115 protein-coding genes, 1 tRNA gene, 2 rRNA genes and 10 pseudogenes (2 of these 128 cut by a window edge) are annotated in these 216,559 nt (G+C 70.6%); 38 read left to right on the top strand and 90 right to left on the bottom strand.

Annotated features, from left to right (window positions below):
- A protein-coding gene (locus ACSMXO_RS28710) for an amino acid adenylation domain-containing protein (RefSeq protein ID WP_455414593.1) crosses the window boundary here: on the bottom strand, nt 1–2,018 show its 5' portion. 4,591 nt of this gene lie to the left of the window's left edge; 2,018 of the gene's 6,609 nt are visible here — the first part of the coding sequence; it begins with the start codon at nt 2,016–2,018; its stop codon lies beyond the left edge, outside the window.
- A gap of 333 nt (nt 2,019–2,351) precedes the next feature.
- Between ACSMXO_RS28710 and ACSMXO_RS28715 the strand changes: the two genes are divergently transcribed.
- Nucleotides 2,352–3,086 carry a class I SAM-dependent methyltransferase gene (locus ACSMXO_RS28715; protein WP_455414594.1) on the top strand — a complete coding sequence of 245 codons (735 nt, stop codon included), beginning with the start codon at nt 2,352–2,354 and terminating at the stop codon, nt 3,084–3,086.
- Nucleotides 3,087–3,097: 11 nt separating this feature from the next.
- Here the strand turns inward: ACSMXO_RS28715 and ACSMXO_RS28720 are convergent, their stop codons facing one another.
- The 3 genes from ACSMXO_RS28720 to ACSMXO_RS28730 are packed head-to-tail and all read right to left on the bottom strand — an operon-like array spanning nt 3,098 to nt 17,174.
- Complete coding sequence (locus ACSMXO_RS28720) at nt 3,098–8,548, bottom strand: condensation domain-containing protein (RefSeq protein WP_455414595.1); 5,451 nt, start codon at nt 8,546–8,548, stop codon at nt 3,098–3,100.
- Between the two features lie 51 nt (nt 8,549–8,599).
- Complete coding sequence (locus ACSMXO_RS28725) at nt 8,600–13,543, bottom strand: amino acid adenylation domain-containing protein (protein WP_455414596.1); 4,944 nt, start codon at nt 13,541–13,543, stop codon at nt 8,600–8,602.
- Nucleotide 13,544: 1 nt separating this feature from the next.
- Nucleotides 13,545–17,174, bottom strand: a complete 3,630-nt coding sequence (locus ACSMXO_RS28730; RefSeq protein ID WP_455414597.1) for a non-ribosomal peptide synthetase — start codon at nt 17,172–17,174, stop codon at nt 13,545–13,547.
- Between the two features lie 521 nt (nt 17,175–17,695).
- Between ACSMXO_RS28730 and ACSMXO_RS28735 the strand changes: the two genes are divergently transcribed.
- From ACSMXO_RS28735 to ACSMXO_RS28765, 7 genes are read left to right on the top strand one after another with little or no spacing between them, the layout of a single operon-like run.
- Complete coding sequence (locus ACSMXO_RS28735) at nt 17,696–18,853, top strand: acyl-CoA dehydrogenase family protein (protein ID WP_455414598.1); 1,158 nt, start codon at nt 17,696–17,698, stop codon at nt 18,851–18,853.
- Between the two features lie 8 nt (nt 18,854–18,861).
- The gene (locus ACSMXO_RS28740) at nt 18,862–20,058 is read left to right on the top strand and encodes a hypothetical protein (protein ID WP_455414599.1); all 1,197 of its coding nucleotides are present in this window, start codon (nt 18,862–18,864) and stop codon (nt 20,056–20,058) included.
- 34 nt (nt 20,059–20,092) lie between these two features.
- Complete coding sequence (locus ACSMXO_RS28745) at nt 20,093–20,971, top strand: 3-hydroxyacyl-CoA dehydrogenase family protein (protein WP_455414600.1); 879 nt, start codon at nt 20,093–20,095, stop codon at nt 20,969–20,971.
- Nucleotides 20,972–20,981: 10 nt separating this feature from the next.
- Entirely contained in the window at nt 20,982–21,236 is a 255-nt protein-coding gene (locus ACSMXO_RS28750; RefSeq protein ID WP_455414601.1) for an acyl carrier protein, read from the top strand.
- A 23-nt stretch (nt 21,237–21,259) separates the two neighbouring features.
- The gene (locus tag ACSMXO_RS28755) at nt 21,260–22,411 is read left to right on the top strand and encodes an acyl-CoA dehydrogenase family protein (protein WP_455414602.1); all 1,152 of its coding nucleotides are present in this window, start codon (nt 21,260–21,262) and stop codon (nt 22,409–22,411) included.
- A gap of 14 nt (nt 22,412–22,425) precedes the next feature.
- Nucleotides 22,426–23,499, top strand: a complete 1,074-nt coding sequence (locus tag ACSMXO_RS28760) for an HAD-IIIC family phosphatase (RefSeq protein ID WP_455414603.1) — start codon at nt 22,426–22,428, stop codon at nt 23,497–23,499.
- On the top strand, nt 23,496–25,055 hold the full coding sequence (locus ACSMXO_RS28765) for a formyltransferase family protein (protein WP_455419325.1): 1,560 nt from the start codon (nt 23,496–23,498) through the stop codon (nt 25,053–25,055). The genes ACSMXO_RS28760 and ACSMXO_RS28765 overlap by 4 nt, the downstream gene beginning before the upstream one ends.
- Before the next feature lie 20 nt (nt 25,056–25,075).
- Here ACSMXO_RS28765 and ACSMXO_RS28770 read toward each other — a convergent pair whose 3' ends face one another.
- From ACSMXO_RS28770 to ACSMXO_RS28795, 6 genes are all read right to left on the bottom strand, one after another.
- Nucleotides 25,076–33,307 carry an amino acid adenylation domain-containing protein gene (locus ACSMXO_RS28770; protein WP_455419326.1) on the bottom strand — a complete coding sequence of 2,744 codons (8,232 nt, stop codon included), beginning with the start codon at nt 33,305–33,307 and terminating at the stop codon, nt 25,076–25,078.
- The gene (locus tag ACSMXO_RS28775) at nt 33,307–34,905 is read right to left on the bottom strand and encodes a B12-binding domain-containing radical SAM protein (RefSeq protein ID WP_455414604.1); all 1,599 of its coding nucleotides are present in this window, start codon (nt 34,903–34,905) and stop codon (nt 33,307–33,309) included. Before ACSMXO_RS28775 ends, ACSMXO_RS28770 begins: the two co-directional genes overlap by 1 nt.
- Before the next feature lie 128 nt (nt 34,906–35,033).
- A complete protein-coding gene (locus ACSMXO_RS28780; protein WP_455414605.1) occupies nt 35,034–39,668 on the bottom strand; it encodes an SDR family NAD(P)-dependent oxidoreductase in 4,635 nt (1,544 codons plus the stop codon).
- A 59-nt stretch (nt 39,669–39,727) separates the two neighbouring features.
- Nucleotides 39,728–39,985 carry a hypothetical protein gene (locus ACSMXO_RS28785; RefSeq protein WP_455414606.1) on the bottom strand — a complete coding sequence of 86 codons (258 nt, stop codon included), beginning with the start codon at nt 39,983–39,985 and terminating at the stop codon, nt 39,728–39,730.
- 21 nt (nt 39,986–40,006) lie between these two features.
- Nucleotides 40,007–40,249, bottom strand: a complete 243-nt coding sequence (locus ACSMXO_RS28790) for an acyl carrier protein (protein WP_455414607.1) — start codon at nt 40,247–40,249, stop codon at nt 40,007–40,009.
- Between the two features lie 18 nt (nt 40,250–40,267).
- The gene (locus ACSMXO_RS28795) at nt 40,268–41,647 is read right to left on the bottom strand and encodes an acyltransferase domain-containing protein (RefSeq protein WP_455414608.1); all 1,380 of its coding nucleotides are present in this window, start codon (nt 41,645–41,647) and stop codon (nt 40,268–40,270) included.
- Between the two features lie 191 nt (nt 41,648–41,838).
- Here ACSMXO_RS28795 and ACSMXO_RS28800 point away from each other — a divergent pair, with 191 nt between their 5' ends.
- Entirely contained in the window at nt 41,839–42,072 is a 234-nt protein-coding gene (locus tag ACSMXO_RS28800; RefSeq protein ID WP_455419327.1) for an MbtH family protein, read from the top strand.
- Between the two features lie 60 nt (nt 42,073–42,132).
- Entirely contained in the window at nt 42,133–42,612 is a 480-nt protein-coding gene (locus ACSMXO_RS28805) for an ester cyclase (protein ID WP_455414609.1), read from the top strand.
- A gap of 241 nt (nt 42,613–42,853) precedes the next feature.
- On the opposite strand, the gene ACSMXO_RS28810 is transcribed toward ACSMXO_RS28805, so the two are convergent.
- A complete protein-coding gene (locus ACSMXO_RS28810; RefSeq protein WP_455414610.1) occupies nt 42,854–45,856 on the bottom strand; it encodes an amino acid adenylation domain-containing protein in 3,003 nt (1,000 codons plus the stop codon).
- Nucleotides 45,857–46,295: 439 nt separating this feature from the next.
- On the opposite strand from ACSMXO_RS28810, the gene ACSMXO_RS28815 reads away from it, so the two are divergent.
- Nucleotides 46,296–47,192 (top strand): tryptophan 2,3-dioxygenase, encoded by an 897-nt coding sequence (locus tag ACSMXO_RS28815; RefSeq protein WP_455414611.1) that lies wholly within the window; start codon nt 46,296–46,298, stop codon nt 47,190–47,192.
- 98 nt (nt 47,193–47,290) lie between these two features.
- Here the strand turns inward: ACSMXO_RS28815 and ACSMXO_RS28820 are convergent, their stop codons facing one another.
- Together ACSMXO_RS28820 and ACSMXO_RS28825 are read right to left on the bottom strand one after the other, a co-directional pair.
- Nucleotides 47,291–49,129 (bottom strand): BTAD domain-containing putative transcriptional regulator, encoded by a 1,839-nt coding sequence (locus tag ACSMXO_RS28820; RefSeq protein ID WP_455414612.1) that lies wholly within the window; start codon nt 49,127–49,129, stop codon nt 47,291–47,293.
- Between the two features lie 344 nt (nt 49,130–49,473).
- The gene (locus tag ACSMXO_RS28825) at nt 49,474–49,980 is read right to left on the bottom strand and encodes a tyrosine-type recombinase/integrase (protein WP_455414613.1); all 507 of its coding nucleotides are present in this window, start codon (nt 49,978–49,980) and stop codon (nt 49,474–49,476) included.
- A gap of 13 nt (nt 49,981–49,993) precedes the next feature.
- On the opposite strand from ACSMXO_RS28825, the pseudogene ACSMXO_RS28830 reads away from it, so the two are divergent.
- Nucleotides 49,994–50,143 (top strand): annotated as a pseudogene (locus ACSMXO_RS28830) (IS5 family transposase); the annotation flags it as partial.
- Nucleotides 50,144–50,475: 332 nt separating this feature from the next.
- Here the strand turns inward: ACSMXO_RS28830 and ACSMXO_RS28835 are convergent.
- From ACSMXO_RS28835 to ACSMXO_RS28855, 5 genes are read right to left on the bottom strand one after another with little or no spacing between them, the layout of a single operon-like run.
- A complete protein-coding gene (locus tag ACSMXO_RS28835) occupies nt 50,476–51,015 on the bottom strand; it encodes a flavin reductase family protein (protein WP_455414614.1) in 540 nt (179 codons plus the stop codon).
- Nucleotides 51,015–52,061: an ornithine cyclodeaminase gene (locus ACSMXO_RS28840; protein ID WP_346263576.1), complete on the bottom strand. Its 1,047-nt coding sequence runs from the start codon at nt 52,059–52,061 to the stop codon at nt 51,015–51,017. Before ACSMXO_RS28840 ends, ACSMXO_RS28835 begins: the two co-directional genes overlap by 1 nt.
- Entirely contained in the window at nt 52,058–53,506 is a 1,449-nt protein-coding gene (locus tag ACSMXO_RS28845) for an aldehyde dehydrogenase (protein WP_455414615.1), read from the bottom strand. Before ACSMXO_RS28845 ends, ACSMXO_RS28840 begins: the two co-directional genes overlap by 4 nt.
- A 1-nt stretch (nt 53,507) precedes the next feature.
- Complete coding sequence (locus tag ACSMXO_RS28850) at nt 53,508–55,061, bottom strand: 4-hydroxyphenylacetate 3-hydroxylase family protein (RefSeq protein WP_455414616.1); 1,554 nt, start codon at nt 55,059–55,061, stop codon at nt 53,508–53,510.
- 17 nt (nt 55,062–55,078) lie between these two features.
- The gene (locus ACSMXO_RS28855; RefSeq protein ID WP_455414617.1) at nt 55,079–60,232 is read right to left on the bottom strand and encodes a type I polyketide synthase; all 5,154 of its coding nucleotides are present in this window, start codon (nt 60,230–60,232) and stop codon (nt 55,079–55,081) included.
- A gap of 535 nt (nt 60,233–60,767) precedes the next feature.
- On the opposite strand from ACSMXO_RS28855, the gene ACSMXO_RS28860 reads away from it, so the two are divergent.
- The 3 genes from ACSMXO_RS28860 to ACSMXO_RS28870 are packed head-to-tail and all read left to right on the top strand — an operon-like array spanning nt 60,768 to nt 62,985.
- On the top strand, nt 60,768–61,709 hold the full coding sequence (locus ACSMXO_RS28860; protein ID WP_455414618.1) for an amidohydrolase family protein: 942 nt from the start codon (nt 60,768–60,770) through the stop codon (nt 61,707–61,709).
- Nucleotides 61,706–62,035: a 2Fe-2S iron-sulfur cluster-binding protein gene (locus tag ACSMXO_RS28865; RefSeq protein ID WP_346263581.1), complete on the top strand. Its 330-nt coding sequence runs from the start codon at nt 61,706–61,708 to the stop codon at nt 62,033–62,035. Before ACSMXO_RS28860 ends, ACSMXO_RS28865 begins: the two co-directional genes overlap by 4 nt.
- Before the next feature lie 35 nt (nt 62,036–62,070).
- Entirely contained in the window at nt 62,071–62,985 is a 915-nt protein-coding gene (locus tag ACSMXO_RS28870; RefSeq protein ID WP_346263582.1) for a catechol 2,3-dioxygenase, read from the top strand.
- Nucleotides 62,986–63,087: 102 nt separating this feature from the next.
- Here ACSMXO_RS28870 and ACSMXO_RS28875 read toward each other — a convergent pair.
- The 10 genes and pseudogenes from ACSMXO_RS28875 to ACSMXO_RS28920 form a co-directional block, all read right to left on the bottom strand.
- Nucleotides 63,088–69,975: pseudogene (locus tag ACSMXO_RS28875) on the bottom strand (SDR family NAD(P)-dependent oxidoreductase); the annotation flags it as partial.
- A gap of 5 nt (nt 69,976–69,980) precedes the next feature.
- Complete coding sequence (locus ACSMXO_RS28880) at nt 69,981–78,227, bottom strand: type I polyketide synthase (protein WP_455419328.1); 8,247 nt, start codon at nt 78,225–78,227, stop codon at nt 69,981–69,983.
- Nucleotides 78,112–80,013 (bottom strand): ABC transporter ATP-binding protein, encoded by a 1,902-nt coding sequence (locus ACSMXO_RS28885; protein WP_455414619.1) that lies wholly within the window; start codon nt 80,011–80,013, stop codon nt 78,112–78,114. The genes ACSMXO_RS28880 and ACSMXO_RS28885 overlap by 116 nt, the downstream gene beginning before the upstream one ends.
- Nucleotides 80,010–81,167, bottom strand: coding sequence for a CaiB/BaiF CoA transferase family protein (locus ACSMXO_RS28890; protein WP_455414620.1), 1,158 nt, complete (start codon nt 81,165–81,167; stop codon nt 80,010–80,012). Before ACSMXO_RS28890 ends, ACSMXO_RS28885 begins: the two co-directional genes overlap by 4 nt.
- A gap of 57 nt (nt 81,168–81,224) precedes the next feature.
- Nucleotides 81,225–81,434: an MbtH family protein gene (locus ACSMXO_RS28895; protein WP_346263426.1), complete on the bottom strand. Its 210-nt coding sequence runs from the start codon at nt 81,432–81,434 to the stop codon at nt 81,225–81,227.
- A 107-nt stretch (nt 81,435–81,541) separates the two neighbouring features.
- Nucleotides 81,542–82,639: a branched-chain amino acid aminotransferase gene (locus tag ACSMXO_RS28900; RefSeq protein ID WP_455414621.1), complete on the bottom strand. Its 1,098-nt coding sequence runs from the start codon at nt 82,637–82,639 to the stop codon at nt 81,542–81,544.
- Nucleotides 82,640–82,690: 51 nt separating this feature from the next.
- Nucleotides 82,691–83,056: a nuclear transport factor 2 family protein gene (locus tag ACSMXO_RS28905; RefSeq protein WP_346263424.1), complete on the bottom strand. Its 366-nt coding sequence runs from the start codon at nt 83,054–83,056 to the stop codon at nt 82,691–82,693.
- Nucleotides 83,057–83,258: 202 nt separating this feature from the next.
- On the bottom strand, nt 83,259–83,972 hold the full coding sequence (locus ACSMXO_RS28910) for a thioesterase II family protein (RefSeq protein ID WP_455414622.1): 714 nt from the start codon (nt 83,970–83,972) through the stop codon (nt 83,259–83,261).
- Nucleotides 83,973–84,117: 145 nt separating this feature from the next.
- On the bottom strand, nt 84,118–84,768 hold the full coding sequence (locus ACSMXO_RS28915) for a response regulator transcription factor (RefSeq protein ID WP_346263422.1): 651 nt from the start codon (nt 84,766–84,768) through the stop codon (nt 84,118–84,120).
- 11 nt (nt 84,769–84,779) lie between these two features.
- Nucleotides 84,780–86,033 carry a sensor histidine kinase gene (locus tag ACSMXO_RS28920; protein ID WP_346263421.1) on the bottom strand — a complete coding sequence of 418 codons (1,254 nt, stop codon included), beginning with the start codon at nt 86,031–86,033 and terminating at the stop codon, nt 84,780–84,782.
- Nucleotides 86,034–86,171: 138 nt separating this feature from the next.
- Here ACSMXO_RS28920 and ACSMXO_RS28925 point away from each other — a divergent pair, with 138 nt between their 5' ends.
- The 3 genes from ACSMXO_RS28925 (at nt 86,172) to ACSMXO_RS28935 (ending at nt 89,370) form a co-directional block, all read left to right on the top strand.
- On the top strand, nt 86,172–87,140 hold the full coding sequence (locus ACSMXO_RS28925; protein ID WP_346263420.1) for an ATP-binding cassette domain-containing protein: 969 nt from the start codon (nt 86,172–86,174) through the stop codon (nt 87,138–87,140).
- 2 nt (nt 87,141–87,142) lie between these two features.
- On the top strand, nt 87,143–87,886 hold the full coding sequence (locus tag ACSMXO_RS28930; RefSeq protein WP_346263430.1) for an ABC transporter permease subunit: 744 nt from the start codon (nt 87,143–87,145) through the stop codon (nt 87,884–87,886).
- A 464-nt stretch (nt 87,887–88,350) separates the two neighbouring features.
- Nucleotides 88,351–89,370: a pyridoxal-phosphate dependent enzyme gene (locus ACSMXO_RS28935; RefSeq protein ID WP_455414623.1), complete on the top strand. Its 1,020-nt coding sequence runs from the start codon at nt 88,351–88,353 to the stop codon at nt 89,368–89,370.
- 384 nt (nt 89,371–89,754) lie between these two features.
- Here ACSMXO_RS28935 and ccrA read toward each other — a convergent pair whose 3' ends face one another.
- From ccrA to ACSMXO_RS28955, 4 genes are read right to left on the bottom strand one after another with little or no spacing between them, the layout of a single operon-like run.
- Nucleotides 89,755–90,987 carry a crotonyl-CoA carboxylase/reductase gene (gene ccrA / locus ACSMXO_RS28940; protein WP_455414624.1) on the bottom strand — a complete coding sequence of 411 codons (1,233 nt, stop codon included), beginning with the start codon at nt 90,985–90,987 and terminating at the stop codon, nt 89,755–89,757.
- Nucleotides 90,987–110,489 carry a non-ribosomal peptide synthase/polyketide synthase gene (locus ACSMXO_RS28945; protein WP_455414625.1) on the bottom strand — a complete coding sequence of 6,501 codons (19,503 nt, stop codon included), beginning with the start codon at nt 110,487–110,489 and terminating at the stop codon, nt 90,987–90,989. The genes ccrA and ACSMXO_RS28945 overlap by 1 nt, the downstream gene beginning before the upstream one ends.
- A 44-nt stretch (nt 110,490–110,533) precedes the next feature.
- Nucleotides 110,534–111,469 carry a TauD/TfdA family dioxygenase gene (locus ACSMXO_RS28950; protein ID WP_346263522.1) on the bottom strand — a complete coding sequence of 312 codons (936 nt, stop codon included), beginning with the start codon at nt 111,467–111,469 and terminating at the stop codon, nt 110,534–110,536.
- Between the two features lie 42 nt (nt 111,470–111,511).
- Nucleotides 111,512–125,677, bottom strand: a complete 14,166-nt coding sequence (locus ACSMXO_RS28955) for an amino acid adenylation domain-containing protein (protein ID WP_455414626.1) — start codon at nt 125,675–125,677, stop codon at nt 111,512–111,514.
- A gap of 894 nt (nt 125,678–126,571) precedes the next feature.
- Between ACSMXO_RS28955 and ACSMXO_RS28960 the strand changes: the two genes are divergently transcribed.
- Both ACSMXO_RS28960 and ACSMXO_RS28965 read left to right on the top strand, forming a co-directional pair.
- The gene (locus tag ACSMXO_RS28960; protein ID WP_346262962.1) at nt 126,572–127,756 is read left to right on the top strand and encodes a PrnB family protein; all 1,185 of its coding nucleotides are present in this window, start codon (nt 126,572–126,574) and stop codon (nt 127,754–127,756) included.
- Between the two features lie 38 nt (nt 127,757–127,794).
- A complete protein-coding gene (locus ACSMXO_RS28965) occupies nt 127,795–129,663 on the top strand; it encodes an AMP-dependent synthetase/ligase (RefSeq protein ID WP_455414627.1) in 1,869 nt (622 codons plus the stop codon).
- Nucleotides 129,664–129,842: 179 nt separating this feature from the next.
- Here the strand turns inward: ACSMXO_RS28965 and ACSMXO_RS28970 are convergent, their stop codons facing one another.
- Both ACSMXO_RS28970 and ACSMXO_RS28975 read right to left on the bottom strand, forming a co-directional pair.
- Nucleotides 129,843–130,148 (bottom strand): hypothetical protein, encoded by a 306-nt coding sequence (locus ACSMXO_RS28970; protein WP_346262964.1) that lies wholly within the window; start codon nt 130,146–130,148, stop codon nt 129,843–129,845.
- A gap of 2,433 nt (nt 130,149–132,581) precedes the next feature.
- Nucleotides 132,582–132,872 (bottom strand): hypothetical protein, encoded by a 291-nt coding sequence (locus tag ACSMXO_RS28975; RefSeq protein ID WP_455414628.1) that lies wholly within the window; start codon nt 132,870–132,872, stop codon nt 132,582–132,584.
- 792 nt (nt 132,873–133,664) lie between these two features.
- Here ACSMXO_RS28975 and ACSMXO_RS28980 point away from each other — a divergent pair.
- Entirely contained in the window at nt 133,665–134,495 is an 831-nt protein-coding gene (locus ACSMXO_RS28980) for an integrase core domain-containing protein (RefSeq protein ID WP_455414629.1), read from the top strand.
- Nucleotides 134,496–134,781: 286 nt separating this feature from the next.
- Here the strand turns inward: ACSMXO_RS28980 and ACSMXO_RS28985 are convergent, their stop codons facing one another.
- A complete protein-coding gene (locus tag ACSMXO_RS28985) occupies nt 134,782–135,786 on the bottom strand; it encodes a LacI family DNA-binding transcriptional regulator (RefSeq protein ID WP_455414630.1) in 1,005 nt (334 codons plus the stop codon).
- Nucleotides 135,787–135,867: 81 nt separating this feature from the next.
- On the opposite strand from ACSMXO_RS28985, the gene ACSMXO_RS28990 reads away from it, so the two are divergent.
- The 6 genes from ACSMXO_RS28990 (at nt 135,868) to ACSMXO_RS29015 (ending at nt 145,621) form a co-directional block, all read left to right on the top strand.
- Nucleotides 135,868–137,157 (top strand): polysaccharide pyruvyl transferase family protein, encoded by a 1,290-nt coding sequence (locus ACSMXO_RS28990; protein ID WP_455414631.1) that lies wholly within the window; start codon nt 135,868–135,870, stop codon nt 137,155–137,157.
- Nucleotides 137,150–138,061 carry an ABC transporter permease gene (locus tag ACSMXO_RS28995; protein ID WP_455414632.1) on the top strand — a complete coding sequence of 304 codons (912 nt, stop codon included), beginning with the start codon at nt 137,150–137,152 and terminating at the stop codon, nt 138,059–138,061. The genes ACSMXO_RS28990 and ACSMXO_RS28995 overlap by 8 nt, the downstream gene beginning before the upstream one ends.
- An 11-nt stretch (nt 138,062–138,072) precedes the next feature.
- A complete protein-coding gene (locus ACSMXO_RS29000; RefSeq protein ID WP_455414633.1) occupies nt 138,073–139,029 on the top strand; it encodes a carbohydrate ABC transporter permease in 957 nt (318 codons plus the stop codon).
- A 32-nt stretch (nt 139,030–139,061) separates the two neighbouring features.
- The gene (locus tag ACSMXO_RS29005) at nt 139,062–140,684 is read left to right on the top strand and encodes an extracellular solute-binding protein (protein WP_455414634.1); all 1,623 of its coding nucleotides are present in this window, start codon (nt 139,062–139,064) and stop codon (nt 140,682–140,684) included.
- A gap of 180 nt (nt 140,685–140,864) precedes the next feature.
- Nucleotides 140,865–144,359 (top strand): alginate lyase family protein, encoded by a 3,495-nt coding sequence (locus tag ACSMXO_RS29010; protein ID WP_455414635.1) that lies wholly within the window; start codon nt 140,865–140,867, stop codon nt 144,357–144,359.
- Between the two features lie 248 nt (nt 144,360–144,607).
- On the top strand, nt 144,608–145,621 hold the full coding sequence (locus tag ACSMXO_RS29015) for a hydroxyacid dehydrogenase (protein WP_455414636.1): 1,014 nt from the start codon (nt 144,608–144,610) through the stop codon (nt 145,619–145,621).
- 123 nt (nt 145,622–145,744) lie between these two features.
- On the opposite strand, the gene ACSMXO_RS29020 is transcribed toward ACSMXO_RS29015, so the two are convergent.
- The 5 genes and pseudogenes from ACSMXO_RS29020 to ACSMXO_RS29040 form a co-directional block, all read right to left on the bottom strand.
- A complete protein-coding gene (locus ACSMXO_RS29020) occupies nt 145,745–145,972 on the bottom strand; it encodes a hypothetical protein (RefSeq protein ID WP_455414637.1) in 228 nt (75 codons plus the stop codon).
- A gap of 709 nt (nt 145,973–146,681) precedes the next feature.
- Nucleotides 146,682–146,978, bottom strand: coding sequence for a hypothetical protein (locus tag ACSMXO_RS29025; RefSeq protein WP_455419457.1), 297 nt, complete (start codon nt 146,976–146,978; stop codon nt 146,682–146,684).
- A gap of 65 nt (nt 146,979–147,043) precedes the next feature.
- Nucleotides 147,044–147,145, bottom strand: a pseudogene (locus tag ACSMXO_RS29030) (IS5 family transposase); the annotation flags it as partial.
- Nucleotides 147,146–147,171: 26 nt separating this feature from the next.
- The gene (locus ACSMXO_RS29035) at nt 147,172–148,194 is read right to left on the bottom strand and encodes an IS110 family RNA-guided transposase (RefSeq protein ID WP_455414638.1); all 1,023 of its coding nucleotides are present in this window, start codon (nt 148,192–148,194) and stop codon (nt 147,172–147,174) included.
- A 233-nt stretch (nt 148,195–148,427) separates the two neighbouring features.
- Nucleotides 148,428–149,936, bottom strand: a pseudogene (locus ACSMXO_RS29040) (ISL3 family transposase).
- 89 nt (nt 149,937–150,025) lie between these two features.
- On the opposite strand from ACSMXO_RS29040, the gene ACSMXO_RS29045 reads away from it, so the two are divergent.
- The 3 genes and pseudogenes from ACSMXO_RS29045 to ACSMXO_RS29055 all read left to right on the top strand — a co-directional run bounded on the left by ACSMXO_RS29045 (nt 150,026) and on the right by ACSMXO_RS29055 (nt 152,091).
- Nucleotides 150,026–150,469 (top strand): transposase, encoded by a 444-nt coding sequence (locus ACSMXO_RS29045; protein ID WP_455414639.1) that lies wholly within the window; start codon nt 150,026–150,028, stop codon nt 150,467–150,469.
- A gap of 42 nt (nt 150,470–150,511) precedes the next feature.
- Nucleotides 150,512–150,976, top strand: coding sequence for an SRPBCC family protein (locus ACSMXO_RS29050; protein ID WP_455414640.1), 465 nt, complete (start codon nt 150,512–150,514; stop codon nt 150,974–150,976).
- A 277-nt stretch (nt 150,977–151,253) separates the two neighbouring features.
- Nucleotides 151,254–152,091 (top strand): annotated as a pseudogene (locus ACSMXO_RS29055) (IS5 family transposase).
- Nucleotides 152,092–152,189: 98 nt separating this feature from the next.
- Here the strand turns inward: ACSMXO_RS29055 and ACSMXO_RS29060 are convergent.
- Together ACSMXO_RS29060 and ACSMXO_RS29065 are read right to left on the bottom strand one after the other, a co-directional pair.
- Nucleotides 152,190–153,710 carry a cellulose binding domain-containing protein gene (locus tag ACSMXO_RS29060; protein ID WP_455414641.1) on the bottom strand — a complete coding sequence of 507 codons (1,521 nt, stop codon included), beginning with the start codon at nt 153,708–153,710 and terminating at the stop codon, nt 152,190–152,192.
- Nucleotides 153,711–154,242: 532 nt separating this feature from the next.
- The gene (locus ACSMXO_RS29065; protein ID WP_455419329.1) at nt 154,243–154,446 is read right to left on the bottom strand and encodes a helix-turn-helix domain-containing protein; all 204 of its coding nucleotides are present in this window, start codon (nt 154,444–154,446) and stop codon (nt 154,243–154,245) included.
- Between the two features lie 407 nt (nt 154,447–154,853).
- On the opposite strand from ACSMXO_RS29065, the gene ACSMXO_RS29070 reads away from it, so the two are divergent.
- Complete coding sequence (locus tag ACSMXO_RS29070; protein WP_455414642.1) at nt 154,854–155,084, top strand: hypothetical protein; 231 nt, start codon at nt 154,854–154,856, stop codon at nt 155,082–155,084.
- 325 nt (nt 155,085–155,409) lie between these two features.
- Here the strand turns inward: ACSMXO_RS29070 and ACSMXO_RS29075 are convergent, their stop codons facing one another.
- The 4 genes from ACSMXO_RS29075 to ACSMXO_RS29090 are packed head-to-tail and all read right to left on the bottom strand — an operon-like array spanning nt 155,410 to nt 158,919.
- Nucleotides 155,410–156,630, bottom strand: a complete 1,221-nt coding sequence (locus tag ACSMXO_RS29075) for an ABC transporter permease (RefSeq protein ID WP_455414643.1) — start codon at nt 156,628–156,630, stop codon at nt 155,410–155,412.
- Entirely contained in the window at nt 156,627–157,313 is a 687-nt protein-coding gene (locus ACSMXO_RS29080; RefSeq protein WP_346262979.1) for an ABC transporter ATP-binding protein, read from the bottom strand. Before ACSMXO_RS29080 ends, ACSMXO_RS29075 begins: the two co-directional genes overlap by 4 nt.
- Entirely contained in the window at nt 157,310–158,398 is a 1,089-nt protein-coding gene (locus tag ACSMXO_RS29085; RefSeq protein WP_455414644.1) for an efflux RND transporter periplasmic adaptor subunit, read from the bottom strand. Before ACSMXO_RS29085 ends, ACSMXO_RS29080 begins: the two co-directional genes overlap by 4 nt.
- Entirely contained in the window at nt 158,395–158,919 is a 525-nt protein-coding gene (locus tag ACSMXO_RS29090; RefSeq protein ID WP_455414645.1) for a hypothetical protein, read from the bottom strand. The genes ACSMXO_RS29085 and ACSMXO_RS29090 overlap by 4 nt, the downstream gene beginning before the upstream one ends.
- A gap of 187 nt (nt 158,920–159,106) precedes the next feature.
- Between ACSMXO_RS29090 and ACSMXO_RS29095 the strand changes: the two genes are divergently transcribed.
- Both ACSMXO_RS29095 and ACSMXO_RS29100 read left to right on the top strand, forming a co-directional pair.
- A complete protein-coding gene (locus ACSMXO_RS29095) occupies nt 159,107–159,760 on the top strand; it encodes a response regulator transcription factor (RefSeq protein WP_455414646.1) in 654 nt (217 codons plus the stop codon).
- 7 nt (nt 159,761–159,767) lie between these two features.
- On the top strand, nt 159,768–161,099 hold the full coding sequence (locus ACSMXO_RS29100; protein ID WP_455414647.1) for a sensor histidine kinase: 1,332 nt from the start codon (nt 159,768–159,770) through the stop codon (nt 161,097–161,099).
- Nucleotides 161,100–161,386: 287 nt separating this feature from the next.
- On the opposite strand, the gene ACSMXO_RS29105 is transcribed toward ACSMXO_RS29100, so the two are convergent.
- From ACSMXO_RS29105 to ACSMXO_RS29135, 7 genes and pseudogenes are all read right to left on the bottom strand, one after another.
- Nucleotides 161,387–162,451: a hypothetical protein gene (locus ACSMXO_RS29105; RefSeq protein WP_455414648.1), complete on the bottom strand. Its 1,065-nt coding sequence runs from the start codon at nt 162,449–162,451 to the stop codon at nt 161,387–161,389.
- 467 nt (nt 162,452–162,918) lie between these two features.
- Entirely contained in the window at nt 162,919–163,602 is a 684-nt protein-coding gene (locus tag ACSMXO_RS29110; protein WP_455414649.1) for a hypothetical protein, read from the bottom strand.
- Between the two features lie 82 nt (nt 163,603–163,684).
- The gene (locus ACSMXO_RS29115) at nt 163,685–164,014 is read right to left on the bottom strand and encodes a helix-turn-helix domain-containing protein (protein WP_455414650.1); all 330 of its coding nucleotides are present in this window, start codon (nt 164,012–164,014) and stop codon (nt 163,685–163,687) included.
- A 101-nt stretch (nt 164,015–164,115) separates the two neighbouring features.
- Nucleotides 164,116–164,808 (bottom strand): hypothetical protein, encoded by a 693-nt coding sequence (locus ACSMXO_RS29120; protein WP_455414651.1) that lies wholly within the window; start codon nt 164,806–164,808, stop codon nt 164,116–164,118.
- Between the two features lie 9 nt (nt 164,809–164,817).
- Complete coding sequence (locus tag ACSMXO_RS29125) at nt 164,818–165,393, bottom strand: hypothetical protein (protein WP_455414652.1); 576 nt, start codon at nt 165,391–165,393, stop codon at nt 164,818–164,820.
- 238 nt (nt 165,394–165,631) lie between these two features.
- A pseudogene (locus ACSMXO_RS29130) lies at nt 165,632–166,047 on the bottom strand (IS5 family transposase); the annotation flags it as partial.
- Between the two features lie 119 nt (nt 166,048–166,166).
- Complete coding sequence (locus tag ACSMXO_RS29135) at nt 166,167–166,916, bottom strand: class I SAM-dependent methyltransferase (protein ID WP_455414653.1); 750 nt, start codon at nt 166,914–166,916, stop codon at nt 166,167–166,169.
- Between the two features lie 61 nt (nt 166,917–166,977).
- Between ACSMXO_RS29135 and ACSMXO_RS29140 the strand changes: the two genes are divergently transcribed.
- Nucleotides 166,978–167,616, top strand: a complete 639-nt coding sequence (locus ACSMXO_RS29140) for a TetR/AcrR family transcriptional regulator (protein WP_455414654.1) — start codon at nt 166,978–166,980, stop codon at nt 167,614–167,616.
- A gap of 37 nt (nt 167,617–167,653) precedes the next feature.
- Nucleotides 167,654–167,863: a DUF1348 family protein gene (locus tag ACSMXO_RS29145; RefSeq protein WP_455414655.1), complete on the top strand. Its 210-nt coding sequence runs from the start codon at nt 167,654–167,656 to the stop codon at nt 167,861–167,863.
- 200 nt (nt 167,864–168,063) lie between these two features.
- Here ACSMXO_RS29145 and ACSMXO_RS29150 read toward each other — a convergent pair whose 3' ends face one another.
- The gene (locus ACSMXO_RS29150; protein WP_455414656.1) at nt 168,064–173,619 is read right to left on the bottom strand and encodes a fibronectin type III domain-containing protein; all 5,556 of its coding nucleotides are present in this window, start codon (nt 173,617–173,619) and stop codon (nt 168,064–168,066) included.
- A 250-nt stretch (nt 173,620–173,869) separates the two neighbouring features.
- Between ACSMXO_RS29150 and ACSMXO_RS29155 the strand changes: the two genes are divergently transcribed.
- Nucleotides 173,870–174,580 (top strand): hypothetical protein, encoded by a 711-nt coding sequence (locus tag ACSMXO_RS29155; RefSeq protein WP_455414657.1) that lies wholly within the window; start codon nt 173,870–173,872, stop codon nt 174,578–174,580.
- A 258-nt stretch (nt 174,581–174,838) separates the two neighbouring features.
- Nucleotides 174,839–175,402, top strand: coding sequence for a hypothetical protein (locus tag ACSMXO_RS29160; RefSeq protein ID WP_455414658.1), 564 nt, complete (start codon nt 174,839–174,841; stop codon nt 175,400–175,402).
- Here ACSMXO_RS29160 and ACSMXO_RS29165 read toward each other — a convergent pair.
- The 32 genes and pseudogenes from ACSMXO_RS29165 to ACSMXO_RS29320 all read right to left on the bottom strand — a co-directional run bounded on the left by ACSMXO_RS29165 (nt 175,357) and on the right by ACSMXO_RS29320 (nt 210,735).
- Nucleotides 175,357–176,232, bottom strand: coding sequence for a hypothetical protein (locus ACSMXO_RS29165; protein ID WP_455414659.1), 876 nt, complete (start codon nt 176,230–176,232; stop codon nt 175,357–175,359). The two genes, ACSMXO_RS29160 and ACSMXO_RS29165, sit on opposite strands and share 46 nt — an antisense overlap.
- A gap of 236 nt (nt 176,233–176,468) precedes the next feature.
- Nucleotides 176,469–176,858: a VOC family protein gene (locus tag ACSMXO_RS29170; protein ID WP_455419330.1), complete on the bottom strand. Its 390-nt coding sequence runs from the start codon at nt 176,856–176,858 to the stop codon at nt 176,469–176,471.
- A gap of 221 nt (nt 176,859–177,079) precedes the next feature.
- Nucleotides 177,080–178,144, bottom strand: a pseudogene (locus ACSMXO_RS29175) (hypothetical protein); the annotation flags it as partial.
- A pseudogene (locus ACSMXO_RS29180) lies at nt 178,133–178,681 on the bottom strand (IS5 family transposase); the annotation flags it as partial. The pseudogenes ACSMXO_RS29175 and ACSMXO_RS29180, both read right to left, overlap by 12 nt.
- A gap of 516 nt (nt 178,682–179,197) precedes the next feature.
- Nucleotides 179,198–179,890, bottom strand: a complete 693-nt coding sequence (locus ACSMXO_RS29185) for a hypothetical protein (protein WP_455414660.1) — start codon at nt 179,888–179,890, stop codon at nt 179,198–179,200.
- Between the two features lie 139 nt (nt 179,891–180,029).
- Complete coding sequence (locus tag ACSMXO_RS29190) at nt 180,030–180,764, bottom strand: hypothetical protein (RefSeq protein ID WP_455414661.1); 735 nt, start codon at nt 180,762–180,764, stop codon at nt 180,030–180,032.
- Between the two features lie 154 nt (nt 180,765–180,918).
- Nucleotides 180,919–181,851 (bottom strand): MATE family efflux transporter, encoded by a 933-nt coding sequence (locus ACSMXO_RS29195; protein ID WP_455414662.1) that lies wholly within the window; start codon nt 181,849–181,851, stop codon nt 180,919–180,921.
- 185 nt (nt 181,852–182,036) lie between these two features.
- Entirely contained in the window at nt 182,037–183,116 is a 1,080-nt protein-coding gene (locus tag ACSMXO_RS29200) for an AbiJ-related protein (RefSeq protein WP_455414663.1), read from the bottom strand.
- Between the two features lie 112 nt (nt 183,117–183,228).
- Nucleotides 183,229–183,588, bottom strand: a complete 360-nt coding sequence (locus ACSMXO_RS29205) for an integrase core domain-containing protein (protein ID WP_455414664.1) — start codon at nt 183,586–183,588, stop codon at nt 183,229–183,231.
- Nucleotides 183,589–183,943: 355 nt separating this feature from the next.
- Nucleotides 183,944–184,903, bottom strand: a complete 960-nt coding sequence (locus tag ACSMXO_RS29210) for a tyrosine-type recombinase/integrase (protein ID WP_455414665.1) — start codon at nt 184,901–184,903, stop codon at nt 183,944–183,946.
- A gap of 113 nt (nt 184,904–185,016) precedes the next feature.
- Nucleotides 185,017–185,090 (bottom strand) — tRNA-Pro (locus ACSMXO_RS29215).
- A 245-nt stretch (nt 185,091–185,335) separates the two neighbouring features.
- A complete protein-coding gene (gene der / locus ACSMXO_RS29220) occupies nt 185,336–186,742 on the bottom strand; it encodes a ribosome biogenesis GTPase Der (RefSeq protein WP_455414666.1) in 1,407 nt (468 codons plus the stop codon).
- Nucleotides 186,743–186,845: 103 nt separating this feature from the next.
- The gene (gene cmk, locus ACSMXO_RS29225; RefSeq protein WP_346263018.1) at nt 186,846–187,529 is read right to left on the bottom strand and encodes a (d)CMP kinase; all 684 of its coding nucleotides are present in this window, start codon (nt 187,527–187,529) and stop codon (nt 186,846–186,848) included.
- A 263-nt stretch (nt 187,530–187,792) separates the two neighbouring features.
- Nucleotides 187,793–188,542 carry a pseudouridine synthase gene (locus ACSMXO_RS29230; protein WP_346263019.1) on the bottom strand — a complete coding sequence of 250 codons (750 nt, stop codon included), beginning with the start codon at nt 188,540–188,542 and terminating at the stop codon, nt 187,793–187,795.
- Entirely contained in the window at nt 188,529–189,530 is a 1,002-nt protein-coding gene (scpB, locus tag ACSMXO_RS29235) for an SMC-Scp complex subunit ScpB (RefSeq protein ID WP_455419331.1), read from the bottom strand. The genes ACSMXO_RS29230 and scpB overlap by 14 nt, the downstream gene beginning before the upstream one ends.
- Nucleotides 189,531–189,793: 263 nt before the next feature.
- A complete protein-coding gene (locus tag ACSMXO_RS29240; protein WP_455419332.1) occupies nt 189,794–190,948 on the bottom strand; it encodes a segregation and condensation protein A in 1,155 nt (384 codons plus the stop codon).
- 119 nt (nt 190,949–191,067) lie between these two features.
- Entirely contained in the window at nt 191,068–191,997 is a 930-nt protein-coding gene (locus tag ACSMXO_RS29245; protein WP_278062609.1) for a ParA family protein, read from the bottom strand.
- Nucleotides 191,998–192,243: 246 nt separating this feature from the next.
- Nucleotides 192,244–193,236, bottom strand: a complete 993-nt coding sequence (locus tag ACSMXO_RS29250; protein ID WP_455419333.1) for a site-specific tyrosine recombinase XerD — start codon at nt 193,234–193,236, stop codon at nt 192,244–192,246.
- A 154-nt stretch (nt 193,237–193,390) separates the two neighbouring features.
- Nucleotides 193,391–194,506, bottom strand: a complete 1,116-nt coding sequence (ald, locus tag ACSMXO_RS29255; protein ID WP_455414667.1) for an alanine dehydrogenase — start codon at nt 194,504–194,506, stop codon at nt 193,391–193,393.
- 214 nt (nt 194,507–194,720) lie between these two features.
- Nucleotides 194,721–195,329 carry an NUDIX domain-containing protein gene (locus ACSMXO_RS29260; RefSeq protein ID WP_455414668.1) on the bottom strand — a complete coding sequence of 203 codons (609 nt, stop codon included), beginning with the start codon at nt 195,327–195,329 and terminating at the stop codon, nt 194,721–194,723.
- 252 nt (nt 195,330–195,581) lie between these two features.
- Nucleotides 195,582–197,318: pseudogene (locus tag ACSMXO_RS29265) on the bottom strand (CTP synthase); the annotation flags it as partial.
- A gap of 146 nt (nt 197,319–197,464) precedes the next feature.
- Complete coding sequence (locus tag ACSMXO_RS29270) at nt 197,465–199,888, bottom strand: hypothetical protein (protein ID WP_455414669.1); 2,424 nt, start codon at nt 199,886–199,888, stop codon at nt 197,465–197,467.
- 122 nt (nt 199,889–200,010) lie between these two features.
- Nucleotides 200,011–201,153: pseudogene (locus ACSMXO_RS29275) on the bottom strand (glycosyltransferase family 4 protein); the annotation flags it as partial.
- Nucleotides 201,154–201,197: 44 nt separating this feature from the next.
- Nucleotides 201,198–202,937 carry a murein biosynthesis integral membrane protein MurJ gene (gene murJ / locus ACSMXO_RS29280; RefSeq protein ID WP_455414670.1) on the bottom strand — a complete coding sequence of 580 codons (1,740 nt, stop codon included), beginning with the start codon at nt 202,935–202,937 and terminating at the stop codon, nt 201,198–201,200.
- 1 nt (nt 202,938) lies between these two features.
- Nucleotides 202,939–203,766: a hypothetical protein gene (locus ACSMXO_RS29285; RefSeq protein ID WP_346263035.1), complete on the bottom strand. Its 828-nt coding sequence runs from the start codon at nt 203,764–203,766 to the stop codon at nt 202,939–202,941.
- 44 nt (nt 203,767–203,810) lie between these two features.
- Nucleotides 203,811–204,746, bottom strand: a complete 936-nt coding sequence (locus ACSMXO_RS29290) for a copper transporter (protein WP_455414671.1) — start codon at nt 204,744–204,746, stop codon at nt 203,811–203,813.
- 51 nt (nt 204,747–204,797) lie between these two features.
- Complete coding sequence (gene steA / locus ACSMXO_RS29295; RefSeq protein WP_346263025.1) at nt 204,798–205,976, bottom strand: putative cytokinetic ring protein SteA; 1,179 nt, start codon at nt 205,974–205,976, stop codon at nt 204,798–204,800.
- 175 nt (nt 205,977–206,151) lie between these two features.
- Nucleotides 206,152–207,909, bottom strand: coding sequence for a DNA repair protein RecN (gene recN / locus ACSMXO_RS29300; protein ID WP_346263036.1), 1,758 nt, complete (start codon nt 207,907–207,909; stop codon nt 206,152–206,154).
- Between the two features lie 87 nt (nt 207,910–207,996).
- Nucleotides 207,997–208,881 (bottom strand): NAD kinase, encoded by an 885-nt coding sequence (locus ACSMXO_RS29305; protein WP_346263026.1) that lies wholly within the window; start codon nt 208,879–208,881, stop codon nt 207,997–207,999.
- Complete coding sequence (locus ACSMXO_RS29310; RefSeq protein ID WP_455414672.1) at nt 208,878–209,714, bottom strand: TlyA family RNA methyltransferase; 837 nt, start codon at nt 209,712–209,714, stop codon at nt 208,878–208,880. Before ACSMXO_RS29310 ends, ACSMXO_RS29305 begins: the two co-directional genes overlap by 4 nt.
- Before the next feature lie 24 nt (nt 209,715–209,738).
- The gene (locus ACSMXO_RS29315) at nt 209,739–210,014 is read right to left on the bottom strand and encodes a hypothetical protein (RefSeq protein ID WP_346263028.1); all 276 of its coding nucleotides are present in this window, start codon (nt 210,012–210,014) and stop codon (nt 209,739–209,741) included.
- Between the two features lie 52 nt (nt 210,015–210,066).
- Entirely contained in the window at nt 210,067–210,735 is a 669-nt protein-coding gene (locus ACSMXO_RS29320; protein WP_455414673.1) for a phasin family protein, read from the bottom strand.
- A gap of 119 nt (nt 210,736–210,854) precedes the next feature.
- On the opposite strand from ACSMXO_RS29320, the gene ACSMXO_RS29325 reads away from it, so the two are divergent.
- Entirely contained in the window at nt 210,855–211,193 is a 339-nt protein-coding gene (locus tag ACSMXO_RS29325) for an alkyl sulfatase C-terminal domain-containing protein (RefSeq protein WP_318402883.1), read from the top strand.
- Between the two features lie 141 nt (nt 211,194–211,334).
- On the opposite strand, the gene ACSMXO_RS29330 is transcribed toward ACSMXO_RS29325, so the two are convergent.
- The 4 genes from ACSMXO_RS29330 to ACSMXO_RS29345 form a co-directional block, all read right to left on the bottom strand.
- Entirely contained in the window at nt 211,335–212,363 is a 1,029-nt protein-coding gene (locus tag ACSMXO_RS29330) for an HAD-IIA family hydrolase (RefSeq protein ID WP_346263030.1), read from the bottom strand.
- Complete coding sequence (locus ACSMXO_RS29335) at nt 212,360–213,436, bottom strand: tetratricopeptide repeat protein (RefSeq protein WP_455419334.1); 1,077 nt, start codon at nt 213,434–213,436, stop codon at nt 212,360–212,362. Before ACSMXO_RS29335 ends, ACSMXO_RS29330 begins: the two co-directional genes overlap by 4 nt.
- A gap of 1,723 nt (nt 213,437–215,159) precedes the next feature.
- Nucleotides 215,160–215,276, bottom strand: a 5S ribosomal RNA gene (gene rrf / locus ACSMXO_RS29340).
- Nucleotides 215,277–215,370: 94 nt separating this feature from the next.
- Nucleotides 215,371–216,559, bottom strand: a 23S ribosomal RNA gene (locus ACSMXO_RS29345); it runs 1,925 nt beyond the window's last position.

Here is a 216,559-nt window from a genome sequence, read left to right on the forward strand (position 1 = left end):
CGGCTCAGCACGACCGACGCCCCGGCGTCGGCCAGCATCAGCGCCAGCCGCTCGGCTGGTTGAGCCGGGTCGAGTGGCAGGTAGGCCGCGCCGGCCTTGAGTACCGCCAGGGCAGCGGCGGCCAGGCCGGCCGACCGGTCGGCGCAGACACCGACGACCGTGCCACGCCCGGCCCCGAATGCGCGCAGCCGCCAAGCCAGGCGGTTGGCGTGCCGGTTCAGCTCGCCGTAGCTGGCGGACCGGTCGTCGCCGACCGGCGACGGCCCCGCCTCGACGACGGCGACAGCGGCCGGCCGGTCTCGGGCCCGCTCCTCAATCAAGTGGTGCACGCAGGTACCGGGTGCCGGCCGACCGGCCGCCGCCCGGACCGCCGGATGAGCCGGTCGGCCGAGGTCGGACACCCGCGCCGTCGGATCGGCCGCCGCCGAGGTCAGAATCGCGACCAGCGCGGTGGACAGTTCCGCGATGGTGGCCCGGTCGAACAGGTCACGACGGTAGTCGACGTCGATGACCAGTTCGCCCACGACCTCCGCCACCGAGAAGTCGAGGTCGAACTTGGCGATACCGGGGTCGAACGCGAACTCACTCGTGGTGACACCCGGGATCTCCAGCAGGGCGGGACGAGCCGCGCTGAGCAACGACAGGCCGACGTTGACCAGAGGCATCCGGCTCAGGTCCCGATCCGTCCGCAGCACCTCGACCAGCTTGTCGAACGGCACGTCCTGATGTTCGTAAGCGCCGAGGGTGGTTTCCCGGACCTGGCCGAGAAGCTCCTCGAAGCTCGGGTCCAACCGGAGATCCGCCCTGATCACGAGGATGTTGACGAAGAACCCGGGCATCGGCTCGAACTCCGGCCGGGGACGGTTGGCCACCGCTGCCCCGACGGCGACATCGTGCTGGCCGGTGTAGCGTGCGAGCAAGCCGGCCAGGGCGGCCGTGACGGTCATGAAGAGGGTTGCGTCGTGCTTGCGGCCGGTCTCGGCTAGGGCGGCGACAACGGAACGCGGCACGGTCACCCGCTCCCGCACGCCCTCGAAGCTCTGGATGGCGGGCCGGGGCCGGTCGACCGGAAGTTCGAGCGGGCGTACGCCGTCGAGTTGGCGACGCCAGTACCCGAGCTGCCGGTCGAGGCGCTCACCGGAGAGCCACTCCCGTTGCCATAGCGCGAAGTCGGCGTACTGCAAGGGCGGCTCGCCGGCCGGCGGCGGCTGCCCGCCGATGTGTGCCAGGTACCGCTCGGATATCTCGTCGAAGAGGACGCCCATCGACCAGTAATCACAGATCAGATGGTGGAACCACAGCAGCAGGACGTGATCCTCGACGCCCAGCCGGATCAGCTCGGCCCGCAGCAGCGGGCCGTGGCGCAGGTCGAACCGTTCGTGCAGGCGTTGCCGGGCGGTGACGCGCGTCCACTCGACGCGCTCCCGCTCCGTCGCGCCCGGCGCGACCGTAACGGGCATGGCCAGCCGGGACCGGTCGCGGGAGACCTGGACCGGCTCTCCGTCGACGTCGAAGGTCGTCCGGAGTACGTCGTGCTGGTCCACGACGTCGCAGGCGGCCTGCTCCAGCGCGGTCACCTTCAGAGGACCCACCAGCCGCTGGGCACACGGCACGTGGTATGCCACGCTCTCGGGGAAGATTTCCTGAAATACCCACAACCGCTGCTGCGTGTACGACAACGGCGTACGCCCGGCGCGCCCGGCGCCCGGACCTAGCTGCCCTCGGTGTACTTCCCGGCGCAGCCTCTGCTCCACGGCGGCTCGCTGCGCGGCGGACAGCCGGTCGGCGGCCCGGTGCGGGCGGCCAGCCGGCTTGGATTGCTCAGCCACGCCGGCGTGCCCGGTCAACTGGCCGCGGACGGCCGCCGCGCGGGGAAGGGTCCAACCGGATGTGCCACACGACGTCTCCTCACGACTACGACCGGTCTGGCTCACCGTCGGGCGACGACCGACGCGGGGCGAGGGCACCGCACCCGTCGCCGGTGCCCCGCCGAATCCTATGGGCGCCGGCGGGTCCATTATCGGCGAGTGTTTCCGGCGGACTTCCTTTCGGCATCCTCCCGGAGGCCACGCATTCGTTCTCGCACGAGTTCGGGTATTCGACGCGCCATCCGCATCAACCCTGATCGACGCGATCCAGAATACAGCCGCATTCCCGACCGGAAGGCGGACCGATCATCGCGATGACGGGACGATGAGCGCGGCGATGGCCATGTAATGGGCGATACGGTGGCAGGTTGGTGAGGCGAGGTTGTAAACAATAACGGGTGGAGGCGGCGACGCATTGCCTCGATTCGCGGGCCCGAGGATCCGACTCGAGCCGCGATCCTACCTACGGAGGCTCGGGGGCCAGTGCAGGTTCAAGGAGCGCCGCATGATCTGGCCCGCCCGGCCAACTCAGGATTCTACCGGTGCTCGCAGGCTTCGTCGCTGATCATGCGGGTCGCGCACTTTCCCGACGAGCTGCTGTCCCTGCTGCAGCTCGAGAGCGTCACGGTCTTCGACTCCACCACCCGTTATGGACGCGACGCCATCATCGAGCTGGGCTGTTACGACGGGCGGGCCCTGGAGATCTCCCGGGTCGCCGACGTCGGTTACCTGGGAATCGACATCGACGCCACCGCGGTCACGCGGCTGCGCGCCCGCATCTCCGAGGAAGGTCTGGAGAATCAGGCAAAGGCGTTGGTCGCCGACGCACTGGCACACGAACAGTGGTGGTCGGCGGTCGAAGCCCGACGCCCCCTGGTCCACCTGCCGTTCAATTTCCTGGGCATCTGCCCGGACCCCGGCGCGGTGCTGCGGAGCGTATCGAAATCCGGAGCGTTGCTACACGTGTCGGTGTTCAACGGCCGCGAGCCCACCACCCGTGTCCGGCACCGCTACTACGACGCCTGCGGCATCAAGGCGCTGAACGTCGGGCCTGGGCCGTACGGCGGCACCCTGTTCACCGGGGACGACGACTTCTTCTCGCAGTCGTTCTCGCCGGTCCACCTCGACGAGCTTCTCGCCACGTGCGGCCTCAACCGGCTGTGGCGCACGGAAAACCGCGTCGGTTTCTGCGTCGTCGCGCAGTCCGGTCAGGACTAGCGAAGGGCGCTTCATGGCGACTTGCGGACGTCCGGGGCGGGCCGGAGCGGCACTTCTTGCGCGAGGGCGGCGAGGGGTGCGGCGGGCTCGGCCGTAGCACGGGCCACCATCTCGACGAACTGCTCGGCCAACCGCTCGGCCGTCCCCGGCTCGAACAGATCCCTGCTGTACTCCAGGAACCCGACCAGCCCGGTCTCGGCCGGGTAGAGCACCAGCAGCAGATCCAATTTGGCCGTGCCGGATTCGACAGCCGTGACGGCCACGTCCAGCCCGGGCACCCGTGGCGACGGCGCCGGTGCGGTTTCGAGGAGCAGCATGCACTGGAAGAGGGGATTACGGGCCCCATCCCGCTCCAGGCGCAACGCCCGGAGCACCTCCTCGACCGAGACCGATGCGTTGTCGTACGCCTCGACGCAGGTCTGCCGGACTCGCCGTACCACCTCACCGAACGTCGGCTCGCCGGACACATCGGTACGCAGCGCGAGCGTCCGCACGAACAGGCCGATCACACGGTCCAGCTCGGCTAGCGGCCGGTGGGCCGCGTAGCTGCCGACGCTCAGGTCGGTCTCGCCGGTGAGTGCGTGCAACTGGGACAGGAACACGGCGAGCAGCACCATGTACGGCGTGGCGGCGAACTCGCGTGCGACCGCCTCCACCCGCGCCGCCACCTCGCGGGGTACGGCGAGCGGCTGCCAGCCGCCCCGGAAGGTCGCCGTCGGTGGCCGTGGATGGTCGGCGGGGAGTTCGAGTACGGGCGTACAGGTGGCGAACCGCTCGGTCCAGTAGGCCAGCTGCTCGCGGTACGCGTCGGTGTCCCGCTGCTCGTTCTCCCAGCGGGCGTAGTCGCTGTACCGGACCGCGGGTTCCGGCACATCCGCGCCGGACACGTACAGCTCGAACAGCTGGTCGAGCAGGATCGTCACGGACCAGTAGTCGACGACGATGTGGTGCAGCGCCAGGCACAGGGCGTACTCCTCCGGCGCGAGGCGGAGCAACAGCGCCCGCGCCGGCAGCCGGCTGCCGATCTCGACCACGTCTGCGGCGACCGAGCGGCTCAGTCGGACCAGCTCGCCCTCCCGGCGCCCGCGCGGAAGGGCCGACAGGTCGAACACGGGGAGATCCGCGACCTCCGGCGGCTGTACGATCTGGACCGGCCGCCTGTCCCGGACGGGAAAGAGGCTGCGCAGCAGTTCGTGCCGGCGGACGAGTTCGACCCACGCCCGGCCAAACGTCGCGACGTCGAGCGCTCCGGCGATCCGCATGACGTTCGTCAGGGTGTAGAAGAGGTTGCCCGGCGCGAGGTGCTGGAGGAACCATATATTGAGCTGCGCCGGGGTCAGCGGCGCCGGCTCCCCCGGTTCGATCGGTCGGCACATCAGGGCCGGCACCGCGTCCGCCGGCCCCTGGCCGCGCTCGATCCGTGCGGCCATCGCCGTCACGGTCGAGCCGGCGAGCAGCTCCCGCATGGTGACATCGACCCCGAAGCGAGACCGGATCACCGCCGCGAGCTGCGCGAGGAGCAGGGAATGGCCGCCCACGGCGAAGAACTCGTCGTCGTCGCCGAAGCTAGTGGTGCCGAGTAGCTCCCGCCAGATCTCGCCCACCGCTGCTTCGGTCGGCGTGCGCCGGCGCCCGTCACCGGTGTCGGCCGGTGCCGGTTCGTCGGCGGCCGCCAAGGGCAGCACAGCGGCCGGGTTCGGACCGGGTCCGACGCTGATCCGGTCGGGCCGGCTCCGCGCCAGCAACTCCAGGTAGTCGGCCAGCAGCGGTCTCCGCCGCCCGTCGGCCTCGGCGGCGAATCCGGCGACTACCCAGTGCGGCGCCAGTGCCTCGATCGCGGACTCCCACGGGCCTGCCACGTCCGGCTGACCCACCGCCCTGCGCACGTGCGCGACCCGCACCCCGATTCCGGCCTCCGCTGCGGCGGCGTCGAGCGCCGAGAGCATGCCCTGGACCGCCGATACCACCCGTGCCGGGCGGGCCTGCCCGTCGTCACCCGGCCGGGCCTCCGGGACAAGCCAGAACACGGCGTCGAGACCCGCGAAGGCGGCGCCCGCAGCGGCGACGAGCGCAGGGCCGGCGCCGTCCAGCAGGACGACGCTGTCCGGAAGCGCGACGTCGCGCGCCTCCTCGGTCACCGCCACCCGGGCATCGAGGATCTGCACCAGTGCGCGGGCGAGGAGGGCCGCCTCGTCACCCGGGCCGATCAGCAGGCACCGTGCGCCGTTGGGCAACCATCCGTCGCCGCGTTCGCCGAGCACCGGCCGCGAATGGTACACCGCCCAGCGGCGCTGCCCCCGGTGGGCGACGAGGTCGGTGTCGGCCCGCCCGCCGACCTCGCGGGCCAGGATGGCCGCCGCGTCCGCGGTGGAGACGCCGCCCAGGTCCACCACCTGAGTACGCAGCCGGCCACCGGCCACCAGCGCCGCCGCGGTACGCAGCGCCGCACCGTCCACGCCGGTCATGTCGGCACTCTCGACCGCCAGTACGCCGTCCCCGGCGACGATCAGCCGGGCTGCGGGGAGCGCCGCATCGGTCACCGCGTCGGCCAGGCGGCCCAACCCGGTCTCGAGTGCTGACAGGGGGAGCCGCGCGCACACGACCACTGGGGGTTCGGTCCAACCCGCCACCGCGGCGGCGTACCGTGCAGCCGCCACGTCCGGGTCGGGGTCGAGGTGACGCACCCGGTGTCCGCGGCTGGCGAGGGCGGACTCGATCGCTTTGGCGACCGGCGGGTCGGCACAGACGACGGCGGTGCCGGATGTCGCGGCCGGCGTCGCCGACACCGATCGCCAGGCGCGCAGCCGCAACACCCCGTACCCGTCGGTCGCCTCGACCGGCGGGTCGATCCAGAACCGTCGCCGCTGGAACGGATACGTCGGCAGCGGCACGCGGCGGCGGTGCTCGCCACGCCGGCCACCGCGCCAGTCCACCGGTACGCCCTCGACCCACAACCGGGCGACGGCGGCACCGTACGCGTCAACGTCCGCCGCGGTGGCCGGGTCCAGCACCGACACGACAACGGGGGCCGGGTCGCGCCGGGGCACCAGTGCGCCGAGCGCCGGTCGCGGGCCGAGTTCGACGAAGGCACTCACGCCCGCCCGCAGCAAGGTGTCGAGACCTTCCGTGAACCGGACCGGCGAGCGCAGTTGAGTCGTCCAGTAGTCCGGATCGGTTGCCTCCTCGTCGGTGATCCACGTGCCGGTGACGTTGGAGACGAACGGGGTGAGCGGCGCTCGCAGCGGGACCGTGGCCACCGCGGCCCGGTACGCGGGCAGGATCTCGTCCAACATCGCGGAGTGGAACGCGTGTGAGGTGCGCAACCGCTTGTGCCAGACGTCGCAGTCCACGAGTCGCGCGGCCAGTGCCGCCATCTCCTCGACCGGGCCGGAGGCGACCGACAGGCGAGGACCGTTGTGTGCCGCGAGTGCACTGCCGTCGGGCAACAGCGGGGCGAGTTCGTCCGGCGGCAGCGAAACGGCCAGCATGGCGCCGGCCGGCCGGGTGGCGGTGAGCCGGCCCCGGATGGCGACCAGAGACAGGGCATCCGCCAGGTCGAGGACCCCGGCCTGCTGCGCCGCCACATACTCGCCGAGGCTGTGTCCGAGCATCGCGTCCGGTGTGATGCCGTGCTGACGCAGCGTCCGGGCGAGCGCGTACCCGAGCGAGAACAGCGCGGGTTGCGCGTACTCGGTGCGGCGCAAGCGGTCCCCGGCTGACCGGTCGGCCGAGGAAAACAGCAGCTCGCGCAGGTCCGTGTCGAGGTGACCCGCGAGGATCTCCGCGCACTCGTCGAGCGTCCGCCGGAACACCGGCTCGTCCCGGTACAGGCCCGCGCCCATCCCCACGTACTGGCTCCCCTGGCCGGCGAACAGCCACGCCACGCGGGTGGATCCGCGTCCCGCGACGGAACCGGTGACACCACCGCCGTTCCGCAGCGCGGTCCCGGCCGTAGCGGTGTCGCCGGCCAGCACCACCCGCCGGTACTCGTGCACACCCCGACCGACCTGCGTCGTGTAGGCCACGTCCGCCAGCGCCAGGTCGGGCCGCGCCGCCAGTGCGTCGGCCAACTGCCGGGTGGCGACCGACAATGCCTCGGGGGTGCGGGCCGAGACCGGCAGGTACTCGCGCGCCAGACCGATATCCGCGGGCGCCGGTTCCGGTGGCTGCGCCAGCACGACGTGCGCGTTGGTGCCGCCGATGCCGAACGAGCTGACCCCTGCCCGGCGGGGCCCTGGAATCGGCCACTTCCGCAGCCCGGTCGGTACGAAGAAGGGGCTGCCGTCGAAGTCGATGTTGGGGTTGGGGCGCCGGAAGGTGGGGTGCGGAGGTACCAGCCCGTCCCGGACCGCCAGCGCCGCCTTCATCAGGCCGACCACTCCGGCGGCGGTGTCGAGGTGGCCAAGGTTCGCCTTGACCGAACTCAGCGCACACCAGGGAGCCTCCCGGGCACCACCGAACGCCTCGGTCAGCGCGCCCACCTCCACCGGATCGCCGAGTGGCGTGGCGGTACCGTGCCCTTCGACGTAACCGACGGCCGGCCCGCCGAGCCCGGCGACCCCGAGTGCTGCCCGAATGACGTCGGTCTGCCCGGTGTGACCGGGTGCGGTGAAGCCGACCTTCGCGATTCCGTCGTTGTTGATTGCCGAGCCAAGGATCACCGCGGTGATGTCGTCACCGTCGGCCTGCGCCTCGGCCAGTCGTTTGAGGACGACCACACCGACTCCGTTGCCGGTGACGATGCCCTGCCCGTCCAGATCGTAGGGGCGGCACTGCCCGTCGGGAGAGAGGATGCCCGACTCGTTGGCCAGATATCCCACCCGCTGCGGCACGCGCACGGTGACCCCACCGGCGAGCGCCAGGTCGCACTCGCCGCCGAGCAGCGCCTGCACCGCCAGGTGCACGGCCACCAGCGAACTGGAGCAGGCGGTCTGGACCGTCACGGCGGGCCCCCGCAGGTCCAGCTTGTAGGCCACCCGGGTGGTCAGGTAGTCCTTCTCGGCGCCGAGCATCATCGGGAAGCCGCCCATGACTTCGTGCAGCGCTGCGTTCGGCCAGAGGTTGCGCAGCAGGTAGAGGTTGACCGAGACGGAGCCGAACAGACCGATCCGGCCCGGGTAACGGGCGGAGTCGTAACCGGCGCGTTGCAGCGACGCCGCAGCGCATTCCAGGAACAGCCGGTGCTGCGGGTCGAGCAGTTGTGCCTCCCGCGGGTTGTAGCCGAAGTAGGCGGCGTCGAAGAGATCCTCCCCGTCGACGACGGCGGCTGCCCGGACGTACGCCGGATCCGCCAGCAGCGACCGGGGGACCCCGGACGCGAGCAGTTCGGCCTCGGAAAGCTCCCGGATCGCGACGTGGCCGGCGCAGACGTTGTGCCAGAAGGTCTCCACGTCGGGTGCGTCCGGCACCCGACAGGCCATGCCGATGATGGCGATCTCCAAGCCGGTGTCCCCGTCGGTCACACCCCTGTCCCCTCCCGTCCGGTCAGCAACCGCCCGCGGATTGCTGGCGTATCAGTCGCGCTGGGCCGCGTCCCGGGCCGCGCGCCGTTCGTCGCGGTACGCGGCCCTCGCATCCCGGCTCGGCCGGTGTCGCGCCGACGTGCGCGGGCCGGGCTCCTCCCCACCGAGCAGTCTCGCGAGTGCCCGGACCGTGGGGTGTTCGAACAGGTCGAGGGCCGAGATCGCGCTCGCCTCGACCACCGAGTCGCGCAGCCGGGCGTGCACTCGCAGCAGCAGGAGGGAGTCGCCCCCCATGTCGAAGAAGTTGTCCTCGCTGCCGATGTCAGACCGGCCCAGGACGTCGCACCAGACGGCGGCGATCCGGCGTTCCAAGTCGGAGGCCGGTCCGGAGGACACCCGTTCCGCACCGATATCGCCGGACGGCGTCGGCAACGCCCGACGGTCGAGCTTGCCGCTCGACGTCCTCGGAAGGTCCACAATGGGCATGAAGCGGCCCGGTATCATATGTTGCGGCAACGTATGCGCCAGGCCGGCGTGTAGGGCGGCTCGGCTGGGTGGGTCGGCTCCGGCCTCGGGCACGACGTAGGCAACCAGGCGGGGACTGCCCGCCACCTCCCGGACCGCGACCGCCGCGTCGCGTACCCCCGGCTGCGCGCGCAGTACCGCCTCCACCTCTCCGACCTCGACCCGGAAACCCCGAAGCTTGACCTGCGAGTCAAGGCGGCCGAGGAACTCCAGCACACCGTCGGCGCGCCACCGCGCCCGGTCACCGGTCCGGTACAGCCGCCTGCCCGGCTCTCGGGCGAAGGAGTCGGGCACGAAACGCTCGGCGGTCAGCGCCGAGCGTCCCAGATATCCCCGTCCTACCTGGACGCCGCCCAGGTAGAGCTCACCGGCGACGCCGGGCGGCACGGGCCGCATGGCATCGTCGAGAACATACGTTCGCGCGTTGGCGATGGGCCGCCCAATGGGTACGTTGCCGCCCGCGTCGTCGGCGCAGTCCCACGCCGTTACGTCGACGGCCGCCTCGGTGGGGCCGTACAGGTTGTAGAGCGCGACGTGCGGCAGGACCTGCCGGCATCGGTCACGCAGTTCGCCGGGCAACTCCTCGCCGCTACAGATGATGCGACGGAGGTGCCCGCCCCAGCCGGCCGGTACGGCGTCGAGGAAGTACCGGAGGGCCGACGGCACGAAGTGGACGGTGGTTACCCGCTCCCGCTCCATCAGGTCCAGTAGGTAGAGCGGGTCGCGGTGCCCGCCCGGGTCGGCGAGTACGAGCCGGGCACCGGCGATCAGGGGCCAGAAGAACTCCCACACCGACACGTCGAAGCTGAACGGGGTTTTCTGCAGGACCACGTCGTCGGAGCCGAGGGCGAACTCACGCTGCATCCACAGCAGCCGGTTGACGACACCGTCGTGCTGGTTCATGGCGCCCTTCGGGCTGCCGGTCGAACCACTCGTATAAATCACATACGCAAGATTCTCCGGCCCCACCCCCGACTCGAACGGCTCACCCACCACCCCCACCACGTCCTCCAACACCACCACCACACCACCAAACCCCGCCAACCGACCCACCACATCCCGACCCACCACCAACACCCCCACCCCCGCATCCGCCACCATCAACTCCAACCGCCCCACCGGATACTCCGGATCCAACGGCACATACGCCCCACCCGCACACAACACCCCCAACAACCCAACCACCAAACCCACCGACCGACCCACCATCACCCCCACCCGAACCTCCGGACCCACCCCCAACCCCCGCAACACCCCCGCCAACCCCCACGCCCGACCCAACAACCCCACAAACGACAACTCCACCCCACCACCACGCACCGCCACCCCACCCGCACCAAACCCACCACGCCCCACCACCAACCCATGCACACAACCACCCACCCCCCACCACACCCGAGAACCCGCCCACTCCCCCACCACCCGACCCCACTCCCGCACCGACAACAACGGGAGGTCCTCGACAAAGGTCCGGAGCGCGAGCGGTCGAGGCCGTCGGACGCCGGTGCACATCCACTCGACGGTCGAGCCCACCCGCCGCGCGAGGTCCAGCGCGGGTAACCGGTCGACCCGATAGTGGAACGACAACTCGATGCGGTCACCGAGATCCTCGACGATGAGGTGTGCCTCTTCGACGGGGAACGCGTCGTACACCCGCATCCGGGTCGGGCCGTCGACGCCGGGCAGGCGGGTGAAGGTGTAGTAGTTGAAATGCATGCGTACCGGTTCGGCGGGCAGCACGGCACGCTGGGCGAGCACGGAGACCCATGCCGCGTCGCCGAGGCTGCGGCGGGCGTCCGCGTGCTGCCGGACCAGGCCGTCCAGGGACTCGTACCGGCCGGACGACCACGGCACCACGACCGGTACGACGTGGAAGAGGCAGCCGACGGTTTCCCGGTACGCCGGCTCCCGGCCCGAACGAACGTCGTAGACCACGAAGTCGCCGGCCGGCGCGAAGCAGCGGCCCAGCACCAGGGAGTAGGCCGCCAGCAGCGGTGCGGCCGGGTGTACGCCGAGTTGCTCGGCGTACCCGCGCAGCGCCCGCAGCCGGTCGCCGTCGACCACCGCGCGGTCGACCCGCGGCCCGGTGTCGCCCTCGCCGGGCGCGATGGTGTCGAGCGGGACCAGCCCGGCGGCGATACTTCGCCACCTGCCCAGGGTCTCGGGGCGGTCGAAGGTGTCCGCAACCGCGGACGCGTAGTCGGCGAAGGTCGGCCGGCTGCTCGGCTCACCGGGCTCACCGTCGTCCAGATAGGCCCGCACCATCCGGCTCAGCGCGATACCGGCGCCGACACCGTCGACGGCGACGTGGTGCGCGCCCAGCACGGCGTGCCATGTCCCGTCCTGGTCTTCGACCAGCAGGTGCCGCACCAGCTCGTCGTCCAGGAGCCGGTACGGGTGGCGTACGTGGGCATCCACCAGATGGGTCAGTGATTCCGGCCCGCCGAGCCGGACGATCTCGACGTCGGTCCGGCCGCGCGCCAGCTCGCACAGGTACGGCCGGCCGTCCCGCAACACCAGCCGGGTCCGCAGCGCCGGTTCACCGCCCACCACGGCGGCCACCGCGCGCTGCCAGCGAGCCACATCCAGATCGCGACCGAGTGGCACGGAGAAGGCCAGCGAGTGCGTGGCCTCGGCCGGCCGGCGCAGGTATTCCAGCACGAGGTCGCGCTGCGTCACGGTCGGCGTCAGCACCTGCTCCACCTCGGATACCGCGATGTTCAGCAGGCTCGCCGCCGTCTCCCGAATGTCCTCCGTGGCGGCGGTGCCCTCGTCGGCATCGAGCAGCGGGCGGGCCGGCTCCCCTGGCCGCCCCGGGTACGGCGCGGCCGGATCCGTCGCGATGGCGGCTAACCCGTCGCTGAACAGGTCGGCCAGCATCCGCACCAGTCCCGGCGCGACGCGGTGGCCGTCGTACTGCAACCGCAGGTCCAGGCCGGACCCGTCAGGACTGGCGATGACGTAGACGGAGAGCGGGAAGTTCGCCTCCTCGTACATGCCCATCGGGGTCACGTCGATGCCGTCGATCCGGCCAAGGTCGGACAGCCCCCGGAACCGGACGAAGTTGAAGGTCGTCTCCACCGCCGCGCCGCGCCCGACCAGGCGACGAATGACCGCGTACGGCACCAGCCGGTGTGGCAGCAGCGCTGTCTCCTCCTCGACGACCTGGCCGACCAGCTCGCGCCAGGTGCCGCCGGCAGGTGTGAGCCTGAACGGCACGGTGTTCAGGAAGAGCGCGGCGTCCCGCTCGGCACCGGGCAACTCCGGACGGCCGTTCACGATGAGCCCGGTGACCACGTCGCCGTACGGAGCCAGCTGGCTGAGGGCCCAGACGTGGACGGCGAGGGCGAGGTGCTTGACCGAGACGCCCTCGGCCCGGGACACCGCCAGGAGCCGGGCCGCGACCGTGGATGCGACGGCCAGGTCAAGGTGCTGGGCACGTAACCGGGGATCGGCCGGCAGGGGCCAGCGCGGCAGGGTTGCGGGCTCGGCGCCGGCCAGCTTCTCCGACCACCACGACCGATGCCGCGCGGACTGGGAGGCGAGACGTTCGGCCCGGACGAACGCCCGGTACGGGTCCCCGGTTGGCTCCTCGGGCCTGGATCGCTCCGGCGCGGCGTACCGGCGCAGCCACGCCCCGAGGAGCGTCACCAGGCTGTACCCGTCCACCGTGGCGTGCTGGAAGCTCACCCCCAACGTGAAGCCGTCCGGCCGGTCGAAGGCCACGGTCCGGAACAGCGGTGGGACGTCGAGGTCGATCGGGGTGCTCTGCTCGGCGATGAGCCAACGGCGCACCCGCACAGCGTGCTCCTGCTCCGGCAGTGCCCGGTGGTCGACCAGCTCGACCGGCAGGGTCGCCCTCCGGCGGACCACCTGCAACGGCTCGCTGTAGGTGACGAGATCGAACCCGGTGCGCAGCACGGGGTACACGTGGACGATCTGCTCGGCGGCGGCCCGCAGCCGCGCCACGTCCAGCGGCAACCGCACATGGTAGGCCGCGACATCGTGGTACATCGCGGTGCCCGGTTCCATCGACGAGTGGAACAGCATGCCCTGTTGCAGAGCGGTCAACGGGTACGCGTCGACGAGTTCCGGCGGCAACCGGCGCCGGTCGGCTTCGGCGACGAGTGCGAACGGCGCCGGTACGGCGGCACCGTCGACCGGCCGTACAGGACCAGAATCCGGCTCTGCCGGCGTCGGTGTCCCGGCAGCGAGGCCCGCGCCGGCGGTCACCTCCGGCGCCAGGGCGGCGATCGTCCTGTGCCGGTAGAGCTGTTGCAACGTCACGGCCACGCCCCGCTCGGCTGCTGCGGCGACGACCTGGATGGCGAGCAGCGAGTCGCCGCCAAGCGCGAAGAACGTCTCGGTGCGCGCCACCGCAGCTGCAGGGATCCCCAGTACCTCCGTCCAGATCTCCACCAGGATCGCCTCGAGGTCGGTGCCGCGCGGACGCCCGCGTGGTTCGGTCATCTCAGTGCTCCTCCGCCGCGCCCTGCCGGGCGGGCGCTGCGCCGGCGTCGCCTGGCGGTGCGCCGTTGCCCCGGGCGGCCCGCCGCGAGCGGAGCCGGTGCGGGCTGGCCACCTGCGGGTCGGCCGGATTCACCCGGGCCGCCGGGCCACCGACCGGGTGGGCCACCGCCGGAGCCGGAGCCGGACCCGCGGCGGTGGACAGCCGCTCGGCCTGGGTGGCGATCGTCGGGTTGGTGAGCAACTGGACCAGCGTCAGGCGACCGGGAAATTCGCTCTCGATCAGCTGGTGCAGTCGTTGCAGCAGGATCGAGTTGCCGCCGACCTCGAAGAAGTTGTCCCGCACCCCGACCGTCGACGGGCCGAGCACCCGTACCCACAGCTCGGCAATCCGTCGCTCGAGGTCGGTGCCGGGCGGTTCCAACCGGGCCAGCGTGGCACGGGATGCCTCGGCCGGCGGCTCGGGCAGGGCCAGCCGATCGACCTTGCCGCTCGGAGTGAGCGGGAACTCGTCCAGGTACACGTACGCGCTCGGCACCATGTAGTCCGGCAGCGTCCGGGCGACGAACGCCCGCAGTTCCCCGGCGGAGGCCCGAGTTCCCGTCCCGCGCACATAGGCGACCAGGCGTGTGGCGTCGGCCTCCCCGCGTGCCGCCACGACGGCGTGGTCGACCGCGGGGTGCCGGGCGAGCGTGGCGGCCACCTCGGCGGGCTCCACCCGGAACCCCCGGATCTTGACCTGGTCGTCGAGCCGGTTGAGGAACTCCAGTTCGCCGTCGTGCCGCCAACGCGCCCGGTCGCCGGTGCGGTACATCCGGCCACCGGGCTCCGGAGCCAACGGGTCTGGACAGAACCGGGCAGCGGTCAGCGCCGGCTGCCCGAGATAGCCGCGAGCCAGTCCCTCGCCACCTATGCACAACTCGCCGGCGACGCCTACCGGCACCGGCTTGAGATGCCGGTCGAGCACGTACACCCGGCAGTTGGCGATCGGCCGCCCGATCGGCACCCGGGCCGGCCAGGTGGTCGACGGTGCACGCAGTTCGTACGCGGTGACGCAGTGGGTCTCGGTGGGACCGTACTGGTTGACCAGTACCCGATCGGTGGGTCGGGCGAAGAGTCTGGCGATGTCGTCGTTGACCGTGAGCTGCTCACCGGCGCTGATGTACTCCGTCACCGTGTCCAGGTCGGGCGCGGCGGTGGCTGCCGCATGCTGTCGGAGCGCCGCGGGCGACAACACGAAGCAGCCGATCCGTTCCTCGGCGACGAACCGCACGCGGGCGCTGGGATCACGCCGGACGTCGTCGGGCGGGAACACGAGGGTACGACCCGCAGCGAGGGTGTAGAAGATGTCGAGAAACGACATGTCGAAGCTGAGCGGCGGAAACTGCATCGTGGGTTGGTCGGTCAACGTCGACCGGTCCAACTGCCAGCGGATGAGGTTGACCAGGGCTCGGTGCGGCATCGCAACGCCCTTGGGGGTGCCGGTCGAACCACTCGTATAAATCACATACGCAAGATTCTCCGGCCCCACCCCCGACTCGAACGGCTCACCCACCACCCCCACCACGTCCTCCAACACCACCACCACACCCCCAAACCCCGCCAACCGACCCACCACATCCCGACCCACCACCAACACCCCCACCCCCGCATCCGCCACCATCAACTCCAACCGCCCCACCGGATACTCCGGATCCAACGGCACATACGCCCCACCCGCACACAACACCCCCAACAACCCAACCACCAAACCCACCGACCGACCCACCATCACCCCCACCCGAACCTCCGGACCCACCCCCAACCCCCGCAACACCCCCGCCAACCCCCACGCCCGACCCAACAACCCCACAAACGACAACTCCACCCCACCACCACGCACCGCCACCCCACCCGCACCAAACCCACCACGCCCCACCACCAACCCATGCACACAACCACCCACCCCCCACCACACCCGAGAACCCGCCCACTCCCCCACCACCCGACCCCACTCCCGCACCGACAACAACGGCAGCGACGACAATGGTTGGGCGGGCGCCGCCAGGGCGGCGCCGAGCAGTGTGCGGAAACTGTCGACGAGGCACCGGACGGTGTCGGCCTCGAACAGGTCGGTGGCGTACTCGACGGTGCCCTTGACCCCGGCGGAACCAGCCGCCAGGAACAGGGACAGGTCGAGCTTGGCGGTGCCGGTGGTGACCGGCAGGATCTCGGCGGCGAGGTTGTCGAACGCCGGCAACGCGTCCTCCTCCTGCCACGACGCCAGCACCTGTACCAGCGGCGTCCGGCTGACGTCCCGGGGCAGACGCAGCACCTCCACCACCTTCTCGAACGGGACGTCCTGCCGGTCGTACCCGTCGAGACAGCTGTCTCGCACCCGCGCGAGCAGGTCGGTGAGGCTCGGATCGCCGGACAGGTCCACCCGCAGCGGCAACGTGTTGACGAAGAAGCCGATGGTCCGGGCGAACTCGGACCGTCCCCGGCCGATCGTCGGTACGCCGATGACGACCTCGGACTGTTCGGCGTACGTGGCCAGGGTGCGGGCGTAGACCGCCAGCACCACCATGAACGGCGTGACACGGCGGGCTCGCGCGAATTCGGTGAGTTCGACGCCGAGCGCCGCGTCCAGGGTGAACTCGAACGTCGCCCCGGCGAACGTCTGGACCGCCGGCCGAGGATGGTCCGGTGGCAGCGCCAGTGCACCGGGCGCACCGGCCAGCACGGCCCGCCACTCCGCCAGCCGTCCGGCGAAGTCGGCATCGCGCATCTCGGCGCGCTGCCACCGGGCGAAGTCGCGGTACTGCAGGACGGCAGACGGCAGGTCGGCCGGTACATCGGCCCGGCGTGCCCGGTACAGTTCGGCGAGTTCGGAGAGCATTATCGCGAGCGAGCTTCCGTCACAGGCGATGTGGTGTACGGCGAGCATCAGGACGTGATCGGCGGTGGCTCGGCGGAACAGCACGCAGCGGGTGATCGGTCCGGCCACGAGGTCGAACGGTTGCCGGGCGACCTCGGGCAGCAGCCGGTCGAGGGCGCGTTGCGCGGTGGCGGCGGGCAGCCCGGCGAAGTCGACGACGGGTACGGTCAGCCGTGCGCTAGTCACCTCCTGGCAAGGTTCACCGCCGCGCGCCGGAAACCGGGTACGCAGGATCTCGTGCCGATCGACCAGCGCGGTCACGGCATCCAGCAGCGCGGCGACGTCCAGCTGGCCGCGTAGTCGCAGCGGCACCGCCACGTTGTAGAAGGCGCTGGCGGGCTCCAGCCGGTTCAGAAACCACAGCCGCTCCTGCCCGGCCGAGAGCGGAGCCGCCGGTCCCGGGCGCACCGGCTCGACCTGCTGCGCTGCCGGGCGCGCGGGCAGCGGCGGCGCCGTCCGGACCCGCTCCGCCAGGTCGGCCAGGGTGGCGGCACCGAGTACGTCGCTCACCGCGACAGCTACCGACAACTCGTCGCGCAACCGCAGCTGCACCTTTGCCGCCAGCAGGGAATGGCCACCGAGTTCGAAGAAGTTGTCGGACGGGTGAAGCTGATCCGGTGAGATGTCCAGGACAGCGGCCCAGATCCGAGCCACGACCGCGACCGGATCGCCGATCGGCGGGTCCGCCTCTCGCCGCCCCAGGGCCGGACTGTCCATGGGCTTCCCTTCCGACGCCGAGAGCGCCTTGCTAGGCGGCGCCGCCGGCGGCGGGCCAGATCGGTGATCGTGGCTGGTCGAGTCGCCGTCGCACGGGAGCCGCAGAGCCCAGGCATCGACGGTCGGGCGGTGACGGGCCACCCCGGCTCCGCCCCTCCGCCGGCCGGCTCCGACGCCGTGTGGCGCACCGACTCCACCAGAACCGCGGCGGTGCCTCCGGGATCGCCGTCCCGTCGGCGGACAACCCCGGCGATGCCGGCGGACGCCGGACATCCATGGACGACTACATAACCAGCTGCGCAGCGGGCCGGCAAGGGCGGCAGCAGGCCGCTGACCTGCGCCTTGGCCGCGCCGGTGGCGTCCAGATGGCGCAGTGGTGGGGGGCCGGTGCCCCAGGTCGAAAGACTGGCCGCCATAGCCGGTCGGGATGGTTCGTCCACGGAGGAAAGCATGGAAACTCGCGCACGGGACGCGGCGCGGACCGCGACCGCAGGCAGGTCCGGTGGCCTGATCGGGGCGCGGTGGACTTCTCGCTGACCGACGCGCAGCGCGACCTGTGCGCGCGGGTCACGCACTTCGCGAGAACCGAACTCGGCGACCGAGCGGCCGAGCATGATCGCGCGGGAACGCTCGACCGTGCGGGCTGGCGCAAGTGCGCGGATTTCGGGCTCCTGGGCTGGCCAGCACCGGTCCGGCACGGCGGCGCCGACCTTGATCCGCTCACCGCGGCGCTGGCCTACGAGGCATTCGGTTACGCCTGCCGGGACAACGGCCTGGTGTTCGCCGTCAACAACCACGTCTGGGCCTGCATGAGCTACCTCGTCGAGCACGGAACCGAGTCCCAGCGCGCCCGCTACCTGCCGTCGATGTGTGACGGGTCCCTACTGGGCGCGCACGCGGTGACCGAGCCGGGCAGCGGATCGGACGTGTTGTCGATCACCACGACCGCCCGGCGGGACGGCGACGGGTACGTCCTCGACGGCGAGAAGACCTTCATCAGCAACGGTACCGAGGCCGACCTGTTCGTGGTCTTCGCCCGCACCGGCGCCGACGAGCCCGCCCAGGACGCGCTGTCGGCCTTCCTGGTCGAGCGGAGCAATCCCGGGCTCGTGGTCAGTCGGGCAATCGGCAAGATCGGACTTCGCGGGTGCCCGATGGGCGAACTGGTGCTGTCCGGTTGCCGGGTGGGCGCGGACGCGTTGTTGGGCCGGGAAGGTGCCGGGTACCGGCTGTTCACCCTGGGCATGGACTGGGAGCGCGGCCTCATGTTCGCCACCCAGGTCGGCGTGCTGCGCCGGCTCTTCGAGACCTGCGTCGCGTACGCCGGCGAGCGCCGTCAGTTCGGCCGGCCGATCGGCACCTTCCAGTCCGTGGCGCACCGGATCGCGGACATGCGGATGCGCCTGGAACTCGCACAACTGCTGCTGTACAAGGTCGGCTGGCTCAAACGGGAGCGGCGACTGGCGGTTCTGGAGACCTCGCTGTTGAAGCTCTTCGTCAGCGAGTCGCTGGTCGGCAGTGCGCTCGACGCCGTACAGCTACACGGGGCCCGGGGTGTGGTGAACGACCTCGACATCGAACGCGAGTTGCGCGACACGATCGCCACGACCGTCTACGGCGGCACGTCCGAGATCCAGCGCAACATCATCTCGTCTCTCGTCGGCCTGCCCGTACCCTAGGAGCCCGCGTGCCCCAGCAGACCATCAGGCTGCTCACCCCTGTCCCGGCCCAGCTGTCCAGTCAGCTCAGTTCGCGAATCCACTTCGTGTCCGAAGCAATCACCGGGTTCCGGCTTGAACACGACGCCGACGAGATCGTCGCGGTGACAGTCGATGTCGCGGCCGTCGACGGGGCGGACCTCGCCCGGCGGCTCAACGAAATGATCGCCGACGACGTACTCCCGCAACGGCTGTCGCAGCCCCGAGTGGTCTGGCGGTCCGGGCAGCCGGACCGACTGCCCCGGGACGTCTTCGCGGAACTGGTCGACCGCGGCATCGCGACACCGGTCGGCGAGGGCCAGGTGGCACTCGGCACACCGATGCTCGAACTGATCGACTACCTTGACGGCCGGCTGCGTGCCCTGATCGCCTCGGCAGGCGGGGTGGAACGCCGATACCCGACGCTGATCCCGACGGCGGCACTGCACCGGTGCGGCTACTTCGCCGCCTTCCCCCAGCACGTGATGTTCGCGACCAGGCTCCGCACCGACCTCGACACCTACCGCTCGTTCGCCGCCGGGATGAATGGCGAGGCGGGTCCCGGCCCGTCGACCCTGCGGCACTGCGCCAACCTGGACTACTGCCTGCCGCCGACGATGTGCTTCCACACCTTCCACGAGCTTTCGGGCCGCTCCCTCGTCAGGCCGGAGACCGCGATCACCAGCCGAGGGCGCTCGAACCGGCACGAGTCGCGGTACCACCGCTCACTGGAACGGCTGTGGGACTTCACGATCCGGGAGGCGGTTTTCCTCGGCGGCCGTGAATGGGTGCTCGGACGGCGCGACGCGCTGCAACGCGCGGCCTACGACCTCGTGACCGAACTCGGCCTGACCGGCCGCTGCGAGGTCGGCAACGATCCGTTCTTCGCCGCACCGGACACGGTCGAGCGGATCTGGTCACAGCGCCTGCTCGAGGTGAAGTACGAGCTGCGGATCGCCGTGGCGCCGGACCACACGGTCGCCGCCGGATCCTTCAACTTCCACGACCGGTTCTTCGCCGAGTCGTTCGGCATCACCCTGCCGACAGGCGAGACGGCACACACTGCCTGTGCGGGGTTCGGACTGGAACGGCTGGCGTACGCGTTCGCCTGCCAGCACGGCATCGAACCCGCCGAGTGGCCGGAGCCGGTACGCGAGTACCTGGTCACCCGTAGTCTCCGGCCGTGACCACGCACGCCACAGATCGAGAACAGGGGGAGACATGGCATCAGCTGTGCGCCGGGTCGGCGTGGTCGGTGCCGGCACGATGGGCATCGGTGTCTCGCACGTGTTCGCCCGGGCCGGACTGCCGGTCGTACTGGTGGACATCCGGGCGGAGGCGCTCAGTCGCGCCCGCGCCGAGATCGCGAACGAGGCACGCACACTGCCCATGCTGACCGGCGCGCCACGGGTGCCGGTCGACGAGGTACTGGCACACATCTCGTTCGAAACCGACCTGAAGTCGTTGGGTGGTGTCGACTTCGTGGTGGAGAACGTCTCCGAACGCTGGGAGGTCAAGCAGCCGCTCTACGTCCGACTCGACGAGGTCTGTCCACCAGGCTGCGTCCTCGGGGTCAACACCTCCGCCATCCCGATCACCCGGCTCGCCGGTCAGACCGGTCGCCCGGGCCAGGTGATCGGAACCCACTTCATGAACCCCGCGGCGTACAAGCCGCTGGTCGAGGTGATTCGTGGATTCCACACCCAGCCGGACACCGTGGCACTGACCCGCTCACTGCTCGCCGACATCGGTAAGGACTCGATCGTCGTGGCCGACTCCCCGGGGTTCGTCACCAACCGGGTCCTGATGCTCACCATCAACGAGGCGATCTTCCTGCTGCAGGAGAAGGTAGCGTCGGCCGCCGAGATCGACCGCCTGTTCCGGGAGTGCTTCGGTCATCGGATGGGCCCCCTGGAAACCGCCGATCTGATCGGGCTCGACACGGTGCTCGACTCGCTCGCCGTACTCGTGCAGAGCTTCGAGGATCCGAAGTACCGACCGTGTGTCCTGCTCAAACAACTCGTGTCGGCCGGACGACTGGGCCGCAAGGCGGGTGCGGGTTTCTTCGAGTACGAGGGCCGGGACGGCAACCATGGCTGAGGAGGTCAGAGTGGACGACCTGAAGCTGATCCGCGAGTTCGTCGGCCAGCATCTCAACAGCATGCCGATCACCGACACCCGGGACCTGTTCGCGGCCGGGTACGTCAACTCGCTGTTCGCGGTTCAGTTGGTGATGTGGCTGGAACGGACCTTCTCGTTCTCGATGACCGACAAGGATCTCGACCTGGAAAACCTGCGGTCGATCGACCGGGTCGCGCGGTTGGTGGCGGCGAAGCGGGCCGCCGCCAGCGGCGTGGCCGGCTGACGCAGCGGCCGGCGACCTGATTCATGACCAGCACCATGGAGGTCGAGACCGCGATTGCGGTGCTGCGCGACGAACTCGCGGACACCGCCGCCATTGCCCGGGCAGAGGCCGCCGGCGCCATCCCGGATACCCTCCTCGACCGGCTCGCGGCGGCCGGACTGCTGGCCTGGACCGGCGGCCTCGGCGGCGCGGGACCGTCCGCGACCGACCTCGGCCGGTACTGCGAGCAACTCGGCTACTCGTGGATGTCCTTGCTCAGCGTGCTGACGGCGCACACGATGAGCGTGGCGGCGATCCTGCGTTGGGGCCGCGGGGCGCTCGGCGCGTGGCACCCCGCTCGGTCGGGTTCGCCGTACCCCCTGCTCAGTTTCGCCCTCAGCGAGCCCGACACCGGCAGCGACGCGCACGGGATAACCACCCTGGCCGAGGACGTACCCGGTGGCTACCGCGTGACCGGCCGCAAGACGTGGTTGAGCGGTGGCCGGCGGGCAGCCGCGTTCCTCGTCTTCGCCCGGACCGCCGACGGGCCGGCGGCGCTGCTGGTCGACCGGGACACCCCGGGCCTGCGGGTGACCGGGATCGACGGCCTGCTCGGGTTCCGCGCGGCGATGCTGGCCGGGGTCGAGCTGGACGGCTGCCACGTGCCCGAGGGCAACCGGGTCGGCCGGCCCGGCTACGGCATCTCGCACGTCGCGGCGACCGCACTCGACCACGGACGGTACTGCCTGGCCTGGGGCGGGGTCGGTCTGGCGCAGGCATGTCTGGACGCATCGGTCGCACACACCCGGACGCGGCACCAGTTCGGGGTGCCGCTGCTCGACCACCAGTTGGTGCGCCGCCAGGTGACCGACATGATGGTCGATACGACCGCTGCCCGGCTGCTCTGCGCCGAGGCCGCTCGGTTGCGCGACGACCGGGCACCCGAGGCGCTGATCCACACCGCCATGGCGAAGTACCTCGCTGCCGGGGTGGCGCAGCGGGCGGCCCACGCCGCAGTACAGCTGCACGGCGCCATCGGATGTAGTGGCCGCTCGCCGGTCGAGCGGTACTACCGGGACGCGAAGGTACTCGAGCTGATCGAGGGCAGTACCGAGATACACCAGGTCTCCATCGCTGAGCACGCGCAGCGGTTCAGCACACCCCGGACGCGGACCGCACGGCGGCCGCTCTTCTGACGATGCGAGTACTCATGTCCACGAACGAAACGGTGTCGACCACCGAACGACGACCAGCCGAACCTCCGATCAAGTGTCTCGTCTGGGATCTGGACGAGACGCTGTGGCACGGCATCCTGCTCGAGGACCTGACGGTTCGGCTTCGCGCCGACCTCGTCGCGGTGATTCGCGAGCTCGACCGGCGGGGTGTCCTGCACTCGGTCGCGAGCCGCAACGAACCGGCCGCCGCGCTCGCCGAGCTGCACCGGGCAGAGATCGCGGACTACTTCCTGCACCCCCAGATCGGCTGGGATTCCAAGGCGACCTCGGTAACGGCGGTCGCGGACGCACTCGGTATCGGGCTCGACTCCCTCGCCTTCGTCGACGACGATCCGGTCGAACGCGCCGAGGTGGCCTTCAACCATCCGGCAGTCCGCTGCTACCACCCGGACGAGATGCCGGCCCTGCTGCACCGGACCGATCTGTTCCCGTCGGCGACCACGCCGGAGGCGGCACGCCGACGGGAGTACTACCGCGGTGACATTGCCCGCGCCGAGGCGGAGGCGGCCTTCGACGGGTCCCGGATCGACTTCCTGCGCTCCCTACACATGCGGCTGACCGTGGCGGCGGCCCGGCCGGCGGACCTCGACCGGATCCACGAACTCGTGCTCCGTACCAACCAGCTCAACTCGACGGGTCGGGTCTTCAGCCACGAGGAACTGCGGGCCTGTCTCGACTCTGACCGGTACGAGTCGGTGGTGGTCGAGTTGACGGACCGCTTCGGTGCGTACGGCACGATCGGTTTCGTACTGGTCGAACGATCACCGCACACTTGGTCGATCAGGCTCATCCTGACGTCGTGCCGGGTCCTGTCCCGTGGGATCGCTGGAGTCCTGCTGCAACTGCTGGCCAACCGGGCCCGGGCGGCGGGTGTGGCGTTGCGCGCCGAATTCGTCGACACGGGACGCAACCGCCCGATGTTCGTCGCCTTCCGGCTGGCCGGCTTCCGTCCGTTCAGCATCGATGCCGCCGGGGTGACCAGTCTCGAGTGCGATACCAGCGTCATCCGCCCACTGCCGGAACACCTGACGATCGTGCCGTGGCGATGACCGCCGCCCGGCGCTACCGGTGCTGGCTGGTCGGGTACGGTTCGCTGCTGGCCGGGTGCGGAGAGATCCTGCTGCGCCGCGGGCACCGGATCGCGGCGGTGATTTCCCGGGCCGGAGCCGCCCGGGATTGGGCTACCGAGCACGGCATCGCCTGCTTCGACACCATCGCGCGGGTGACCGCGGCCCGCCCGGACCACCTGTTCAGCATCGTCAATCCGGACGTGTTGAGCGCCGCCGAGCTGGCCACGCCATGCCAGCTGGCGATCAACTTCCACAGCTCTCCGCTGCCGCGGTACGCGGGGGTGCATCAGACCTCCTGGGCGATCGTCAACGGAGAGACCACGTACGGCGTGACCTGGCATCTCATGACCAGCCAGGTGGACGGCGGCGACATGCTGGCCCAGCGCCGGTTTCCGGTGGCCGACGACGAGACGACGTTGACCCTCGGCATGAAGTGTCACGACCACGGGCTGGCCGCGTTTGAAGCGCTACTGGAGGACCTGGAAACCGATCGCCTGCGACCGGAACGTCAGGATCTCAGCCAGCGCACCTACTATCCGCGCCGGCGACGCATGCCGGCGTCCGGCCTGGTGCGCTGGGACCGGCCTGCCGTCGAGGCCGAGCGGCTGTGCCGGGCCGCGGACCTGGGAGCCTTCGACAACCCCTTCGGCGCCCCGAAAATCCTCGTCCGGGACCGGTGTGTGGTTCTCCGCCGGTCCCGGGTCAGCGCCGGCCCGGGCGCCCCACCCGGGACGGTGGTGGCGCTCGGCACCGAGATGGCACAGATCGCCACGGCGGACGGCGACCTCCTGGTCGACGGGCTGGTCGACCTGTCCGGCGGGGAGATCGGGGTGGGTACCTGGGCGGGTGAGCTGAACCTGTCCGAGGGCGACCTGCTGCCCTGCCCGGACTCCGCCACCCTGGACCACGCCGAGCGGCTCTCGGCCTGGTACGGCGCCGACGAGGAGTACTGGGCGGCCCAGCTGGCCACCGTCGGCCCACAGTGGTTGCCCGTACCGCGTTCCGAGCGGACCGACACGCTGGCGGTCCGGCCCAGCGTCACCACGCCACTTCCCGGAGATCACCCATCGGAACTGGATCCGTGCGACGAGAGTTCGCTGTCGGTCCGCCTGCTGGCCGGCTGGCTGGAGCACGCCGCGCAGTTCGGCCCAGCCCGACAGACCGTGTGGTGGAGCCACCCGGCGCTCCGGGCTGCGGTCGGCGCACTGTCTCCGCTCTACGCGACCGCTGTCCCGGTCACGGTCGCGGCGCCCGACGCCGCCTCGGTCGGCCAGGCGCTGCGCGCGGGGCGTTCGCACGGCACGTTCCCGCTCGACCTGCCGGTGCGGTACCCGACCCGCCGGCTCGGCGACCGGATCCGCCCGGCGGTCGTGTTCGCGGTCGCCGACGGGACGCCGTCCCTGCCGCCGGCCGATCTACACGTCTCCCTCGACCTGGCGGCCGGCCGCGTGCACGTCTCGTCCCACGACGACGCGTTGCGGTTCGCCGCCGCGCAGGTGGTGATGACCGCCGCTGCGAGCGTGGCCGCCGGCTGAGCCGCGCCGACAAGGCCGGGTTACCCGGCGGCGGCGACCAGCTCGGCCAGGATCCGTACGTTCGGTTCCGCCAGGACCGTCTGGTGGGTGCCGGGTACGGCGTGGCTGCGTACCTCGGCCACGACCGATGCCCAGCCCAGGCTGGGATCGGTGGCCGACCTCGTCGCGTCCGCCGCCCGGTAGACGTGCACCGCGCCGGGGTAGGGCTTGGGCACGAAACGTTCCGTGGCGTCGGCGACGCCTCGCGCGACGAGCACCAGCTCCGCCAGGCGGCGACGTTCTTCGTCGTCCGCGGCGCTGCCCGAGGCGGTGGCCCGCAGCCACCCCGCGACCAACGCGATCCGGTCCGCCGCCGGCCGGTCGGCGAGGTCGGCCGGGAAGGCCGCCAGCGTGGCGGCGGGCAGGTCGGGTTCGTCCAGCAGCAGCGGGAGCAGCTCCGAGTCCGGCAGCACCACCGGCCGATTCGGAACCGGTGCGTACGCGTCGATCACGCCGACGAACTCCACCCGCTTGCCGAGTTCGGTCAGTTGGCGGGCCATCTCGACGGCGATGATGCCGCCTGCGGACCACCCGCCGAGTCTGAGCGGGCCGTCCGGCCGCACCCGGGCGATCTCATCGATGTAGCGGGCGGCCAGCTCCTCCACGTCGGGGCACCGCCCCACCCCCTCGACCAGCGCGGGGGCCTGGAGTCCGTACGAGGCGACGTCCGGTCCGAGACACCGGGCGAGGTCGTAGTAGCACAGCGCCGTACCGCCGAGTGGGTGAATCCAGAAGTATGTGCCGGCTCGGGCGACCCCGTGTAGGGGTACCAGCACCGACGTCCGTGCCGCCGCACCCGGGTCGTGGGCGGCGATCACCTCGGCGAGCCGTTCCACCGTGCTCGCCTCGACCACGGTGTGCAGGGGCAACGCCACCGCGAAGACCCGTCGGATCTGTGCCACCAGGTGTACGGCCAGCAGCGAGTGGCCGCCCAGGTCGAAGAAGCTGTCCCGGACGCCGATCCGGTCCACGCCGAGCAGTTCCTCCCATAACGCGGCGAGTCTTCGTTCGGTTTCGGAACGCGGAGCGAGGTACGGCACGGCAAGCTCCGGACGGGCGTGCCGGGTGCCCAGGCCGGCGCTGGCGACCCCGCCCGGCAGGTCCGCATCCCACCGATCGCGTACCCACTGGCGCAGCCGGTGTCCGAGGTCACCGGTCGACACGACCGTCTGGACCGGTGGCCCGGCGGCGAGAATCCGGGACAGCACCTCCTGCCCGTCCGCTCCGTCCAGCGCCAGCTCGACGAGGTCGCGCCCCAGCAGCGGCTCTTCGCCGCGCGCCGCGGCGGTCCGCCAGCCCTCCCAGTTGACCGCCGCCCACGGCACGCCGGTCAGCCGCCGCTGCCGGTGCGCGAACAGGTCCAGGTACGTGTTCGCCGCCGCGTACAACCCGTAGCCGAACCCGCCCAGCACCGCTGACAGGGACGAGTTGAGCAGGACGAAGTCGAGCGATCGATCCGCCAACGCCGCCGCGAGTGCCGGAGCGCCCTCCACCTTGCTGCGCAAGTGCCGGTCGTAGGTCGCCGCGTCACCGGAGTCGAGGGCGACGGCACTGCCCTCGACGACGGTGCCGGCGGAGTGCACCACCCCGGCGAGCGGTCCGAATCGCGCCTCGGCGGTGGCGATCACCCCGGCGATGGCCGGCGGGTCCGCGACATCGGCGGCCAGTACCAGTACGCTGCCGCCGGCGTCCTCCAACGCCCGGACCTGGCGGATCCGGCGGCTCGTCAGGTCGGTCGCCGGATGCTCGGCCAGCCACCGGTCCCACGCCGCGCGATCCGGTAGCGCCCGCCGGTGCACCACCACCAACCGGGCCGACGCGGCCCGGGCCAGGTACTCGCCGATAGCGCCGCCGACGCCCTCCAGCCCGCCGACGATCAGGTACGTGCCCTGCTGGCGCAGTCGGGGCTCGGCCGACTCCAATCGGATCGGCTGGTACTCCTGCACCCACCGGTTGCCGTCGCGCAGCGCGACGGCAACCGGCGTGGGCGGCGCGGAGATCTCAGCGAGCACCTGGTTCGCGACCCGCTCCTCGGCCGCCACCGAGCCGTCCGGCGTGACGTCGACGACGCGGCAGGCGACATGGGGCATTTCCTGGGGGATAACCCGGCATAGTCCGGCCGTCATGCCGTGCTCGGGCACCAGGACCGGTTCCCCGGCGACAGCCTGGCCCCCACAGGTGAGAACCGTCAGCTCCACGGCGGCGGTGTGTCGGCGTCGGGCAATCGCCCGGGCCAGGTACAGGACGCTGTATACGGCCCGCTCCCGGACGTCCGGTCGTGGTCCCGGCACGGCGGCCAGGCAGTGCACGATCCCGACCGGTACGCCCGCCGCGTCGCCGCAGAGTGTCGCGAGCAGCCGCTCCAGGTCCGGTGCGGAGCCGGGGTCGAAGGTGAACACCGACGGCGCACGCTGCCCGAAGGGTCCGCCCGGAACCGCCCGCAATACCGGCTGCCCAGTGTCGGCCAGTAGGTCGGCCACCCTGGCGCCCAGGCCGTCGGCGTCGGCGACCACCAGCCAGCTCCCCACCCTGCCGGCGTCAGGTACGCCGACCAGCGGCTCCCGCCGCCAGGATGCGGTGTAGAACCAGTCGGAGATGTCGCCGCGCCGGCCGACCCGCTCCTCGCGGCGGTCCACCTCACCGGGCGGCGGCGGTTCCACCCAGTACCGCCGACGTTCGAACGGGTACGTCGGAAGGATCACCCGCCGCCGGCCCGGCTGGTGTACGGCCCGCCAGTCGATGTCGACGCCGAGCAGCCACAGCCGGCCCAACACCGTCACGAACCCGCGGTACACGTCGTCGGCCGACCCGTCCGGCCAGCAGGACATCGGCGCGGCGGCGTCCCGGGTGGCCGCCAGCACCTCGTTCGCCCGACGCCCGCCGGCCAGGTTGACGAGCTGGCAGGTCGGGTCCTGCGCGAGGATGCCGACCGCGCTGTCTGGGGTACCACGACCGGTGAACTCGGCAATCCAGAACGACGAGTCGGTGGCCTGCGCGTCGCCGATCCAGCCGGCGGTGATCGCGGAGAGGACGGGTATCCGTGGCGCGTCCGTCCGTACCCGGCGGACCAGCTGACCGAGTCCGTCGTCGGGCCCGCCATCCCGGGCGGCGGTCAGGGCGAGTGCGTCGGGCAGCGAGAAGACGCCGGCCAGGCAGCCCGCCAGCGCACCGCCCAGGCCGAACAGCGCGTCCGGGTGTACGCCGGCGTCCCGGAGCGACTGCGCCAGCGCGTACTGGGCCACGAAGGCGGCACAGCGACGCACCGGTGCCGGGGCGGTGACCGCGCCGGTCGCGAGCGCTTCGCGAACGGGCCGGACGAGGTTCGCTGGCAGCCGGTCGCAGGTGGCGAGGACGTGTTGCCAGTAGCCGGGTAGCGCCCTGCCGAGGGCCGCCGCCCGCCGGGCGGATTCGGCGTCGGGATCGTCATCGAGGAGGAACGTGACCGACGTGGGCTGCGCCGCGTCGTCGTGCCAGCTCGTCAGTTCGAGGTTCGCCGGGGCGGCGAGGAGTTGGGCGGCCTGTGCGGTGTCGTCGGCGACCACCACCCGCCGATGCGCCAACCCGGGCCGACCCACCTGCAACGTCCACGCCACATCCGCCAACGCCAACTCCGGCCGCCCCGCCAGAAAACCCGCCAACCGCTCCCCCGACACCGCCAACGCACCCGCACTCGCCGCCGACAACACCACCACCTCAGCCCGCCCACCACCAACCGAACCCACACCACCCCGCACACGCTCCGGCGCCTGCTCCACCACCACATGCGCATTCGTGCCGCCCATCCCGAAGGAACTCACCCCCGCCCGACGCGGACCCGAACCCGACCACCCCACCCGCTCCGCCGCCACAAAGAACGGACTCCCCGCAAACTCGATATTCGGATTCCCCCGCCGAAAATGCAGACTCGGCGGCACGACCCCCCGCTCCACCGCCAACACCGCCTTGATCAAACCCGCCACACCCGCCGCCGCATCCAGATGCCCCACATTCCCCTTCACCGACCCCAACGCACACCACGGCCGCACCCGACCCCGCCCCCCAAACGCCTCTACCAGCGCCGCCACCTCGATCGGATCACCGAGCGGGGTCGCGGTGCCGTGCCCCTCCAGGTACTGGACGGACTCCGGTGACACGTCAGCGGTGGCGAGCGCCTGCCGGATCACGGCGGCCTGGCCGCGCACGCTCGGGGCCGTGTAACCCACCTTCGCCGCACCATCGTTGTTCACCGCCGAACCCCGCAACACCGCATGCACCACATCCCCATCCGCCAACGCCTCCGACAACCGCCGCAACACCACCACCCCCACCCCACTACCCGGCACCGTCCCCCGAGCTGCCTCGTCGAACGGCCGACAATGCCCATCCGGCGACAACACCCCACCCTCCACGAACGGGTAACCCCGGGCCGGCACGAACAGCGCCGCCGCCCCGGCCAGCGCCATGTCGCACTCGCCCGCCAGCAACGCCTGCGCCGCCATGTGCACCGCCACCAGCGAGGTCGAACACGCCGTCTGCACCGACACCGCCGGCCCCCGCAGGTTCAACTTGTACGCCACCCGCGTCGCCACGTAGTCCTTGTCCAGCGCCAAGGCCAGTTGCAGTCCGCTCACCCCCGGCAGCCGGTGGGCACCAGGCGCCACGTTGTTCCATGCGTAGTCGCCGAAGCCAACCCCCGCGTACACGCCCACCGCACCCTCGAACCGCGCCGGATCATGCCCCGCCCGCTGCAACGCCTCGACCGCACACTCCAAAAACACCCGATGCTGCGGATCCAACAACTCCGCCTCCCGCGGCGAAAATCCGAAAAACCCCGCATCAAACCCATCCACCCCCGCCACCACACCCGCCCGCCGCACATACCCCGGCGCCGACACCACCTCCGCCGCCAACCCCGACGCCACCAACTCAGCAACCGACAACGTCGAAATCGACTCCACACCCCCACACAAGTTCTCCCAGAACTCCTCCACCCCCACCGCACCCGGAAAACGACAACTCATGCCCACGATCGCGAGTGGTTCCCGGGTGCCGGCCCGGCGTCGGGTCGCCGGCCGGTCCGGCGTCGGCTCGACGCCATCCCGGGTGGCAGCTCCGGAGGCGCCTCCGGACAGGTGGGCGGCGAGCGAGGCGACCGTCGGGTACCGGAACAGGTCGACGACTTCCACCGGGCGGTCCAGTCGCTCCTGCAACGTCGACCGGACCTGCATCAGAAGCAGCGAATGGCCGCCCAGGTCGAAGAAGTTGTCATGCCGGCCGGCCCGGTCCACGCCGAGCACGTCCCGCCACACCTCGGCCACGACGGCCTCGACGGAATCGAGTGGAGCGCCGGGCTCCGGCGCGCCCGCGTCCACCGCCGGCCGGGCCGGTACCTGGTCGGGTGCCGGCAGCGCCGCCCGATCGACCTTGCCACTGGCGTTTCGCGGCAGCTCGTCGAGCTGGAGCAGGCGTCCGGGCACCAGGTGTCGGGGTACCCGCTGGCTGAGCCCGGCGCGTACCTCGGCCGGCTCGGTGGCGCCGACGTAGCAGCCGACCAGGTACGAGTCGTGCACCGTCACCGCAGCGTCGACCACTCCGGGACAGGCCCGCAGTGCCGCCTCCACCTCGCCCAGCTCGATCCGGTAACCCCGCACCTTGACCTGGTGATCGCGGCGCCCCAGGAACTCCACCTCACCCCGCGCCGTCCACCGCACGAGGTCGCCCGTCCGGTACATCCGGGATCCGGCCCGACCGTAGGGGTTGGGCACGAAGCGCTCGGCACTGAGAGCGGGCCGTTCGACATAACAGCGGGCCAGGGACACCCCGGCGACGTACAGCTCGCCCGGCACGCCGACCGGGAGCAGCCGCAGGTCGCTGTCCAGCACATACAGCGTGGTGTTGAAAATCGGGCTACCTATCGGGATCCGACCCTGGACGTCCGTGTCGGGGAAGGAGTTCGCCGTGGTGACGGACGCCTCGGTCACGCCGTAGTTGTTGATGATCCGGGTCACCCCGGTCCGGGCGTACACCTGCCGCACGACCTCGGCCGGCAGTGCCTCGCCGCCGAGCACGGCCGTCTGGAGGTCGTCGGGAATCTGACCGGCCCGGAGCAGCTCGGCGGCCACGGTCGGTACGGTGGAGAGCACCCGTACTGGCACCGTCGCCGCACCCTCGGCGAGCCGCAGCGCGTCCGGGGCGAGGACGAGAGTGCCGCCGAGCGACAACGGTGCGAAGAATTCGTACACCGAGAAGTCAAAACACGCCGAGCAGGTCGACGAGAAACCGGCGAGTTCGTGGTCGGAGAAGAGGTGGCGGGCCCACGCCATCAGGTTGACCAGTCCGGCATGCTCGTTTACGGCGCCCTTGGGGACTCCGGTGGATCCCGAGGTGTAGATGACGTAGCAGGCGTTGCCGCCCGTCGCCCCGGATTCCACCGGCTCGGCCGACGCCTCGGCGATCCGGTCCCAGTCTTCGTCGATCCGCACGACGGGTAGCTCTTCCGGCAGCGCGGCCGAGAACTCGTCGTGGGTCACCACCGCTCGCGCCCCACTGTCAACGAGCATGAACGTCAGTCGGTCACTCGGGTACGTCGGGTCGAGGGGCACGTACGCGGCACCGGCCTTCAGCACCGCGTAGATGGCGACCATGAGATCGACGTCGCGCCGGGTACAGATACCCACCCGCGACTCGACGCCCACGCCCAATGCCCGCAGGTGCTGGGCCAACCGGTTGGACCGCACGTCCAGCTCGGCATAGGTCAACGATCGGACGCCGTCCACCACGGCCAGCCGGTCCGGAAACCGGGCCGCGCACTCGATGAACATTCCGTGCAGCGTCTCCTGGCCGAGGCCGGGGTGCCCGGTGTCGTTCCAGTCATCGAGCAGGCACCGACGCTCGTCGGCGCCGAGAAACGGCACCGCGTGCACCGGGCGGTCCGGATGCTCGACCACGGCGCGCGCCACGGTGCAGACCCGGTCGGCGAGCCGACGCATGCTGTCCGGCTCGAACAGCGCCGTCGCATATTCGAACGTGCACTGGACACCCTGCCCCGGGGTCTGGACCAGCACCACGTTAAGGTCGAACTTCGCCGTCTCGTTGTACACCAGCTCGTATCCGAGCTCCAGATCACCGAGTCGGATCCGTTCGGCGGGCGCGTTCTGGAGCACGAGCATGATCTGGAACAGCGGGTTGCGACCGGGATCGCGCGGCGGATCCAGCTCCTCGACGACGCGCTCGAACGGCACGTCCTGGTGGTCGTATCCGTCGAGACAGGTCCGGCGCACCCGCCGCAGGTATTCGCGGAATGTGGGTTGGCCGGCCAGGCTCGTCCGCAGCACGAGACTGTTGACGAAGAACCCGACGACGTTGTCCAGCTCCGGCCGGGTACGACCGGCGACCGGCGAGCCGACGACGACGTCATCGCGACCGGTGGACCGGGCGAGCACCACGGTGAAGACGGCCAGCAGCGCCATGTACAGCGTGGCCTGCTCGCCGTGGGCCAGCCGGGTGAGCCGTTCGGTGAGATCCTCGGGTAGCTGGAAAGTGTGTAGCGCCCCCCGGTGGTCGGCCACGGCAGGACGCGGGTGATCGGTCGGCAGCTCGGTCGGCTCGCACCCGTCGAGGGCGTCTCGCCAATATCTGACCTGCCGGGACAACGCCTCGCCGTGCATCCACTCGCGTTGCCATATCGCGAAATCACCGTACTGGACGGGCAGTGGTTCGAGGGCGGGCTCGCGGCCGGACGTCATCGCCGAATACAGCTCGGCAAGCTCACGAAAGTAGACGTCCTGCGACCACGCGTCGATGGCGATGTGGTGGGTGACCAGTGACAACAGGTGCTCGTCGGCACGTAGCCGCACGAGACCGTGCCGGATGAGCGGGTCGTGCTCCAGATCGAACGGCCGGCGGGACTCGGCCGCGGCCAGCCGAGCTGCCGCCCGCTCGGCCGCTGCCTCTGGAAGGTCCGCCAGGTCGACCACACGCAACGGAACCTCCCGGTGCGCCGCCACCCGAGAGGCCACCTCCCCGTCGACCATCGCGAAGTTGCTCCGCAACGACTCGTGCCGGTCGACCAGTGCCCGCAGAGCCCGGTCGAGCGCCGCGACGTCGAGCGCACCGCGCAGCCGGAGGATCATCGGTACGAGGTAGAAGCCGTTGTTCCGGTCCAACTGCTGGACCAGCCAGAGCCGGCGCTGTGCGTACGAGGCGGGGAGAAGGTAGCGGGAGTCGTCCTGCATCACAGTCCTTCGAACTCCTTGAGGGGCGCCAGGCGGTATGTTCCGTCCTCGTCCCGGGTCAACAGGCCGGCGTCTTGGGCTTCCTGGTCGACGAACAACTGCGTCGGCCGGAAGCCTGCCGCCACCCGTTTGTTGATCAGATCGACGGCGTACTGGATGCTGTCGTACACCCGCTCGGGATCGACCGCGGTGGTGGTCGGCTGGTTGTGCCCCACCGACTCGCAGAGCCGGTACACGCCGTGGTTCTCCGGTACGACGTAGCCGCAATCGCGGGCGACCCGGGGCAGGAAGTATCCGGCGGTGATCGGCTTGGCGCCGGAGGGCCGCACGCACGAATAGGCCGCATGGTTGGGGATGTCCGCCGCAGCGCTGCCCGGCATGAATCGGAGCATGTTGAAGTTGAGGTAGTCCGGCTCGCACTGCTCCAGGCCGAAGGCAATCGCCTCGACGTCGTCCTCGAACCGGGTGGGTCGATACCCGACGACCATGGTGCCGTCCTCGCTCAGCACGGCCGTCGGCAACCCGAGGATCAGGAAGTAGCTGCTCGGCAGGCCGAACCGGCCCATGTCCCGGAAGACCCGCTGGACCGTCGACCGGTATTCGGCGATTCGGCGCAACTGCGCCGGGAGGGATCCGTTGAACTTGTCGATCGCGATGAGCACGCCGAGTGCGGTGTGTTCGACGCCGAAGAACATGTATACGCAGTTGTTCTCGACAAGGCCCCGGATGAAGTCGGTGTCGGCGGTGTCGATCCGGGTGTTGGACCCCCACACGAAACCCTCGTCGGCGAGGACCGACGCGTCGTCCAGCGCCGCGGACCGGTTGACGTTGAACGTGTCGACGTCCAGGTAGACGGCTTCGTAGCCGTCGGCCCGCATCGCGCGCAACTGCGCCCGTAGCCGGTCCTTGCCGAGCCGGGCCACCTTGTTGCCCTCGGTGCTCTTGTTGCAGAAGGAGCAGGCCCACGGACAGCCACGCTGGGTGTACATCTGTCCGGTTTTGAGCTGCCGGCCATCCGGTGCCCGGAAGATCGGCATGTCGTGCACCTCGGGGACGTGCACGAACTCGAAGTTCTGGTCGATGTGGTCGAGGTCCGCGACCCTCGCTGCGATCGAGAAGCGGAACCGGCCGGTCCCGTCGATGTAGCACATGCCGTCGATCTCGGCCATCTCCGCGCTCGGCGCGCCACGAGCGGCCCACCGGGCCAGGTCGACGATGGCATGCTCGCCTTCGCCGTTGAAGAACGCCGTCACCCACGGGGTACGTACGGCGATGTCCTGTACGCCCTTTGTCGCGTACCCGCCGACGACGACAGGTACGTGGCTGCGGCCGATCCGCGCCAGGTGATCGCGCAGGGCCATCAGGTGTACGTCGAGTTCCGGCCACTGTGGAGTGAGCACGCCGGCGAACGCGATCAGATCGGCGTCTACGGCCTCGCGACACAGGTCGTCGAACGAGACGTCGGGACGTTCGAGGTCGAGTTGTATGCTGTCGAACCCGGCGTTGTGCAGGCTCGACGCCAGCACCGGAAGCGCTTTGTTCGCCCCGTTGAAGCTCCGGTGGGCGAAGACCTCACCCGCTAGAAGGACCTTGACCACCTGCGTGCGCTCCTTCACGTGTCCGGCTGAGACGTGCCGATACTGGTGCAGGATGCGCCAGGTGCCGCATCAAAGCGCCACCGGCGCACCATCGCCGACCGCCGCGCTCGGCCGACCGGACGCGCGGGTCAGTCCTTGTCCCTGACCACCGGGGCGGAGGGCGTGGCCTCGAACCGCTCCCGCGGAACCCGCCTGATCGGCGGTGCCGGCGGTGGACGGTCGCCGCCGGCTCGCGCCGACTCGATGTCCCGGGCCAGCTCGGCGATCGTCGGCCGGGTCAGCAGGTCGTGCAACGGGACCTGCACCCGGAACTCCTCCGCGACGGATGCGGCGACGCGCGTCGCGATCAGCGAATGACCTCCGAGGGCGAAGAAGCTGTCGTTGACGCCGATACCGTCGATGCCGAGCAGCCGCTCCCAGATCTCGGCCAGTCGGCGTTCGAGTTCGCCACGCGGCGCCACATACTCGGTCTGGAGTCCCGGCCGTGGATGGTTCGGGCGGTCGGCCGGCTCGGCCACGTGCGCGCTGCCCGGCCCATCGCCGTTCACCCACTGCGCCAGGCGGTAGTGCAGGTCGCCGGTCGAGTTCACCAACCGTGGCGGTGGTTGGCTGGTGAGCACCCTGGCCACCACGGCCGCGGCATCGTCATCGTCGATCAGGTACGCCGCGAGGGTGGTGGCGGCCTGCTCCTCGGGCGGTGACTCCGCGAACACCCATCCCTCCCAGTTCAGGCTCACCCAAGGCACGTCGGTGACCGAGCGCTGGTACGCCGCGAAACCATCGAGATAACAGTTGGCGGCGGCGTACGGCAGATACCCGATACCGCCGAGCACCGCCGAGATGGACGAGTTGAGCAGCACGAAGTCCAACGGCCGGTCGCGCAGCACCTCGGCCATGACGTGAATGCCGGTTACCTTGCTGCGGAAGTGCGGTTCGCAGGTGTCGGGACCTACCTGGTCCAGCGGCACAGCGGCGCCAGTGCTCACCACCCCGGCCGAGTGCACGACACCGTTGAGCGGACCGAATTCGCGCTCGACCGTGGCGACCGCGTCGGCGAAGCCCACCGGGTCGGCGATGTCGGCCGTCACGGTGAGTACTCGGGCACCCGTCGCCTCCAGTTCGCGCAGCACCTCGATCCGTCCGTCGTCGCGGCCTCCGGCGTCGAGACCCCACCGTTGCCGGTCCGGCACGGCCGTACGCTGGACGAACGCCAACCGGACACCGGGGGTACGGGCGAGGTGGCGCGCGACGACCCGGCCCACCGGACCGAGACCGCCGACCAGCAGGTACACCCCGCCGGGTCGGACCAGCCCGTCGTGCTCGGGCGCCGCGAGGCGGACCTGGCGAAACTCCTGTACCCACCGGTGCGGTCCGCGGTGGGCGACGACCAGGTCAGCCGGTGCCGAGCGCAGCTCGGCCACGACGCGTGCCACCAGGTCGCGGCGCGGCGCGCCCTCTGGCAAGCGCAGGTCGATGCCGCGGACGGTGATAAAGGGTAGTTCCTGGGCGATCACCCGCCCGGCCCCCGGCAACATGCCCCGGGACAGCGCGAGTTCGGTCTCCCCGGCGATGGAGTGTGCGCCGGAGGTGACGATGGTGAGCACCGTGGGCGCGACGATCCGGGCGCCAGCGAGCGCCTGCGCCAGCCGGGCCAACCCGTGGAACGTCGAGACGTCTCCCGGGTCGTCCCTCCCGGGTCGCACGGCGCGGCAGTCCACGATGTGTGCCGGGAACCCACCCGGCCGGTCCGCGAGCGACTCGACCAGCCGGACGAGATCGTCCGGATCGTCCGAGACGTGGTAATCGCCGTCGGCGACCTGGCCGAACCGGTCCCCGGCGCGAGCGACGACGGTGTCGATGTCACCGTCCGTTGCGGTCAACGCGGACACCACCGCGTCGGATAGGCCGCACCGGTCGGCCAGAAACAGCCATCCACCCTCGGTGGCGGTGGTGGTGGCGGTGAGCGCCGACGGCGGCGGGGCCTGTCGCCAGCCCGGCAGGTAGAACCAGTCCGACGGATCGGCCCGGCGGACACCGGACGAGGCGGCGCCGCCCCGGTCTCCTGGGTTCGGCCGCGCCGCCAGCCAGTACCGCTGGCGTTCGAAGGGATACGTTGGCAGTACCACCCGGCGGGGCGTCGTGGCGCCGTGGACGCGTGCCCAGTCGATGTCGCCGCCGGCCGCCCACAGCCGGCCGAGCGCGGTCCGCAGCGCGGTGGTGTCGGACTGCGCGTCGCGGCGCCCGGGCAGCGACGGCACCACCGCACCGCCGCCAGCGCTCCGCCGCCCAGGATGCTGCACGGCGAGGCTGCCCAGGGTCGTACCGGGACCGATTTCCAGGATGATCGGGTTCGGCAACCGCCAGACCTCGCCCAGGTTGTCGCTGAACCGGATCCGCTCCTGGAGATGGCGGGTGAAGTAGTCGCCCGCGCGCAGATCCTCGTCGGTCAGCCAGCCGCCGGTCAGGTTGGACAGCACGGGGATGGCGGGCGTGTCGGGGCGCAGGTCCGCAGTCAGGTCGCCGAGCCGGTCGGCGACCGCCGCCATCATCGGTGAATGGAACGCGTGAGAGGTCGGCAGGAGCCGGCTGGCGATCCCGCTCTCGGTCAGCTCCCGGCCTAGCCGCTCCACCGCCGCCGACGGGCCGGCCACGACGGTCAACATCGGCCCGTCCACGGCGGCGACCGTCACGTCGTCGCCCAGCCGAGCGGCCAACGAGTCGGCATCGGTCAGGACGGCGAGCATCGCGCCCGCCGGCGCCCGCTCGATCAGCGCGGCCCGAGCCCCGACCAGGGCGACCGCGTCCGGCAGCGACAGCACACCGGCGAGGCAGGCCGCGACGTACTCGCCGACGCTGTATCCGACGACCGCATCGGGGTGCACACCGTAGTGCTGGAAGAGTCGGGCCAGGGCGTAGTTCACGGCGAAGGTGACCGGCTGCGCGAGCAGGGTCCGATCCAGCGGGCTCGGGCCGTACCCGTTCGCGGACGCTCCGCCGCGTCGCCGGGTGTCGGCCGGATAGAGCACGTCAAGAAGGTTCACCCCGACGTGATCGGCCAGTCCGGACGCGCAGTTGTCGAGTTCGGCGCGAAACACCGGCTCGTCCTCGTACAACCCGCGGGCCATGTTGACGTAGTGGTCGCCGACCCCGGAGATGAGCAGTACGACCGCCGGACGGTCGGTCGGCACGCGGCCGACGAAACTGCGGGCCGGATCTCCGTCCGGGCTGGCGGCGAGGAGTTGGGCGGCCTGTGCGGTGTCGTCGGCGACCACCACCCGCCGATGCGCCAACCCGGGCCGACCCACCTGCAACGTCCACGCCACATCCGCCAACGCCAACTCCGGCCGCCCCGCCAGAAAACCCGCCAACCGCTCCCCCGACACCGCCAACGCACCCGCACTCGCCGCCGACAACACCACCACCTCAGCCCGCCCACCACCAACCGAACCCACACCACCCCGCACACGCTCCGGCGCCTGCTCCACCACCACATGCGCATTCGTCCCACCGATCCCGAAGGAACTCACCCCCGCCCGACGCGGACCCGAACCCGACCACCCCACCCGCTCCGCCGCCACAAAGAACGGACTCCCCGCAAACTCGATATTCGGATTCCCCCGCCGAAAATGCAGACTCGGCGGCACGACCCCCCGCTCCACCGCCAACACCGCCTTGATCAAACCCGCCACACCCGCCGCCGCATCCAGATGCCCCACATTCCCCTTCACCGACCCCAACGCACACCACGGCCGCACCCGACCCCGCCCCCCAAACGCCTTCACCAGCGCCGCCACCTCGATCGGATCACCCAATGGCGTCGCCGCACCGTGCGTCTCGACGTACCCGATGCTGTCCGGCGGAGTTCCGGCGGCGGCAAGCGCCTCGGCGATCACGGCGGCCTGGCCGCGCACGCTCGGGGCCGTGTAACCCACCTTCGCCGCACCATCGTTGTTCACCGCCGAACCCCGCAACACCGCATGCACCACATCCCCATCCGCCAACGCCTCCGACAACCGCCGCAACACCACCACCCCCACCCCACTACCCGGCACCGTCCCCCGAGCTGCCTCGTCGAACGGCCGACAATGCCCATCCGGCGACAACACCCCACCCTCCACGAACGGGTAACCCCGGGGGTTCGGGATCACGGATACACCGCCGGCGAGCGCCATGTCGCACTCGCCCGCCAGCAACGCCTGCGCCGCCATGTGCACCGCCACCAGCGAGGTCGAACACGCCGTCTGCACCGACACCGCCGGCCCCCGCAGGTTCAACTTGTACGCCACCCGCGTCGCCACGTAGTCCTTGTCATTGGCGCTGAGTACCTGTAGCAGCGGAATCTCGTCCATGAGTTCGGGATGCGAGAACACGTTCTCGACGAGATAGCTGCCGAAGCCGGCGCCCGCGTACACGCCCACCGCACCCTCGAACCGCGCCGGATCATGCCCCGCCCGCTGCAACGCCTCGACCGCACACTCCAAAAACACCCGATGCTGCGGATCCAACAACTCCGCCTCCCGCGGCGAAAATCCGAAAAACCCCGCATCAAACCCATCCACCCCCGCCACCACACCCGCCCGCCGCACATACCCCGGCGCCGACACCACCTCCGCCGCCAACCCCGACGCCACCAACTCAGCAACCGACAACGTCGAAATCGACTCCACACCCCCACACAAGTTCTCCCAGAACTCCTCCACCCCCACCGCACCCGGAAAACGACAACCCATACCCACGATCGCGATTCCGTCGAGCACCGTCATCTCTTCCTCCCTGTATGCCGGCGTCGGCCGGGCGTGCTGGGGCCACCTCGCTGGGCCGGTCAGTCACCGTCGAGATAGCCGGGGACCGTGAAGCCGAGGGTGTCCCGGCAGAAGTTCCGCCACGTCTCGCCGCTGTCGTCGAGGATCGGCGGGTCGGTGCCGAGCGGGTCGGTGAAGACTTCCAGGGACTCGCTGAGGTAGAAGACCTCGTTGTCGTCCCCGCCCGGGTCCCGGGCCACGAAGGACCAGTCAGGAAACGCGCGCAGGGTGCCGGCGAGGTAGGCGCGGTAGTAGCTGGGCACCTCAGGTCCTCTCATGCGTAATCGTCCGGCCGGGACTCACGACGGTGCCCCGGCCCGTTTGCGCTCGATCAGGTCCGCCATCGCCCGGGCGGACCGGAAGTTGTCGAGTTCCAGGTCCTCGTCGGCGACGGTCAGGCCGAACTCCTTCTCGATGAAGACCACCAATTCCATGGCAAACAGCGAATTGACCAGCCCGAGGGCGAAGATGTCGGCCTCGGGCGGGAGTTCGGCCCCGAAGTAGCGGTTCAGGAAGTCGACGACTCGATCGACAGGGCACACGGACCCTCCTACGATTGGTTATCGGATGCGAACGGCCGGGCCCGCCGACTGCCAGTCCAGGTCGACGCCGGCCACCCACAGCCGCCCGAGGGCGTTCAGCCAGCTCGCGGTCTCGCATCGCCAGTACGGCGACGGTTGGAGTGAGGCGAACACCGGCACCCCCCGGCCCGGCGAACCGATCAGCGTCTGCGCGGCGAACGTTGCGAGATCGTGGCCCGGTCCCACCTCCAACAGCACGGGTGACGCCGCGTCGGACACGACCCGGACGGCGTGGAGGAATCGCACCGGTCGGCAGAGGTGCCGCGTCCAGTAGTCGGGATCGCACGGCTGCTCGGGCCGGACCCAGGTGCCGGTCACCGAGGAGACCCAGCGGATGCGGGCCGGTCGACGCGGCGTGCCGGCCACCAGCGCGGCAAGCCGGTCTCGGGCCCGCTCCAGCAGGGGCGTGTGGAATGGGTGGCCGACATCGAGGTAGCGGTGGAGAATTCCCTGGCCAGCCAGGGTGACCGTCAGGTCGGACAACGCCGGAAGCGGACCCGAGACCACCGTGACGGAGGGACTGTTCAACGCCGAGACCGTGACCTCGTCGTTCAGGTAGGTTGCCAGTTCGCGCGGCGAGCCGGACACCGCCATCATGCCGCCGGGTGGCAACTGGGCGATCAGTTCCGCACGGCGGGCCACCAACCGCAGCGCGTCGGCCGGGCGGAAGACTCCCGCGATCGTGGCTGCGACGTACTCGCCGAGGCTGTGTCCGAGCAGGATGTCGGGACGTACCCCGGCCGCCTGCCACGCGGTGGTGAGCGCGAAGCCGTGGACGAAGCGCACCGGCTGGTCGGTGCGCGTAGCGGTCCCGTCGGGCGGAACCGCAGGTCCGGCGGGTCGGTCGAGCAACCCTCGGGCCCGGTGAGGGCCGGCGTCGCCGGTATCGACGCGCAGCCTGGTCGGCAGCTCGATGCCAAACTCGTCGGCCAGCAACCCGCCGAGGCGGTCCACTGACTCACGGTAGGCGCGGTTGCTCGCGTACAGCGGCACGCCCGTCGCGCCGAACCGCTCGCCCAGTCCGGACAGCAGGAGAGCCAGCGACCTTCGGCTGCCCGGCGTGCCTGTGCACACCCACCGGCTGTCGTCCCCGACCAGCGCCCGCCGGGCATGCTCCGCACCGGCTGCCAACACGATCCGGCGGTGCTGTCGGTTGGCCGCTTCCGTCCACAGTGTTTCGGCCAGCTCGTCGAAGTCGTCAGCGCCAAGACGCTGGACCAGCCCTTTCGTCCGCGCCTCCAGTTCGTCGGCGGTGGCGGCTGAGACCGGCAGCAGGTGGTAGCGGGCCCGGTGCCGGCTCAGCTCCGGTTCGGTACCAGTCCGTACGCCGCCCGCACCGCGCCCACCGGGCTCCTCCATGCGTCGGTCCGCCTCTCGATCGGTTCGATCCCGATCTGACGACACCAACCCACCAGCCAGCCACCGTGCCGCCACCGGCCCGCAACCAACCGAACTCTTTCCATCTCCTGAGCCAGCGGCATCGCATATGTTCATCCTCGGGTTGGTCCCCGCCGGGCGGGCGGGGCCGGAACTGTCCCGGGGAGGACATGATGTCCGACGATGTCGAGGACGACCGTACGTACACGGTGGTCGTCAACCACGAGCAGCAGTACTCGATCTGGTTCGCCGACCGCGAGCTACCCGACGGCTGGACGGCGGTCGGGGTGACCGGTTCCAAGGCCGCCTGTCTGGAACACATCGAGAAGGTCTGGACCGACATGCGACCGCTCAGCGTGCGCCGCCAGATGGCCGAGGCCGCGGAAGCGGGCCGCGCGTCATCCTGACGGCGACCCGGCCCGCCCTCGGCCGAGTACTTGCGCCGCTGTCGATATCCGGAGACCGACGTGTTCGCAGACGAACTAGCCGTCGCCTGGCTGGCGATGTGTGGCGCGGGTGACGTCGCCCGCCTCGCCGAGCTGACCACCGCCGACGTCGTCTGTCACGGGCCGGGCGGAGCGGGTTCCCGAGCGAGTCTCACCGAGTGGCTGCGGTGGTACCCGAAGACGTTCGCCGACCAGCGGGCAACCGTGCACGACGTCCTCGTGCCGGGCAGCGACCGGATCGTGGTGCGCTACACGATCGAATCCACCTACCGGGGTGGCTTTCTCGACCTACCGGCGGCCGGCCAGGCGGTGTACGAGACCGGAATCATCATCTTCCGACTCTCCGCCGCCGGGCTCGTCGCCGAGATCTGGTTCGAGGGCAACGACCTACAGATTGCCGTGCAGCTCGGCGGCCGGGTGGTCGCCACCGGGCCGGCGGCGCCTCGGCGGCAAGATCGCGAACCCCAGCGCGGCGCTGAGGTATCCGGCGAGGAACGGTGACCGGCGTGGTTCGGCAGGGCTCCGCCTTCGGCGTACTGGTGGACCCCCGAGGTGTAGATCGGGTAGCGGGCGTCGTCGGGATCGACCGCCGGCTCGCGTGCGGTGTCGGCGGGGCAAGTCGCGCCCTGGACCGACGACCCGGCAGCCTTCGCCGGTCCCTCCCGGCGAGGTGAACGAGTAGGCAGGGCGGGCATCCGCCACCCCAGGCATCGGATCGCCACCGCCAACCCGTCGTCGACGCCTACCCGTCAGCGGTCGAGCCCTCGGCGAGTACCGCGTCTTCGACGACCGCGGCTATGGCCGCGACCGTCCGGGCGGTCAGCAGGTCCCGCACCGAAACGTGTACGTCGAGGTACGCCCCGATCCGTACGGCGATCTGAGTCAGGGTGAGGGAATTGGCCCCGATGTCGGTCAGGTCATCGTCAGTGCTGAGCGTGTCGGCGGCCACCCCGAAGACCTCGCCCGCGATCGCCACCACGGCTTTCTCCGCACTGGTTCGCGGCGACACGACCGGCCTCGTCCGTGCAGACCGCTTGGACGGCGCCGGCAGCCTCGCCCGGTCGACCTTGCCCACCGGCGTCAACGGAAACTCGTCCAGCGCGACGATGAAGTCGGGGACCATCGGGGCCGGCAGTCGTTCGCTGACGTACCGGCGCAGGTCCGCGGCGAGCGCGGCGTTGCGGGTCCGGGCCAGCGGGTCGCTCGCCAGCGCCGAAGGAATCCCGCCACCGGTCGGGAAGGCGATCTCGGGTTGCCGGCCCCCCGTATGACCGCGCTTGATCCAAACCGCGTCGAGGGCGCCGTCGGCACGTCCTCCGAGCCAGCTCAGAAACAACTCGTAGTCCGTGCCGGCGGTCAACTCCGCCAGGGCGGTCGCCGACAGCCCCGCCTCCGCGCCCGCTGCCGCCGCGCGAAGCTGCGCCACGGTCGCGGCCGGCCCCGCGGAGGTCGCTCGTGTCCAGGCGGCGACGTACGGGACCGTGCGCGCGTTCGGCACCCCGGTCACGCCTATCACCGGCTCGGTGCCGCTGGCCAGCAGCTCCCGCAGCCTTTCCGGGCACATCCCGTCCGCCGTCCAGTCCCGCCACGTGACGTCCACCGGCGCCCGGTCGGCGGCACCGACGTGTAGCACCACGTCGTACCGGAAGGTCGTCAACTCGTTGGCGTACCTGCCGCGTTTCGGCCGTACTTCGACCGCGCCAACCCTCGCTAACCGCTGTCGCAGGTCGCCGAAGAGTGCGGGGTGGACGGTCAGCTCTGGATCGTGGGCAGTGCCGAGGTGGACCTGGGAGACGAACTCCTCGACGGACAGGTCGTCGGTGGCCTGGTACAGCACGAGGGAGGTTTGGAAGGCGGTCTGTAACGGAAGGCTGCGAACGTCGCCGACCAGGACCTTGCCACCGTCCGCCACCAGATCGACCACGCCTTCCAGCGCGGCGGTCAGGTACTCGACGCTCGGGAAGTACTGGACCACGGAGTTGATCACGGCGGTATCGAATTTCCGGCGCGGTAGGTCGGCCAGGTCGGTCGCCTCCCGCTCGAGCAGCTTTACCCTGTCACCGAGCCCTCGCGACCGGAGGCGCCGGGCCAGGTGTTCGAGCGCTTCGGCGGACAGGTCGAGCCCCACATAGGAGCGGACGTCCGGGCCGATGGTCTTCACGATCATGCCGGTCCCGCAGCCGATCTCGACCACGTCCCGCGGGTGGAAGGATTGGATCTGGGCTACGGTCTCGTCCAGCCAGTCGCGCATCTCCCGGCGCGGAAGCGGCTTGCCGGTGTAACTGGAATTCCAGCCGACGAGATCGCCGTTCCCGTGTTCGGCTGCGCCCGCGACCCGCCGCCAGTCGCGAACCCACTCGTGTTCCAGGCTGGCGACACGTGGCCGCCGTTTTTCCGGCACCACGTAGCCGACCAGGTAGGCGCTGGACGCGGTGGCACCGTGCACCCGCGCTACGGCGCTGGTGACCCCCTCGTGCTGGCCCAGCACCGACTCGACCTCCGCGAGTTCCACCCGGTGCCCGCGGATCTTCACCTGCTGGTCCCGTCTTCCGAGGAACTCGATGGCCCCGTCGGACCGCCGTCGGCCCAGATCGCCGGTCAGGTACAGCCGGCCGCCCGGCTCTACGCCGAACGGGTCCGGCGGGAAACGCGTCGCCGTCAGAGCGGGCTGGCCCCGGTACCCCCGCCCGACGGCGACGCCGCCGACACAAATCTCGCCGGTCGCGCCGTCTGGAACGGGTCGGCCCGCCGAATCGAGCAGGTGGATGTCGACGCCGTCTATCGGCCAGCCGATCGGGACACGTCCCGTGTCGGACGGCGAGTCACCGAGCACCGCCATGGTAACGATCACCGACGACTCCGCTGGGCCATAGACGTTCACCACGTCGAACGGCAGCCCAGACGGCGGCCACGCATGCACGGTCTCGCCGCCCTGGAAGAGGCATCGCAAGGGAAGCGCGTCCAGGCCGGGCAGTGCCAGGAACAGGTCGGCGAGCGCGGTGACCATGGACACCACGGTCAACCCTGCCGCCCGGACCGTCTCAGCGAGCGCGGCGACGTCGTTGCGGACGTGCTCCTCGATCGCGACGCAACATGCCCCCGACATCAGCGCCGGCCACAACTCGAAGGCGGCCGCGTCGAAGCTCAGCGGGATGAGCAGAGCTACCCGGTCCGCCGTCGTGTACCGCAGCGCCCGGGCGACCCATCGGGAGATGTTGGCCAGACCGGCGTGCTCGAGCATGACGCCCTTCGGCGTGCCGGTGGATCCCGACGTGTACAGGACGTAGGCGAGACTTCGCGGCGTGTGGGCTTGCGCTGGGGCGATGTCCGGACCGGCGGCGATCGTCGCGGCCTCGACGTCGACCAGCACCACGTGCGTGGCAGCGGCTGCCGTCACCAGGTCGGACAGGTCCGACCGGGTCACCAGAATCGGGGGCGAACTGTCGTCGAGCATCCGCTGCAACCGCTGCGACGGATAGGCTGGATCTAGCGGGACGACCGCTCCGCCGGCCTTCAGGGCGGCCACCAGGGCGATGTAGTGCTGCGGAGAACGGTCGAGGAGGACCGCGACGAGGATCTCCGGTCCCACCCCCAACGAAATCAAATGATGGGCGAGGCGGTTGGCCTCACGCTCCAGTTCCGCATAGCTCAGCCGGCAATCGGGAAACTCGACCGAGATCGCATCCGGCGTCTGGGCGGCTCGCGCGGCGAAGACCTGGTGCACCGGTTCGTACGGCACGTCCATGCGGGCAGTGTCCGGCTGAAGCCGGCGATCGTGGCTCATCGACGCACCACTCCTCAGCCCTTGAATTGAAACCTCGAAGGTCAGCCCTGGCCGGCGGACCGGGAAGCGCCGTGCGTGGCCTCGCCGGCGGTCCCGGCATTAGGCCGCCAGTAGCGTCGCAATAGTCGATCCGCGCGTTCATTGTCATCGCTCGGACCACCGCATTCCCATCCGCACGCCACCCGGCTGCCACCCGGTTGCCGTCACGTGCCGAACACGTACCGGGCCGGCCTTGTCACCCCGGTCCACCGGTGGTTATGGTCCCGGTCATGGAGGTCATCTCTGCTGGCTGGGTGCGTATCACCCCGCTGTTCGTCCGGTCGTACGGAGCGACGAGAGCCAGGTTCGACAGGCGTGCTCAGAGATTTGGAATCGACGCGCGTTCTGCTGGAATACGGCAGTGAACGACGCCGTCTCACAGCCTGGCCGAAGATGGCAGCGACTCACCGAGGAGGAGCGGGTTGCTCGCGTCACGAAGGGCCCTGAGAGCGTGGTCGTTGATTCGGCCGGCAATCCCAATCCCTACAGCGCATATCAGAACCTGGGCACGCTCCTCTCCCTCCAGAATGTGCGAACGACCGCCGCCGAGGAGCTGCCGTTCTATATCGTCACGCAGGTCAAGGAACTGCTCTTCAAGCTACTGGCCACGGAGGTTCGGCGCGCCCGCGACGACCTGTTCGGCGACGACCTTCCCCAAGCCATCCGGATCCTGTCCCGGGTGAGCCGGGAACAACGATTGTTGACCGAGTGCTGGCACGTCCTCAGTGACATCTCGCCGACCGAGTTCGTCAAGTTCCGCGACGAACTGGGGCCGGCTTCCGGGCTGCAGTCGTATACGTACCGGCAATTGGAGTTCGTCCTCGGCAGGAAGGTAAAGGCAGTCATCCGGCCACACGCCAACGACGCTGAGGTGTATCGGTCGCTCGAGAAGGCATTGTCGGAGCCCAGCCTGTACGACGCCGCGCTGCACGCGCTGCGGCGTGCCCGCCTCCCCGTACCGGATGACGTTCTCGACCGCGACCTGTCCGAACCGTACGAGCCGTCGGAGGCGGTGGTCGAGGCGTGGCACCACGTCTACCTCGACCAGGGTGCGCACCGGCAGATGTACCTGCTCGCCGAGACACTGATGGAAGTGGCGTACGAGTTCTCCCGGTGGCGCGCTGTCCACCTGCTGGTCGTCGAGCGGATCCTCGGTGCGAAGCCCGGCTCGGGCGGCAGTTCCGGCGTCGGCTGGTTGAGCAAGACGGCCGCCCATCGGTTCTTTCCGGAACTGTGGACCGTCCGCGACCGCATCTGACTTCCGGTGAGACCTCGGTGAGGGGACGACTCCGGAAGTGGCTTCTTCCCACCGGGCCGGTACTCGATTCGCATGCCCGCGCTATGTCCGCCGGCTGGTCAGGGATTTCGCCCGGTGGGCGTACGGCCGGGAGGGTCGGGCACGAACACCAGGTCGCGCGCGAACAGATAGCCAAGCTCGTCAAGGAAGTAGCGCGTATCGCCGGTCTCGGGGTCGAGTTCGGCCTGCAACATCCGAGCATCGACCAGGTATTCGAGTACCTCGTCGGCCTCGGCCAACGACATATCCGCGACCTTGGCGCACGACTGCCGGCTTAGCCGGCATCGCGGCAGGAGCGCGAGGCTGCGGAGCATCCACCGGCACGTTCCGTCGAGCAGTTCGAACAGCGTGGACAGCCGAGCGCCGACGCCATCGTTGCGCCAGCACAGCTCGTTAAGTCGCTGTATCGGGTCCGCCAGGCGGCTCGCCTGGGTGGCGATCGACCAGTGTGGCTTGGCCGCTAGCCGGGCCCCGACGACCCGAATTGCCAGTGGTACGTAGTCACAGAGCCGCAATATCTCCTCGGCCGCGCCCGGCTCCTGCTCCACACGACCGTGACCGACCAGCCGGGCGAGCATCGTCATCGCGTCATCGTGGGCCAACGGGCCAACCTCGATAGGCTGGGTGACGGACAGCCCCGTGATGGGCGCCCTGCTGGTAATCAGGGTGACGCACCCACCGGCGGCGACGAGCGGATCCACGATGGCCTCGTCGGCGGCGTCGTCCAGGATGACCACCATCCGGCGCTCGGCGAGCAGGCTCCGGTACAGGTCGAGCCGGTCGAGGTAGGCCGACGGCAGGTCGGCGCCCAACGCACCAAGGAAACGTCCCAAGACCCTGTTCGGGTCGGTCGACGACGGGCGGGAGCCCGAGAGGTCGGCGTACAGGCAGCCGTCCGGGAGCTGCGGCTGCATCCGGTGGGCCACATGCAGCGCAAGTGCGGTCTTGCCGATTCCGATACGGCCGGTGAGCACACATGCGCCGGAGACCTGGCCGGCCTGCCTCCGGGCCGCGATGGCGCGGATCTCGTCCAGTTCCCGTCCCCGACCGACGAAGACGGCCGCGTCCGGCGGCAACTGCTGCGGCTGTATCGGGCGGCGTTCCGTCAACACGGACCGCACCGGCACCACCGGGTCGCGCAGGTCGAGGCTCGGGTCCTTGGCCAGAATCGCCTTGTGGAGGCGGCGCAGATCGTTGCCGGGCTCCAGGCCCAGTTCGCCGACGAAGGTGCGGTGGGTACGCCGGTAGACATCGAGTGCGTCGGCCTGCCGGTTCGCCCGGTACAGTGCGAGCATCAGCTTGGCGTGCAGGCCCTCCCGCAACGGGTACTCGATGACCAGCCGCGATAGTTCGCCGATCACCTCGTGGTGGCGGCCGAGCTGTAGCTCGTAGTCCAGACACTCTTCCAGCACCGCGACCCGGCGCTCGTCGAGTTGCGCCGCACTCGCCCTCAGCACGCGTGTGTTGAGGCCGTCGAGGGCAGCACCGCGCCACAGCGCCAATGCCGCCCGCAGGCTCGCCGTCGCGTCCACAACCTGGCCCTCCGCCGCAGCCCTGCGGGCCCGTCGGATCTCGGCGTCGAACTGAATGTAGTCGAGATCGTCGTCAACCAGTTGCAGTGCGTAACCGGCCGGACGGCTCCAAATGACATTCTGCCCAGCGCCGAGCATCTGGAACCGGCGACGGAGCGCGGAGAGACAGTTCTGTACCTGCTCCTTGGCGGTGGCGGGTGGGGAGGTGTCCCACACGGACTCCACCAGCCGCGGAACGGGCACGGTGTTGCCGGCCTCCAACAGCAGGGTGGCCAGCAGGATCCGCTGGCGCAGCCCGCTCAGCTCGACGGGAACACCTGCCTGCAAGACCTCCAGGGACCCGAGAATTGAGTACTGCAAATGCACCTCCTCGGCTCGTTGCCGTGGTGTATGGCACGCTTCCCATGCGTGTATCCGACCTGCCAGCGGCCGGTACGGCCAGCGTGCCGCGGTGCGACCGATGCCGGTCGGTCGTCACCAGCACCAGGCAGGGTCAATCTGTATTGACGCCTCTCGTGCTGCTAGACGCCGCTCGATCAACGTAGAGGAACGCCCATACATCCGCGATCTAATACAGATATACGCGTCGTTCCGAGCCCGGCGTCGATGCTCCTGAGGGATGCTCGTGACTCGGTGGCTTGTCCAGGGCTGCCGCACCTGATCCCCAGATCCGTCATGGACGGATCAGCCAGGTCCGGCATCCCTCGTTTCTACACGCGCTCGCCGATGCCCAGTCTGACTTGGGTCTCCTGTGCCTGCTCGGCCGCGGCGCTGGCTCCGTAGTGGCGGGGCATGTCCTCCGAGGTCCAGCCCAGCAAGAGCATCAGATCTCCCATGTCTCCCCCGGCGCGCTTCCACTCGTGGGCGAAGCTGTGCCGCCACCGGTGCGCGTGCACGTCCGGCACCCCGGCCGCTTCACCCAGCCGCTTGAGGAGGATCTTGATGCCGTTCGGAGTCAACGGGGCCACGCCGCGACCCGCCAGCCACAGGTTCGGCAGCACGGCACCCTTGTGCTTGTTCCGCGCCCGCAGGTACCGGCTGAGCGCCCGCGCGGTCTTGGATCGGAACCGCACCCGCCGATCCTTGGCGCCCTTGCCGTGGAAGTGCACCGATTCGGTGTTCAGGTCCACGTCAGTCACCAGCAGGTTGCCGAGCTCAGACAGTCGGTCGCCGGTGTTGCAATACAACCGGATCAACGCCTCGTCCCGCAGGTTCACGAAGCCCTTACCCTTGCAGGCCGCCAAAGCCGCGCATCCCGCCCTGGCCAAGACCCGGGTCGACGCCGGCTTCAAGAACAGGGTGATCGAACACGGTGCCACCCACGGCATCGACGTCGAGGTCGTCGCCAAAGACCCGCACGTCAAAGGATTCTCGGTGGTACATCACTCACAAAATACTTGAATCAGACGCCCTCTTACCGGACGTTTGCTTCGCGTTCGCGTCGGTAGCGACCGGGCCGCCGGAACGAATCCTTGAAACCGCAGGCCAGCAGCCGGAATCCAGTTCGGCACCCTACAAGCTTCTACCTCGCACATGCGTGCGGCGGTGGCACCACCTACACCTACCGGACCTTCATTCCGTCCTACCACTGCGGCGCCGGTGTGACTCTCGAAGTCCAGCGGCGAAGCGAGGTTCACCTGTTGACGACCTGATCGGCAGGTGCCCGGCACGGTGCCGACCCGGCAGCGGGTGTGCACCGTGCCGGTCATTGCTCAGGCTGGCGCTGCCGTGTCGGGACCGGCATGGAACCGCCCACAGTGGAACAGCAACGGAGGGCGGTCGTGGACGCGCCGCACGGACAACAGGCGGCCCACCACGATGGCGTGGTCACCGCCGTCGTACGTGCGCCACAGGGCGCACTCCAGCCAGGCGACGGCGTCACGCACCAGGGGCGCACCGGTGTGTGGGCCGTCGACGCACCGGACCCCGCCGAAGCCGGCCGGACCGCTGGGGCGCATGCGACGGGCGAAGTGCCGCGCGACAGCGTCCTGGTCGGCGGCGAGGACCGAGACCGCGAAGGTCCCGGCCGCCACGACACCGTTGAAGGTACGGGTGGTCTTCTCCAGACAGATCAGGATGAGGGGCGGGTCGAGCGAGACGGAGGCGAAGGAGTTGGCGGTCATCCCGTGCGGATCGGTACCACCGACGGTGACCACCGTGACCCCGGTGGCGAAGGTGCCCAGGACAGGACGCAGCTGCGGGATGTCCAGGGGGGACACCTCGGCACCGGGACGTGGTGACGGCGGTGGCATCAGTACGGCAGGAGCGTGCCGACACCGGTCCGGCGCGCGAGGTCGAGGACGGCGGCGGCGAGACCGATGTCGCTGACCCCCATGCCGAACGGGTTGACGACCACGCGGTCCGTGGCGGTGATCGCACGCTTGTACTCGCCGGCGAGCAGACGCGGGATCTCGATGTCGATCCGGCGCGGCCCGTCCGGCGAGGAATCGTCCGGCGAGGAGTCGTCCGGCCCGATCACCCGACCTGCGGCCGCCAACCGGCCGAGCAGACGATGGTCGTCGGCGCAGACCAGTTCCCAGTCGTCGACGATGAGGTGGTCGGCGCCGAGCAGCAGCCCTTCGGTGGCGTCGTCGAGCGAGACGTTGACGAACGTCCCGCCAGGCGACACCCAGTCGAGGTCCACGTACGGCTCGGTGGTGGTCGTCGCCGCCACGGTCAGCTCCGCGCCCTCGACCGCCTCGCGGGCCGTTGGCGTCACCCGGACCTGCCGGCCCGTGCCGAACAGGTCCCGGCATCGGGCGGCGAAGTGCTCGGCGCGGCCCCGATCGAGATCGAACAGGCGCACCTCGCGCAGGGCCGGGGTGACCGGAGCGAGCAGTTCGAGGTGCGTCTCGCTCTGCCGGCCACAGCCCAGGATCGCCAGCCGGGTCACGCCGGCCAGCCCCCGAACGGCGGTAACGGCGACGAACGAGGTGGCCGCCGTGCGCAGGGCGCTGATCCGGGCGCCTTCCATGATGCAGATGGGCCGGGCCGTCTCCGGATCGTCGAGCACCACCAGACCGGCCGCTCGGGGCAGCCCCCGCTCCGCGTTCCCCAGCGAGGCGTTGATGATTTTGCAGCCGTACGCCCCGTCTGCCCATCCGGGCAGGATGAGACTGCGGGCGGCGTGCCCGGAGCGGGTCGTCCAGCGCAGGGCCGCCTCAGGGGACAGCCCGGCGGCACCCTTGGCGTAGGCCACCAGGGTCTGGCCGATCACGGCCGGCACGTCGAGCCGGCTGACCAGTCCGGCGACGTCGGCGGCGGTGAGGTAACGGATACCTTCCTCGGACTGGCTCACGGGCGGTCTCCTTCGTCAATCTGGATCACGACGGCCTTGGGCTCGGTGAAGAAGTCACGGCTGAAGGCACCGCCTTCGCGGCCGATCCCCGAGTCGGCGACTCCACCGAACGGCGCGCGCAGGTCTCGGACGAAAAAGCAGTTGATCCAGACGGTGCCGGCGCGCAGGCGTTTGGCGACTCGGTGCGCCCGGGACAGATCGCTGGTGAAGAGCATGGCGTTCAGGCCGTACCGGGTGTCGTTGGCGAGACGGACCGCCTCCACCTCGTCGGTGAACGGTGTCACGGTCACCACGGGACCGAAGATTTCCTCGCGCCACACGGCGGTGTCGGTGCTGACGCCGGTGAGCACCGTGGGCCGCACCGTCCAGCCCTCGCCGTCACCGCCGGTCACCACCCGGGCACCGGCCTCCTCGGCGCGGCGCACGTGCCGGAGGACGGCCTGGTGGTGGCCGGCGGAGGCGAGCGGGCCGAAGCGGGTCGTCGGGTCGGCCGGGTCACCGCCCGGCAGCGCCTCGGCCGCCGCTACGAACCGGGCCAGGAACGCGTCGTGTATGTCGCGCTGGACGAGCAGCCGGCTGCCGGCGAGACAGATCTGGCCGGCGTTGGTGAAGATTGCCTTGGTCGACCAGGCAACAGCCTGGTCGAGGTCGGCGTCGGCGAAGACCACGCTGGCACCCTTGCCGCCGAGTTCCAGGCTGACGGGTGTCAGGTTGGCAGCGGCTGCGGCGGCGACCGCCCGGCCGGTGGCGGTGCCGCCGGTGAAGGTGACCCGATCGACCCGCGGGTCGGTGACGAGCGGCCCGCCGACGGCGTCGCCCGTGCCGTGCACCACGTTGAGCACGCCCGGTGGCAGGCCGGCCTCGGTCGCGAGCCGCGCCAGGATGGTCGCCGACGCGGGTGTCTGCTCCGACGGTTTGAGGACCACGGTATTGCCCCAGGCGAGGGCCGGCGCGATCTTCCAGGTGGCGAGCATCAGCGGGTAGTTCCACGGACTCACCGCGACCACCACACCGGCCGGTTCGAAGCGGCTGTAGGCGTGGTGGCCGCTGTCCATCGGGTAGGTCTCCGCCGCGCCGAGCCGGGCGTGGTCGGCGAAGAACCGCAGGTTCTGCGCGGCCCGGGGCACGTCCTTGCCACGGCTGTCCCCGATCGGCTTGCCCATGTCGCGCGTGTCGGCGAGCGCCAGTTCCTCGGCGTGCTCCTCGACCAGATCGGCGAGGCGGTGCAGCAGGGCACCGCGCCGACCGAAACCCATCCCGGGCCACGGCCCGGAGTCGAAGGCGGTGCGGGCCGCGGCGACCGCCCGCGCGGCGACGCCGCGGTCGCCGGCCGCCGCGGCCGCCCACGGTTGCCGGGTGAACGGGTTGACCGTCGGTGCCGCCGGACCGTCGTCCGGCGCGGTCTCCGTCCCCTCGACCACGTGCCCGAAGTACGGCGACGCCACCTCAGCTCCGCTTCCACAGTTCCTTGCGCAGCGCCCGCAGATCGTCGTACGACTCGAGGTCGGGCACGGTCCAGCCGGAGAGGTCGTACTCGGCCAGGCACTGGTCGGCGAAGCCCCGGTAGCCGTCGAGCTGACCGGTCATCTCCTGCACGGCCACGATCTCGGCGCGCACGTTCTCGTGGTTGCCCGCGAAGTTCCGCTCGTAGAGTTCGTGGCGGCTGCCGAACTCGGTGCCCACGGCGTCCCACAGCAGCTTCATCAGCTTCACCCGGTCAACGGCCGTCTGACCGGCCGAGCCGCGCAGGAAGCGGTCGAGGTAGGGCCGGATCTCGGGGTTCCCGAAGTCTTCCGCACTGGAGTTGATGTAGATGAGGCCGCTGGCGACGTCCTGCTCGATGATCTCCCGGATCCGCGGGTACCCGATCGTCATGAACCACCGGTACGCCAGGCCGTAGTCCAGCCGGGGCAGCAGGGCGCCGTTCTGCCACTGCTGCGGGTTGCGGGCCGCGGCGTCGCTCAGCGCCCAGAACATGTTGCGCCAGGCCAGAACCTCTCCGACCCGGGTCTGCACGCCGCGGTATCCGCCGGTACCCGTCATGTCGAGCGCCTTCAGCAGCAGGCCCGCAATGAAGTCGATCTTCACGGCGAGCCGGATGCAGCCCTGGAACGTCAGCCGCTCCAGGAAGCCGGAGCGCGGCACGAACGTGCTGACCTGCTCCGGATCTCCGTAGAGGAACACGTTCTCCCAGGGAATCAGCACCTTGTCCAGGATGAAGATGGTGTCGTTCTCGTCCAGCCGGCTCGACAGCGGGTAGTCGAACGGGCTGCCCATCATCGACGCGGTGGCCGAGTACGACGGACGGCAGATCAGCTTCAGCCCGGGCGCGCCCATCGGCACGGTCGCCACGAGCGCGAACTCCCGCTTCTTGATCGGTAGCCCGTAGTGGGAGATGAAGTTGAAGTGGGTCAGCGCCGAGCCGGTGGCGACCACCTTGGCGCCGCTGACCACCAGGCCGTTGTCGGTCTCCTTCTCCACGTGCACGAAGATGTCCTTCGCGGCGTCCGCGGCAAGGTGACGGTCGACCGGGGGATGCACGATCGCGTGGTTCCAGTAGAGGACCTTCTCCTGGGACTCGCGGTACCAGCGGCGGGCGTTCTCCTCGTACGGCGCGTAGAAGTCCGCGTTGGCGCCCAGCGTGCCCAGGAACGCCGCCTTGTAGTCGGGGCTGCGGCCCAGCCAGCCGTAGGAGAGCCTTGCCCATTCGGCGATGGCAGCCCGGTCGGCGACCAGGTCGTCGACGGTGCGGGGGGTCCGGAAGAACGGGTGGGTGAACCCGGTGCCGCTGTCGGTGGGCGCGGTGACCACGTCGCGGCGGGCCGGGTCGTGCAGCGCGTCGTAGAGCCGGGCGGTCATCCGGGCCGGGTTGGCGAACGCGGGGTGCCTGGTCACGTCGTCGACCCGCTCCCCGTACAGGTAGATCTCGCGGCCGTCGCGGAGGCTCTCCAGGTATTCGGCTCCGGTGAACGGCCGGGTGGTGGGTGTGTCAGTGGTCACGGCAACTGCTCCTCGGGTCAGGACGTCGATTCGGTGGTGGTGCGCCCGGCCGTCGCGAGGTCGGCGAGGTGCCCGGCGACGGCGGTGACGGTCGGGTGACGCCACAGCAGCGTGCTGGGCAGGCTGAGCCGCAGTCCCTGCTCGAGCCGACGCCGGATGGACGCGGCCATGATGGAGTCGAGGCCCATCTCCAGCAGCGGCCGGTGCGGGTCGACGTCGCTCTCGTCCGCCTTCATCTCACCGGCGACGACGGAGCGGACCGCCCGGACCATGTGCTCGGCCAGTTCGGCGTCGTCGAGGTCCGCCCAGGCCGGCGCTGGCGAGTCGAGGGCCGACGACGGCGGCGCCTCGACCGTCACGTCCGCCAGCAGCGCCGGGCGCCGGCCGCCGACCGGCACCGGGATCGGCCGGAGGACGGCCACGAACCCGCTGTCGCGCCGGTGGGCGTGCTCCCAGACCCGGAAGGCCTCCCGCAACGTGATGTCGGCGGTGCCCCGCGCGGCGAGCTCGCCGTCGATGAGCACCGACGAGGTCGACATGCCGAGGCCACGCCACGACGTCCAGGCGTAGCTCGTCACCGCGGTGTCCCCGGCCGCCCGCCGGTGCCGGGCGAGCCCGTCGAGGAACGAGTTGGCCGCGGCGTACGCGGCCTGGCCGGGCAGGCCCAGCAGGTGGCCGGCGGAGGAGAACAGCACGAGGAAGTCCAACGTTCCGGGCGGGAATACGGTGTGCAGGGCGAGCGCGCCGTCGGCCTTGGGCCGCAGCGTACGCGCCAGCGCGGCCTCGTCCACCTGGTCGGCCAGTCGGTTCTCGACCACCCCGGCGGCGTGCACGACACCGCGAACGGGGGGCAGACCGAGGATGTCCGGCCGCAGCGCCTGCCGGAGCGCGTCGGTGTCGGCGACGTCGAGCGCGAGCGTACGGACCGTGACGCCGGCCGCCTCCAGCGACCGCACCACGTCGATGCGTGCCTGCTGCTGCTGATCGGCCTCGTGCCAGCGCTCGCGGGGCGGCAGCGCCGTACGACCGGCCAGCACGAGCCGTCGCGCGCCCCGGTTGACCAGCCACCGCGCGACCTCGAGACCCAGCACGCCGAGGCCGCCGGTGATGAGATAGGTCGCGTCGGACCGGCACTCGAACATGGGCCGCACCGGGGGCCCGTCGAGCGGGGTGAGCCGGGCCACGTGGACGGCGCCGTCGTTGACCGACAGCAGCTCCGGACCGGAGGGCGCGCCGAGGACGGCACGCAGGGCCGGTGCCGTCGCGGCCGTCAGCGCCTCGGGCAGGTCCACGATGCCGCCCATGACGTCCGGGTACTCGGTGGCGAGGATCCGGCCGAGTCCCCACAGCGCGGACAGTCCCAGCGACGCCGCCGAGCCCGCACGCACGCCCCGGGTGACGACCCAGACCCGCCGGTCACCCGGCGGCAGCGCGGCCGTTGCCCGTACCGCTCGGAGAACCTGGGCCGACGCGTCGGCGGCGGTGGTGCCGGGCGGCGGGGCCACCAGCACGGTACCGGGCTGCTGCGGTGTCCGCTCCGCAATCGGCACCTCCAGCAGCCCGGCGAGCGACGGATCTCCGAGGACCACGACGTGGTCCGAGGGCGTGGACGCGGGCAGCGGGATCGGCCGCCACGCCAGGTCGAATGCGAGTCGTCCGGGGCTGGCCTCGGCGCGCGGATCACCGTCGAGCACACCGTACCGCAGCCCCGTCAGGACGACGGCGATCGTGCCGTCCGGCCCGGTGACGGCGACCTCGGCGGTGTCCACACCGGACGTTCCGGTGCCGGGCCGCGCGTGCACGGTCACCCGCGTCGGTGGCTCGCCGGTCACGGTGACGCCACGGATCGCCGCCGGCATCCGCAGCACCGGTTCGCCGGGGAAGACCACGGACGCGATGGAGAGCGCGGCGTCCAGGACGCAGGCCCAGCGTCCGGCTCCGGTGCCGCCGCCGGGCGCGTCGACCTCGGCACGTAGTCCACCATCACTGGTTCGCGCCAGACCGGTGACCTGCCAGGAAAATCCCATGCCGCGAACGTCGAGTTCGGCGAGACGCGCGACGACGAAACCGGGGTCTAGTGGAGTGGTCGGGCCGTCCGGGTCGGGGGTCGCGGCCGGCGGCGTGCCGGCAGTACCGGTCCGGGCGGTCGTGTGCACCAGCCAGGCCTCGTCTCGCGGGCCGTCCCCGGCCTCGGGATCGACCAGGCGGGAGGCGAGGTTGACCACGTCGCCCTGGCGCACCACCTGGATCTCCCGCAGCGCGTCGGCCGTCACCGGGGTGCGCAGTGCCACCTCGGTGAGTGCCTCGGCGGACCCCGCCGCCAGGAACGTGCTCAACAGCACCGCCGCGGGCACGATCTCCACGCCCTGCACCGGATGGTCACCGCCGTACGGGCGGGTGGCCGGGTCGAGGTAGGTGTGCCAGAGCTCGACCGGAGTGACCCCGTTGACCACGGTCCGCCCGCCGAGCAGGGTGTGGCTCGCCGGCTCGTGCCGGTCGCCGAGGGCGGTCAGCCGCGGGGTGTTGGTCGCCCAGTAGGAACGGTGTTCCCAGGCGCGCGGCGGCAGCTCGGCGACGTCCTCGCCGGGGTAGATCCCCTCCCAGCCGACCGGTACCCCGGCGCAGTGCGCCGCCGCCAGGCTCTCCAGGAACGTCACCTGGTCGGGTCGGTTGCGCCGCAACGTGGTGAGGACCGTGCCGTCGATCCCTGCCTCGTCGAGCGACTCGCGGATCGAGTGCGCGACCACCGGGTGCGGCGACACCTCCAGGAACGTACGGTGACCGTCGGCGGCGGCGGCGAGGACAGCCGTGTGCAGCAGCACCGGATTGCGCAGGTTCGCCGCCCAGTACGCGCCGTCCCGGGCCGCGCCGTCGCGCGGGTCGGCGAGTGCGGTGGTGTACAGCGGCAACGCCGGCGGCCGGATCACGAGGCCCTCGGCAGCGGCGCGCAGCGCGGGCAGCAGTGGGTCCATCTGCGGGCTGTGGAACGCCACGTCCGAGTCGACGGCGCGCACCGCGACCTCACTCCCCCACTCCGCCATAAGGGCGCGGACCGCTTCCGGCTCGCCGGAAACGACGGTGGAGCTGCCGGAGGAGGCGATCGCCGCCACCACGTCGGTGCGCCCGGTGAGTCGTTCGGCCACCTCGTGGAAACCCAGGGCGACCATCGCCATCGCACCGGCGCCCGCGGCCTGGCGGAGCAGAACCGACCGGCGGCAGACCAGCCGTGCGCCGTCGAGTGGGCTGAGCACCCCGGAGACGACGGCGGCGGCGATCTCGCCGACGGAGTGGCCGATCACCGCCGCAGGACGTAACCCGTTGGCCTGCCAGAGCGCCGCGAGGCCCACCTGCATCGCGTAGATCAGTGGTTGGATCATGTCTACGCCGCGGTATTCGCCGCTGCTCAGCACCTCGGTGGGGGAGAATCCGATCTCGGCGGTGAAGACCGGGTCGAAGTCGTCGAGCACCTTGCCGAACGCCGGCTCCGTCTGGAGCAACTCGCGGCCCATGCCGATCCACTGTGATCCGTGGCCGGAGAAGACCCAGACGGCCGCGCTGTCGGACGGCTCGTGCGTGACGCCGCTGACCGGTGCGTCCGGCCGCCCTTCGGCCAGCGCGGTGAGGCCGGCGACCAGAGCGGGCCGGTCCGCCGCCACTACCGCGGCACGGTGACTGAGGTGGCTGCGGCGTACCGCGAGGGTGTGCCCGACCGCGCCGAGCGGTGTCGTGGCGCCGTCACCGTCGAGCCAGGCGGCCAGCCGGGCGGCGGCCCTGGCCAACCCGGTGCCGCTCGCGGCGGAGATCGGGTAGACGCGGGGCACCTCGGAGTCGGTGCCGACGGCGTCGGCCGGCTTGGGCTCCGACGCCTCCTCGAGGATCAGGTGCGCGATGGTGCCGCCGTAGCCGTATCCGGAGACCCCGGCACGACGCGGCTCGTCGCCGCGCGGCCAGTCCTGGAGTCGGTCGACCACCCGCAGCCCGGTGCCCGCCCAGTCGATCTTCGGGTTGGGTTCGGCCAGGTGCAGGGTGGCGGGCAGCCGGCCGTGCTGGAACGCCAGGACGGTCTTGATGACCCCGGCCACCCCGGCGCCGGCCTCCAGATGCCCGATGTTGGTCTTGACTGAGCCGATCAACAACGGGGTCTGCCGGCCGGATCCCGCACCGAGCGCCACTCCGAGTGCTCCGGCCTCGATCGGGTCGCCGAGCTCGGTGCCGGTGCCGTGCGCCTCGACGTAGCTGACGCTGGCCGGTGGGATGCCGGTCGACCGGTACACCCGGCGGAGCAGGTGCTCCTGGGCCTCGCGACTGGGTGCCATGATCCCGTTGGTGCGGCCGTCCTGGTGGATGCCGCCGCCGCGGATCAGGGCAAGCACCCGGTCGCCGGAGCGGCGCGCGTCGCCGAGCCGCTTGAGCACAATGATCCCGCAGCCCTCGCCGCGGCCGTAGCCGTCGGCGGAGGCGTCGAACGACCGGCTCACCCCGCCCGGCGAGGTGGCGCCCGCCGCGTCGAGGACCATCGTCAGGCCCGGACCGGCCATCAGCATGACACCGCCCGCGAGGGCGAGCGGTGTCTCGTCCATCCACAGACTCTGGCAGGCCAGGTGGATGGCGACCAGCGAGGAGGAGCACGCGGTGTCCACGGCGAGGCTCGGCCCACGCAGGTCGAGGGTGTAGGAGACCCGGTTGGCCACCGCGCAGTAGGCGCTGCCGATCCCGGTGCGCGCCTCGATGCCGGTCAGATCCTCCAGCAACCGGCGGCCGTAGTCGTCGGCACCGACGCCGACGAAGACGCCGGCGTCGTGCTGGGCGAGGGCGCGGGGCGGGATACCCGCGTGTTCGAGGGCCTCCCAGCTGACCTCGAGGGTCATCCGCTGTTGTGGATCCATCAGCTCGGCCTCACGGGGCGAGATGCCGAAGAACCCGGCGTCGAACCCGGCGACGTCGTGCAGGAACGAGCCGCGGCGGTTCACCGTACGCAGCGCTGCCGCGTTGGCCGGGTCCGACCGCAGGTAGTCGTCCCAACGCCCGTCGGGCAGCTCACCGGCGGTGCTGCGGCCGTCGGTCAACAGCCGCCAGAACTCCGCGGGCGAGTCCACACCACCGGGGAACCGGCACGCCATCCCCACGATGGCGATCGGTTCGGCAGTCGTACCGCTGGCTTCATATCGCACGTTCGGGTCCCTTCCCCGCAGAGAGACACTGGATGACGGAGTCTGTGCCAGGTGACGCGCGGGAAAGCCGACGGTTTTACCTGCGGGTCTTCACAACCCGCGGCATTCGCGAACTCATTGCGGCACCGCGTATGCGCCCGAACCTGGCCAGTGCAGAGCAGAAGGACACGCTCGGTGAAGTCGACCCGAAGGCGTGGCAGCGACTGCTTGATAGATCGCTGGTCTATGCAAATCGACAGTACACCGACCCCAGACAGCGGTCAATATGAGGTGTGATCGAAATCACATTGATTGATGATATTGCCGGCTACTGCTAGCGTCTGGACAACAGCGGCCGATTCTCCGGTCCGCCAATGCATGGGGGAATACCAACCGCGACGCGAGTCCACGATCAAGACTGGACCCGACCCGGCGATCTCGAATCGACAGCGGATTAATTCGCACTCGTCGCCGCACACCGGCACTTGCGCCGATATCGCGTGCCCATTCGCCCGTGCACATTCAGAAAATTGTGGTGCCCGCGGAAGGAACCGACGTGACCGGCACAGAGCGAATCGACGTCCATCAGCACATCGTGCCGCCGGGCTACTCCCGCTGGCTCGCCGACAGGGGCCTGACGGCCGGGGGCATGCCGCTGCCCGCCTGGTCGGCCGAGGGGGCCCTGGCCATGATGGACGACCACGGCATCCGTAGCTGCGTCATGTCGGTCTCCACTCCCGGGGTGCACCTCGGCGACGACGCCGAAGCGCGCGACAAGGCCCGCTACGTCAACGAGTACGCCGCTGAGCAGGTAAAAGACCGGCCGGACCGGTTCGGCTTCTTCGCCACGCTGACCCTGCCGGACGTCGACGGAGCCCTGGCGGAGATCGCACACTCCTTCGACGTGCTCGGCGCCGACGGGGTGGTCCTGCTCGCCAACGTGCGCGGCACGTACCTCGGAGACCCGTCTTTCGACCCGGTGATGGCCGAACTCGACCTGCGCGGCGCCGTGGTGCTGATCCACCCGTCACACCTGCCCGGGCCGGGCCTCGACGGCGCGCCGCCATTTCTCGTGGACTTTCTCCTCGACACCGGCCGAGCGGTGCACAATCTGGTCCGGCACGGCGCAATGCGACGCTGGACGCGGATGCGGATCATCCTTTCGCACGGCGGCGGATTCGTGCCCTACGCAGCGCATCGGATGGCCTACGTCCGACGCGACATGGAATTGACCCCGGAAATGTACCTGGCGGATCTCCGGAAGTTCTACTTCGACACCGCGTTGTCCACCAGTCCAGTCTCGCTCCCGTCACTCCTGGCCTTCGCCGACCCGACACACATCGTCTACGGCAGCGACTGGCCATATGCGCCCCTGCCCTCGGTGACGCATTTCAGTAATGAGCTCGACAAGTACTCCGAGATTAGCGACGAGCAGCGCACCGCCCTTTCCCACCGCAACGCCCTCCGGCTGTTCCCCCGGTTCGGCACCCCGGGATGACCGGAAGCGTCGTCGTCCTGCCAACCGGGCTGACTGTGCCGGTCGCCGACGGCGAGACGATCCTGGCCGCGCTGGCCCGGGCCGGATACACCCACACCGTCGGTTGCCGGCGCGGGGGCTGTGGCATGTGCAAGGTGGATCTGCGCGCCGGCAGCGTGCGGTACGACGCCGTGGTCGCCGAGTCCGTGCTCGCCGCCGAGGAACGCGCGGCCGGGACCTGCCTCACCTGCCGTGCCGTCCCGTGCGGCGATGTCGTCGTGGAGCTGCGCCAGGACCGGCTCCGCCGTGCCAACCCCTTCCTTCCACGTACGCCAGGACCCGCCTGACGGACCGACCCGCCCCGGACGATTGGAGCCACAGCATGGGTGTACTGAGAATGGGTTACGTCCACGCCCGCGTGACCGACCTGGAGGAGGCCAAGCAGCACTACGGCGACACAATGGGTCTCTATCCCGTTCTCGCCGAGGACGGCAGGGCCTACTTCAAGGGCTGGGACGAGTGGGACCATCACTCGGTCGTCCTCGAGGAGGGCGGCGTCGGCGTCGCCAAGTTCGGCTTCAAGGTCGCCGACCCGGCCGACATCGGGCGTTTCGAGGACCGCGCGACCCGCTTCGGCTGCACCGTGTCGCGCATGTCCGCCGGGGAGAACCCCGAGGTGAGCGACGGCATCCGGATCGTGCTGCCGTCGGAGCACGTCGTCGAGCTGTACCACGGAATGACGGTGCTGGGCACCGAGGTGGGCACCCACAATCCGGAGGTCTTCCCCCGACACCTGGTGGGCATCGGCGCGCCGCGCCTGGACCACGCCCTCATCACCGCCGAGGACGTCAACCTGATGGAGCGGTTCTTCCGGGAGGTCCTGGGCTTCTACCCCAGCGAGCGCCTCGCGACCTCGCTCGACGCGGACGCCGACTGCATCGCCACCTGGATGACCGTGGGCAACACGGTGCACGACATCGCGATCCTGAAGGGGCCGAACGCCAAGCTCCACCACTTCGCGTTCGAGCTGAGCAGCTGGCACGACATCCTGCGAGCCGGTGACCTGATGGCGATGGACGACGTGCCGGTCGACGTCGGGCCGACCCGGCACGGTATCACCCGCGGGCAGACCATCTACTTCTTCGACCCGTCCGGCAACCGCAACGAGGTCTTCAGCGGCGGCTACGTCGCCTATCCCGACCGGCCGTGCGTCACCTGGACCCCGGACCAGCTGGAGAAGGGCATCTTCTACATCAGTCGCGAGGTCAACGACCGGTTCACCGCCGCGCTGACCTGACCCTGACCGACACCCCCGGAAGAGCCCCGCCGTACACCGGCGGGGCTCTCTGGTGTGGTGGCCGGCCATCGCTCAGCCCTGCGTAAGCCAGGCGTCGACGGCCGCGGCGGTGGTCGCGACGTGGGCGCGTTCGAGCATCGTGAAGTGGTCGCCGGGTACTGTCACCGCCTCGTGCGGATGCGGCCAGCTCGCCCGCTCGGTCTCCGTCGGCACTGCCGGGCCGACCGGTTCCCGAGCGTATACGAGCAGCGTGGGAGCGGAGATCGCGACCGGTCTGAGATCGAACTCCGCGTACCGGGCGCGGGCGGTGACCCAGGCGTCTCCCCACTCCTCGCCGAGCCGGTCCTGGGTGCTGGCCCGGTCGAGCAGATGCCGGGTGATCGCCGCCGACCAGACCGCGTATTCCTCGCCGGAACGCTCAGGCCACCAGCAGGTGTCGAGCATGACCAGGCCGGCCTTGTCCCACCGCTGCGCCAGCGCCGCGGCGAGCTGCCCGCCGGTGGAGTGCCCCACCAGCACGACCGACCCGGTCGGCGCCTCGGCCTCCAGCACGGCGTGGTGCAGGTTGACGAGCGCGTCGAGGTCGGCCGGCAGCGGCTCACCAGGCCGGAAGCCGGGCAGGGTCAGTACCGACACGGACGCGGCGGACCGTAGCGCGGCGGCGAGGCCGGCGTACTGGTACACCGAGGGTTTCCAGGCGAACGACGGCAGGCAGACGAGGTGCGGTCCCGGACCGCCGGACGCGGCCAGTCGCACGAGCCGTGGCGGGTTGGTGACCTCGCCGGCGCTCCGGAACGAGGGTCGGAAAGCGGCCATGCCCCGGATCAGGGTGTCGACCCGCTCGGCGTCGCCGCTGTGGTAAGCCCGCAACACCAGGGCGCTCAGCGAGTCCTCGGTGCCGCCACCGGCCAGAGGCCGTGGGGCGGGCGTGTGCGCGGGACCGGCATCGAGTTCCCGGTCGAGGTGTTCGGCGAGCGCGGCCGGTGTCGGATGGTCGAACGTCAGCGTGGCCGGGAAGACCCGACCGGTCCGGGCACCGAGCCGGTTGCGCAGCTCGACGGCGGTGAGTGAGTCGAAACCGAGCGAGCCGAACGGCGCGTCCGCGTCGACGTCCTCGGCGTCGCGGTGGCCGAGGACGGCGGCCACATCGGAGCGGACGACCCGCAGCAGCCGCTCCCGGCGCTCGCCGTCGTCGAGGCCGGCGAGCTGGTCTGCCAGCGTCTGCCCGTCGCCCGTCACGGCCGCCTTGCGCGGACGGTGGATGGGCCCGCCGCGCCGGAGTCCCTGGAGCAGCGGTGTGGTGTGCGCGGCCAGATCGAGGTTGGCGGCGATGGTGGTGGGGTGGTGTCCGCCGATCGCGGTGTCGAGTAGGGCGAGTGCGTGGGTGGTGGGCATGGCCCGGACGGCGGACCGGTGTAGGCGGTCGTGGTCGCGTTGGTGTAGGCCGCTGGTCATGCCGGTGGTGTGTTCCCACAGTCCCCAGGCGATCGAGGTGGCCGGTAGACCGGCCCGCTGCCGGGTGATGGCCAGGGCGTCCAGACCGGCGTTCGCCGCGGCGTAGTTCCCCTGTCCCGGATTACCGAGTACCCCGGCGACGGAGGAGAACAACACGAACAGCGCCAGGTCCCGGTCACGGGTCAACTCGTCCAGCCACAACGCGGCGTCGAGCTTCGGCGCCACAACGGTCTCCAGACGCTGCGGAGTCAGGGCCTCGATCGTCCCGTCGTCGATAACACCCGCAGCGTGCACCACCCCGGTGAGCCGGTCGATACCCTCGACCAGGCCCGCCAACGCCCGCCGATCAGTGACATCACACGCCACCACACGCACCTCGGCGTCCAGACCAGCGAGCTGATCGGTCACCCCCGACCGGCTGGCCAGAACAAGCTTACGCACCCCATGCCGGCGTACCAGATGCTCGGCCACCAGCACACCGAGCCCACCAGTACCACCAGTGATCAACACCGTGCCGTCCGGATCCAACCGACGCGGGATCCTCACCACCTGCTTACCCACGGTCCGACCCGCGCCCAGATCCCGCAACACCTCACGAACCCGCTGCACCGGCGCCACCGTCACCGGCACCGGCACCAGAACACCCTCACCGAACAACTCCATCAACCGCCGCAACATCACACCCAGCCGCTGCGGCCCCGCCTCGATCATGTCGAACGGCAGATACGACACACCCGGAAAAGCATCCCGATCACGGATATCGGTCTTCCCCATCTCCAACAACACACCACCCGGACGCAGCAACCCCGCCGACGCGTCCACGAACTCACCCGCCAAACTGTTGAGCACCACATCCATCACCGGAAACCGGCCCGCGAAACCCGTATCCCGAGACGACGCCAACCGCTCCCGAGGCACACCCACCACATCCCACTTCGACTCACTGGCCGTGGCCCACACCTCCGCACCCAACCAACGGGCCAACTGCACCGCCGCCATACCCACCCCACCCGCCGCCGCATGCACCAAAACACGCTGCCCCGCCTCCACCCGAGCCAACTCCACCAAACCCAACCACGCGGTCAACCACACCACCGGAACACCCGCCGCCTGCTCCATCGACCAACCATCCGGCACCCTCGCCACCAACCGCGCATCAACCACCGTCGACGAACCAAACCCACCCGACCACAACCCCAACACCCGATCCCCCACCCCCACATGCGAAACCCCCTCACCAACCTCAACCACCACCCCCGCACCCTCCACACCAACCGACCCACCACCCGGATACACACCCAACCCCACCAACACATCCCGAAAATTCACACCCGCAGCCACCACCGCAACCCGCACCTGCCCCACACCCACCACACCCACACCCACACACCCCACACCAACCCCATCCAACGACCCACTACCATCCACATCCACCCGCCACTCACCCGAAACAGGAACAACCAGCGAATCGGCGGAAGCAGTCAGGCGCGGGACGAAGCGGCCGGCGGCGGTGACCGCCTGCTGCGGTTCGTCGAGGGCAAGATCGCGTGCGGCAGGCCCGTCGACGTCGGCGACGACGACCCGGCCGGGATGTTCCGACTGCACGACCCGGAGCAGTCCCCACAGGGCGCCCGCAGCGGCGGCGGTGCGGGGCGCGTCGGGGCCGGTCGGTGCCGTGGCCGGAGTGGCTCCGGTGGTCAGCACCACCAGCCGGGTGTGGTGGAACTCCGGTGCCGCGAGATACTCCTGCACCAGGGCGAGGACGGCGGCGGTCGCCGCGTGCGCGTCGGCGAGGTCGGGGGTGACGACGACGGCCGCCGGCGCGCTTGCGCCTTCACTGATGGACGCGCGCAGCGCGGCGAGGTCGGCGAAGCGCTGCCCGCCCACGCCGTACGTGTCAGGACCGACGACGACGTGATCGGTGAGACTTCCCTGGCCGTCGGGCGCTGGTTGCCATTCGATGGTGTGGGGGGTGGTGTTGGGGTGGGTGGGTAGGGGGCGGAGTTGGAGGTGGTTGATGGTGGCCAGGGGGGTGCCGTCGGTGTGGTGGAGGGTGATGGTGGCGGTGTCGGGGGTGGGTTGGGTGAGGGTGACTCGGGCGTGGGTCGCGCCGGTGGTGTGGATGGTGATACCGGTCCAGGTGAACGGGACCTGGGGTGGCCGGCCGGTGGTGGGGGTTTGGAGGAGGAGGGGGTGCAGGGCGGCGTCGAGCAGAGCGGGATGGATGACGTGACTGCCGCTGTCTTCCTCGATGCTGTCGCCGGTGTTGTCGTTGAGGGTGTCGCTGGTGTTGTGGTGGAGGGTGTCGCTGGTGTTGTGGTGGAGGGTGATGTCGGCGTAGAGGGTGTCGTGGTGGCGCCAGGTGTTGCGTAGGTTTCGGAAAGCGGGTCCGTAGGTGTATCCCGCCGCGTCGGCGGTGGTGTAGAAGTCGTCGACCGGTACTGGTTCGGCGTCTGCGGGTGGCCAGGCCCCGTACTGGGGCCGGCCGGTCTGCCCGGGGTTGTGGGTGAGCATGGCCTCGGCGTGCAGGGTCCAGTCGGCATCCTGGTCGGGACGGCTGTACACCCGAGCGGTATGCCCGCCACCATCCCCGGTGGGTGTGACCACGATCTGTAGGTCACGGTCGTGATCGGCCGGTAGCGGGGCGAGGATCGTCAACTCGGCGATATGGTCAGCGCCGACCTGATCCCCGACCTGGAAGAGCCAGTCGATGAACGCGGTCGCCGGCACGATCACCACACCCGCGACAGCATGCTGACGCAGCCAGGACAGCCGATCAGATGACAACCGGCCCGACACGACCGTCGGCCCGTCAGCGACCCTGGCCACCTCCCACCGCAGCCCCCCGCCACCCGGACGCAACCAGTAACGGCGGTGCTGGAACGCATACGTCGGCAGATCGACCAGCCGCCCCGACCGGCCCAACAACACAGGCCAGTCGACCGGCACCCCACGAGTCCACAACCCGCCCACACCCGACAACAACATCCGCACCTGATCACGACCACGACGCATCACCGGAACCGCCGCCACGGCCTCACCGATCATCGCCGTCAGAACAGCATCCGGACCCACCTCCACCACCGTGGACACACCATTGTCCCGCAACCAGCCGACACAATCAGCGAACCGCACCGCCTGCCGGGCATGCCGCACCCAATAATCCGCACACCCCAACACCTGCCCCGACTCCGGCCGACCGGTCACCCCCGACACCACCGTCAACTCCGGCTCACGCCACCGCACCGACTCCGCAACCTCAGCAAACTCCGCCAGCATCGGCTCCATCAACCGCGAATGAAACGCGTGACTGACCACCAGACGCCGCGACCGCCAACCCCGCACCCCACACTCGACCACCACCCGATCCACCGCCGCCGAAGGACCAGACAACACCACCGACTCCGGCCCGTTCACCGCCGCCACATCAACACCCATCAACTGCGCCAACTCAACCGCGTCAACCTCCGCCGCCTCGACAGCGACCATCCCACCACCAGCACCCAACCCCTGCATCAACCCAGCCCGAGCCGCGACCAACCGACACGCATCCTCCAAATCCAACAACCCCGCGACATGAACAGCCGCCAACTCCCCCACCGAATGACCAACCACCACATCAACCCGCACCCCAAACGACTCCAACAACCGAAACAACGCCACCTCCACAGCAAACAACGCCGGCTGCGTGAACACCGTGTCATCCAAACCCAACCCACCCACCACACCACCAGCCACAACCCCAGCCAAACCCCCCGGCAACAAACCATCAAACCCCGCACACACCCGCCCGAACACCTCAGCAAAAACCGGGAACCCCTCCGCCAACTCCCGACCCATACCCACCCACTGAGCACCCTGACCCGTAAACACCGCCGCCACACCACCCGACGACACCGAACCAAACACCCCCGACCCCACCCGCAACCCCTCCACCACCGACCCACGATCCTCACCCACCACCACCAACCGGTGGTCCAGCGCCGCCCGGGACAACGCGAGGGTCCTGGCCACATCCGGCAACGGCACGTCCCGACCCGCACCCTCCAACCAATCCGCCAACCGCTGCGCCTGCCCCTGCAACGCCGCCCTGCTACCCCCCGACACCAGAACCGGCGTGGGCACGTTCTCGGACACGGCGTTCGACGCCGGGGAGGAAAGCGGCATCTGCGGTTCCGACAACCCGGGCTGGCTGGGCGGGGATTCGAGAATCACGTGAGCATTCGTGCCGCTAATACCAAACGACGACACCCCCGCACGCCACGGCCGATCCCGCGCCTCCAAAACAACCGGCTCGGTCAACAACCGCACACCACCATCCCAATCCACCAACGGCGACGGCTCACCCACATGCAACGTCCGCGGCAACACCCCCGCCCCCAACGCCAACACCATCTTCATCACACCCGCCACACCCGCAGCCGCCTGCGTATGACCCACATTCGACTTCAACGAACCAAGCCACACCCCAGACCCATCCACCCGAGCCGCACCATACGTCGCCAACAACGCCTCCGCCTCGATCGGATCACCCAACCGAGTACCAGTCCCATGCCCCTCCACCACATCAACATCCGCCGCATCCACACCCGCCGCCGCCAACGCCTGCCGAATCACCCGCTGCTGCGACAAACCATTCGGCGCAGTCAAACCATTCGACGCACCATCCTGATTCACCGCCGAACCCCGCACCACCCCCAACACCCGCCGACCATCACGAACAGCAGACGACAACGACTGCACCACCAACACACCCACACCCTCAGACCAACCCGTACCATCAGCCGCCGCCGAAAACGCCTTACACCTCCCATCCCCCGCCAACCCACCCTGCCGATCAAACTCCACAAACAACCCCGGCGTCGCCATCACCGTCACACCACCCACCAACGCCAAATCACACTCCCCCGCCCGCAACGCCTGACCCGCCAAATGCAACGCCACCAACGACGACGAACACGCCGTATCCACCGACACCGCCGGACCCTCCAACCCCAACACATACGCAATCCGACCAGACGCCACACTCACCGCCCCACCCGTCAACCCATAACCCTCCACCTGAACACCAGCCTCACCCAGACGAAACCCATACTCCTGACCCATCACACCCACAAACACACCCGTCGGCGAACCACGCAAAGAATCAGGCGCAATACCAGCCCGCTCCAACGCCTCCCACGAAACCTCCAACAACAACCGCTGCTGCGGATCCATCGCCAAAGCCTCACGCGGCGAAATACCAAACAACTCAGCATCAAAACCCGCCGCCACATCCAAAAACCCACCCACCCGAGCAAAAGAACCCTCAACCACCCAACCACGATCAACCGGAAAACCACCAACAACATCCCGACCCTCAACCACCACCCCCCACAAATCCTCCGGCGAACCCACCCCACCCGGAAAACGACAACCCATACCCACAATCGCCAACGGCTCGATGGCCTCCAGCTCCTGGACACGGCGACGGGCCTTGCGCAGGTCGGCGGTGACGAGCTTGAGGTACTCGCGAAGCTTGTCCTCGTTGTTCATTGCGTTCACCTTCCGGAGCCGTCAACGGAGGGGTCGTGCGTGATTCCGAGCTCGTGCCGGAGGAACTCGTAGAGCTGGTCGTCCGAGGCCTTCAGCAGGTCGGCGTCGAGGTCCTCTGGATCGTGGTCCGTGCCTCCGTCGAGCCGCGACAGGAGCGCCCGCAGACGGTGCGTGACACGGTGCTCGATCAGGTCGGCGGCATCGGTGTTGTCGAGGAGCTCGGTGAGTCTTTCGAGACTCTCCACGAGCGGGTGCACGTTGCCGGCGGAGCCGCTACCGTTGCCGCCACCGAGCCGGATGTCGAGGTGGTCAGCGAGCGCCTCCGGGGTGGGGTGGTCGAAGACGACAGTGGTGGGCAGGGTCGTCCCCACCGCCGCGGCGAGCCGGTTACGCAGGTCGACAGCGGTCAGCGAGTCGAAGCCGACCTCCTTGAACGGCCGGTCCAGGTCGACCGCCTCGGGGCTTTCATGGCCGAGGACCCCCGCCACGTGCGTCCGCACCAGGTCACGCAGGTGGCGCCGGCGCTGGGCGGGACTGAGCGTGGTGAGTTCCGCTGCGGCGTCGCCATCCGCAGCCGCGATGACCCGGCGCGGGGCCGGGACTCTCCGGATGAGCCGCCGGAGCAGTGGCGGTACCGGGTCCGCCACCCGGCTCAGGTCCAGGGTCGCGGCGACGACGACCGGTTCGGTGCCGGTGATAGCAGCGTCGAAGAGCGCAAGGGCTTCGCCGGTCGGCATGGCGTCTACCGCCGTCCGCCTGAGGCGACCGCGGTCACGGTCCTGCATGACGCGGGTCATGCCGGTCTCGGCCTCCCACAACCCCCACGCGATCGACGTGACCGCCAGGCCCATGCCCGCGCGCAACAGGGCGAGCCCGTCCAGGCCGGCATTGGCAGCCGCATAGTTGGCCTGGCCGGCGTTGCCCAGCACTCCCGCGACCGACGAGAAGACGACGAACATCGCCAGATCCCGGTCCAGGGTGAGCTCGTGCAACAGCAGAGCCCCACCGAGCTTGCCCCGCAGGACGTTCGCGACCCGCTCCGCCGACAGCCCTTCCAGCACACCGTCGTCCAGCACACCGGCAGCGTGGATGACGCCGACGAGCTGGTCGACGTCTTCGAGCACGCCCCGTAGCTGTGCCCGATCACTCACGTCGCACGCCACCACCCGCACCGTCGCACCGAGGGCTTCCAGTCGGTCCACGAGCGCGGCCACGCCGTCGGCGTTCGGGCCGGAACGGCTCAGCAGCAGAAGCCTCTTGACCGCATGCCGGTGCACGAGGTGTTCGGCCACCAGGGCGCCGACACCGCCGGTGCCGCCCGTGACCAGCACCCACCCGTCATCTAGCGCCGGTGCCTCCTCCGCAGCCGGACGCGTGGGCTGGAGACGAGGCACCAGAAGACCCTGAGCGCGTAGCACCGCCTGCTCTTCGTGGGTGGACAGCAGCGCGTCGAGGTCGGGCTCGACGTCCACGGGTACGTCACGCAGCAGAAACCGGCCCGGATGCTCCGACTGCGCCGAACGCACCAGTCCCCAGACCGCCGCCCCGGTGACGCCGTCGGGGCCGAGCCGGCCGTCCGGGGCTGCGACGAGGGCGTCACGGGTGAGGACGAGCAGCCGCCCGGTCTGCTCGGGCGAGCCGAGGAACCGTTGCATCTCGGCGAGGGTGTCGACCACGGCGTTCTCGCCCGACGGGGAATACACGACCACGGGCGGGACCTGCTCTGCGGTGTCTGTTGCGGCGCGCTCCGCCGGTACCCAGGTGACGGTTGTCAGGGACGCGGTCGTGGGGACCGCGGGCAACGCGCGGAGGCGGATCTCGTCGACGTCGGCGATGGGATGGCCGTCGTCGTCGGTGAGTCGGACCCGGGCGCTGTCCGGACCGTTCGGGGTCACGGTGACGCGGGCGCGGCGAGCGCCGGTGGCGTGGATCCGGATACCAGTCCAGGCGAACGGCAGTCGCAGTTCGTCCGCCGTCAGCATCGGGTGCAGCGCCGCATCCAGCAGCGCCGGGTGGATGGCGACGCCGGTGACCGGCTCGTCGGCGGGAAGTGCGACGTCGGCATAGAGCGTGTCGCCGCGTCGCCACAGCTGCCGCATGCCCCGGAACGTCGGCCCGTACTGATACCCGGCGGCCGCCACGTCGGTGTAGAACGTCTCGATCGGCGCGGTCTCGGCACCTGCGGGTGGCCAGTCGGCTTCGACGGTCTCCACCGGCTCGTCGCTCGTGTCGAGGCGGCCTTCGGCGTGCAGGGTCCAGTTGTCGGTGCCGTGGTGCCGGGCGTAGACGCGGGCGGTGTGCGCGGAGCCGCCGACCGGGACACAGACGATGCGGATGTGCTGGGCGGTGTGCTCCGGAACGCTGAGGGGGGTGTGGACGACAAGCTCGCTGACGCGGTTGTGGCCGAGATGGTCGCCGGTGTGCACGAGCCACTCGACGAAGGCGGTGCCGGGGACCATGGTGCTGCCCCTGACCGCGTGGTCGGCCAGCCAGGGAAGAGTGTCCTGGTCGAGATGACCCGTGAGGATGGTGGGCTCGTCCGGGGTGGTGTGGGTGCTGGTGGCCAGCACTGGATGGTCGAGGTTGTGCTCACCGACGGTGGTGGTGGGAGTCAGCCAGTAGCGCCGGTGCTGGAAGGCGTAGGTGGGAAGGCCCGTGTGCGTCTGCCCGGGACCGAGGACCGTGGCCCAGTCGACCCGGACACCGGCGGTCCAGACACTGCCGAGGGCGGTCAGCAGGTGGCCCCACTGCGGGCGGTCGCGGCGTTGGGAGGAGATCACCACGCTGTCGGCAGCGCATTCGGCCATCGCGAGTTCGAGGACGGGGTGGGCGCTGACCTCGACGAAGACGCGGGCACCTCGGCTGGTGAGCGTCTGCATGGCGGTGTCGAACCGCACCGTTTGGCGCAGGTTGCGCAGCCAGTAGCCGGCGTCCATGTCGGCGGTGTCGAGGACGTCGCCGGTAACCGTCGAGATGACCGGGATCTGCGAGGAGCGCGGTGTCAGGTCGTCCAGTTGCTTCATCAACGGGTCGGCGACCGCCTCGACGGCGGCGGAGTGGGAGGCGTAGTCGACCGGGATCATGCGGGCCCGCACCCCACGCTCAACCAGTTGTGCGGCGAGTGTCTCCAGCGCGGCCACGGGTCCGGCGAGTACGGTGGACGCCGCACTGTTGACAACCGCGATCTCGACGGCATTGGGCAGGTGCGGTTCCACCTCGGTACGGCCGAGCCCGACCGAAAGCATCCCACCGGTGCCGGCGATCTCCCGGACCAGTCGAGACCGGACCACTACCACCTGGGCACCGTCGGCAAGCGACAAGCCACCCGCCACGCAGGCGGCGGCGACCTCGCCCTGGGAATGGCCGACCACCCCGGTCACCGGGACACCCCACGACAGCCAGAGCGCACCGAGCGAGACCATCGTCGCCCACAGCACCGGCTGGACGACATCCACCCGGGACAGCCAGCCGTCGTCGTCGCCCAGCAGCACGTCTGTCACGGACCAATCGACCTGCGCGGCCAGGGCCTCGTCACACTCGGCCAGCCGGTCGGCGAACACCGGTGACACCGCGAGCAGCTCACGGGCCATACCCGCCCACTGCCAACCCTGACCCGGGAACACCAGCACGACACCACCGGCCCCGGAGATGACAGCCCTGTCCACCATTGCCGCGCGAAGACCTACGATGACGGATTCCCGGCTGTCGCCGACGACGACCGCGCGGTGGTCCAGCGCCGCCCGGGACAACGCGAGGGTCCTGGCCACATCCGGCAACGGCACGTCCCGACCCGCACCCTCCAACCAATCCGCCAACCGCTCCGCCTGCCCCTGCAACGCCGCCCTGCTACCCCCCGACACCAGAACCGGTGTGGGCACGTTTTCGGACACGGCGTTCGACGCCGGGGAGGAAAGCGGCATCTGCGGTTCCGACAACCCGGGCTGGCTGGGCGGGGATTCGAGAATCACGTGAGCATTCGTGCCGCTAATACCAAACGACGACACCCCCGCACGCCACGGCCGATCCCGCGCCTCCAAAACAACCGGCTCGGTCAACAACCGCACACCACCATCCCAATCCACCAACGGCGACGGCTCACCCACATGCAACGTCCGCGGCAACACCCCCGCCCCCAACGCCAACACCATCTTCATCACACCCGCCACACCCGCAGCCGCCTGCGTATGACCCACATTCGACTTCAACGAACCAAGCCACACCCCAGACCCATCCACCCGAGCCGCACCATACGTCGCCAACAACGCCTCCGCCTCGATCGGATCACCCAACCGAGTACCAGTCCCATGCCCCTCCACCACATCAACATCCGCCGCATCCACACCCGCCGCCGCCAACGCCTGCCGAATCACCCGCTGCTGCGACAAACCATTCGGCGCAGTCAAACCATTCGACGCACCATCCTGATTCACCGCCGAACCCCGCACCACCCCCAACACCCGCCGACCATCACGAACAGCAGACGACAACGACTGCACCACCAACACACCCACACCCTCAGACCAACCCGTACCATCAGCCGCCGCCGAAAACGCCTTACACCTCCCATCCCCCGCCAACCCACCCTGCCGATCAAACTCCACAAACAACCCCGGCGTCGCCATCACCGTCACACCACCCACCAACGCCAAATCACACTCCCCCGCCCGCAACGCCTGACCCGCCAAATGCAACGCCACCAACGACGACGAACACGCCGTATCCACCGACACCGCCGGACCCTCCAACCCCAACACATACGCAATCCGACCAGACGCCACACTCACCGCCCCACCCGTCAACCCATAACCCTCCACCTGAGCATCGGCCTCACCCAGACGAGGACCATATTCCTGGGCAACGACGCCAACGAACACACCCGTCGGCGAACCACGCAAAGAATCAGGCGCGATACCAGCCCGCTCCAACGCCTCCCACGAAACCTCCAACAACAACCGCTGCTGCGGATCCATCGCCAAAGCCTCACGCGGCGAAATACCAAACAACTCAGCATCAAAACCCGCCGCCACATCCAAAAACCCACCCACCCGAGCAAAAGAACCCTCAACCACCCAACCACGATCAACCGGAAAACCACCAACAACATCCCGACCCTCAACCACCACCCCCCACAAATCCTCCGGCGAACCCACCCCACCCGGAAAACGACAACCCATACCCACAATCGCGAGAGAATCGTCGACCGGTACAGCAGTCGTCGACGCGGACCGCACCGGGCCGACGGCGACCGGGGTACCACCCAGCCGCTCGGTGAGATGAGCGGCGAGCGCGGTTACCGTGGGATGGTCGAAAACCACGGACACGGGCAGGGTGGTCCCGACGGCCGCACCGAGGCGTCGGCACAGTTGCAGCGAGAGACTGGAGTCGAACCCGAGTTCCTTGAACGGCCGGTCCACGTCGATGTCGTCGGGTCGTTGGTGGCCGAGGACGCGGGCGGCGACGGTGCGGGTCAGTTCACCCAGGTCACCCGTCTGGACGGTAGCCTCGGCGCCGCCGTCGACCGCCCCGTCGTCGGCGGGTTCGGCGGTGATCCAGTGCCGAGCGCGCTGGAAGGCGTACGTGGGCAGGTCGACGTGGCTGCGCCCGGAGCCAAGGGCGATCGTCCAGTCCACCGGCACGCCGGCGGCCCAGGCCTGTCCGAGCGCACGGAGCAGAGCGTCGTACTGCGGCTGGTCACGGCGTTGCGAGGCGACGACGACGCCCGGCACACCCGCAGCCTCGACGCACTCGGACATGGCGAGTTCGAGCACCGGGTGGGCGCTGACCTCGACGAAGACCCGGGCGCCCAGACTGACCAGGGTCTGCATGGCGAGGTCGAACCGCACGGTGTGGCGGAGATTGCGCAGCCAGTAGCTGGCGTCCATGCCGGCCGTGTCGAGCACATCACCGGTCGCGGTGGATACCACCGGAATCACCGACGACCGGGGCGTCAGCCCCTCCAGCTCCGTAACCAACCGGTCGGCGACGCTGTCCACGGCGGCAGAGTGGGAGGCGTAGTCGATGAGTACCAGCCGCGCCCGTACGCCACGCTTGGTCAACCGGGCGGCGAAGGCGTCCAGGACCGGGACCGGACCGGCGACGACGGTGGACGACGGGCTGTTGACGACTGCCGTCTCCACGCCGTCGGGCAGTTCCGGCTCGACCTCGGCCCGGCCGAGGCCGACAGAAAGCATGCCGCCCCTGCCGGCCAACTCGCGGATCAACCGTGCGCGGGTCACGACGATCCGGGCACCGTCCTCAAGCGACAGCCCGCCCGCGACGCAGGCCGCGGCGACCTCGCCCTGCGAGTGGCCGACCACGCCCGCCACCGGAACGCCGGCGGAGAGCCACACCTCACCGAGGGAGACCATGACCGACCACAGCACCGGCTGCAGCAGATCCACCCGCGACAGCCAGGTCTCGTCCTCGCTCTGGAGGAGGTCGGTGACGGACCAGTCGACGAGGGCGGACAGCGCCTGGTCGCACGCGGCGAGCCGGTCGGCGAAGACCGGGGACGTCGCGAGCAGCTCGCGGGCCATGCCGGCCCGTTGCCAGCCCTGGCCGGGGAAGACGAGCACGACCCCGCCCGGCGCGAGACCGGAGGGCTCGGCGGCGACCGAGCGCAGGTCCGCGACGATCGACTCCCGGTCGGCACCGACCACCACCGCCCGGTGCTCCAGGGCGGCCCGGGATGCCGCCAGGGCCCGCGCCACCGCCGGCACCGGGGCGGTCCGGCCCGGCCCCTCCCACCAGTCGGCCAACCGACGCGCCTGGGCTTGCACCGCCGCGGCGGACCGACCCGAGATCAGCACGGGCACCGGCCCCTCGACCACCGGGGCGACGCTGGTTCCGGCGGTGTCGCGGGGCGCCTCGGCGAGGACCAGATGACAGTTGGTGCCGCCCATGCCGAACGCGCTGACCCCGGCGAGCAGTGGCCGCCGCCCGGGCCACGGACCCGGCTCCGTGTTGACACGCAGCCCCAGGTCGTCGAGCGGGACCGCGGGGTTGGCGGAGCGGAAGTTGAGGCTGGCCGGGAGTTCCCGGTGCCGCAGAGCCAGCACCACCTTCAGCAGACCGGCGATGCCAGCGGCGCCCTCGAGGTGGCCGATGTTGGTCTTCACCGAACCGACCAGCAGTGGATCATCTGCCGGGCGGGCGCGGCCCAGGACGGCGCCGAGCGCCGCCGCCTCGACCGGGTCGCCGACGGGGGTGCCGGTGCCGTGCAGTTCGACATAGCCGACCTGCGCCGGAGCGACCCCCGCGCGTTCGTAGGCGCGACGCAGCACCTGCTCCTGACCGGCCTGCCGTGGTGCGGTGAGCCGGTCCCCGCCGCCGTCGTGATTCGTCGCGCCGCCCCGGATGACGCAGTAGACGCGGTCGCCGTCGGCGACGGCACGGTCGAGCGGCTTGAGAACGACCAGTGCGGCACCCTCACCCCGGACATAGCCATTGGCCCGCGCGTCGAAGGTGTAGCACCGCCCATCCGGCGACAGCGCGCCGAAGTCGGCGGTGTAACGGGCGGTGTCGACGAGTAGGTTCAGGTTGACTCCGCCGGCCAGGGCGATCTCGCACTCGCCGGAGCGCAGGCTCTCGGCCGCGAGGTACACCGCGAGCAGTGAGGACGACTGTCCTGTGTCGACGGTGAGGCTGGGTCCGGATAGGCCGAGTCGGTAGGAGATGCGGTTGGCCAGGACGCTACGGTGCAGGCCGGTCAGGACGTGCGGCCCGTCCTCGCCCGCTCCGTGACCGTACACCAGCTTGGCGTAGTCGTCGGCCATCGCACCGATGAAGACGCCGACCGGGCGGTCGGTCAGGTGGTCGGCGGGCACGCCGGTGTCTTCGATGCCCTCCCAGGCCAATTCGAGCAGAAGGCGCTGTTGCGGGTCCATCATGCGTGCTTCACGCGGTGAGATGCCGAAGAAGCCGGCGTCGAACCGGTCGACGGCGGGCAGGAAGCAGCCCCAGCGGGCCGGGTCGTCCGGGCCGGTGGGCCGCCACCGCTCCGGAGGCACCTCGGTGACGGCGTGCCGGCCGTCGCGCAGCAGGGCCCAGAAGGCGGCCGGGTCGGGTGCCTCCGGCAGCCGGCAGGCGAGCCCGACGACGGCGATCAGTACGCCACCCGGGGGCGGTACGAGCAGGTCAACGCTTGGCGTGGTCGACAATGTATCTCCCCGTGATGTCGGCCGGTTGCGTCGCACCGTCGAACTGGACGGCGCAGAGTTGGGCGTAGAGCCCGCCGTGGCGCAGCAACTCATCGTGGCGGCCCTGTTCGACGACCCGGCCGCGGTCGAGTACGAGAATCTGGTCGGCGTTGCGCACCGTCGACAACCGGTGCGCGATGACGAGACAGGTACGACCCGCCAGGACATGTTGCAGCGCGCGTTGCACGGCGACCTCGGACTCGGAGTCCAGGTGTGCGGTCGCCTCATCGAGGACGACGATGGGCGGTGCCTTGACGAGCAGCCGGGCCAGGGCGAGCCGCTGCTGCTCACCGCCGGAGAGCCGGTATCCACGGTCACCGACCACGGTGTCGAGCCCGTCGGGCAGGTGCCGCATAAAGTCGGCCAGCTGGGCCGCCTCCAGCGCGGCGTGCATCTCGGCATCCGTCACGTCCGGCCGGGCGTACTCGAGGTTGGCCCGGATGGTGTCGTGGAACAGGTGGGAATCCTGGGTGACCACGCCGATGGCCGCGCTGAGCGAGGCGAGCGTCAGGTCGCGCACGTCGTGTCCGTCGATACGGACGGTGCCGGACGTCACGTCGTACAGCCGGGGCAGCAGTTGCAGCAGGCTGCTCTTCCCGGCGCCGGACGGGCCGACCAGGGCGACCATCTGGCCGGGTTCGGCACAGAAGGACACGTCACGGACCACGACCGGGTTGGGCACCTCCGCCGGCGGTCGCGCGGTCGACGCGGACAGGTCGCCCTCGGCGCTGCCCGGGTAGGCGAAGACGACATTGCGGTACTCGACCCGGCCGTTGGCGCCGGCCAGTGTCACCGCATCCGGTCGCTCGGCGACGTGCGGTGCGAGGTCGAGCACCTCGAAGACCCGGTCGAAGCTGACCAGGGCGGTCATCACGTCGACGTGCACGTTGGAGAGCCCGACGAGCGGGCGGTAGAGCCGGGTGAGCAGAGCGGCCAGCGCCACGAGCGCGCCCAGTTGGATCCCACCGTCGATCACCTGGTAGCCGCCGAAGCCGTACACCAGCGCGGTGGTGACGGCGGCGAGCACGGTCAGCGTGACGGCGAAGATCCGGCCGTACATGAAGACGACGACCCCGGCGTCGCGCAGATCCCTGGCGTTGGCGGCGAACCGGCCGGCGTCGTCGGCACGGCGGCCGTACAGCTTCGACAGCACCGCACCGGCCACGTTGAACCGCTCGGCCATGAAGCCACCGAGCGTCGCGTCCGCCTGCATCTGCCGCCGGGTCACGTGTTGCATGCGGCGGCCCACGATGCGGGCCGGCAGGTAGATGAACGTCGGCAGCAGGATCGCGATGACGAGGGTCAACTGCCACGAGAGGTACGCCATCGTGGCGAGCACCGCCGCCATGCTGATGACGCTGGAGACGACGGACGACAGCGTGGTGGTGAGTGCGCGCTGCGCGCCGTTCACGTCGGCGCCGAGGCGGCTGAGCAGGGTGCCGGTGTGGTTGTGCGTGTAGAAGGCGACCGACATGCGTTGCAGGTGCTCGAAGACCTGGATCCGCAGGTCGCACACGACACCCTGACCGATGCGCGCGGAATACCAGTGCTGCGCGAGGTTGACCACGCCATTGACCAGTGCGACGACCGCGACCAGCGCGGCGAGCCCGACCACCACGCCCACGTCGCGGGGCAGGATGCCCCGGTCGATGATGAGCTTGAGCAACAACGGATCCAGCACGACGGCCGTCGCGTCCAGCGACACCAGCAGCAGCAGGATCAGCAGGTCCCGCCGGTAGGGACCGGCGTAGCGCACGATCCGGCGCAGGGTGCCCGGCCGGATACGCCGACGGGCCGCCGACCTGTCCTGGAGCAGGGAGTGGATGCCCGGGTTGGTCATGTCGGTGCGGTTCCGCCGGCGACCGGGGCCTGCACCTCGGCGAGCACGTCGTCGGTGTGCTCGCCGAGTTCGGGGGCACGGCGGCGGAAGGTGTCCAGACCGGCGCCGAACCGCACGGGGAAGCGCACCTGTGGCACGAGCGTCCCGCCGGGGGTGGTTCCCTCGCCGACGAGACCGCGCGCCCGCACGTGCGGATCGGCTTGGAACGCCGCGGCGTCGTCGAGCACCGGGGCCCAGGGTACGTCCATAGTGGATAGCTGTGCGCTCCACCAGTCGAGCGTCCGGGCCGCCACCACTGCGGTGAGCAACGCGTGCACGTCGACCTTGTGCCGGGTACGTGCTCGGCGGCTGTCGTAGGCGTCGGTTTCCAGTTCGGGGAATTCCGGTGCCAGCGCCGTACGGAAGGTGAGCCAGAACCGGTCCTCGAAAAGCACCAGTGACAGCCGCCTACCGTCGGCGGTTTCGAACAGGTCGTAGTCGCCCATGACCAGCGGGCTCTCCGCCGGTGTCGCGAGGTGCCGCAACGGCAGCAGCATGGGCGCCGTCCAGGCCGAGGCCGCCTCGTGCGCGGCAACGTCGATGTGCTGCCCGGAGCGGCTGGCTCGGGCCCCGGGCAGGACCACCGCCAGGGCCAGCGCGGCGTACATCGCGGCGGTCAGGTCGGCGACCCGGATGCCGGCGCGATCCACCCGCTCACCCGCCCGGGACGGCACGGCGAAGAAGCCGGCCAGGGCCAGGAAGTTGAGATCGTGGCCGGGCCGGTGCGCGTACGGGCCGTCCTGCCCGAAGCCGGACAGCGAACAGAGCACCACGCCGGGATTGACGGCGCGAAGTCGTGCGTAGCCCAGGCCCATCCGGTCGAGTACGCCCGGCCGGAAGCTCTCCACCACCGCGTCGGCCGTCGCCACGAGCCGAAGGAATGCCGCCACACCGTCGGCGGTGCGCAAATCGAGTGCGACCGATCGCTTGTTGCGGTTGATGGCGGCGAAGCCTTCGGCGTCGATTCGCCGGCTCGGATCGCCGCCGTCAGGCGACTCCACCTTGATGACGTCGGCACCCAGGTCCGCGAGCAGCATGGTGGCGAAGGCACCCGGCAGCAGCCTGGTGAGATCCAGGATCCGTGCCCCGTCGACCGCCGACCACGTTACCGTCATGTCGTACCCCCGTGTGGTCTCCTCCGCCGCGCGTGCTGGGCGCGGCCCGGTCGGTCGTCAGCCCCCCATCTGTTCGACGAGGCTCTTCGGCCGCAGGTCGGTCCAGTTCTCCTCGACGTAGGCGAGGCAGGCGTCGCGGCTGTCCTCGCCGTGTGCGATGGTCCACCCGGCGGGCACCTCGGCGAAGTGGGGCCACAGCGAGTGCTGGCCCTCGTCGTTGACCAGCACGTAGAAACGGCCGTCGGGGTCGTCGAAGGGGTTCGTCACGGTTTCCTCCCATGCTTCAGGTGGTGCAGAGGGTCAGACAGCACGCAGCAGGTCGCGTGCAGGGTGTGCTGTCAGATTGCGGTGCGTCGCGGCGGGCGGATCGGGCGTCAGCGCACGGGGTGTCGCCAGCCGCGCGGGTCTGGGCCGTCGCCCCGTTGCGCGGCCACCAGCGCGACACGCAGCCGCTCGGTGATCGGGGCGTCTGTGCCGGACCCGGCATCCCACGCACCGTCGGCGGTGACGATGCGACGGATGCGGGTCACGCCCGCAGCGGTGCCGCAGGCGAACGCCTCCGTGATCTCGCCGCGCGCCGCGCCGTCACGCAACTCCGCCAGGGCCAGCGGTCTCTCCGTGGCGCGCAGTCCCGCGTCGCGGGCGAGGGTGAGGAGCGAGTCACGGGTCACGCCCGGCAGGATCGTGCCGGTGAGCGGTGGCGTGATGACTTCGGCGTCGGCGCCACTGCCACGTACGACGAAGACGTTCATGCCGCCCATCTCCTCGACCCAGCGCCGCTCCTTCGCGTCCAGATAGAGGACCTGCTGGCATCCGTGCTCGGTGGCCTCCTGCTGGGCGAGGTATCCGGAGGCGTAGTTACCGGCACACTTCGCCTCACCGGTACCGCCGACGGCGGCCCGCGTGTAGGTGTCGGTCACCCACACGGAGACGCCGTCCTCGACTGCACCGAAGAAGTTGTCCGTCACGAAGGCCATCAGCAGATAGCGGTAGACGGTGGACGGCCGCAACCCGAGGTGCGGTTCTTCCGCATACACGATGGGACGCAGGTAGAGACTTCTGTCCTCGGCGGCGTCGGGCACCCAGGCCCGGTCGATCCGTACCAGTTCCTCGATGGACTCCGCGAACAGCGCCTCCGGCAGCTCCGGCATGCTGAACCTGCGTGCCGAGCGCTGTAGGCGACGGGCGTGGTCGGCCATCCGGAAAACCGACGTCTGGCCGCCGGGCGACCGGCATGCCTTCAGTCCTTCGAAGACGACCTGACCGTAGTGCAGCCCGACCATTGCCGGGTCCAGTGGCAGGGCTCCGTACGGGCGCACGGAGGCGTTGTGCCAGCCGTGCTCGGCGGTCCAGCACACGGTTGCCACATGCTCGGTGAACGCCCGCCCGAACTGGCAATCCCGCAGCCGTGCGGCTCTCGCGGACGGGCTCAGCCGCTCGGAGCCGGCGACACCGAACCGGCTCCACGCCATCGTCGTCTCGGTAGGGACAGGCTCCAGTTGATCAGCGCGACGCGACATGCGTCACACCATGGGAGCGAAGAAGTACGTGTCGCGCCGGCTGAACAAGCCGTCCGGTGCGACCTTGAAGAAGTCGGCGAACCTCAGCCGGACCTGGTCGCCCGACTTGAGCACGCCTTCGAAGTCACCCTGAACGGCTACGGTGGTGCCGTCGCTGACCGTTCCGCGCAACGTGTGCCGGCCGGTGGCGATCACCCGATCCGCACGGTAGAACTCGTCGAGCGCGGCACGGCCCTTGAAGGTGTCGTGTCCAGGTCGGTCGTAGACGGCGTCGGGCGCAAATAGTGAGAGCAGGCCGGTTACGTCGCCCTTATCGACGAGTTCGTAATAGCGCCGGACAAGCACCAATGCTTCTTCTGAAATGATCATGCAGGAACCACTTCCCCCGTAAGACCTGCTGCTGGTACGGCCCAGGTGAGTTCTCGGATGCACGCTTCACGCAGCACCACAACGCCGGACCTTATGGGCTCTGTATCGATACATTCGACTTCCCGATTGCCCAACCGAACTATAACGGCTGTCCGTACCGACCGGAACCCTTCCACCGCCACGAATATGGCTTCACATTGCGTTACACCGCAGCCGGCCGGCCCAACCGCGCCAGGACGTCGCGCACCAGGTCTTCGGTGGCGTCGTGCAGGAAAAAGTGGCCGCCGGGGAAGACCCGCAGCTCACTCGGCCCTGTGGTGAACTCACGCCAGGCGGCCACGTCACCCACCCCGACATCGGCGTCGGCCTCGCCGGCGTAGACGGTCATCGGCGCGCTCAGCAGCGCACCTGGGCGGTGCCGGTACGTCTCGATCAACCGCAGGTCACTGCGGAACGCCGGAAGCACCAACTCGCGCATGTCCTCGTCGGCGAGCAGCCACATGTCCGCCGCGCCGAGCCGGCTCATCTCCGCGACGAGCTCGTCGTCGGACGCGCGGTGCAACTGCCGGGCGGACCGCCGGTTCGGCGCGGCGTTCGCCGATACGAAGACGTGCGCCACCTGCACGCCGTGCAGGATCTCCAGGCGCAGCGCGACCTCGTAGGCGATCGCGGCGCCCATGCTGTGCCCGAACACCGCCACGTCGCAGCCGAGCTCGCTCCGCAGGGCGCCGGTGACCAGGTCCGCCATCCGCGGCAGGTCGTCGACGCAGAGCTCGCCGAGTCGGTCCTGACGGCCCGGATACTGTACGGCGAGCAGCTCGACGTCGTGCGGCAGCAGCGATGTCCACCCGCGGTAGGCGGCCGCACTGCCACCGGCGTAGGGCAGGCAGACCAGCCGCAGCCGCGGCGACGGCACCGGACGATAGCGACGTAGCCACGTCGTTCCCGATGATTGCAGGACACTGTCTGACATGGACTCCCCCGTGTTGGCGACTGCGGGTGCCGCGCGGCACCCCACCGCCCGCTGTCGACCGTCCGGGTCCACGCGCCGCACGGTGCGATCAGCGCCTGGGCGCCAGCCCGGCGTCATAGGCGGCGATCACGGCCTGAGTGCGATCTCGGACCTGGAGCTTCGCCAGCACACTGCTGACGTGTGTCTTCACGGTCTGCCGACCCAGCACGAGTCTCGCGGCGATTTCGGTGTTTGACAACCCCTGTGCCATGAGACGCAATACCTCGCGCTCTCGGGCGGTCAGCGCGGCGACCGCCGCCAGGTTGCCGCCGGGCGCCGGATCGGCCTGCTCGCCCGGCAGGAGGTAGGTCACGGGGACCACCCGCGACGAGCCCCCCGCCGCCAGCCGGATCGCGTGGGCGATCTCGCTCGCCGAAGCCCGTTTGAGCAGCAGCCCGTGCGCCCCCGCCCGCAGCGCGGCGTGCACATAGGCATCCTGCTCCAGGGTGGTGAGGATGAGCACCCGCGGCGGCGAGACGAGGGCCCGCCGCAGCTCGGCCGTGGCCTGGATGCCGTCCATCACCGGCATCCGTACGTCCAGCAGCACGACGTGCGGCCGGGTTGCCTTGACGGCCGCCACGACCTCGCTGCCGTCGGCGGCCTCGCCTACCACGCGCAGATCGTCGTTGGCCTCGATGAGAACCCGCAGGCCGGCGCGGACCAGCTCCTCGTCGTCGACGAGTAGAACGTCGATGCCCACGGGACCAGAGTCTAGTGCGTCGTCGCCGCCACCTCGTCCCGCGGCACGTGCGGCAGCCGGATGTGCACCCGCCAGCGCTGGCCGACTGGTCCGGCGGTGAGCAGCTCGCCGCCGAGCAACACCACCCGTTCCCGCATGCCACGCAACCCACCGGAGTCCGGCCCGACGCCGTCCGCCTGCCGAGCCACGGCCGGCGGCGAGCCGGGGCGGCGCAGCGGGCTGTCCACGCACAGGTCCAGCCGGTCCGCGCCGACCTCCACCCGTACCGAGACCGGCACCGCGCCGCCGTGGCGCAGCGCGTTGGTGAGGCCCTCCTGCACGATGCGGTACGCCTCCCGGGAGATCACCGTGGACAGCACGCCGACCGGGCCGTTCACGGTGGCGTCGACCCGGGCCCCGGTGATGCGCGCGTTGCGCACGAGCGTGTCCAGCTCGGCCAGCGTGGGGCCGGGAGGGGCGGCCGACGGGTCACCGCGCAGAAGCGTCAGTACCCGTTCGAGGTCCTCCATCGCGCCGCGGCCGGTCCGTTCGATCGCGCCGAGCGCCTCACCGACGAATGCGCTGTCGCGCTCGTGGACCTCGCGCGCCGCCATCGCCTGGAGCACGACGGTCGCCAGCGCGTGCCCGATCGCGTCGTGCAGCTCACGGGCCACGAGGTTCTGCTCCAGCAAACGCTCGGCCCGCGCCTCGGCGGCGACCACCCGCTCGCTGGGCGAGGGTCCCAGCAGCCACAACGCCCCCGCCGCCAGCAGCCTGCCGGCGAGCGCCACCGACCAGACCGTCACGACCGCGACCAGCGGCGCCAGCACCAGCCAGAGGGGCGACCGGTCGGCCGGCAGGGAGAGCCCGTAGAGCACCACGTCGGTGGCACCGAACGGTGCAGAGAGCAACACCACCGTGGACTCCAGCATCGCGACGGTGAAGTAGGCGACGACCACCCCCACCTCGAGGCGCAGCAGCAGCCATGCGACGGTGCGCCCACGCGCGGACCACGACCGGTCGCCGCCGGGCAGCACGGCCGCGTCCCCACGGAACAGCAGTAGCCGCGCCTGCGCCCGCTCCACGTCGCGTACCCGGGGCAGCAGGCCCGCCACCAGCAACACCGGAACCGGCACCACCAGCAGCAACGCGGCGGTCCGCAGCGCCGGCCCCTCCAGCCCCGGGGTGATGGCCGTGCATGCTGCGGCGAAGCCCGCGGCGATCAGCATGTGCAGCCATCTGGCATAGGTGATCGGCGCGAACAGCGGTGTCACGAGTGCGGGCACGCTTCCATCATGTCATTTCCCACCGCGCCGCCGGCCTGCTAAACCACCCCGTGGCGGGAGCAATCTCCCTCCCGTGGGGGAGCCGCACGGCGGGCCGCTTCACGAACATGGTGAGCATGTCTACGGGAGGCAAGGGCCATGATCGAAATACGTGAGCTGAGTAAGCGGTACGGCAAGACCCTGGCCGTCGACCGGCTCACCTTCGACGTCACCCCCGGTCACGTCACAGGTTTCCTCGGGCCCAACGGCGCAGGGAAGTCGACCACCATGCGAATGGTCCTCGGGTTGGACCGGCCCAGTCACGGCGACATCCGGATTGACGGCAAGCGCTACGTCGACCTCGCCGAGCCACTTCGGCACGTGGGTGCGCTACTCAACGCGAAGGACGCCCAGGCCGCCCGGACAGCCTACGAGCACCTGCTCGCCATCGCGCAGACCAACCGGATCCCCCGGCGGCGGGTCGACGAGGTGCTGGCCATCGTGGGTCTGACCGACGTGGCCGGGCGGCGTATCGGCGGGTTCTCGCTCGGCATGTCGCAGCGTCTGGGCATCGCGGTGGCACTGCTCGGCGACCCGCCGATCCTGATGTTCGACGAGCCGATCAACGGCCTGGACCCCGAAGGCATCCTCTGGATCCGCAACCTGATGAAGGGCCTGGCCAGCGAGGGCCGCACGGTGTTCGTCTCCAGCCACCTGATGAGCGAGATGGCGATCACCGCCGACCACCTCGTCGTGATCGGCCGTGGCAAGCTGCTGGCCGACACCACGATGGCCGATTTCATCAAGGTCAACGCACGGGGCGTGGTGCGGATCCGCTCCACCGCGCAGGACCGGCTGGAGTCGTTGATGCGCGCCGAGGGCATGGAGGTCGTCGTGCACCCCGACGGCCTGATCGAGACCGACGAGCGGCACACCGCGCGGGTCGGACAGCTCGCCGCCGAGGACGCCATCCCGCTGCTGGAGCTGAGCCCGCAGCGGCCGTCCCTGGAGGAGGCGTTCATGCGGATGACCGCGAGCGCGGTGGAGTTCTCCGCCGCGACCCCCGTCGGCCGGCCGGCCGAGCGGGCCCGGCAGTTGGCCGGCAGTAGCCGGAACGAGGGAAGGTGAGAATGCCCGCGCAGGCGGTTCTCAGATCGGAGTGGACGAAGGTCCGCTCCGTACGCAGCCACGCCTGGACCCTGGCGGCCACGTTCGTCGTGGTGCTCGGGATCAGCGCGACGGTCAGCAGCTTCTACGGCGAGGGCGAGAGCCAGAGCCCGGACTTCGACGCCACGGCGCTGGCGTATTACGGCCTGAACTTCGGCCAGCTGGCGGTGATCGCGTTCGGCGTGATCGTGGTGAGCGGCGAGTACTCCAGCGGCATGATCCGCACCTCGCTCGCCGCGGTGCCGCGGCGCGGGCTGTTCCTGGCCTGCAAGCTCGCCGCGGCGACCGCAGCGATCCTGATCATCGGCATGATCACCAGTGTGGTGACGTTCTTCGTCACCCGTGCGCTGATGCCCAACCCGGCGTCCCTCGATGATCCGGGCACCGTCCGAGCCATCGTCGGCGCCGGGCTCTACCTCGCGCTGCTGGCGCTCTTCTCGATGGCGGTGACGTTCATGCTACGCAGCTCGGTGCTGGCGATGGGCGTGCTGATGCCGATGTTCTTCCTGATCTCGCCGTTCGTCGCCTCGATCGAGCAGGTCGAGCCGGTAGCGAAGTACATGCCCGACCGCGCCGGCATCCTGATCACGCAGAGCAAACCCGCGGCGGACTCGCTCGGCCCCTGGGTCGGCCTGGGTCTCATGGCCGCCTGGGTGGCCGTCGCGATCGTCGGCGCCTGGATCGTGCTCCGCCGCCGAGACGCCTAACCCCCGGGGCGTCCGTGCCGGCTGTACCTTCGCGTCGAGCCGACGCGAAGGTACAGTCGCGCTCGGGGCCGATGCTTCGTCAGCCCGACCAGGACCAGGCAGTCGAGAATCGGCCGGCACCTCCTTTCACCTCCTTTGCCATAACAAGGAGACAGCCTGCCCGAGACGTGCCTGAAACGCGCCGATACACGATCAGACGTCGACGCGAGGTACTAGCGACGAACGTCTGTGTCTTGCTAGGCTCGGCTCCACGTCATGAATGACCAACGGGGGCTCCGCTGAAATACGGTCACTGATTGACCAGGTTTCTTTCAGCGTGGATTCCGAAGGTCTCCACTCCACTTGGCCTGACCAGGATCCAGCGCACCGTCTGCACTTCCGGGGACTTCTGTCCGCCGAGGGGTACGGCGCTTCCGACATGCCGGGGGGTCATTGCAGCGTGCACATCTTATAACGGCGGTGAAATGGTCGTCTCGCATTTTTCGGTCAGTTTCGACGAAGAGTACTCGGTCGGTGGCACCCCGCTGGTTTCCGTCGAAGTTCCCGTGCGTGGCCGGATGCGTCGCATCCGGCTGAAGATCGAGGCGGGCAACCAGTTCGGCTCGATCAAGGCCCGCACCGCGCATGGGCTGCTCACCACGCTGGAGACGACCGGGCGCCTCAGCCCCGGACAGCGGGTCGTCGAGTCGTCCTCCGGCAATCTCGGCGTGGCGCTGGCCGGGCTCTGCGCCGCCCGGGGCTACCGGTGCACCCTCGTCGTGGACGCCACCGCACCGCCGGAGAGTGTCCGCCGCATCGCCGCGTACGGCGCCGATGTCGTGCAGATCGGTGACGTGAGCGGTGGCAACGCGGTGCGGGCCCGGTTGAGCAGGGTGCAGGACATCCTCCGGACGGACTCGTCGGCGGTCTGGACCGACCAGTACCACAGCCCCGCCAATCCCGACGTGCACTATCGGTGGACGGCTCCCGAGTTGGTCGGCGATCTCGGCGGCGGGCTGGACGCGGCGGCGGTGGCGGTCTCCACGGGCGGCACGCTGGCCGGGGTGTCGCGATATCTGCGGGAGCAGCACCCCGGCACCCGGGTGATCGCCGTGGACGCCGTCGGGTCGGCCGCGACCGGCGGTGACCCGGCCCCGCGACCGTTCAAACTCGCCGGCTTCGGCTCAGGTGTACGGTCGTCGTTCCTGGCCCCGGCGGACTGGGACAGGCGCGTGCGGGTCGACGACCTGGACGGCGCCCAGGCATGCCGGGTCCTCCGGGAACGCACCGGTCTCGCGCTCGGCGGCTCCGGCGGTGCCGCGGTGCTCGGCGCCGTGGTCGCGGCCATTGAGGATCCGGAACTACGTGACATCGCGTGCATCTGCGCGGACGGCGGCGAGAAGTACGCCGCCACCGTCTACAGCAACGCGCTGCCCGAGCTGCGGGACAGGCCGTCCGAACTCACCGAGGCACTCGGCTGCTTGGGCCTGGCCCGGCCCTACTGAAACACCCGACCCGCCGGTCGCACCGGTGCGACCGGCGTACGCGTCGGTCGTGGTCGCGGCCGGCCCTGCGGAAGCGCGGTCCGCAACCGTGGCTGACCCGCCTCTCGGTGCGACAACCGCATCGCCAGGCGGGGTCGATGCTCGGGCGAAGGTTCGTGGCCGAGCACGGGCCTGACGACAAGGGCGTTGCCCCGGCCGGCTCTCGTCGGCTAGTCCACATCGGACACGAGGGCCGGTCCGCCGCCCGCCGTCCGCGACGAGCCCAGCCCTACCCAGCCTTGCGGGGCGGCTCTGGGGTGCGCAGACGGCAGCCGGCGGGACGGCCCACCGTGAAGGAACGGCCCACCGTGCGGCCCGTACCGCGTCGCGTTGTCCAGCGCTGTTTCAGCCGGTCTGCCCGCGCACTGACGCGCCGATCAGCACGGCCATGTTCCCGGGTTCGTGCCGATTCTCGTACAGGGCCTGGTGCAGTGAACCGATCTCGCTCATCGGCTCGGCCACCGTCACGCACGGATCCAGCCGGCCCGCGCCGGCGAGCCGGACCATCGCCGCCGTCTCCCGCACGTTCGCCGCGTGCGAGCCCTGCAGTCGCTTCTGGTGCATCCAGAGAAACCGCAGATCCAGGTCCCCGTTGTAGCCGCTCGTCCCGGCGCAGGTGACCACCATTCCCGCGTGGTCGCACAAGTAGATCGACGTCGGCAGGGTGTCGCGGCCCGGGTGCTCGAAGACGATCCGCGGGTTGCGGCGCTCACCGAGCACCTCCCAGAACTTGCGCCCGAAGGCGCGTACGCCGGACATCCACCTCGCGTACTCCGGCGTGTCCTGGTCGGGCATCCGACCCCAGTGGTCGAACTCGGACCGGTTGATCACTCCGACCGCTCCCAGCCGCCGGCAGTACTCGGCCTTGGCGTCGCTGGAGACCACGGCGATCGGACGGCCGCCGAACAGACTCACCAGTTGGATGGCCATCGACCCCAGGCCACCCGCGCCGCCCCAGACCAGTACCGGATCACCGGGTTGCACGGTGTGCGGGTGCCACCCGAACAACTGACGGTAGGCGGTCGCCGCGCAGCCGATCATCGCCCCGGCGCCCTCCCAGGTGAGATCGGCGGGCTTGGCATAACACTGGTACTCGTCGACCAGGCAGTACTGCGCGAAGGAACCGAAGTTGCTCTCGTAGCCCCAGGCGACCTGGGACCGCGAAGCGGTGGGATCGACCCCGAGACGGATGTCGGGCGCGGACTCGTTCCATTGCAGGCCTCCGAAGACGACGTGGTCGCCCACCCGGAACTGGGTGACCTCGGAGCCGACGGCGTAGACCACACCGGAACCCTCGGTGCCGGCGATGTGGAAGTCGTGCGGGTCGCCTTTCTTCTGTCGGAGGGCGATCACGTCGGCGGGTGCGCCGAGCGCCGCCCACACGCCGTTGTAGTTGATGCCGGCCGCCATGACCGAGACCAAGAGCTGCTTGGGGCCGACCGGCGGCACCTCGACGACCTCGATCTCGAACGCCTTCGCCGGCTCGCCGTAGCGGCTACGGCGGATCAGCGCCGCGCGCATGAATCGTGGGACCTCGCCCAACGGCGCGGTCGTGCCCAGGTCGTGAAGCTCCTGCATCAGTCACTTCCCTTCTCGTACGATTTGGGGAGCCGGTCGCCGAGCCGGTCGACGACGACGGCCAGAGCTTCCGGACGCAGCAGGTCGCCGTGCGCGAACGGCAACGGGTGACCGGTTATCCGCCCGGTGACGAACGGCTCCCACCGCCTCGCCGCCACGGCCGGATCGGTCCCGTCCGCGACGAACAGTTGCAGCTCGCCGTCGAAGACCTCTGGTCGGTACGTCCGGCGAAGGCGCAGGCCGGTCCGGAACGTCTCGAGCACCGTGCCCACCCGGTCGGCCAGCAGGTCTCCCAGCGGCCCGCCGTGCTCCCGGAGCTCCTCGGCGGCCCGGTCCACCGTCAGCCCCGCGGTCCCGGTCGAGCCGACCGTGACGTCCGCGGCCTCCAGCAGCACCGGCAGGAGGTCCGCGGCGGTGGGCACGACGACGTCGTCCCCGTCCTGCGCCGGAAAGGCGTCCAGCAGCGCCAGCAGTTCGACCCGCTCCCCCGTCGCCCGCAACGCGGTCGCCATCGCGTGTGCCACCAGACCGCCGAAGGACCAGCCGACGAGGTGGTAGGGGCCGTGCGGCTGGACCGCCCGCAACTGCGCCACGTAGTCGGCGGCCACCTCCGCCACGTCGTCCGGTTGGTAGCCGGGAGTGCTGTAGACGCGGGCCTGGAGCCCGTACACCGGCTGGCCGGGCGGAAGGTGGCGCAGCAGCCCGTAGTAGCGCCAGCTCAGGCCACCACCGGCGTGCACACAGAACAGCGGCGGCCGGTCGCCCCCGGCCCGCAGCGGAAGCAGCACGGCGAAGCTGTCCGCCGCGCCGGCCACCGAGTCGTCCAGCGCCGTGGCGACCTGCGCCGGGGTAGGCCCGGCAAACAGCGTCTGGATGCTCAGCCGCGCACCGAAGACCGTTCGCAGCCGGGTCAGCAGCGCGGCGGCCAGCAGCGAGTTGCCACCCAGCGCGAAGAAGTCGTCGTCCAGTCGCACCCGCTCGGCACCCAGGACCTCCGCGAAGATCGTGCAGAGCAGCGCCTCGCGCGGGGTACGCGGCGACCGGCCCGTCCCGGAGGCGGACGACGGCAGCGGCAGCGCCGCCCGGTCCAGCTTGGCGTTGCTGGTCAGCGGCAACCGCTGCAGCGTCACGAACGCCGAAGGCACCATGTAGTCAGGCAGCGACCCACGCAGGTGCTCCGCTAGCACCGGCGGCTCCGGCACCGTGGCGCCGGGCGCCGCGACCAGGTACGCCACCAGACGCCGGTCACCCGGCCGGTACTCCCGGGCCAGGACGGCGGCCTGCCCGATCGCAGGGTGGCCGGTCAGCGCGGTCTCGATCTCCCCGGTCTCGATCCGGAAGCCGCGGATCTTCACCTGGTCGTCGACCCGGCCGACGAACTCGAGCCGCCCGTCCGGCCGCCACCGTACCAGGTCACCGGTCCGGTACATCCGGGTGCCGGGCGGCCCGAAAGGATCGGCCGGGAACATGCACGCCGTCGTGGCCGGGTCCCGCTCGTAGCCCTGCGCCAGACCGGATCCGGCGAGGTACAGCTCTCCGGCGACGCCGACCGGCACCGGGCGGGCGAACGCGTCGAGGACGTAGCCGCGCATGTTGTCCAGCAGCCGGCCGATCGGCACGGTGTCGCCCACCGGGTCGCCCTGGCGCATCGCGTGGTGCACCGCGAAGACCGTCGCCTCGGTCGGCCCGTACCCGTTGGTCACCACGGTCCGTGGACACGCCGCGAGCACCGCCCGTACCGCGTCGGCCGAGACCACGTCGCCACCGGTGCGGACCTCGCGCAGGCCCGCGAAGCAGGCCGGATCCTCCTCGGCCAGCAGCCGGAACAGCCCGGCGGAGAGCCACAGGCCGGTGATCCGCTCGCCGACGATCAGGTCGCGCAGCACCGCGGTGTCCAGCGCCTGCGGCGGCGCGACGACGACCTCGCCGCCGTTGAGCAGCGGCACCCACCATTCCAGGGTCGAGGCGTCCCACGCGTGTGGCGAGTGGAACAGCACGCGCTCCTGGCTGCCGGTACGCCAGCACCGGTCGGCCGCCAGCTCCACGACGTCGCGATGGGTGACCGCGGCCCCCTTCGGCAACCCCGTCGAACCCGAGGTGTACATGACGTAGGCGACCTGGTCCGGCGCGACCGGCGGCAGGGGTGGACCGGAGGCGTCGCCGGTGCCGGTGAAGTCGTCGAGGGTCACCGGGACGACCGTCACCCGGTCCTCCAGTCCGGCCAGCCAGTCGTCCGTGCGGTCGGCCCCGGTCAGCAGGAACGGCGCCGCGGTCTCGGCCAGAATCAGCCGCTGCCGGGCGGCCGGGTGTTTCGGGTCGAGCGGTACGTACGCGCCGCCCGCCCGCCCGACGGCGAGCGCGGCGAGCACGAGTTCTACCGAGCGCTCGAAGAGCAGGCCCACCCGCTGGTCCGGCCGCAGGCCCGCGCCGACGAGGCGGCGGGCCAACCGGGTGGCGGCCCCGTCCAGTTCCCGGTAGGTCACGGTCTGCCCGCCCAGCGCCAGCGCGGGCGCCTCCGGCCGCTCGGCCGCCACCCGGGCAAAGGCGTCGGTGATCGTCTGCGGGCCGTCGCCGACCGGCTGTCGCGTGGCGTTCCACTCGACCAGCAGGGTGTGCCGTTCCATCTCGTCGAGCAGGCCGAGCCGGCCCAGCGGCTGCTCCCAGTCGACCGCGGTGGCCGCCAGTACCCTCTCCAGCCGTCCCAGGAGCGCTCTGGCGGCCTCCGGGGCGATCAGGTCGCTCCGGTAGTCCAGCCGCAGCCGCAGCCCGCCACGGGCTGGTGAGGCCGCCACGACGACCGGGTAGTGCGCCGAGTCACGGCCGTCGACCCGGGTGACTCGTAGGCCGTCCGGCGCGCCCGTGGCACCCTCCCCGGCGGCGTCGATCGGGTAGTTCTCGAACACGAAGGCCGTGTCGAACAGTTCGCCGACGCCGACCAGCCGCTGGATGTGCGCCAGGCCGAGGTGGTGATGCGGGGTCAGTTCCGCCTGTTCGTCCTGTACCCGCCGCAGCGTCTGCGGCCAGGGGGCGCCAGGGTCGAGGCGTACCCGAACCGGCACGGTGTTGATCAACAGACCGACCATCGTCTCTATGCCGGCCAGCTCCGGCGGCCGGCCGGACACGGTGGCGCCGAAGACGACGTCCCGGCGGCCGGTCAGCCCGCCCAGCACGACCGCCCAGGCGGTCTGGAGCACGGTGTTGAGGGTCACCCCGGTCGCGGCGGCCCGGCGTTGCACCGCCGTGGCGACGTCCGCCGGCAGGTCGGCGAGGAGCCGCTCGGGCAGCCGGTCGGCCGGGCCGGGCTCGGGCCGGCTGAGCCGGGTCGCCTCGGTCACGCCGGACAGCGCCAGCCGCCAGGCCGCCTCGGTGCCGGCCCGGTCCTGTCCGACGAGCCAGCGCAGGTAGCGGCGGAAGTCCCCGGCCGGCGGCAGACCGGCGGCAGACCCTCCGGCGGCGTAGAGACCCACCAGGTCGCGCAGCAGCAACGGCGCCGACCAGCCGTCGAAGAGGATGTGGTGGTTGGTGAGGACCAACCGGTACCGCCGGTCGGCGATCCGCACCAGCAGCAGGCGGAGCAGCGGCGGACGGTCCGGGTCGAACCCGGCCCCGCGTTCGGCGGCCGCCAGCCGGTCCAGCTCGGCAACGCGCTCCGCCTCGGGCAGGGATGTGACGTCGACCTCGGTCCACGGCAGCTCGACCCGCCCGGGCACGTACTGCACCGCGACGCCGTCGGTCAGGTACCGGAATCCGGCGCGCAGGTTCGGGTGGCGCTCCAGCAACGCCGCACCGGCCGCCCGCAGCGCCGCCGCGTCGAGGTCGCCCTCGCAGTCGACGGCGAGCTGCACCAGGTACGGGTCCAGCCCCTCGCCGCCGTGACGGAGGTGGAACAGCAGGCCCTCCTGGAGCGGTGCGAGCGGCAGCACGTCGACCAGCCCGGCCGCGTCCTCCTGCAACGCGTCGAGGTCCTGCTGGGTGAGGTCGACGAGCGGGAAGTCCGACGGGGTGTACCCACCGCCGCCGGGCCGGCCGGCGCACTCCACCAACGCGGCGAGCGCGGCGTGCCACAGCTCGGTCAGCTCCCGCACCTCGGCGGCGCCGAACATGCCCGCCGGCCAGCTCCAGCGGGTGAGTAGCCGGGGGCCGCCGGCCTCCTCGCGGGTGATGGCGGTGACGTCCAGTACGTGCGAGACGGCCAGGCCGGGATCGCTGCCGGGCAGCCGGAGTTCGTCGGCGGTGGCCGGCGACCAGCCGGTGCCGACGGAGGCGGCACCGGCGGACCGGCCGAGGTAGTTGAAGCCGATCTGCGGCGGGGCGAGCGGGGCGAGCACCGCGGCGGTATCCGGGTTGAGATAGCGCAGCATCCCGTAGCCCAAGCCGTTGTCGGGCAGCGCCCGCAGGGTCTCCTTGACGCGTTTGAGGAGCGTGCCGGCGTCGGACACCGCGCCCGGGTCGATGCCGCCAAGGTCGACCGCGACCGGGTACATCGTGGTGAACCAGCCCACGGTGCGGGTGACGTCCAGGCCTGGACCCGCGTCCTCGCGGCCGTGGCCCTCCATGTCCACCAGCACGGCCGGCGCGACGACGCCGCGCCGTTGCCGCCACCGGGCCACGGCCAGGGCCAGCCCGGTCAGCAGGACCTCGTTCGGCTGCGCGTGGAACGCGGCCGGGACGGACGTCAGCAGCGCGGCGGTGACCTCGGCCGGCAGCTCGGCGCTGACGGCCTCCGCCGTGCCACGCACGTCGCGCCCGGGATCGAGCGCCCGGGCACCGAGCGGTGGCTCCGGACGGGCCAGCATCCGCGACCACACCGGCAGTTCGGCCACCCGCCGAGGATCGTGCGCCGCCTCCCGCAGCGCCAGCGCCCAGCGGCGCAGCGAGGTGGGCACCGGAGGGAGTACCACGGGCTCGTCGCCGGTCGCCGACTCCCACGCCGCGGCCAGGTCCGGCAGCAGGATGCTCCAGGAGACCCGGTCGACGACGAGGTGGTGCGCGACGACCAGCAACCGGCCCGGCGTCCCCGGCCCGGCGTCGAACCAGACGACCTCGGCAACCGCGCCGGCGTTCGGATCGAGCCGGCGGCGGGCCGCCTCGCCGTGGGTGCCGAGCGCGTCGCGCAGGGCCGCCGCGTCCAGGTTCGCCACGTCGACGCGGCGGACCCGGTCGGCGGCGGCCACGCTGCCGCGCGGCCCGACGGACAGTTCCCAGGTGTCGGGGCGGCGGTGCAGACGGATCCGCAGCGCGTCGTGGTGGTCCAGCACGCCCTGCACCGCGCGGACGAGCCGGTCCAGCCCGATCCCGGCCGGGACCCGCAGTAACCTCGACTGGTTCAGGCCCTCGATGGGACCGCTGAGCCCGCGCAGCCACGACACGATCGGCGTCAGCGGCAGCGTGCCGGTGCCGTCGTCGGCCACCGCCTCCGCAGGCTCGGCCTCGGTGGCGACAGCGGCGAGAGCGGCGACGGTCTGGTGCCGGAAGATGTCGCGCGGGGTGAAGACCAGTCCGGCCCCGCGTGCCCGGCTGACCAGCTGGATGGCGACGATGCTGTCGCCGCCGATCGCGAAGAAGTTGTCGTCCACGCCGACCCGGTCCAGTCCCAGCACGCTGGCGACGAGCGCGCAGAGCTGCGCCTCGCGACCGTCGGCGGGCTTCCGGAGCGGGCCGGACGGGTCGCGGGGTGCGGGCAGGGCGGCCCGGTCGACCTTGCCGTTGACCGTCAGGGGTAGTTCGGGCAGGCGCACGAAGGCCGACGGAACCATGTAGTCGGGGAGGATCGCGGCCAGATGGGCGCGCAGCTCCGTCTCGCCCGGGTCGGCGCCGGGATGCGCGACGACGTAGGCGACCAGGCCCCGTCCGCCGGACGTGTTCGCCCGCACCAGCACGAGTGCCTGCGCCACACCGGGCGCGCTGGCCAGGGCCGCCTCGATCTCGCCCAGCTCGATCCGGAAGCCGCGCAGCTTCACCTGGTGGTCGGCCCGGCCGAGGAAGTCGAGCTGGCCGTCGGCGCGCCGGCGGACCAGGTCGCCGGTGCGGTACATCCGCCCGCCCGGCCCGCCGAAGGGATCGGCGACGAACCGGTCCGCGGTGAGCCCGCGCTGTCCCAGGTAGCCCCGGGCGAGGTTGACGCCGGAGAGGTACAGCTCACCCGGGACCCCGGCCGGGACCGGGTTCAGATGGACGTCGAGGACGTACGCCCGGGTGTTCGGCAACGGCCGTCCGATCGGCGGCACGCCCGCGCGTGCCTCGAGGGGCTCGGTCATCGTCGCGCAGACCGTCGCCTCGGTCGGTCCGTACGCGTTGAACATCCGCCGTCCGATGGCCCAGCGTGCCGCCAGATCGGCCGGCGGTGCCTCGCCGACGACGGCCAGCGTGCGCACCGACGGCAGGCTCCCGTCGGGAAGCCTGCTGAGCACGGCGGGTGGCAGTGTCACGTGGCTGACCTGGCGCTCCGCGATCAGCTCGGGCAGGTTGGCCAGCTGCACGAGCCGGTCGGCGAGCCCCAGCACGACGCACGCGCCGGAAACCAGCGGCGCGCACAGCTCCGACATCGCGGAGTCGAAGCTGAGGGAGGCGAACTGGAGCATCCGTGCGCCGGGACCGATGTCGTACACGACCTTGCGGGTCAACAGCAGGTTGGGGATGCCCCGGTGGGTCAGCACGACACCCTTGGGGCGGCCGGTCGACCCGGAAGTGTAGATGACGTAGGCGGGATGGTCGGCGGTGAGTGGCGCCGTCCGGTCGGCGTCGGTCAGGTCGCCGTCCGCCCGGGCGGCGAGGTCGGCCCGCACGCCCGCGTCGTCGAGCACGAGCCGGCGCGCGGCGGCGGCGGGCAACTGCCCGGCAACCGCCGAGGTGGTGACCAGCACGGCCGGCGTGGCGTCGGTGAGCATCAGCGCGATCCGCTCGGCCGGATAGTCCGGGTCGATCGGCAGGTAGGCCGCGCCGCTCTTGAGCACCGCCAGCACGGCGACGACCATGTCGACCGAGCGCGGGACGGCGAGCGCGACGAGCTGCTCCGGTCCGGCCCCGTGGTCGCGCAGCAGGCGGGCGAGACGGTTGGCGCGCGCGTTGAGTTCGGCATAGGAGAGGACCTCGACGCCGAACTCCACCGCCGGCGCCTCGGGAGTACGGGCGGCCTGCGCCTGGACCAGGTCCGGCACCAGCAGGTCCGGTGCCCTGCTCACGGTCTGCTGCCACTCGGCGAGCAGTTCCCGACGCTCCTCGGCGTCGAGCAGGTCCGCCGCGCCGATCCGCTGGTCGGGTTCGCGTACGACGGCCTGGAGCAGGCGTACGAACCGGGCGGCGATCTTCTCCGCGGTGCCGCGTTCGAACAGGTCCGCGGCGTAGGCGAGGGTGCCGGTCATCCCGGCGGGCCGGCCGTCGGCGCCGGAGATCTCGGTCAACCGCACCGACAGGTCGAACTTCGCCGACGTGGGTCCGGTGCCGGCGCCGAGTTCATCGCTCTCGGCCTTCAGGCCGGCGGCGTCGAGGCTGGGGGTGAGCGCGGCGGGCGTGCTCGCCGGTTGCAGCGACAGCATGACCTGGAAGAGCGGGTGCCGCGCCAGGGACCGTATCGGGTTGAGCACCTCCACCAGCCGCTCGAACGGCAGATCCTGGTACCCGTACGCCGCCAGGTCAGCCTCACGCACCCGACCCAGCAACTCCCGGAACGACGGATCCCCACCCGTGTCCGTACGCAACACCACCGTGTTGACGAAGAACCCCACCAACTCGTCGAGCGCGTCGTCGGACCGCCCCGCCACCGGCGTACCGATCGGCACATCCGACCCCGCACCCAACCGGGTCAGCAACGCCGCCAACGCCGCCTGCACCACCATGAACACACTCGTCCCCGTCGACGCCGCCAGGGCGGTCACCCGGGCGTGCAGCCCGGCGTCGAGGACGAGCGGGACGGTGCCGCCGCGGTGGGACAGCGCCGCGGGACGCGGGTGGTCGAACGGCAGCGTCAACTCCTCGGGCAGCGCGACCAGGGTCTTGGTCCAGTAGGCCAACTGCTGGGAGATCGGGCTGTCCGGGTCGCTCTCGCTGCCCAGCCAGCGGTGCTGCCAGAGCGCGTAGTCGGCGTACTGCACCGGCAACGGCTGCCACGCCGGCGCGCTCCCGGTGCGCCGCGCGGCGTACGCCTCGGCCAGGTCACGCGCGAACGGACCGGCCGACCAGCCGTCGGTGGCGATGTGGTGGCAGGTCACGACGAGCAGGTGCTCGAGCGGGCCCAGGACCACCAGAGCGGCGCGCACCGGCGGTTCCGCCGCCAGGTCGAAGGCGTGGTCGAGCTGCTCCCGGACGCATCCGTCGACGTCGCCCGGCGCGGGCCGCAGCACCGCAAGAGCGGGGACCGCCGCCGTGGCAGACAGGACCACCTGGAACGGCTCCTGATCGATCTCGCGGAAAACCGTCCGGAGGCTCTCGTGCCGGCCCACCACGTCGGCGAACGCCTGCCGCAGCGCGTCGGTGTCGAGGTCGCCGCGCAGCCGCAGCACCATCGGTACGTTGTAGGTGGCGCTCGGCCCCTCCAACTGGTCGATGAGCCAGAGCCGACGCTGGGCGTGGGACAGCGGGATCCGCTCCGGCCGCGCCACCACCTCCAGGGGCGCCCGGGCGGGTGCCCCGCCGGTCACCCTGCGGGCCAGGGCCGCCACCGTGGGAGTCTCGAAGACCTGGCGGACCGGCACCTCCTCGCCGAAGGTCGAACGGATCCGGCTCACCAGCCGGGTCGCCGCCAGGGAGTGACCGCCCAATTCGAAGAAGTTGTCGTCGACGCCTACCCGGGCCACACCCAACACCTCGGCGAAGAGCATGCAGAGCAGGTCCTCGCGCGGATCGGACGGTCCCCGCCCGGCCCGCGCGGACGGCAACTCGGGTACCGGCAGGGCCTTGCGGTCGAGCTTGCCGTTCACGTTGAGCGGCAACGCGTCCAGCCCGAGGAACACCGTCGGGACCATCTGCTCGGGCAGCGTGCGCCGCAGGTGCCGGCGCAGCTCGGCCGGCGACGGCAGCGTGGCGCCGGCTGCCGGGACCGGGTAGCCGACGAGACGGTCGCCGTGCACGGCGACGGCGGCCCGGTCCACCGCCGGGTGGGCGGCCAGAACCGTCTCGATCTCGCCCAGCTCGATCCGCACACCGCGAACCTTGACCTGGTCGTCGGCGCGGCCGGCGAAGAAGAGGTCGCCCGTGGCGTCGCGGCGCGCCAGGTCCCCGGTGCGGTACATGCGGGCGCCGGGCGGGCCGTAGGGGTCGGCGACGAACCGGCCCGCGGTCAGACCGGGACGGCGGTGGTAGCCGCGGGCGACCCCGACGCCGCTGATGTACAGCTCACCGACGACCCCCGCGGGCACCGGCTGGAGGCGGTCGTCGAGCAGGCGCACCGTGACACCGTCGTTGGGCTTTCCGATCGGTGTGCCGCCCGCGTTCGCCGGGGTGAGCCGGGCGAGCGTGCAGTGGATCGACGCCTCGGTGGGGCCGTAGGTGTTGAACATCCTCCGGTCGCCGGCCCAGCGCTGCGCGAGCGCGGGCGGGATCGCCTCGCCGCCGACGAGCAGCGTGTGCAGGCCCGGCACCCGGTCCCGGTCGACCAACGCCAGCACCGACGGCACCAGCACGGCCAGGTCGACGCCGTGCCGCTGGATCAGCTCCGCCAGCTCCTCGCCGGAGCCCATCGCCTGGGCCGGACCGAGGCACAGGGTGGCACCGGAGCCGAGCGCGATGAACATCTCCCAGACGGAGTTGTCGAATCCGGCCGAGGCGTGCTGGAGCACGGTTCGGCCGGGGCCCGCGCCGAACGCCCGCACGGACGCCTTGATGATCGGCACGACCGTGCGGTGCTCGACGACGACGCCCTTGGGGCGGCCGGTCGAACCGGACGTGTAGATGACGTACGCCGGGTTGGCGGAGTTGCGCAGCACGGCGGGTTCGTCGGCGGGCAGCCGGGTCAGGTCCGCACGGTCGAGGAGCAGGACCGCCCGGTCCGAGACCGGCGGCCACCGGTCGGCCACCTCGGCGACGGTGACCAGCAGGACGGGGTCCGCGTCGGAGATCAGATAGCCGAGCCGCTCCGGCGGATGCTCGGTGTCCAGCGGCAGGTACGCCGCGCCGGTCTTCAGCGTGGCGAGGATGGCGACCACCAGGTCGACCGAGCGGGGCACGGCGACGGCGACGGTCTTCTCCGGCCCGGCCCCCCGGTCGGCGAGCGCGTGCGCCAGCCGGTTCGCCCGGCGTACCAGCTCGGCGTAGGTCACCTCGGTGTCCCCGTGCACCAGGGCGACCGCGTCGGGGGTACGGGTGGCCTGCGCCGTGACAAGGCCGTCGAGGGTCGGCGTCCGCTCACGCACCGGCTCGGCCGGGGCGGTGAGCACGTCCCGTTCCGCCGGGGTGAGCACGTCGATCGCGCCGATCCGGGCGGCGGGGTCGGCGACGAACGCGCGCAGCACCCGGACGTACCGCTGGAGCATGGTGTCCACGGTGGAGTGGTCGAACAGGTCGCTGCTGTACTCCACGACCCCCTCGATGCCCTCGGCCTGCCCGCCGGCGCCCCGTCGCTCCCCCATCGCGAAGGACAGGTCGAACTTCGCCACGTCGGCGGCTCCGGCCACCGCGCTGAGGCTGAGCCCGGGTAGCTGGATGCTCGCCTCGGGGGTGTTCTGCAACGACAGCATGACCTGGAACAACGGGTGCCGGGCGAGGGAGCGCGCCGGGTTGAGCAGCTCGACGAGCCGCTCGAACGGCAGGTCCTGGTGCTCGTACGCGGCCAGGTCGGTCTCCCGGACGCGGGCGACCAGCTCCTGCACGCTCGGGTTGCCGGCGGTGCTCGTGCGCAGCACCAGGGTGTTGATGAAGAAGCCGACGAGGTTGTCCAGGCTGCTGTCGGTCCGGCCGGCGATCGGGCTGCCGATCGGGATGTCGGTGCCGGCGCCGAGCCGGGTCAGCAGCGCGGCGAGGCCCGCCTGCAACACCATGAAGAGGCTGGCCTTGTTCCGCCGGGCCAGGACGCCGAGCTGCTTGTGCAGCTCCGCGTCGAGGGCGAACCGGACCTTGCCGCCCTGGTACGACGACACGGCCGGACGGCGCCGGTCGACCGGCAGGTCCAGCTCCTCGGGAAGCCCGGCGAGGACGCCGGTCCAGTGGTCGCGCTGCCGGCTGATCGGGCTGTCCGGATCGTCCTCGTCACCGAGCCACTCCCGCTGCCACACCGCGTAGTCGGCGTACTGGACGGGGAGCGCCGGCAGGTCGGCCACCCGCCCGTCGCGTCGCGCGGTGTAGGCGAGGGCGAGGTCACGGGCGAGCGGCCGCATCGACCAACCGTCACCGGCGATGTGGTGCAGCACCGCCACGAGCACGTGCTCGTCCGGACCCGTGGCCAGCAGCACCGCCCGCAGCGGCAACTCCTCGGCGAGCCGGAACCCGCGCCGGACCAGGGCCCGCACCTCGGCGGAGACGCCGCCGGGCCCCGGCTCCGCCACCGGGAGCGTCACCATCCCCACCGCCCGCTCCGGGTCGAGGATTATCTGCTGCGGCTCGCCGTCGACCTCCGGAAACAGCGTGCGGAGACTCTCGTGGCGCACGACCACGTCGCGCACCGCGCCGAGCAGGGCGTCGCGGTCGAGTTCGCCGCGTAGCCGCAGCACCATGGGGATGCTGTACAGCGGGCCGGCGCCCTCCAGCTCGTTGAGGAACCACAGCCGGCGCTGCGCGAAGGACAACGGAACAGCGCCCTTGCGTGGCACGGCCACCACCGGGGCGCGGCCCCGCCCCGCCGACTCGGCGAGCCGCCGGGCCACGCCCGCAGCCGTCGGCGTCTCGAACAGCGCCCGGATCGGCAGCTCCGCGCCGAAGGTGGCCCGGATCCGGCCGACCAGCCGGGTCGCCGACAGCGAGTGACCGCCCAACTCGAAGAAGTTCTCGTCGACGCCGACCCGGGCCGTGCCGAGCACCTCGGCGAACAGCTCGCAGAGGATCTCCTCGTGCGGGTTACGCGGCGGGCGCGCCTCGGCCAGCCCGCCCACGACCGGTACCGGCAGCGCCCGCCGGTCCACCTTGCCGTTGGGGGTCAGCGGCAGCTCGTCCAGGACGACCACGGTCTGCGGCACCATGTACTCGGGAAGGCTCTCGCCGACGAACCGGCGGACCTCGGCGGCCACCGGCCGGTGCCCGTCGCGCCCGACCACGTACGCCACCAGGCGGCGGTCGCCCGGCACGTCCTCGCGCACCATCACGGTGGCACGGGCGATCCGGGGATGGCGGCTCAGCGCCGTCTCGATCTCGCCCGGCTCGATCCGGAAGCCGCGGATCTTCACCTGGTCGTCGACCCGGCCGACGAAGTCGAGCGTGCCGTCCGGGTTCCACCGGACCAGGTCGCCGGTGCGGTACATCCGGGAGCCGGCCGGCCCGAACGGGTCGGCGACGAACCGTGCCGACGACAGGGCGGGGCGCCGCAGGTACCCGCGCGCGACCCGGTTCCCGGCGAGGTAGAGCTCACCGACAGCGCCGGCGGGCAGCAGCCGCAGGCCGCTGTCGAGGACGTAACAGCGGGTGTTCGGCAGCGGGCGGCCGATCGGTACGGCACCCGTCGCGACCGGCGCACCGGCCGGGATGCGATGCTCGGTGGCGCTGACGGTCGTCTCGGTCGGGCCGTAGACGTTGAGCACCGCCACGTCCGGGTGCTGCTGCCGCCAGTCCTGCAGTTGCGTGCCGGTCAGCGGTTCGCCGGCCAGCAGCAGTTCCTGGGTCGGCGCCAGGTCGACCGCCGCGGACTGCATCAGGGTCAGGTGGCTCGGGGTGCCCTTGAACAGCGTCCAGCCGGGGGGCAGCGTGGGGTGCGCGCGGTCCGGGACCGCGTCCTCGATGGCGGCCAGCCGGACGCAGCCCCCCGTCACCAGCGGGGCGTGCAGCGCGGTCACCGACATGTCGAACGACACCGACGAGTGCAGCAGTGCCACCCCGGCGGCCGATGGGTAGGCGGCGGCCGCGTGCCCGAGGTAGTCGGCCAGCATCCGGTGTTCCACGACGACGCCCTTGGGACGGCCGGTCGAACCGGACGTGTAGATCACGTACGCGGGGTGGCGGTCGAGCAGCGGGGCCGCCCGGTCGGCGTCGGTCAGGTCGGCGTCGTCCGTGGCGGCCACCTCCGCCGCGACGGCGGAATCGTCGACGGCGACGACGGGCACGCCGACCAGCCGCCAGCGGGCGGCGACCTCCCTCGTCGTGACGAGCACGACCGGCGCGGCGTCGGCGGCCATGAACGCGACCCGCTCCGCCGGGTAGTCGGTGTCCAGCGGCAGGTACGCGGCGCCGGTCTGGGTGATCGCGTGCAACGCGACCACGAGGCCGGTGCCACGCGGTACGGCGAGCGCGACGACCCGCTCCGGTCCGGCGCCACGGGTGACGAGGACCCGGGCCAGCCGGTTCGCCCGGCGGCGCAGCGCGTCGTAGGACACGGCCTCGGTCGCGTCGACGAGCGCGATGGCGTCCGGGGTGCGGTGGGCCTGGGCGAGCAGCAGGACGGGCAGGGTCCGGCCGGGCGTGTCCACCCGCGACGGTCCGGCGCCGGTGTCGAGCACGCGGCGGCGTTCGACGGCGAGCAGCGGCTCCAGGGAGGCGACCGGGGCCGCCGGATCGTCGGCGAATCGGGACAGCACCCGCACCAGCCGGTCCAGCAGCCCGTCGACGGCCTCCGGCGTGAAGAGGTCGGGCCGGTAGTTCATCCGCAGGTGCAGCCGGGCGCCCGGTACGGCGGTGAGGCTGAGCGGATAGTGCGAGACGGTACGGCCCGGCACGGCCTCGATCCGCAGCCCGGTGTCGTCGATGTCGGGTGCGGTCGGCAGGTTCGGATAGCTCTCGAACGCCACCGCCGTGTCGAAGAGCTCCTCGGCTCCGACCAGCCGCTGGATGTCGGCGAGGCTGAGGTGCTGGTGCGCCATCAGCACCGACTGCTCCGCCTGCACCCGCCGCGCCAGGTCGCGGAGGGTTTCCGCGGCGTGCGGCCGGATCCGGACCGGCACCGTGTTGATGAAGAGGCCCACCATCCGCTCGATGCCGGGGACCTCCGGCGGTCGTCCCGCCACGGTGGCGCCGAAGCAGACGTCGTCGCGGCCGGTTGCCGAGCGGAGCAGCAGCGCCCACGCGCTCTGCACGACGGTGTTGACGGTCACCCCGAGCGCACGGGCGGCCGACGCCAGCGCCTCGGCGTCCGCCGCCGGCAGTTCGATCGAGGTCGACTCCGGGCGTAGTGGCCGACGGGCCCGGTCGGCCGGGGCGAGCAAGGTCGGCCCGTCGAGGCCGTCGAGCGCCTCCCGCCAGCGGGCTTCGGCCTCGGTGCGCTCCTGACCGGCGACCCAGGCGAGGAAGTCGCGGTAACGGCCGGCCGGCGGCAGCCGCCGCGCATCGCCATGCCGGTACAGCAGGAAGAGTTCCTCCATCAGGACGGGCCGGGACCAGCCGTCGACCAGGATGTGGTGGGTGCTGAGGATGAACCGGTGCCGTTGCGGGCCGGTACGCAGCAGGCTGAACCTCAGCAGCGGCGCCCGGCCCAGGTCGAAGCGGGTCCGCCGGTCCTCCAGGGTGAGACGGTCGGCCTCGGCCGCGACCTCCGCCTCGGGTAGGCCGGTCAGGTCGACCTCGTGCCAGGGCGTCTCCACCTCGGCGAGGATCACCTGCACGGGTTCGCGCAGACCCTGGTGGTAGAAGGCCGCCCGCAGGTTGTCGTGGCGGCGCAGCACCCCGTCGGCGGCGGCGCGCAGGGCGGCGCTGTCCAGCGGCCCGGTGATGTCCAGGACCGTCTGCACCAGGTAGACGTCGGGTGCGTTCTCGTCGAAGAGCGTGTGGAACAGCAGCCCGTTCTGTAGCGGCGCCAGCGGCAGCAAATCGGCGGCGCCCGGGTGCTGACCGAGCAGTGCGGCGATCTCGTCGGACCCGAGCGTGACGAGCGGGAAGTCCGACGCGGTGCGGTCGGCGACGACCACGTCCGGCGCGGCCGCCCGGTCCACCAGCGCGCGGGCCGCGTGCTGCCACAGCTCGCCCAGCTCGCGGACGTCCGCCTCGCCCAGCAGCGTCTGCGGCCAGGTCCACGAGGTGACCAGGCGGGGGCCGTCCGGACCGTCCTGGGCGAACAGGTTCAGCTCGACCGCGTGCGCGGGTGGCAGCTCACCGCCCCGGTCGGTGCCGAGCGCGGCGAGCGCCCGATCGGGCTGCCATTCCCCACCGCCGTCCGCGCTGCCGGAACCGATCCGGCCGAGGTAGTTGAAGCCGATCTGCGGGCGCGGCGCAGCGGCGAGTTCCGCACCGGCGGCCCCGCCGCCGTAGCGCAGGATGCCGTACCCCAGGCCGTCGTCGGGCAGCCCGGCCAGCAGTTCCGCAACGGCGGCCACGGTACGGTCGAGCGCCTCGGGTGCCCACCGGCCCGCCCGGTCGGCCGGGGCACCGGTGAGGCGTACCGGGTACAGCGAGGTGAACCAGCCGACCGTCCGGGACAGGTCGGCCCCGGGCAGCAGCTCACCGCGCCCGTGCCCCTCCAGGTCGACCAGCACGCCGGCGGCGCTGTCCTGGCCGCGCAGGCGACGCCACTGCGTGACCGCGAGGGCGAGCGCCGCCAGCAGCACGTCGTTGACCCGGGCGCGGAAGGCGGTCGGCACCGAGTTGAGCAGCGGCCTGGCCACCGCCGGTGGCAGTTCCAGGTTGAGGCTGCGCAGCGTCTGCGCCGTGTCGCGCGTGGCGTCCAGCGGCCGGTCACCGATCAGCGGCTCCGGTTCGCGGAGCATCGCCGCCCACCGCCCGGCCTCGGCAGCCCGTGCCGGATCGGCCGCGGCGGCCTCCAGCGCGACGGCCCAGCTCCGGAACGAGGTGCCGCCGGGTGTCAGCGCGACCGGCTCCCCCGCGACGACCGCGGTCCACGCCTGTGCCAGGTCGGGCAGCAGGATCCGCCACGAGACCCCGTCGACGACGAGATGGTGCAGCACCAGCAGCAGCCGGCCGGGCCGGTCGGGGCCGGCGTCGAACCAGACTGCCCGGACCATCCGCCCGCGCGCCGGGTCCAGCTCGCCGCGGGCGGTCGCGGCCTGCCCGGCCAGGAGCGCGAGGGCGTCCGCGTCGCCGAGGGCCGCGACGTCCACCCGGCGCAGCAGCCCGGCGGCGTCGACGCTGCCGGGCGCGCCGATCCGCAGCACGGGTCGACCGTCCGGACCGTCGGCGAGCCGGGCGCGCAGCACGGGATGGTGGTCGAGCACCGCCCGCAGGACGGCGGTGAGCCGGTCGGTGTCCAGGCCGGCCGGCACGCGCAGCAGCATCGACTGGGCCAGCCGCGCGAACGGCCCGCCACGCTCGCGGAACGCGTGCATGATCGGAGTCAGCGGCGCGTCGCCCGTACCGTCGTCAGCGGGCTTCGTGTCCGGCTGCGTCCGCTCGGCGGCGACCGCCGCCAGCCCGGCCGCCGTGGGGTTCTGGAAGATGTCGCGCGGGGTCAACCGCACGCCGGCCTTGCGCAGCCGGGCCACGAGCGCGATGGCGAGGATGCTGTCGCCGCCGAGGTCGAAGAAGTTGGCGTCCGGATCGACCTGCGGGACGCCGACGACGGCCGCGACGGCCGCGCAGATCGCCGCCTCCTCGGGCGTACGGGGTGCGCCGGTCGTGACGGGGTCGGAGATCGGTGCGGGCAGCGCGCGCCGGTCCAGCTTGCCGCTCGGGTTGAGCGGGAACTCGTCCAACGTCACCAGCGCCGTCGGCACCATGTAGTCCGGCAGCTGCCGCCGCAGGCGCTCCTGTATGCCGGCGAGGGTCGGGGCCGGACCGTCCGGGACCACGTAGGCCACCAGCCGTTGACTGCCGGAGCGGTCGGCGCGGATCAGCACCACCGCGCGGGCCACTCCCGGGCAGGCGGCGAGCACCGCCTCGATCTCGCCGAGTTCGACCCGCTGGCCGCGCAGCTTCACCTGGCCGTCGGCGCGACCGTGGTAGTCGAGTACGCCGTCGGCGCGCCAGGACACGAGGTCGCCGGTGCGGTACATCCGCGCGCCGCCGCCGGTGAACGGATCGGCGACGAACCGGTCGGCGGTGAGACCGGGCCGGCGCAGGTACCCGCGACCCAACTGCACGCCGGCCAGGTACAGTTCGCCGGTCACCCCCGGCGGCACCGGCCGCAGCGCGGCGTCGAGCACGTAGACCCGGCTGTTCCACACCGGCCGACCGATCGGTACCGCCCGGCCGTTCGCCTGCGGCGGCACCTGGCAGGCGATGATTTCCACCGCGGCCTCGGTCGGCCCGTAGAGATTGTGCAGCTCGGCATCGACGGTGCGGTGGAAACGCTCGGCGACCTCGGCGGAGAGCGCCTCGCCGCTGCACAGCACCCGGCGCAGCGTGCCGAGCCGCGCCGCGGCCGGTTCGTGGAGGAAGACGTCGAGCAGGACGGGTACGAAGTGGACGGTGGTGACCCGCTCCCGGTCGATGAGCTCGGCCAGGTAGGCCGCGTCGCGGTGACCGTCCGGCCGGGCGATCACCAGGGTGGCGCCGACCTGGAGGGGCCAGAACAGCTCCCAGACCGACACGTCGAAGCTGACCGGGGTCTTCTGCATCACCCGGTCCTCGGCGGTGAGGGGATAGCGGTGCTGACCCCACCTCAGGCGGTTCGCCACGGCCTCGTGCGCGACCACGACGCCCTTGGGCCGCCCGGTGGAGCCGGAGGTGTAGATGACGTACGCGGGGTGGCCGGGCAGCAGCGCGGTAACCGGGCCGGTGGCGGGCTGGGCGCCGAGTTGCTCGTGCAGCGCCGGGTCGTCCAGCACCACCGATGGCGTGCCGCCCGGCAGGTCACCGGCGACGGAAGCGACGGTGAGCAGGCACACCGGTGCGGCGTCGGCGAGCATGAACGCCAGCCGCTCAGCCGGATAGCCGGTGTCCAGCGGCAGGTAGGCGCCACCGGCCTTGTGCACGGCGTACAGCGCGACGAGCAGGTCGATGCTGCGCGGCACGGCGACCGCGACGGTGCGCTCCGGCCCGACACCGCGCGCGACGAGCAGGTGTGCCAGACGGTTCACCCGCTCGGTGAACTGCGCGTACGTGACGGTCTCGCCCTCGAACACCAGTGCCGGGTGTTCCGGGCTGCGCGCGACCTGGGCCTCGAACAGCGCCGGCAGGGTGGCCGGCGGCACTGGGTGCGCGGTGTCGTTCCAGCCGGTCAGGATCTGCTCGCGTTCGGCCGTACCGAGGGTGTCGATCCGGGCGAGGATCAGGTCCGGGTCGGCGGCCATCGCGGTCAGCGCGCGCGTCAGCCGGTCGAGTACGGCGTTCGCGACGTCCGCCCCGACCAGGTCCGCCCGGTGGTCCACTCGGAGGACGAGGTCGTCGCCGGTGTTCGCGGCGACCAGGGTGAGCGGGTAGTGCGTGGCGTCGCGCCCGTGCAGCGCCAGCACGCGCAGGCCGGGGGCGACCTCCGTGTCCCGGTCGGAGACCGGGTAGTTCTCGTAGACGAAGGCGGTGTCGAAGAGTTCCCCGCCGGCGAGCTGCTGGATGCGCGCCAGCCCGAGGTGCTGGTGCTCGCGCAGGCCCGCCTGCTCGTCCTGGAGCCGCCGGGCGACCTGCGTCCAGGTCCGGGCCGGCTCCAGCCGAACCCGGACCGGGACGGTGTCCAGCAGCAGACCAATCATCGTCTCGCTGCCCGGCAGCTCCGCGGGCCGGCTCGCCACGATGGCGCCGAAGACCACGTCGGTGCGCGCCGTGAGCCCGCCGAGCACGGTCGCCCAGGCGGTCTGGAGCACGCTTCCCACCGTCAGCCCGGCCGCCGCGGCGCGCGACCGCAGAGAGCTGCTCAGGTCGGCCGGCAACGGCCGCACCAGCCGCTCGGGCATCGCGCTGCGCCGGCCGGGATCCGCCGGCGCCAGGCGGGTCGGTTCGTCGATTCCGGCGAGCGCCGTCCGCCACGCCTGCGCGGCGGCGTCCCGGTCGCGCCCCGCGAGCCAGCTCAGGTATTCGCGGTACGCGGTGGCGGGGGGCAGCACCGCCGGGTCGCCGTGCGAACCGTAGAGCGCGAACAGCTCCCGCAGCAGCAACGGCATCGACCAGCCGTCGAGCAGGATGTGATGGATGGTGAGGACCAACCGGTGCCGTCCGGGGCCGCGGGTGGCGAGCAGGAACCGCATGAGCGGCGGGGCACCGAGGTCGAACCGGTGCGCCCGCTCGTCGTCGGCCAGCCGTCGCAACTCCTCGTCGGCCTCGGACTCCGGCAGGTCGCCGAGGTCCCGCACGATCCACGGCAGCGCCGCCTGCTTGGGCACCACCGCGAGCATGCGGTCGGCCCGCTGGTAGCGGAACGCCGCGCGCAGGTGGGGATGCCGGTCCAGCAGGGCCTCCGCCGCCGTCCGCAGGCGCTCGGCGTCGAGCTCGCCGGCCAGGTCGAGCGCCATCTGCACCGTGTAGACGTCGGTCCCGTCGTCGTACACGCTGTGGAAGAGCAGGCCTTCCTGCAACGGCGACAACGGCAGAATCTCCGAGATCCCTGACTGCATCGCGGTGGTGCCTTCCGGTCGGTGGGTGGCGGCGGTGGGGCGGCTCAGTCCGACATGGCGACGAGCACACGGCGCGGGCCCGCGTACGGCCGGCGGCCGTGCCCGACGAGCACGTTGTCGATGACCATGAGGTCGCCCTCGCGCCAGTCGACGTCGACCGCGTGGTCCAGGCCGGTCTGCTGGATGTGGACGATCCACTCGGCGGGGATCGGACTGCCGTCGGCGAGCTGGACGGACTGCGGCGCTTCGTCCTCGCTCAGCAGCTCGATCAGGTCGGCGGCCTCCTCGCCGAGACCCGCGACGTGCCACTGGTCGGCCTGGTTGAACCAGACCTCGAGACCGCTGACGGGGTGGCGGATGGTGGCCGGACGGACCTGGCTGATCCAGAGCGCGTCGTCGGCGCGCCACTCCCACTCCGCATCGGTGTCCTTGAGGAACGTTTCGACCACTTCCCGGTCGTCGGTCTCGAACGTGGCCTGCCAGCTCTTACCGAGCCCGAGGCCGCCGTGCAGGTTCTGGATGTAGCGCACCCCGCCGGCGAACGCCTCGCGCACCTCGGGACGGATGGCGTCCAGCCAGAGCCGGCCGTCGACGACCGGGGTGGCGCCGCCGCTGGTCGGCGCCTGCTGGCAGAAGAACATGAGCCGGGTGGGCCAGCGCGCGGCATACGACATCTCGTTGTGCATCGAGATGGTGAACTCCGGCGGATAGTCCGTCGAGGTGTAGAGATTGTCACCGACCTTGGTGCGCGGCGAGTTGCCGTGCACGTAGGCCAGGCGGTTGGGCAGCAGCACGTCGATCACCGGGTTCAGCGTGGCCGGGGTGACCCCGAATCCGCGGAACACCAGTGCCTTGTGATCGACCAGCAGACTCCCGATGTCCTGAGTGGACAGCCAGCCGAGCAGGCCGTCGGCACCCGGCTCGGCTCCGGTGGTGGACGGGCTGATCTCCAGCGGCTTCCACAGCTCACTCTCCGTCATGGGGGCACCCCTTCTCGTTGGTTTCCTGCGGGCGTCGAGGCGTCAGGCGCCCCATTCGGCTTCGAGCTCGTCCAGCTCCTCCTGACTGAGCTGGACGAGGGGGTGGTCCGACGGCGTCGAGCCACCGCTGCCGGGGCGGCGTACGTGCGTGGCGATCGCGTCCAGCACGGTGACCCAGGACTCGGCCAGCACTCGCACCCGCTCCTCGTCGAAGAGCCCGTCCGGCCATGTCCAGGTGGAGCTGAGCCTCGGACCGTCCGCGCCGTCGTAGGTCGCCGCGCTGACCGCGAGCGGGTACGCCACCGGCAGGTCCGGGTCGGTCGCCGCGACGTACGGTCCGCCGGCCAGGCCGGCCCAGCCGGCCGCCTCCGGTCCGTCGCCGTCGGCGCGCAACCGGCCGAGGTAGTTGAACGCGACCGGCGGCGGCGGTGCGGCCGCGAGTCGAGCCGAGGTCTCCGGGTTGAGATACCGCAGGAGCCCGTAACCGATCCCCTTGTCCGGGAAGGCACGCAGTTGCTCCTTGACCCGCTTGAGGGCTTCGCCGAGGTCGGGACCGGCCGCCTCCACCGCGTCCGGCGCCAGCGCTCCAGGGTCGATCCGCACCGGGTGCACCGAGGTGAACCAACCGACCGTGCGGCTCAGGTCGAGCGCCGGGTCCACCGCCTCGCGGCCGTGTCCCTCGACCGCGACGACCACCGAGGTCTCGTCGCCGGCGTCGGCAACCAGTCCGGCCCGCCACCGGGCGACCGCGATCCCCAACGCGGTGAGCAGGACGTCGTCGACCCGGGCGTGGTACGCCGCCGGTACGTCGGTGAGCAGGTCGGCGCTGAGGTCGGCGGGGACCGGCACAGTCACCGACCGCACGCCGCCCGCCCGGTGCCGGGCCGGGTCGAGCGGGTAGGCCACAGCGAGGGGATCGGGCCGCTGCGTCACCGCGCTCCACAGCTCCAGCTCGGCGACCCGCTCGGAGCGGCGGGCATGCTCGGTGAGGGTCTGCGCCCAGCGCCGGAAGGAGGTGCCGACCGGATCCAAGCGCACCGGCCGGTCGTCGGCGACGGCCTCCCAGGCCGTGGCCAGGTCCGGCACGAGAATGCGCCAGGAGACCCCGTCGACCACCAGGTGGTGCATGACGATCAACAGCCGGCCGGGCCGGTCCGGGCCCGAATCGAACCAGACGAGCTGGGCCATCACCCCCGCGTCGGGGTCCAGCCTGCGCCGGGCGCGTTCACCCTCCTCGGCCACCAGGTTGCGGAAGGCCGAGCCGTCGACGGCCTGGACCACGACGCGGCGCACCCAGTCGTCCACCAGCACCGCGCCGACCGGCGGTACGGCCAGGCGCCAGCTCGGGCCGTCGCGCAGCAGCCGGGCACGGAGCAGGTCGTGGTGGTCCGCCAGCGCCTGCACCGCCACCGTCAGCCTCGGTAGGCCGAGTCCAGGCGGCACCGCCAAGAGGACGGACTGGTTGAACCCGGCATTCGGTCCACCGAGTTCGCGCAACCAACCCATCACCGGCGTTTCGGGCACCTCGCCGACGCCGTCGGCCGCGGCCGGACCGGTCTCCGCGGAGTTCTCGTCGACGCGCGCGACCCGGGCCAGATCGGCGACGGTCTGGTGCTGGAACACGTCGCGCGGGGTGAACACGATGCCGGCGGCGCGGGCCCGGCTCACCAGTTGGATGGCGACGATGCTGTCGCCGCCGATGGTGAAGAAGTTGTCGCTCGGCGACACCGTCGGGCGTTGCAACAGCGTCGCGACTGTGGCGGTCAGTACCTCTTCGATCTGGGTCTGTGGCTTGCGGCCCTCGGTCGCCGGCATCACGGCGGGTGCCGGCAGCGCCGCCCGGTCGACCTTGCCGTTGGCGTTGAGCGGGATCCGGGGTACCGCGATCAGCACCGCCGGGACCATGTAGCCCGGCAGCACCTCGGCGACCCGATCACGGATCACGGCGACGTCGGGCATCGCCGTGGACCCGGCTCCGCGGGCCGGCGCCACGTAGCCCACCAGCGCCCGCTCACCCGGCCGGTCCTCGCGGACCAGCACGGCGGACTGCCCGACGCCCGGGCAGGCGGCGAGGGCCGCCTCCACCTCGCCCAACTCGATCCGGAACCCGCGCACCTTGACCTGGTCGTCGGTGCGGCCGAGAAACTCCAGTTCGCCGTCGGGGCGTTGCCGCACCATGTCGCCGGTGCGGTACATCCGGGCGCCACCGGTGACGAAGGGGTCGGCGACGAAGCGCTCGGCGGTCAGCCCGCCGCGACCCAGGTAGCCGCGGGCGAGTCCCTCACCGGCCACGTAGAGCTCGCCGGGCGTACCGGGCAGCGCGGGCGCGAGCCGCTCGTCCAGCACGTACAGCCGAGTGTTGTCCATCGCGCGGCCGATGGGCACCGGGCGCTCGACGGGCAGCGGCCGGGTCAGCTCGTGGTGCGCGATGGCGAGGGTGGCCTCGGTCGGGCCGTAACTGTTGGTCAGCCGCAGACCGGGGTGGGCGGCGAGCACGCGCGCGGCGATCGCCGGCGACATCGCGTCGCCGCCGACGTAGACGTCGCGCACGCCGGCCAGCGCGTCGGTGTGCTCGGTGGCGAGCAGACGGAACAGACCTTCCGCCATCAACAGCCGGGTGACGCCGTGCCGCACGATCGTGTCCGCCAGCGCGACCAGGTCCATGCCGTCGCCGTCGGCCACGACGATCCGGCCGCCGGTCAGCAGCGGTCCCCACAGCTCGTAGGTCGAGGCGTCGAAGGCGTACGGCGAGTGCATGAGGACCTGGTCGTCGGGTCCATGCCGCCACCATCCGTCCGCGACCAGGTCCACGACGTTGCGGTGGGTGACCGCGACACCCTTCGGGGTGCCGGTGGAACCCGAGGTGTAGAGGACGTACGCGAGCTGCCCGGGCCGGATGTCGACCGGCGGTCCGCTGTCGACGTCCGGATCGGACGGGTCGACCAGCAGGGTCTGCGCGTGCAGCGGCGGCTCGTCGACCAGATGTTCACGGTCGGTGATGAGCGCTGCCGCACCGGTCTCGGCGATCATGCGGCGCAGCCGCGCGGACGGGTTCCGCGGGTCCAGCGGCAGGTAGCTACCGCCGGCCTTCAGCACCCCCAGCACGGCCACGGGGTACTGCCATGACCGGCCCATCAGCACCGCGACCCGGGCCTCGGCGGGGATTCCGCGAGCGACGAGCGCGGCCGCCAACCGGTCGGAGCGCCGGTCGAGCTCGGCGTAGCTGAGCGTGGTGTCGCCGTGCACGACGGCGGTCCGCTTCGGCTCACGGGCGGCCCGGGCGCGGAACAGCGAGGGCAGGGTGCCGTCGGGCACCGGCCGGGTGGTGCCGCTGCCGCTGGCCAACAGCTCGCGCCGCCCCTCGGCGCCGAGCAGGTCGATGGCGCTGATGCGGATCTCGGGCCGGGCCACGACGGCGTCGAGCAACCGGGCCAGCCGGGCCGCGACGGTCTCGACGGTGGCGCGGTCGAAGAGATCGGTGGCGTACTCCACCAGGCCGTGGACGCCCCCCGGGTTCAGCTCGGCGTCACGCTGCTCCGTGAGGCTGAAGGACAGGTCGAACTTGGCACTGCCCGACTCGGCGTGGATCGGTTCGACCTCGAGCCCGGCGAGGGCGAAGTCGACCGGGGTGGCGCTGTGCAGGATCAGCATGACCTGGAAGAGCGGGTGCCGCGCCAGGGACCGTATCGGGTTGAGCACCTCCACCAGCCGCTCGAACGGCAGATCCTGGTACCCGTACGCCGCCAGGTCAGCCTCACGCACCCGACCCAGCAACTCCCGGAACGACGGATCCCCACCCGTGTCCGTACGCAACACCACCGTGTTGACGAAGAACCCCACCAACTCGTCGAGCGCGTCGTCGGACCGCCCCGCCACCGGCGTACCGATCGGCACATCCGACCCCGCACCCAACCGGGTCAGCAACGCCGCCAACGCCGCCTGCACCACCATGAACACACTCGTCCCCGTCGACCGCGCCAGGGCCAGCAGGCCGCGGTGGGTCTGCGCCGAGAGGGCAAACGGCACCGAGTCACCCTGATGGGTCGGTACCGGCGGCGGTACCCGATCGGTGGGCAGGGACAGCTCCTGGGGAGCGCCGGCGAGCGCGATCGTCCAGTAGGCCAACTGCTGCGCGAGCGGGCTCTCCGGGTCGTCCTCGTCGCCCAGCCACCGGTGCTGCCACAGTGCGTAGTCGGCGTACTGGACCGGCAGCGGCGCCCAGGTGGGCACCCCGCCGGCCCGCCGGGCCGCGTAGGCGTGCGCCAGGTCGCGACCGAACGGCCCGAGTGACCAGCCGTCCCCGGCCACGTGGTGCACGACCACGACGAGTACGTGTTCCCGCGGGCCGAGCACGAGCAGCGTGGCACGCAGCGGAAGGTCCGTGGTCAGGTCGAAGACCCGGTTGACCAGCCCCGCGACGGTGGTGGCGAGCTGCTCGTCGGTGCAGTCGCGCACGGCCAGCTCGGTGGCGGCCGCGCCCGGTGACAGGACCACCTGGCGGGGAAGGCCGTCGACCTCCGGCAGGACGGTACGCAGGCTCTCGTGCCGGGCCACCACGTCGGCCAGCGCCGCGGTCAGGGCAAGCCGGTCCAGGGCTCCGGTGAGGCGCAGCACCAGCGGGATGTTGTACGTGGCGTTCGGCCCTTCGAGCCGGTTGAGGAACCACAGCCGGCGCTGCGCGTAGGACAGCGGCACGACCTCGGGCCGCTCGGCGGCGGTCACCGCCGGACGGGCGCGGCCACGGGCGGCGTCGAGCCGCTCGGCGAGCGCGACCACCGTCGGCGAGTCGAAGATCGACCGGATCGACAGTTCCGCCCGGAACACCGAGCGGATCCGGCTGAGCAGTCGCATCGCCAGCAACGAGTGCCCGCCGAGGTCGAAGAAGTTCTCGTCGATGCCGACGTCGGCGACGCCGAGCAGCTCGGCGAAGAGGCCGCACAGGATCTCCTCCTGCGGGCTGCGCGGTCCACGCCGGTAGGCCCGCCCGGTGGCGACCGGCTCGGGCAGCGCCCGGCGGTCCAGTTTCCCGTTGGCGGTCAGCGGCAGCGCGTCGACCGGCATGACGACGGCCGGCACCAGATACTCGGGCAGCCGCTCGGCCAGGTACGTGCGCAGCTGCTCGGGATCGGCCTCCGTCACCGCGTAGCCGACGAGCCGCTTCTCCCCCACCTGGTCCTCGTGTACGACCACCGCGGCGGCCGACACCGCCGGGTGCGAGGTGAGCACGGCCGACACCTCACCGGGCTCGATCCGGAACCCGCGCACCTTGACCTGGTCGTCGGTGCGGCCCAGGTATTCGACGGTCCCGTCGGCGCGGCGGCGCACCAGGTCGCCCGTGCGGTACATCCGTTCGCCGGACGTGAACGGGTCGGGGACGAACCGTTCGGCGGTCAGACCGGGTCGCCGCAGGTAGCCGCGGGCGAGACCCGTCCCGCCGATGTACAACTCACCGGCGACGCCGTCGGGCACCGGGTTGAGGAACGCGTCGAGTACGTAGGCGCCGGTGTTGGCCATCGGACGGCCGATCGGCACCGGTCCCGGGCCGGGCGTGACGCCGGGCGGGATCTGGTGGTCCAGGCAGCCGATGGTCGCCTCGGTGGGTCCGTAGTGGTTCACGACGGTGGCGTCTGGGTACCGCGCCCGCCACTGTCGCAGCAGCTCACCGGTGAGCGCCTCGCCGCCCAGCATCAGCGTCGCGGTGGGCGAGCACGCCTCCGGCAGCGTGGCCAGCAGCGGCAGGTGGCTCGGGGTGGCCTTGACGAAGGTGTACCGGCCGGTCGGCGCTACCGTGGTGTCGTCCAGGTCGGCCACGTGCAGGCAGCCGCCGGCAAGCAGCGAGCCGTAGAGCGTCGTGGCGACCAGGTCGAAGGCGATCGGTGAGTGCAGCAGGGTCACCCCGCCGATTCCCGGGTACGTCCGGGCCGCGCGCCGGGCGTAGTCCACCACCGAGCGGTGCTCCACCACGACGCCCTTGGGGTGCCCGGTCGAGCCGGAGGTGTAGATGACGTACGCGGCGTGCCGGTCGCTCGGCGGCCCGGCCGGCCAGGGCGCCTCGCCGCCGTCGGCGTCGTCAGCACCGAGGACCAGCGTGGGGACGTCGACCGTCCACCGGTCAGCCACCTCGTCGGTGGTGAGCAGCAGGCACGGCGCCGCCTCGGTGAGCACCGCCGCCGCCCGCTCGGCCGGCAGCGCGGCGTCCAGCGGCAGATAGGCGGCGCCACTGCGCAGCACCGCGAGTACGGCCACGACCTGCTCGGCCGAGCGGGGCACGGCCATGGCGACGACGCTCTCCGGTCCGGCTCCCCGGGCCACGAGGGCATGGGCCAGCCGCCCGGCCCGCTCGTCCAGCGCGGCGTACGTCAGGCTTCGAATGCCGCAGACCACCGCCGGGGCGTCGGGGGTCCGCGCCACCTGGGCGGTGAACAGGTCGACGAGGGTCTCACCGGTGACCGGCTGCCGCGGGCCGGCCGCCGTCGCCAGCACGGCACTCCGCTCCTCGTCCGACAGCAGCGGCGCCGCCCCGATCCGGGTCGCCGGGTCGGCCACGAACGCGCGTAGGAGCCGCAGGTAACGCGCCAGCAGCAGCTCGACGGTGGCCCGGTCGAACAGGTCGGCGGCGTAGCTCGCCGCACCGTCGATGCCGAGTGGGGTGCCGTCCGGCGCCGCGCGCTCGACGGCGGTCAGCAACAAATCGAACTTCGCCATCTCCGGGTCGACCGGGTCGAGCTCGACCTCCAGACCGGCCAGCTCGAAGCTGGGCCGCGCCACGTTCTGGAGGATCAGCTTCACCTGCACCAGCGGATGGCGCGACAGGGTCCGGGCCGGGTTGAGCATCTCCACGAGGCGCTCGAACGGCAGGTCCTGGTGCTCGTAGGCGGCCAGGTCGGTCTCGCGGACCCGGGCCAGCAACTCGGTGAAGGCCGGGTCGCCGCCGGTGTCGGTGCGCAGGACGAGGGTGTTGACGAAGAACCCGATCAGGTCGTCGAGGGCCTCGTCGGTGCGGCCGGCGACCGATCCGCCGATCGGTACGTCGGTGCCCGCGCCGAGCCGGGTGAACAGCGCGGCGAGCGCCGCCTGCAACACCATGAAGACCGTCGTACCGGTCGACCGGGCGAGCGAGGCGACCTCGGCGTGCAGCGGCGCGTCGAGGGCGAAGCGGAGCAGCCCCGCCCGCTCCGACGGCACCGCCGACCGGGGCCGGTCGACCGGCAGGGCCAGCTCCTCCGGCAGGTCCGCGAGGGCCTTCGTCCAGTACGCCATCTGCCGGGCGATCGGGCTCTCCGGGTCCTGCTCACTGCCGAGCCACTCGCGCTGCCAAAGCGCGTAGTCGGCGTACTGTGCCGGCAGCGGCGTCCACCGGGGGGCGACGCCGGATCGGCGCGCGGCGTACGCGGTGGAGAGGTCCCGGGCCAGCGGCCCGGCGGACCAGCCGTCCCCGGCGATGTGGTGCAGCACCAGGACGAAGACGTGCCGGTCGGTACCGGTGGCCAGCAGCCAGGCCCGCACCGGTGGTTCGGCGGTGAGGTCGAAGCCCGTGCCGGCCAGTTCCGCGACCTCGGCGGTGACCCGGTCCGGTGCACACTCGCGCACCGGCAGGTCCGGCACACCGGCGCCGGCCGGCAGCACCAGCTGCCGGGGCGCCCCGTCGACCTCGGGATAGAGCGTCCGCAAAATCTCGTGCCGGCCCACCAGGTCGGCGAGCGCGGCCCGCAGCGCGGCCCGGTCGAGGGCGCCGTCGAGCCGAACCACGAACGGGATGTTGTACGTGGCCTTGGCGCCTTCGAGCCGGTTGAGGAACCACAGCCGGCGCTGCGCGTACGACAGCGGCACCACGTCGGGGCGGGATCGGGCGGTCAGCACGGGCCGGGGCCGCTCGCGGGCCGTCGCGACCCGGCCGGCCAGGGCGGCGGCGGTCGGGGCGTCGAACAGCGCCCGCACCGGCAGCTCCACGCCCAGTACCTGCCGCAGCCGGCTCGTCACCCGGGTGGCCAGCAGGGAGTGCCCGCCCAGGTCGAAGAAGTTGTCGTCGGCGCCGACCCGGGATATCCCGAGGACATCGGCGAAGACTCCGGCGATGATCTCCTCCACCGGCCCGCGACCGGACCGCCCGCCGGTCCCGGCCACGACGGGCACCGGCAGTGCCGCCCGGTCGAGTTTGCCGTTGGCGGTCAACGGCAACGCGTCGAGCGTGACGAACACGCTCGGGACCATGTGCTCCGGCAGCACCCGCGACAGCTCGCCACGAACCTGTCCGTGGTCGGCCGGACCGATCAGGTAACCGGCCAGCCGGTCGCGGCCGTCGGCGTCGCGGACCACCGTCACCACGGCGTCGGTGACCTCCGGCAGCGCGCGCAGCTGGCTCTCCACCTCACCGAGCTCGACCCGCTGGCCACGGATCTTGACCTGGAAGTCGTCGCGGCCGAGGAACTCCAGCATGCCGTCGGCTCGGTAGCGGGCCCGATCGCCGGTGCGGTACAGCCGGTCGCCGGGCTGGGTGCGGAACGGGTCGGCGACGAACGTGCGCGCCGTGGTCACCGGGTCGCCGAGGTACCCCCGGCCCACGCCGGCACCGCCGACGTAGAGGTCGCCGGGGATCCCAGCGGGAAGGACGTCGAGGCTCGGCCCCAACACGTACAGCCGGGTGTTGCGGATCGCGGTGCCGATCGGCACCGGACCGTGCCCGTCCAGTGAGGTCGAGGTGAGCCGTGCGTGGGTGACGTCGTCCGCGCACTCGGTGGGACCGTATGCGTTGACCAGGTCGATCGCCGGATACCGGGCGAACCACCGGTCGCAGAGGTCGTGGGCGAGCTCCTCGCCGGTCACCATCAGCGCGCGCAGCGCCGGCAGTGCCGGCGCCGGGTCGCCGTCGTCCCAGGCGTCCAGCGCGACCCGCAGTACCGACGGGACGACCTCCAGCACCGTCACCGCCTCGTCGGCGGCGAGCCGGAACAGCGCGACCGGGTCGGCCACGGTGTCCTGGTCCGGAACGCGGACCCGGCCGCCGACGACCAGCGGCGCGAGCATCTGCCAGATCGAGATGTCGAAGGTGAGCGGGGCGTTCTGGACCACGATGTCGCGGCCGGTCAGCCCGAGCTCGTCGAGCTTCGCCTCCAGGTGGTTGGCCATGCCGGCCCGATGCACCATCGCACCCTTGGGGCGGCCGGTGGAACCGGAGGTGAACAGGACGTAGGCGAGACCGGAACCGTGCCGAGGCGGTGGCTCCGCGAGGCCACCGGCGTGCTGACCGTCGAGGGGCAGCACCCGGACGTCGCACCCGGACAGTGCCACCACACGGTCGGCGTACTCGCGCAGCGCCGGGTCGGTGAGTACCACCCGGGCGCCGGTGTCGGCGAGCAGGGCGGCGTTGCGGGCCTCGGGCGCGGCCGGGTCGAGCGGCACGTACGCGGCGCCCGCGCCGAGGGCGCCGAGCAGTGCGGTGATCACGCTGGTGCCGCGTGGCGCGAGGACCGCGACCCGCCCCTCCACCGGAGTGTCGACGGCCAGCAACTGTCCGGTCACCGCCTCGGCCCGGTGTACCAGGTCGCGGTAGGTCACCGGTCCCGCCGCGTCCTCCACCGCCACCGCGTCCGGCCTGTTCCGCGCCTGCGCGCGCACCGCCTCCACCACGTCGGCGAGTTCGGCCGGGCGGCTGGTGTCGTTCCAGGTGTGCACCAGGCGCTCGCGCTCGGTCGGCGTCAGGAGCGACAGCGCGCCGATCGGCTGGTCCGGTGTGGCCGCCGCGGCGGCGAGCAACCGCACCAGCCGGTCGGCGAGTGCCTCGGCCGTGGCGGGTTCGAACAGGTCGAGGCTGTACTCGACGCCGATCGTGACCCCGCCCTCGGGCCGCTCCCGCGCGTTCAGGGACAGGTCGTACTTGGCCACGCCGGCCTCGACCACCGACACCTCGGCGGTGACACCCGGCAGCTCCGGAGCCGCCGCCGAGGAGCTGTCCAGGGCGAGCATGACCCGGAACAGCGGGTGCCCACCGGCCACCCGGGTCGGGTTGAGTACGCCGACGAGCGTCTCGAACGGCAGCCGCTGGTGCGCCAGGGCCTCCCTGCCGGTGTCGCGGACCCGCCGGAGCAGCTCGCGGAACGTCGGGTTGCCCGCGGTTCCCATCCGCAGCACCACCGTGTTGACGAAGAGCCCGACCAGGCCGGTGACGGCGTCCTCCGTACGCCCGGCGACCGGGATGCCGACGGGGATGTCGGTGCCGGCACCGAGGCGGGTCAGCAGCGTCGCGAGACCGGCCTGCAACACCATGAACAGGGTGGCCCCTTCGCCCCGGCCCAGGGCGAGCAGGTCCCGGTGCGTCGCCGGATCCAGACAGACCATCGCGGTGGCGGCGCGGCCGGTGGGTTCGGCCGGCACCGTACGGGCACCAGGCAGGTCGATCTGCTCCGGCAGCCCGGCGAGGGCCCTGCGCCAGTAGTCGGCCTCGCGGGATGCGAGACTGGCCGGGTCGGCCACGTCGCCGAGGATCTCGTGGTGCCAGGCGGCGAAGTCGACGTAGCGCACCGGAAGCGGCGGCCAGGACGGCAGGGTGTTGCTCACCCGGGCCCGGTAGGCGTGCGCCAGGTCGGCGACGAAGGGCCGGATCGACCCGGCATCGGCGGCGATGTGGTGCAGCAGCACCATCAGCACGTGGTCGTCGTCGGCGACCGTGAACAGGCGCAGTCGCAGCGGCGGCTCCGTCGCCAGGTCGAAGGGATGGGCGGCGGCCTCGGCCAGGGTGACGGTCAGCTCGCCGTCCGGCACGGGCACCGGCTCGGGCAGCGCGACCGCGGAGGCCGGCAACACCCGCATCCGCGGCTCGCCACCGTCGTCGGAAAAGATCGTCCGCAGCGGCTCGTGTCGTTCGGCCACGTCGGTGAGCGCGGCGCGCAGGGCGGCGACGTCGAGCCCGCCGCGGAACCGCAGCAGCAGCGGGATGTTGTACGCGGCGCTCGGCCCGTCAAGCTGGTAGATGAACCACAGCCGTCGTTGCGCGGACGAGACGACACCGGCACCGCGCAGAGGCGCGACCGGCTGCCGAGCGGGCCGGTCGCCCAGACGCGCGGCGAGTCGGCGTACGGTCGGCGCGTTGAACACCGCCTCGATGCCGAGATCGGCACCGAACTCCTCGTTGATCCGCCGGACCAGCCGCGCGGCGAGCAACGAGTGGCCGCCGAGCCGGAAGAAGTCGCCGTCGACGCCGACCTCGGGCACCTGGAGCACGTCGGCGAAAACCGCGCACAGCGCCGCCTCCCGCTCCGTGCCGGCGGTGGCCGCCGTCGAGGCCGGGCGGTCCGCGTACGGCGCCGGAAGGGCCTGGCGATCGATCTTCCCGCTCGGTGTCAGCGGGAAGCTGTCCAATTGCACGAGTACGGCCGGGACGAGATGGGCGGGAAGTTCCTCGACGAGTGCGTTGCGCAGCGCGTCGGTGTCCAGCGAACGGCCGTCGGCGGCGCGCAGGTAACCGACGAGACGCGGGTCGGCGCTGCCCGGCCAGAGCGCGACGACGGCCTGCCCGACCCCGTCCAGCCGGCTCAGGGCCGCCTCGACCTCGCCGAGCTCGATCCGGTGGCCGCGCACCTTGACCTGGTCGTCGACCCGGCCGAGGAATTCCAGGGCCCCGTCGGGGCGCCACTGCGCCAGGTCGCCGGTCCGGTACATCCGCGCGCCTGGACCCACCTTGCCCGCAGCGGAGTCGTCTTCCGCCGTCGTCGCGAACGGGTCGGCGACGAAACGCTCCGCGGTCAGCCCGTGGCGCCCCAGGTAACCGCGGGCCAGGCCGATGCCGCTCACGTACAGCTCGCCGGGGACGCCGTCGGGCACCGGCCGCAGCCGGGCGTCCAGGACGTACACCCCGGCGTTCCAGATCGGGGTGCCGATCGGCGCGTCGGTGCACATCGGCACGCTCATCGTGGCGCAGACCGTGGTCTCGGTCGGGCCGTACCCGTTGACCATGCGCCGCCCGGGTGCCCAGCGCGCGACCAGGTCCGGCGGGCACGCCTCCCCCGCGACCAGGATGGTGACGCGGCCGGGGACCTCCGCCGGGCGCATCACGGTCAGCGCCGACGGCGGCAGGATGACGTGCGTGATGCCGCCGTCGGCGAGCAGGGACGTCAACGGTTCGCCCGGCCGCAGCCGCTCCTGCGGCGCCAGGACGAACGTCGCCCCGGTCAGCAGGCCCATGCACATCTCGGGTACGACCGCGTCGAAGCTCGGCGAGGCGAACTGGAGCACCCGGTCGCAGGGCGTGACGACCAGGCGCTCGACGAACGCGCCGGCCAGGCTGGCGAGACCGGCGTGCGGGACGACCACGCCCTTGGGCAGGCCGGTGGAGCCGGAGGTGTAGATGACGTACGCCGGGTGCGCGACGTCGGGCGGCGTGGGTGCCGGGACGCCGGGCGCGGTGGCGAGCAGGTCGTCGGTGAGCGCCAGGTGCGGCACGCCGACCCGGTGGGCCAGGTCGCCCACCGGAGCGGTGGTGGTGCCGGCGGTGACGACCGCGACGGGTTTCGCGTCGCGGAACAGGTACTGGATCCGCGCCGCCGGGTACTGCGGGTCGATCGGCAGGTAGGCGGCGCCGGCTCTCATCACGCCGAGGACCGCGACGACGAACTCCGCCGACCGGGGCGTGACGACGGCGACGACATCCTCGGCACCGATGCCCCTGGCGGCCAGCACGCCGGCGAGACGCTCGGCACGCTCGGCAAGCTGCCGATAGGTCAGCCGGGTGCCTTCGTACTCGACCGCGGGCTGGTCGCCGAACCTCTCCACCGCCTCCGCGAAGAGCTCGGGAAACGTCCGCGGTGGCGCGGGGCGGCGGGTGCGGTTGCGACTCACGAGGATCTCGTGCCGCTCGGCCTCGTCGAGCAGCGGCACGTCACCGACGACCGTGCCGTGCTGCTCGGGGTCGGCGACGGCGGCCGCGAACCGCTCCAGGAAACCGATCAGTTGCCGGTGCCGGACCGCGAGCATGGGCTCGTCGTACAGCGTCGGGTTGGCGTCGCACTCGACCTCGAGCGGGCGCCCGTCGTCGCGGTCGTAGACGGTGACGACCAGGTCCTCGATGAGCCGCCGGGACATGTTGTACGCCGTGCTGGTGGCCGCACCGAAGCGCAGCGCCGGCCCGAGCGGGATGACGTTGACCATCGGCCCGAAGTACCGGTGGTGCCCGGTGGGCAGCGCCAGCTCGCGACGCAGCTCCTCACCGCGGAAGCGCTGGCGCTCCAGCACCTCGCGGATGCGGATCCGGGCCTGTGCGACAAGGTCCGCCACCCCCGTCGACGGAGTGATCTCCAGTCGTAGCGGCAGAACGTTCGCGAGCATGCCCGGCGTGGTACGGGCGGCACCAGCACGCCGCACGGCCACCGGAAATCCCAGCACCACGCTGCGGGTGCCGGTGAGCCGGTGCAGGTAGGCGCCGATGGCCGCGATCACGATGCGGGCGGCGCCGACACCGGCCGTCTCTGCCGCCCGGTCCAGAGCGGCCTGCCCCGACGTGGAGAGCCGGCCGCGTCGACGCACGGACTCGGCCGATCGACGCAGCTTGCGCGATGTCATCGCCAGCGGCGGCGGTGTGTCTGCGAGTCGCTCCAACCAGAACCTGCGGTCGTCCTGGTAGGCGTCGGAGGACTCGTACTCCTGCTGTTCGCGGTGCAGATCGAGCACCGAGTGGAACGGTGAGGGCGGTACCGGCCGCCCCTGCACGAGCGCGGTGTAGACCTCCGCGACCCGTCGTTCGAGCAGCGCGCCGCCGGCGCCGTCGATGAGGATGTGGTGGTAGGCGTGGTACCAGAACCACCGGTCAGGCGCGACCGCGAACAGTGCCTGCGTGAACAGCGGCCCACGGGTGAGGTCGACCGGCCGGGTCAGGTCGGCGCGCATCCACTCCTCGGCCGCCGCGCGCGGGTCGGCGGCGCTGCTCACGTCGATCTGGTGAAGCGACCACTGTGGACAGCTTCCGACCGATTGTCGCGGCCCGTCGGAGGTCTCGGTGAACCGCACGTGCAGCGCGTCCGCCTCGCTCACCACGGTGCGCAGCGCTCTCTCGAAGACCTCGGGGTCCACGGCGCCGTGTATTTCCAGGTACTCGCTGGCCCGGTAGATTGCGCTCTCCGGCTCCAGACGCTGGGCGAACCAGATCCCGGACTGGGCCGAGGACAGTGGAAGGCCGGTCGCCGGCCGGCCGGCTGCCGCCGACTCCTCTATACGAAGCACCGGTCTACCCCCGTAAATCCGTGAACCGCAGGTAATTGCCATACGCAGACGGGCAGGGCAAGGTCCCCCGACCCGCGAAGGCCGAGGCTACTGAGGAATTTGGTTGGCGAGCGGAAAATTCATCAGCCGGTCACATAGTCGGCCGGCAATGCGCGCAAAGAATGCAGGATCGGTGGAAGGAACCCGCAAGAGAAAGGTCTGGCATGCAGACCTGGCTAATCACACCATGAAGACCTGACGCCGGTTGCGGACGACGTCATGCCCAGCGGACAGCGCGTTAGGCGCCGGCCACACGGCACGCCAACACAGAGTCTGCGCAGGTCAGAATGGCTCGGCAACGGGTCTGTCGCACCGGAGGCGCACCGGGTGCGCGTTGGTGGCGACGACGGCGACAGGAGACGAAAGGCCAGACGCGGGCCCCTGGGGCGCACACCAGTCCGCCACAGCCATGTTGATCACGTACAATGTTTCCCCCGTTTCGTTCTGCCTGGTAGGCGGCCAGATGGTGGCGATGGTGCGAAGGCCGCCGGCATACTCTGTAGAGCAGTAAAACCGACTTCACTGTGAAGCGTCAAGGCCCGACACCGCGTCAGAACGCAGTCATTTCGACAACTCACCTAGACATCCGTCCATGCTTGACGCAGACCCGAGGCGCACCTAGTGTTGTGCTCACATACATCCTCCTGCGTCCGTGGCGCCATCGGCTGTTGCGGCTCGTAAAGCGTGGCGCCCCGCAGGATTACCGGTGTTTCGGCTCGCTTCGCATTTCATCATCCACATCGGATGGTCCATCCGGCTGACCGGCGACGGCATTCCGTCCTGCTCCGCCCGCTGCGGTCTGTGACACCGCTCCCACATCGTGACGCCCTCCCGGACAGGGCTTGAGGAGGATCAGTGCAGAACGAAACAGCATCCGATCTGCTTGCGCGGCACGCCGTCGACACCGAGCGCGGCTTCCTGCCGATCGACGACCCGGTGAGGCGGCTCCCGGACGCCTATCAGGCATGGGAGGACATGGCCGTCGAACTCCCGAAGGTGCTGAGCGCCGGCCGGGTGCACGAGTGGATCGAACGGCTGCCCCAGCTCGACGTCGCCGACCTCGACCGCAACGAGCTCGACCGGGCGATGCTCCTGCTCTCGTACTTCGGGCACGCCTACGTCTTCGGCGGCGAGGAGCCGCGCAACCGCCTGCCGGCCTGCGTGGCCAAACCGTGGTACGAAACCGCCACGAAGCTGGGCCGCCCGCCGGTGCTGTCCTACGCCTCGCACGCGCTCTACAACTGGCGCCGGCTGGACCCGGACGGCCCGATCGCACTCGGCAATATCGTGCGGCTGGAGAACTTCCGCGGCGGGGTCGACGAGGACTGGTTCGTCCTGGTGCACGTGGCGATCGAGTCGTCGGCAGGCCCGGGCATCTGCGCGGCCGCGCTGGCGCAGGACGCGGCGGCGGCCGGTGACGTGGCAGCCGTCGCCAGGCACCTCGACACGGTCGGCGAGACGCTGGAGAACATGATCGCCATCCTGCGGCGGATGCCGGAGAAGTGCGACCCGTACGTCTACTACCACCGGGTACGCCAGTTCATCTTCGGCTGGATGGACAACCCCGGACTGCCCGACGGCGTGGTGTACGAAGGCGTCACCGCCTACGGCGACCAGGGGCAGAAGTTCCGTGGCGAGACCGGCGCGCAGAGTTCCATCATCCCGGCGTTCGACGCGGTGCTGGGCATGGACTACAGCCAGGACACCCTCGGCGCGCACCTGATCCAGCTCCGCGACTACATGCCGCCGGCCCACCGTGCCCTGATCGAGGAGTTCGGCCGGCGGACGTCGGTGCGGGACTTCGTCCTGGACCATGCCGACGACGCGGCGCTCGTGGCCGCCTACGACCGCTGCATCGAGGGGACCACCGAATTCCGCCGCCAGCACATGGAGTACGCGGGAACGTACATCCGTGGCCAGCAGCAGAACTCGTCGGCCAACCCGGTCGAGACCGGCACCGGAGGCACACCGTTCATGCGCTACCTGGCCCAGCACGTCAAGGACGCGCACCAGTACCTCGTCGGCCCGTCGGCGAACTGACCGCCCTCCATCGGACAACTACTGACCGGAGCCATCACATGGTCCCTACAACCCGTGTCGACGTCCGAACCACTCCGGACACGGCAGCGGCCGCCGGCCGATGCGCGAGCGCCGCCGACGGCCTGACCGTGCCGGCGCTGGTGCACCGCAACGCCGACGCGTTCGGTGACCTTCCCGCGCTCAGCTGCCTTGGGCGGGACGAGACCCTCACCTGGGCCGAGCTCTACCAGCGGGTGACGGTACTGGCCCGGGGCTTCTCCGCCCTGGGCGTGCAACCGGGTGACCGGCTGCTGCTGATGATGGGCAACCGGCCGGAGCACTGGCTGGCCGACCTCGCGGCCGTACACGCCGGTGCCGTGCCGTGCAGCGTCTACCCCACGTCGAGCCCGGAACAGCTGGGCTTCGTCGCCCGGCACAGCCGCGCTCGCGCCCTCGTCGTCGAGAACGCCGCCATGCTCGACAGGTGGCGGAACCTGCTGGGGGAGCTACCCGAACTGCGGCTGGTCGTCGTCGTGGACGCGCCGTCGGGCGAGGACGGGGTCGTCGCCCTCGAGCAGGTCGCCGCGGCGGGAGACCGGGCACACCGAGCCGACCCCGGCGCGTTCCGGCGTGTGTGGAGCGCCATCCGGCCGGCGGACCCGGTGACGCTGCTCTACACCTCGGGAGCCACCGGTGATCCCAAGGGCGTGGCGCTGAGCCACCACAACGTCATCTACCAGGCTGCCGTGCTGGAGGAGGCGATCAGCGTCGCCGCACACCCGCACACCGTCGCCTACCTTCCACTGGCGCACATCGCCGAGCGGATGCTCGGCATCTACCAGCCCGTCTACCGCGGCGCCCACGTCACCGCCTGCCCCGATCCGTCGCAGCTCACCGCCGCGCTGCAAGCGGTCCGTCCGGTCCAGTTCTTCGGTGTACCGAGGGTGTGGGAGAAGATCGCCGCCGTCGTGCAGGCGCAACTGGCAGCGGCCGAGGCCCCGATCCGCTCGGCGTACGAAACCGCGAGCGCCGCCGCCCGGACGGCCTTCGAGCATCGGGCCGCCGGCCGCCCCGTACCGCCCGACCTGGCCGCACAACTGGCGACCTTCGACGCGAAGGTGCTCCGCCCGATCCGTGCCAAGCTCGGCCTGGACCGGCTGGAATGGGCCAGCAGCGGTGCCGCGCCAATTCCGGTCGACATACTGTTCACGCTTGCCGGGCTGGGCATCGACGTGCTCGAGGTCTGGGGCATGACCGAGACCACCGCGACCGTGACGGTCAACCTTCCCGAAGCCTTCTGCCCCGGCACCGTCGGGCGGCCCAACCCGGGCATGGATCTGCGCCTGGCCGCCGACGGCGAGATCCTCGTACGCGGTCCGCTGGTCTGCCTCGGCTACCTCGGCGCGGACGGGGAGGTGGAGCCGGTGACAGATGCCGACGGCTGGTTCGCTACCGGCGACGTGGGGACTCTGGACGACGAGGGCTACCTCACCATCACCGACCGCAAAAAGGAACTGATCATCACCTCCACCGGCAAGAACGTCCCGCCGACCCGGGTGGAGAACCTGCTGCGCCTGCATCCGCTCGTCGGGCACGCCATGGCGGTCGGCGACCGCCGCTCGCACATCACCGCCCTCGTCGCCCTCGATCCCGAGCCCCTCGCCGCCTGGGCCGTCCGGCACGACGCCGACCCGTCGGACGTCGCCACCCTGTCGAAGGACGAGAGGGTCCTGGCCGAAATAGCTGCGGCGGTCGCCGCGGCGAACGCGAAGCTCGCCCGCCCGGAGCAGGTCAAGGCCTTCAGAGTTCTCCCTTCCCCCTGGACCCCCGAGACCGGCGAGCTCACCCCTACCCACAAACTTCGCCGCCGCGTCATCGCCGACCGCTACGACACGGAGATCGCGGCGCTCTATGCCGACAGCCGGTGAAGGGTACGAGGCCGTCGTCCTCGCCCGGTCGCGTCTGTCGATGAGATGCGGGCCCTGGTCCTGACGGGTGGCGCACTGAAAGCCTCCGCCACCCGGGCTAGCCGCGCTGACTCGGACATTCCCGAATGGCCCAGGCACCGGCGCCCCCGACGAGGATCTGTCGGGGGCGCCGGGGGCTGTCAGGCGTCGCAGTCGACGGACTCGTACCGGTATATGACCGGCCAGCCCGGGGTCGCCACCTTGTAGATGTCGATGCGGTGGCCGTCATCGTCGATGTAGGAGCGCTCGTACGTCACCGGCCAGGCGGGAGAGCCGACGGGGACGTCCGGGTGCTCGGGACAGTAGGGTCCGACGCTGCTCGACGGTGCGGCGGCGGCGCTGCCCGCCGCGAAGGCGGAGCCACCCCCGCTGAGAGCGACCGCGGTCAGCAGGACCGCCGTGACCGCACCGGTGACGTACCTCTTCGTTAGTCGTGACCTCGTCATCAAAATCCCTTTCCTAGTTGCCTTCCGGCCGGGCATTCCGCTGAGACCGGAACCGCCTGAGACCGTCCCGTCAGCGGTGGCCCGCCAGGCTGTCGACAGAACCCCGGCCAGGGGTGCCGAACGTGCGACTACGCATTACCGCACGTCGTCTCGGATTGCGTCGGCGCTCCACGGTATTCGCGTCGAAAACCGCTGGTCGAATCCGGCAGGACGCCCGCTACTCGGCGAGTTTCCAGCCTCTCTCGTCGTCCACCAGTGACCCGGTCACGAACACTGTCCGAGAGAACCTCGCCCGCCCGAATCAATTCACGGACGGCGAGCCCCGACGAGGGCTCGTCCAGTTCGGCCTGCTAGCACCTGGAGGAACCCGAGGGGCAGAGCATTTACCCGTGCGAGGGAGCACCCCACGAGCACCACAATGGTGGAGTGGGCAGGGATCCGGCAGGTCCGATGCCACCCGCGCCTGGGAGGTCGCGCCCGACCCGGCGGCAGCGAAATCACCATCCGAGGCAGGACTTTGCGCTGCCGCCCCGATCGCTACGGCGAGAACCGCCATACTGGCTCCCTGCCAGCAACTCTGACCATAGATTCTCCTTTCTCACTTACTGCTCCGGACGAAGACGACGCTATCAGATCTATCGAGTTAAGTCGATATAAAAACATGATTGGTAGCTTTTCGGGCGGAACACCGGGGACTGAGGCCAGGTAGGCATCGAAGGACTCCGCCAGGGTCAGCTCCAAGCGTCCGACCACGACGGTCCAGTACCGCGAGCCGGTCCAGCTCCCCGGAACGCCACCGCCGCCATCAGCGCGTCACGACGCGGGACACCGAGATCTACCGCATGGTCATCAGGTCGACAGGCAACAGGACCCGCCATCTACGACAGGAATCGACTGACGCCGCGCGGATTTCGCCGGCTCATGGCCGCTGATTGCGGACGATTGCCGTACGAATCGGTTCCGCGCCGCTCAGCACGGGTGGACAGGATGCGGCGGCCTGGACGCGATGAACATGAAGACGGCGAGCGGCTGTTCGGCCGTGCCCACCATTCGATCAGATCGCTGATCCTAGGCAGTCGTCTGACACAACGAGGTCAGATCCGCAGGAAGGTGACCACGAACAGGCCAGACAATGTGACGACGGGACGACGGGACGGTTTTCCGGCAACGCCTGGGCACGACTCACCCGAGATCTCGCGATGCATTATTTCCCCCGTTCGCCGATCGAAGCCGGCAGACTGGCAGCAGTCACCTGCTGACAACCCATGATCAAAAATCGACCCTTGCACAGTAACCAGTCAAGAGAGACGGTACGGGATGCTCGCGACAGTTGTAAAGACGTCGATGACCACCAGCCTTCGGAGCGTGTTTGAGATAGACGCCAGTCGGGGTGGTCGAAGGACGTGACGCTGTTACCGCGAGGCTGCCCCGGCCCATGCGTGAACCGATGGAGCATCTGGATTGGTCACCACCCGGAGGGTCACGATTTCCACGGGCAGTCGCTAACGCCGCCGGATGTGCCCTGGTCGGTCAGCAGAATGAACCCTCTTCAACCTGGACCGCGCGGCGGTCACGCACCGCGTCCGACCTTGCGGTCCGCCGGACCGCAAGGGGAGGTTGAAAAAGGTTCACTTTTCGTCGCCGTGATGACCAACGGCCAAAGCGCCGCGCAGTACCGCGCAGTCCGTCGTCCGTCGCCCCCCATCGGGAAGCGGTCGAACTCGTACCGGCACACAACCCACACGCCCGGCATCCTGAGGCACGTGGCCCGGCAATGGCTCACTACACGAGAACCGGGTGCGCGAGAGACGAGCGTGACGATGGCTTTTCGTCGTTGCGGGGCGCTGTCGCAGTCGGGCATACTGAAGTCTCGGCCTTTGCAGGGGCCAGCTCCTGATGTCGTTCCGCCTCCCGGTCCGACGGCATCTCGTGGGGGTGAAGCGGCTCGGCCGTTCCGCAGTTCGGAAGACAGAAGTTCGTGGTCCGTCAATCACCTGTCGGGCGCTTGGGAGGCGGAAGCGCGCGAGAACGGGTTCGGACGTGACTACCGATACTGAGATTAGGATTCAGCTCTTCCGCGACTACACCGGGGCATCACGTCAGACAGCCTTGGATGCCGCCCGCTCCGCGATGGGCGGCATCCAAGCGGCAGACTCACCCGCGCAGGCGCTGCTCGAAGCCCAGATGCTCGCGGAGTTCGGGCGCCTCGGTGGCGAGTACTGGGCGCACCCTTTGGGCATTTCCCGCGTCTGGGACCGTCCCACCAGCCTAGTCATCTGGCTAGACAGCCACACCATGCTCAGCGGGGGTGAGCGCTTCCCTGCGTCGGTCGCGATGATCGAGAATTTACTGCCTTACTGGGAGCCCGGCGGTGAGGTATTCGGTGTGCCGGGCCTGCGAGTCACCGGCTATCGGGACGGGCTCCGCCTCCAGTCAGTGCGCCGTGGCGGCGGTGCTGTCACCCTGTACGGGGTCCGTGGAACGCCTTGGCGTCAGGTCCTCCGAGACCGATCGGCCGCGCTCGCCGACGCCGGGATGGTGCCACTGTGGACCGGTCCCGGTTTGACACACAGGGCGTACCTGCCGCCGTAACACGGCGACCTGATGCCGCAGCACAGCAACCTCGATCGCGTTGGCGTGCCCACTGCGGGGCAACAGGATGATCAGCTGCAGTGCCCGACGAAGAATCAGGTAGCCGAACGACAGAACCACGACCGGCAGCATCCCGCCATCCATCGATCCCACAGCGGACAAAACCGCACGTCAGCGCCTACAGCGGAGTTTCCGAGCGGTACACGGTCTACCGACACCAGCACCGGCCCGTGCTACGAACCGACGCCGCCTTGTTACCGTTCGTAGCGATAACGGCCTTGCCGTTGATTGCCATAGATAGGCGCTGAGCTGCACTGACGCGACCGCGCAGTGGTCGTCTCCTGTCACTGATTGTCAACCGCCGGCGGGGTTTTCGGGGGTAAGCGGGGGCCGAAACACAGGTCCACCGCGCCCCGGGGCCTCGCCACCGGAACCTTGCGGGTACCGGAAACCTCGTCCGTCCTGTTCACCGACCGTTTTGATCACGAGGGTGAGGTCGCGGGCGCGTTGACGAGCGCAGTCCCGGACGCGGCGGTGATCGACACTTCGTGCTGCGCGAGGATGACTGGCTGTGCTGATGCGGCTGGCCTACCTCGGTGTGACCAACGCTCTCGCCCTGCTACGGCTGTTGCCCATAAGCGATCGGGACAAGGATGCCGAGATTCGGGTGCTGCGGCACCAGGTCATGGTCCTCGAACGGCAACTGGGCGGGGAGCGAGTCCGGTTCACACGGGCTGACCGGGCGTGGCTGGCAGCTCTGCTGCGCCGGCTACCCCGCGACCTGCTACGCAACCTGCGGCTGCTCGTGCGCCCGGAGACGGTGATGCGCTGGCACCGGGATCTGATAGTCCCCGCTGGCATGCCAGGATTTCCCGGCCCAGGCAGGCCGGCCGGCCACCCACTGTTCGGTCGATCCGCCGGCTGGTGCTGCGTCTGGCCCGGGAGAACAGCACGTGGGGGTACCGCCGCATCCACGGTGGACTACTCGTGCTGGGGGTGAAGGCCGCCGCCTCCACCGTATGGGAGATCCTCCAGCAGGCCGGCATCGACCCAGCGCCCCAGCGCACCGCCACCAACTGGGCGACGTTCCTGCGTTCGCAGGCGCGGGCCATCATCGCTGCCGACTTCTTCGAGACGACGACGTTGACCGGGGCCAGGCTGTACGTTCTCGCGGTCATCGACCACGCCACCCGCCGGGTCCGGATCCTGGGCGCCACCGCTCATCCGACCACCGCCTGGGTGGCCCAGGCGGCCCGGAACCTGGCGATGGACCTTGAGGACGCCGGATCCCGAGTGAGATACCTCATCCGGGACCGAGACGGCAAGTACCCGGCCATGTTCGACGCGATCCTCGCCGACGCGGCAATCAGCATCGTGCTCAGCGGGGTACGGATACCACGTATGAACTCGATGATGGAACGTTGGATCCAAGCCTGCCGCCACGAACTGCTCGACCGGACCCTGATCTGGAACCAGACACACCTGTTACACGCACTCCGCGAGTACGAACGCCACCACAACCGGCATCGGCCGCATCGCGGCATCGCGAACGCCCGACCGCTGCGTCCGCTGCCCGAACCGGTCACCGATCCCGCCGCGCTGACACACCTGAACGTCCAACGACACGATCGACTCGACGGCCTCCTCCACGAATACCAAACGCCGCTTGACCAGCGCGGACGGAATTTTCGGCACCCGCAGCGACCAACACCGATCTTCAGCCCGGAACGGGCCGCCTGCCAGAGGCGACAGTGACCAACCCACAGAACAAACGGCGCCACGGCGACGGCATCACCCAGCCTCCCGTCCGGTGACGAGCTGCCCTGCGAGCACCTCAGACTTGACCGGGCGGCTGCGGCGCGGTGACCGTGCGCCGACGCGCTGCGCGGGTTCGGCGCCGACCCGGGCTTGACACCATGGGCGTTGGCGTATCCCGCGATGAGCGGTGGTGAGCCGACCAGGCTTCCCGGTGCACCAGGTCACAGCCTGCCGACCAGCAGGACCGCCGCTGCGATGTGATGCGCACCAACGGCAGCGAGGTTCAGATGCCCGGCGGGTTCAGAGCGGTCGCTGAGTCTCGGATTACCAGTTCGGGTTCGGGGTCGGTGATGACACCGCCCGCGCCCGGCCGTCCTGCGATCAGGTCGTAAAGCGCCTCGACGCCGGCCCAGCCGAGTTGGTACATGGGCATCCGGACCGCGGTCACGGCCGGGCGCAGGTGTTGCATCAGGTCGACGTCGTGGATGCCGATCACCGACAGCTGGTCGGGGATAGCGATGCCGAGGTCGTGTGCGGCGGCCAGGACCCCGACCGCGCTCATGATGTTGTTGACGACGATGGCGGTGGGTGCGGTTGCCGCCTGCATGGCCTGCCGGAGCCCGTCGACGCCGGCCTGCTCGCCGAACCCGGTGGCCAGGTGTGGGGCCGGGGCCAGGCCGGCGGAGTCCATCGCCTGCTGGTAGCCCAGGTAGCGCTGCTGGGAGATGTATCCCGATCCCCCGATGAAGACGATGTGGCGGTGGCGGAGGTTGACCAGGAACCGGGTCGCGATCTCACCTGCGCGGCGATCGTCGATGTCGATCCAGGGATGGTCCGGTGCGTGTTCCAGGATGAGGATCGGCTTGGGGTGGGAGTGGAGTTCGGCCATTACGTCGTCGTCCAGCAGCCCTTCGCCGCGGATCAGGATGCCGTCGACCGTGCCCTGGCTGAGTAGTCGGGTCAGGAACTGGCTGCCGGAGCGCATCGTCTCGGCATCGCCCAGCAGGACCGTCGCGCCGTGTTCCGCCGCCGCCTCGTAGACGCCTTGCCGCAGGGGTCCGTAGACCGGGTTGTCGAGCTTGTTGAGGATCATCGCGATCATGCCGGTGTGGTTGAGTCGAAGCGAGCGCGCCGCATGGTTCGGCTGGTAGCCCAGTTGCTGCATCGCCCGGAGCACCCGGGTGCGGGTGGATTCCCTCATCCGGGTGTGGCTCGTGCCGTTGACCACCGCTGACACCACCGCGAGCGACACCCCAGCAGCTCGTGCGACGTCACGTTGCGTTGCCACGTTGCAAGCCTCCTCGGATCTTGACGTAACGTCTAACCAAGCCCTACGTTGAATTAACGATACGTCACCGAAGGAGCATGCATGACATCGACCCGTCACACCGTCCTCCTGCGGTCGTCCTGGGCGACGGTGAACATCGGCGACGTGGCTCACTCCCCTGGTGTCGTGCGGGCGTTCCAGCGGTTCGCCCCCGAGGTCGAGGTCATCCTCTGGCCGGTGCGGCTGGAGGAGCGCGAGCGATCCATGCTGCGACACGCGTTGCCCGATCTGCGCGTCGTTGACGGCACTCTCGGCGGCGACGGGCCGAGCACCCCGGAGTTGGCCGCCGCCATCGACGGCGCGGACGTCCTGATACACGGATCGGGTGCCGACGCCTTCCAGAGCACCGAGATCGACTGGTGGCGCCGGCACGTGGGCCGCCCGTACGGGTACTTCGGGGTCACCGTGGATCCGCTGTGCCCACCGACCGTGGCGACGTTGCCGGAGCTGGCCCAGATGGTCGATCTGCTCCCACCGTCCTACCTTGACGACGACGTCAAGGACCGCCTCGACGGCGCCGACTTCGTCTACTGCCGCGAAACGTTGACCCTCGCGACCCTGCGCAGCCAGAAGATAACCAGGCCCGACCTCGCCTTCGGGCCGGATGGCACGTTCGCGTTCGACCACACCGACGCCGTCGCGGCCGCCCGCCTGCTGGAGGGTCTCGGCCTGCAGCCTGGTCGGTTCGCCTGCTTCGTCCCGCGGCTGCGCTACGCCCCCTACGCGAAGATCTACGGCACGGATCCGACCCGCGAGCAGATGCGGCGCGACGCGGTCAACCGGGCAACCGTGACGCACGACCTGGCAGTGCTGGCGGCGGCGATCGAGACCTGGGTACGCGTCACCGGCCTGCCGGCCATCGTGGTGCCCGAGATGAGCTACGCCGTCGAGCTCGCGCACGAGCACCTTCCCAGCCTGATCAGTCCACAGACGCTCGGGCAGGTCCGGCTCCTGGACCGGTACTGGCCGCTGGAGGAGGCGACCGGCGTCTACGCCGTCTCGTCGCTGGTGGTCAGCATGGAGTGCCATTCGCCGATCCTGGCCGCACGGCACGCGATCCCGACCATCTACCTTCGACAGCCGACCGAGACGACCAAGTCCCAGATGTTCGCCGACCTCGGCGCCCCGGACCTGGTGATCGAGCTCGACCATCGCGCCGCGGCGACGGTGGTCGCGGCGGTCACCGACATCGCCACCGATCCGGCGCCCGCGGTTGCCCGGAGCAGGAGGGTCGCGGCGAACGCCGACGACGCGCTGCGGGCGGCGGTGCGGGCCTGCGTCGCGGGCCAACCCATCGGCTTGGGTACCCCGGTGGGGAGCGACGATGCATAGCCTGCGCAACCGTTGGCGGCGCGACCGGGTCCTGCTGCTGCTCGCGCTTCCCGGGGTCACGGCGCTGCTGCTGTTCCACTATCTGCCGCTTGGCGGGAACATCATCGCGTTCCAGGACTTCCAGCCGTTCCTGGGAATCTGGCACAGCCCGTACGTCGGGCTGGACAACTTCGAGCCCGTGCTTACCGGCGACCCGGTGTTCCTCAACGCGCTCGTCAACACGCTGATCATCACGCTGATCCAGGTCGTCTTCGTGTTCCCGCTGCCGATCTGCCTCGCGTTGATCCTGAACGCGACGATCAGCGAACGACTCAAACGCCTCACCCAGTCGATCCTCTACATGCCGCACTTCCTGTCCTGGGTGATCGTGGTCGCCCTGTTCCAGCAGATGTTCGGCAACGGCGGGATGCTCAACGGCTGGCTGCGCTCGGCCGACCTGTCGACATTCCACATCGTCGGCGTGCCCGAGTTGTTCAAGCTCATGATCACATCACAGGTGATCTGGAAGGACACCGGCTGGTCGACGATCATCTTCCTCGCCGCACTGTCCAGAGTGGATCCGACGCAGATGGAAGCCGCGGTGGTGGACGGCGCCTCGGCGGTCCGCCGCCTGTGGCACGTGACCCTGCCGTCCATCCGCCCGGTGATCGTCCTGCTGCTGATCCTGCGGCTCGGTGACTCGCTGTCCGTCGGGTTCGAGCAGATCATCCTCCAGCAGGCCCAGGTCGGTGCCGGTGCCAGCGAGGTGCTCGACACATACGTTTACAACCACGGGATCGTCGGCGGGGACTGGGGCACCGCGGCCGCCGTGGGGCTGATCAAAGGCATTGTCGGTGTCGCGCTCGTGCTCGGCGCGAACCGGGCGGCCCACGCGCTGGGCGAGCAGGGGGTGTACACCAAGTGACGAGCGGACCTGTGTCGCCTGCGGTGTCCGTGGCGCGCCCCGCCAGCGGCGCGCGGCCGCGGCGGCCACGCTCGGGCCGTGGCCAGCGCCCGGCCTGGATGGGCGAGCCCAGCAGGCTGGGGATCGGTGCGCGGGGACTCGTGCTCGGCCTTGGCTGCCTGGCGGTGGTGGTTCCGTTCTGGGCCGTGCTGATGACCAGCATCGCCTCCCCGGAGGAGATCAGCAGGGCGGGCGGCTTCGTGCTGTGGACGCGCGAACCGACGCTGGACGCCTACCGGGCCGTCCTCTCCGGCGGAATCGTCACCCGTGCCCTGATGGTGAGCGCCGGCATCACCGCGGTCGGCACGGCACTCAGCCTCGTCGCCACGATCGCTCTGGCGTACGCGCTGTCGCGGCCAGGTTCGTTGCTGCACAAGCCGATCCTACTGATGACGGTGTTCACTTTGCTGTTCAACCCGGGCATCATCCCGATGTACCTCACGGTCAAGCAGCTGGGCCTACTGGACAACTACCTGGCACTGATCCTGCCGGTGCTGGTGAACGCGTTCAACGTCATCGTCATGCGCGCGTTCTTCCTGGAAATCCCCGGCGAGCTGCTGGAAAGCGCCTTTATGGACGGTGCCGGGGAGATGCGCATCCTGCTGCGGATCGTGCTGCCGCTGTCGAAGGCGGTCGTCTCCGTGATCGGACTGTTCTACGCGGTGGCGTACTGGAACGCGTTCTTCTCCGCCATGTTGTACCTACAGTCGCCGGAAAAGTGGCCGCTGCAACTGGTGCTGCGCACCTACGTCGTCAACGACACCCCGATCGGGTCCGACCAGCTCAGCTCCAACCTGGAGAATCTGCCACCGCAAATCTCGGTCCAGATGGCGATTCTTGTCATCTCCGTCCTGCCCATCCTGCTCGTCTACCCGTTCATCCAAAAGCACTTCGCCAAGGGACTGATGGTCGGCGCCGTCAAGGGCTGACCGGTCGTCCACACAATGTGGAAGGAGACGTCATGGCACCTACCCTCAGCCGCCGTCGGGTCCTGGCACTCGGCGCGACAGCGGGGCTCGGCCCGCTGCTCGGGGCGTGCGGCGACGGCGGGTCGAGCTCGTCGAACGGCTCGACCGGGCCGGTCAAGCTGCCCACCTACAAGCCCGTCACCGCGGCCACGCCCGACCTGGCGGCCGAGCCGGCCGGGGTGTCGCCGGGATACTTCACATACCCGACCGCCCCCAGCGCCGCGTCGCAGCCGGTGCAGGGCGAGGCCGTCACGGCGCTGACGTACACGTACGACCCGATCGCCCCCGCGCTCGGCTCGAACCCCTACTGGCAGAACCTCAACGACAAACTCGGCACCGAGCTGAAGATGACGTACGTCGCGTCGGCGGACTACAAGAGCAAGGTCGCCACCACCATCGCCGGTGGCGATCTGCCGGACATGGTGGCTATCCAGGGCGTCGTCCAACAGATGCCGGCCATGCTGAAGGCGACATTCACCGACCTGACCGAGTACCTGTCCGGGGACGCGGTCCTTGCCTACCCGAACCTCGCCGGCCTGCCCACCGATGCCTGGCGCGGCACCGTCTACGACCAACGGATCTGGGGCATCCCGGTGCCGCGGGCACGGATCGGCACCGTGCTGTACACCAGGGCCGACCTGCTTGCCAAGGCCGGACTCAGCCTCCAACCCACGTCGTGGGACGAGTTCAAGCAGATGGCGGCCGCGTTGACCGACGAGCGGGCCGGCCGCTGGGCGTTCGGGCAGATCCCGTTCAACACGATCCTGGAGATGAACGGGATCACCGGAAACTGGCCCGGCGGCGCCGGCGCCTGGCAGGCCAAGGACGGCGTCTTCACCCACACCGGGACCACACCGCAGTTCACGCAGGCCCTCCAGGACACCGTCGAGCTGGTGAAGTCCGGGGTGATACATCCCGACCACGCGGGCGCGCCCAACACCAAGCGCAACCAGTGGATGCTGGCCGGCACGACCTCGTTCACCATCGGCCTGTACGCCGGGTGGGGCAAGTTCTACGGCCAGGCCAAAGACGTGCCCGGCTTCCGCCTGACCGGCATGCTCTCGCCCACCCGGGACGGCACGGGGACGCAGGTACGCACGCCCGGTCCGACGCTGTCCAGCTTCACCGCCATCGCCAAGACCGACGACGCCGACCGGATCAAGCAGATCCTCAAGGTCCTCAACTGGTTGTGCTCACCCTTCGGCAGCAGCGAGTACATGGCCCTGCGGTACGGCGTCGAGGGCCAGACGTTCAACCGCAACGGCTCCGACCCGACCCTCACCGAGGGCGGGCGCAGCCAGACATTCCTGCCCGTGCGGTACCTCGCCGAGGCATCGCCCGTCATCTACGAGCCCGGCAACCGCCAGGCCGTGCAGGACCAGTACGACCACCAGGTCGCCGGCGTCCCGCTCGCCGTCCCGGACCCGACCCTCGGGCTGTACTCGGAGACCGCCGCCAGCAAGGCGGCCAGCGAGCAGCAGGAACTGGACTCGGTCCTGCTGGAGATCCAGCTGGGCAACAAACCCGTCTCGGCGTGGCAGCCGGCCATCAAGCAGTTCATGGACCGGGTGGGCAACAAAATCAAGGCGGAGTACGAGGAGCAGGCGGGTCGCTGACGAGCCGGACACGGCGGCCGGTCCGGCGTACCCGTTCGGTTCGGCCGCCGAGCCGTGCCGTGCACCCACCCGGGTTGAGCAACACCAGCCGGGCCGCGAACTCCGCGGACTGTTTTCGGCGCTCCCGGGCGCGGTCGGAGGACTCAGCTAACACTCTCACGGGTAAGGGAGAAGACCATAGTGAGACGAAGCTATTTTCCCTGGTACACGAATCGCCGGACCCGTGCGGGTGCCGCTGCGGCGCTCGTGCTGGCTCTGGCGGCGACGGTCCTGTCGCCGGGCAGGGCCGCCGCGGCCGACATGTCGGATCTCGGCGAACTGCTCGACCTGACGCGTCCGGAACTCGCCGCGGTGGCGGCAAAGCTCGCCGCCGGTGATGAAGCGGGCGCCGCGGGCGAGCTCAAAGTGTTCTACGCGGGCCGCACCAACGTTCGGTACCTGGATCCGAGCGCGGACGCGGGCGGCGGCGACGCGAGCGCCGATGAGCTCGCGGCGGGGATCTTCCGGTTCGGCGCCGAGACCCGCGACTTCTACAACGACGCCGAGCAGCGCATCGACGTCGACTGGCAGGACGCCTGGGGTGGGACGCAGACCACCCCGGGCGGCGCGCAGACTTTGATGAGTGACCTCGCGTTCATGCCCAGACTGATCAGCGCTTACGCGTACGAGAGTGACCCGGTAAAGCGTGCGGCGTACGCGGCGGCGTGGATGGACATCTCGCTCGACTTCTTCGCCGACAATCAGAGCTGGCCGCAGGGCCGCAACCTGTCGGCCGCCAAACGGCTTTCACAGCTGGTCAGTGCGTTTTCAGTGTTCCGGACCGACCCGGGCATCGACGCGAGTGATCTCGTGGCGTACCTGTCCGGCGTGCACGCCACGACCAAGTTCCTCACTGGCGTGATGCAGATACATGTCGGGAACAACTGGTACGTGTCCATGGCCCGCGCGGTCTACGCGGCAGCCGTATTTCTGCCCGAGTTCTCGGCATCGCCCGGCTGGGAGTGGTTCGCGGTGCGCTCGTTGGAGCGGTTCCTGCGCGCGCACGTGAAAGGCGACGGTGTGTACCGCGAGCCGGCGTTCAACTATCAGGCATACGTGGCGGATCTGCTCAACACCGTCATCAGACTAGCGGATGCCAACGGGCGGACCCTTCCTGATTCGATCGCCCAGGCGGCGGACTGGATCGCGGATGCGCTGTTCGCGACCCGTCAGCCGAATCTTGAGGTCGCGATGGTGGGCGACTCGCCGAACGCCGATGCGGGTGCGGCCGCCATCGGCAGAACCGGTGCACGCAACTCCTGGCCCGATTTCACCTGGGTCGCCTCCGGTCGAACGGAGGGGACCGCCCCGACGCTGCCGTCCACGGTGTTTCCGATCAGCTTCGCGGTACAGCGTTCCGGGTGGGACGCCGACGCGCGGTACATGCTGATCAACAACCAGAATTCCAGCTACACCGCCTCGCATCGGCATCCGGACGACCTCAGCCTGGTGATGGCGGCGTACGGGCGTCCGCTGATCGTCGACTCCGGAGTGGGGGACTACAGCGCGACTGCGACGAACGACTGGATGCGCCGTACCACCGAGGCGCACAACACCATCGAGGTCGACGGACTCCCGCAGACCGCCGGCGTCCCTCGCACGACGTCGCTGTGGCGCTCGAACGCGGGCCTCGACATCTACCGCGGTACGACGGAGGGCTACCGGCCGGTCGTGCACGATCGCGCCGTCTACTTCGTCAAGCCCGGCTACTGGGTCGTCTCCGACGACCTCACCGGTGACACCGCCGCGCACGATTACCGGCAGCTCTGGCACTTCCCTGGTGATCCGGTCACCGTCAACCCGAATACGAAGGTCGCCACGGTCGGCTTTGACACCGTGCCCGGAGCCGCACCGGTTGCCGGCGTGCAGCTCGTCCCGGTGGCCCCGGCCGGCGCTGCGCTCACCCCCACTGTCCACGAGGACGGCGCCGTGCGCGTCGGCGATCAGGTACTCACGGACGTCGACTACCTGTCGTACGACTGGCGCGCCACCGGGTCAACGGGACTGGACACGGTGGTGGTTCCCGGCAAGGCCGGCGCGGCGCCCGCGGTGACGGCGAAGCGCATCGTTATGCCCGGGGTGAGTCACTCCGTGGCGACCGCGATGGAAATCGGCCTGCCGGACGCGACCGGACGCTTCTACCTTTCGCGGGAGGCGACTCCCTCGTCGAGGGCGTTCGGGGCCGCCACCACCAACGCCGAGACCGCTTACCTCGAGCGTGCTTCGGGCGGCGGGCTTACCCGGTACGCGCTGACCCGCGGGTCGTCGCTGGTCGACCACGGTGCCACCGTTATCGCCGCATCCGCGCCGGTGTCCGACGTCAGTGTGGAACTGCGAGGCGCGACCGCCCAGATCTCGCTTGGGGACCCGTTCACCGGCACGCTCTCCATCAACGCGCCCAACGTCAACGCGGTGACGGTGAACGAGACCCCGACCGCGTTCACCCGCACGGGCAACCTCATCACCGTGTCGGTCCAGGCGTCGTTTTCCCCGACACCCGTGCTCGACGACGAGTTCGCCGATGCCAGCCTGGACCGCACCGTCTACGACTTCAACGGATCCTTTGACGGCTGGACGCCGGTGCAGGGCACCTGGGCGCTAACCGGCGCCGGTCCGGACACACAGTTGGCACAGATCTCGACCGCGGACATTGTGTCGTTCGCGGCGCTGCAAGATGTACCGGATGACGTGGTTATGGCCGCGGACATCGTTCCTGGGGTACGCGGCCAGACGACGGCCCGTACCGGTCTCGCGTTCCGCTATCACGATTCCCGAAACTACTATCGGGCCGATGTACTCAACTCCTCGTCGGGGGCGACGCTGCAGCTCGTGAAGATATACAACGCGACGACCACGATTCTCGCGGAGACCGCACTGCCCGTCAGCGCCAACACCCCGCACAAGCTGATCGTTTCCGCGATCGGGAAGCATCTGACCGCCAAAGTCGGCGACACGTCGATCTCCGCGGACGACTCACAGCTGCCGACGGGTGGTGCCGCCGCCTTCACGCATCGGCGGGCCGCGACCTTCGACAACATCGTGATCAGGGAAGGGATCGATCAGGCCAATTGGCGAGCACTAGCAGGGGCTGTGTCCGTCGCCTCGGGTCAGTTGCACCTCACGCCTCCTGCCGGTGGCAGGGCGCACGTCCTAGCCGACTCGACACTGCCGTCGCGCTTCTCCGAGGCGTGCGACTATGTCGCGGAGACCACGGTCACGATCAACGGATCCGTCGGTAACGCGGGAATCTCGCTGCGAGACACCACGGACTCGTACGGGTACCGGATCCACATTGGCAAGACGAGCCAAGGAACCCAGTACGCGAGTATCATCCGCGAAGCTCACGCGTCGGGTCCGGTCACGGTGGGCACGGCATCAATCAGCAACCCGTTGACAGGCCCCGTTCGACTGGGTGCCGTGATTCACGGCGACCGCATCACCGTGACGTTGAACGGCGTTCAGGTCCTGAAGGCTCGCGACACCGTTGTCCGCAGCGGCGGCATCGGGCTTTACGCATCCACGCAGAGCACCTTTGACAGCATCACTGTCGCTCAGTCCTGCCAGCGGGAACGCCTCCGGCCAAGCGCGCCCGGCGCCAGCAACCGCCCGGACCGCAACGACGGAGCTGGCGGGTAGCGGCGTTGCCGGCAGCGCGACCGCTGCGGATGGGTGAGCCGCTGCCCCGTCGCGCTCGACTCGATCGCCGGCTGTTTCTGCGCAAAGCACGAGGGTTGGTGCGCCGCTCACACATACGGCGGCGCACCGAACCCTGGTGCCGGCACGCTGGCGATGACTCGCGTCGGTACTTCCGGGTCTTCCCCACTCAGCGTGGCCGATCACGAAGGAGCTGTGCGTTGTCCCCATCACCCCGAGCCTCGTCACCGGTGCTCGCCGACGCGGCGCACCGTCCGTCGGCCCTGCTGGTCATGCCGCGCGACCTGGTCGACGACGTATACGGACCGGAGGAACGTGCCCGCCTGGACCGCCTGGTCCGCTGGGCCGGCCCGGACGCGACGGTTGAGCAGGTCAGCACGCGACCGGCGCTACTGGCCGACGTCGAGCTGCTCGTCACCGGTTGGGGCGGCCCCCGCCTGGACCGCACTCTGCTCTCCCACGCGACCAGGCTCCGTGCGGTCTTCTACGGCGGTGGATCGGTGCGGCCGATCGTCACCGACGAGTTCTGGGCCGCCGGCATCCAGATCGTGTCGGCCGCCGCCGCCAACGCCGTGCCAGTCGCCGAGTTCACATTCGCGCAGGTGACGCTGGCGCTTAAGCACGCCCACCGCTTCGAACGCGCGGTACGCCGGCTCGGCCGGTTCCCATCCCAGCCGGCGGCACCCGGCACGTTCGGCTCGACGGTCGGCATACTGTCACTCGGCCTGATCGGCCGCCTGGTGGCCCAACGGCTGTCCACACTCGACGTTCATGTGCTTGCCGCCGACCCGTACGTAGACGCCGCGAGTGCGGCCGTTCTCGGCGTCGAGCTCGTGGGAATCGACGAGCTGTTTCACCGCGCCGACGTGATCACTGTGCACACGCCGTCTCTGCCACAGACCTCGGGACTGATCACCGAGGAACTGCTCGCCTCGATGCCCGAGGGTGCCACAATCATCAACACCGCACGCGGTGCGGTGCTGGATGAACCCGCACTGATCCGGGTCCTGCACCGGCGTCAGGACGTATTCGCGCTCCTCGACGTGACCCATCCCGAGCCACCCGAACCGGGCTCGCCGCTCTATACGCTGCCCAACGTGGTGCTCACCCCACACATCGCCGGCAGTATCGGACTCGAGCGGCGCCGCGTCGGTCGGCTGGTAGTAGACGAGGTCGGTCGCTTCGTCGCGGGCCAGCCGCTGCTACATCAGGTCCGCGCTGCCGATACGGCGCTACGCGCATGACCGTTCGCCTCGGCGTACTCAGCCGATCACTAGCGGTAGTTGTCGCCTTCATGGTGGTAGATAGAGGTTGAGAGTGTGGCCATTTCCGACGGCGTTCAGATCCCTCACGGTGCCGTATGCCAGCTACTCCCGTTGCGGTCCTGGCTCCTGCTCGCGTAGGAACTCGGCCAACCGGTCGGCGGCGGGCTTGTAGCCGGCGTCGGCGCTGCGGCGCAGCACCGCGACGGCATCGTCGAGATTGCCCTGCTCGCGCAGCAGCTCCGCCAACTCCCCCGGAGCGGACGTGTCGCTGGCATCGGCGCGGCGACGCAGCTCATCAAGTTTGCCCTGCTCGCGCAGCAACTCCGCCAACTGCCCGGCGGCGTACGCGTCGCCAGCGTCGGCGCTGCGGCGTAGGTGGTCTGCGCGGACGAGTTGGGTGAGGGGGTCTTGGATGCTGGCGTGGCGGGAATTGCCATGCGGTGCCGTTGGCCCGGATGTTGGCGCGTTCAGGGCGGGTGCCGTCGATGAGGAATGCGACGAGACGGCGCGGCAGCATCGCGGTCCTCGCGGGCGCAGCCAGCACCAGTTGGGTGATTCGGAATCGCAGCCAGGCCCGTTCGGCGCCGGTGAGGGCGGTGACGGTGAAACAGCTGAACCCGACGATGGCCCAGCGAGCCGCGGCGTCTGCGAAGATGCCGCCGGCGTCGGCGAACACCACCGCTGCGGCGACGGCGTACCGGGCGACAACCGTCAGAGCGAGGATGAGGTTAGCGCGCAGGGTGCCAGGAGGGCCTGACGGGGTCGGCCGCCGGCCAGATGCCGGCAACAGGTGCACCACGGCGCCACACACGACGCCGGTGAGAAGTCCGGCGACCGGCTGGTGCAGGAGCATCCCGGCCGCCACGCCGCACATCGCCCCAAACCCGGAGTGTTGGAAAGTGGCGCCAGAAGGTTCCGTTGGTCAGGCCGAGGTGCGCTTGGCGACGGCGAGGACGCTGGGGCGGCGGCCGGTACGTTTCGGCGACAGCGGCTACGGCTTGTTGGACCTGCTCGCCGGTCGGCAGGTTGACGCGGCGGGTCATCGGGCCGCGTCTGCTTCGGCCAGGAATCGCTGTATTTGCTCTCGGCGGTTCTGCATCCGGTGCGCCAGCAACGGGGGCATGGGCGGTTTGGCGGCCAGCCGCCGGTCGAGTCGTGCGAGCTCCGCGTTCCACGCGGCCGTGTTGTCGGCGGAGAGTGCGACGTTGCGGCAGTGCAACGGTTGGCACATGGCCAGGTCAGGGCCGGTGGCGGTGCGTTGGCACAGCGCTTTGCTGTGGTCGTAGACGCAGGTGACGTAGGTTCCTGGATAGATCGCGGGGTCGGCATTACGCATCGGGCCCTGGAGGCGACGGGCATCGGTGATGGTGACCCGCGGTACCGTGCGGTTGCGTCGGGTCGGGTTTCGTAGTCGCCTACGAGCCGGCGGTGGTGCATGAGCCATCCCAGGGTGCGTTCGACGACCCAACGCCGTTTGACGACGCTGAATCCTTGGCCTGTGGGTCCTGGGACTGTACATAGCTCCTCTGTCAAGCCCTGGGTGTGCAGTCTGTGTGTAGGGCTTGGTAGACGACGTCGGACAGGCGTCGTTTCAGTACACGGAGGGCTTCAAGGCCGCCGTCGCCGGCATTTCGGCGGCGGGCGAGGAGGTCTTTGGCGGGTTGGTGGCAGCGGGCCTGGGTCATCGCGATGCGGTGCAGAGCGGCGTTGAGCTGGCGGTTGCCGGTTCGGCTGAGTCGGTGGCGGGCTCTATTGGATGACCATACCGGTAGCGGTGCGGTGCCGTTGTGGCGTGCGTAGGCGGCCGCGGAACGGAATCGGGTGATGCCTGCGGTCTCGCCGAGGATCTTCGCGGCGGTCAGGGCGCCGCAGCCGGGCACGGCGATGAGCGCTGGCGCGAGTTCTTCGGCCAGCTGGCGGATTTCGGTCTCGATCGTGTTGATCTCTTCGGTGAGGTGCTTGCACCGTTGGGTGATCGCGGTGGCGAGGTGGGCGACGACGCCGGGCAGTTGCGTCAGCCGGTACAGGACGTGGTCCAGGTTGCTGACGCGGTCGAGCGATCGCGCTGGTGGGTCCCATTCCGGGTCGAGTTCGTGCAGGTGCCAGCGGAGCCGGTTGACCGCGCGGGTGCGTTCGGCGATGAGGTCTTCGCGGTGGTCGATCAGCAGGCGCAGGTCGCGGTCGGGACCATCGAGGTGGGCGGTGGGCAGGTCGTCCTCGCGCAGCGCAGCGCGGGCGACGGCCAGGGCGTCGATCGGGTCTGACTTGCCGTAGGTGCGGGCGGCGTCGCGGGCGTTGGCCATGAGCTTGGGTGGCACCCGCACGATGCGTTCACCGGCGGCGAGCAGGTCGCGTTCGAGGCGGCGAGTCATGTTGCGGCAGTCCTCCACCGCCCAGACACGGTCCTTGCCGTGCCCGGCCGCCCAGCGCAGCAGCGACAGGTGGTCCTTGCTGGTTGTTTCGCACGTCTTCGTGGCGAGTTTCCGCCCATTGCCGTCGATGATGACAGCGGTGTGGGTGCGCTTGTGCGCGTCGATGCCGATGACGACCATAAGAGTCGTGTCTCCTTGACCGAGGGGGCGCGGGACCGGTCGGTGGGCATATCCCAGTCGGGCGCTGGCACGCTCCTCTCAAGCCATGCCGGCCGGTCCTCGATGTCCGGCGGGCCGCAATATTTACACCAGCCACGCAGGCATCTAACGGCAGAGCGAGCCCGCCGGACTGATCAAGAGTGACACTGGAAATAACGGCCCTGTCTCACATTCGGTGGTGACGGAGGGTGTTGTTATCCGAGGAGGATGCGGTGGCGAAGTAGGGTGAAGCCCGCTCGTCCGTGCATTTGGCGTGCGATCCGTTTGGTCTTGGTGTTGACGCCTTCGGTGGGGCCGTTGCTGTAGGGAAGCGTGAGCGCGGCGTTAACGGCGTCGCGGTCGCGTTCCAGGCCGCGGGTGAAGGCGTGCAGATGAGGTAGGTCGGCCGCGTGGGCCTGGACGATCCAGAGCGAGAGCCGGTCGGCGTTTCCTGCCTGAGGGGTCAGGAGTTCGGCGAAGCCGCCGACTACGGAGGCCAGTTGGGTCATCTCGGGGCAGGCTGCGGTGAGCCGTGCCAGTAGATCTCGATGCTCGGGCTTGAGGTTGTCGGGCCTGGTGAGGATCATTCGGGCGAGCCGGCGCGGGGAGATGTAGCCTGCGGTCGACGTCCGCGCGGCCTTGGTTGATGTACTTGTGCAGGAGGTTGAGGCAGCCGGTGAAGCCGAGGGCCTTGATCTCTTCGAAGAGGTGCTTGATGGGGACGCCGGGGTCCTCGGCTCGACGTTTACGCAGGTGTTCGCGGTATGGGTCGACGAGGCTGGCACGGTATTTGGGAACGCGGAGCATCCGTTCGGGCCGGTCGGCTCGGGCGTAGCGTTTGACGGTGTTCAGGGCCAGTTGTAGACGGCGGGCGGATTCGAGCAGGCCGACGCCCTGGTCGAGCAGGTCATGGACGTGGTGCCAGCGTTCCAGGGTCGTCCGCGCGCGGGGCCCGTCATACAGGGGTGCGTCCAGTACGGGGGCCCAGCAGGTGCTGTGCGCCTTCACCTCGCTGAGGGCGGCTTCGCATAGGTTGTGCCATAGGTGCCACCTGTCCGCGACCTGCACCGCGTTGGGCAGGGCGCGGCGGATGGCCTCGGCGTAGGTGGCCGAGCCGTCGCGGCACACGACCTCGACGCCGGGATGCTCGCGCAGCCACGCTTGCAGGGTGTCGGCGGTGCGGTCGGGCAGTACCTCGATCCGCTCATGGGTCTCGGCGTCGATCACCACGGTGGCATAGCGGTCCCGCCGGCGCAGAGCGAAATCGTCAACGCCGATCACACGGGGCGTCCGCCCGGTGGGCAACGGGATGCGCAGCAGGGCGCGCAGGGCCGTGTGACGGGACAGGCCCATGGCCAGTATCGCCAGCAAACGCGACCCTGCCCGGCCCGCTAACTCCTTGACGACGGCTTTGACCTGCCTGGACAGGCGGGCCGTGCGGCGCTGGTATCGCTCCAGCACCCCAGGACCTGCTCCCGGAAGGTGTGGCGGCAGCCGCGCGTGGGACACACCAGACGCCGCACCCGCACGCGGACCACCACCCGCCGCCCGTCGACCGGAACGTCCGCCACCGTCCGCCAGTGATAGCCGTGGACCCGTCCCGACGAGGCCCCGCACACCGGGCAGACCGCGGTGTCCCGCGGCGTCCGGGCCCGCACCACGATCCGCTCACCCTCGTCGACCACGTCCTCGATGACCAGCGGGGACAGCCCCGAGAACACCATCTGTACAAGTCTGTTGAGGTCCTCCACATAGGAATCAACGACACCCTGCCACCCTCCGTCACCACCGAATGTGAGACAGGGCCGTTAACTTGACACTCCCCTGCGCCGCCAGCGTCCAGGACCGCGACGGCGCCAAGACCACCCTGCTCAGCCTCTACCTGACCACACCGGTCCGGTTCGTCCTCGCCGACGCCGGCTTCGCCGGCCGCCTCGTCGACTGGGCCACCCGAATCCTGACCACCACCCGGCACATCGTCCGCAAACCCGCAGGTCAGAAAGGTTTCGTCCTGATCCCCCGACGGTGGCCGGTCGAACGGACCTTCGCCTGGCTCACCGCCCACCGCCGCCTCGCCCGCGACTACGAACGCGACCCCGCCACCTCGGAGGCGATGATCCGCTGGGCCGCGATCAACACCATGGTCCGTCGCATCGCGCGTGGTGAGCCTGCTGCCCGCCAACAGCGTTGGCACTGGCCCGACGGCCCACGATCTCGCCGGGCAGGTGAACATGTGGTCCCGCGCACGAGCCACTGATCCCCTTGGTGCAGTAAGGTCACACCGCCATACCCTCACCCGGTGCGCCACCTCGAAATCATCACCGCGATTGCCGCGCCAGCCGAGCTCGTGTTCGACACCTCGCTTGCCGTCGATGTCCACACCATCTCCATGGCAGCCAGCGGTGAACGGGCCATCGGCGGCGTGACCACCGGACAGCTGAAGCTCGGCGACGAGGTGACCTGGCAAGCACGACACCTGGGCCGATCTTGGAAAATGACCTCACGGATCACCGCCTACACCCGGCCAAGGTACTTCGTCGATGAACAGATCTCCGGACCGTTCGCCGTGTGGCAGCATGCCCACTACTTCGAGCCGCGGGCCAACAACGCAACGCTCATGCGCGACGTCATCGACTTCACCGCACCGTACGGTCTACTCGGCCGGCTCACCGAAGCCCTGCTACTCGACCGATACATGACCAAGCTCATCACCGTCCGAAACCAGCACCTCGCAACGATCTGCCAAGCCAACCGATCGACATAGACCTCCCTGCCGACCACGCGAACGACAACCGAGATGACTTCTCAAACACGCTCTCACTGGACGTTTGCTTCGCGTTCGCGTCGGTAGCGACCGATTCACATCTCGGCTCGGTGACACCGAATGCCGGATCTGACCTGGAATGAACGCATCCGATCCAGCTCTACTCTGACCGGAATCAACGCGTTTCACCCTGCGATCGTGTCTGATTCACGTACGCCCTGGAATCAACGGACATAACGTCCGCCGAGCCGGCCTCCAGACACCGTACGACCGCACCATGACCGCACGGCGAGCCTACCCATCCGACCTGTCCGACGCCCGCTGGGCCCTGATCGCGCCCCGCCTGACCGCCTGGCGACAGGCCCGCATCCGACGCCGGCGTCAGCGGCCGCACCCCCACCCACGACCTACGCGAAATCTTCAACGCCATCCTGTACGTCAACCGCACCGGCATCGCCTGGCGCTACCTACCCCACGACTTCCCGCCCCACGCGACCGTCTACGGCTACTTCGCCGCCCGGAGCAAGGAAGGCATCTTCGCCGAACTGAACTACAACCTCACCGGCCTCGTACGCGACCACCACGGCCGCACCATCCACCCCACCGCATCCATCATGGACAGCCAAAGCGTAAAGACCTCCACCAACGTCCCACTGTCCACACAGGGCACCGACGCCGAAAAGAAGATCGTAGGCCGCAAACGCGGCATCATCACCGACACCCTCGGTCTCCCGCTGGCCGTGATCGTCACCGCCGCCAGCGCCAGCGACAACACCATCGGCATCGACCTACTCGACCAGGCCACCGCCGCCCACCCCACCCTGACCAAAACCTGGGTCGACGCCGGCTTCAAAAACCGCGTCGTCGAACACGGCGCCCAACTCGGCATCGACGTCGAGACCGTCACCAAGGACCCACAGGCCAAAGGATTCAGCGTCGTCAAACGGCGTTGGGTCGTCGAACGCACCCTGGGATGGCTCATGCACCACCGCCGGCTCGTACGCGACTACGAAACCCGACCCGACAACTCCGCCAGCATGATCACCCCGGCCATGATCGACAACCTCGCCAAACGCCTCACCACCGAAACCACCCCAACCTGGCGATACGGCTAAACCCACCTAACCGACGAAGTACGTGAATCAGACGCCCTCTGAGTTCGACGGCCGGTACCCCTTTTTTGCCAGGGCGTGTAGGTCCGAGCGGGCAGCGGTCACCAGGTTAGCGGCAGGTTCGCCAGGTGTTGGGTCAGCGCTGTGGCGAGGATCTGGTGGTCGCGCTGGGACGGGTGCCAGTCGCAGCCCAGGAGGTCCATACCGAGGGTGTTGTTGTCGTAGTACAGCGACGAGACCCGGGCGTCCCCGGCGTCGTTGCGGGCCTTGACGATCTGCTTGACCGAATCGGCGAGGGCGGTCGTCATGTAGGACAGGTCCGGGTAGGTGAGCACGATTTGGGTGCTGGTGCCGTACCGGGTCCGCAGCCTGGTCAGGAACGTCAGGTAGGCCGTCCGGAAGTCAGCGGCGAGCGCGTCGACGGTCGTCCACCGCTCACCGGAGGTCAGCGCCGTTGAGAAGTCGTTGTTACCCAGGCCGATCACCACGACCTGCGGCCGCCACGTGCTCGGCACCTGCCACACCGTGCTGTTGTACAGCGCCTGCAGATCCTTGTCGTAGTAGCCGGTCGGGAGGTTGTACGCGGTGTTCTGGCCGCCGTAGTTGCGTACCATGCCCAGGCCGGACCACGCGATGGTCTGGTAGTCCGCGTTCAGGCCCTTCGCGGTTAGCGCGCCGAAGGCCACGTCGGCGTTGGAGTTGCGGGTGACGCCGCCGTTGCTGTTGCAGTCGCGGGTGGTGGACATGTCGCCGTAGCCGGCGGTCCACGAGTCACCGATGAACTCGATCTGCCGGGTCCGCCGGGTGGCCTTGGCCAGGATAGAGCCGCCGGTGTCGGCAACGAGGCCGGCGAACTCCCCCGCGGCCCACGGGCTCTCCGTGCGCTTGGCCAGCCGTACGGTGTGGTCGCCGCTCGCCAGTCCGCGTACCCAGTACGTGGTCTGCCCGGGCGTCACCAGGGTGGCCACGGTCGCGCCGTCGATCTGGACCGAATAGTCGTTGTTGGAGTCGTTCAGGACCAGCCCGACGCCGGTGCCGCGGAACCTCCCCTCGAAGTACGTGCCGGGCCAGGTGAACTGCACGGCGTTGCCGGACTCCCGGACCCGGCCCACCGTGTTGACCTGGTTCAGGACGCCGGTCGGTGGCGTGCTCGGGGAGACCGACGGGCTGGCGGAAGCCGACGCGCTCGGGGTCGTCGTGCTGCCCGTGCACGCGACGCCGTTGAGCGCGAAGTCGGTGGGAACCGGGTTGGACGCGTTGTTCCAGGTGGCACCGAACCCGAAGTTCGTCGTCGCTCCGGTGGAGATGCTGCCGTTCCAGGCCGCGTTGGTGACCGCCACCTGCGCCGCGGTCTGGGTGACCGAGCCGTTCCACAGTTGCGTGACCGCCTGCCCCGCGGTGAACGACCAGGTCAGCCGCCACGCGCTGACCGGGTCGCCGAGGTTGGTGATGTCCACGCTCGCGCTGAAGCCGCCCTGCCACTGGCTCGACACCCGGTACGTCACCCGGCAGCCGGCGGCCGCGTTCGCGGTCAGCGCCGTCGTGACCACCCCGGTCGACGCGACAACAGCGGTGACGGCTGCGGCGATCGCGGCGCGGGACCAGAAACGACTCGGTCGCATGAGCGCTCCATTCCAACCCCGTGACATTGATCGAGCGACGTCGATTATATGCACGCTACTGGCCCCCGTGGACACCCTTACCCCCTATCGGCGTGCTGGCACGCGTCTGACCACGAGGAGGACTGGCATGGATCACGCCGACCACCGGGGGCCGGGCCCGAGACGGCCACCGTCAGCACGCCGACCACCTGGCCGATGGCGGCCCAGGCGACGCTGCACTGCCCACCGGCTGCGCGATCGGCGAGGTGCTCGGCATGGTGCTCGGGACCGCGCTCGGCCTGCACAACGCCGCGACCGTGGCAGCGCCGCCCCCGAACCTGCTTCCACACCCGCGATCGTCGACGCCGGAAAGGTACTGATGTGGGCGAACCGAACATAACAAGCGGACAGGCTGGGAGGTGGACCCGAACCGGGCACGCTCCGTGCCACGTTGGCTGACCCACTCAGGTCGAGGTGCCGGCGCGTCGGCCGACCCGCACATCCCAGCCGGCAGCGGACAGTCCGGCGGCGACCGGGCCCGCAGCGGCCGCCGTTACTGGCTCGGCTCGCCACCACCGAGCAGGAGGGTCACCTCGGCGAGGTCGACCTGCAGCAGGTCGGCCAGCCGCTGACGGTCGTCCGCATCGTGCAGCGGCGCCCGCCCGTTCTCGACCGCGTAGTACGCCCTGCCGACGGTCTGCAGGTGCGACGCGACGTCGGTGTGGGTGAGTCCCAGTCGAGCGCGCAGTGTGACCAGGGTCCGGGGGGGGTGTCCGCCCTGAGCAGGTCAAAGACGTCGGCGACGCCGACCGCTGCGGCCAGACGAGCGAGCACCATCACCCGGGGTGTGCCCTGCTCGTAGCTGATGACCCGGATCCGCTCCGTCTCCACGGCCCGCGCCCACTGATCGCGGGTGAGGCTGTCGGGCGTGGCACCCTCCGCGGCGAGCTTCGCCTCCAGCAGCCTGACCGCCAGGTCCCGCTGGCGCAGGCCCGCGCGGTTGCGCGTCTGCCAGCCGCTGCGGATCAAACCACTCGATCGCACTGTTGCCACCCGCAGGACCTCCCCGCCTCTGTGCTGCTGGGACAAGGATGCCGCACTGGCCTCGGGAGCGGGGCGGGCTGCCGGTGCCTGTATTTCAGGCCAGCGTGCGCGGGCCGCATCATGAGCACGCCGCAGCCGAACATGACCACCAAGAACACATGCGGCCTCCCCACCTCCGGCCAACGCGCCGCACTCAACGCCGCTCTGTTCACCGACAACATCGAGACAGGCTTCTGGGACGACCAAGGCCGACCCGCGCCCTGGCCCGACGATATCGACGAATGGACGCCCGCCACCAGTGACCTGGCAGACCAAGCGATTGGTTCAGTCGAACACCTGCCGCGTCGTTGAGCCGCCGTTCGCCGTCACCACCGCAACTAATCGCGGCGGCGCGCGCCGGAAGGGATGTCCCGTCCGGAAGAAGAACGAGGGTCCGAGGCGACGGTCGGCCTGGCCGCTTCGCCGCTGGCAGCAGTGGCTCCAGCACCGCCCACTGGGCGTCGGTCAGGTCGAACCGCCTCCTCACCGCTAGGGTGTCCACGAGGTCTCCGGTTTCAGGTTCTGCTTGGTCGCTAAACCACCTACCGGAGACCTCGCTACATCTCGACCACCGACACGCGAAGACCCTCACGCAGTTCAAGCCCTGGCACCGACTTCGACACACGGCCTAGCCGTGTCACGGGATGGCCAGTGCTTCGGTCGGTGCTAGGCGGGATGCGCGGACGGCGGGGTAGAGGCCGGCGATGGCGCCGATGACGAGGGTGGCGGCGAAGCCTCCGGCCATGACCCAGGCCGGGACGACGGTGGGCCAGTGCTGGGTATGGGCGTAGGTGGTGGTGACGGCGATGCCGAGTAGGACGCCGCCGGCGCCACCGAGGACGCACAGCAGCAGCGCTTCGGCCAGGAACTGGAGCCGGATCTGTCCCCGCGTCGCGCCGAGCGAACGGCGTAAACCGATCTCCGCTCGGCGTTCCAGAACGGAAATCACCATCGTGTTGGCCACGCCGACACCACCGACGAGTAGGGCGACGGCGCCGAGGCCGAGTAGCAGGCCGGTGAATGCTTGGTCGGTGGCCTGCTTCGCGGCGAGCGCGTCGGAGGGTCGGGATACCTGGACCTCGTTGGGATGCTGCGGGTTGGCGGTGGCCGCGAGCACCGATCGGACATCTTGCACGGCGTCCTCGCGGGTGCGGGTGTAGACGGTGGTGGCGTGGCCGTCGAATCCGAGTAGGGCTTGCGCCACCGGCCAGCCGATCAGCGCGGCCGAGTCCAGTTCCGGCGCCAGCTCCACCGGGTGGAGGATGCCCATGACGGTGAACCAGTGTCCGCCGAGCCAGATCTGCACGTCGGAGCCTGCGGCGCCGATGCCTAACCGCTGCGCCGCCACGCTGCCCAGGACGACGCCCGGGTAGCGGGCGGTGGCCTCGTTGAGCCAGGCGCCGTCCGCCACGCGGGCCCCGACGGTGGCGGGCAGGTCGGTGCGAGCCGCCAGCACGGCCAGACCGCCGGACTGTGCGGTGGGGACGCGGTCGTTGCGGTAGACCTTGGCGCTGGTCACAGCTCCCGTCGCGCTGACCGACGTCACCGGCGAAATGCGGCTGATCATCGGGATCGCCTCGTCGGGTAGGTACGACGCGTCGCCGGACAACGTTTTTCCGGGGCCGGCGGTGAGCAGGTTGGTGCCCAGCCGGTCCAGGGTCCGTCGCAGATCGGCCTGGCTGGACGCGGAGATACCCACCACCGCCACCATGGCGGCGATGCCGATCGCGATGCCCAGGGCGGACAGGAACACCCGCGTCGACCGGGTACGCAATCCCGCGCTGCCGACGCGGAGCACGTCGCCGGGACACAGCCGCCGGGCCCGCAGAGCGGGCCGCTCATCCGTCACGAGGCTCATCGGGCCGGCACCTGCGCGTCGGTGACGATCTGGCCGTCGCGCATCTCGACCCGGCGCGGCAGCTGCGCGGCGATGTCCCGGTCGTGCGTGATGATCACGACGGTGGTACCCGCGGCGGCGAGTTCCCGGAGCAGTGCCATCACTGCGGCCCCGGTGGCGGTGTCGAGGTTTCCGGTCGGTTCGTCGGCCAGCAGCAGCGCCGGTTCACCCACGACCGCCCGGGCGATCGCCACCCGTTGCCGTTCGCCGCCGGACAGCTCGTGCGGTAGGTGGTCCAGCCGGTGCGCCAGACCCACCCGGTCCAGCGCCGTCCCGGCTCGGCGGCGGCGCTGGCGTACCGGCACCCCCGCGTAGAGCAGCCCGTCGGCGACGTTGTTGAGCACGCTGACCCCCGATGCCAGGTGGAACTGCTGGAACACGAACCCGATCCGGGCCGCCCGCAGCGCCGAGACCTCGCGGTCGGACAGCCCGGCCACGTCGTACCCGTCGACCCGCACGGTGCCGCCGGACGGCCGGTCCAGCGTGCCCATCAGGTTCAGCATGGTGGACTTGCCCGAACCGGACGGGCCGACCACCGCGACCAGGTCGCCGTACCCGATGCGCAGCGACACTCCGCGCAGCGCAGCCACCCCGCCCGGGTAGACCCGGCTGGCCCCGTCGAGCGCGACCACGGCCCGGCTCACTTCGGCACCCCCACCACGGTGCCCTCGGTGATCCCGTCGCCGCTGACCTCCACCCGCCCCCCGGCGAACATCCCGGTCTCGACGGCCACGATCCGGGTGGTGCCGCCTTCGACGACCTGGACGCCGTACCCGCCCTCGGCGAGCGCGAGCAACGCGAGAATCGGCACTGTCAGGACGTCCTTGTGCTGGCTGGCCACGAACGTGACCGTGACGGGACTCTCGTCCAGCGAGCCGAGCTTCTTCTGGTCAGCGATGGAGACGATGACCTCGATCGTGGTGGTCGTCGACCCGCCGCTGCTGCGCGTCTGGGTCTCGGCCACCCGACTGACGGTGGCCACGGTACCGGCCACTGTGGACCCATCCGGCAGCTTCACCGTCACCTTCGCCCCCGTCTTGGCCAGACCGCGCTGGGCCAGCGCCAGGTCGACCGACACCTGGCGGGTGGTGCCGGTGTACGTCAGCACCGGACCGCCGGCCGGTGCGCCGATCTCCGCCTTGCGCTCGGCGACCCGGATCGCGCCGGGCGCGTAGACTACCGCCTCCGCCGTGACCGCCCCGGTCTTGGTCAGGCCGAGATCGTCCTGCCAGTCCTTGATGGCCGCGACCGTCGCGGAGCTGTACGTGTCGTCCACCGTGAAGCCTCGGTAGCCCAAAGCGGAGAGATTCTGCTCCAGCTGCTTGACGTCGCGGCCGGCGACGCCCGATGTGAGGGTCCGGTACATCGGGACCGAACCGTACAGCAGCACCGCCGGCTTTTCGTCCACTTTGTACACCGTCTTGCCGCGCTCTACTGTGGATCCCGATGTCGGCAGCCAGGTGATCCGGCCACCGCCCTGGCCGTTGACGGACGTCGCAACCCCGTAGCCGAGGGTCCCGTCGACGTCCGCGGTCTCGGTGAGCGTCATCCGGGTGACCTTGGCCGTACCAGGGGGCATGGTGCTGGCCGCCGACGTATCGGGCGTGCCGCTGCCGAACCCGAGCGCCGCCGCCGTCGCGCCGCCGACGGTCAGTAGGACAACCGCCGACACGACCACCATGCGCGTCCGGCGACGGCGCCGCCGGGCGCCGACCGTACCCTCGTTCATGAACCCGCCCCCGGGCCGTCCGGGCGCAGGTCGTTGCACGCCTTCTCGGCCGCCTCGTAGGTGGCGGACTCCGGGTCAATGCCAGCGCTGCGGATGTCCATGAGACCGTCCGCGGCCGGATCCGGGAAGCTGGCGACGCCCTTGTCGCGCATGCACTGCGCGAACTTGCGCAGTTGCTCGACCTCCTCCGCGCTCGGCTGCCGCAGTTCGCCACCGTCGGGCATGTACTGCCGGCAAGCCTCGGTAGCGGCCTTCACCTTGTCCTTGTTGACCGCGTCGCCCTCGCCGAGAAAGCCCTCGCCATCCGGGCCCGGATCGGACATGTCGATGCCCTGATCACGCATGCACTGGGCGAACTTAAGCGCCCGCTCATCGCTGGACACGCTCGCCGTCGCCGTGGGCGTCGCACCCGCGCCCCCGCCATTCGCGGTCGGGATGTCGCTGCCCTTCTGCGAGCCACAGGCAGCCACCGCGAGCACCAACGCGGGGATGACCGCAGCCAGACCTAGTCTAGTCCTCATGGACTCACTCCTCAGGTGTGTCGGCCGGAACCGCCCGGCGCGACCCGTAAAGGTCTATCGGTGACGCGGTTTCGGGAAGGTTTCATAACCAACGACGAGCCGGTCGACAGCAACCGCCTCGCAACGCCGAAACCTCACCGAAACCACGGCGGGGGGATGCTGAGGAAACGCGGAGAGGGGCACGGCGGTGCGGGTACTGGTGATCGAGGACGACGCGGAGATGGCCGAGGCGATCGCCGTTGGGCTGCGCCGGGAACGGATGACCGTCGATGTCGCGCTGGACGGCCGATCCGGCCTCGCCCGCGCGATCGACAACGACTACGACGTGATCGTGCTCGACCGGGATCTTCCCGGCCTCCACGGCGACACTCTTTGCGAGCAGTTGGTTGCGGACGGTATACGTGGGCGCATCCTCATGCTCACCGCCGCAGCGTCGAACGACGACCTGGTCGACGGGCTCGGGTTGGGCGCCGACGACTACCTGACCAAGCCGTTCGACTTTCCCGTGCTGGTCGCCCGGATCGGCGCGCTCGCCCGGCGCGCCCACCCCGCCGTACCTCCGGTTCTCCGCCACGGCGACGTGGTCGTCGACACGGCACGCCGCCGCGCGTATCGGGGGGAACGGCAGGTGGAGCTCACGCCCAAGGAGTTCGGGGTGCTGGAGGTGCTGCTCGCCGCGCAGGGCCGCACGGTCTCCGCCGAGGAGCTCCTGGAACGGGTGTGGGACGAATTCGCCGACCCGTTCACCAATGCCGTCAAGATCACTATGAGCCGTCTCCGTGGCAAGCTTGGTGATCCGCCGATCATCGAGACCGTGGCCAAGTCCGGCTACCGGATCTGAGGTAACCATGCGCATTCCTCGCCCGCATCTGCCGCGGCGCACGGTGCGGATCCGGCTGACCCTGCTCTACGGCGGACTCTTCCTGCTCTGCGGCACCGGGTTGCTGGCCACGACCTATGTCCTGGTGAAGCACGCGAACGCCGGCATCGTCCTGAACAGTCCGGACGGCGTCGCCGTTGTCGGCCAGGACGGGAGCATCCTCGTGCCCGGGCAGGATGGCGGCGTCCGGCCGCTAACCCCACCCTCGAACGGCTCCCTGACTCCGCAACAGAAACAGGCCGTGCACGAACAGCTCGTGGAGCGGGGAACGAAGCAGCTGGCGGCCCAAAACCACGTGTTTCTCACCAGGTCTGGGATCGCGTTGGCCGTCATGTCCGGCGTGTCCCTGGGGCTCGGCTGGCTGGTGGCCGGCAGGGTTCTGCGCCCCGTACGCACGATCACCACCTCGGCGCGCCGGATCTCCGCCACCAACCTTCACCAGCGACTCGCCCTGCGGGGCCCCGACGACGAATTGAAAGAACTCGGCGACACCATCGACGACCTGCTCACCCGACTGGACGCGTCGTTTCAGTCCCACCGCCGGTTCGTGGCCAACGCCTCGCACGAACTGCGCACCCCACTCGCCCGGCAACGCACGGTGGTCCAGGTCGCCCTGGCAGATCCAGACGCCACCGTCGACTCGCTGCGCACCGCCCATGAACGGGTGCTCAACGCGACGTACCAACAGGAGCGGCTGATCGACGCGCTGCTGACCCTCGCCCGCGGCGAGCGCGGGCTCGACCGGCGGCAGCCCGTCGACCTGGCCAACCTGACCGGCGAGATCCTCCTCACCCGGGAAACCGAAACAACCCGGCGCGGACTGCGGCTGACCACCCGGCTGACCCACGCCAGCACCGTCGGGGACCCGCACCTGATCGAACGCCTCGTGGGCAACCTCGTCGACAACGCGCTGCGGTACAACATGGCCTCGGGTCGACTCGAGGTGTCGACCGGGACCGTGGCCGGGGCCGCGGTGCTGACGGTGACGAACACCGGTCCGGTGGTCCGAGGGGACCAGGTCTCCCGGTTGTTCCAGCCGTTCCAGCGCCTGGACGCCGAGCGAACCCACCACGACGGCAGCCTCGGCCTCGGGCTCTCGATCGTGCAAGCGATCGCCACCGCGCACGAAGCCACCATCGCGGCCCACCCACGCCCCGAGGGCGGTATGGAAATCATCGTGACCTTCCCGAGCGCCGAACACGCGGTCGCCGCCGGCGCCGCCCCGGGCTCACGGTCGCGGAACGGAACTGACACCGGCCAACCCAGACGCAAGGCTGCCTCAAGCACGGCCCCTCGCTAGCCGGAACCTCCCCGACCTCCGCCCAACCCGTCTATGGCGGCCGATCGCCGCGCGGCCAGACAAGTGTGCTATGTCGGCTCTACGGGATACCACTGCAACAGATAGTGGCCGCAGCCGCCAAGATCAGCTGCGCGGATCTGCCGCTGTCTGTGCGCGGTTGCGGTCCCGGATCAGCCAATGGATAGATCGTTTATGGCGGATCGGCTGTGAGCGGCGGTGCGGGCGGCGTACGGCTGCCAGTCGCCGGCGGCGGCCCGCTGCCAGGCGACGGCGCTGCTGATGCCGAGTCAGCGGGCGAGCATGGCGGCGGGGAGTTCGACGGCAAGTTGGAACAGCGCGGCGGTGCGGGCGGTGCGGGGCGACACGCCGATCGCTGCCAGTCGCTTGCGCAGCATGTCGGCGCTGATCGGCTGCGTCCACGGTCGGCCCGGGAAGATCCATGGTGTGTTGGCGCGTTCCGTGCCGGCGCGGTCGGCGGACAGCTTCATGATCAAGCTGGCGAGGGTCGGTGGTAGGTCGATCGGTGTGGTGCCGAAGGTGATCCGGGCACCGCCCGGCGTGGTGTGGACCTGGTCGAAGCGCAGGGTGCGGATGTTGGTGGCGGTTTGGGCGTAGAGGACGACGAGCAGGCCGGCGATGCGTGCCTCGGTGGGCAGTGTCTCGTCGTGGAGGAGACGGCGTGCTTGGGCCCACCGCTGTTCGTGGTCGACGCGGTCTCGGGGTCCGGTCCATTGCAGCACGGGTAGCGCGACGGTGGTGAGCCGTTCTTGGCGGGCCCAGCGCAGGAACGCGCCCAGTTCGGCGCGGCGGGCGACCTGTGGGGTGGCCAGCCACTGGTCGACGTCGGCTTGGCGCAGGTCGGCCAGGGACCGGCCGGCGGTGGCGAGGGTGGCCAGGACGGCGGCCGCGGCGTTGACGTGCTCGCGCGCGGTGGCGGCCTGTCCGGTGGTGACGGGGGTGTGCGGGCCGGTGCGGGCCCGTAGCCGGCGCAGTTGATGCCAATGGGCGTAGCGGTGCACGACCCGGCGCTGCTGGGGGTCACCGATGTCGGCAAGGGTGCGGTGCAGCCATCGTTGGAGGCGGTTGAGGTGCTCGTCGTGTGCGGGTAGCACGCCGGCGGCCACCAGGACGCGGCGGAGGTAGCGGACAGTGTTGGTGTCGTCGAGCTGGTCCAGGCCTTGATGGGTGGCCGGGACGGTGCCCTCGGCCAGCGCACACAGGAGCGCGCGGGCGGCCGGGCGGCGGGCCAGCCAGCGTCCGACCCGGTCGGGCCGGTCGGCGCCTTCCCACCACGCCAGCAGCGGCCGCAGGTGCGGCCGCACGTCGCCCTCGGCGGTCAGCAGCGCCCGCACCCCGGCGCTGAGGCGACAGTGAGCGCAGTCACCCGCGGATGGACGCGGCCGGCCGCAGGTCGGGCATTCGCGGCGGGGAGACCCGCCGGGTCCAGGGAGGGTGCACTGGAAGCAACGTGGTTCGGTCAGGGTTCCGCTGTGCGGGGCCTCGATCTGCCCGCAGCCGCCGCAGCGCAGCCGGCGGGCGGCGCAGTTGCGGCAGCGGGGCTGCCCGGTGAAGGTCGACCGCTTGCATGGGGCGGTCCGTGCGCACAGCCCGCAGAGCGCAACGGCAGGCGTCTTGCAGGAGGCACAGATCGGCCCCTGCGCGGTGCGGCTGTTCACCGGGCGGCGTTGGCCGCACTGCACGCACGGCTCGAGGTTGGCGGGGTCACGGCTGCGGCACGCTCCGCAGACGGGCTGGCCGTTGTCGCGCGCGCGTTCACCTCGCGGACCCGGCCGCATCGTGCGCACGGTGCGGCTCGTACCTACCGGTCGCAGCGCTGGCAGATGCGCACCCCGTCGACCCATTTCACCAGCGCCACCAATCGGTCGCAGCGCGGACAGGCCGGCCGGACCACCCCGGCCACCCCCGCCTCGGTGAGCAGGTCGATCAGCCGGATCACCGCCTGCACCGGCGCTTCGGCACCGCTGCCGTCGAGTAGACCGGGATTGCCGGTCACGGCAGCGACCAGAGCGCGCTGCTGTGCCGGCCGTGGCGCGGCCTGGCGCGCCGCGCCCAGCACCAACGCCGATTCGGCCCTCGGGTCGATGCCCTGCACCGCGGCGACCAACGCGGCCCAGTCGGGCTCGATCGCCGGTCGGCAGCGCGGGCAGCTCCACCGGCCGTGCTCGTCACGCATGACATCCGTCCGGTGCCGCCGGCAGCCGGCACATTGCCGCGGTGGGTTGAGGCAGGGTTGGCAGCGCCATGACGGCCCGCGCACCGACGGCAGCGCCCGCGTGCACGCGGGTGTGCCGCAGCTGGGTGCGGCCACGGCGGCCGCGCCGGTGCGGCGTAACGCCAGCAGCAGTTCGCCCATCACCTGCGGCGCCGGTGGGTGGCCGTCACGTAACACCTCCGGCCGGGCCGCCAGCGCCCGCTCCAGCTGGCGCAGCCGCCGATACGTCGCCGCGACCGAGCGCACCACCTCCAGCACCACGGGCATCACCGAGTCGGGGTCCGCGGCCCCACCCGTTCCACGATCGACTCCAGCAGCGCCACCGCCGCCAGCGACGTGTCCACGCCTGTGCTCACGCGTCGATTCCGCTGATCCGGGCCCGTTTCGGCCGCAGGTCCCCGAGTTGCCCTTCGGCGCCGGCCGCCTTCCGCGGCCGGATCTGTTGGGCCGCGGCGACCGGTTCGATCAGGTCGTCCATGCCGCAATCGAGGATGTCCAGCAGCGCCATCAGGATCCGCAGGCTCAACCGCTCCGGCCGCTCCACCACCAACCGATACACCTGACTCGACGACAAGGCGATGCCCCGCACCGCCAGCGGCTCGATCAAATCCGTGGTCGAGAACATGCCGCGCGCCGCCATCACCTGCCGCAGATGCCACCGATAGTCCAGCTTCCCCGCCATCACCCCTCCAACCGGTCAGGCCCCGCCCGTGGCGAACGCCAGCGCCAGCGCCGCCCGCAACGCAGAGTTCATGAAGTCGTCGCTGACATGCTCTGGCGGAGTCAGATATTGCAACAGTCTGAATGCCTCGGATTTGCAGTCAACGGAGGATGGGACTTCGAGTTCTCCGCATCAGGTGATGTTGTCGTCGAGTCCGGCGATTGCTGTGATGTCCTCCTGGGACATGTGCAGGACCGTACGATCTCCTTGGCGAGCACCGGATGTGGGTTCAGGTGTCCGCTGCGAAGCATGTGGATGGTCGACATCGATCGATAGGTTTGCCGTGCCATGTCCTTGACTGGGATTCCGCGCAGGTCCATCAGCCTGGTGAATACCTTTGCGAATGGATGAGGTTCCAGCTCGCCAGGGGGTGTGTGCGCGGGACCGAGTACTGTGTCGCCGATCTTGGCTTGGAATCGGATCAGTCGGTCACTTTCAAACCTGACCTTCGCGACGAAGGGCAAGGTCTCACCGCTGTCGGCGTTGACGGTGCCTGGTACGGATACCTCGGTAAATCTTGTGTTGGAGCGGTCGTGATCGCTCGCGATCTCCAGAGGGAGTCCGGGCTCGACGTGGGTGACCTTCCAGTCGCGGTTCCACCATGGCAGATCCTGCAACATACGGTTGAAGAAGGCGGGCAGGGCGGCGAGATCCACCGGATCCGGTGGGGATTTCTGACCGGGGACAATGACGGCCGGCCAGTATGTCAGTGCCGCAATCACGTCTGTGCTCAGCGTGTGGGTGGCGGGACTCATCGGCAGAGCCTACTGATCGGGCGCATCGGAATCGGAACCCGTGAACGCCGCCCGCGGGCTGCTGCGGCGGCTGACTTCTGCCGCGTAGTTCGTCCAGTCGCCGCTGCTGGCGCGTTGCCAGGCGACGGCGACGCTGATGTGGATGCCGAGCATGCGGGCGAGCAGGGCTGCGGGAAGTTCGGTGGCGAGCGCGAACAAGGCGCTGGAGCGGGCTCGTCCGGAGTGGATGCCGAGTTGGCGCAGTCGTTGGGTGAGCTGGGCCGGGCTGATCGGGCGGCCGGGTTGCCCGCCGGGGAACAGCCACCGGGAGGTTCCTTCGTCGCCGATCGCGGCGTGTCCGCGGCGGGTGGTCACGAGCTGGCGGACGAGATCGGCGAGGGGTTCGGGCAACACGATGGGCTCGCGGCCCAGCCGCAGCCGCACCGGGTCGTCACTGGCTTGGATGTGATCGAGGGTGAGGCGGCTGATCGTGGAAGGCCACTGGGCGTAGAGCAGCACGAGCAGCCCGGCGACGCGGTCCTCGGGTTTGAGGACGTGATCGTGCAGCAGTCGCCGGGCGTGTTCCCAGCGGGCCTCGGTGTCCAAGGTGTCGGCGGGTCCGTCCCACCTGGCTGCCGGGAACTCGAGGCGGGTCAGCCTCTGCTGATTGGCCCACCGGACGAAGTGGCCGGCCTCGCGGCGATGGGTAGCCTGGTCGCTGCTGAGCCACGTTTCGAGGTCACCCTGCCGGCCAGTTCCCAGCGACAGCTCGCGGGTTGCGAGCCAGTCCAGCAGCGCGATGGCGGCCTTGACGTGTTGTTGGACGCCGACGGCTTGTTGGTGGGTGCACCTTGGTGGTCAGCCCGCCTCGTGACCTGCCGAGACCTTGGACCGTGCGGGAATCCTGCGCGGTGAGCCCCCTTTGCGAGCGCCAGCGGCGTGTTGGTGGGCGCGAACGATGGTGGAATCGATCTGCCCGCGCCAGTCCAGGTCACCAGCGGCGTCGGCCTCGGCCTGCAGGTGTTGCAGGATCCGGTCCCAGGTGCCGTCGGCTTCCCACTGCGCGAACCGGTGGTAGCAGGTCTTGTAGGGGCCGTACCGGTCCGGGACCTGGTGCCACTTCGCGCCGTTGTCGATCCGCCACAGGATCCCGTTGATCACCTGACGGTGATCCCGCCACCTACCACCCCGTTGGGGCGCCAGGGAAGGCAGCAACGGCTCCAGGCGAGCCCACTCGTCATCAGTCAGATCACCAGCCACGCCCAGCACAACGACCGAGAAGATCCGTCAGATGCGCTCTAGGGAATCCAGCGAGATCACCTACCCGGTCCCGGGATGGACTAGGATGACCGTGGAACGAATCAGCAGGTCAGAGCCCCTCACCGGGACCGGGCGACACCACGTGGGATGATCCACGAGAACCTTGCCACAAACCTACAGAAACCCGCGACCGGAGATTGCTGGGCGTCGCGGCGCAGCGTGAACCAGAAGGTCGGCACCGAGTTGGTGCCCGGTGTGACGTCGAGTAGTTCCCAGCCGGGGAACCTGGCGCGGAGCTCGTCGGCTGTGACGCCTGCCGCCCACGACGTGACCTCGGGGATCGGATTGCCGAGCGGCTCGGGGCCGTACCCGAACATCAGCAACCGTGCTCCGGGAGCGGCGCGGTGGGTGAGCCCGGCGGCGTAGGCGTCGCGGCGGTGCAGCGGGACGCCGCAGTAGCAGCTCAGGTCGAAGAACAGGTCGAAGGGGCCCGGCACGTCCAGCTCGTCGAGGCGGGTGGCGTCTCCGTGCAGCAGCCGTACCGCCACTCCCGCCGCCGCAGCCTTCTCCCTGGCCTGGTCGACGGCGCGGTCGATCAGGTCGACGGCCGCCACCTCCCAGCCGTGCCGTGCGAGGTAGGTGGCGTTGGTCCCCGTGCCGCAGCCGAGTTCGAGGGCGCGGCCGGGCGGCAGCGCCCCGTGCCCCTCTACCAGGGCGACCAGCTCAGGCGGCGTCACGCCGGTGTCCCACGGCGGCTTGCCGGTGCGGTAGTAGCCCTCCAGTGCGCGGTGGACGGACTCCTCCTCCGGGTCTCGCTGCATCGAGGCCAGGTCCGGTTCCGGCTTCTGGGTGGCGTTGGGCTGGCCCATCGTCTCCTCCAAGAATCTAGAGTTGAACTCTAGTGACGGACTTTAAAGATAGACTCGCAATATGGACAAGGTCAAGCGGCCGGACAAGCGAGCCGAGCGCTCACGCCGCACCCGTGAAAAGGTCGTCGAGGCGGCTCGCGAGCTGTTCGTCGCGCAGGGTTACGGGGCGACGAGCCTGCAGGAGGTCGCGGACCGAGCGGGCGTGGCCGTCCAGACGGTCTACTTCGTCTTCCGCAACAAGCGCACGCTGTTCAAGGACGTCATCGACACGTCCATCGCCGGGGACACCGAGCCGGTCGCCACCATGGATCGTGAGTGGTTTCGCGCCGCGTGCGCCGAACCCACCGCAGCCGGGCAATTGCGCGCGCACGTCCACGGCACCCGCGAGATCCTGGGCCGGGTCGCCCCGATCATGCCGCTGATCGCGGCTGCCGCAGCCACCGACCCTGAGATCGCCGCACAATGGCCGGACGGCCCCGACCCGCGTTACACGGTGCAGTACGCAGCGGCCGAAGCCCTGGCCGGCAAGCCCGACACCCGTCCCGGCCTCTCCATCGAGATGGCGGCGGACCTGCTGTTCGGCCTACTCAGCCCGCAGCTCTACCTGATCTTCGTCCGCGACCGCGACTGGTCACCGGACACGTGGGAAGAGTGGGCCCGCACCGCCTTGACCTCCCAACTCTGCGCCGACCCCGGCTAGGGCGTGTCCTGTCGATCATGAGTCGGCGGTCCTGGTCATGGCATGCTTCTGTCGTGTACTGGACCGAGGATCGCCGGCGTTTCAAGCGTACGGGAACGAGAACTGGGAGTTCGACGAGGAGGGCCTGATGCGGGTTCGCCTGGCCAGCATCAACGACCTGCCGATCAGGGAGTCGGAGCGGAAATACCACTGGCCGCTCGGGCGCCGTCCCGACGACCACCCGGGACTGAGCGACCTTGGGCTCTGACGGCGGCCGGCGAAGTGGAGTCCCGTGATGGTGGTACGGCAAGTCCTGAACGGGCTGAGTCAACCCTCGTGCGACATGCACGCCGTCCGTACCATCAAGCCGGTGCTCCGGTTCCCGGACTGAACCGGTCACCCGTCAGCAGCTCCTACACGTCCGGCATGTCCGACGACCGATGGTCACGGTGAGTGCTGACGGCGCGGTCAGAAGCAGGGGGTTTCGGCGATGAACGGATAGATCCCGGCTGGTGAGTACCGGGAGAACCGGCCGTAGATTCCGCCGCTGTAGGTGACCGAGCCGGCGCCCCACACCGTGACCCGATACATCCGTTGTGGGTTCATCCGATAGCGGAAGGTGAGCGCGCCGCCGGTAGCGCCGCCGGTCTCGTAGGCCAAGGTGTCATGCGCGACGGTGTAACCCTCCGTGCAGTCGATGATGAGGTACCAGAAGATTCCATCGAGCAGGGTCTTGCCGTTGTTGGTCCGCCAGCCGCCGTTGACCCGGAGGTAGTCGCCTTCCCGGACGCCCTGGACCGTCCCGGTGACGTCGTAGCGCTGGACCCAACTCCTTCCATCGTTGGAGGTGACCCAACTGCTGGTGACCGACGCGGACCGGCTCGTCCCGCTCGCCCAGCGCGGCAGCGCGGTGACGATGTTGGTGCGGTCGCTCTCCCCGGAGAGGTTGACCGCGGTGACCTTGAAGTCGTAGTAGTGGCCGTTGGCCAGATAGCCTGCGGTCAGCGAGGTGCCGCTGATCGGGTACGGCAACCGCTCCCACCAGCCGTTCAGCGTGGCGTTGCGCTGATAGATGTAGTAGTAGACATTCGGCGTCGGGCTGGCCGACCAGGTCAGCTTGACCTGGCCATCCCCAGCGGTCGCCCGCAGGTTCGAGGGCGGTTTCGGGAACGGCGGCATCGGGCGGGCACTGTCGACGTTCGACGGGGAGCTGTCTCCGGCGAGGTTCGTCGCCCGGACCCGGAACTCGTACGTCGTGCCGCTGATCAGGTATTTCTGGGTGAACGAGCAGCACGAGTCGAGCGGGTACGGCAGCCGGGTCCACGAACCACCGGCCTTGCGGTACTCGATGAGGTACCACACGTTCGGGGTGGGGCTCTTCGACCAGGTCAACTTGACCATGCCGTCTCCGGCGTTGCTCGCCGAGAGGTTCGACGGCGGCTGCGGGAACGGCGGCAGCGGGCGGGCACTGGCCACATTCGACGGCTCGCTGTCCCCGGCCGCGTTGTTGGCCCGGACCCGGAACTCGTACGTGGTGCCGTTGTTGAGCAGGTTCACGTCAAAGGTGCAGCAGCCGTCGAATGGATACTTCAACCGGATCCACGAACCGCCGGCCTTGCGGTACTCGATGAGGTACCACACCCGTGGGGTGGAGCTCGCCGTCCAGGCCAGCCGCACCTGGCCGTCCCCAGCGGTGGCCCGCAGGTTCGTCGGCGGCTGCGGGAACGGGGGCAGCGGCGTCGCGCTGACCACATTGGATGGATCGCTCTCCCCGGCGGCGCTGGTCGCGGCGACCTTGAACTCGTACCGGTCGCCGTTGTTCAGGTACTCCATGGTGATGGTGCAGCAGTCGTCGAGCGGGTACGGCAGCTTCTTCCAGGACTGGTTCTCCGAAACGTTGCGGTAGTAGACCATGTACCCGACCCCGCTGGTCGGGCTGGCCGTCCAGGTGAGCCGGACGATCCCGTCCCCGGGGGTCGCCTTCAGATTCGACGGGGGCTGGGGGGCGATCCCGATCGCTGGTGCTTGAGCCGGGGCGGAGGCGGGCCCCTCACCGGCAACGTTCTCGGCGGACACCTTGAACTCGTACACATGGGTGTTCGTCAGGTATTGCCAGGTCGCCTCGGTCTGGTCGGTCGGAACCTCCGACCTGCGGAAGGTGGTCTCACCCGCCGTGACGTCCCGCCAGTAGACCCAGTAGTACAGGTTCGGCCCGGGCGCGTCCCAGGTGAGCCGGATCTGGAGGCTGCCGGAGGGGAAGGCCCGGAGGTTGGTGGGGGCCCCCGGCAGGGCTACCTGACTGCGGGCCTGCACCGGAGTCGAGGCCGGGCCCTCACCGGCGATGTTCTCGGCGGACACCTTGAACTCGTACACGTGGGTGTTCGCCAGGTATTGCCAGGTCGCCTCGGTCTGGTCGGTCGGAACCTCCGACTTACGGAAGGCGGTCTCCCCGGCGGTGACGTCCCGCCAGTAGACCCAGTAGTACACGTTCGGACCCGGCGCGTCCCAGGTCAGCTTGATTTCGCCGGTGTCGAGCGGCTCCAGGCTCAGGTTGGTCGGTTGTCCCGGCAGCGGTGGCATGGGCCGGGCCCGGACCACGTTGCTCGGGACGCTCTCCGCACCGCGCAACGCGGTCACCCGGAACTCGTACTCGTGCCCGTTGGCCAGGTAGAGGCCGTTGGCCGTGCAGCACTCCGAGGTCGGGACCGCCCAGGGCCGCCACTCCTCGTTCTCGGTGGCGTCGCGCTGATGGACCTGATACCAGACGTCCTCGGTCGCTGACGGATCCCAGGTCAGGAGCACCTGGCCGTCCCCGGGGGTGACCCGCAGGTTGGTCGGGGGAGCCGGGGCGTCGAACGACGCCGTCGCGCTCGCCGGGGCCGAGGCCGGCCCCTCGCCGCCCCGGTTGGTGGCACTCACCTTGTACTCGTAGGTGTGGCCGTGGGTGAGGTAGCCGGCCTCCATCTGGCAGCAGGCGGTGATCGGCAGCGGCAGCTTGGTGAACTCGGTCTCGCCGAGCGTGACATCCCGCTGGTACATCCAGTACCACGCGTCCGGCTGCGCCTCGTCCCAGGTGAGTTTGATGGTGCCGTTGCCCTGTGCGGTCGCGGTCAGGTTCGCCGGTGCCGGCGGTGGCGCGACGGTCGACGTCGCACTGACGATGTCGGAATCCGGTCCGATCGCCATGCTGTTCACCGCCGCCACCGTGAACTCGTAGGCGTGGCCGGGGATGAGGCCGCTCGCGACGGCGGAGGTCCCGGTGTAGACGTCCGTGTCCCACGCCTTGAATTCCGGCTGCCCGGCGGTCACGTCCCGCTGCTTGACCCGGTAGCGGAGCCCCTCGCTGTCGACCGGCTGCCAGGCCAGGCCGATCGTGCCGTCATCGGCCGGGGTGGCGGTCAGCCCGGTCGGCGCCTCGTCCAGCGGCGGGGCGACCCGCAACAGCAGGTTGGGTGAGCCCTCGCCGGGATTGCCCACCACGCCCTCCTCGGCCTGGCCGACGAGCGCGGCGGCTACCTGCTCCGGGCCGTAGGTGGGGTGCGCCTCCAGCAGGAGGGCGGCGGCGCCGGCCACATGCGGGGCCGCCATCGAGGTGCCGCTGAGCGCTTCGGCCGCGTCGTCGGCGGCCGAGCTGGCGGAGTAGATGTCCGCGCCCGGGGCGAAGATGTCGACGCAGGTACCGTGATTGCTCCCGCCCTGCCCCTCGACCCAGCGCTCGTCGCCGGTGTCGGTGGCGCCGACGGTGATCGCCGAAGGGGCGTCGGCCGGCACTCGGCCACAGGCGTCCGCGTTGCTGTTGCCGGCGGCGGCGACGACCGTCACACCGGATCCGACCAGACCCTCGACCGCGGCACGGACCCGGTCGCTGTCGGTTCCGGTCGCCGCCATGCTAAGGCTCAGATTGGCGACCGCCGGACGTTGCGCGTGCTTGGCCACCCAGTCGAGGCCCGCAGTGATGTACGTCGCGTCGACGGTGTCGCCGCAGGTGATCTGGACGCTCACTATGCGAGCGTCCTTGGCCACGCCGAACTCCGATCCGGCGGCCGTGCCGGCGACGTGGGTGCCGTGGCGGGAGCAGTCGGGATTGGCGGGATTCGCCAGGAAGCTCTTGCCGAGCGAGGCACGACCGCCGAAGTCGGTGTGGCTGTGCCGGACGCCGTTGTCAACGACGTAGATCGTCACGCCCGTACCCGTGCCGGGGTAGACATACCTACCGTCGACGTTGCCGGAGATCCGGGCGAGTCCCCATGGTGCGTCCTCCTGCACGCCGCCGGAGTCGATGGTGCCCGTCCGGGTCTCCTCGACGAACTCGACCGCTGGGTCGGTGGCCAGTTGCCGGGCCTGGGCATCGGTCATACCGCTGACCGAGAAGCCACCGAGGACCGCCGAGTAGACGTGTCCCAGCGCACCGCCGTACCGACCGACCAGCCGAGCCGCGATGGCGCCGATGCCGTGCTCGCCGGCCGCCGCGTTGTCCCGCAGTTCGACCAGGTAGGACCCGGTGACAGCGGTACCCCCCGGCGCGGTCTGGAAGCTTCCCTGCTCGGGCGGCCCGGCCCGGCCGGTCACGGTCACTGGTCCTGATCGGGTGCTCTCGCCGTTGGCGTTGACCGCCGCGACCGAGAACTCGTACACGTGGTTGTCTTCGAGGCCCTCGCCGGTGAAGGAGGTCCCCACCAGGTCTTGCGGGAGCCGTACCGGGTGGCTCTGGCCGAACGAGACGTCCCGTCGGTAGATCCGGTACGCGGTGGCGCCGGCTGAGGCGGTCCAGGAGAGCCGCGCCCTCCGCTCCTGGTCGGCGGTGCCGGTCAGCCCGGCCGGGGTCGGCGGCAGCATCGCCGGCTCGGGCGTCGGCCGGGGCCAGTCGACCTCCACGAACCGGGGCCGGTACAGGCGCGCGTCGGCCCGGTTGTCGGCGTCCGCCAGGCTGTTGACGTTGTACGACACGAGCAGTTTCCCGGACCGGGCTAGCTCGGGGTGGAAGCGGGCGTCGTAGACGATGATCTCCCGACCGGGCTGCGGCTCGGGCGCCCGGAACAGGTGGATCGGGCCGGTGAACGGGCCGGTCGGCGACGTGGCCGTGTAGGCGACGACCTCCGAGTTGAAGACCAGGTTTCCATCCACGGTGACCATGACGTACTGGTCACCGATCCGCTGTACGCCGAACGCCGTGCTCGTCCCGCCCATCAGGCGAGCGGCCTCGGACTCCTGCGACGACCAGCCGGTACCGGTCCAGAACTGCCACGGGCCGGCGAGCTGGCCGGCGGCGACCTTCGCCAGGTAGACCGACTTGACCGGCCCGGCATCGTTGAGCAGGCTCGCGCCATAGATGTACGTGGTGGCGCCGTCCTCCAGGATCGCCGAGCCCCAGGCGATCCGGTCCGCGAGCGGCAGCGGGGTCAGCGATCGCAGGGTCAGCGCCGGCAGGTCGAAGGAGGCCAGCGCGGTGCCGGTGATCCGCACGTCGAGCGAGTGCGAGCCGGTACGTTGATACCGGTTGTAGAGGACCTGGAGCGTCGAGCCCTCTACCGTTCCGTCGGCCACCCAGTGCCCGATCTCACCCGGAATGACATCGGTTCCGGAACCGACCAGTGACAGCGGTTCCTCGGCGGTGCCGCCGGTGCGGGTCTCCACCAGCTCGGCGCCGTCCTGGACGACCATCGAGTTGTGGATCATCGGCTGCCAGTCCGGCCGGGACCCGTCCGCGTTGACCGGGCCGACGAAGGTGTCCGAGAAGAGCCAGACGGTACGGCCATCGGGAAGCCGGACCGAGGCGGTGCTGTCCCCACCGTTCCACCGGCCGCTGGTGTCGCCGTACGTGTTGAATGCCTCGTTGAGCTGCGCGGCGGACAGGCCACCGGCCGGCGGCGGGTCGGCCTGGGCCACTGCCGCGTACGGCACCAGCATGGTCAGCGTGGCGGTCAGGACGGTCAGGGCCCGCCGGGCCGAGACGCGGGGCCGGCCGCCACCGGCAAGGGCGGCCATCACGGGGAGTCCACTGTGGTTCGACAGCTCAGGAGACACGCGGTCATGGTGAGGTATCGAAGGTCACTTTGTAAAGGAATCCTACGCCGCACGTGTCATAGCGGTAGGTAAGCTCCAATCAGAACCCCTGCGGCGCCGCACCTTCGTCACGGGCCCGAGCAACACCTCGGGCATTGAGGTGGAAGTCAACTGCCCGGGCGTAGAGGTCAAAGCCGTGGTGTCCATGGAGAGCCGGCTAGCCATCCAACGGGACCCCTTGGACGGGCACCGGTTCCGCTTCACGCTCCCCATGACCCGGACGCCGGTCAATGCCACCCAGCCGACCATCCAGATCTGGAGCCCTGTGGAACGGCCGGTCGGCATCGAATTCAATCTCGTGCACAACGACCCGGACCGTGTGGCTGGGATGTGGCTCAACTCGCCATGGCCAACGAACGAGGTACGGTCGCAGATCCACCAGGCGTCTGCCATGCACACCATCCTGAACGCCTCCGGCCTGAAGGCCGCTGCCGCCGCCAAGGGCCACCGCTGGTTCCTCCAGGGCTTTGAGACCAACAACACCCTGCACGCCGATGCCCCACCACATTGGAACCTCAGCTACAACTCGGGTCCGAGCTTCAGTTACCCCACACACAACGGGCACTACTGGCTCAACAGCCAGGCCGCCAACTTCTACAACGGCATGGACGTCACCGGCCTGGGCCGCCTGAAGTACTACGTGGGTGACCCGGCGCCCATTCACGACTTCGCAACCGACGCCAACGGCGGTCGCGGCGACCTGGTCGCCACCACAACCATCCTCGAGGACGGCGGCCTCGACATCGCCCCACCCTCCGGCCCGGTCTACGCGATCGCCGCCGGCCGGGACGGCACTCTGATCGAGGAGGACGGTGCTGCGCGACAACCAGCCGTGGCTGCGCGTAGCGACCGAGGACCGTTACGAGGTCGGTATGACGACCGTGAAAACCACCAACCTGCGGGACGAGGTGCCGCGGAGTGACCTCCGGATGTTCCACTACGACCCGCTGACCGGCATGCTCACCAAGGCGCCGTGACGGGAGGTCGGTGCACTGGCGATCAGTGGCGAACTACCGGCCACGACTGTTACAAGCCGTGGGCCACAGTCGCTGAGCGCGGCGATCGGCGTCCGGCTCGCCGGCCGGGCCACCGCCGCTGCCCCGACGACCCCGCAGGCGATCGCCGTCGACGGTAAGACCCTGCGCGGCTCCCGCACCACCGACACCGCCGCCCGCACGTGATGACCGCATGCGACCAGATCACCGGTGTGGCCCTGCGCAGCATCGACGTCGACGGCAAGACCAACGAGATCACCCGGTTCGCACCACTGCTCGAACAGATCAGCGACCTACACCACACCGTAATCACCACCGACGCCCCGCACTGCCAACGCGAGCACGTCACCTACCCCACCGAACACGGCGCGCACTGGATCCCCACCCGTCAAAGGCAACCAACCCCACCTGCACGCCCAACTCACCGCACCGGCCTGGCCGGCAGTCCCGGACACCACCCGCGACACCGACCGCGGACACGGCCGCCGCGAGATCCGCACCCTGAAGATGCCGACGATCTCCACCGGCATCGACTTCCCGCACGCCGCCCAAGCCATCCAGATCCGCCACCGCAGACGGCGCCTTACCGGCGATCATCTGCCGCGCCTGGAAACCCCAGCTCACAGCATGTGCGACGAATTCTGGCGCGACACAAGGGCGGTACCCAACCAGATAACCAACTCTCCGAGTTATCGAGGGAAGATCACTTCGTCGGAGCGATGGTCGGCCCGGCGGCGATGATCTGGTAGTTCATGGCTGCTCGCTCCTCGTCGCTTACCTGATAATTCTTCGCCGCAGTCACCATGGCTTCACCTGCGTCTGTCAGGTTACGGCGGGTTTCGTGCAAGATATCAGCGAGCTTCTCCGTAACCTGGTTGAACACCGGAATCGACTGCGGGAAGAACGTGCTCAGGGAGCCCGGGACCTGGCAATCATCCATATACCTTGCCGCCAGGCCGTATTGCTGCGCGGCGGTCGGCAGGTTATGGGTTCCGGCCTTGCCGAGTTCGACCAGGTTGGCGACGGTCTGATTCTTCCCGCCGGGGCGTTCCAGGAGATCGAGCTGCCGGTATGCCCCTGCGTTGAGGCCTGGCGTCGGCGCCTTCATCTGGCTGCCAAGATCATGAAAACTGGAGATATCTTCTCGCAGTCCTGTGGCCACCAGCCCGTCCTGGTCGGCGATCCACTCTTCCAGGCTCTTCAGCGCGTTCTCCGCGCTAACTATGACGTTCATTGGCGAACTGTTTGGAGCTAGGGCCAAGACTTGCAGCTCTGGCTCCGTACTTCCGTGTTTCGCCACGCCGTAGAGGCCGCTGCCCAATCCGACAACGCCGAGGATGAGCGCACCCCCGCCGGTGGCGAACAGACCGATGACGCCCGTGATAATACCGACGGTCTCGACCATGGTCTTCCCCGGCATGTCCTTCGACGTATCGGCGAAGCCCAGCTCGCCCTTCGGCTTCGATACGCCGTCCAATGCGGCCAGGCAGCTTTCGGCGACGAACTCGCGCTTCTGCTGGCGGCCACCTGGAAAGCGGCTGCCGCGGTGGCCATCTCTCTGGCGTAGAACCGCTGGCACTTCGACGCCCGATCGAACGGCTCGAGGAACCTCTTCTCGAAGTTGGTGGCGGCATCGCCGAGCCACAGGCCTTCGTTAATCATTTTGGCGACTTGCTGCACGTCTTCTTCTGCGGCGAAAACACACCCGTCCACCGTCCCGCCGATGGGCCGGGCGTGCGGCCCGCCACCGCCACTGGCGTCGGCCAACTGGTCGACGACCGCCGCTGACCCGTGGCTACCCGCAGCCGTCCAAGCTCAGCGTTTCTGCACGAACTTCACCTGGTGACCGTCGGGATCGCGGACCCACGCGTAACGCAGCCGTCCATCAGGCGAGTCCATCGGCGCGACCACGCTCGTCGCCCCCGCCCGCATCGCCCGCTCGTAGAACACGTCGACGTCCTGGCCCCACAACACAAGCTCGGTCGACGGGCTACCAACAGCCGCCACCCCAAGACCGACAAGAGCGTTGGCGACCTGTGCCGACGTAAGCCCTATCCGGATACCAGCAGCCTCGACCTCGACATGCTCGACCGGGCCGACGCTCGGCGCCCGGAAAGCCTCCACCAGTCCCAGCCGAGTGTAGAAGGACAAGCATCCGTCCACATCAGCGCAGAACAGATTGACCTGTACCTGGGCAACCGTCATCACGTCATGACCCTTCCAACACGCTCAGCGATAGTGTCTTCCAAGCGGTGCCAACGGCTCGGGACACAGGCACTGATCCGGTCGTGATGTTACGTGGGCCCCAGCCGCACCAACATCCTCGGGCAGCAGGCGTCTGCGTGTCGCGGCAACTGACCGGTCGGCAACAGCCGGCTTCCACCTGGTTACGAACGCGCACGCCGCCTCAACCCCCAAGCCTCCGGCCGCCCGAACTCGTCGTAGATGGTGTCGGTGACGACCCGATCACCGCTGCCGCCGAGGGAGATCGACTGGGTCTGTCGGGGGCGGAGCAGGCCGTCGAGGATCTGGTACGAGGTGATGTAGTTGCCGTCCGGATTCAACGTCTGCGACTGGACGTACGGGTAGGCGTCACGACCGGACGCGAAGGTGTAGCTGTACTGGGCGGAGGGTTTGGTCGGGTTGTCGGTTCTCGACCAGCCGAGCTGCCACACCTTGGCGACCCGGCCGAGGGCGTCGTGCTCCGCCTCCCCGGTGCTCTTTCCGTTGGGGTCGGTGGACTTGGTGGTGGAGCCCCAATACGGGTTGTAGTCCTCGCTGGTGACCCAGTTGTACGGCGCCGGGCCGGTGGTGGTGGCTTTGGTTACCGGTCCGCCGATGGTCGGGGTGTAGGCGGTGGTGGTGACGTTGCCCTTGAGGTCGGTGTTGGTGAGCTGCCGTCCGGTGCTGTCGTAGGTGGCCTGGGCGACGGTGTGCCACGCCGTTCCGGTGGCGCGGGCCCAGTCCTTGAGCTCCTCGGTCTTTGTCACCGATCCGAACTTGGGCGCGGTGTCGACGCTGGTGGCGCCGTCGTAGTAGCTGCGCGCGTCGGTGATCACGTCATCGACGCTGGTCGGCAGCGTGCCGCAGGTCAGCGCGGTGGTGGTGGTCTGCTTGACGAGTTGGGTGAGGTTCTTGGTGGGGTTGCGGTTGTAGCTGTAGGTGACGCACTTCTCGTCGCCGGTGACGGCGATGTCGCCGTCGTCCTGGAACCAGTTGATCGTGCCGTAGGTGTGGTCGAAGTTCTGGTTGCCTCGGGAGACGCGCCAGCCGCGGTCGCCGTCGACACCGAGTGCAGTGGCGGTGTAGGTGGTCTGGGTGTCGGTGAAGCGGGCCTCGACCAAGTCGCCGTTGATGGTTCGGCTGGCGGTCGGATTCGAGCGCCACGGAACGTGGACGGTCTTGGAGACCGGTTTGCTGGTGACGCCGTTGTAGACAATCTGCTCACGGATCTGTCCGGCGAACTGGTCCTCGTCATAGACGGTTTCGGGGTAGGCGGCGGTGGCCTGGTCGAGTAGGTCGATGCCGATGGTGTTGTCGCTGGCGCTGGCGGCGGTGACGATCACGGCCAGCGGGAGACCGAGGGTGTCGGTGATGATGCCGCGTTTGCGGCCTACGATCTTCTTTTCGGCGTCGGTGCCCTGTGTGGACAGTGGGACGTTGGTGGAGGTCTTTACGCTTTGGCTGTCCATGATGGATGCGGTGGGGTGGATGGTGCGGCCGTGGTGGTCGCGTACGAGGCCGGTGAGGTTGTAGTTCAGTTCGGTGAAGATGCCTTCCTTGCTCCAGGCGGCGAAGTAGCCGTAGACGGTCGCGTGGGGCGGGGAGTCGTGGGGTAGGTAGCGCCAGGCGATGCCGGTGCGGTTGACGTACAGGATGGCGTTGAAGATTTCGCGTAGGTCGTGGGTGGGGGTGCGGCCGCTGACGCCGGCGTCGGTGCGGGCCTGTCGCCAGGCGGTCAGGCGGGGCGCGATCAGGGCCCAGCGGGCGTCGGACAGGTCGGATGGGTAGGGTCGCCGTGCGGTCATGGTGCGGTCGTACGGTGTCTGGAGGCCGGCTCGGCGGACGTTATGTCCGCTGGTTCCAGGGCGTACGTGAATCAGACACGATCGCAGGGTGAAACGCGTTGATTCCGGTCAGAGTAGAGCTGGATCGGATGCGTTCATTCCAGGTCAGATCCGGCATTTTGTGTCACCGAGCCGAGATGTGAATCGGCCGCTACCGACGCGAACGCGAAGCAAACGTCCAGTTAGAAGTTCTTGGCACAGGCAGAGGCTCTTGCCGCGCAGTGGCATGGAGGCGCCGCCAGTTGACAGGTATATGCGGCTACGGCACCTCGGGCAGTCCTCGTATCAAACCGAGCGCTGAGCGGTCGGAGGTACGAACGAGCGGCTTGTCCAGGCTGACCGGCACCACGCCTCCTCCGTCGGGTCCGGCCGCCCGGTCAGTGGCGCAGTCGGCGGGAGAGCGCCCGTACGGATCGTTGAAGCGCCACGGAGCACACTTGCCGTAGACGGTGACCATATATTCGACAGTTGGCCTAGCTACCTGAGGCGTGCCGCCAGGCGACGCCGAAGCGGCTTGTAGTCATAGTCGGGAAATAGGTCGGGGAAAACGTTCAGCATGTTGCTCAACCGCTCACCGATACCCCCGAAGTCATCGCCCCGCAACCTCACGTCCGTGAAGAGGTACTGCCAACCGAAGGTACCCTTCGTCACACGAAGCGCTTCCATGTATCCGCGGTAATCCAGGTCCAGTTTCCAAACCCCCCGAGAGCCGTGATCGAACCAGATCTCGGGATTCACCATCCCAGGACCTGGCTGTATGCGTACGGCTGCCAGGGTGCCCACTCCGCTGTCCGGAGTTCCGTCGATGGTCCGCAGCTCGTACTCGAGGTCGGGGTCGTCGATCGGTGACTCCGTCCACCCCAGTTTGGGCGGCGCCTGCTCGATCTCCAGCTGGATACTCGCGATGTGGAACTCTCCCGATATGAAGGGGTACTCCTCCGTGGTCCGCCAGGAGCTGCCTATTCCACTAAACCGCGTGTACAGCTCGCGGAACGACGGATCGAGGTGGACACCATAGTCATCGGCGAGCTCGCTCATGGCTTCCGACGCGTCACCCAGACTGTCGTCGATCGGGTCGTTGTACTCGTTGTACACGTGGATCGCCGGAGAGTTCCTCAGCTCTGCGAGGAGGTCCAGCCACGAGCTTTCCTGAGGAGTGAGGGAAGACATTTTGGTTCCGTTCCATCAGAGGACGTCGGCTCAGTTTCCGAAGGTGACCTTGCCACCCGCCTTTCCTGACCGGCTCGACCATCTCTTGCCGCTCCTTGCGGTTCGCGCCGTTCTGCACCCCGACTTGGGCCACGGCGGCTCACCTGCGTGGTGTGACGAGGGCATCGCGGGAGCCGTCGATCAGGGCCCGTCCGTCGAGGGGCTTGTCCAGGCTGACCGGCACCACGCCTCCTCCGTAGGGTCCGGCCGCTCGGTCGGTGGCGCAGTCGGCGGGAGAGCGCCCGTACGGATCATTAAAGCGCCACGGGGCGCACCTGCCGTAGACGGTGACCGTCACCCGCTCATCGCCCTGGTCGAGGGTGATCCGAGTGGGGAAGAACGGCCACTCCACGTACAGCAGCAGGTTGGTGTCGTCGGGCAGCTTGTCCAGCCCGGTCGGGCGCCCGTCCGATCCGGGCTCCATCGCCTTGTACCCCGTCACCTCGATCGGGAAGACCACGTCCGACCGAAGGCAGACGAAGACCCGCACGGTGCAGTCCGGCGATTCGACGGGATCGCCGACGTAGTACATCCTGCTGCCGGACCCGCCCCACGGCTCGGTCTCCACCCGGGAGGCCGCAGTCCAGTTGACGGTGGCACCGCCCACGACGCTCAGGATGACGAGCGTCACCACGACCCAGAACCTCGCCCAGATCCGTCCGGCGGTGCTCAGCTCGATCCGGTGCCCGTCCTGGTACTGCCACCCCACCAGCGCGCGTTCCTTGCGCCACCAGTAGTCGGGTGCGATCAGTATCCACAGGAACCACCCGAACAGCAGGACGAGCCCGATGTACACCGGCCACCCGACGCGCGTCGACACGTCGATCCGGTCCACGACGCCGAGTATCCCAGAACGGCGCAAATCGCCCGGGTAACCACCGTCAAGATCCGGCGAATCCGCAGGGTAGGTCTGACCAGATCCCCGCGGTGTCGGTCAGACCTCACCTACGAATCGCAGGTCACCGCACCGAGCCGATCGGAAGTCCATGTCATGTCGTACCCGGTCGGCAGGCGGCGCCACCGACAACGGCTCCGGCGTCCCACCCACCCCACAGGGTCAGCGGGTGGCGCCGAGCACCAGCCAGCGCCCGGAGCGGATCCGCAGCAGCAGGCCGATCAGCCGGATCACCACGAAGAGGGTCAACCCGGCCCAGATGCCACCGAGACCGAGGTCGAAGGCGTAGGTGAGCCAGATCGCCGGCAGGAAGCCACCGAGCGAGCGCGTTGAATACGGTGAGGTCGCGCAGGTATCGGACGTCCCCGGCGCCGATCAGCACCCCGTCGAGGGCGAAGACGACCCCGGCCAGCGGCTGCATCGCGACGAACCAGGGCCAGGCGAGCAGGGCCTGGTCGCGTACCTGCGGGTCGGCGCTGAACCAGGCCGGGATGAGCCCGGCACCGGCCCCGATGAGCACCGCGAAACCGACCCCGCAGAGCCCACCGAAGACCGCGACCTGCCGGGCCAGCAGCCGGGCGCTCGCCGCGTCGCCGGCCCCGAGCGCCGCCCCGACCAGCGACTGGGCGGCGATCGCCAGCGCATCCAGCAGCATTGCGGTGAAGAACCAGAGTTGCAGCGCGACCTGGTGGGCGCCGACCACCGCGACCCCGAACCGGGCCGCCACGGTGGTCGCCGACAGGAAGCTGACCTGGAAGGCGGCGCCCCGGATCAGCAGGTCCCGGCTGAGCATGTCGATATCCGCGATCTCCTCACCGCCGTCGGCGACCATCACCGCAGGGTCGACCAGCACCCTGCCCCGGTCCCGGCCAGGGACGAACTCTCGCCGAGCCACCGCCACCGACAACGCCTGTGTCAGCCCGCTGCGATCAGCCAGCAGCCGCAGCAGCGCCGCACCCACGTGCGGAACCACGCCACGGCCACCGGCCTCAACGGACAAGCCCTTGGACCAATCGGTAATCTGCACCTACGAAGTGCCTCTAACGCCGGGAACCTGCACGACTCGACACCGGGCAGTTTTCCTTACGTGGCAGGCACTTCGCCAGATCTACCCACCCGCCAGACAGCCAAGATCACGACCGCCGTGAAACGCCGAGGCTAGCAACAAGAAGTCCATGCGGAACTGCACCAGTGCCTCCTTACCGCGGGCCTTCACCGTTTTTGGATCCCAGTGGCGCCAAACCTCGGGCAGGAGAGCCGGAAGCTCCTGGAGGGCGGCACGGTAATGTCGTGGTAGAGCCTGAACAGGAGCAGCTGATGCCGGGAACCCTGCGGCACGCTGCTGCCGAGCCGCTGGTACAGCTCCCGCTTGGCGTGGTGATCGTCCTCGACCTGGCGGGTGTCCGACCACCAACTCTGCAGGTCGCGCCAGCGGAGGCCCGCCGGGCCGATAGGCCGGTCGTAGACGAGGAATTCCCCGGTGGGATCCACCACCTCGACGTCGCTGTCGATGACGTCGATGAGGCGCAGATCTGGCTTCCTTGGGGACGCGAAGATGAGCTGCTTGGGTCGGCCGGTCCTGGATCCGGTGGCCACCAGGTGGAAGGTCGGGTAGCCGTCGGTGTTGCTCGTCTCCCGAAGCTCCAGCCCGATAGCGGCGGGCGGAGGATTGATCGCGTCGACCAGCTGGCGTTGGGCGTCTTCATCCGGCACGGTGTCGCCGGACACGATGCCTTCGAGGAAGAGAGCGAATCTGCGGTCAGACGCCTGATCAACCGCACCGAGCTCATCGAACAGCTGCTCGACAGTCCAGCCGTCGTTGCGGTAGAAGTGCCGATCGATCTGTCCGCTGAGGCTGGTGTCCTCGAAGCCGAAAGAGAGGCCGCCGCGGCCCAGATCAAATAGCGTGGCCAGGAGGTTGTGGAATCGCTGGGCGTGATCGACCAGGATCCACCCCGGCAAGGCCCGAGCGAGGTCGCGACGTGTCCGCTTCGGGATCGGAGGAGGATGTTCGTCGGCCCACACGAGATCCTGGACCGTCATGCGGTCGATCATGTGGAGGCCGCTGTCCCGTTCCACTAGGCTGACGGCGACCTCCCGGAGCCGCTCGTCCGGGACCGCCGCAGCGCTGCTGTCGCCACGCTGGGCTTTGGTCTCGCCGCCTGTCGATGGCGGGAGCCCAGCCTCAACCAAGTCCTCGTCGAGCTTGGCATGAGTGCTTCCGCCAGCGATCACGCGGGCGGCCCGGAACACGATCTCACGAAGCGTCGCGACACCCGCCTCGTCAACCATCGTGTCATGCTGACAGGCATCGCACCAAAGTCATCCTTGAGGTTCCCCCCGGGATGTGGACACCGGGTTATGCCGCGATCTGTTGCAGGGTAGCCGGTGTGAGGGTTTGTTCCTAGTCGGCGGGGCTGAGATAGCCGAGTGCGGAGTGGCGGCGCCGGTGGTTGTAGAAGGCGATCCACCGGAACACGTCGCGGCGGGCGTCGGGTTCGGTGGCCCAACGGCGGTGGTCGACGTCGAGTTCGCGTTTGAGGGTGGCGAAGAACGCCTCGGCCAGGGCGTTGTCGTACGAGGATCCGATCCGCCCCATCGAGCGGCGGATGCCGTGCCGTTGGCAGGCGTCGGCGAAGTCGCGGCTGACGTATTGGGCGCCCCTGTCCGAGTGGAAAATCACGCCGTCGACTCGGCCGCTCCGGGCGGCGACTGCGGCGTCCAGGGCGTCGATGATCAGGCTGGCGGTTGCTGCCCCGCGCACTGTGTGCGCGCCGGATCGTCACCCCGACCACGCTGCTGGCCCGGCACCGCCGTCTGGTAAGGCGGCACTGGACGTATCCGAGCCGGCCGGGCCGGCCGCCGGCCCGGACCAGACTCAGCCCGGCCACCGCCCGACGGGCAGCCCACCACCATCTCCTCACCGATACCCGGGGACTCGAACCTGCTACCCGCCCCCGGGCCCTCCCCCGCGCCCCGGCTGGGGCGGGGGGAGGGCCCCACGTAGCCGGCTGCCCGCTCCGGCCGGAAGATTGGCCGGAGCGAGGGCGGAATGCGGGCTACCGCACCCGCTCATCGGGCCCGTCATCGACGCCAGCCAGGTGCGGCAGCCCTGACCTCTAGACGCGTTCGCCGATTCCGAGTCGGGCTTGGGTTTCCTGTGCCCGTTCGGCGGCGGCGCTAGCGCCGTAGTGACGGGGCATGTCCTCCGATGTCCAGCCCAGCAAGAGCATCAGATCCCCCGTGTCTCCCCCGGCGCGCTTCCACTCGTGGGCGAAGTTGTGTCGCCACCGGTGGGCGTGCACGTCCGGTACTCCGGCCGCCTTGCCCAGCCGCTTGAGCAGGATCTTGATCCCGTTCGGAGTCAAGGGTGCGGCGCCACGGCTGGCCAGCCACAGATTCGGCAATGCGGCGCCCTTGTGCTTGTCCCGGGCCCGCAGGTACCGGCTCAGCGCCCGGGCGGTCTTGGGACCGAACCGGACCCGCCGGTCCTTGGCGCCCTTGCCGTGAAAGTGCACCGACTCGGTGTTCAGGTCCACGTCCGTGTCGAGGAGGTTGCCGACCTCGGACAGCCGGGCACCGGTGTTGCAGTACAACCGGATCAGCGCCTCGTCGCGAAGGTTGGCGAACCCCTTTCCCTTGCACGCGTCGAGGAGCTTGCCGGTGTCCGCGTCACGCATGACCGGGATCAGCTTCCGCGGTGTCTTCGGCTGCCGGACCCGTTCCACCGGCGAGCGGTCGATGGCCTGCTCGTCGACGAGCAGCCACTTGAAGAACTGCTGCAGTCCCTTGTGCTTGTTCAGCGCGGTCGACGCGGACCTGGTCTCGATCATCCAGGCCTGGAAGGCCTCCACATGGGCCCGTGTGACCGCGCACGGATCATCGGCCGCGACCTCGGCGTCCGGATCCGGGGAGTACTCCCCGAGATAGCGGCCGAGTTGGGCTGCGGCGAGTAGATAGTTGTAGCGGGTGGTCTGTGGGTAGTTCCCGGCGCGCAGTGACCGGTCCCGGTCTCGTAGGAACCCGGCCCAGCCCCGCGACAGGCCGGCGGTGAGCTTGTGAAGATCGAGTAGTGGCATGGCAACCTGCCCGAGTCAAGGAGTCCAACAGCGGCGTGCTAGACCGGGCATTCATGCCGAGCTATGAAAAGAGGGCTCCCGCAAGTCTCTGACCTCCGGAAACCCTCTCGCTGTCGGGACGGCCGGATTCGAACCGACGACCCCTTGACCCCCAGTCAAGTGCGCTACCAAACTGCGCCACGTCCCGCTCCCGCCCGGCGTACCGTGCGACAGCCGGTACAGCGTAGCGCAGCACCCTTTCGTACGCGCAACGGCCTACCGCCCTCCGGCGCCCGAACCCGTCCCGTTACGCCCCCACCACAACCCCTATCGCATCCTAGGAAGATAGGTCATTACCAGGAGCCACAGAGCGGGATCGTCGCGGCCGGTCCCCGGCGAAGCGGGGACGACGAGGACGGGCCCCGCGAGACAACAGCGAACCTGCGGCGAGGCTCAGCCGTGCGGCTTGCCGCGCCCGCCGGCACCGATTTTCTTGCGGGGGCGTACCGACACCTCCACCGGGCTGCCCTCGAAGCCGAACTCCTCCCGGAGCTTGCGTTCGACGAACCGCTGGTAGCCGGCGTCGAGCGGGCCGGTGGTGAAGAGCACGAACCGCGGAGGGCAGGTACCGGCCTGGGTGGCGAAGAGCACCCGCGGCGCCCGGCCGCCCCGCACCGGGTGCGGCGTCGCCTGCACCAGCGCGGTCAGCCACTGGTTGAGCTGCCCGGTCGGGATCCGGGTCTCCCAGCTGGCCAGCGCGGTACGCAACGCCGGGGCGAGCTTGTCCACCGCCCGCCCGGTCTTGGCCGAGACGTTGATCCGGATCGCCCAGGGAATCCGACGCAGCTCGCGCTCGATCTCCTTGTCCAGGTAGTAGCGGCGATCCGCGTCGACCAGGTCCCACTTGTTGAAGGCGATCACCAGGGCCCGGCCGGCCTCGGTGACCGTGGTGAGGATCCGCTGATCCTGCTCGCTGATCGGCTCGCTGGCGTCGAGCAGCACCACCGCCACCTCGGCCGCCTCGATCGCCGCAGCGGTACGCAGGCTCGCGTAGTACTCCGTACCGCTGGCCTTGCCGACCCGCTTACGCAGCCCGGCGGTGTCCACCAGTTGCCAGACCTCGCCGCCGATCTCGACCAGGCTGTCCACCGGGTCGACGGTGGTGCCGGCGACCGAGTCGACCACCGCCCGCTCCTCCTTGGCGAGCCGGTTGAGCAGGCTGGACTTGCCGACGTTGGGGCGGCCGACCAGGGCCACCCGGCGGGGCCCGCGCGGGCCCGCCTCGGTGACCGGCGGCGCGTCGGGCAGCGCCTCAAGGATCGCGTCGAGCAGGTCGCCGGAGCCCCGGCCGTGCAGCGCGGAGACCGGCCGTGGCTCGCCCAGTCCGAGCGACCACAGCGAGGTCGCCTCGATCTCCACGGCCGTGTTGTCGGCCTTGTTGGCGACCAGTAGCACGGGCTTGGCACTGCGCCGGAGCATGCGTACGGCGGCCTCGTCGACGTCGGTCGCCCCGACCGTCGCGTCGACCACGAACAGCACGACGTCGGCCGTGGCGACGGCGTTCTCGGCCTGCGCGGCGATGGCGGCGGCCCGGTCCCTCGCGTCCGGCTCCCAACCGCCGGTGTCGACCACCGTGAACTGCCGCCCCGACCACTGCGCGTCGTACGGGACCCGGTCCCGGGTCACCCCCGGGGTGTCCTCCACCACCGCCTGCCGGCGGCCGATGATCCGGTTCACCAGCGTCGACTTGCCGACGTTGGGTCGCCCGACCACCGCCACCACCGGCACCGGACCGGTCGGCTCGGCCTCGTCGACGACGTCCGGCTCCCGCAGCTCGACCCAACCGTCCCCCGCGTTCACGCCGCCTCCTCTACTGCATCACCGGGGAAGATCCCGATGGCATCGCCCCACCGGGTACTACCCCGGTCGTCCACTACCGCACCGATCCCGCCGATCCATCGGCTCACTGGCCCGGCCGCCGCTCGGTGAGCAGGTCACGCAGCCGCGCGACCACCTCGTCGACGCCCAGTGCGGTGGTGTCCAGCACCACCGCGTCCGGGGCCTGCCGCAGCGGGTCCGCGGCCCGGGTGGAGTCGAGGCGGTCCCGCCGGGCCAGGTCGGCGGCGGTGGCGGTGAGGTCGGCGGCGTTCTCCACGCTGCGCCGCAGCGCCCGCGCCTCGGCCGAGGCGGTGAGGTAGACCTTGAGATCGGCGCCGGGCGCCACCACAGAGCCGATGTCCCGGCCCTCGACCACGATCCGGCCGGCCGCCTCGATCATTTCACGCTGCTGCGCGACGAGCAGTTCCCGTACCGCGGGCACGGCCGACACCGCGGAGACTGCGGCGGTCACCTCCGGGCCCCGGATCTCCCGGTCGACGGCGATGCCGTCGGCGGTCACGCTCGGCGCCTCCGGGTCCACCCCGATCTTCAGGTCGGTCTCCCCCGCCACCTTGGCCACCGCCTCGGCGTCCTGCGGGTCGACCCCGGAGCGCAGCACCGCCCAGGTGACGGCCCGATACATCGCCCCGGTGTCGAGGTAGCGCGCGCCGAGCGCGCCGGCCAGCCGGCGGGAGACGGTGGACTTCCCCGAACCGGACGGGCCGTCCACGGCAACCACACATCGCCCGGTCCGTACCTTTTCCGCCACCGTTCCTCCTCCACCGATCCCCTGGGCGATACGCCCGGCACTGCCGAGTTCCGCGGGCAGCCGGCCGTGGCGGCGCCGCGTGTCGCTGTCCATCATGCCCCGTCCGCCGGACCGGCCCGCGCCCGACATCGGAGGCGGCGGCCCAGCGCACGGTCACCTCCGGCAGGCCGGCCGGCAACCGCCCCGGACCCCCGTCGCCGGCGGCGGCCGGGCAACCGCGTCCGGCCGAGGTCAGGCCCGGCCGCAGTCAGGCCCGGCCGCAGTCAGTCACCGACTGCCTTGAAGAGCGCGGCGACCTCGGCGTTGGTCAACCGGCGGGTACGCCCGGGCCGCAGATCCCCGAGCCGGATCGGACCGATGGCCGTACGCACCAGCCGGGACACCGGGTGTCCGACCTCCTCGAGCAGCCGCCGGACGATGTGCTTGCGCCCTTCGTGCAGGGTCAGCTCCACCTGGGCGGTACGTCCCAACGTGTCCACCAAGCGGAACTCGTCCACCCGGGCCACCCCGTCGGACAGCTCGACCCCGGCCTTCAACCGCCGGCCGGCACTGCGGGACAGCGGCCCCGCCACCTCGCACAGATAGGTCTTCGGCACCCCGTACGACGGGTGCATCAGCCGGTGCGCCAGCGTGCCGTCGTTGGTCAGCAGCAGCAGTCCCTCGCTGTCGGCGTCGAGTCGACCGACGTGGTAGACCCGTTCCTCCACTCGGCCGAGGAAGTCTGCGAGCGCGGTACGGCCCTTCTCGTCCGCCATCGTCGACACCACGCCGCGCGGCTTGTTCATGGCCAGGTAGACCAGCCGGGTATCGGTGACGAGCCGCTCACCGTCGACGTAGATGACGGCGGTGGCGGGGTCGACCTTGTCGCCGAGCTGCGCGACCCGCCCGTCGACGGTGACCCGGCGCCGGAAGATCAGGTCCTCGCAGGCACGCCGGGAGCCGACGCCGGCCGCGGCGAGCACCTTCTGCAGGCGCTCCACGCCGGGAGCGTCGGAATTGTCATCGCGGGGCATCGGCTATCTCTTCCACGTCGTCGGGCAGGAACGGGGCCAGTGGGGGCAACTGGGCTACGGTGTCCAGCCCGAGTTTCTCCAGGAACAGCGTCGTGGTCCGGTACAGGAACGCTCCGCTCTCCGGCTCGGTGCCGCACTCCTCCACCAGACCGCGAGTGACCAGGGTACGGATCACCCCGTCGCAGTTGACACCCCGGATGGCCGAGATCCGCGACCGGGTCACCGGCTGCTTGTAGGCGACCACGGCGAGGGTCTCCAGCGCCGCCTGGGTCAGCCGGACGGACTGCCCGTCCAGCACGAACCGCTCGACGTAGGTCGCGTATTCCGGCCGGGTGTAGAGCCGCCAGCCACCCGCGGCCCGGCGCAGCTCGAAGCCGTGCCCGGCCGCCGTGTAGCCGGCGGACAACCTCTCCAGCATGGCCGAGATCCGCTCGGTCGGCTGCTCCAGCACCTGCGCCAGCAGGATCTCCGTGACCGGCTCGTCCACCACCAGCAGGATGGCCTCCAGGGCGCCGCGCAGCTCGTCATCGTCGATCAGCGCCAGCGCCGTGGCCCGCCGGCCAGCCCCGCCCGGCACCGGCGCCGCCGCCGGCTCGCCGGCCGCGTCCGGACCGGCATCCTCGGGTACCCCCACCGCCTCGTCCGGCCCGGCACCGCGTTCCTCGCCCCCGGGCGTCCGCCCGGCCTGCTCCGCAACCGCAACGTCTTCGTCGGCGGGGTGCGTGACGGCGGTCGGCTCGTCGGCGGGGTACGGCACGGCGTCCCCTCCGGTGGTCGGTGGTTCGCCCGCGTCCCACTGGTCCACCGGCGGCTCTCCGGCGACCGCCCGACCGGCCGGGTCGACGTGATCCGACAGCGGTGTACCCAACTGCTCGGCCGATGCCCCGGCCGTCTCCCGGACAACTGGCGACGCGGCCGGCTCCTCGCCGACCTCCCGGGCTGGGACCTGCTGACGCTGCGCAACCGAGCCTGAGCCCTCGACCGGCATGTCCTGCTCTGCCACCGGCGCACCCGGCGCCTCGCCCTCCGAGCCCGGGCCTTCGCCCAGGGAGCCGGCGGCCTCGACCCGGGAGCCGGCGGCCTCGACCGAGCGGTCCTGCGACTCGCTGAAGGAATCCTCAGCCGCACCCTCAGCCGGAGAGTCGGGGGTCTCGGCCGGGGGCTGCGGCGACGCGGGCCCGGCCGGCCGTTCCCACGGTGGCACCCAGGCCGCCGCCTGCTCGGCCAGCGAGTCAGGCCGTTTTTCGCTGGTCACCGCGTTTCCTCCTGCGTCTTGTCCCCGGCCGCCATCCCGTCCGGCTCGGTCCGGTCCGGTCCGGTGCCACTCTCCGCCGGTACCGCCGGTTCGTCCCCGCCGGCCGGACGCTCCGGTGGTGCCGGCGCGCCCGCGTACTCGTCGATGTCGAGTTCGGCGCCGCCGTCCTCGGGACCGGTCCACCGTACGGTCAGCTCGCCGAGCGCCTCCACCTGGGCGAACCCGACCAGCCCCTCCCGGTACAGCTCCAGCAGGGCCAGGAACCGGGCGACCACCTCAAGGGTGGATTCGCAATCCGCGCAGAGTACCCGGAAGGTAGCTACACCGGCCCGGCGGAGCCGGTCGCGCAGCAGCGCGGCGTGTTCCCGGACACTCACCCGGACCATGTGCACGTGGTCGATGGAGACCACCGGCGCCTTCTTCGGGGTCATCGCCTTGACCGCCAGCGCGGCGAGCCGGTCCACCCCGATCCCGAGCACCAGGTCCGGCAGCGCCTCGGCGTACCGCGGTTCCAGGGCGACGGCCCGGGGGTAGCGGCGGGAGCCGACCGCCTCCAGCTCGGCGATGTGCCCGGATGCCTCCTTGAACGCCTTGTACTGCAACAGCCGGGCGAAGAGCAGGTCCCGGGCCTCCAGCAGGGCCAGGTCCTCCTCGTCCTCCACCTGGGCGGCCGGCAGCAGCCGGGCGGCCTTGAGGTCGAGCAGGGTCGCGGCGACGACGAGGAACTCGCTCGCCTCGTCCAGGTCCCAGTCGTCCCCCATCGCCCGGATGTACGCGATGAACTCGTCGGTGACCCGGTGCAGCGCGACCTCGGTCACATCGAGCTTGTGCTTGCCGATGAGCTGGAGCAGCAGGTCGAAGGGACCGGTGAAGTTCGCCAGCCGTACGGTGAAGCCCCCCACCGCCTCGGCCTCGGCGTGCGCCGGCTCGGCGGTCGGGTCTGCCGGGACCGCGTCCTGACCGGTGGCCGCGAGCGCGTCCCCGTCGGCGGCGACCGGGGGCCCGTCGGTACCGACCGTCACGGCCGCCAGCGGGTCGGACGGGGGCAACGGTGGATCCGACGCGGGCGGCCGCGGGTCCGGCGCGGCCGGGGAGGTGGGCGGGGAACTCACCCGACGACCGTAGTCCACCGGTTCCGGACCGTCAGCCATCAGCGTCGCTCCGGTACCGTCACTCACCCGATGATCCTCGACACGGCGGGCACCGACCCGGGCCCGGACAGACGAAACGCGAGACTGCCGGCCGAGGTCGGCCGGAACCACCCACCTGGCTACCGCTCGGCCTGCGCGGCGATCACCTCTCGGGCGAGCTGGCGGTAGTTGCGGGCTCCGGAGGAGGCCGGATCCAGCGTGGTGATCGGCGCACCCGCGACCGTGGACTCGGGGAACTTGACCGTCTTGGTGATCACGGTCTGGTAGACCTTGTCGCCGAACGCCTCCACCACCCGCTGGAGCACCTGACGACAGTGCGTGGTGCGGCTGTCGTACATGGTGGCGAGGATGCCCTCCAACTCCAGGTCGAAGTTGAGCCGCTCGCGAACCTTGTCGATGGTGTCCAGCAGCAGGGCCACGCCACGGAGGCTGAAGAACTCGCACTCCAGCGGGATGAGCACGCCGTCGGCCACGGTGAGGGCGTTGATGGCGAGCAGGCCCAGCGAGGGCTGGCAGTCGATCAGGACGTAGTCGTATTCCTTACGGATCGACTTCAGCACCCGGGCCAGTGCCATCTCCCGGGCGACCTCGTTGACGAGCTGGATCTCGGCGGCCGAGAGGTCGATGTTGGCCGGCAGCAGGTGCAGCCCGGCGACATCCGTCTTGATCAGCACGTCCTCGGCGGTGACGTCGTCCTGCATCAGCAGGTTGTAGACCGACAGGTCGAGGTTGTGCGGGTTGACGCCCAGGCCGACCGAGAGCGCCCCCTGCGGGTCGAAGTCGACCAGCAGCACGCGGCGGCCGTATTCGGCCAGTGCGGCGCCGAGGTTGATGGTCGTGGTGGTCTTGCCCACCCCGCCCTTCTGGTTGGCCATCGCGATGATCCGGGCCGGCCCGTGCTGGTCGGTCGGCATCGGCTCGGGGATCGGCTTGCGGATCGTGTACGCGGCCGGGTCGGCCGGCCCCAACTCGGCACCGAGATCCAGGGCGGACTGCTGCTCGCGCAGGCTTGAGGTCCACGCCTCGGCACGGTCAGCGTTTCCAGCCATGTCCTCGTACGCCCCCTCCCGACGACTGCCCGGCGTCGGAGCCGAACGGTGTCCTGTGCGGCGCCGCCGCGAACCTCGATTGCCGCCTCACGAGGCCGCGCCAGATCCCGACTCTACGCCACGTCGCAGCACCGTAGTGGGCACCGTCTCGGCGTGTCGAACCGGCCGCCGACCGCCACGACCTGACCGGGATCGCACCCGCCGCCCGACAGTACCCCGCCAGCGGGGCGGCCGGGATCGCCCGGGTCAGCCGCGTGCCCGGGGATGCGCGGTGGCGTACACCTCGCGGAGCCGGTCCACGGTGACCAACGTGTACACCTGGGTGGTGGTCACCGAGGCGTGCCCGAGCAGCTCCTGCACCACCCGTACGTCGGCGCCGCCGTCGAGCAGGTGGGTGGCGTACGAGTGCCGCAGCGTGTGCGGGGAGACCGCGCGCGGCCCGTCCACCGGCAGTCCGGCCCGGGCGGCGGCGCGGCGCAGGATGGTCCAGGCGCTCTGCCGCGACAGCGGGCCACCCCGGGCGTTGAGGAAGACCGTCGGCACGCCCCGTCCGGCGGCGGCCAGGGTCGGCCGGGCCCGGACCAGGTAGGCCCGCACCGCCTCGGCGGCGTATCCGCCGACCGGCACCAGCCGGCTCCGGCCGCCCTTGCCGTGCAGCAGCACCGAGCCGTCGGTCAGGTCGAGGTCGTCGATCGCCGCGCCGACCGCCTCGGAGATCCGCGCGCCGGTGCCGTACAGGAATTCCAGCAGGGCCCGGTCCCGCAGCGACAACGCGGCCCGGGGCCCGGTCGCGTCGACCGATCCGGCCGTCTCCAGCAACGTGACCACCTCGGTGACGTCCAGCGCCCGGGGCAGCCGCCGGGGCGGGACCGGCGGGCGTACGTCCCGGCTCGCGTCCTGGCCGACCAGGCCCTCCCGGACCGCGAACCGGTGCAGGCCGCGGACCGCGCTGGCGGCCCGGGCCGCGGACGCCGCCGCCAGCGGCGGGTGGCCGTCCGCCCCGGCCCGCAGCCGGGCCACGTGCGCGGCGATCTCGGCCGGCCCGACCGCCGCCAGGTCCTCGACGCCGCCGGCGGCCAGCGTCGCCAGATACCGTTCCAGATCCCGGCGGTACGAGCTGAGCGTGTTCGCCGACAGCCCGCGCTCGACGGTGAGGTGGTCGAGGTAGCCGCGCACGGCACGGCGCAGTGCCGGCGACGGTTCGGGCCCGTCACCGGCCGGCTGCGGCGGCGCGGTCAGGCCGGCCCCCGGCCGCCCCGCGCGGCGGCGCCCACCCCCGGCGCCGCAGCGCCACCGGGCCACAACGCCGCAGCGCCACCGGGCCACAACGCCGCAGCGCCACCGGGCCACAACGCCGCAGCGCCACCGGGCCACAACGCCGGTCCCGGGCGGCTCATCCGAGGACGTCCGCCAGCGGCAGGGTGGCCATTCCGTGCGCGTCGGCGACCGGGCCGTAGGTGACCTGGCCGGCGTGGGTGTTCAGCCCGAGCGCGAGCGCCGGGTCGCGGCGCAGCGCCTCCCGCCAGCCGTGGTTGGCCAGTTCGAGGGCGTACGGCAGGGTGACGTTGGTCAGCGCGTACGTGCTGGTGTGCGGCACCGCACCGGGCATGTTCGCCACGCAGTAGAACAGCGAGTTGTGCACCGGGTAGACCGGGTCGTCGTGGGTGGTCGGCCGGGAGTCCTCGAAGCAGCCGCCCTGGTCGATCGAGATGTCCACCAGCACGCTGCCCGACTTCATCCGGGAGACCAGTTCGTTGCTGATCAGCGTCGGCGCCTTGGCACCCGGCACCAGCACCGCGCCGATCACCAGGTCGGCGTCGAGCACGGCCCGCTCGATCTCGTAGGTGTTCGACGCCACCGTCTGCAGGTGGCCCCGGTAGATGGCGTCGGCCTGGCGGAGCTGGCCGACCGCCCGGTCCAGCAGCAGCACCTCGGCCTGCAGGCCGAGCGCGATCGCGGCGGCGTTCCGGCCGGAGACCCCGGCCCCGATCACCACGGTCTTGGCGGCGTACACCCCGGAGACGCCGCCCATCAGCACGCCGCGCCCGCCGCCGGAGCGCATCAGGTGGTACGCACCCACCTGCGGGGCGAGCCGGCCGGCGACCTCGGACATCGGGGCGAGCAGCGGCAGCGACCGGTCGGGCAGCTCGACGGTCTCGTACGCGATCCCGACCACCTTCCGGTCGAGCAGCGCGTCGGTGCACGCCTTCGAGGCGGCCAGGTGCAGGTAGGTGAAGAGCACCTGCCCCTCGCGCATCCGGTGGTACTCCTCGGCGACCGGCTCCTTGACCTTCAGCACCAGTTCGGCGACGCCCCACACCTCGTCGGCGTCGCCCAGGATCGTGGCCCCGGCGGCGGCGAACTCGGCGTCGGTGATGGACGACCCGGCTCCGGCGCCGGTCTCCACGTACACCTGGTGGCCGGCACGGATGAACTCGTGCACCCCGGCCGGGGTGATGGCCACCCGGTACTCGCGGTTCTTGACCTCGCGCGGAATTCCGACCTTCACGATTCCGACACCTCTCTCCGGGGGCTACCGGCCCCGGCCGCGCGACGCGCGGTGGCTCCGTTGCCACCGCGTCCACCGTCCCGCCCGCGGAAGTCTAGGACCGGGGCGGCGCTCCGGCAGCCAGCATTGTGACAGCGGGTAACCGGCAACCTTGACGGTATGTCAGCCACGCTGATCCGGCGAACCGGCCGGGCCATTTGGGCGGTGGCGGTGGTCAGGGCAGCGGCGAGTCGGCGGGGCGGAGTCCGGCCCAGCCCTGATCCCGGGAGCGGGCCGCCGCCAGCACCCCGGCGACACAGGCCACGTTGGTGATCTCACCCGCCAGGACCATCGAGACCGCCTCGTCCAGGTCGACCCGGATCACCTCCAGCCCGGCCTCCTCGTCGCGCCGCTCGTGCCGCTGCTCGGGCGGCACCTCGGAGAGTTCCCGGGCCAGGAAGATCCGGATCAGCTCGTCCGAGTACCCCGGCGAGGAGTGCACGTCCACCAGCAGATCGAGCCGGCCGGCGACGAGATCCGCCTCCTCGGCCAGCTCCCGCAGCGCACCCGCCGGCAGCGCCTCACCCGCGACGTCGGTCAGCCCGGCGGGCAGTTCCCAGATCACCCGGCGCAGCGGGTGGCGGTACTGCCGGATCAGCACCGCCCGCCCCCGCTCGTCCAGGGCGAGCACCCCGACCGCCCCGACGTGCCGTACGTAGTCCCGGGGCACCACCCGGCCGCCCGGCATCGCCACCTGGTCGGTGACCACCGAGAAGACCTTGCCCCGGAACTGTTCCCGTCGCTCGCGCACCTCGTAGCCGTGCCCGTCGGCCCGACCGTTCACGCCCGCACCGCCGCCCCTCGACCCTGCACGCCAGCACCGCACTCCGACGCGTTCACGCCGGCACCACCACACCTCGACGGATGCACGCCGGCACCGCCACGCCTCGACGGGTGCACGCCGGCACCGCCGTGCCGGCCGGAGCACCGGTCACGACGACGAACCCGCCTTCGCCGACCGGACCTGCCCGTTGTGTCCGGCGGACCCCTCCGGCTCGGCGAGGTCCGCCAGCTCGGACCGCTCCGCGGCCAGCGTGGCAGCGCCGGCCCCCGCACCGGAAACCCCGGTGCCGGTCGACGCGGCACCGGCCCCCGGTGCCAGCTCCACCGGGAGCTGGTCCGCCGACGAGTACGCGACGACCGCACCGACGAACCCGGCGAACAGCGGGTGCGGCCGGGTCGGCCGGCTCTTCAACTCCGGATGCGCCTGGGTCGCCACGAAGAACGGGTGCAGCGACCGGTCCAGTTCGACGAACTCGACCAGCCGGCCGTCCGGGGAGGTACCGGAGATGTGCAGGCCCGCCTTGGTCAGCGCGTCCCGGTAGGCGTTGTTCACCTCGTACCGGTGCCGGTGCCGCTCGCTGACCTCGGTGTCCCCGTACGCCTGCGCGACCAGCGAGCCCTCGGTCAGCCGCGCCGGGTACGCGCCCAGCCGCATGGTGCCGCCCAGGTCACCCCGGCCGGCGACGATGTCCTCCTGGTCGGCCATGGTGGCGATCACCGGGTGCCGGGCCTTCTCGTCGAACTCCAGCGAGTTGGCGCCGTCCAGCCCGGCCAGGTGCCGGGCCACCTCGATGGTCATGCACTGGAGGCCGAGGCAGAGGCCGAGGATCGGGATGGCGTTCTCCCGGGCGTACCGGGCGGCGCCGATCTTGCCCTCGATGCCGCGTACCCCGAACCCGCCGGGGATGACGATGCCGTCGACACCGGCCAGCGCGGCCGCCGCGCCGGAGGCGGTCACACACTCGTCACTCGGCACCCAGTGCAACTCCACCCGGGCCCGGTGGCCGAACCCGGCGGCCCGGATCGCCTCGCTCACCGACAGGTACGCGTCGGGCAGGTCGACGTACTTGCCGACCAGCGCGACTCGGACGGTGTGGTGCGGGTGGTGCACCCGCTCCAGCAGGTCGTCCCAGCTCTGCCAGTCGACGTCCCGGAACGACAGCCCGAGCCGGCGCACCACGTACGCGTCCAGGCCCTCCCGGTGCAGCACCTTCGGGATGTCGTAGATGCTCGGCGCGTCCGGGGCGGCGATCACCGCCTCCCGGTCGACGTCGCAGTAGAGCGACAGCTTGTGCTTGAGCTTGTCCGGGATCTCCCGGTCCGAGCGGCAGACGATGGCGTCCGGCTGGATACCGATGTTGCGCAGTTGGGCGACCGAGTGCTGGGTCGGCTTGGTCTTCAGCTCCCCCGACGGCGCCAGGTACGGCACCAGCGACACGTGCAGGTAGAAGCAGTTGTCCCGGCCCAGGTCGTGCCGGACCTGCCGGATCGCCTCCAGGAACGGCAGCGACTCGATGTCGCCGACCGTGCCGCCGACCTCGGTGATCACCACGTCCGGGGTACGGCCGTCCTCGTCGGGATCGGCCATGGCCAGGATCCGGGCCTTGATCTCGTTGGTGATGTGCGGGATCACCTGCACGGTGTCCCCGAGGTACTCGCCCCGGCGCTCCTTCGCGATCACCTCGGAGTAGATCTGCCCGGTGGTGACGTTCGCCTTGCCGGAAAGCGCGCGGTCGAGGAACCGCTCGTAGTGCCCGACGTCGAGGTCGGTCTCGGCGCCGTCGTCGGTGACGAAGACCTCACCGTGCTGGAACGGGTTCATGGTGCCGGGGTCGACGTTCAGGTAGGGGTCGAGCTTCTGCATCACGACCCGAAGGCCCCGTGCCGTGAGGAGGTTTCCGAGGCTGGAGGCGGTCAGGCCCTTACCGAGTGAGGAGGCAACCCCACCGGTGACGAAAATGTGCCTGGTCGTCCGTACTGAAGGGGCCAAGGCCTGCTCCCGTGGTCGTCTGTCGCGGTCGTGCGAACCGGTGTCGGATCAACGAAGTGATCCACGCGATCCACGGGATTCCACGGTAACACCAACCTCGCCCGGTCCGCCGGGGGCACCCGGTTCCGCCGCAGGCCCGGCGCCGGTCAGCCGGCCGGTACCTCGGCCGACGGCTGTGCCGGCCCGGATTCCGCGGCACTGGCCGGCCGCTCGGCGGCGCTGCTCCCGCTCGCGGTAACACCGCCCGAGGCCGACACGGTGGTACCCGCCGACGCCTTCGAGGTGGCACCGCCCGAGGCCGACGCGGTGGCATCGCTCGGCCGGGAGTCGGGCCCCGACTCTCCGGCCGGGTCGGCCCCGCTGCACGCCATGACGGACACCTGGGGGGCGCCGACCTCGCGGTCGGGTGCCGGATCCGTGCCGGCGGTCGGCGGGGTCGAGCCGGGCCTGTCGTCCGGGCAGGGGCCGGTGGCCGGCATGGTCCGGTCGGTGGCGTGGTCCAGCACCCGCAACGCGGCCAGGGCGGCCATCGGCACGGCCAGCGCCGCCGCCGCACCCGCGACGTTGAGGGCGGACCCGCCGAGTAGGCCGGCGATCACCGCCGCAACCGGAATACCGGCCATTCCGCCCCGCATCGCCGGATAGATCCCGAACAGCCGCTTGAGCCCGCCCCACGGACGGAGCAGGGCGAACCACACCAGCACCGCGCCGACCAGCGCGAGGACGGTGAGCGGGCTTCCGGCCAGCGCGGCCAGGTTCGCCGCGCCGGAGCGGTGCACGGTCAGCCCGCTGGTGCCGTCGCCGACGGCGGTGAGGAAGCGGCCGAGGCTGCCCCGCTGGTCGAGCGGCTGCCGCAGGTCCATCACGACGAACCCGATGGTCACGGCCAGACCGGCGATGGCGGCCCAGGCGAGTCGGCCCAGGGTGAGCCAGCCGCCGGTACTGATCGCGGCGGCGATGCTCACCCCGGCGGTCAGCGCGACCGCGCCCACCGCGTCGGCGCCGAGGTAGGGGCTGCCCACCACGATCACCCCGAGCACGCCGACCAGCACCACCACGGCCGGCCGCCAGCTACGGCGTACCCGCTGGGCCAGCCAGGCCGCCGAGAGCAGGCTGCCGGCGATGAAGACCCCGAGCCCGACGACGCCGACGCCGGCGTACCGGCCGCCCTCCAGGGCCGAGTATCCGGTCACCCCGTTGAGTTGCAGGCGCGCCCCGGTGACCACGTCCGCACCGACGACCAGCGCGGCCAGCGCCGCCACGCTGCCCAGCGGCCAGAGGGTGCGCTGGTACGCCCGGGCGAGCCGCACCGCCGCGGTGGCCAGGCCGAGCACCACCGCGGTGACCAGCCCGAAGTAGACGCCGGCGTGCTCGCCCCGCCACCACGGAACGGCGTCCGCGACGAGCGCGGCCGGGATCGCCAGGGCGGCGCCGATGAGCAGTACCTCGACCGTCGCGACCACCTGCCGGGGCGCCGGGGCGGGTCCGGACGGCCCGGCGTCGCGCCGCGCCCGGCGCAGCAGTGGCAGTACGGCGACCGCGAGCAGGCACTGAAGCCCGGCCAGCAGCAGGAAGAACCACTCGGCCACCTGCTGCTGGGCCCGGGCCTCCCGGTCCGCGTCGGCGGGCGCCGCGATCGCCGTGCGCAGGTCGGCCGGGCGGCCGTCGACCACCACCGCCGGCTGGCCGATGAAGAGTCGCTCGGGTGCGGGGCGGCCCAGCGCCGCCAGCGCCGTGGGCGCCAGGTCGACCAGTTGCAGGTAGCCGTCCCGGCCGGTACTGCGCGAGGTCAGCCAGCCGCGTCCCCAGCCCGGGCCGTCCGCCACCGCGACGTGCAGCCGGGACGACCGGTCGGTGTCGGCGACGCCGGCCACCATCACCAGGGACCGTTCGGGCCGGGCCGCCAGCACCCGGGCCAGGATGGCGTCGGCGCGGCGGGCGGCGGCGGCCCGGACGGCGGGGTCGTCGCCGCTGACGGTGCCGAGATCGACGATGCTGAGTACGCAGCGGGAGAGCAGCTCCGTCGGATCGGGCGGCAGTTCCGCCGCGTACCGGTCGACCCGGCCGAACGGCCGGGCCGCGGCGACCGCGGCGCCCGGCCCGACCGCGACGGTGCAGCGGACCGATTCGGCCAGCGCCCCGGGCATGGTGCCCCAGCGCAGCTTGTCCTGGTTGTAGGTGACCGTCGCCCGCTGGTCGGGAAGGTTGGCGCTGATCCCGTCCGGCCGCTCGACGGTGAGATCCAACTCCGGGCACTGCTCGGCGACGACCGTACCGTCCCAGGCGGCGAAGTTGCCGGCGCCGAGGGTCTGCCAGCCGTCGACGGGGCAGGTCGGTTGCCGGGCCGACCGCACCGACAGCGAGCCGATGGCACCGTGCTCGGCCATCCGCCACAGCGTGGGGGTGTGCTGCGGATCGACGTCATCCCAGCGCAGCCCTGGTACCCCGGCCAGCAGCACGTAGTCGACGGTCTGTTCCGGCGTCCGGGTGGCTGGCCGGACGACGAGCGCGGCGACCCCGAGAGCCACCACCGCCGCGGTCAACAGCACGGGCACCAACCGGCGCAGCATCAGCCGCGCCCCGCCGACGACCCGGTCCCCCGCCCGGCGGAGGGCGGCCGGCCGCCCCCAGTCCGGTCGGGCCCCTCCGGTGCCGCGCCGTGCCCGGCCGGCCCCGGATCTGCGGAATCCGCCGCCGGGCTCTCCGGCCCGGCGGGGGTGGACCGGTTCGCGCCGAGTTCGGCGTAGAGCGCGGCGACGGCGGCGACGGTCTCCGCCTCGGTCGGCCACTGGGCGGCCCGTACGGTGGTCAGTTCGCCCAGTGCGGCTCGGCGGCCGGGATCGCCGAGCAGTGCCCGGACCGCCTCGTCCACCGCGTCCACGTCACCGGGCGGGATCAGTACGGCCGCCTCGCCGACCAGTTCGGGCACGCCGCCGACGGCGGTCGCCACCAGCGGTACGCCGGCCCGCAACGCCTCCTGGGCGAAGAGCTGCCGCGCCTCCCAGTCGCTGGTCACCACGGCCAGATCGGCTCCGGCCAGCAGGTCGGCCACGTCGGTCCGGTGCCCGAGCAGCGTCACCGGGGCCCGGGCGGTCGAGATCCGCGCGGCCAGTTGCAGATAGCTCGGGCCGCTGCCGGCGATCACCACCACCGGCGGCGGATCCAGGTCGCGCCACCGGGCGGCGGCGTCGACCAGCACGTCGTACCGCTTCTGCGGGTGCAGCCGGCCGACCGAGAGGATCAGCGGCTGCTCCGGGGCGACGCCGAACTCGGCCCGCACCGCCGAGCGGCTGCGGCGGGGCGCCGGCAGGGTGGGGGCGGCGACCGGGGCGAGCCGGGCGTCCCGGGCGCCGAGCGCGGCGGCCCGCTCGACCAGGTCGGCGGAGGCGCCGAGGCTGACCCGGGCCCGCCGGGCGACGATCCGCTCGGCCAGCCGGGAGAGCCGCCCGCGCAGCCCGCTGGCGAGTACGGCGTTGTGCCAGGTCACCACGACCGGAGCGGACGGGCGGGCGAGCACCGCCACCAGGCCGGCCCGCAGGCCGTGCGCGTGCACCACGTCGACCGTTCCGGCCAGCGCCCGGCGCAGCGCCGTGACCGCCCGCGCGTCGGCCGGGGTGGGGCTGGCCGGGATCTCCACCGGTACGAACCGGGCACCGGCGGCGGTGAAGTCGAACTGCTCCTGGGTCGCGGCCGGACCGCAGACGGTGACCGCCATTCCGGCCCCGACCAGGCCCCGGGCGAGCGAGGCGACGTGTTGACCCACGCCGCCGGTGCTGGAGGCGAGCACCAGGGCCACCGCGCCGGCCCGCCCGACGGTGGCCGTCGGTCCCGGCATGTCCGGTTCGGCGCGGTCCCCCGGTCGAGCCGGCCCAAGCTCGCTCACCGCGACACCCGCTCCTTCCCGTCGTCCTCGCCCGGGTCGGCCGCGTCCGGCCGGTCCCCGCGATCCGTCTCCGTCCCGTCCCGCCGCCGCGATGCCGCCGGCCCGCCCCGGTGGGTCAGGGCCAGCACACCGCGCAGCCGTCCGCGCAGGGTCGCCAGCAGCGGCCGAACGTCGTGCCGGTCCAGCGGATAGGCGACCGCGACGAAAGCGGCGCCCACGGCGACTCCGGACAGCATGCCCTGCACGAGTGCGTCGACTCGCGCCGGGGTACCACCCCCGAAGCCGGGCAACCGGTGCGCACACAGCGCGCCGACCACCGCCGCGACCGCTCCGGCGAGCAGTCCGACCAGCGCTGACCTGGTAAATCCGGTCAACGCGGCCGGACCGGCGCTGCGCCGGACCGCGACCACCAGCAGCACCCCCAACACCAGCATGCCGACCGAGTTCGCCACCGCGACCGCGAACACCCGATAGTCAACCGGGAAGGCGGCGGAGAGCCCCACGGCGGCGAACGGCACGACGAGCCAGCCGGCCAGGGTGGCGGTGGCCGCCGGCCGGGCGGCACCGCGCGCGTACAGGGCCCGGGTGAGCACCGCGAAGAGCCCGTAGCCGAGCAGGCCCGGTGCGAACCCGGCGACGGCGGCCACCTGGGCCGGCCCGCTGCCCGGCCAGAAGAACCGGGCCACCGGTTCGGCGGTGCCGATCAGCGCCGCCGTGCCGAGGCAGCTGAACAGCAGCACCCGGCGGGCGGTCGGGGCCAGCGTGGCGCGGTATCCCGGCTCGTCCCCGGCGGCGTGCGCGGCAGCCAGGTTCGGGTACGCCGCGACCGCGAGTGGGACGGCGAGCACCGCCCAGGGCAGCAGGTACACCGTCTGGGCAAGGTTGAACACCACCTCCGCACCGGTCGGCCCGCCGCTGAGCTGACGCAGGCTGACCAGCAGGGCGACCTGCTGGCCGATCACCGTCACCGCCCCGGCCAGGGCGAGCCCGCCGATCCTGGCCCGGGCGTCGGCGGAGAACGCGTACCCGAACCGGGGTCGCAGGTGCAGCCGGCGCACCGGGACGATCAGCGACAGCGAGAGCACCACGACGCCGAGGGTGGTGCCGGCGGAGAGGATCAGCTCGCCGTCCCGCCCGACTCCGGCGATGGTGGGCCGCACTCCCTCGACCGCGGCGAACGCCAGGTAGACCCCGATCACCGTCACGCTGGACAGCAGCGGCGCGATCACCGGCCAGGCGAACCGCCGGTACGACTGGAGCACCCCGGTCAGCACGATGCCGATCCCGTACAGCGGCAGTTGCGGGGCGAAGACCCGGAGCATCCGCGCGCCGGCCTCGATCTCGGCGGTGCTGCGGTGGTCCGAGATCAGCCCGACGATCGGTTCGGCGAGCAGCGCCACCGCGACCGCCAGCGGCACCAGCAGGCTCACCGTCCAGGTGAGCAGCGCCCCGGTGGTCGCCGACACCGCCGCCCGGTCACCGGCGGCGACCGCACCGGCCAGCAGCGGTACGACGAGACTCGCCAGTGCCCCACCGGCGACGATCTCGAAGACGATGTTCGGGACGCTGTTCGCCACCACGTACATGCCGCCGAGGTCGCTGGAGTCGCCCATCATCCAGGTGAAGACCCCGGTACGCCCGAACCCGGCCAGTCGACTGGCCACGGTGAGTACGGCGATCAGCGCGGCGGCGCCGGCCACCCGCCCGGCGCCGACCAGGGGTGCCGGCCTGCCCACCTCAGGAGTGTCGCCGGCCCAGGGCGTCCAGTTCGCGCAGCCCCGGGGTGTTCTGGATCACCTGGGTGAAGCTGACCTTCTCGCTGGCGGCGGTGAGCGCGGTGATCACGGCGAGTGTCCCGGCCCGCCCCACCGGCCCGGTACGGGCGGCCAGCGCGACGCCGAGCAGCGCGCCGAGGGCGTTCGCCCCGCTGTCGCCGAGCATCACCTGTTCGTCGAGATCGGCCGGGAGCAGCGCGGCGGCAGCGCCGACCGGCCCGGCGGCGAGCCCACCGGTCGGGCCGGGCAGCAGCGGCGTGCCGAGCAGCACACCGGACTTGAGGGCCCGTCCCGGCCGCAGGTCGAGCAGGTTGACCAGGTTCGCGGTGCCGGCGATGACGCCCGCGCCGAGCAGCAGGTCGACCATGTTGGCGGCGCGTCCGGCGCGGCGGCGGCCCGGGTGGGACCGGACGGTCGGGTCGGCGGCGAGCAGGGCGGCGGCGGCCAGGCCGGCCGCGCCGACCCCGGCGATCTTGACGACCCCGCTGGTCACCCGCCCCTCGCGGAGCGCGGCGAGGTGTCCGGCGAAGCCCTTGGCGGTCTTCTGCTCGGGCCGGGCGCCGACCACGTCGTCGTAGAGCCCGACGGCTCCGCAGGAGAGGCCGGCGACCAGGGCGGCGGCGCCGGCCGGGCGGCTCGGGGCGCCCGCGGCGGCACCCGCGGCCGCTCCGGCGGCGAGCGCCGGGCCGGCGGCGAGGGTGACGGTGCGGCCCCGGAAGTTGGTACGGCGCAGCCCGGCGGCCCACGGGCCGGCGAGCACCCCACGCAGGGCGGCACCGGCGATGAGCATGCCGACGCCGAGCGCGCGGGCCCGGGCGCCCCTGGACCGGGCGGTCACTCGGGCATTTCCGGCAGCAGCGACTCGGCACCCGCGCCGACGCCGTACGCGCCGGCCTGCTTCTGGATGATCTGCCGGACCAGCGCCAGCGCGGTGACGAGCTGCCCCTGCACGGTGTTGGTGTTGTCGACGGTGGAGATCGTCTTGGACAGCGCGGGATCCCGGCGTACCTCGGCGACCAGGTTGCCGCCGCTGCTGCCGTTGCCGGCGACCACGATCGCCCCGGCCTTGTCGAGCTGCTCGGCGAGCTGCACCACCGACCGGTCCTTGCGGGTCGCGTCCCGGTCGACGTACGGCGGACCGCTGACCACCACGACCGCCTCGGCGGAACCGGTGATCTTGTCGGGCACGTTGAGGTAGCCCTCTTCGCTGTAGTCGTCCAGCACCGAGCGCCGGTCGGCGTCGGTCACCGGCGAGCCGCCCTCCGGACGGTCCAGCAGGGCGCTGGCCAGCAGGGCGCTGGACTTCTCCACCCCCTCGCTGCTGGGCAGTCCGACGTCCGGGACGGTGGGTCTGGCCGCCTTCGCCGCGACGCCGAGCAGCAGTACGCTGCTGTCCGGGTCGAGGAACTTCTCCTGTACGTCGATCCGCCCGGTGACCGAGGCGCCGCCCAGCCGGAGCATCTCGACAACCCCGTCGACCTGGTCCTGCCCGCTCGGCAGCACGATGACCAGGACGCGCCGGCCGGCGAGGGTGCCCTTGAGCATGTGCGGCGCCGCCTCCCGGACGAAGTCCTCCTCGCGCTGGACCTCGGTCTCCAGGTTGTTCACCGACTCGCGGAGCTGCTCGTTGTGCTTGCCCAGCGCGTTGACCCGATCCTTGAGCGAGTCGGCGACCGGACCGTTCAGCGCCGCGGTACCCACCACCAGACCGATCGCCAGGGCGAGAAACACCGCGGTCAGCGAGACCACGTGGTACCGGAAATTGATCACGACAAGAGCCTCTTGATCATCATTCGGGGCCGGGAGGACACCAGCACGGGGCTAGAAGAGCTGTCCAAGCTGGAATACGACATTGTCCCACCACTCGGAGGCGACCCCGAGGTAAGCCTTTCCGACGGTGGAGACGGCGACCGCGGACGCCATCGCGGCCAGCGCCGAGAGCACCAGCAGCAACAGCGACGACCCGGAGATGCTCTGCCGGTAGAGCCGGCTCACCCCCTTGGCGTCGACCAGCTTGCCGCCGACCTTGAGCCGGGTCAGGAAGGTGGAGGCCATGCCGCCCCGGCCCTTGTCCAGGAACTCGACCAGGGTGGCGTGGGTGCCGACCGCGACGATCAGCGAGGCGCCCTTGCCGTCGGCGAGCAGCATCGCCAGATCCTCGCTGGTGGCCGCGGCCGGGAAGGTCTGTGCCGTCACGCCGAGCCCGTTCACCCGGGCCAGCCCCGGCGCCCGCCCGTCCGGGTAGGCGTGCACGATCACCTCGGCGCCGCACCGCAGCACGTCGTCGGTGACCGAGTCCATGTCGCCGATGATCAGATCGGGGGTGTAGCCCGCCTCCACCAGCGCGTCCGCGCCGCCGTCCACGCCGATCAGCACCGGCTTGAACTCCCGGATGTACGGGCGCAGCACGTCGAGGTCGGCCTTGTAGTCGTAGCCCCGGACCACGATCAGGCAGTGCCGGCCCCGGATCGGCGTCTCGACGTCCGGCACACCGACCCCGTCGAGCAGCAGCTCCCGCTCCTGCTTGAGGTATTCCATGGTGTTGGCGGCGAACGCCTCCAACTGCACCGACAGCCCTTCCCGGGCGTCGGACATCGCCTTGGCCACCGATTCGGCGTCCTGCCGGCTGCCGTGCCCGACCGGCTCGTCGTCGAGCAGCACGGTGTTGCCGTCGATCCGGACGGTGTCGCCCTCCCGGATCTGCTGGAAGATGCTCTCGCCGAGGTCGTCGAGGAGGGGGATGCCCGCCTTGATCAGCACTTCCGGGCCGAGGTTCGGATAGCGGCCGGAGACCGAGGGCTTGGCGTTGAGCACCGCGGCGACGCCGACCGCGACCAGCGAGTCGGCTGCCACCCGGTCCAGGTCGACATGGTCGATCACCGCGATTTCGCCCGGACGCAGCCGGCTGACCAGGCGCTTCGTCCGGCGATCGAGGCGCGCGGTGCCGACGACTTTGCCCGGTTCCGCGCTCCGGGCCCGGCGCAACGTGGGTAAACGCATCCCAACCATCCTGGCATGTGAGGCAGAGCTTTCTGTCGCGACATGCCTGAGCAGGGCCGCCACCCCAAGGGAACCACATTCCTACCCGGCCGGGTGTGGTCGGCGTCACACCGTTCGCTTCGGTACCACGGATCGTGACCGCCAGGGGCACGTTCCGCCGCGCGGTGCCGCAGCCTCAGGAGCGTCGTTCCCGGGCAGCCACGGCCAGAAGTTCCTCGGCATGGGCGATACCCAGATCGGAGTCCGGCAAACCGGCGAGCATCCGGGCCAGCTCCCGGGCCCGGTCGGTGTCCTCCACCACCCGTACCCCACTGGTCGTCACCGCACCGCCGGTGTCCTTGGCCACCACCAGGTGCCGGTCGGCGAACGCGGCCACCTGGGGCAGGTGGGTCACCACCAGCACCTGGTGGCTGCGGGCCAGCCGGGCCAACCGGCGGCCGATCTCCACCGCCGCCTGCCCGCCCACCCCGGCGTCGACCTCGTCGAAGACCAGCGTGGGCGGCCCGCCGGAGCCGGCGAAGACCACCTCGATGGCGAGCATCACCCGGGACAGCTCACCTCCGGAGGCACCGCGTTGCAGCGGCAGCGACGGGGCGCCCGGATGGGCCAGCAGCCGCAGTTCGACCTCGTCCGCCCCGTCCGGACCGACCCCGACCTCGACCCCGTCGACGGTGAGCGTCGGCTCCGCCTTGCCGGCCGGCCGAGGCAGCACCGCCACCTCGATCCGGGCGTGCGGCATCGCCAGCCCGGCCAGCTCGACGGTCACCTGCTCGGCGAACCGGGTGGCCGCCTCGCGGCGGGCCGCCGAGAGCCGGCCCGCCAACTCGGCCACCTCGCCGGCCAGCCGCTGCCGCTCCCGGTCCAACTCGTCGAGGAGTTCGTCGGAGGTGTCCAGCTCGGACAGCCGGGTCCGGGCCCGGTCCGCCCAGGCGATCACCCCGTCGACGTCGTCGGCGTACTTGCGGGTCAGGCCGCGCAGCGCGGCCCGGCGCTCGTAGATGACCTGCAACCGGGCCGGGTCGGCGTCCAGCGCCGCGAGGTAGCCGGACAGCTCGGCCGCGATGTCGCCGACCAGCGTGGCGACCTCCTCCAGCCGCACCGACAGGTCGCCGAGGGTCCGGTCCACCCCGGCCTGCGCCTCCAGCGTCCGGCGGGCGTGCCCGAGCAGGGTGGTCACGTCGGCCATCTCGTCGGTCGGCTCGGCGGCACCCGCCACGCAGTGCTGCGCCGTCTGCGCGGCCGTACGCAGCCCCTCCGCGTGCTCCAGCCGCTGCGCCTCGGCCTTGAGCTCCTCGTCCTCGCCCGGCTGCGGGTCGACCCGGGTGATCTCGTCCAGACCCAGCCGCAGCAGATCGGCCTCTTGGTTGCGCTCCCGCGCGTTGCGCCGCCGGTCGGCCAGGTCGTCGGAGACCCGCCGCCACCGGGTGTACGACTCGCGCAGACTCTCCAGCAGCTTCTCGTGCTCCGGCCCGCCGAACCGGTCCAGCGCGGCCCGCTGCTCGGCCGGCCGGAGCAGCCGGAGCTGGTCCGACTGGCCGTGTACGGCCAACACCTGCTCGCCCACCTCGGCCAGCATCGACACCGGCATGCTGCGGCCGGCCACGTGCGCCCGCGACCGCCCCTCCACGGTGACCGTACGGCTGAGCAGCACCGACCCGTCGTCGTCCGGCTCACCGCCCGCATCCACCACCCGGGCGTGCACCGCCGTCGCGGCGGTGCCGGTCAGCCGCAGCCGCCCCTCCACCACCGCCCGACCCGGATCGGCCCGCACCCGGCCGGCGTCGGCCCGCCCGCCAAAGAGCAGGCCGAGACCGGTCACCACCATTGTCTTTCCGGCGCCGGTCTCGCCCGTGATGACGTTCATGCCGCGAGTCAGCGGCAGTGTGGTGTCCTCGATGACGCCCAGTCCGGTGATGCGCAGCTCTTCCAGCACAGCCACCGACAGTAGTAGCGGGCCCCGACACTTGACCACCCGGCGCGCATTCCGATTGGCGCCCGGCCGCCCAGCCGTCTGTCGCCGTCAGCGGCGGTTGCCCCGCCAGCCCTGCACCGGCAGGCCGAACTTCGCCACCAGCCGGTCGGCGAAGTGCCGGGCGCGCAGCCGGACGACCCGCACCGGCAGCGCACCCCGCTGCACGGTGACCCTGGCTCCGGGCGGCAGGTCGTAGACCCGGCGGCCGTCGCAGCAGAGCACCGCCAGGGTGGTGAACGGGTCCACCGTGATGGTGAAGGTCGCCGTCGGTGCGGTGACGATCGTCCGGCTGAACAGCGCGTGCGCGCTGATCGGCACCAGCAGCAGCGCCTCCACCTCCGGCCAAACCACCGGGCCACCGGCCGAGAAGGCGTACGCGGTGGAGCCGGTCGGGGTCGCGCACACCACACCGTCGCAGCCGTACCGGGACAGTGGCCGGCCGTCGACGTCGACGAGCAGTTCGAGCATCTGGGCCCGCTCGCCCTTCTCCACGCTCGCCTCGTTGAGCGCCCACGACTCGATCACCGGGCCGCCCTCGAACTCGGCCCGGACGTCGAGGGTGAGCCGCTCGTCCACTGTGTAGTTCCGGTCCACGACGTCCCGGACCGCCTGGTCCAGGTCGTCGATCTCGGCCTCGGCGAGGAAGCCGACCTTGCCGAGATTGATTCCGAGCAGCGGCGCCTTCGCCGGCCGGGCCAGGTCGGCGGCGCGCAGGAAGGTGCCGTCGCCGCCGAGCGCGAAGACGATCTCGGCGCCCTCGGCCGCGCCGAGCAGGCTCACCGGGGTCACCCCGGGCAGGTCCAGGTCGTCGGCCTCCTCGGCCACCACCCGGACCTCGAAGCCGGCCTGGATCAGGTCGGCCGCGACCGTACGGGCGTGCTCGGTGCTCCGCCGCCGTCCGGTGTGCGTGACCAGCAGTGCCGTCCGGGTCATCGGGCTCCCTCCCGCGCCACGGCCGGGCCGGTCGGCCCGGTCGTCACCACCGCTCGCACCAGCTCCTCGTCCGGCGGCGGCGCGTCGGCGCGCAGCCAGACGAAGAACTCCACATTGCCGCTCGGCCCCGGCAGCGGGCTGGCCACCACGCCGGCCAGGCCGAGTCCGAGCCCGCCGGCCGCGTCGGTCACCGCGAGCACCGCCTCGGCCCGTAGCTGCGGATCGCGTACCACCCCACCGCTGCCCACCCGTTCCTTTCCGACCTCGAACTGCGGCTTGACCATCAACACCAGGTCGCCGTCCGGGGCGGTGCAGCGGGCCAGCGCCGGCAGCACCAGGCGGAGCGAGATGAACGACAGGTCCGCGACGGTGAGGGTCACGGTGCCGCCGATGGTGTCGGGCGTCAGGGTACGCACATTCGTGCGCTCGAATACCCGGACCCGCTCGTCGGAGCGGATGCTCCAGGCCAACTGGCCGTAGCCGACGTCCACCGCCACCACCTCGGCGGCACCGGCCCGGAGCAGCACGTCGGTGAAACCGCCGGTCGACGCCCCGGCGTCCAGGCAGCGCCGGCCGGCGACGTCCAGCCCCTCGGGGGCGAACGCCGCCAGCGCGCCGGCCAGCTTGTGTCCGCCCCGGGAGACGTACTCGGTGCTCGGGTCCTCGCCGAGCACCCGGACCGGATCCGCCGGGTCCACCATCGCGGCCACCTTGTGTGCCCGTACCCCGCGGACCTGCACCCGCCCGGACTCGACCAGCGCCGCGGCCTGTTCCCGGGACCGGGCCATCCCACGGCGGACGAGTTCGGCGTCGAGCCGGGTACGACGTGCCATCGAAGTTCTCCGAGGGGACTGGGCTCACGCCTGGTCGATGGTGGCGAGGGTTTCCCGCAGGGTCTGGTGCGCCGCCTCGTACTGGGCGATCTGGTCGGCCGGCGGCAGGTTCGCGGCGTTCGCCATCGCCTGCAGCACCGCGTCCACGGCAGGATGGCCGGAGCCGCCGCCGTCCGGGCCGGTCGGCTCACCGGCCGGATCGCTCCATCCGCCGGCCGGTGCCGGGCCGGGAACGGGCCGTGCCGCCGCTGAGGGAGGCGGAGCCGGCCGGAACGGCCCCGGTACGGGTACCTGACTCATGCCGCCCCTCCGCTCCGCCCGGTCGCCAGCCGGGCCCGGTGCGCGACGGAGGTCATGCCGCACCGCTACCCGGTGCCGGCGACCGCTTGGCCACGGCCTTGCCCGGGGTCGACTTCTTCGTGGCCACCGCCTTGCCGGCGGCGGCCTTCTTCGCCACCGCCTTCTTCACCACCGCCTGCTTGGCGACCGTCTCGGGCGCGGCGGCCTTCTGCCCGGCGACCTTCTTGGCGGCGACCTTCTTCGCCACGGCCTTCTTCGCGATGGTCTTCTTGGCGACGGCCTTCTTGGCGACGGTCTTCTTCGCCACCGCCTTCTTGGCCAGCGCGCCGGTCCCGGCCGGCACACCCGGCGCCGGCGGCCGAACGCCGCCCGCCGTCGTCGCGGTCGCCGCCGCACCGGCGGTGCCACCCGGCGCCGCCGCCCGTGCCGCGGACAGTTCCCGCTCCAACCGGGCGACCCGGTCGGTCAGCGCCGTGACCTCGTCCGCCGTGGCCAGCCCGACGGCGGCGAGGGTACGGTCGATCTCGACCCGGATGATCCGGATCAGCGCCTCCCGGTTGGCCATCCCGGTGGAGACCAGTTCCTCGGCCATGGTCTGCAGTTGGGCGGCCGTGGCACCGCTGGAGCCGACCAGTTTCCTGGCGGCGGCCTGGGCGCGCTTCTTCGACGCCTCCGTCAGCCCGAGGGCCAGCTCAAGGTAGGCCCGCCACGCATCCTGCATACCCCGGTCCTTTCGCGGGTGCCGACAGTTCAGGTTGTCACGCTACCGGGCGCCCCGACCCGCCCAGTGCGGTACGGTGCCCGGGGGACGGGCGTGGCGTGATGCGAGGGGGCACGACGATGGCGACCGTGGACGAGTGTCGGCAGGCGTTGCACGATTTGGCGGCCCGGATGGACGCCAACGCCGACAAGGTACGCAAGCAGGTTGATCTCGATCGCACCCTGGCGTGCCGGATCACCGACCTGGGCACGGCGTTCCACGGCCGGCTGACCGGCGGACGCCTGATCGACCTGGCCGACGGTGACGACCCGAAGGCGAAGATCGCGCTGAGCACCACCAGTGACGACCTGATCCGTCTCGTCCGGGGCGAACTGGACGTGCCGAAGGCGCTCGCCTCCCGGCAGATGTCGATCAACGCCAACCCGTTCGACCTGCTCAAACTCCGCAAGATGCTCTGAACCCGTCGGGCGGTCGGCGCCTCGCCCGCGACGCGTCCCGGCTGCCCGTCCCGGGTACCGGCCCTGCACCGAGCCAACCGCCCGGGAACCCGCACCCGCCCGGTACGCACTCCGGCTCGGCAGTGGGTCCGGGCGGTTGCCTCAGCGCAGCAGACCGAGTTCCCCGAGGGCCTTCCGGGCCGCCTCGGATCCCGGCTCGACCTCGTCGACCGGTACTCCCGACCAACTGGCCGCACAGAGCGCGGCCAGCGCCCCCAGGCTCGACCCCTCCCCGCTGAGCACCGTCGGCCCGCCGTCGACCACCTGCCAACCGGCGCCGGCGGGATCGGCGGGATCGGCGGTCAACCGGGCGACCCGGGCCGGGTCGAAGAGCCCGCCCAGGTCGCTCGCCACGAAGTCCGGCCGGGCCGACGGCGCCGCATGCAGCAGGTCGATCGGCGCCGACACCCCGGTGAGTACCAGCAGACTTTCCATCCCGGCCCGGACCGCGCCCTCGATGTCGGTGTCCAGCCGGTCGCCGACCGCGAGCGGGCGGGCCGCGCCGAACCGCCGGGCGGCGGCGGTGAACAGGGCCGGCTCCGGCTTGCCGACCACCACGTCGGGGTCGCGGGCCAGCGCGGTACGCACCGCCGCGACCAGCGAGCCGTTCCCGGGTACCGGACCGCGGGCGGTCGGCAGCGTCCGGTCGGTGTTGGTGACGAACCAGTCGGCACCGGCCCGTACCGCGAGAGCCGCCTCGGCGAGGTCCGCCCAGCCGACCTCCGGCCCGTAGCCCTGCACCACCGCCACTGGCGCGTCCTCCAGCCGGGAGACGGGGCGCAGCCCGACGTCACGTACCTCGGTCCGCAGCGCCTCCGCACCCACCACCAGCACCGGGGAGTCCGGCGGAAACCGGTGGGCCAGCAGTTCCGCCGCGGCGGCCGCGGAGGTGAGCACCTCCTGCGGCCGCACGGCGAGCCCCATCCCGGTGAGCAGCGCGGCAACCTCGTCGGCGCGCCGGGAGGCGTTGTTCGTCGCGTACGCCAGCGGCTTGCCCTCGGCGTGCAGCCGGCCGACCGCCGCGACCGCCGTCTCGATCGGCCGGTCGACGAGATACACCACGCCGTCCAGATCGAAGATCACCAGGTCGTACCCGTCGACCAGCCGGCCTCCCGGCGAGGAGTCGCTCACGATTCGGCGCCACGCACGGGACGGGCCCCCGGGCCGGCGTCGGCCGCAGGAGCCTCCGCCGCAGCAGACTCCGCCGCGACCGGCTCCTCGTCAGGACCGTCCAGGTCACCCGGCGCGGCCTTCGCGTCCTCGTCGACGTCGGCGTTCGCACCCACGTCGGCGTCCGCATCCGCGTCCGGGTTCACGTCGGCGTCGGCGTCGGCCATCGCGTCCCCGTCCGCGTCCGCCGGGGTCGTCTCGGCGGCTACCGTCGGCGCGTCCTCGTCCGCCAACCCCGCCTCGCCGACCGGCTGAGCGCCCTCATCGTCGTCCTCGTACTCGTCGTCGTACTCGTCTTCGTCGTCGTCACGGTCCGCACGGGCGACCTCGTCGTCGTCCTCGTCGTCCTCCAGATCACCGTCCCGGTCGGCGGAGCCGTCGTCCGGGGCTGCGGCGTCGGCGTCCGCCACCCGGTCGGACTCACCGTCGGTCGCGTCGTCGTCCTCGTACTCGTCGCCCTCCAGGACGACACCGTCGAGTTCCAACAGCCGCTCGGCGGCATCGGTCTCACCGAACTCGTCGGCCTCGGCGGCCCGGACGAACCACTCCCGTGCCTCTTCCCGCCGGTTCACCCCGAGCAGCGCGTCGGCGTACGCGTAGCGCAGCCGGGCCGTCCACGGCTCGGTCGGCACGGCGGTCAGCTCACGTACCTGGAGCATCGCCACCGCCGCCTCGCCCTGGCCCATGTCGGCACGGGCTCCGGCCGCCACGATCAACAACTCCACCGCCCCGGCCTGGTCCAGCGACTCGCGGTCGGCGCCCCGGTAGAGGTCGATCGCCCGCTCCGGACGCCCGAGCGCCCGCTCACAGTCGGCAAGCACCGCCAGGTGGGTCTGCCGTCCGCTCATCCGGTGGTACGTGCGCAGCTCGGCGATCGCGGTCTGCCACTCACCCGCCCGGTACGCCGCCAGCCCCACCGCCTCCCGTACGGCCGAGATCCGGGCCGCCAGGCGCCGGGCGGCGAGCGCGTGCTCCAGAGCCAGGTTCGGCTCGTCGTCGATCAGCGCTCCGGTCGCGACGAGGTGCCGCGCCACCGTCTCGGCCACCGGCTTGGCCAGGGAGAGCAGTTCGGCCCGGACCGCACTGTCGAGATCCGTGGCGACGATCTCCTCCGGCAGGGCCGGGGCGGCGGGTTCCCGGGCGGCGTCGCCCGGCCTGCCGGACCGGTCGCCCCGGTCGCGTCGATTCGTACCCTCGGTACGGGGGTAGCCGCCTGCTCCCGCGCCGGGGGTGCCGTTCCGGCCCGACTGGCCGGCCCCCTGTCGGGGCTTCCAGTCCCGCCGGCCCTCGTCGGCACGGCCACGGTCGGCGCGGTCACCGCCCGACCGGACGCCCTCCCGGGCGCCGCTCCGGTCGTCCCGGTCCGGCCTGCGGAAACCGCCACGGTCGCCGTCACGCGCACCGTCCCGGTCCGAACCCCGGAAGCCTTCCCGGCTACGGTCGCCAGATCCACGACGACCCGCGTCGTCGCCGAAGCGCCGTCCGCCGTCCCGCGCTGCGCCACGCTGGTCACCGCCGCCCGACGGTCCGCCACGGTAGCCGCCGCCGCGCCCCGCGTCGCCGCCGGAACCCGCGCCCGAGCGCCCCCGGTAACCGCTGTCGCCCCGGTAGCCGCCGTCCCGTCGGTCATCGCCCCGCCGCGCGTCGTCGCGGTAGCCGCCACCTCGCGAGTCGCGACCACCGCGTCGGTCGTCGCCGAAGCCGGGCCGGGAGCCGCCCCGGAAACCACCGCTCTCGCCCCGGAAGCCGCCGCGCCGGTCATCACCACCGGAACCGCCGCTCCGGCCCTGGTAGCCACCCCCGCGCCGGTCATCACCACCGGAACCGCCGCTCCGGCCCTGGTAACCGCCGCCGCGCCGGTCATCACCGCCGGAACCGCCCCGGTAACCGCCGGTACGTCGGTCGTCGCTGCGCCGGGCGTCGTCGCGGTAACCGCCGCCACGCGAATCACGGTCGTCCCGCCGGCCGTCCCGGAAGTCACCGCCCCGCGGGTAGTCGGTACGGGCGCCGCGGTCGAAGCCGTCCCGTCGTCCGGACTGGTAGCCGCCCTCGCGGTAGCCACCGTCCCGGTTGCCGTCACGCGGGCCCGTGCCGGCCGGACGGTAACCCTGGCGCCCCTCCGAACGGCCCGGGCCGAAATCGTCGTCCCGGCGTCCGCCGCTGCGGTAGCCGCCGCCCTGCCGGTCGTCGCCGCGGGCCGGCCGGTAGCCACCGGACCGCCGCGCGTCGTCTCCGAACCGCCCGCCACCGCTCGTACGGTCGCCCCGGAAGTCGCGATCACCCCGGGAGTCCCGGTCGCCCCGGAAGTCGCGATCACCCCGGGAGTCCCGGTCGCCCCGGAAACCGCCGCCACGTCGGTCGTCACCACCGGACCGGTAGCCACCGCCAGCAGCACGGCCGTCCCGGTAGCCGGCGCCGTCGCGAGGAGCCGGACGGTCACGACGCTCGCCCTCGCGCGGAGCGGGGCGGTCGCGACGGTCGCCCTCACGGCCGTCGGTGCGACGACCCCCACTCGGATAGCCGCCCCGGTCACCAGCGGTGCCGGACGAATCGCGGTCCCCGCGATAGGGCGGACGCCCGTCACGACGCGTGGAAGCGTCCCGGCCGCCTCCTCGGCGGTCCGGACGGTCGTCTCGACGGCGCGGGCGGTCTCCGCCATGCGCTCCTGAACTCACGGGTACATCCTTCCTCATGGCGGGATCGCCGAAACACGCAGCGCAGGGCCACCCCGACCGGGGTGGCCCTGCGAACTAAGATGTCCGGCGGCGTCTTACTCTCCCACACCCTCCCGAGTGCAGTACCATCAGCGCTGGAAGGCTTAGCTTCCGGGTTCGGAATGTAACCGGGCGTTTCCCCTCCGCCATAACCGCCGTAACCCTATCAACAACACAAACAACAACCCCACCCACACGAGGGGCACACCGTTGTTCGTTTGCTGTGAATCACACAGTGGACGCGTAGCAACTTTGTAGTCAAGTCCTCGGCCTATTAGTACCGGTCAACTGAACCAGTTACCTGGCTTACATCTCCGGCCTATCAACCCAGTCGTCTCACTGGGAGCCTTACCCCCATCACTGGGGTGGGATACCTCATCTCGAAGCAGGCTTCCCGCTTAGATGCTTTCAGCGGTTATCCCTCCCGAACGTAGCCAACCAGCCGTGCCCCTGGCGGGACAACTGGCACACCAGAGGTTCGTCCGTCCCGGTCCTCTCGTACTAGGGACAGCCCTTCTCAAGTATCCTACGCGCACGGCGGATAGGGACCGAACTGTCTCACGACGTTCTAAACCCAGCTCGCGTACCGCTTTAATGGGCGAACAGCCCAACCCTTGGGACCTGCTACAGCCCCAGGATGCGACGAGCCGACATCGAGGTGCCAAACCATCCCGTCGATATGGACTCTTGGGGAAGATCAGCCTGTTATCCCCGGGGTACCTTTTATCCGTTGAGCGACACCGCTTCCACACGCAAGTGCCGGATCACTAGTCCCGACTTTCGTCCCTGCTCGACCCGTCAGTCTCACAGTCAAGCTCCCTTATACACTTACACTCAACACCTGATTGCCAACCAGGCTGAGGGAACCTTTGGGCGCCTCCGTTACATTTTAGGAGGCAACCGCCCCAGTTAAACTACCCACCAGACACTGTCCCTGAACCCGATAAGGGCCCGAAGTTAGATACCCAAACCAACCAGAGTGGTATTTCAAGATTGCCTCCACCCATACTGGCGTATGGACTTCACCGGCTCCCACCTATCCTACACAAGCTAATTCAGATACCAATGTCAAGCTATAGTAAAGGTCCCGGGGTCTTTCCGTCCTGCCGCGCGTAACGAGCATCTTTACTCGTACTGCAATTTCGCCGGGCCTGTGGTTGAGACAGTGGGGAAGTCGTTACGCCATTCGTGCAGGTCGGAACTTACCCGACAAGGAATTTCGCTACCTTAGGATGGTTATAGTTACCACCGCCGTTTACTGGCGCTTAAGTTCTCAGCTTCGCCCCCGAAAGAGCTAACCGGTCCCCTTAACGTTCCAGCACCGGGCAGGCGTCAGTCCATATACATCGAATTACTTCTTCGCATGGACCTGTGTTTTTAGTAAACAGTCGCTTCCCCCTGCTCTCTGCGGCCATACAACGCTCCACCCGCAAAGGGGCTTCA

This window comes from Plantactinospora sp. DSM 117369 (assembly GCF_053764795.1).

Excerpts from the sequence above, each read along its gene's own strand:
- ACSMXO_RS28930 (WP_346263430.1), top strand. The coding sequence starts at position 87,143 with ATGCCCGCGCAGGCGGTTCTCAGATCGGAGTGGACGAAGGTCCGCTCC.
- ACSMXO_RS29285 (WP_346263035.1), bottom strand. The coding sequence starts at position 203,766 with ATGCTCATCGCCGGTGCCGCCCTGCGTGGGGTGCTCGCCGGCCCGTGG.
- ACSMXO_RS29155 (WP_455414657.1), top strand. The coding sequence starts at position 173,870 with ATGACCCGGACGCCGGTCAATGCCACCCAGCCGACCATCCAGATCTGG.
- ACSMXO_RS28745 (WP_455414600.1), top strand. The coding sequence starts at position 20,093 with ATGGCATCAGCTGTGCGCCGGGTCGGCGTGGTCGGTGCCGGCACGATG.
- ACSMXO_RS28765 (WP_455419325.1), top strand. The coding sequence starts at position 23,496 with ATGACCGCCGCCCGGCGCTACCGGTGCTGGCTGGTCGGGTACGGTTCG.
- ACSMXO_RS29060 (WP_455414641.1), bottom strand. The coding sequence starts at position 153,710 with ATGCGACCGAGTCGTTTCTGGTCCCGCGCCGCGATCGCCGCAGCCGTC.
- ACSMXO_RS28945 (WP_455414625.1), bottom strand. The coding sequence starts at position 110,489 with ATGCAGTCAGGGATCTCGGAGATTCTGCCGTTGTCGCCGTTGCAGGAA.
- ACSMXO_RS29325 (WP_318402883.1), top strand. The coding sequence starts at position 210,855 with ATGGCGACCGTGGACGAGTGTCGGCAGGCGTTGCACGATTTGGCGGCC.
- ACSMXO_RS29120 (WP_455414651.1), bottom strand. The coding sequence starts at position 164,808 with ATGAGTCCCGCCACCCACACGCTGAGCACAGACGTGATTGCGGCACTG.
- ACSMXO_RS29170 (WP_455419330.1), bottom strand. The coding sequence starts at position 176,858 with ATGACGGTTGCCCAGGTACAGGTCAATCTGTTCTGCGCTGATGTGGAC.
- ACSMXO_RS29240 (WP_455419332.1), bottom strand. The coding sequence starts at position 190,948 with ATGGCTGACGGTCCGGAACCGGTGGACTACGGTCGTCGGGTGAGTTCC.
- ACSMXO_RS28950 (WP_346263522.1), bottom strand. The coding sequence starts at position 111,469 with ATGACGGAGAGTGAGCTGTGGAAGCCGCTGGAGATCAGCCCGTCCACC.
- ACSMXO_RS29090 (WP_455414645.1), bottom strand. The coding sequence starts at position 158,919 with ATGAGGACTAGACTAGGTCTGGCTGCGGTCATCCCCGCGTTGGTGCTC.
- ACSMXO_RS29305 (WP_346263026.1), bottom strand. The coding sequence starts at position 208,881 with ATGACCCGGACGGCACTGCTGGTCACGCACACCGGACGGCGGCGGAGC.
- ACSMXO_RS28770 (WP_455419326.1), bottom strand. The coding sequence starts at position 33,307 with ATGCAGGACGACTCCCGCTACCTTCTCCCCGCCTCGTACGCACAGCGC.
- ACSMXO_RS29230 (WP_346263019.1), bottom strand. The coding sequence starts at position 188,542 with ATGCCCCGCGATGACAATTCCGACGCTCCCGGCGTGGAGCGCCTGCAG.
- ACSMXO_RS28755 (WP_455414602.1), top strand. The coding sequence starts at position 21,260 with ATGACCAGCACCATGGAGGTCGAGACCGCGATTGCGGTGCTGCGCGAC.
- ACSMXO_RS28730 (WP_455414597.1), bottom strand. The coding sequence starts at position 17,174 with ATGGACAGTCCGGCCCTGGGGCGGCGAGAGGCGGACCCGCCGATCGGC.
- ACSMXO_RS28905 (WP_346263424.1), bottom strand. The coding sequence starts at position 83,056 with ATGATCATTTCAGAAGAAGCATTGGTGCTTGTCCGGCGCTATTACGAA.
- ACSMXO_RS28785 (WP_455414606.1), bottom strand. The coding sequence starts at position 39,985 with ATGAGAGGACCTGAGGTGCCCAGCTACTACCGCGCCTACCTCGCCGGC.
- ACSMXO_RS29185 (WP_455414660.1), bottom strand. The coding sequence starts at position 179,890 with ATGTCTTCCCTCACTCCTCAGGAAAGCTCGTGGCTGGACCTCCTCGCA.
- ccrA (WP_455414624.1), bottom strand. The coding sequence starts at position 90,987 with ATGCAGGAGCTTCACGACCTGGGCACGACCGCGCCGTTGGGCGAGGTC.
- ACSMXO_RS28890 (WP_455414620.1), bottom strand. The coding sequence starts at position 81,167 with ATGACGGTAACGTGGTCGGCGGTCGACGGGGCACGGATCCTGGATCTC.
- ACSMXO_RS29210 (WP_455414665.1), bottom strand. The coding sequence starts at position 184,903 with ATGCCACTACTCGATCTTCACAAGCTCACCGCCGGCCTGTCGCGGGGC.
- ACSMXO_RS28760 (WP_455414603.1), top strand. The coding sequence starts at position 22,426 with ATGTCCACGAACGAAACGGTGTCGACCACCGAACGACGACCAGCCGAA.
- ACSMXO_RS28800 (WP_455419327.1), top strand. The coding sequence starts at position 41,839 with ATGTCCGACGATGTCGAGGACGACCGTACGTACACGGTGGTCGTCAAC.
- ACSMXO_RS29100 (WP_455414647.1), top strand. The coding sequence starts at position 159,768 with ATGCGCATTCCTCGCCCGCATCTGCCGCGGCGCACGGTGCGGATCCGG.
- ACSMXO_RS28870 (WP_346263582.1), top strand. The coding sequence starts at position 62,071 with ATGGGTGTACTGAGAATGGGTTACGTCCACGCCCGCGTGACCGACCTG.
- ACSMXO_RS28995 (WP_455414632.1), top strand. The coding sequence starts at position 137,150 with ATGCATAGCCTGCGCAACCGTTGGCGGCGCGACCGGGTCCTGCTGCTG.
- ACSMXO_RS28925 (WP_346263420.1), top strand. The coding sequence starts at position 86,172 with ATGATCGAAATACGTGAGCTGAGTAAGCGGTACGGCAAGACCCTGGCC.
- ACSMXO_RS29070 (WP_455414642.1), top strand. The coding sequence starts at position 154,854 with ATGAGCACGCCGCAGCCGAACATGACCACCAAGAACACATGCGGCCTC.
- ACSMXO_RS29005 (WP_455414634.1), top strand. The coding sequence starts at position 139,062 with ATGGCACCTACCCTCAGCCGCCGTCGGGTCCTGGCACTCGGCGCGACA.
- ACSMXO_RS29085 (WP_455414644.1), bottom strand. The coding sequence starts at position 158,398 with ATGAACGAGGGTACGGTCGGCGCCCGGCGGCGCCGTCGCCGGACGCGC.
- ACSMXO_RS28900 (WP_455414621.1), bottom strand. The coding sequence starts at position 82,639 with ATGGCGTGGAGCCGGTTCGGTGTCGCCGGCTCCGAGCGGCTGAGCCCG.
- ACSMXO_RS28975 (WP_455414628.1), bottom strand. The coding sequence starts at position 132,872 with ATGCTGCCGGTCGTGGTTCTGTCGTTCGGCTACCTGATTCTTCGTCGG.
- ACSMXO_RS29135 (WP_455414653.1), bottom strand. The coding sequence starts at position 166,916 with ATGGGCCAGCCCAACGCCACCCAGAAGCCGGAACCGGACCTGGCCTCG.
- ACSMXO_RS29140 (WP_455414654.1), top strand. The coding sequence starts at position 166,978 with ATGGACAAGGTCAAGCGGCCGGACAAGCGAGCCGAGCGCTCACGCCGC.
- ACSMXO_RS29310 (WP_455414672.1), bottom strand. The coding sequence starts at position 209,714 with ATGGCACGTCGTACCCGGCTCGACGCCGAACTCGTCCGCCGTGGGATG.
- ACSMXO_RS28880 (WP_455419328.1), bottom strand. The coding sequence starts at position 78,227 with ATGAGTTGCTGCGCCACGGCGGGCTCTACGCCCAACTCTGCGCCGTCC.
- ACSMXO_RS29160 (WP_455414658.1), top strand. The coding sequence starts at position 174,839 with ATGACCGCATGCGACCAGATCACCGGTGTGGCCCTGCGCAGCATCGAC.
- ACSMXO_RS29025 (WP_455419457.1), bottom strand. The coding sequence starts at position 146,978 with ATGCGTAATGCCGACCCCGCGATCTATCCAGGAACCTACGTCACCTGC.
- ACSMXO_RS28990 (WP_455414631.1), top strand. The coding sequence starts at position 135,868 with ATGACATCGACCCGTCACACCGTCCTCCTGCGGTCGTCCTGGGCGACG.
- ACSMXO_RS29270 (WP_455414669.1), bottom strand. The coding sequence starts at position 199,888 with ATGCTGCGCCGGTTGGTGCCCGTGCTGTTGACCGCGGCGGTGGTGGCT.
- ACSMXO_RS28835 (WP_455414614.1), bottom strand. The coding sequence starts at position 51,015 with ATGCCACCGCCGTCACCACGTCCCGGTGCCGAGGTGTCCCCCCTGGAC.
- ACSMXO_RS29115 (WP_455414650.1), bottom strand. The coding sequence starts at position 164,014 with ATGGCGGGGAAGCTGGACTATCGGTGGCATCTGCGGCAGGTGATGGCG.
- steA (WP_346263025.1), bottom strand. The coding sequence starts at position 205,976 with ATGCGTTTACCCACGTTGCGCCGGGCCCGGAGCGCGGAACCGGGCAAA.
- ACSMXO_RS29035 (WP_455414638.1), bottom strand. The coding sequence starts at position 148,194 with ATGGTCGTCATCGGCATCGACGCGCACAAGCGCACCCACACCGCTGTC.
- ACSMXO_RS29320 (WP_455414673.1), bottom strand. The coding sequence starts at position 210,735 with ATGCAGGATGCGTGGCGGGCCTACCTTGAGCTGGCCCTCGGGCTGACG.
- ACSMXO_RS28725 (WP_455414596.1), bottom strand. The coding sequence starts at position 13,543 with ATGACCGAACCACGCGGGCGTCCGCGCGGCACCGACCTCGAGGCGATC.
- ACSMXO_RS29200 (WP_455414663.1), bottom strand. The coding sequence starts at position 183,116 with ATGGTTGACGAGGCGGGTGTCGCGACGCTTCGTGAGATCGTGTTCCGG.
- ACSMXO_RS28810 (WP_455414610.1), bottom strand. The coding sequence starts at position 45,856 with ATGGACGTGCCGTACGAACCGGTGCACCAGGTCTTCGCCGCGCGAGCC.
- ACSMXO_RS29145 (WP_455414655.1), top strand. The coding sequence starts at position 167,654 with ATGGCATGCTTCTGTCGTGTACTGGACCGAGGATCGCCGGCGTTTCAA.
- scpB (WP_455419331.1), bottom strand. The coding sequence starts at position 189,530 with ATGCCGGTCGAGGGCTCAGGCTCGGTTGCGCAGCGTCAGCAGGTCCCA.
- ACSMXO_RS29245 (WP_278062609.1), bottom strand. The coding sequence starts at position 191,997 with ATGGCTGGAAACGCTGACCGTGCCGAGGCGTGGACCTCAAGCCTGCGC.
- ACSMXO_RS28795 (WP_455414608.1), bottom strand. The coding sequence starts at position 41,647 with ATGGAGGAGCCCGGTGGGCGCGGTGCGGGCGGCGTACGGACTGGTACC.
- ACSMXO_RS28935 (WP_455414623.1), top strand. The coding sequence starts at position 88,351 with ATGGTCGTCTCGCATTTTTCGGTCAGTTTCGACGAAGAGTACTCGGTC.
- ACSMXO_RS28865 (WP_346263581.1), top strand. The coding sequence starts at position 61,706 with ATGACCGGAAGCGTCGTCGTCCTGCCAACCGGGCTGACTGTGCCGGTC.
- ACSMXO_RS29315 (WP_346263028.1), bottom strand. The coding sequence starts at position 210,014 with ATGAGTCAGGTACCCGTACCGGGGCCGTTCCGGCCGGCTCCGCCTCCC.
- ACSMXO_RS28780 (WP_455414605.1), bottom strand. The coding sequence starts at position 39,668 with ATGACGGTGCTCGACGGAATCGCGATCGTGGGTATGGGTTGTCGTTTT.
- ACSMXO_RS28965 (WP_455414627.1), top strand. The coding sequence starts at position 127,795 with ATGGTCCCTACAACCCGTGTCGACGTCCGAACCACTCCGGACACGGCA.
- ACSMXO_RS28970 (WP_346262964.1), bottom strand. The coding sequence starts at position 130,148 with ATGACGAGGTCACGACTAACGAAGAGGTACGTCACCGGTGCGGTCACG.
- ACSMXO_RS28885 (WP_455414619.1), bottom strand. The coding sequence starts at position 80,013 with ATGACCAACCCGGGCATCCACTCCCTGCTCCAGGACAGGTCGGCGGCC.
- ACSMXO_RS29075 (WP_455414643.1), bottom strand. The coding sequence starts at position 156,630 with ATGAGCCTCGTGACGGATGAGCGGCCCGCTCTGCGGGCCCGGCGGCTG.